Origin of the sequence: Shinella yambaruensis (genome assembly GCF_050859155.1) — a bacterium.
GTDB classification, from domain to species: Bacteria; Pseudomonadota; Alphaproteobacteria; order Rhizobiales; family Rhizobiaceae; genus Shinella; species Shinella yambaruensis.
Genome location: NZ_CP150638.1, coordinates 1,308,069 through 1,532,532 on the forward strand (window position 1 = coordinate 1,308,069; position 224,464 = coordinate 1,532,532).

At 65.2% G+C, this 224,464-nt stretch carries 212 protein-coding genes, 8 tRNA genes and 1 pseudogene (2 of these 221 only partly in view); 127 read left to right on the top strand and 94 right to left on the bottom strand.

Going from position 1 to position 224,464, the window contains the following annotated elements; genetic code table 11:
• Positions 1-263: the start of a CGNR zinc finger domain-containing protein gene (locus tag WMC41_RS06420; protein ID WP_272804999.1), read on the bottom strand. Its footprint begins 292 nt before the window's first position; the window shows 263 of its 555 coding nt (coding positions 1-263); it begins with the start codon at positions 261-263; its stop codon lies off the left edge, out of view.
• A 119-nt stretch (positions 264-382) separates the two neighbouring features.
• Between WMC41_RS06420 and WMC41_RS06425 the strand changes: the two genes are divergently transcribed.
• The gene (locus WMC41_RS06425; protein WP_432347355.1) at positions 383-1,279 is read left to right on the top strand and encodes a branched-chain amino acid ABC transporter permease; all 897 of its coding nucleotides are present in this window, start codon (positions 383-385) and stop codon (positions 1,277-1,279) included.
• Positions 1,280-1,308: 29 nt separating this feature from the next.
• Here WMC41_RS06425 and WMC41_RS06430 read toward each other — a convergent pair whose 3' ends face one another.
• The 7 genes from WMC41_RS06430 to WMC41_RS06460 form a co-directional block, all read right to left on the bottom strand.
• Positions 1,309-2,235 (bottom strand): IS110 family transposase, encoded by a 927-nt coding sequence (locus WMC41_RS06430; protein ID WP_432343942.1) that lies wholly within the window; start codon positions 2,233-2,235, stop codon positions 1,309-1,311.
• 338 nt (positions 2,236-2,573) lie between these two features.
• A complete protein-coding gene (locus WMC41_RS06435) occupies positions 2,574-3,041 on the bottom strand; it encodes a molybdenum cofactor biosynthesis protein MoaE (protein WP_432347357.1) in 468 nt (155 codons plus the stop codon).
• Positions 3,042-3,044: 3 nt separating this feature from the next.
• On the bottom strand, positions 3,045-3,299 hold the full coding sequence (gene moaD, locus WMC41_RS06440) for a molybdopterin converting factor subunit 1 (RefSeq protein WP_432347358.1): 255 nt from the start codon (positions 3,297-3,299) through the stop codon (positions 3,045-3,047).
• Between the two features lies 1 nt (position 3,300).
• On the bottom strand, positions 3,301-3,885 hold the full coding sequence (gene pgsA / locus WMC41_RS06445; protein WP_244765947.1) for a CDP-diacylglycerol--glycerol-3-phosphate 3-phosphatidyltransferase: 585 nt from the start codon (positions 3,883-3,885) through the stop codon (positions 3,301-3,303).
• 155 nt (positions 3,886-4,040) lie between these two features.
• Complete coding sequence (locus WMC41_RS06450) at positions 4,041-4,508, bottom strand: hypothetical protein (protein WP_432347360.1); 468 nt, start codon at positions 4,506-4,508, stop codon at positions 4,041-4,043.
• 67 nt (positions 4,509-4,575) lie between these two features.
• A complete protein-coding gene (gene uvrC / locus WMC41_RS06455) occupies positions 4,576-6,627 on the bottom strand; it encodes an excinuclease ABC subunit UvrC (RefSeq protein ID WP_432347362.1) in 2,052 nt (683 codons plus the stop codon).
• Positions 6,624-7,388, bottom strand: a complete 765-nt coding sequence (locus tag WMC41_RS06460) for an SDR family oxidoreductase (protein WP_133033267.1) — start codon at positions 7,386-7,388, stop codon at positions 6,624-6,626. The genes uvrC and WMC41_RS06460 overlap by 4 nt, the downstream gene beginning before the upstream one ends.
• Before the next feature lie 358 nt (positions 7,389-7,746).
• Between WMC41_RS06460 and WMC41_RS06465 the strand changes: the two genes are divergently transcribed.
• A complete protein-coding gene (locus tag WMC41_RS06465; RefSeq protein ID WP_244765943.1) occupies positions 7,747-8,388 on the top strand; it encodes an outer membrane protein in 642 nt (213 codons plus the stop codon).
• 176 nt (positions 8,389-8,564) lie between these two features.
• Complete coding sequence (locus WMC41_RS06470; RefSeq protein WP_432347364.1) at positions 8,565-9,572, top strand: IS5 family transposase; 1,008 nt, start codon at positions 8,565-8,567, stop codon at positions 9,570-9,572.
• A gap of 407 nt (positions 9,573-9,979) precedes the next feature.
• Here WMC41_RS06470 and WMC41_RS06475 read toward each other — a convergent pair whose 3' ends face one another.
• The 3 genes from WMC41_RS06475 to WMC41_RS06485 form a co-directional block, all read right to left on the bottom strand.
• Complete coding sequence (locus tag WMC41_RS06475; RefSeq protein WP_432348287.1) at positions 9,980-10,573, bottom strand: glutathione S-transferase; 594 nt, start codon at positions 10,571-10,573, stop codon at positions 9,980-9,982.
• Positions 10,574-10,682: 109 nt separating this feature from the next.
• Complete coding sequence (locus WMC41_RS06480; RefSeq protein ID WP_432347365.1) at positions 10,683-11,411, bottom strand: ribonuclease T2 family protein; 729 nt, start codon at positions 11,409-11,411, stop codon at positions 10,683-10,685.
• Between the two features lie 77 nt (positions 11,412-11,488).
• Positions 11,489-12,349: a 23S rRNA (adenine(2030)-N(6))-methyltransferase RlmJ gene (locus WMC41_RS06485; RefSeq protein ID WP_432347366.1), complete on the bottom strand. Its 861-nt coding sequence runs from the start codon at positions 12,347-12,349 to the stop codon at positions 11,489-11,491.
• A 45-nt stretch (positions 12,350-12,394) separates the two neighbouring features.
• Here WMC41_RS06485 and WMC41_RS06490 point away from each other — a divergent pair, with 45 nt between their 5' ends.
• The 5 genes from WMC41_RS06490 to creD all read left to right on the top strand — a co-directional run bounded on the left by WMC41_RS06490 (position 12,395) and on the right by creD (position 19,397).
• Entirely contained in the window at positions 12,395-14,575 is a 2,181-nt protein-coding gene (locus tag WMC41_RS06490) for a molybdopterin-containing oxidoreductase family protein (protein ID WP_432347367.1), read from the top strand.
• 21 nt (positions 14,576-14,596) lie between these two features.
• Positions 14,597-15,193 (top strand): NUDIX domain-containing protein, encoded by a 597-nt coding sequence (locus tag WMC41_RS06495; protein ID WP_432347369.1) that lies wholly within the window; start codon positions 14,597-14,599, stop codon positions 15,191-15,193.
• 377 nt (positions 15,194-15,570) lie between these two features.
• Positions 15,571-17,358 (top strand): aspartate--tRNA ligase, encoded by a 1,788-nt coding sequence (aspS, locus tag WMC41_RS06500; protein ID WP_432347371.1) that lies wholly within the window; start codon positions 15,571-15,573, stop codon positions 17,356-17,358.
• Between the two features lie 95 nt (positions 17,359-17,453).
• Complete coding sequence (locus WMC41_RS06505) at positions 17,454-17,783, top strand: DUF1236 domain-containing protein (RefSeq protein ID WP_133033273.1); 330 nt, start codon at positions 17,454-17,456, stop codon at positions 17,781-17,783.
• A gap of 177 nt (positions 17,784-17,960) precedes the next feature.
• The gene (gene creD / locus WMC41_RS06510; protein WP_432347373.1) at positions 17,961-19,397 is read left to right on the top strand and encodes a cell envelope integrity protein CreD; all 1,437 of its coding nucleotides are present in this window, start codon (positions 17,961-17,963) and stop codon (positions 19,395-19,397) included.
• Between the two features lie 240 nt (positions 19,398-19,637).
• Here creD and WMC41_RS06515 read toward each other — a convergent pair whose 3' ends face one another.
• Positions 19,638-20,834 (bottom strand): hypothetical protein, encoded by a 1,197-nt coding sequence (locus tag WMC41_RS06515; protein WP_244765935.1) that lies wholly within the window; start codon positions 20,832-20,834, stop codon positions 19,638-19,640.
• 209 nt (positions 20,835-21,043) lie between these two features.
• On the opposite strand from WMC41_RS06515, the gene parC reads away from it, so the two are divergent.
• The gene (parC, locus tag WMC41_RS06520) at positions 21,044-23,296 is read left to right on the top strand and encodes a DNA topoisomerase IV subunit A (RefSeq protein ID WP_288081765.1); all 2,253 of its coding nucleotides are present in this window, start codon (positions 21,044-21,046) and stop codon (positions 23,294-23,296) included.
• On the opposite strand, the gene WMC41_RS06525 is transcribed toward parC, so the two are convergent.
• From WMC41_RS06525 to hemB, 6 genes are all read right to left on the bottom strand, one after another.
• A complete protein-coding gene (locus WMC41_RS06525; RefSeq protein WP_272805012.1) occupies positions 23,297-23,686 on the bottom strand; it encodes a type II toxin-antitoxin system death-on-curing family toxin in 390 nt (129 codons plus the stop codon).
• Positions 23,683-23,904 carry an AbrB/MazE/SpoVT family DNA-binding domain-containing protein gene (locus WMC41_RS06530; RefSeq protein ID WP_272805013.1) on the bottom strand — a complete coding sequence of 74 codons (222 nt, stop codon included), beginning with the start codon at positions 23,902-23,904 and terminating at the stop codon, positions 23,683-23,685. Before WMC41_RS06530 ends, WMC41_RS06525 begins: the two co-directional genes overlap by 4 nt.
• A gap of 63 nt (positions 23,905-23,967) precedes the next feature.
• Positions 23,968-24,885 (bottom strand): DMT family transporter, encoded by a 918-nt coding sequence (locus WMC41_RS06535; protein ID WP_288081766.1) that lies wholly within the window; start codon positions 24,883-24,885, stop codon positions 23,968-23,970.
• Between the two features lie 78 nt (positions 24,886-24,963).
• Complete coding sequence (locus tag WMC41_RS06540; RefSeq protein WP_288081767.1) at positions 24,964-25,728, bottom strand: arginyltransferase; 765 nt, start codon at positions 25,726-25,728, stop codon at positions 24,964-24,966.
• Positions 25,729-25,879: 151 nt separating this feature from the next.
• Positions 25,880-26,344: an RDD family protein gene (locus WMC41_RS06545; RefSeq protein ID WP_064329698.1), complete on the bottom strand. Its 465-nt coding sequence runs from the start codon at positions 26,342-26,344 to the stop codon at positions 25,880-25,882.
• A 241-nt stretch (positions 26,345-26,585) separates the two neighbouring features.
• Positions 26,586-27,602: a porphobilinogen synthase gene (gene hemB / locus WMC41_RS06550; RefSeq protein WP_288081768.1), complete on the bottom strand. Its 1,017-nt coding sequence runs from the start codon at positions 27,600-27,602 to the stop codon at positions 26,586-26,588.
• 155 nt (positions 27,603-27,757) lie between these two features.
• Here hemB and WMC41_RS06555 point away from each other — a divergent pair, with 155 nt between their 5' ends.
• The 8 genes from WMC41_RS06555 to WMC41_RS06590 all read left to right on the top strand — a co-directional run bounded on the left by WMC41_RS06555 (position 27,758) and on the right by WMC41_RS06590 (position 35,743).
• Complete coding sequence (locus WMC41_RS06555; protein ID WP_244766010.1) at positions 27,758-28,195, top strand: DUF6163 family protein; 438 nt, start codon at positions 27,758-27,760, stop codon at positions 28,193-28,195.
• A 131-nt stretch (positions 28,196-28,326) separates the two neighbouring features.
• A complete protein-coding gene (ldtR, locus tag WMC41_RS06560; RefSeq protein WP_024270688.1) occupies positions 28,327-28,839 on the top strand; it encodes a transcriptional regulator LdtR in 513 nt (170 codons plus the stop codon).
• Positions 28,840-29,126: 287 nt separating this feature from the next.
• Complete coding sequence (locus tag WMC41_RS06565; protein ID WP_288081769.1) at positions 29,127-30,449, top strand: L,D-transpeptidase family protein; 1,323 nt, start codon at positions 29,127-29,129, stop codon at positions 30,447-30,449.
• Positions 30,450-30,780: 331 nt separating this feature from the next.
• Positions 30,781-32,079 carry a serine hydroxymethyltransferase gene (gene glyA, locus WMC41_RS06570; protein WP_432347378.1) on the top strand — a complete coding sequence of 433 codons (1,299 nt, stop codon included), beginning with the start codon at positions 30,781-30,783 and terminating at the stop codon, positions 32,077-32,079.
• 9 nt (positions 32,080-32,088) lie between these two features.
• Entirely contained in the window at positions 32,089-32,568 is a 480-nt protein-coding gene (nrdR, locus tag WMC41_RS06575) for a transcriptional regulator NrdR (RefSeq protein WP_244765926.1), read from the top strand.
• Entirely contained in the window at positions 32,569-33,858 is a 1,290-nt protein-coding gene (ribD, locus tag WMC41_RS06580) for a bifunctional diaminohydroxyphosphoribosylaminopyrimidine deaminase/5-amino-6-(5-phosphoribosylamino)uracil reductase RibD (RefSeq protein WP_432347380.1), read from the top strand. It abuts the gene before it with no gap.
• A complete protein-coding gene (locus WMC41_RS06585) occupies positions 33,858-34,475 on the top strand; it encodes a riboflavin synthase (protein WP_244765924.1) in 618 nt (205 codons plus the stop codon). Before ribD ends, WMC41_RS06585 begins: the two co-directional genes overlap by 1 nt.
• Positions 34,476-34,606: 131 nt before the next feature.
• Positions 34,607-35,743 carry a diguanylate cyclase gene (locus WMC41_RS06590; RefSeq protein ID WP_432347382.1) on the top strand — a complete coding sequence of 379 codons (1,137 nt, stop codon included), beginning with the start codon at positions 34,607-34,609 and terminating at the stop codon, positions 35,741-35,743.
• A gap of 5 nt (positions 35,744-35,748) precedes the next feature.
• Here WMC41_RS06590 and WMC41_RS06595 read toward each other — a convergent pair.
• Positions 35,749-36,253: pseudogene (locus WMC41_RS06595) on the bottom strand (cupin domain-containing protein).
• A 200-nt stretch (positions 36,254-36,453) separates the two neighbouring features.
• Between WMC41_RS06595 and ribH the strand changes: the two are divergent.
• From ribH to WMC41_RS06615, 4 genes are all read left to right on the top strand, one after another.
• Positions 36,454-36,915, top strand: a complete 462-nt coding sequence (gene ribH, locus WMC41_RS06600) for a 6,7-dimethyl-8-ribityllumazine synthase (protein ID WP_288081775.1) — start codon at positions 36,454-36,456, stop codon at positions 36,913-36,915.
• The gene (gene nusB / locus WMC41_RS06605; RefSeq protein ID WP_244765920.1) at positions 36,912-37,394 is read left to right on the top strand and encodes a transcription antitermination factor NusB; all 483 of its coding nucleotides are present in this window, start codon (positions 36,912-36,914) and stop codon (positions 37,392-37,394) included. Before ribH ends, nusB begins: the two co-directional genes overlap by 4 nt.
• Positions 37,395-37,408: 14 nt before the next feature.
• Positions 37,409-38,635 carry an MFS transporter gene (locus WMC41_RS06610; RefSeq protein WP_432347384.1) on the top strand — a complete coding sequence of 409 codons (1,227 nt, stop codon included), beginning with the start codon at positions 37,409-37,411 and terminating at the stop codon, positions 38,633-38,635.
• A gap of 192 nt (positions 38,636-38,827) precedes the next feature.
• The gene (locus WMC41_RS06615; protein ID WP_272805024.1) at positions 38,828-40,963 is read left to right on the top strand and encodes a sodium-translocating pyrophosphatase; all 2,136 of its coding nucleotides are present in this window, start codon (positions 38,828-38,830) and stop codon (positions 40,961-40,963) included.
• Positions 40,964-41,045: 82 nt separating this feature from the next.
• On the opposite strand, the gene WMC41_RS06620 is transcribed toward WMC41_RS06615, so the two are convergent.
• Positions 41,046-41,525 (bottom strand): outer membrane protein assembly factor BamE, encoded by a 480-nt coding sequence (locus WMC41_RS06620; RefSeq protein WP_432347386.1) that lies wholly within the window; start codon positions 41,523-41,525, stop codon positions 41,046-41,048.
• Positions 41,526-41,678: 153 nt separating this feature from the next.
• Here WMC41_RS06620 and WMC41_RS06625 point away from each other — a divergent pair, with 153 nt between their 5' ends.
• The 6 genes from WMC41_RS06625 to WMC41_RS06650 all read left to right on the top strand — a co-directional run bounded on the left by WMC41_RS06625 (position 41,679) and on the right by WMC41_RS06650 (position 46,173).
• On the top strand, positions 41,679-42,239 hold the full coding sequence (locus WMC41_RS06625) for a ubiquinol-cytochrome C chaperone family protein (RefSeq protein ID WP_244766009.1): 561 nt from the start codon (positions 41,679-41,681) through the stop codon (positions 42,237-42,239).
• A gap of 11 nt (positions 42,240-42,250) precedes the next feature.
• Positions 42,251-42,805, top strand: a complete 555-nt coding sequence (locus tag WMC41_RS06630) for a YceD family protein (protein ID WP_432347387.1) — start codon at positions 42,251-42,253, stop codon at positions 42,803-42,805.
• 117 nt (positions 42,806-42,922) lie between these two features.
• The gene (gene plsX, locus WMC41_RS06635; RefSeq protein ID WP_244765915.1) at positions 42,923-43,981 is read left to right on the top strand and encodes a phosphate acyltransferase PlsX; all 1,059 of its coding nucleotides are present in this window, start codon (positions 42,923-42,925) and stop codon (positions 43,979-43,981) included.
• Between the two features lies 1 nt (position 43,982).
• Positions 43,983-44,954: a beta-ketoacyl-ACP synthase III gene (locus tag WMC41_RS06640; RefSeq protein ID WP_432347389.1), complete on the top strand. Its 972-nt coding sequence runs from the start codon at positions 43,983-43,985 to the stop codon at positions 44,952-44,954.
• A gap of 222 nt (positions 44,955-45,176) precedes the next feature.
• Positions 45,177-45,515 carry an integration host factor subunit alpha gene (locus WMC41_RS06645; protein ID WP_064329714.1) on the top strand — a complete coding sequence of 113 codons (339 nt, stop codon included), beginning with the start codon at positions 45,177-45,179 and terminating at the stop codon, positions 45,513-45,515.
• Positions 45,516-45,642: 127 nt separating this feature from the next.
• Positions 45,643-46,173, top strand: a complete 531-nt coding sequence (locus WMC41_RS06650) for a MerR family transcriptional regulator (protein ID WP_244765913.1) — start codon at positions 45,643-45,645, stop codon at positions 46,171-46,173.
• Between the two features lie 159 nt (positions 46,174-46,332).
• Here the strand turns inward: WMC41_RS06650 and WMC41_RS06655 are convergent, their stop codons facing one another.
• Positions 46,333-46,551, bottom strand: a complete 219-nt coding sequence (locus WMC41_RS06655; RefSeq protein ID WP_288081779.1) for a hypothetical protein — start codon at positions 46,549-46,551, stop codon at positions 46,333-46,335.
• A 484-nt stretch (positions 46,552-47,035) separates the two neighbouring features.
• Here WMC41_RS06655 and WMC41_RS06660 point away from each other — a divergent pair.
• Together WMC41_RS06660 and WMC41_RS06665 are read left to right on the top strand one after the other, a co-directional pair.
• Positions 47,036-47,112 (top strand) — tRNA-Pro (locus tag WMC41_RS06660).
• A gap of 116 nt (positions 47,113-47,228) precedes the next feature.
• Complete coding sequence (locus tag WMC41_RS06665) at positions 47,229-47,480, top strand: GlsB/YeaQ/YmgE family stress response membrane protein (RefSeq protein ID WP_244765882.1); 252 nt, start codon at positions 47,229-47,231, stop codon at positions 47,478-47,480.
• Positions 47,481-47,550: 70 nt separating this feature from the next.
• On the opposite strand, the gene WMC41_RS06670 is transcribed toward WMC41_RS06665, so the two are convergent.
• From WMC41_RS06670 to WMC41_RS06690, 5 genes are all read right to left on the bottom strand, one after another.
• A complete protein-coding gene (locus tag WMC41_RS06670) occupies positions 47,551-48,711 on the bottom strand; it encodes a glycosyltransferase (protein ID WP_432347392.1) in 1,161 nt (386 codons plus the stop codon).
• Positions 48,712-48,718: 7 nt separating this feature from the next.
• Positions 48,719-49,954, bottom strand: a complete 1,236-nt coding sequence (locus WMC41_RS06675) for an O-antigen ligase family protein (protein ID WP_432347394.1) — start codon at positions 49,952-49,954, stop codon at positions 48,719-48,721.
• A complete protein-coding gene (locus WMC41_RS06680) occupies positions 49,951-51,510 on the bottom strand; it encodes an undecaprenyl-phosphate glucose phosphotransferase (protein WP_432347395.1) in 1,560 nt (519 codons plus the stop codon). Before WMC41_RS06680 ends, WMC41_RS06675 begins: the two co-directional genes overlap by 4 nt.
• A gap of 78 nt (positions 51,511-51,588) precedes the next feature.
• The gene (locus tag WMC41_RS06685) at positions 51,589-52,755 is read right to left on the bottom strand and encodes a glycosyltransferase family 4 protein (RefSeq protein WP_288083382.1); all 1,167 of its coding nucleotides are present in this window, start codon (positions 52,753-52,755) and stop codon (positions 51,589-51,591) included.
• 5 nt (positions 52,756-52,760) lie between these two features.
• The gene (locus WMC41_RS06690) at positions 52,761-53,336 is read right to left on the bottom strand and encodes a polysaccharide biosynthesis/export family protein (protein WP_244765877.1); all 576 of its coding nucleotides are present in this window, start codon (positions 53,334-53,336) and stop codon (positions 52,761-52,763) included.
• 214 nt (positions 53,337-53,550) lie between these two features.
• Between WMC41_RS06690 and WMC41_RS06695 the strand changes: the two genes are divergently transcribed.
• Positions 53,551-55,824 (top strand): exopolysaccharide transport family protein, encoded by a 2,274-nt coding sequence (locus tag WMC41_RS06695; protein WP_432347397.1) that lies wholly within the window; start codon positions 53,551-53,553, stop codon positions 55,822-55,824.
• Positions 55,825-55,830: 6 nt separating this feature from the next.
• Here WMC41_RS06695 and WMC41_RS06700 read toward each other — a convergent pair whose 3' ends face one another.
• Positions 55,831-57,102 (bottom strand): GNAT family N-acetyltransferase, encoded by a 1,272-nt coding sequence (locus WMC41_RS06700; protein WP_432347399.1) that lies wholly within the window; start codon positions 57,100-57,102, stop codon positions 55,831-55,833.
• Between the two features lie 170 nt (positions 57,103-57,272).
• On the opposite strand from WMC41_RS06700, the gene WMC41_RS06705 reads away from it, so the two are divergent.
• Positions 57,273-57,716 (top strand): NUDIX hydrolase, encoded by a 444-nt coding sequence (locus tag WMC41_RS06705; protein WP_432347401.1) that lies wholly within the window; start codon positions 57,273-57,275, stop codon positions 57,714-57,716.
• A 1-nt stretch (position 57,717) separates the two neighbouring features.
• On the opposite strand, the gene WMC41_RS06710 is transcribed toward WMC41_RS06705, so the two are convergent.
• The gene (locus tag WMC41_RS06710; RefSeq protein ID WP_272805062.1) at positions 57,718-57,936 is read right to left on the bottom strand and encodes a DUF2842 domain-containing protein; all 219 of its coding nucleotides are present in this window, start codon (positions 57,934-57,936) and stop codon (positions 57,718-57,720) included.
• Positions 57,937-58,136: 200 nt separating this feature from the next.
• Here WMC41_RS06710 and WMC41_RS06715 point away from each other — a divergent pair, with 200 nt between their 5' ends.
• From WMC41_RS06715 to WMC41_RS06725, 3 genes are read left to right on the top strand one after another with little or no spacing between them, the layout of a single operon-like run.
• Positions 58,137-59,216, top strand: a complete 1,080-nt coding sequence (locus WMC41_RS06715; RefSeq protein WP_432347403.1) for a COX15/CtaA family protein — start codon at positions 58,137-58,139, stop codon at positions 59,214-59,216.
• Positions 59,217-59,269: 53 nt separating this feature from the next.
• Entirely contained in the window at positions 59,270-59,524 is a 255-nt protein-coding gene (locus tag WMC41_RS06720; RefSeq protein WP_244765871.1) for a type II toxin-antitoxin system VapB family antitoxin, read from the top strand.
• Complete coding sequence (locus WMC41_RS06725) at positions 59,524-59,916, top strand: type II toxin-antitoxin system VapC family toxin (RefSeq protein WP_272807435.1); 393 nt, start codon at positions 59,524-59,526, stop codon at positions 59,914-59,916. Before WMC41_RS06720 ends, WMC41_RS06725 begins: the two co-directional genes overlap by 1 nt.
• Positions 59,917-59,923: 7 nt before the next feature.
• On the opposite strand, the gene argC is transcribed toward WMC41_RS06725, so the two are convergent.
• The 5 genes from argC to WMC41_RS06750 all read right to left on the bottom strand — a co-directional run bounded on the left by argC (position 59,924) and on the right by WMC41_RS06750 (position 63,678).
• Positions 59,924-60,856, bottom strand: a complete 933-nt coding sequence (gene argC, locus WMC41_RS06730) for an N-acetyl-gamma-glutamyl-phosphate reductase (protein WP_432347405.1) — start codon at positions 60,854-60,856, stop codon at positions 59,924-59,926.
• Between the two features lie 133 nt (positions 60,857-60,989).
• Entirely contained in the window at positions 60,990-61,943 is a 954-nt protein-coding gene (speB, locus tag WMC41_RS06735) for an agmatinase (protein WP_432347406.1), read from the bottom strand.
• 130 nt (positions 61,944-62,073) lie between these two features.
• A complete protein-coding gene (gene rpsI, locus WMC41_RS06740; protein ID WP_064329731.1) occupies positions 62,074-62,550 on the bottom strand; it encodes a 30S ribosomal protein S9 in 477 nt (158 codons plus the stop codon).
• A 2-nt stretch (positions 62,551-62,552) separates the two neighbouring features.
• Positions 62,553-63,017: a 50S ribosomal protein L13 gene (gene rplM, locus WMC41_RS06745; RefSeq protein ID WP_064329732.1), complete on the bottom strand. Its 465-nt coding sequence runs from the start codon at positions 63,015-63,017 to the stop codon at positions 62,553-62,555.
• A 229-nt stretch (positions 63,018-63,246) separates the two neighbouring features.
• The gene (locus WMC41_RS06750) at positions 63,247-63,678 is read right to left on the bottom strand and encodes a PaaI family thioesterase (RefSeq protein ID WP_432347409.1); all 432 of its coding nucleotides are present in this window, start codon (positions 63,676-63,678) and stop codon (positions 63,247-63,249) included.
• 139 nt (positions 63,679-63,817) lie between these two features.
• On the opposite strand from WMC41_RS06750, the gene WMC41_RS06755 reads away from it, so the two are divergent.
• Genes WMC41_RS06755 through WMC41_RS06765 form a run of 3 tightly spaced genes read left to right on the top strand, consistent with a single transcriptional unit; the run spans position 63,818 to position 65,257 of the window.
• A complete protein-coding gene (locus WMC41_RS06755; protein WP_432347411.1) occupies positions 63,818-64,633 on the top strand; it encodes an enoyl-CoA hydratase in 816 nt (271 codons plus the stop codon).
• A 45-nt stretch (positions 64,634-64,678) separates the two neighbouring features.
• A complete protein-coding gene (locus WMC41_RS06760) occupies positions 64,679-64,957 on the top strand; it encodes a type II toxin-antitoxin system RelE/ParE family toxin (protein WP_432347413.1) in 279 nt (92 codons plus the stop codon).
• Between the two features lie 12 nt (positions 64,958-64,969).
• Positions 64,970-65,257: a HigA family addiction module antitoxin gene (locus WMC41_RS06765; RefSeq protein WP_064329736.1), complete on the top strand. Its 288-nt coding sequence runs from the start codon at positions 64,970-64,972 to the stop codon at positions 65,255-65,257.
• Positions 65,258-65,260: 3 nt separating this feature from the next.
• Here WMC41_RS06765 and WMC41_RS06770 read toward each other — a convergent pair whose 3' ends face one another.
• Positions 65,261-66,097 (bottom strand): EamA family transporter, encoded by an 837-nt coding sequence (locus WMC41_RS06770; protein ID WP_432347415.1) that lies wholly within the window; start codon positions 66,095-66,097, stop codon positions 65,261-65,263.
• Between the two features lie 262 nt (positions 66,098-66,359).
• Between WMC41_RS06770 and WMC41_RS06775 the strand changes: the two genes are divergently transcribed.
• The 4 genes from WMC41_RS06775 to WMC41_RS06790 all read left to right on the top strand — a co-directional run bounded on the left by WMC41_RS06775 (position 66,360) and on the right by WMC41_RS06790 (position 69,253).
• Positions 66,360-66,797 carry a CoA-binding protein gene (locus tag WMC41_RS06775; RefSeq protein ID WP_244765862.1) on the top strand — a complete coding sequence of 146 codons (438 nt, stop codon included), beginning with the start codon at positions 66,360-66,362 and terminating at the stop codon, positions 66,795-66,797.
• 65 nt (positions 66,798-66,862) lie between these two features.
• Positions 66,863-67,291 (top strand): CoA-binding protein, encoded by a 429-nt coding sequence (locus tag WMC41_RS06780; RefSeq protein ID WP_432347417.1) that lies wholly within the window; start codon positions 66,863-66,865, stop codon positions 67,289-67,291.
• 119 nt (positions 67,292-67,410) lie between these two features.
• Positions 67,411-68,694: an O-acetylhomoserine aminocarboxypropyltransferase gene (locus WMC41_RS06785; RefSeq protein WP_432347418.1), complete on the top strand. Its 1,284-nt coding sequence runs from the start codon at positions 67,411-67,413 to the stop codon at positions 68,692-68,694.
• 214 nt (positions 68,695-68,908) lie between these two features.
• Entirely contained in the window at positions 68,909-69,253 is a 345-nt protein-coding gene (locus tag WMC41_RS06790; RefSeq protein WP_432347420.1) for a cupin domain-containing protein, read from the top strand.
• Between the two features lie 62 nt (positions 69,254-69,315).
• On the opposite strand, the gene WMC41_RS06795 is transcribed toward WMC41_RS06790, so the two are convergent.
• Positions 69,316-69,885, bottom strand: coding sequence for a hypothetical protein (locus WMC41_RS06795; protein ID WP_432347422.1), 570 nt, complete (start codon positions 69,883-69,885; stop codon positions 69,316-69,318).
• 8 nt (positions 69,886-69,893) lie between these two features.
• Positions 69,894-71,162: a cytochrome P450 gene (locus tag WMC41_RS06800; RefSeq protein WP_432347424.1), complete on the bottom strand. Its 1,269-nt coding sequence runs from the start codon at positions 71,160-71,162 to the stop codon at positions 69,894-69,896.
• Positions 71,163-71,242: 80 nt separating this feature from the next.
• Between WMC41_RS06800 and WMC41_RS06805 the strand changes: the two genes are divergently transcribed.
• Together WMC41_RS06805 and WMC41_RS06810 are read left to right on the top strand one after the other, a co-directional pair.
• Positions 71,243-71,488: a type II toxin-antitoxin system Phd/YefM family antitoxin gene (locus tag WMC41_RS06805; protein ID WP_244766006.1), complete on the top strand. Its 246-nt coding sequence runs from the start codon at positions 71,243-71,245 to the stop codon at positions 71,486-71,488.
• Positions 71,485-71,871 carry a type II toxin-antitoxin system VapC family toxin gene (locus WMC41_RS06810; protein ID WP_432347426.1) on the top strand — a complete coding sequence of 129 codons (387 nt, stop codon included), beginning with the start codon at positions 71,485-71,487 and terminating at the stop codon, positions 71,869-71,871. The genes WMC41_RS06805 and WMC41_RS06810 overlap by 4 nt, the downstream gene beginning before the upstream one ends.
• A gap of 2 nt (positions 71,872-71,873) precedes the next feature.
• On the opposite strand, the gene ggt is transcribed toward WMC41_RS06810, so the two are convergent.
• The gene (gene ggt, locus WMC41_RS06815) at positions 71,874-73,625 is read right to left on the bottom strand and encodes a gamma-glutamyltransferase (protein WP_432348289.1); all 1,752 of its coding nucleotides are present in this window, start codon (positions 73,623-73,625) and stop codon (positions 71,874-71,876) included.
• 275 nt (positions 73,626-73,900) lie between these two features.
• Here ggt and clpP point away from each other — a divergent pair, with 275 nt between their 5' ends.
• The 5 genes from clpP (at position 73,901) to WMC41_RS06840 (ending at position 81,942) form a co-directional block, all read left to right on the top strand.
• Entirely contained in the window at positions 73,901-74,533 is a 633-nt protein-coding gene (clpP, locus tag WMC41_RS06820) for an ATP-dependent Clp endopeptidase proteolytic subunit ClpP (protein WP_244765856.1), read from the top strand.
• Between the two features lie 286 nt (positions 74,534-74,819).
• Positions 74,820-76,097, top strand: a complete 1,278-nt coding sequence (gene clpX / locus WMC41_RS06825; protein ID WP_064329747.1) for an ATP-dependent Clp protease ATP-binding subunit ClpX — start codon at positions 74,820-74,822, stop codon at positions 76,095-76,097.
• Between the two features lie 556 nt (positions 76,098-76,653).
• A complete protein-coding gene (gene lon / locus WMC41_RS06830) occupies positions 76,654-79,077 on the top strand; it encodes an endopeptidase La (protein WP_244765855.1) in 2,424 nt (807 codons plus the stop codon).
• A 205-nt stretch (positions 79,078-79,282) separates the two neighbouring features.
• Positions 79,283-79,558 (top strand): DNA-binding protein HupB, encoded by a 276-nt coding sequence (gene hupB, locus WMC41_RS06835; RefSeq protein WP_023516583.1) that lies wholly within the window; start codon positions 79,283-79,285, stop codon positions 79,556-79,558.
• A 188-nt stretch (positions 79,559-79,746) separates the two neighbouring features.
• Complete coding sequence (locus WMC41_RS06840; RefSeq protein ID WP_432347429.1) at positions 79,747-81,942, top strand: esterase-like activity of phytase family protein; 2,196 nt, start codon at positions 79,747-79,749, stop codon at positions 81,940-81,942.
• A gap of 121 nt (positions 81,943-82,063) precedes the next feature.
• On the opposite strand, the gene WMC41_RS06845 is transcribed toward WMC41_RS06840, so the two are convergent.
• The gene (locus tag WMC41_RS06845; protein ID WP_244765853.1) at positions 82,064-82,528 is read right to left on the bottom strand and encodes a MarR family winged helix-turn-helix transcriptional regulator; all 465 of its coding nucleotides are present in this window, start codon (positions 82,526-82,528) and stop codon (positions 82,064-82,066) included.
• Between the two features lie 258 nt (positions 82,529-82,786).
• Here WMC41_RS06845 and WMC41_RS06850 point away from each other — a divergent pair, with 258 nt between their 5' ends.
• The 4 genes from WMC41_RS06850 (at position 82,787) to secD (ending at position 90,735) form a co-directional block, all read left to right on the top strand.
• A complete protein-coding gene (locus WMC41_RS06850) occupies positions 82,787-84,055 on the top strand; it encodes a metallophosphoesterase family protein (RefSeq protein ID WP_432347431.1) in 1,269 nt (422 codons plus the stop codon).
• A 3-nt stretch (positions 84,056-84,058) separates the two neighbouring features.
• On the top strand, positions 84,059-87,529 hold the full coding sequence (locus WMC41_RS06855) for an AAA family ATPase (RefSeq protein WP_432347433.1): 3,471 nt from the start codon (positions 84,059-84,061) through the stop codon (positions 87,527-87,529).
• Positions 87,530-87,673: 144 nt separating this feature from the next.
• Complete coding sequence (locus WMC41_RS06860; RefSeq protein WP_272805077.1) at positions 87,674-88,090, top strand: hypothetical protein; 417 nt, start codon at positions 87,674-87,676, stop codon at positions 88,088-88,090.
• 107 nt (positions 88,091-88,197) lie between these two features.
• On the top strand, positions 88,198-90,735 hold the full coding sequence (gene secD, locus WMC41_RS06865; protein WP_288083349.1) for a protein translocase subunit SecD: 2,538 nt from the start codon (positions 88,198-88,200) through the stop codon (positions 90,733-90,735).
• Positions 90,736-90,770: 35 nt separating this feature from the next.
• Here the strand turns inward: secD and WMC41_RS06870 are convergent, their stop codons facing one another.
• Both WMC41_RS06870 and WMC41_RS06875 read right to left on the bottom strand, forming a co-directional pair.
• Positions 90,771-91,895, bottom strand: a complete 1,125-nt coding sequence (locus tag WMC41_RS06870) for an NAD(P)/FAD-dependent oxidoreductase (RefSeq protein ID WP_432347435.1) — start codon at positions 91,893-91,895, stop codon at positions 90,771-90,773.
• Between the two features lie 84 nt (positions 91,896-91,979).
• Positions 91,980-92,936 carry a LysR substrate-binding domain-containing protein gene (locus WMC41_RS06875; RefSeq protein ID WP_432347437.1) on the bottom strand — a complete coding sequence of 319 codons (957 nt, stop codon included), beginning with the start codon at positions 92,934-92,936 and terminating at the stop codon, positions 91,980-91,982.
• A gap of 143 nt (positions 92,937-93,079) precedes the next feature.
• On the opposite strand from WMC41_RS06875, the gene WMC41_RS06880 reads away from it, so the two are divergent.
• A complete protein-coding gene (locus WMC41_RS06880) occupies positions 93,080-93,295 on the top strand; it encodes a hypothetical protein (protein ID WP_244765846.1) in 216 nt (71 codons plus the stop codon).
• 145 nt (positions 93,296-93,440) lie between these two features.
• Here WMC41_RS06880 and WMC41_RS06885 read toward each other — a convergent pair whose 3' ends face one another.
• The 7 genes from WMC41_RS06885 to hutI all read right to left on the bottom strand — a co-directional run bounded on the left by WMC41_RS06885 (position 93,441) and on the right by hutI (position 101,676).
• Positions 93,441-94,217, bottom strand: a complete 777-nt coding sequence (locus WMC41_RS06885) for an ABC transporter substrate-binding protein (RefSeq protein WP_244765845.1) — start codon at positions 94,215-94,217, stop codon at positions 93,441-93,443.
• A gap of 124 nt (positions 94,218-94,341) precedes the next feature.
• Positions 94,342-95,328 carry an aldo/keto reductase gene (locus tag WMC41_RS06890; RefSeq protein ID WP_432347440.1) on the bottom strand — a complete coding sequence of 329 codons (987 nt, stop codon included), beginning with the start codon at positions 95,326-95,328 and terminating at the stop codon, positions 94,342-94,344.
• A 94-nt stretch (positions 95,329-95,422) separates the two neighbouring features.
• Entirely contained in the window at positions 95,423-96,010 is a 588-nt protein-coding gene (locus tag WMC41_RS06895; RefSeq protein ID WP_244765843.1) for a HutD/Ves family protein, read from the bottom strand.
• Between the two features lie 42 nt (positions 96,011-96,052).
• A complete protein-coding gene (gene hutU, locus WMC41_RS06900; protein ID WP_432347442.1) occupies positions 96,053-97,729 on the bottom strand; it encodes a urocanate hydratase in 1,677 nt (558 codons plus the stop codon).
• 16 nt (positions 97,730-97,745) lie between these two features.
• Positions 97,746-98,549, bottom strand: coding sequence for an N-formylglutamate deformylase (gene hutG, locus WMC41_RS06905; protein ID WP_432347444.1), 804 nt, complete (start codon positions 98,547-98,549; stop codon positions 97,746-97,748).
• A 325-nt stretch (positions 98,550-98,874) separates the two neighbouring features.
• Positions 98,875-100,410, bottom strand: coding sequence for a histidine ammonia-lyase (hutH, locus tag WMC41_RS06910; RefSeq protein ID WP_432347446.1), 1,536 nt, complete (start codon positions 100,408-100,410; stop codon positions 98,875-98,877).
• A 42-nt stretch (positions 100,411-100,452) separates the two neighbouring features.
• A complete protein-coding gene (gene hutI / locus WMC41_RS06915; RefSeq protein ID WP_432347448.1) occupies positions 100,453-101,676 on the bottom strand; it encodes an imidazolonepropionase in 1,224 nt (407 codons plus the stop codon).
• Between the two features lie 113 nt (positions 101,677-101,789).
• Between hutI and WMC41_RS06920 the strand changes: the two genes are divergently transcribed.
• Both WMC41_RS06920 and hutC read left to right on the top strand, forming a co-directional pair.
• Positions 101,790-103,136, top strand: coding sequence for a formimidoylglutamate deiminase (locus WMC41_RS06920; protein ID WP_432347450.1), 1,347 nt, complete (start codon positions 101,790-101,792; stop codon positions 103,134-103,136).
• A gap of 31 nt (positions 103,137-103,167) precedes the next feature.
• Positions 103,168-103,977, top strand: a complete 810-nt coding sequence (gene hutC / locus WMC41_RS06925) for a histidine utilization repressor (protein ID WP_432347452.1) — start codon at positions 103,168-103,170, stop codon at positions 103,975-103,977.
• A gap of 3 nt (positions 103,978-103,980) precedes the next feature.
• Here hutC and WMC41_RS06930 read toward each other — a convergent pair whose 3' ends face one another.
• The gene (locus tag WMC41_RS06930) at positions 103,981-105,939 is read right to left on the bottom strand and encodes a CHASE2 domain-containing protein (RefSeq protein ID WP_432347454.1); all 1,959 of its coding nucleotides are present in this window, start codon (positions 105,937-105,939) and stop codon (positions 103,981-103,983) included.
• Between the two features lie 183 nt (positions 105,940-106,122).
• Between WMC41_RS06930 and WMC41_RS06935 the strand changes: the two genes are divergently transcribed.
• The gene (locus WMC41_RS06935) at positions 106,123-106,665 is read left to right on the top strand and encodes a Pycsar system effector family protein (RefSeq protein ID WP_272805090.1); all 543 of its coding nucleotides are present in this window, start codon (positions 106,123-106,125) and stop codon (positions 106,663-106,665) included.
• Between the two features lie 146 nt (positions 106,666-106,811).
• Positions 106,812-108,044, top strand: coding sequence for a M10 family metallopeptidase C-terminal domain-containing protein (locus WMC41_RS06940; RefSeq protein WP_288083330.1), 1,233 nt, complete (start codon positions 106,812-106,814; stop codon positions 108,042-108,044).
• A 159-nt stretch (positions 108,045-108,203) separates the two neighbouring features.
• Here WMC41_RS06940 and WMC41_RS06945 read toward each other — a convergent pair whose 3' ends face one another.
• From WMC41_RS06945 to WMC41_RS06960, 4 genes are all read right to left on the bottom strand, one after another.
• Complete coding sequence (locus WMC41_RS06945) at positions 108,204-108,392, bottom strand: hypothetical protein (protein WP_244765834.1); 189 nt, start codon at positions 108,390-108,392, stop codon at positions 108,204-108,206.
• Positions 108,389-108,556, bottom strand: a complete 168-nt coding sequence (locus WMC41_RS06950) for a hypothetical protein (protein WP_244765833.1) — start codon at positions 108,554-108,556, stop codon at positions 108,389-108,391. The genes WMC41_RS06945 and WMC41_RS06950 overlap by 4 nt, the downstream gene beginning before the upstream one ends.
• Before the next feature lie 137 nt (positions 108,557-108,693).
• Positions 108,694-110,460 (bottom strand): adenylate/guanylate cyclase domain-containing protein, encoded by a 1,767-nt coding sequence (locus tag WMC41_RS06955; protein ID WP_432347457.1) that lies wholly within the window; start codon positions 110,458-110,460, stop codon positions 108,694-108,696.
• Positions 110,461-110,751: 291 nt separating this feature from the next.
• A tRNA-Val gene (locus WMC41_RS06960) sits at positions 110,752-110,827 on the bottom strand.
• A 243-nt stretch (positions 110,828-111,070) separates the two neighbouring features.
• Between WMC41_RS06960 and WMC41_RS06965 the strand changes: the two genes are divergently transcribed.
• From WMC41_RS06965 to WMC41_RS07090, 26 genes are all read left to right on the top strand, one after another.
• Positions 111,071-111,147 (top strand) — tRNA-Asp (locus WMC41_RS06965).
• 48 nt (positions 111,148-111,195) lie between these two features.
• A tRNA-Asp gene (locus WMC41_RS06970) sits at positions 111,196-111,272 on the top strand.
• A gap of 434 nt (positions 111,273-111,706) precedes the next feature.
• Positions 111,707-112,072, top strand: coding sequence for an NADH-quinone oxidoreductase subunit A (locus tag WMC41_RS06975; RefSeq protein ID WP_064329771.1), 366 nt, complete (start codon positions 111,707-111,709; stop codon positions 112,070-112,072).
• Positions 112,063-112,644 (top strand): NuoB/complex I 20 kDa subunit family protein, encoded by a 582-nt coding sequence (locus tag WMC41_RS06980; protein WP_244765831.1) that lies wholly within the window; start codon positions 112,063-112,065, stop codon positions 112,642-112,644. Before WMC41_RS06975 ends, WMC41_RS06980 begins: the two co-directional genes overlap by 10 nt.
• Positions 112,645-112,663: 19 nt before the next feature.
• Entirely contained in the window at positions 112,664-113,266 is a 603-nt protein-coding gene (locus tag WMC41_RS06985; protein WP_064329773.1) for an NADH-quinone oxidoreductase subunit C, read from the top strand.
• A 91-nt stretch (positions 113,267-113,357) separates the two neighbouring features.
• Positions 113,358-113,693: a four helix bundle protein gene (locus WMC41_RS06990; RefSeq protein WP_244765830.1), complete on the top strand. Its 336-nt coding sequence runs from the start codon at positions 113,358-113,360 to the stop codon at positions 113,691-113,693.
• Positions 113,694-113,750: 57 nt separating this feature from the next.
• A complete protein-coding gene (locus WMC41_RS06995) occupies positions 113,751-114,941 on the top strand; it encodes an NADH-quinone oxidoreductase subunit D (RefSeq protein ID WP_064329775.1) in 1,191 nt (396 codons plus the stop codon).
• Positions 114,941-115,183, top strand: coding sequence for a hypothetical protein (locus WMC41_RS07000; protein ID WP_064329776.1), 243 nt, complete (start codon positions 114,941-114,943; stop codon positions 115,181-115,183). Before WMC41_RS06995 ends, WMC41_RS07000 begins: the two co-directional genes overlap by 1 nt.
• Before the next feature lie 16 nt (positions 115,184-115,199).
• Complete coding sequence (locus WMC41_RS07005) at positions 115,200-116,336, top strand: NADH-quinone oxidoreductase subunit E (protein ID WP_432347461.1); 1,137 nt, start codon at positions 115,200-115,202, stop codon at positions 116,334-116,336.
• Between the two features lie 11 nt (positions 116,337-116,347).
• Positions 116,348-117,652: an NADH-quinone oxidoreductase subunit NuoF gene (gene nuoF / locus WMC41_RS07010; RefSeq protein WP_064329778.1), complete on the top strand. Its 1,305-nt coding sequence runs from the start codon at positions 116,348-116,350 to the stop codon at positions 117,650-117,652.
• 4 nt (positions 117,653-117,656) lie between these two features.
• Positions 117,657-118,295, top strand: coding sequence for an NADH:ubiquinone oxidoreductase (locus WMC41_RS07015; protein ID WP_432347463.1), 639 nt, complete (start codon positions 117,657-117,659; stop codon positions 118,293-118,295).
• Positions 118,296-118,413: 118 nt separating this feature from the next.
• The gene (gene nuoG, locus WMC41_RS07020; protein WP_432347465.1) at positions 118,414-120,492 is read left to right on the top strand and encodes an NADH-quinone oxidoreductase subunit NuoG; all 2,079 of its coding nucleotides are present in this window, start codon (positions 118,414-118,416) and stop codon (positions 120,490-120,492) included.
• A 20-nt stretch (positions 120,493-120,512) separates the two neighbouring features.
• The gene (nuoH, locus tag WMC41_RS07025) at positions 120,513-121,559 is read left to right on the top strand and encodes an NADH-quinone oxidoreductase subunit NuoH (protein WP_432347467.1); all 1,047 of its coding nucleotides are present in this window, start codon (positions 120,513-120,515) and stop codon (positions 121,557-121,559) included.
• Between the two features lie 36 nt (positions 121,560-121,595).
• Complete coding sequence (nuoI, locus tag WMC41_RS07030; protein ID WP_023513863.1) at positions 121,596-122,087, top strand: NADH-quinone oxidoreductase subunit NuoI; 492 nt, start codon at positions 121,596-121,598, stop codon at positions 122,085-122,087.
• Positions 122,088-122,193: 106 nt separating this feature from the next.
• A complete protein-coding gene (locus tag WMC41_RS07035; RefSeq protein ID WP_244765823.1) occupies positions 122,194-122,808 on the top strand; it encodes an NADH-quinone oxidoreductase subunit J in 615 nt (204 codons plus the stop codon).
• Between the two features lie 27 nt (positions 122,809-122,835).
• Entirely contained in the window at positions 122,836-123,144 is a 309-nt protein-coding gene (gene nuoK, locus WMC41_RS07040) for an NADH-quinone oxidoreductase subunit NuoK (protein ID WP_160860343.1), read from the top strand.
• 7 nt (positions 123,145-123,151) lie between these two features.
• On the top strand, positions 123,152-125,149 hold the full coding sequence (gene nuoL / locus WMC41_RS07045) for an NADH-quinone oxidoreductase subunit L (RefSeq protein ID WP_432347470.1): 1,998 nt from the start codon (positions 123,152-123,154) through the stop codon (positions 125,147-125,149).
• A complete protein-coding gene (locus WMC41_RS07050; protein ID WP_244765821.1) occupies positions 125,149-126,660 on the top strand; it encodes an NADH-quinone oxidoreductase subunit M in 1,512 nt (503 codons plus the stop codon). The genes nuoL and WMC41_RS07050 overlap by 1 nt, the downstream gene beginning before the upstream one ends.
• A 17-nt stretch (positions 126,661-126,677) precedes the next feature.
• Entirely contained in the window at positions 126,678-128,120 is a 1,443-nt protein-coding gene (nuoN, locus tag WMC41_RS07055) for an NADH-quinone oxidoreductase subunit NuoN (protein WP_244765820.1), read from the top strand.
• Positions 128,117-128,884: a biotin--[acetyl-CoA-carboxylase] ligase gene (locus tag WMC41_RS07060; RefSeq protein ID WP_244765819.1), complete on the top strand. Its 768-nt coding sequence runs from the start codon at positions 128,117-128,119 to the stop codon at positions 128,882-128,884. Before nuoN ends, WMC41_RS07060 begins: the two co-directional genes overlap by 4 nt.
• Before the next feature lie 15 nt (positions 128,885-128,899).
• On the top strand, positions 128,900-130,567 hold the full coding sequence (locus WMC41_RS07065) for a ribonuclease J (RefSeq protein ID WP_244765818.1): 1,668 nt from the start codon (positions 128,900-128,902) through the stop codon (positions 130,565-130,567).
• 137 nt (positions 130,568-130,704) lie between these two features.
• Positions 130,705-130,974, top strand: a complete 270-nt coding sequence (locus WMC41_RS07070; protein ID WP_288083317.1) for a DUF1467 family protein — start codon at positions 130,705-130,707, stop codon at positions 130,972-130,974.
• An 83-nt stretch (positions 130,975-131,057) separates the two neighbouring features.
• A complete protein-coding gene (locus WMC41_RS07075) occupies positions 131,058-131,354 on the top strand; it encodes a hypothetical protein (RefSeq protein WP_432347473.1) in 297 nt (98 codons plus the stop codon).
• A gap of 333 nt (positions 131,355-131,687) precedes the next feature.
• Entirely contained in the window at positions 131,688-133,016 is a 1,329-nt protein-coding gene (gene proS / locus WMC41_RS07080) for a proline--tRNA ligase (protein WP_432347475.1), read from the top strand.
• A 36-nt stretch (positions 133,017-133,052) separates the two neighbouring features.
• A complete protein-coding gene (locus WMC41_RS07085) occupies positions 133,053-134,360 on the top strand; it encodes a lipoprotein-releasing ABC transporter permease subunit (protein WP_432347477.1) in 1,308 nt (435 codons plus the stop codon).
• Positions 134,361-134,371: 11 nt separating this feature from the next.
• Positions 134,372-135,058 carry an ABC transporter ATP-binding protein gene (locus tag WMC41_RS07090; RefSeq protein ID WP_432347478.1) on the top strand — a complete coding sequence of 229 codons (687 nt, stop codon included), beginning with the start codon at positions 134,372-134,374 and terminating at the stop codon, positions 135,056-135,058.
• Between the two features lie 118 nt (positions 135,059-135,176).
• Here the strand turns inward: WMC41_RS07090 and WMC41_RS07095 are convergent, their stop codons facing one another.
• Entirely contained in the window at positions 135,177-135,758 is a 582-nt protein-coding gene (locus tag WMC41_RS07095; protein ID WP_432347480.1) for a hypothetical protein, read from the bottom strand.
• Between the two features lie 345 nt (positions 135,759-136,103).
• Between WMC41_RS07095 and dnaE the strand changes: the two genes are divergently transcribed.
• The gene (dnaE, locus tag WMC41_RS07100) at positions 136,104-139,601 is read left to right on the top strand and encodes a DNA polymerase III subunit alpha (protein ID WP_244765812.1); all 3,498 of its coding nucleotides are present in this window, start codon (positions 136,104-136,106) and stop codon (positions 139,599-139,601) included.
• A gap of 3 nt (positions 139,602-139,604) precedes the next feature.
• Here the strand turns inward: dnaE and WMC41_RS07105 are convergent, their stop codons facing one another.
• Positions 139,605-140,003: a RidA family protein gene (locus WMC41_RS07105; RefSeq protein ID WP_272805105.1), complete on the bottom strand. Its 399-nt coding sequence runs from the start codon at positions 140,001-140,003 to the stop codon at positions 139,605-139,607.
• 178 nt (positions 140,004-140,181) lie between these two features.
• Here WMC41_RS07105 and WMC41_RS07110 point away from each other — a divergent pair, with 178 nt between their 5' ends.
• A complete protein-coding gene (locus tag WMC41_RS07110) occupies positions 140,182-140,751 on the top strand; it encodes a TetR/AcrR family transcriptional regulator (protein ID WP_432348290.1) in 570 nt (189 codons plus the stop codon).
• 104 nt (positions 140,752-140,855) lie between these two features.
• Here the strand turns inward: WMC41_RS07110 and WMC41_RS07115 are convergent, their stop codons facing one another.
• The 3 genes from WMC41_RS07115 to WMC41_RS07125 all read right to left on the bottom strand — a co-directional run bounded on the left by WMC41_RS07115 (position 140,856) and on the right by WMC41_RS07125 (position 144,072).
• Complete coding sequence (locus tag WMC41_RS07115) at positions 140,856-142,172, bottom strand: L,D-transpeptidase family protein (protein WP_432347482.1); 1,317 nt, start codon at positions 142,170-142,172, stop codon at positions 140,856-140,858.
• A gap of 130 nt (positions 142,173-142,302) precedes the next feature.
• A complete protein-coding gene (locus WMC41_RS07120) occupies positions 142,303-143,649 on the bottom strand; it encodes a DNA polymerase IV (RefSeq protein WP_432347483.1) in 1,347 nt (448 codons plus the stop codon).
• 123 nt (positions 143,650-143,772) lie between these two features.
• On the bottom strand, positions 143,773-144,072 hold the full coding sequence (locus WMC41_RS07125) for a DUF3572 domain-containing protein (protein ID WP_288083096.1): 300 nt from the start codon (positions 144,070-144,072) through the stop codon (positions 143,773-143,775).
• Between the two features lie 141 nt (positions 144,073-144,213).
• Here WMC41_RS07125 and WMC41_RS07130 point away from each other — a divergent pair, with 141 nt between their 5' ends.
• The gene (locus tag WMC41_RS07130) at positions 144,214-144,585 is read left to right on the top strand and encodes a response regulator (RefSeq protein ID WP_010065708.1); all 372 of its coding nucleotides are present in this window, start codon (positions 144,214-144,216) and stop codon (positions 144,583-144,585) included.
• 16 nt (positions 144,586-144,601) lie between these two features.
• A complete protein-coding gene (locus WMC41_RS07135; RefSeq protein ID WP_432347486.1) occupies positions 144,602-145,969 on the top strand; it encodes a PleD family two-component system response regulator in 1,368 nt (455 codons plus the stop codon).
• A gap of 683 nt (positions 145,970-146,652) precedes the next feature.
• On the opposite strand, the gene rpmG is transcribed toward WMC41_RS07135, so the two are convergent.
• The 6 genes from rpmG to topA all read right to left on the bottom strand — a co-directional run bounded on the left by rpmG (position 146,653) and on the right by topA (position 154,307).
• Positions 146,653-146,820, bottom strand: a complete 168-nt coding sequence (gene rpmG, locus WMC41_RS07140; RefSeq protein ID WP_034795357.1) for a 50S ribosomal protein L33 — start codon at positions 146,818-146,820, stop codon at positions 146,653-146,655.
• 93 nt (positions 146,821-146,913) lie between these two features.
• A complete protein-coding gene (locus WMC41_RS07145) occupies positions 146,914-148,098 on the bottom strand; it encodes an MFS transporter (protein ID WP_244765806.1) in 1,185 nt (394 codons plus the stop codon).
• Positions 148,099-148,111: 13 nt separating this feature from the next.
• A complete protein-coding gene (locus WMC41_RS07150) occupies positions 148,112-148,774 on the bottom strand; it encodes an NUDIX hydrolase (RefSeq protein ID WP_432347488.1) in 663 nt (220 codons plus the stop codon).
• The gene (locus WMC41_RS07155) at positions 148,771-149,220 is read right to left on the bottom strand and encodes a DUF983 domain-containing protein (RefSeq protein ID WP_244766002.1); all 450 of its coding nucleotides are present in this window, start codon (positions 149,218-149,220) and stop codon (positions 148,771-148,773) included. The genes WMC41_RS07150 and WMC41_RS07155 overlap by 4 nt, the downstream gene beginning before the upstream one ends.
• Positions 149,221-149,302: 82 nt before the next feature.
• Complete coding sequence (gene rnr / locus WMC41_RS07160) at positions 149,303-151,654, bottom strand: ribonuclease R (protein ID WP_432347490.1); 2,352 nt, start codon at positions 151,652-151,654, stop codon at positions 149,303-149,305.
• A 4-nt stretch (positions 151,655-151,658) separates the two neighbouring features.
• A complete protein-coding gene (gene topA, locus WMC41_RS07165) occupies positions 151,659-154,307 on the bottom strand; it encodes a type I DNA topoisomerase (RefSeq protein ID WP_432347491.1) in 2,649 nt (882 codons plus the stop codon).
• 319 nt (positions 154,308-154,626) lie between these two features.
• On the opposite strand from topA, the gene WMC41_RS07170 reads away from it, so the two are divergent.
• Positions 154,627-154,881: a hypothetical protein gene (locus tag WMC41_RS07170; protein WP_432347492.1), complete on the top strand. Its 255-nt coding sequence runs from the start codon at positions 154,627-154,629 to the stop codon at positions 154,879-154,881.
• On the opposite strand, the gene dprA is transcribed toward WMC41_RS07170, so the two are convergent.
• The 4 genes from dprA to WMC41_RS07190 form a co-directional block, all read right to left on the bottom strand.
• Positions 154,813-155,964 carry a DNA-processing protein DprA gene (dprA, locus tag WMC41_RS07175; protein WP_432347494.1) on the bottom strand — a complete coding sequence of 384 codons (1,152 nt, stop codon included), beginning with the start codon at positions 155,962-155,964 and terminating at the stop codon, positions 154,813-154,815. The genes WMC41_RS07170 and dprA overlap by 69 nt on opposite strands.
• A gap of 2 nt (positions 155,965-155,966) precedes the next feature.
• Positions 155,967-156,572: a glycerol-3-phosphate 1-O-acyltransferase PlsY gene (plsY, locus tag WMC41_RS07180; protein ID WP_244766001.1), complete on the bottom strand. Its 606-nt coding sequence runs from the start codon at positions 156,570-156,572 to the stop codon at positions 155,967-155,969.
• A 211-nt stretch (positions 156,573-156,783) separates the two neighbouring features.
• On the bottom strand, positions 156,784-158,076 hold the full coding sequence (locus WMC41_RS07185) for a dihydroorotase (RefSeq protein WP_432347496.1): 1,293 nt from the start codon (positions 158,074-158,076) through the stop codon (positions 156,784-156,786).
• Positions 158,073-159,014: an aspartate carbamoyltransferase catalytic subunit gene (locus WMC41_RS07190; RefSeq protein ID WP_244765799.1), complete on the bottom strand. Its 942-nt coding sequence runs from the start codon at positions 159,012-159,014 to the stop codon at positions 158,073-158,075. The genes WMC41_RS07185 and WMC41_RS07190 overlap by 4 nt, the downstream gene beginning before the upstream one ends.
• Before the next feature lie 171 nt (positions 159,015-159,185).
• Between WMC41_RS07190 and WMC41_RS07195 the strand changes: the two genes are divergently transcribed.
• Positions 159,186-160,838, top strand: coding sequence for an acyl-CoA dehydrogenase family protein (locus WMC41_RS07195; protein ID WP_244765798.1), 1,653 nt, complete (start codon positions 159,186-159,188; stop codon positions 160,836-160,838).
• Here WMC41_RS07195 and WMC41_RS07200 read toward each other — a convergent pair.
• Complete coding sequence (locus WMC41_RS07200) at positions 160,820-161,755, bottom strand: AEC family transporter (RefSeq protein ID WP_272805113.1); 936 nt, start codon at positions 161,753-161,755, stop codon at positions 160,820-160,822. The two genes, WMC41_RS07195 and WMC41_RS07200, sit on opposite strands and share 19 nt — an antisense overlap.
• A 208-nt stretch (positions 161,756-161,963) precedes the next feature.
• Between WMC41_RS07200 and WMC41_RS07205 the strand changes: the two genes are divergently transcribed.
• Together WMC41_RS07205 and WMC41_RS07210 are read left to right on the top strand one after the other, a co-directional pair.
• Positions 161,964-162,095, top strand: a complete 132-nt coding sequence (locus WMC41_RS07205) for a hypothetical protein (protein ID WP_263193826.1) — start codon at positions 161,964-161,966, stop codon at positions 162,093-162,095.
• The gene (locus tag WMC41_RS07210) at positions 162,092-162,418 is read left to right on the top strand and encodes a DUF6105 family protein (protein ID WP_272805115.1); all 327 of its coding nucleotides are present in this window, start codon (positions 162,092-162,094) and stop codon (positions 162,416-162,418) included. The genes WMC41_RS07205 and WMC41_RS07210 overlap by 4 nt, the downstream gene beginning before the upstream one ends.
• Here the strand turns inward: WMC41_RS07210 and ruvX are convergent.
• The gene (ruvX, locus tag WMC41_RS07215) at positions 162,364-162,849 is read right to left on the bottom strand and encodes a Holliday junction resolvase RuvX (protein WP_432347499.1); all 486 of its coding nucleotides are present in this window, start codon (positions 162,847-162,849) and stop codon (positions 162,364-162,366) included. The genes WMC41_RS07210 and ruvX overlap by 55 nt on opposite strands.
• Before the next feature lie 11 nt (positions 162,850-162,860).
• Positions 162,861-163,157 (bottom strand): alkylphosphonate utilization protein, encoded by a 297-nt coding sequence (locus tag WMC41_RS07220; protein WP_272805117.1) that lies wholly within the window; start codon positions 163,155-163,157, stop codon positions 162,861-162,863.
• A 117-nt stretch (positions 163,158-163,274) separates the two neighbouring features.
• Between WMC41_RS07220 and WMC41_RS07225 the strand changes: the two genes are divergently transcribed.
• The 7 genes from WMC41_RS07225 (at position 163,275) to WMC41_RS07255 (ending at position 168,955) form a co-directional block, all read left to right on the top strand.
• Complete coding sequence (locus tag WMC41_RS07225) at positions 163,275-163,979, top strand: metal-dependent hydrolase (RefSeq protein WP_288083090.1); 705 nt, start codon at positions 163,275-163,277, stop codon at positions 163,977-163,979.
• Between the two features lie 103 nt (positions 163,980-164,082).
• Positions 164,083-164,370 (top strand): Asp-tRNA(Asn)/Glu-tRNA(Gln) amidotransferase subunit GatC, encoded by a 288-nt coding sequence (gatC, locus tag WMC41_RS07230; protein ID WP_244765792.1) that lies wholly within the window; start codon positions 164,083-164,085, stop codon positions 164,368-164,370.
• A 3-nt stretch (positions 164,371-164,373) separates the two neighbouring features.
• A complete protein-coding gene (locus WMC41_RS07235) occupies positions 164,374-164,838 on the top strand; it encodes a GNAT family N-acetyltransferase (RefSeq protein WP_432347502.1) in 465 nt (154 codons plus the stop codon).
• Between the two features lie 18 nt (positions 164,839-164,856).
• A complete protein-coding gene (gene gatA, locus WMC41_RS07240) occupies positions 164,857-166,338 on the top strand; it encodes an Asp-tRNA(Asn)/Glu-tRNA(Gln) amidotransferase subunit GatA (RefSeq protein WP_244765790.1) in 1,482 nt (493 codons plus the stop codon).
• Between the two features lie 257 nt (positions 166,339-166,595).
• Positions 166,596-166,669: transfer RNA gene (locus WMC41_RS07245), tRNA-OTHER, on the top strand.
• A 484-nt stretch (positions 166,670-167,153) separates the two neighbouring features.
• Positions 167,154-168,299 (top strand): slipin family protein, encoded by a 1,146-nt coding sequence (locus WMC41_RS07250; RefSeq protein WP_432347504.1) that lies wholly within the window; start codon positions 167,154-167,156, stop codon positions 168,297-168,299.
• Positions 168,300-168,442: 143 nt separating this feature from the next.
• A complete protein-coding gene (locus tag WMC41_RS07255) occupies positions 168,443-168,955 on the top strand; it encodes a GNAT family N-acetyltransferase (protein ID WP_432348291.1) in 513 nt (170 codons plus the stop codon).
• A 35-nt stretch (positions 168,956-168,990) separates the two neighbouring features.
• Here WMC41_RS07255 and WMC41_RS07260 read toward each other — a convergent pair whose 3' ends face one another.
• The 3 genes from WMC41_RS07260 to WMC41_RS07270 form a co-directional block, all read right to left on the bottom strand.
• The gene (locus WMC41_RS07260; RefSeq protein ID WP_288083088.1) at positions 168,991-169,248 is read right to left on the bottom strand and encodes a YjhX family toxin; all 258 of its coding nucleotides are present in this window, start codon (positions 169,246-169,248) and stop codon (positions 168,991-168,993) included.
• Positions 169,249-169,438: 190 nt separating this feature from the next.
• Positions 169,439-170,341, bottom strand: coding sequence for an NAD(P)/FAD-dependent oxidoreductase (locus WMC41_RS07265; RefSeq protein WP_432347507.1), 903 nt, complete (start codon positions 170,339-170,341; stop codon positions 169,439-169,441).
• A gap of 86 nt (positions 170,342-170,427) precedes the next feature.
• On the bottom strand, positions 170,428-170,871 hold the full coding sequence (locus tag WMC41_RS07270) for an Rrf2 family transcriptional regulator (protein WP_244765785.1): 444 nt from the start codon (positions 170,869-170,871) through the stop codon (positions 170,428-170,430).
• 142 nt (positions 170,872-171,013) lie between these two features.
• Here WMC41_RS07270 and gatB point away from each other — a divergent pair, with 142 nt between their 5' ends.
• The 4 genes from gatB (at position 171,014) to WMC41_RS07290 (ending at position 174,256) form a co-directional block, all read left to right on the top strand.
• The gene (gene gatB / locus WMC41_RS07275) at positions 171,014-172,516 is read left to right on the top strand and encodes an Asp-tRNA(Asn)/Glu-tRNA(Gln) amidotransferase subunit GatB (protein ID WP_272805126.1); all 1,503 of its coding nucleotides are present in this window, start codon (positions 171,014-171,016) and stop codon (positions 172,514-172,516) included.
• Positions 172,517-172,580: 64 nt separating this feature from the next.
• Positions 172,581-173,081: a GNAT family N-acetyltransferase gene (locus tag WMC41_RS07280; protein WP_432347510.1), complete on the top strand. Its 501-nt coding sequence runs from the start codon at positions 172,581-172,583 to the stop codon at positions 173,079-173,081.
• A gap of 153 nt (positions 173,082-173,234) precedes the next feature.
• A complete protein-coding gene (locus WMC41_RS07285) occupies positions 173,235-173,630 on the top strand; it encodes an NADH:ubiquinone oxidoreductase subunit NDUFA12 (protein ID WP_064329820.1) in 396 nt (131 codons plus the stop codon).
• A gap of 179 nt (positions 173,631-173,809) precedes the next feature.
• Positions 173,810-174,256 (top strand): DUF2155 domain-containing protein, encoded by a 447-nt coding sequence (locus tag WMC41_RS07290; protein WP_272805128.1) that lies wholly within the window; start codon positions 173,810-173,812, stop codon positions 174,254-174,256.
• Positions 174,257-174,487: 231 nt separating this feature from the next.
• On the opposite strand, the gene aat is transcribed toward WMC41_RS07290, so the two are convergent.
• The 5 genes from aat to WMC41_RS07315 all read right to left on the bottom strand — a co-directional run bounded on the left by aat (position 174,488) and on the right by WMC41_RS07315 (position 178,305).
• Positions 174,488-175,102 (bottom strand): leucyl/phenylalanyl-tRNA--protein transferase, encoded by a 615-nt coding sequence (gene aat, locus WMC41_RS07295; RefSeq protein ID WP_244765781.1) that lies wholly within the window; start codon positions 175,100-175,102, stop codon positions 174,488-174,490.
• A 12-nt stretch (positions 175,103-175,114) separates the two neighbouring features.
• Positions 175,115-176,461, bottom strand: coding sequence for an acetyl-CoA carboxylase biotin carboxylase subunit (gene accC, locus WMC41_RS07300; protein ID WP_288083086.1), 1,347 nt, complete (start codon positions 176,459-176,461; stop codon positions 175,115-175,117).
• 10 nt (positions 176,462-176,471) lie between these two features.
• Entirely contained in the window at positions 176,472-176,939 is a 468-nt protein-coding gene (gene accB / locus WMC41_RS07305; RefSeq protein ID WP_244765779.1) for an acetyl-CoA carboxylase biotin carboxyl carrier protein, read from the bottom strand.
• A gap of 20 nt (positions 176,940-176,959) precedes the next feature.
• Positions 176,960-177,397 (bottom strand): type II 3-dehydroquinate dehydratase, encoded by a 438-nt coding sequence (gene aroQ, locus WMC41_RS07310; RefSeq protein ID WP_244765778.1) that lies wholly within the window; start codon positions 177,395-177,397, stop codon positions 176,960-176,962.
• A 149-nt stretch (positions 177,398-177,546) separates the two neighbouring features.
• A complete protein-coding gene (locus WMC41_RS07315; RefSeq protein ID WP_244765777.1) occupies positions 177,547-178,305 on the bottom strand; it encodes a DsbA family protein in 759 nt (252 codons plus the stop codon).
• Positions 178,306-178,511: 206 nt separating this feature from the next.
• Here WMC41_RS07315 and WMC41_RS07320 point away from each other — a divergent pair, with 206 nt between their 5' ends.
• Positions 178,512-179,663 carry a pyridoxal phosphate-dependent aminotransferase gene (locus WMC41_RS07320; protein ID WP_432347513.1) on the top strand — a complete coding sequence of 384 codons (1,152 nt, stop codon included), beginning with the start codon at positions 178,512-178,514 and terminating at the stop codon, positions 179,661-179,663.
• A gap of 82 nt (positions 179,664-179,745) precedes the next feature.
• On the opposite strand, the gene WMC41_RS07325 is transcribed toward WMC41_RS07320, so the two are convergent.
• On the bottom strand, positions 179,746-180,510 hold the full coding sequence (locus tag WMC41_RS07325; RefSeq protein WP_432347515.1) for an SDR family oxidoreductase: 765 nt from the start codon (positions 180,508-180,510) through the stop codon (positions 179,746-179,748).
• A 191-nt stretch (positions 180,511-180,701) separates the two neighbouring features.
• On the bottom strand, positions 180,702-183,572 hold the full coding sequence (locus WMC41_RS07330) for a ribonuclease E/G (protein WP_432347516.1): 2,871 nt from the start codon (positions 183,570-183,572) through the stop codon (positions 180,702-180,704).
• 635 nt (positions 183,573-184,207) lie between these two features.
• Between WMC41_RS07330 and WMC41_RS07335 the strand changes: the two genes are divergently transcribed.
• The 3 genes from WMC41_RS07335 to prfB all read left to right on the top strand — a co-directional run bounded on the left by WMC41_RS07335 (position 184,208) and on the right by prfB (position 189,394).
• Positions 184,208-185,449 carry an N-acetylmuramoyl-L-alanine amidase gene (locus WMC41_RS07335; protein ID WP_398431770.1) on the top strand — a complete coding sequence of 414 codons (1,242 nt, stop codon included), beginning with the start codon at positions 184,208-184,210 and terminating at the stop codon, positions 185,447-185,449.
• A 264-nt stretch (positions 185,450-185,713) separates the two neighbouring features.
• A complete protein-coding gene (locus WMC41_RS07340; protein WP_244765773.1) occupies positions 185,714-188,161 on the top strand; it encodes a penicillin-binding protein 1A in 2,448 nt (815 codons plus the stop codon).
• Between the two features lie 101 nt (positions 188,162-188,262).
• Positions 188,263-189,394 (top strand): peptide chain release factor 2 gene (gene prfB / locus WMC41_RS07345; RefSeq protein ID WP_288083082.1). Its coding sequence is split into 2 segments (ribosomal slippage): positions 188,263-188,331 and positions 188,333-189,394, totalling 1,131 coding nucleotides; the frame shifts between segments, so codons are not numbered across the junction.
• A 121-nt stretch (positions 189,395-189,515) separates the two neighbouring features.
• Here the strand turns inward: prfB and WMC41_RS07350 are convergent.
• The 5 genes from WMC41_RS07350 to WMC41_RS07370 all read right to left on the bottom strand — a co-directional run bounded on the left by WMC41_RS07350 (position 189,516) and on the right by WMC41_RS07370 (position 192,491).
• Positions 189,516-190,022, bottom strand: coding sequence for a hypothetical protein (locus WMC41_RS07350; protein WP_432347518.1), 507 nt, complete (start codon positions 190,020-190,022; stop codon positions 189,516-189,518).
• Positions 190,023-190,057: 35 nt separating this feature from the next.
• Positions 190,058-190,831, bottom strand: coding sequence for an NAD kinase (locus WMC41_RS07355; RefSeq protein ID WP_244765770.1), 774 nt, complete (start codon positions 190,829-190,831; stop codon positions 190,058-190,060).
• Positions 190,832-190,956: 125 nt separating this feature from the next.
• Entirely contained in the window at positions 190,957-191,151 is a 195-nt protein-coding gene (locus WMC41_RS07360) for a hypothetical protein (protein ID WP_244765769.1), read from the bottom strand.
• Positions 191,152-191,413: 262 nt separating this feature from the next.
• Positions 191,414-191,489, bottom strand: a tRNA-Thr gene (locus WMC41_RS07365).
• A gap of 54 nt (positions 191,490-191,543) precedes the next feature.
• The gene (locus WMC41_RS07370; RefSeq protein ID WP_244765768.1) at positions 191,544-192,491 is read right to left on the bottom strand and encodes a LysR family transcriptional regulator; all 948 of its coding nucleotides are present in this window, start codon (positions 192,489-192,491) and stop codon (positions 191,544-191,546) included.
• Positions 192,492-192,620: 129 nt separating this feature from the next.
• Between WMC41_RS07370 and WMC41_RS07375 the strand changes: the two genes are divergently transcribed.
• Positions 192,621-193,244 (top strand): FMN-dependent NADH-azoreductase, encoded by a 624-nt coding sequence (locus tag WMC41_RS07375; RefSeq protein ID WP_244765767.1) that lies wholly within the window; start codon positions 192,621-192,623, stop codon positions 193,242-193,244.
• 69 nt (positions 193,245-193,313) lie between these two features.
• Here WMC41_RS07375 and rlmB read toward each other — a convergent pair whose 3' ends face one another.
• The gene (gene rlmB, locus WMC41_RS07380; protein ID WP_432347520.1) at positions 193,314-194,189 is read right to left on the bottom strand and encodes a 23S rRNA (guanosine(2251)-2'-O)-methyltransferase RlmB; all 876 of its coding nucleotides are present in this window, start codon (positions 194,187-194,189) and stop codon (positions 193,314-193,316) included.
• 269 nt (positions 194,190-194,458) lie between these two features.
• On the opposite strand from rlmB, the gene WMC41_RS07385 reads away from it, so the two are divergent.
• A tRNA-Tyr gene (locus WMC41_RS07385) sits at positions 194,459-194,543 on the top strand.
• A gap of 24 nt (positions 194,544-194,567) precedes the next feature.
• Positions 194,568-194,641, top strand: a tRNA-Gly gene (locus tag WMC41_RS07390).
• 219 nt (positions 194,642-194,860) lie between these two features.
• On the opposite strand, the gene WMC41_RS07395 is transcribed toward WMC41_RS07390, so the two are convergent.
• The gene (locus WMC41_RS07395) at positions 194,861-195,580 is read right to left on the bottom strand and encodes a GntR family transcriptional regulator (protein ID WP_432347521.1); all 720 of its coding nucleotides are present in this window, start codon (positions 195,578-195,580) and stop codon (positions 194,861-194,863) included.
• A 184-nt stretch (positions 195,581-195,764) separates the two neighbouring features.
• Between WMC41_RS07395 and WMC41_RS07400 the strand changes: the two genes are divergently transcribed.
• The 13 genes from WMC41_RS07400 to WMC41_RS07460 all read left to right on the top strand — a co-directional run bounded on the left by WMC41_RS07400 (position 195,765) and on the right by WMC41_RS07460 (position 211,089).
• Positions 195,765-196,802: an amino acid ABC transporter substrate-binding protein gene (locus tag WMC41_RS07400; RefSeq protein WP_244765764.1), complete on the top strand. Its 1,038-nt coding sequence runs from the start codon at positions 195,765-195,767 to the stop codon at positions 196,800-196,802.
• Positions 196,803-196,875: 73 nt separating this feature from the next.
• The gene (locus WMC41_RS07405; protein ID WP_432347523.1) at positions 196,876-198,030 is read left to right on the top strand and encodes an ABC transporter permease subunit; all 1,155 of its coding nucleotides are present in this window, start codon (positions 196,876-196,878) and stop codon (positions 198,028-198,030) included.
• Between the two features lie 16 nt (positions 198,031-198,046).
• Positions 198,047-199,141: an amino acid ABC transporter permease gene (locus WMC41_RS07410; protein ID WP_432347524.1), complete on the top strand. Its 1,095-nt coding sequence runs from the start codon at positions 198,047-198,049 to the stop codon at positions 199,139-199,141.
• 25 nt (positions 199,142-199,166) lie between these two features.
• The gene (locus tag WMC41_RS07415; RefSeq protein ID WP_432347525.1) at positions 199,167-199,913 is read left to right on the top strand and encodes an amino acid ABC transporter ATP-binding protein; all 747 of its coding nucleotides are present in this window, start codon (positions 199,167-199,169) and stop codon (positions 199,911-199,913) included.
• An 11-nt stretch (positions 199,914-199,924) separates the two neighbouring features.
• Entirely contained in the window at positions 199,925-201,481 is a 1,557-nt protein-coding gene (gene betC, locus WMC41_RS07420) for a choline-sulfatase (protein ID WP_432347527.1), read from the top strand.
• A 467-nt stretch (positions 201,482-201,948) separates the two neighbouring features.
• The gene (locus tag WMC41_RS07425; RefSeq protein ID WP_432347528.1) at positions 201,949-203,202 is read left to right on the top strand and encodes a flavin-dependent oxidoreductase; all 1,254 of its coding nucleotides are present in this window, start codon (positions 201,949-201,951) and stop codon (positions 203,200-203,202) included.
• Positions 203,203-203,241: 39 nt separating this feature from the next.
• Complete coding sequence (locus tag WMC41_RS07430; protein WP_244765758.1) at positions 203,242-204,987, top strand: ABC transporter permease; 1,746 nt, start codon at positions 203,242-203,244, stop codon at positions 204,985-204,987.
• 41 nt (positions 204,988-205,028) lie between these two features.
• Positions 205,029-206,081 carry an ABC transporter substrate-binding protein gene (locus tag WMC41_RS07435; protein ID WP_432347529.1) on the top strand — a complete coding sequence of 351 codons (1,053 nt, stop codon included), beginning with the start codon at positions 205,029-205,031 and terminating at the stop codon, positions 206,079-206,081.
• 111 nt (positions 206,082-206,192) lie between these two features.
• Positions 206,193-207,161 (top strand): ABC transporter substrate-binding protein, encoded by a 969-nt coding sequence (locus tag WMC41_RS07440; RefSeq protein WP_432347530.1) that lies wholly within the window; start codon positions 206,193-206,195, stop codon positions 207,159-207,161.
• Between the two features lie 95 nt (positions 207,162-207,256).
• Positions 207,257-208,363, top strand: a complete 1,107-nt coding sequence (locus WMC41_RS07445; protein ID WP_272805195.1) for an ABC transporter ATP-binding protein — start codon at positions 207,257-207,259, stop codon at positions 208,361-208,363.
• A 15-nt stretch (positions 208,364-208,378) separates the two neighbouring features.
• Positions 208,379-209,368: an ABC transporter substrate-binding protein gene (locus tag WMC41_RS07450; RefSeq protein ID WP_272805196.1), complete on the top strand. Its 990-nt coding sequence runs from the start codon at positions 208,379-208,381 to the stop codon at positions 209,366-209,368.
• Between the two features lie 2 nt (positions 209,369-209,370).
• Positions 209,371-210,075: a class II aldolase/adducin family protein gene (locus WMC41_RS07455; protein ID WP_244765753.1), complete on the top strand. Its 705-nt coding sequence runs from the start codon at positions 209,371-209,373 to the stop codon at positions 210,073-210,075.
• Between the two features lie 93 nt (positions 210,076-210,168).
• A complete protein-coding gene (locus WMC41_RS07460) occupies positions 210,169-211,089 on the top strand; it encodes a LysR family transcriptional regulator (RefSeq protein ID WP_432347531.1) in 921 nt (306 codons plus the stop codon).
• Positions 211,090-211,218: 129 nt separating this feature from the next.
• Here WMC41_RS07460 and WMC41_RS07465 read toward each other — a convergent pair whose 3' ends face one another.
• Positions 211,219-213,000 (bottom strand): PHA/PHB synthase family protein, encoded by a 1,782-nt coding sequence (locus tag WMC41_RS07465; protein ID WP_432348292.1) that lies wholly within the window; start codon positions 212,998-213,000, stop codon positions 211,219-211,221.
• Positions 213,001-213,233: 233 nt separating this feature from the next.
• Here WMC41_RS07465 and WMC41_RS07470 point away from each other — a divergent pair, with 233 nt between their 5' ends.
• Together WMC41_RS07470 and ftsH are read left to right on the top strand one after the other, a co-directional pair.
• Positions 213,234-213,449 (top strand): hypothetical protein, encoded by a 216-nt coding sequence (locus WMC41_RS07470; protein ID WP_432347533.1) that lies wholly within the window; start codon positions 213,234-213,236, stop codon positions 213,447-213,449.
• A gap of 39 nt (positions 213,450-213,488) precedes the next feature.
• On the top strand, positions 213,489-215,345 hold the full coding sequence (gene ftsH / locus WMC41_RS07475) for an ATP-dependent zinc metalloprotease FtsH (protein ID WP_432347534.1): 1,857 nt from the start codon (positions 213,489-213,491) through the stop codon (positions 215,343-215,345).
• A 302-nt stretch (positions 215,346-215,647) separates the two neighbouring features.
• On the opposite strand, the gene WMC41_RS07480 is transcribed toward ftsH, so the two are convergent.
• The 3 genes from WMC41_RS07480 to betI all read right to left on the bottom strand — a co-directional run bounded on the left by WMC41_RS07480 (position 215,648) and on the right by betI (position 217,744).
• Positions 215,648-216,709, bottom strand: coding sequence for a TlpA family protein disulfide reductase (locus WMC41_RS07480; protein WP_432347536.1), 1,062 nt, complete (start codon positions 216,707-216,709; stop codon positions 215,648-215,650).
• Positions 216,710-216,839: 130 nt separating this feature from the next.
• Positions 216,840-217,079: a BrnA antitoxin family protein gene (locus WMC41_RS07485; protein WP_432347538.1), complete on the bottom strand. Its 240-nt coding sequence runs from the start codon at positions 217,077-217,079 to the stop codon at positions 216,840-216,842.
• A 2-nt stretch (positions 217,080-217,081) separates the two neighbouring features.
• A complete protein-coding gene (betI, locus tag WMC41_RS07490) occupies positions 217,082-217,744 on the bottom strand; it encodes a transcriptional regulator BetI (protein WP_244765747.1) in 663 nt (220 codons plus the stop codon).
• 104 nt (positions 217,745-217,848) lie between these two features.
• On the opposite strand from betI, the gene choX reads away from it, so the two are divergent.
• The 3 genes from choX to WMC41_RS07505 all read left to right on the top strand — a co-directional run bounded on the left by choX (position 217,849) and on the right by WMC41_RS07505 (position 221,034).
• Positions 217,849-218,799 (top strand): choline ABC transporter substrate-binding protein, encoded by a 951-nt coding sequence (gene choX / locus WMC41_RS07495; RefSeq protein ID WP_288077125.1) that lies wholly within the window; start codon positions 217,849-217,851, stop codon positions 218,797-218,799.
• Positions 218,800-218,807: 8 nt separating this feature from the next.
• Complete coding sequence (locus tag WMC41_RS07500) at positions 218,808-219,818, top strand: alcohol dehydrogenase catalytic domain-containing protein (protein ID WP_432347540.1); 1,011 nt, start codon at positions 218,808-218,810, stop codon at positions 219,816-219,818.
• Positions 219,819-220,011: 193 nt separating this feature from the next.
• Positions 220,012-221,034, top strand: coding sequence for a winged helix-turn-helix transcriptional regulator (locus WMC41_RS07505; protein ID WP_272805205.1), 1,023 nt, complete (start codon positions 220,012-220,014; stop codon positions 221,032-221,034).
• Here the strand turns inward: WMC41_RS07505 and WMC41_RS07510 are convergent.
• The 3 genes in view from WMC41_RS07510 to WMC41_RS07520 are tightly spaced (each overlapping or abutting the next) and all read right to left on the bottom strand, a layout consistent with a single transcriptional unit that may run on beyond the window.
• The gene (locus WMC41_RS07510; protein WP_432347542.1) at positions 221,024-223,417 is read right to left on the bottom strand and encodes a xanthine dehydrogenase family protein molybdopterin-binding subunit; all 2,394 of its coding nucleotides are present in this window, start codon (positions 223,415-223,417) and stop codon (positions 221,024-221,026) included. The two genes, WMC41_RS07505 and WMC41_RS07510, sit on opposite strands and share 11 nt — an antisense overlap.
• On the bottom strand, positions 223,414-224,172 hold the full coding sequence (locus WMC41_RS07515; RefSeq protein ID WP_432347544.1) for an N-acyl homoserine lactonase family protein: 759 nt from the start codon (positions 224,170-224,172) through the stop codon (positions 223,414-223,416). Before WMC41_RS07515 ends, WMC41_RS07510 begins: the two co-directional genes overlap by 4 nt.
• On the bottom strand, positions 224,169-224,464 hold the 3' portion of the coding sequence (locus WMC41_RS07520; RefSeq protein ID WP_432347546.1) for a (2Fe-2S)-binding protein. 190 nt of this gene lie beyond the right edge of the window; only the last 296 of its 486 coding nucleotides appear in the window; its start codon lies beyond the right edge, outside the window; its stop codon occupies positions 224,169-224,171. Before WMC41_RS07520 ends, WMC41_RS07515 begins: the two co-directional genes overlap by 4 nt.

Genomic DNA, 224,464 nt, shown 5'->3' on the forward strand with positions numbered 1-224,464 from the left:
ACTTCGGCGCGAAAATGCCGGTCGATCGCCTCGCGCAGCGCGATCAGCCCCGCGCGTCCATCCTCGCTCACCGCCTCGAGCGGGCCGAAACGCGCATGCTCCGCCCCGTGCCTGTCCGCCCCGGCGGGGAAGGCGTCCATGATGGCGGGATCGGCGAAACGGTCGATCCGCCGATCGGGATCGCCGCGCAGCACCACGGAATTGGCGACATCGAGGGCGAGCGCGCCGCCGGAGAAACGATGCGGGGTCCAGGAAAAGGTCATGCGATATTCTAACTGGTAAAAGTCTTTTTGCCAGTTATAATTTCCAGCACGGTTCCAGAAGGGCAGGCAGTGGCTTCCCGGGAGGCGTGCGTGACAATGCGGGAAAGCCCGGAACCGCCATGGCCTATTTCCTCCAGCAGATCGCCAATGCCGCGCCCGTTGCCGCGCTCTATGCGGCACTCGCCTTCGGCTATTCGATCGCCTTTGCCGTGACGCGCCGGGCGGATGTCGCCTATGGCGCACTCTTCGCCTTCGCCGCGCAGATGTTCATCCTGTTTTCCGGTTACGGCTGGGACCGGTTGTGGCTGGTGCTGCCCGCCGCGCTCGGCTTCGGCGCGGTCGTGGCGCTGCTCTACGGCGTCGGCGCCGGCCTCGTCGTCGGGCGCCATGTCATGCGCCCGCTCGCCTTCTCCTCGGACAATACGGTGGTGGTCGCCGCCCTCGGCGTCGTGCTGGTGTTGATGGAGACGGCGCAGCTCGCCGCGGACACCCGCAGCCTCTGGCTGCCGCCCTTCCTCAACACGCCGGTCATGCTGTGGGGCGATCCGGCCTTTCCCGTCGCGCTGACGGTGCTGCAACTGGCGAACACCGCGGCCATGGCCATCATCGTCCTTGCCGGCCATGTTTTCCTCGCCCGTTCCGCCTGGGGCCGGCGCTGGCGGGCGGTCTCCGAGGACCGGCAGGCGGCGGAACTCTGCGGCGTCGATGCCGCGGGCGTCTACCTCTCGGCCTATGCGCTGGCGGCATTGATCGCCAGCCTCACCGGCATCCTCGCCGTCTCCTACTACGGCAACATGGATTTCGGCGGCGGCCTCGTCTTCGGGGTGAAGGTGCTGTTCATCGCCGCCATCGGCGGGGCGGGCACGCCGCTGCTCTCCGCCCTCGGCGGCGCGGCCATGGGTCTCGCCGAGACGTTGTGGAGCGCGTATGGCGAATTCTTATGGCGCGACCTGGTGATCTTTTCCGCGCTCGTCCTGCTGCTGGTGATTTTCCGGCGGGAGCGGCCGGTGCCGTAGAGGGTGTGCCGTGCGGGTGGCAACTGTGTTCAAGCGAAGTTAGTTTTGTCGCGCTGCATTGCGTTGAGGATCGTGATGAGCTTTCGCGCGACGGCGATGATGCCGGCCTTTGCGGAACCTGTTCTGGCTGAGACGGCCTGATGGAAGGCGCGCAGGCGCGCTGAGGCCTTGATGGCGCCGAGGGCCGCCATGTAGAGGGCCTTTCGCACGCGTGGCCTGCCGCCCTTGATGCGGCGGCGGCCGGATCTCCTGCCGGAATCGTCATTGAAGGGAGCAAGGCCGGCAAGGCTTGCGGCTGTTTTGGGCGAAAGGCTGCCGAGTTCGGGCATATGGGCCAGCAGGGTCAAGGCTGTCACCTTGCCCACGCCGGGCGCGGAGGTAAGGCGGTGCGCCTGCTGAGCGAGATGTCCATTCTTCATCTGCTCGTCGATCGCAGCCTGGATCGAGGCGATCCTCTCGCCGAGGATGGCGATCATGGCCTCGATGTCGGCGCGGACGGCGGGATCGAAGGCATCGCAAAGATGCCGGCGCTCGGTTGCACGGGCATCGACGAGCTGATCCCGGCGGCGGGCAAGGGCCGCCAGCCGTTCGCGCACCGGGCAAGGCGGCGCCTCGGCCGTCAGGCCGAACATGGTTCCCATCTCGCAAAGCGAGCGGGCATCGATGCGGTCGGTCTTGGCCAGCCGTCCCCGCGCTTCGGCAAAGCGCCGGGCCGTCTTCGGGTTGACGCGGGCAAAGGCGATGCCGGCCTGCGAAAGACACAGGCGCAGCAGCCGGTCGCAATGACCTGTCGCCTCGAAGACGACCAGGTCGGTGGCCGGGTCGAGACCACGGGCAAAAGCGGACAGCGCGGTCTGCTCGTTGGGAATGCGGCAGAACCTGGCCGTTCTCGGATCGAAGATGTCGATCATGTCCTTGCCGATGTCGCAGCCGATGAAGGTATGGTGTATCGTCATGGCGCCTGCTCCTGTGTGCGGGGTCTGTGGCGACAGCCCCGTGCAACTGTTCAGGTTGATGGGCGAAGCGGGAAGGGACCAAGCCACGCCGCGGCCTGCCGTCACAAACGGCGGCCTGGATCCTCTCGGCCTCCTTCCCGCAACCATCTTACATCAGACCAAACACACAGGATCCTCGGGTCGAGCCCGAGGATGACGGAGAGGAGGAGAGGTTGCCTGACCGTCAAACGGTGCGGCAAAAGGCAACATGGCTGGTCTGTATACCCTGCCTTCTGGCGTCATCCTCGGGCTCGACCCGAGTATCCACGCGACATGGCACACCATGGCGCGGATTTCCGCTACGACCACGCCTCCCGTGCCCGATCGTCGCTTTCGTTGGCATCCACCCAGCCGCCCTCGCTACCATCGGCAAAGTGCTCTTTCTTCCAGAAAGGAGCGGAGGTCTTCAAGAAATCCATGACGAAGGAGGCACCGTCGAAGGCGGCGTGGCGGTGCGGGGCGAGCGCGATGACGAGCACGATGTTCTCGCCCGGCGCGATCTTGCCGACACGATGGATGGCGGTAATGCCGAGAAGCGAGAAGCGCTCCACGGCCTTCCGGCAGATGCGGCCGATCTCGGCCTCGGCCATGCCGGGATAATGTTCGAGCTCCAGCGCGGAAAGCCTGCCGCCCTCGTCGCGGCAGAGGCCGGTGAAGGTGACGACGGCGCCGGCATCGCGCCGCCCGGCGGCAAGGCGGGCGGCTTCCGCGGCGGCGTCGAAATCCTCCGTCTGGACACGCACGACGACCGGGACGTCGCCGGTCATCGCTCAGCCTCCCGTCATCGGCGGGAAGAGGGCGATCTCGCGGGCACCGAGAATGGACTCGTCGTGCTCGACATGCTCCTGGTTGATCGCGATGCGGATGACCTTCTCATGCTCCAGCGCGTGGGCATAGTCCTCGCCGAGCGTCTTCAGATAGGCGAGCAGGTCGCCGCCGGTCCTGACGGAGGCGGGCAGGTCGATCTCCTCCTCGCCCTTGCCGATCCGTTCGCGCACCCAGGCGAAATAGACGAGCTTCGTCATCTCACTCGTCCACGATGTGCTTCAGGCCGACGCGGAAATAGTCGTAGCCGGTATACATGGTGATGAGCGCGGCGGCCCAGAGCAGGGTGATGCCGATCTCGGTCGTGTAGGGCAGGATCTTGTCGCCGGCGGGGCCGGCCAGCAGGAAGGCGATGGCGAACATCTGGATCGCCGTCTTCCACTTGGCGATGCGCGTGACGGGCACGCTGACCTTGAGGTCGGCGAGATATTCGCGCAGGCCCGAGACGAGGATCTCGCGGCACAGGATGATGATCGCGGCCCAGATCGTCCAGCCGGCGATGGTGCCGTCCGCGGCCATCAGGAGCAGAACCGAGGCGACCAGCAGCTTGTCGGCGATCGGGTCGAGCATGCGGCCGATATTCGATGTCTGGTTCCAGATGCGGGCGAGGTAACCATCGAGGTAGTCGGTAATCGAGGCGACGACGAACAGCCAGAAGGCCGCCCAGCGCGCAAAGTCCGACGATTCCAGCCGCCCTTCGACGAAGAAGCAGAGAACGATCAGCGGAACGGCCACGATACGGCCGTAGGTGAGGAGGTTGGGTATGCTGTATGCGCGGGAAGCCATGGATTCTTCAGTCTCGACAGGTTTGCGGCTAGATGAGGTCTTTGTGACAGCGCCGTCAACCTTTGTTTCCGGCAATTCTTGGCGAATTTACGGAGCGTGGGCGAATGTCGCGGCCATTCGCGGAAAACGCCGCGAATTCTGCGGGGCCGGCGGGCTCATGTCGGCGGCTTGCCGTCCGTCGCGAAGGCGGCGGAAAAGCGCTTGCCGTCCGACAGCGTGCCCTCGCAGGCAATCGTGGCCGGCCCCTTCGTCGGATTGCCGAAACCGCAGGTGCCCGTTGCCGGAAAGACATCCGGCTGGTCCGGCGTGTCCTTGCGGCTGACGATCACCTTGTCGAGGTTGATGACGTCCGTATCCGGCGTCGGATTGTCGCCGTCCATGCCGGTGAAGGTGACGATCCGGCCGTCGTCGAGCACGAAGTAGAAGCCGACGCGGCCGTTCGGATAGGTGACGTTGAGCAGCTTTTGCGAGCACGCCTCGCTGAACCGGAGGTCGCCGACAACGAGCTCGGCGCAGGTTCCGCTGACGCCCAGCATCTGCGCATCGCCGACCTGCGTCTGCGCGATGGCGGCCGTTGCGAGAAGGCAGAGGCCGAAGGGCACGATCTTGCGGAAGACGGTCATGGCGCCTCGCTCTCGAATGAAGGAATGCCGTATGGGCACCCTAGCACCCGCCGGCAGGGCGGGCCAGCTATCCCGCCGCGTCGTCGTGGAAATGGTTGTAGACGATGCGTGCGACGCTTTCCGAAATGCCGGCGACCGCCATCAGGTCGGCCATCGCCGCGCGGGAAACGGCCTTGGCGGTGCCGAAATGCTGCAGCAGGGCGCGCTTGCGCGTCGGGCCGACGCCGGCGATCTCGTCGAGCGGGTTCTTCACCATTTCCTTCTTGCGCCGCGCCCGGTGCGAGCCGATGGCGAAGCGGTGCGCCTCGTCGCGCAGGCGCTGCACGAAATAGAGCACGGGATCGCGCGGCGGCAGGGAGAAATCCGCAAGGCCCTTCATGAAGAAGCGCTCGCGCCCGGCCTCGCGGTCGGCGCCCTTGGCGACGCCGATGGCGATGACCTGGTCCGTGATGCCGAGCTCTTCGAGGATGGCGCGCACAGCCGTCATCTGGCCCTGGCCGCCGTCGATGAGGATGACGTCGGGCCAGGCGGGGAAGGGGAGGTCCGCCGCGTCCGCGCCCTGGTCCGCACCGCGGTCCGGCAGGCCCTCTTCCTTGATGAGGCGCGAGAAGCGCCGGGTCATCACTTCCTTCATCATGCCGAAGTCGTCGCCGGGCGTGATGTCGGTCGATTTGATGTTGAACTTGCGGTACTGCCCCTTCACGAAGCCTTCCGGCCCCGCCACCACCATGCCGCCGACGGCATTGGTGCCCATGATGTGGGAGTTGTCGTAGATCTCGATGCGGCGTGGCACGTAAGGCAGCTTGAAGGTGGCGGCGAAACCGTCCAGCAGGCGCGATTGCGAGGCCGTCTCCGCCAGCTTGCGGCCATGCGCCTCGCGGGCATTGGCGACGACATGGTCGACGAGGTCCTTCTTCTCGCCGCGCTGCGGCACGGAGATGGCGACCTTGTAGTTCGAGCGCTCGGAAAGCGCCTGGCTGAGCAGGTCCATTTCCTCGACGGTCTGCGAAAGCAGGATCTGCCGGGGACAGGGCTTGTCGTCGTAGAACTGGGCAAGGAAGGCGTTCAGCACCTCGCTGCCGGTAAGCTGCGGATCGGCCTTCGGGAAATAGGCGCGGTTGCCCCAGTTCTGCCCGGTGCGGAAGAAGAAGACCTGGATGCAGGAGATGCCGCCCTCGTGATGGATGGCGAAGACGTCGGCCTCCTCCACGCCGGCCGGGTTGATGCCCTGGTGGCTCTGGACATGGCTGAGCGCCGCCAGCCGGTCGCGATAGACGGCGGCGCGCTCGAAATCGAGCTCCTCGGCGGCGTCATTCATGGCCGCGGCCATGTGCGCCTTCACCTTCTGGCTTTTTCCCGAGAGGAAGTCCTTCGCCTCCTGCACCAGCTCCGCATAGTCCGCATCGCGGATCTCGTGGGTGCAGGGACCGGAACAGCGCTTGATCTGGTAGAGCAGGCAGGGCCGCGTGCGCGTCTCGAAGACGCTGTCGGTGCAGGTGCGCAGGAGGAAGGCGCGCTGCAGCGAATTGATCGTGCGGCCCACCGCGCCGGCCGAGGCGAAGGGGCCGAAATAGTCGCCCTTGCGGCTGCGCGCGCCACGATGCTTGAAGATCGCCGGCGCGCGCGTGTCGCCCGTCACGAGGATGTAGGGGAAGGACTTGTCGTCGCGCAGGAGCACGTTGAAGCGCGGGCGCAGGCGCTTGATGAGGTTCGCCTCCAGCAGCAGCGCCTCGGTCTCGGTGCGCGTGGTGACGAACTCCATGTTCGCCGTCTGGCGGATCATCTGCGTGATGCGGTTGGAGTGGCCGCGGCCCTGCGCATAGTTCGTCACGCGCTTCTTCAGGCTGCGCGCCTTGCCGACATAGAGCACGTCGCCCGCCGCGTTGAACATGCGGTAGACGCCGGGGCTGTTCGGCAGGCGCTTGACGAAGAGCTGGATCAGCTCGGCGCCGATGACGCCCTCCGGCACGTCGCCGCCCTCGTTCCAGTCGATCCCCGGAGTGGCGATGCCGGGCGCGACGGCGACGGTCGCCGCGGGAGATTCCTGCAGCTCGTCCTCGTCGTCCGTCTCGTTCTCGTCATAGAGGATGCCGCCATCCTCCACCTTCCGGCCATTCATTCGGCTATTCCCCCGACATCGGGTGTCTCCCAGGCGAGATGCTGCCCGCCGTCGAGCGCTATCATTTGCCCGGTAATGGATGGCGTGTCGAACAAAAAGCGAACTGTGCGGCCGAATTCGTCGAGGCCAGGTCCGCGGCGCAGGATCAGGCCCTCCACCTGCGCCTGGAAGGCGGCATCGTCCTGCCGCTCGTTCGGCAGCGACGGGCCGGGGCCGATGGCATTGACGCGCACGCGCGGAGCAAAGCTCTGCGCCATGGTGCGGGTCGCCATCCACAGCGCCGATTTGGAGAGCGTGTAGGAATAGTAGCGCGGCGTCGGGTTCCAGACGCGCTGGTCGATGATGTTGACGATCGAACCCGGTGCGCCCTCGGGAAGCTGGCGCACGAAATCGCGCGCGAGGATCGACGGCGCCTTCACATGCACGGCGAAATGCCGGTCCCACAGCGCATCGTCGAAGGCCTCCACGGTGTCGGGCTTGAAGAGCGAGGCGTTGTTGACGAGGAGGCCGATGGGGCCGAGGGCGTCCGCCGCCGTGCCGATCAGCCGGCTTGTGGCCGCCCCGTCCGCAAGGTCGCATTGCACGGCGACGGCCCTTCCGCCGCCGGCATTGAAGGCGCGGGCCATCGCCTCGGCGTCTTCCAGGGACGTGTTGGCATGGATGGCGACGGCGAAACCGTGTGCCACGAGGTCTTCCACGATGGCCTTGCCGATGCGTTTCGCGCCGCCCGTCACGAGGGCCGTCCTGGGGGGCTTGTTCACGAAATTCCGTCCTGCCGATTCATTTGATTAACCGGCCCAAGATATAGACATCCCGGCGCACGCTTAAACTCCCCCATGACAATTGGTTGCAGAAAAATTAACTGCAGAAGCGAATTCAAAGTAATTTGAAGTATATTTTATCGATTTTTGTACTTATTGAATTTATGGTTAATAAATCGCCTGGTGCGCAAAAGTCACATCCAATTTGTGCCGCCTCGTTGCCACAATCATTTCACATTTTGGCTCTTTCAATTCCTCAATCTTTATTCAATTTCCGCTCAACCGGGCGGGACTGAATTGGAAATGACGATGCCCGATCGCCTCCCACAGAGGGCGTCGTTCAGTAAAGGAGAATATCATGCGTACACTCATCGCCACCCTCATCGCTTCGACCGTCTCCATGGTCGCTTTCCAGGCTGCTCACGCTGCCGACGCCATCGACGATATCCCGCAGGCTCCGGCCGCTGAATATTCCGAGCCGGTTGCCGGCGGCAACTGGGCCGGCGCCTATGCCGGTGGTACGGCAAGCTGGCAGCGCGGCGACTTCAGCCGCCAGGGCGACGCCAAGGCAAACGGCCTCGGCGGCGGCGTCTACGGCGGCTACAACATGCAGAACGGCCAGCTCGTCTATGGCGGCGAAGCCGACCTGAACTATTCGGGCGTCGATGCCGAGCGCAACGGCCTGAAGGGCAAACAGGGCGTCAACGGCTCGATCCGCGGCCGCGTCGGTGTCGACCTGAACCCGGTCCTCGTCTACGGCACGGCCGGTATTGCCGGCACGAATGTCGAGATGAAGAACGCCGCCGGCAAGGACGACCGCAACATGGTCGGCTGGACCGCCGGTGCCGGTGCCGAAGCCTTCGTGACCAACAACGTCACGGCGCGTATCGAATACCGCTACAGCGACTACCAGAAGAAGGGCTTCAACCTCGGCGGCACCAAGGTGAAGTCGGGCTTCGAAGACCACAGCGTCCGCGTCGGTCTCGGCGTGAAGTTCTAAGCCAAACGGCTTTGGAAGCGGGAAAGGCCGGGCGAAAGCCCGGCCTTTTCTGTGTTTGGATGTGGTTGCCCCTCACCCTAACCCTCTCCCCGCAAGCGGCAGGCGAATTGCATATGGATGAGGCGGCGCGTCCTGCCCCTTCTCCCCCGTGGGAACTGTTGCAAAACGCGTGGAATATGATTCCCTCTATTTTGAGCGGAGGGATTGAGATGGTCGACAGGAAGGCAGGTCAGTTCAGTTTTGCCGATGCGCTCGTGACGGTGCGTGCGGGTTCGGACCGTCTTGGCAAATTGTCCTCGGTGGTGAAGTGGTATCGCTTCGAGAAGGTCCTCAAGCCGCTGGCCTGCGAGAGCGAGACGGGTCGTCCCGCCTATGCGCCGGTGATGCTGTTCAAGGCGCTGCTCCTGCAACGGCTCTACGGCCTTTCCGACCTGGAGCTGGAGGAGGCGCTTTATGACCGGCTGTCGTTCCGCCGGTTCTGCGGGCTTGGCCTTGAGGCGGCGGTGCCCGACCATACGACGCTGTGCCGCTTTCGCAACCGGCTGGTGGACAGGGGCGTGCTGGAGAAGCTGTTTTGCGAACTCGACCGGCAGCTCGATGCGGCGGGGCTGATCCTTCGGCGCGGCACGATGCTCGATGCGACGGTCATCGAGACCGGGGCGGCCTCGCGTCCGCCGCGCGAGGGCGATGGTGCGGGCGAAGCCGGGCGCGACAAGGATGCGGCCTTCACGCGCCGCAAGGGCAAGGCCGGTTCGTCCTATGGCTACAAGGCGCATGTCGGGGTCGGCGAGGGCTCGGGCCTCATCCGGCGGGTGATCACCACGCCGGCCAATGTCAACGACACGGTGCCGGCTGACGGGCTGATCTGCGGCGACGAGGGATATGTCCTGGCCGACAGCGCCTATCACACGCATGAGCGGGAACGACGGCTGAAGGCGGCCGGCATCGGCTGCGGCTTGATGCGGCGCGCCAACAAACATCATCCAAGGCTCACGCCCGCCGCCCGGCGCTTCAACCGGGCGGTCGCGCGCCGGCGCGCGGCGGTGGAGACCACCTTTGCCACGCTCAAGCGCCGCATGGGGCTCGACACGATCCGCTATGTCGGGCTGGCCAGGGCGGCCGGCCAGGTGCTGCTGGCGGCGATCGCCTTCAACATGCGCCGCTGGGTGACGCTGGCCACCTGAGCCGATGGGCCAACTGCGCCCGCCATCCGCCGAACACCACCGAAAACAACCCCGAACCGCCTTCCGGACAAAAAGGCGGAGCAAGAACACCTCACAAACTGGCCGCCACGCAGAAACACCCCGTTTTGCAACGGGCCCCCGTGGGGAGAAGGTCGCGGCAGCGGGATGAGGGGGCGGCGCAGACGTCAGACGGTGTGCAAGCCCCCTCATCCGGCCCTTCGGACCACCTTCTCCCCGCGGGGGAGAAGGGGAAGGCAGCAGCGTGCAGTCATATGCAATTCGCCTGCTCAAGGGGAGAGGGGACCTGCCCCACCAACGGCTATTGGTTGAGGAAACCGGCGCGGCATATCCCCTTCGCCCCGCTTGCGGGGCGAAGGTGGCCGGCAGGCCGGATGAGGGGCGAACCGTCAATCCTTGAACCGCGCGTAATCCGGGAAAACCGCCTCGAAGCGGGAGAGGAAGCGCTTCAGCTTGGGCCGGCCGCGCTGCCATTTGCCGGCAAAACGCAATTCGATGTAGCGCAGCATCGCGGCCAGCGCGAAGTGGCCGGCATGCGGCTTCCTGCCGAGGCGGGGCATGTTGGCTTCGAGATGGTCGAGCGCGCGCTCGACCTTCTGCCACTGCCGGTCGATCCAGGGCTGGTGGACCTTCTCCTCCGGCCGCGAGCGGCGTTCGTAGACGATGGCGAGCAGGCTGTCGCAGATGCCGTCGGCGGTCGCCTCCAGCACGTCCACCTCCGTGCGCTTTGCCGCATTGCGCGGATAGAGCGTGCCCTTCGTCTGGCGGTCGATATAGTTCATGATCGCGCGGCTGTCGTAGACGGCAAGGCCCTCGTCGGTCACCAGCGTCGGGATCTTGCCGAGCGGGTTGGCGGCCAGCAGCTCCGCCGGGTCGGCATTGGTGTCGGTCGCCACCGATCGCGCGTTAAGGCCGGCGAAATGCGCGGCCATGCGCACCTTGGTGGAATAGGGCGAGGCATTGGAATAGTAGATCTTCATCAGCGGCATCCTGTTCTGGGGCAATTCCGGCAAAAGGGCGAAGCGGTTTTGCCGGAATTGCGTTGAATGAGAGTTAGAGCGCTTTCGCGTTTCGAAGAAAAGCGGAAACGCGCTAGCGAATGGGCGGTTGTTCGATGGATCCGGCACGGCAGCCGGCGCGGTCGACGGCAGGGCAGGTGCGGAAGGAAAGCGCCGTCGTCATGCAGATGCGGACCTCCTCCAGCCGGCCGTCCCCGCAGGTGACCGCGATGCCCTTGCGGTCGAGGCCGGGATTGGCGGCGATGAAGGCCGCCTCCACCGCATCGGGGGAAAGCCGGGCACCGCCGCGCTGCGGCGTGAGGTCGGCGGGAATGCCGATGCGTTCGAAGGCCGCGCGCGTCACGGCAAAATAGTCCTTCTGGCTGAGGCCCGAGCAGGAGCCGTGCTTGCGCCATTGGTGGCCGACCAGCCCCATGGAGGGAATGATGTCGAGCACGGTGCGGCCGAGGTTCTCCGGCACGCGGTCCGGCTGGCGCGTCGGGCAGAATTCCGGATAGCCGCGCTCGTTCTGCGGCCAGAGGCCGTGCACGATGAAGCCGTTGTTCTCGCCGCGCCGGCACTGCTGCGTCCGGCCGCCGGCATCGTTGTCCGCGCACCAGGTCGGCGACCAGGAGAGCGACAGCACGTAGAAATCGAACCCCTTGCCGAGCGGCACCGCCCCGCGCGTTTCCGGCGCCTTGCGGCTCATCTCCGTCTTCGGCTTTTCGGCCGGCTTGTCCTCGCTGCAGCCGGCAGGCAGCACGAGCCCGGCGAGCAGCAGACAGAGGGGGCGGGCGAGGGGGAAGGAAAGCAGCCGGCTCATCGTTCGGCGGCTGCGAGGAATGGCGTCATGAAGGTCTCCGGGTTCGGCGCGCGATTGTTGCCGCCGGACGGCAAAGGTCAAGAGGCCTTTGTTTCCCCCGCGAGCCAGAAGGCGCGGGCCGAGGCGAAGCGGTCCTGCGCCAGCCGCTCCTTGAGGAAGGGCAGCAGCACGTCGAGTTCCTGCTTCAGCGTATAGGGCGGATTGACGACGATGAGGCCGGAGCCCGTCAGTCCCGTCGTCTCGCGGTCGCTCTTCACCGAAAGCTCCGCGCAGAGCATCTTGGGAATGCCCGTCGCCTTCAGCGCCTTGTGGAAGGTGGCGATGGGGGCGTTCTTCTTCAGCGGATACCACAGGCAATAGACCCCGCCGGCAAAGCGGCGCACGGCCTTTTCCAGTCCCTCCACCAGCCGCTCGTATTCGCCCTCGATCTCGAAGGGCGGATCGACCAGTACGATGCCGCGCTTCTCCTTCGGCGGCAGGTGCGCGCCGAGCGACAGCCAGCCGTCGAGCCTGGTGATGCGGCTCTGGAAGTCGCCGTCGAACAGCCGGTGCAGCGTCTCGTAGTCGTCCGGGTGCAGTTCCATGGCGGAGAGCCGGTCCTGCGGGCGGAAGAGCTGGCGCGCCAGTTTCGGCGAGCCGGGATACCAGGTCAGCCCGCCTTGCGGATTGAGGTCCTGGACGGCCTTCAGGTAGGGGGCGAGGATATCGGCCACCGGAGAAGGCAGGTCGCCGTCGAGGAGCCGGCCGATGCCGTCGCGCCATTCGCCGGTCTTCTGCGCTTCCTCGCTCGAAAGGTCGTAGAGGCCGATGCCGGCATGGGTGTCGAGCACGCGAAAGGCCTTGTCCTTGCCCTGCATGTAGAGGACGAGGCGGGCGAGCACGGCATGTTTCAGCACGTCCGCGAAATTGCCGGCATGGTAGATGTGGCGGTAGTTCATTTCAGGCCCCGTGCGACGCCCACGATCATCCGCGCTGATGCGACGATGAATTGTTGCAATGGTAGAATGATTTGCCTTTTGGCACTTCGTGCTCTGCAATATAGAAAAGCCATGAACGTTGCGACCCCCCATCTCGGAAAACCGCGCATCGGCCATTCGGCCTGTCCGCACGACTGTCCCTCCACCTGCGCCCTCGATGTCGAGATAGGTGCGGATGGACGCATCGGCCGCGTCAAGGGCAGCGCCGACAACAGCTACACGGCCGGCGTCATCTGCGCCAAGGTCGCCCGCTATGCCGACCGCCTCTACCATCCCGACCGGCTGATGAAGCCGCTGGTGCGCAGGGGCGGGAAGGGCGGCGGCGAATGGGCCGACATTTCCTGGGAAGCCGCGCTCGACGCCATTGCCGAAAGCTTCGTCAAGGCCGAGCAGGCCCACGGCAGCGAGGCGGTCTGGCCCTATTTCTACGCCGGCACGATGGGCCTCGTTCAGCGCGATTCCATCGATCGCCTGCGCCACGCCAAGCGCTATTCCGGTTTCTTCGGCTCGATCTGCACCAATCCGGCCTGGACCGGCTTCACGATGGGCGCGGGAACGCTGCGCGGCCCCGATCCGCGCGAGATGGCGAAATCCGATTGCGTGGTGATCTGGGGCACCAATCCGGTCTCCACCCAGGTCAACGTGATGACCCATGCGGTGAAGGCGCGCAAGGAGCGCGGCGCGAAGATCGTCGTCATCGACATCTACGACAACCCGACGATGAAGCAGGCGGACATCGCGCTGAAGCTGCGCCCCGGCACGGATGCCGCGCTCGCCTGCGCCGTCATGCACGTCGCGTTCCGCGACGGCTATGCCGACCGCGCGTACATGGAAAGATATGCCGACGATCCGGCGGGCCTCGAGGCGCATCTTGCAACGCGCAACCCGGAATGGGCGGCCGGCATCACCGGCCTCGGCGTCGCGGAGATCGAGGCCTTCGCCGCCCTGGTCGGACGCACGAGGAAAAGCTTCTTCCGCCTCGGCTACGGCTTCACCCGCAGCCGCAACGGCGCGGTCTCCATGCATGCGGCGCTTTCGGTCGCCACCGTGCTCGGCTCCTGGCAATACGAGGGCGGCGGCGCCTTCCACAGCAATTCCGACATCTTCCACCTGCGCAAGGCAGAGCTGACGGGCGCAAGGATGGCGGACAGCGACATCCGCATGCTCGACCAGTCGCAGATCGGCCGCGTCCTCACCGGCGATGCCGTCGCGCTGCGCGGACGCGGCCCCGTCACCGCGATGCTCATCCAGAACACCAACCCGGCGAACGTGGCGCCGGAGCAGCGCCTGGTGAAGCAGGGCTTCCTGCGCGACGACCTCTTCGTCGCGGTGCACGAGCATTTCATGACCGATACGGCAAGGCTCGCCGATATCGTGCTGCCCGCCACCATGTTCGTCGAGCACGACGATATCTACCGCGGCGGCGGCCACCAGCACATCCTGCTTGGCCCCAAGCTCGTGGAGCCGCCAGCCACCGTGCGCACCAATCTCTTCGTTATCGAGGAACTGGCCAAGCGCCTCGGCGTCGGCGACAGGTCGGGCTTCGGCCTGTCCGAGCGCGAGCACATCACCCGCATGCTGCCCTATTACGAGATGGATTTCGACAGGCTGGGCGAGGAGAAGTGGATCGACTGCCAGCCGGATTTCGACACCGCGCATTTCGTGAAGGGGTTCGGCTTTCCGGATGGCAAATTCCGCTTCCGGCCGAACTGGACGAACACGCCGGCGCCCAACAGGCCGCCCAGGGCGCTCGGCGCCCTCGGCCCGCACGAGGCGCTGCCGGCCTTTCCGGATCATGTGGCGATCATCGAGACGCCGGATGCGGATCATCCCTTCCGCCTCGCCACGTCGCCCGCCCGCACCTTCCTCAACTCCACCTTCACGGAGACGAAGGGTTCGCGTGAGCGCGAGGGCCGGCCGGAGGTGATGATCCATCCCGAGGACGCGGCGGCGAACGGCATCGCGGACGGCGATATCGTGCAGCTCGGCAATCCCCGCGGCGATATCCGCCTGCATGCCAGGGTCACCGACGGCGCGAAACCCGGCGTCCTGATCGCCGAGGGCATCTGGCCGAATTCCGCCCATCTCGACGGGGAGGGCATCAATGTCCTGACCGGCGCCGATCCGGTCGCGCCCTATGGCGGCGCCGCCTTCCACGACAACCGCGTCTGGCTGCGCAAGGCCTGAATTTTCACGCAAGGATTTTTCATGACGCTCGACACGTCCTCAGCCGTCCGCATCGTCGACCAGCAGACGGTCTGGAAGCGGTTCATCCATCTTCGCACCGTCGTGGTCGAGCAGACGCGGGCGGACGGCCGGGTCGAGCGGCTCGACCGTGAGGTGCACGACCATGGCCCGGCGGCCTGCGTGCTGCTCCTCGATCCCGCCCGCCAGTCGGTCATCCTGGTGCGCCAGTTCCGCCCCGGCGCCTTCTTCGGCGGCCATCCGGACGGTTTCCTCTCGGAAGTTCCGGCGGGGCTGCTCGACGACGACGCGCCCGAGGCGGCCGTCGCCCGGGAGGCGATGGAGGAGACCGGCTATGCGGTGCAGGGCGTGCGCCATCTCTTCGACATCTATTCCAGCCCCGGCACGCTGACCGAGCGCGTCGGCTGCTTCGTCGCCCGCATCGACGCCACGGCCCGCGACGGCAAGGGCGGCGGCGTCGACGGGGAGGGCGAGCACATCGAGATCGTCGAACTGCCGATCGACGAAGCCTACGGCCTCATCGCCACCGGCGGCATTCAGGATGCGAAGACGATCGTCATGCTGCAATGGCTGATGCTGCACCGGGCGGAGTTCGGCTGATCGGGCGGGAGTGATTCTCGGTCCCGGGGCTCGCTTCAAGGCGGGAACGCCGAACGTATGCGGCCCCTTCACCCTGACCCTCTCCCCGCAAGCGGGGAGAGGGGACTTGTCCCGCGGACGGGGTATTGGTTGAGGAGAACGGCGCGGCATATCTCCTTCGCCCCGCAGCCAAGGAGAAGGTGGCCGGCAGGCCGGATGAGGGGCCGTATATTCCTGGCAATCGCCTTTGCGTCTTTCATGATCAAGCAGCACGGCCCCCGGCAAAAGACCCGCAAGCCTTGACAAACAGCCCCGGCCATGCGCTTTTCCGCGCGATTTTTCTTGGTCGCTGCGCCGGGTTCTTCCCGCGCGGCCTATCAGCATTTCAGGATACCACGATGCACCGTTACCGCAGCCACACCTGCGCCGCCCTCCGCAAATCCGATGTCGGCCAGACCGTTCGTCTTTCCGGCTGGGTCCACCGCGTCCGAGATCATGGTGGCGTGCTCTTCATCGACCTGCGCGACCACTACGGCATCACCCAGGTCGTCGCCGACCCCGATTCGCCGGCCTTCAAGAAGGCCGAGACCGTGCGCGGCGAATGGGTGATCCGCATCGACGGCCTCGTCAAGGCGCGCACCGAGGACACGGTCAACAAGGGCATGCCCACCGGCGAGATCGAGCTTTACGCGCAGGAGATCGAGGTTCTTTCCGCCGCCAGGGAATTGCCGCTGCCGGTCTTCGGCGAGCCGGACTATCCGGAAGACGTGCGCCTGAAGTACCGCTTCATCGACCTGCGCCGCGAGACGCTGCACAAGAACATCATCAAGCGTACGCAGATCATCTCCGCCATGCGCAAGGGCATGGGCGAGGCGGGTTTTGCCGAATACACGACGCCGATCCTCACCGCCTCCTCGCCGGAAGGCGCGCGCGACTTCCTCGTGCCGTCGCGCATCCATGAAGGAAAATTCTTCGCCCTGCCGCAGGCCCCGCAGCAATACAAGCAGCTGCTGATGGTCGCCGGCTTCGACCGCTATTTCCAGATCGCGCCGTGCTTCCGCGACGAAGACCCGCGCGCCGACCGCCTGCCGGGCGAATTCTACCAGCTCGACGTCGAGATGAGCTTCGTCACCCAGGAAGATGTCTGGGAGACCATGGAGCCGATGATGACGGCGGTCTTCGAGGAATTCGCCGAAGGCAAGCCGGTAACGAAGAACTGGCCGCGCATTCCCTATGACGAGGCCATCCGCAAGTACGGTTCCGACAAGCCGGACCTGCGCAACCCGATCGTCATGGAAGCCGTCACCGATCATTTCGCCGGCTCGGGCTTCAAGGTCTTCGCCAACATGATCGCTTCCAACCCGAAGGTCGAGGTCTGGGCGATCCCGGCCAAGACCGGCGGCTCGCGCGCCTTCTGCGACCGCATGAACGCCTGGGCGCAGAGCCAGGGCCAGCCCGGCCTCGGCTATATCTTCTGGCGCAAGGAGGGCGAGAAGCTCGAAGGCGCCGGCCCGCTCGCCAAGAACATCGGCGAGGAGCGCACGGACGCCATCCGCACGCAGCTCGGCCTCGACGACGGCGACGCCTGCTTCTTCGTCGCCGGCGATCCGGCGAAGTTCCACAAGTTCGCCGGCGAAGCCCGCACCCGCGCCGGCGAGGAGCTGAACCTCGTCGACCGCGATCGCTTCGAAATGTGCTGGATCGTCGACTTCCCCTTCTACGAGTGGAACGAGGACGAGAAGAAGGTCGACTTCGCGCACAACCCCTTCTCCATGCCGCAGGGCGGCCTGGAGGCCTTCGACAGCAAGGATCCGCTGGAGCTGAAGGCCTACCAGTACGACGCGGTCTGCAACGGCTTCGAGATCGCCTCGGGCTCGATCCGTAACCAGTCGCCGGAGCTGATGGTCAAGGCCTTCGAGAAGGTCGGCCTCAGCCAGGCGGACGTGGAAGAGCGCTTCGGCGGCCTCTACCGCGCCTTCCAGTACGGCGCCCCGCCGCATGGCGGCTGCGCCTTCGGCATCGACCGCGTGGTCATGCTGCTCGTCGGCGCGAAGAATCTCCGCGAGATCTCGCTGTTCCCGATGAACCAGCAGGCGCAGGATCTCTTGATGAACGCCCCGTCGCCGGCAACCCCGGCGCAGCTTCGCGAACTCGCGCTGCGCGTCGTTCCGTCGAAGAAGGATTGATCCAGGCGCGGCGGGAAGGGCGCCGGTCCTTTCCGCCGTGCGGAACAGTTGCGCGTGATCGCCGTTCTTTCTGCGTCAAGCACAGGAGAACGAACATGCGCAACAAGCTACTCCTTGCCACGGCGGCGACGCTCCTGACGCTCTCCGCCTCGGCTTACGCCCAGAGCACGGTGATCATCGAGGAGACCGATCCGGTCACCACCGAATCGACCGTCGTCGTGCCGGGCGAAGTCCGCACCTACGTCCTGGAACAGGACGTCCCCTCGGTCGCCTATGAGGGCGACGTGGTCGTGGGCCGGGTGATCCCGGATGCGGTGGAAATCCATACGATCGACGGCAATGCCGACTATGCCTATACGGTCGTCAACGAGCGCCGCGTCATCGTGAACCCCCAGACGCGCACCGTCATACAGGTTCTCGAATAAGCCGCTCGAAACAGAACCCGGCGCTTCGCGCCGGGTTTTGCATGTCCTGCCGCGGCGGACGTCACAATGCCGCGAATTCGCCGCCAGTCGATCCCAATTCCGCGCGCAATCAGTCGAAATGCACCCCTAGCGTGAAGCCGCGCCCGAAAGAGGCGATTCACGACTGGAGGGACTTTCATGACAGCGACGGAAGCGGACGATCCCGTCCCGACATTGACCCGGCAGATGCCGCCTATCGAGCCGCGCGGCAATCTTGCCACGTTCCTGCGCTCGCCCGGCGTCAAGTTCATCATGATCGGCATCATTTCCGTGGCGCTCCTGGTGCCGCTGCTGCTCGTCTGGGGGTTGACGGAGGAGCGCGCACAGCGCGCCGCCGATGTCTCCCGGCGCATCGCCCATGGCTGGGGCGGTGACCAGGCGATCAACGGCCCCTATCTCGCGGTGCCCTTCGAGGTCGAGCGCAGCCGCGTGATGGATGCGCGCACGATCGTCGAGCGGGTGACCGAATGGGTGCTCGTCATGCCGGAGACGCTCGACGTGACGGCCGACCTGACGGCGGAGGAACGCAAGCTCTCCATCTACACGCTGCCGGTCTATAACGGCGCGCTGACGCTGAAGGGCCGCTTTGCCGGCAACATCCTGCAGGACCTCGCGCAGCTCGACGGCACGCCGCAGCTCGACCGGGCGTTTCTGGTGCTCAACATCAACGACATCACCGGCATCCGCTCCGATGCCGGCGTGAAGATCGACAACGGCGTCGTGCGCCCCTTCGATCCCGGCATGCGGCAGATTTCCGCGATGGCGAGCACCGGCACGGACGGCTACGCCTCGCCGCAAACGAGCGCCGGCGTGCACCGGGTCATCGAGCGCCCGCTCATCGAAAACGGCTTCTCCTTCGAGATCGCCCTGTCGCTGAACGGCTCGCGCAGCTTCGCCGTCGCGCCCGCCGGCCAGACGACGAGCTTTTCCGCCAGGGCGAACTGGCCGCATCCGGGTTTCGAAGGCCTCTTCCTGCCGGAGGAGAAGACCGTCACCGCGTCGGATTTCTCGGCCAGGTGGACGATTCCCTATCTCGCCCGCGGCATCGACCGCGTCGCCACCGGCCCGACCCTGCCGCTGTCGGGCAGCATGATGAGCATCAACCTCGTGGAGCCCGTGCAGTTCTACCAGGTGGTCTCGCGCACGCTGAAATATTCGATCGGCTTCATCTCGCTCGTCTTCCTCGCCGTCTTCGTCGTGGAATTGAAGGGCGGGCGTATGGTGCACTGGATCCAGTACGTGCTGACGGGCCTTGCGCTCATCGTGTTCTACGTGCTGCTCCTGGCGCTCGCCGAACATACCGGCTTCACCATCGCCTATGCCGTAGCCTCGCTCGCCACGACCCTGTTGATCGCCGCCTATCTCGGCAGTGCGACGGGCAGCCGCAGGAACGGCCTGTCGCTCGGCGCGGTGCTGCTCTCGGCCTATGGCATCATGTACCTGGTGCTGCGCGAGGACGAGTATGCGCTGCTCGCCGGCGCGCTGATCTCCTTCGTCACCATCGCCGCGACCATGTATGCGACCCGCCGCGTCGAATGGTCGGCGCCGGTGCCGCAGGCCGTGCCGGCCCGTTGAAATGAAGGGCCCGGGGCGAATGCCTCGGGCGCAGCCTCCGACAAGACCTCCCGCACCTCTCTTCCGTCATGGTCGGGCTCGACCCGACCATCCACGTCCCGGGCGCGGCTTGGATCCTCGGCTCGGGGGCCGAGGATGACGACAGTGGGTGGCGAGAGGTTTGTCAGCAACAAGCCTTATAAGCAAAAAAGCCCGGAGCGATGCTCCGGGCTTCCCTGAATTCGGCAAAAGCCGAAGGTCTTACATCTCGTCGTTCGCCGTGACGGTGACGCCGAGGACCTGCGGGATGGTGTTCGGCGCGCCCATGGCGGCGCCCATGATCATCGGGAACGGCACCGGCTCCTTCGGCTCGGCGCTGATCGTGATGCTCTTGGGGTCGTCGAGATAGGTATTGACGGCTGCGGCGATCTGGTTTTGCAGCTCCGGCATGTTGAGCTGGGCGAGCATGATCGGAACCAGCCCCTTCAGCGACTGGGCCATCTGGTCGCCGGAAACGCCCTGTTCGCCGCCGGCATAGTCGAGCAGCTTCCTGGTGATCGAGGCGTCTTCGAAGGAGATGGAGGCGCTGTTGAAGGTCAGCTGCTGCACGAGGCCCATCATGGACATGCCCATGGCGGCGTTGGCCTCTTCCTTGTTCGGGTTGGCCTCGGCGGCCTTGATGGCCTCCTGCATGCCCTTCAGGAAGTCGAGCGTGTAGCCGGAGAATTCCAGCGCCAGGTTGAGGCGGCCGACATCCTTGAAGTCGAAGGCATATTCGTCGACGGCAAGCTTGCCGCTGGCGAGCTCCCAGCTGCCGGACATCGTGACCTTGCCTTCCAGCGTCTGCATGTTGAGTTTGGCGAGCGTGTCCTTGGCCTTCGGGTCCTCGACCGAGGTGAGGTCGGCCTTGAGGTCGGAGAGCGTGGCGTCGAATTCGAGGCCGGCATCGCCGTCCATGCGCGTGATGTTCGCCTCCATGCCGGACATGGAGAAGACTTCCTTGCCCTTGGAGGTGACGGAGACCGGGCCGGCGGTGGCCGATTCGTACATCAGCAGCGATTCCAGCGTGCCGGGAACGACCGTGCCGGGAATGATGACGCCGTTGATCGCGATGTCCTTGGCCGAGACCGTGGCGTCCGCTTCGGTGACGTTGATGTCCTGGAACGAGACCGTCTCGACGGTGTAGCCGCCTTCGCCGTCTTCCTCGACGCCGTCCATGGTGATGGTGCCGAGCTTGACCGGGGCCTCGGCGCCGGTGGCCTTCAGTTCGGCATTTTCCAGCGTAACGGTGGAGCCGTCGGTGGCGACGTTCGACGAGCTGATCGTCACGCCGCTCGTGGCATAGGTGGCGTTCAGCTTGGCGAGCAGATCCGCGCCGTCGAGCGCGAAAGCGGGGCTTGCCAGGGAGGCGAGCGCGGCGCCGGCGAGAAGGGTGCGGAAATGGGAGGTGCGCATCATTGTAGGCTCTCTTTCTGGATTTTTGGACGGCTGCCTTGCCGTTACCGCTCATATACGTGCGGCGCGGCGACTATATTCGGGCCGCCGGAACTTTCCATGGAAATCTCGGGCGCCGGCCGGATTCCGGAAACAGCCTTTACAAAGCGCTATCCACAGGCCGGTCGCCCGGTTTCCTTGCCGCGAATCGGCAGGAACGCTAGTCAAGTCCCATGGGACAGAACACTTTGCCGCCGGATGGCGGAGACGACAACATTCAGCCGGTCGACCTGAAGGCGGCGCTGGAAGAGCGCTACCTTGCCTATGCGCTGTCGACCATCACGCAGCGCGCGCTGCCGGATGTACGCGACGGCCTGAAGCCGGTGCACCGCCGCATCATCCATGCAATGAGCGAAATGGGCCTCCGGTCCAACTCCTCCTTCAAGAAATGCGCACGCATCGTCGGCGACGTCATCGGTAAGTTCCACCCGCATGGCGACCAGTCGGTCTACGACGCGCTGGTGCGCCTCGCGCAGGATTTCTCGCAGCGTTATCCGATCGTCGACGGGCAGGGGAACTTCGGCAATATCGACGGCGACAACGCCGCCGCCTACCGGTACACCGAAGCGCGCATGACCGAGGTCGCGACGCTCCTGCTCGAAGGCATCGACCAGGATGCCGTCGACTTCCGCCCGACCTACAACGAGGAGGACGAGGAGCCGGTCGTCCTGCCGGGCGCCTTCCCGAACCTGCTCGCCAACGGGTCCTCCGGCATCGCCGTCGGCATGGCGACGTCCATCCCCTCGCACAACGTGCATGAGCTTTGCGACGCCGCGCTGCACCTGATCCGCCATCCGGACGCCGATGTCGAAAAGCTCACGGAATTCGTGCTGGGGCCTGATCTTCCGACCGGCGGTATCATCATCGACGGCCGCGAGAGCATCATCGAGGCCTACAAGACGGGCCGCGGCGGTTTTCGCGTGCGTTCCAAGTGGCAGACGGAAGACCTCGGCCGCGGCGGCTACCAGATCGTCGTCACGGAGATTCCCTACCAGGTGCAGAAGTCGCGGCTGATCGAGAAGATCGCCGAGCTGCTCATCGCCCGCAAGCTGCCGCTGCTGGAGGACATCCGCGACGAATCGGCGGAAGACGTGCGCATCGTGCTGGTGCCGAAGAGCCGCACCGTCGATCCGACGATCCTGATGGAGTCCCTCTTCAAGCTCTCCGAGCTGGAAAGCCGGATTCCGCTCAACATGAACGTGCTCTCGATGGGGCGCGTGCCGAAGGTCATGGGCCTGAAGGACGTGCTCGTCGAGTGGCTCGCGCATCGGCGCGAAGTGCTGCAGCGCCGCTCGCGGCACCGGCTCGCGGCCATCGACCGCCGCCTGGAAATCCTCGGCGGCTACCTCGTCGCCTATCTCAACCTCGACGAGGTGATCCGCATCATCCGCGAGGAGGACGAGCCGAAGGTCTCCCTGATGGAGACCTTCTCGCTCACCGACGTGCAGGCCGAGGCGATCCTCAACATGCGCCTGCGCTCGCTGCGCAAGCTGGAAGAATTCGAGATCCGCACCGAATTCGACAACCTGTCGAAGGAAAAGGCGGAGATCGAGGCGCTGCTGGCGTCCGACGAGAAGCAGTGGCAGACCGTCGCCTGGGAAATCGGCGAGGTCCGCAAGAAGTTCGCGAAGGCCACCGAGATCGGCCGCCGCCGCACCCAGTTCGCCAGCGCGCCTGAGGCTGATGTCGAGGCCATCCAGCAGGCGATGATCGAGAAGGAGCCGGTCACGGTCGTCATCTCGGAAAAGGGCTGGATCCGCGCGCTGAAGGGCCATATCGCCGATACGTCCGGCCTCCAGTTCAAGGAGGGCGACGCGCTGAAGGTGGCGTTCCCGGCGCAGACGACGGACAAGGTGCTGGTCATGACGACGGGCGGCAAGGTCTTCACGCTCGGCGCCGACAAGCTGCCGGGCGGCCGCGGCCATGGCGAGCCGCTGCGCATCATGGTCGACATGGAGAACGATCAGGACGTGCTGACCGCCTTCGTGCACGATGCCGCGCGCAAGGTCATCGTCGCCTCGCAGGCCGGCAACGGATTCGTGGTCGCGGAAACCGAGATGGTCGCCAACACCCGCAAGGGCAAGCAGGTGATGAATGTCGGCATGCCCGACGAGGCCAAGCTGGTGGTGCCGGTGCGCGGCGACCACGTCGCCGTCGTCGGCGAGAACCGCAAGATGCTGGTCTTCCCGCTGGCGCAGCTGCCGGAAATGTCGCGCGGCAAGGGCGTGCGCCTGCAGCGCTACAAGGACGGCGGGGTCTCGGACCTGCGCTGCTTTGCCATCGCCGACGGCCTCACCTGGGATGACAGCGCCGGCCGCAACTTCGTGCGCAGCAAGGAAGAGCTCCTGGAATGGATGGGCGACCGCGCCAGCGCCGGCCGCACCGTTCCGAAGGGTTTTCCGCGCAGCGGCAAGTTCAGCGGGTGATCAGCCGGAGTAGGGGACGCTGACGTCGCGAAGGAAGCGCGTCGCGCCCTCCTCGTCGATCTCGCCGGCGGCCACGGCGAGGACGAAGGTGTAGAGCGTCGCGTCGTCCGTCACAATTTCAAAGCCGTTGTCCATCAGGAAGACCGCGGTGGCGACAATGGCGATGCGCTTGTTGCCATCGACAAACGCGTGGTTTTTCGCCAGCCCATAGAGATAGGCGGCTGCGAGTTCGAATATATCCTCGCAGCCGTAATATGCCTTGTTGAGAGGGCGGGCCAACGCCGATTCAAAGGCGTTTTCATCTCGCAGTCCCGCTGCGCCGCCAAATCGCTGGATCTGAACCGCATGCAGCCGCTCGACGAGCGGACGGTCGAGAAAGACGATCGTCATTCCGCAAGCTTCTTGAGGGCTACCTTGTAGCGATCCATGAATTTCTCGGCATGACCGAGTTGCCGTTCAAAATCGCCATCCGCCACGCTGAGAATGAGCTTGCTGCCCTCGCTCGTCATGGTGATTTCGTCACCCGCCTTGACACCCATACGGTCGAGGACGTCCTTCGGGATGATGATGCCTTCTGAATTACCGATCTTGCGGATGGTGACATTCATGGTCGTGATCCTTTGTTATAACTAAGTTATAACATTCGACATGCTCCACGACAAGATATTTGGTCATCCCACAAACGGGAACTCCGTTGCAGTCTCGCTTTCCCGGGCCGCGCGGGCTTTCGAGCGCATCTGCCACAGCGAGTGCGCAAGCAGCGCGAGGATGAGGATCGAGCCGCCGATCAGGGTCTGGGTGGTGGGCGTTTCGGCAAAGGCGATCCAGACCCAGATGGGGGCGAGCACCGTTTCCACGAGGTAGAACATGCCGACTTCCGGGGCGGAAAGATATCGGGGACCGGTCGCCAGGCACCAGAAGGCGAGGGGCAGGAGCACGAGGCCGTTGAAGAGGATGTAGACGGGTTCGGCGATCGAGAGGCCGCCGGGCGGCAGGAAGAACAGTGCCAAGACGCCCGACAGCACGGCGGCGACGAGCGGCACGAAACCCATGTCTGCGCCGCTCCTGCGGCTCAGCGTCAGCGAGATCGCCAGGAGCAACGCCGAGCAGGCGGCCATGGCATCGCCGAAGAGGTTGCCGCTCGACAGTCCGTCATGCACGATCAGGAGCACGCCCGCGACCATCGCGGCCATGGTGAGGAGCGTGGCATTGCTAGGGCGCTCGCCGAGGAAAATCCAGGAGAGGATGGCGGCGAACATCGATGTGAAGGCGAGGATGAAGACGACATTGGCCGTCGTCGTGTTGAACACCGCCAGCATGAATGTCAGCCCGTTGATGCCGTAGCACAGGCCGATCAGCAGGCCGATGCGTCCGGGAACGAGCACCGTCCTGCGGTGCAGGACGAAATTCAGGCAGGCCCAGAGGACGACCGCCATCACGAACACCGAGATGTTCCGCACGACGACCATCGACCAGACGTCGCCATTGGCGGAACGGATCAGCGGAATGTCGAAGGAGAGGGCGAGGCCGCCGACGGCGGTGATGAGAAGGCCCTTGCGGTGAAGGGCGGGATCGTTTGTCGGGGGCACGGCAGGACCGGATCTGGGAATGCGATGAATACAATATCCTGAAGCAGTTCAGGCGAACAGGATGTCGTCGGACTTGCGCTAGGTGGTGTTGGTCTCGTCGTTATAGCGCTCCCAGCCGCGCGGCATCAGGTGCTCCTGCGGCAGGAACTTTGTCTTGTAGTCCATCTTGCGCGACCCCTTGACCCAGTAGCCGAGATAGACGTGCGGCAGGCCGAGTGCCCTGGCGCGGCGGATGTGGTCGAGGATCATGAAGGTGCCGAGGGAGCGGTCCGCCACCTCCGGATTGTAGAAGGAATAGACCATGGACAGGCCGTCGCCCATGCGGTCGGTCAGCGCCACCGCGAGCAGCTCTCCCTGCGGACGCTCCTTGAGGCCCGAGCCTTCCTCGCGCAGGCGGTATTCGATGACCTTGGTGTGCACATGGGTGTCCTCCACCATCATCGCATAGTCGAGCACCGACATGTCCGACATGCCGCCCTTCTGGTGGCGGGCGTCGAGATAGTGCCGGAAAAGGGAATATTGCTCGCTGGAGGGCTCGGCGGGGTATTCGTGCGAGACGAGATCGGCATTGGCGGCCAGAACCCGGCGCATGGAGCGGCGCGGGGTGAACTCGTTGACCAGGATGCGGACGGAAATGCAGGCACGGCAGGTCTCGCAGGCGGGCCTGTAGGCGATGTTCTGCGAGCGGCGGAAGCCGCCCTGGGTCAGGAGGTCGTTCAGCTCCGGCGCGCGCTCGCCCACCAGATGGGTAAACACCTTCCTCTCCATCTCCTGCGGCAGATAGGGACAGGCCGCCGGCGCGGTGAGATAGAATTGCGGAGAGGATGTTGCCTGCGTATTCATCGGCCGTGGGGCGACTCCGTCGCTGTGTGACACTTCTATGCCGATACCATGGCCTAGTTCAAAAAAAGGTCAACTGGCGCATGACCCTTCAGGCCGGAATCGACAGGGAGAACGGATCATGCGCAAGGCGGGGAGACGTCCCCCGCGTTTCTCAATAGCGGTCGCGGCGAACCATCACCGTGCCGAGCAGCAGGTCGTGCAGCAGGCGGCCACGATCGGTGAAGAGGCCGACGAGCACGATGAACGGCGTCAGGAGCGCATTGCCGATCCAGAACAGCACGAGATGCACGATCGCCGTCAGGAAATCGACCGGCCGTCCGTCGACGCGGGCAAGCGCGAGACCCATGACGTTCATGCCGGCGCTCGCCTGGCTCGGGCCGCCCATCGTCAGGCCGAAATAGAGCATGGCGACGATGGCGAAGAGCGCCGGATAGAGGAAGAAGCCGAGGCCGAGCGTCAGGATGCCGAGGAAGAAGACCACGACGGCGGCCGGGATCCAGAGCAGCGCGACGATCGCATAGTCGATCAGAAACGCAAAGATCCGGCGCGACAGCACGCCGCGATAGGCCTGCCAGTCCGTCGTCGGAACCCGCGTTTCGTTGAAATCAGCACTCATCTGCCTGTCTCCTGGATGGAACATGCCCTTCATATGGGGATGTGTCGGGAGAAAACAACGGGTGCGAGCGAAGGCGGCGGTCTGCTCATTTGGCGTTTGCCCCTCATCCTAGCCCTCTCCCCGCGAGCTGGGACTTGCCCTGCGAACGGGCATTGATTGGGAAAACCGGCGCGGCATATCCCTTCGCACCGCTTGCGGGGAGACGGTGGCCGGCAGGCCGGATGAGGGGCGATGGCGGAACTCAGCCCTTCTTCGCCAGATGCCGCGCCACGTCCATCGCGAAATAGGTCAGGATGCCGTCGCACCCGGCGCGCTTGAACGCCAGCAGGGTTTCCAGCATCACGCGCTCGCCGTCGATCCAGCCGTTCATCGCGGCGGCCTTGATCTGGCTGTATTCGCCGGAGACCTGGTAGGCGAAGACCGGCAGGCCGAACGCTTCCTTCATGCGCCAACAGATGTCGAGATAGGGAAGGCCCGGCTTGACCATCAGCATGTCCGCGCCTTCCTCCACATCGAGCGCCGCATCGCGGATCGCCTCCGTGCCGTTGGCAGGGTCGATGTAGTAGGTCTTCTTGTCGCCCTTCAGCAGGCCGCCGGTACCGATCGCGTCGCGATAGGGACCGTAGAAGGCGGAGGCGAACTTCGTCGCATAGGACATGATGCCGACATTCTGATGGCCCGCGGCGTCGAGCGCCCGGCGGATGACGCCGACGCGGCCGTCCATCATTTCGGAGGGCGCGATGATGTCGGAGCCGGCATCGGCCTGGATGACGGCGGCCCGCGCGACCAGCTCGACCGTCTCGTCATTGACGACGACGCCCTCGCGCAGCACGCCGTCATGGCCGTGGCTGGTGAAGGGATCGAGCGCGACGTCGGTGATGACGCCGATGTTGGGAACCGCCTTCTTGATGGCGCGCGTCGCCTCGTTGATGAGGTTGTCGGCCGCCAGGCTGTTCGAGCCGGTCTCGTCGCGCAGGTGCATCTCGACGTTCGGGAAGGTCGCGATGGCCGGAATGCCGAGGTCGGCGGCCTCCTTCGCCGCCTCCACCAGCCGGTCGACGCTCATGCGGTTGACGCCGGGCATGGCCGTGATCGGATCGACGATATTGCTGCCCGGCACCACGAAGACCGGCCAGAGGAGATCGTCGACCGTCAGGCGGTTTTCCTGGACGAGCCGGCGCGTCCAGTCGGCCTTCCGGTTGCGCCGCATGCGGCGGTGGCCGGTGATCTCGTCGACGATGTTCCTGCTGCCGGTCATGGCGTCTTCATCCCTTGCGCGTGCGATTTCCGCCTCCATATCACGCCCGTCCCGGCAATCAAATCGCGCGCGGGCAAGGGGCCTGCGGCATATGGCCGTGCATGACCGCGGTTACGGGCTTTATGCCGGCCGGCCTTGCCCTTACTGTCCGCGCCATGGTTGCTGATTCTGCCAAGGGCCCGAGACCAAGCCTGACCGAAACGCTGTTCGCCCTCTTCCTGCGGCTGGCGGCGATCGTCTCGCTGTGGTTCGCGCTGCAATACTGGGCGATGCTGACGGGCTTCTCCTTCGGCGGGCAGGGGCGCTTCGACCTGCTGCCGCCGGCCTGGAAGGCGGCCTATACGGCGCTTGCCGTGCTGTTCCCCGTCGCGGCCGTCGGCCTCTGGCTTCTCGTCTCCTGGGGGCCGGTGATCTGGCTCATCGCGGCCGCCACCGAGATCGCCATGCACGAGGTCTATCCCTCGACCTTCGGCGTCAACCGGCTCCTGGTTCTCACCCACGGCGCCATAGCGCTTGTCTTCGTTCTTTTCCGCATCGCGCTCTTCGTCCAGCGCCGCCGGCAGGCCCGCACGGTAAGAACTGATTCACCGTGAGACAGGGTCGCCTTCCGGTAAGGCGCTGTTAAGGCTGCGGTTTAAGTAGAATTTTAGATGCATTCGATAGGGTCTCACTCAAGGCGGGAAAACAAACCACACCGCCAAACAAAACAGTGAGGCAGTAAACCATGAACACCAAGATGAAGCCGCAGCAGGCCCCCGTCGTCGATCCGCAGGAAGACGCGATCCGCAATCTCTACCTGGAATCCCTCCACCTCGTCGAGCGTCTGCACCGTCGCCTGCTCGACGTCATCAAGGACGAGTTCGACCGCGCCGGCCGTTCGGATGTCAACGCCGTCCAGGCGCTGCTCCTCTTCAACATCGGCAATTCGGAACTGACCGCAGGCGAGCTGCGCTCGCGCGGCTACTATCTCGGCTCGAACGTCTCCTACAACGTCAAGAAGCTGGTCGACCTCGGCTTCATCAACCACCAGCGCTCGCGCATCGACCGCCGCTCCGTCCGCATCAGCCTGACGGAAAGCGGCCAGGAGATCGCCGAGACGGTCGCGAAACTCTACGAGCGCCATATCGGCTCGATCCAGAAGGTCGGCGGCATCGGCGAGGGCGAGTTCAACCAGATGAACAAGCTGCTCCAGCGCCTCGATCGCTTCTGGAACGACTCGATCCTCTACCGCCTGTAATTTCCGGGCACCGTTTCCGACCTCCTCCACAAAAGCCGGCCGCGTCCCCTGCGCGTCCGGCTTTTCATGTTTTCATGCGGGGGCTTAGGGTAGCGCACGCCTGCCGAGACACGAATTGGCCATATTGCTGTGACACCCGGACGCTGGGCTAAGGTATGCGCGGGCGGCAGGGCCGGTTTGCGTTTGTTAACCCTGTTCGTGATAGCTGCATCGGGTATGGACCCTTGGGGTCGCCGTGCCGTGCGCACCTCGCCGTTCTTTGCGGCGCTCAGGAGATGGTAGGATCAATGTCTCGCAAAACCGGATTTGATGTGTTCTCGCGCCGCGCCTTCCTGCGCTCCGCCGCAACCTTCGGTGCCGCTGCCGTGGCCGGCCCGACGCTGGCCCAGACAGCGCTCGACGACATCCTCAACGCTCCGCGCCGCGGCAACTGGGACGACCAGTTCGACGCCGAGGCATCGCGCACCGCCACCGCCGTCGTCTCCAACAACCCGATCTTCGGCTCCGGCAGCTCCGGCTATCTCCAGCAGGCGATCAACGACTACCAGAACATCGTCTCCAATGGCGGCTGGCCGACGGTCAACACGCAGCAGAAGATGGAGATGGGCGTCGCCGATCCGGCCGTCCAGCAGTTGCGCCAGCGCCTGATCATCTCCGGCGACCTGCCGCGCTCCGCCGGCACGAACGGCGCCTTCGATTCCTACGTGGACGGCGCGGTGAAACGCTTCCAGGCCCGTCACGGCCTGCCGGCCGACGGGGCCGTCGGCGAATATACGCTGAAGGCGCTGAACGTTCCGGCCGTCACCCGCCTCGGCCAGCTCCAGACCAACCTCGTGCGCCTGCAGGCGATGTCCGGCGACCTTGGCCGCCGCTACGTCATGGTGAACATCCCCGCCGCCTATATCGAGGCCGTCGAGAACGGCCGCGTCGCCTCGCGCCACACCGCCATCGTCGGCAAGATCGACCGTCAGTCGCCGGTGCTGAACTCCAAGATCTACGAAGTGATCCTCAACCCCTACTGGACCGCGCCGCGCTCGATCATCCAGAAGGACATCATGCCGCTGATGCGCAAGGATCCGACCTATCTTGCGCGCAACTCGATCCGCCTCTTCGACGGCAACGGCAACGAAGTCTCGCCGGAAACCGTCGACTGGAACGCCGAGAAGGCCCCGAACCTGATGTTCCGCCAGGACCCGGGCAAGATCAACGCCATGTCCTCGACGAAGATCAACTTCCACAACGAGCACCAGGTCTACATGCACGATACCCCGCAGCAGGGCCTGTTCAACAAGCTGATGCGCTTCGAATCGTCCGGCTGCGTGCGCGTTCAGAACGTGCGCGACCTCTCGGTCTGGCTGCTGAAGGACACGCCCGGCTGGTCGCGCGGGCAGATGGAGGCGACCATCAAGAGCGGCGTCAACACGCCGATCAAGCTGGCCGAGGAAGTGCCGGTCTTCTTCACCTACATCACCGCCTGGTCGGCCAAGGACCGCGTCGTGCAGTTCCGCGACGACATCTACCAGAAGGACGGCGCCACAGAACTCGCCCTCCAGACCGGCTACAACCAGGAAGGCGGCCGCTCCGTCGAGAGCGATCTGCTGCCGCAATAAAGGGTGATCCGTCCGAGGTTTTCGCGGGCCTCGCTTCCTGACGGAAGCGGGGCTTTTCCTTGCCGACAAACATTAGCCAGTCCACCACCGTCATCCTCGGCCTCCGAGCCGTGGATCCACGTCCCCACCCGCGGCGGTGGATGGTCGGGTCAAGCCCGACCATGACGGAGGAGAGGTTTTCGGACCTGGCCGGGCGGCTGGCATGCCAAGTGATCCTTGTCGTTTTTATCGCATAACACGCGCGGAAATGGCGCAAACCGTGGAGCGGATATTGCCCTTGCCATGCGAGGACGCTAAACACCGTGCCACTTGACCCTAAGGAGCCTCGAGGATGAGCAATTCTTCCGCTACCGACGTTTTCTTCACGCGTTCCCTTGCCGATACCGATCCGGAGATTTTCGGCTCGATCCAGAAGGAACTCGGTCGCCAGCGCCATGAGATCGAACTGATCGCCTCGGAGAACATCGTTTCGCGCGCCGTGCTCGAAGCCCAGGGCTCGATCATGACGAACAAGTATGCCGAAGGCTATCCGGGCAAGCGCTACTACGGCGGCTGCCAGTTCGTCGATATCGCGGAAGAGCTCGCCATCGAGCGCGCCAAGAAGCTGTTCGGCGTCAACTTCGCCAACGTGCAGCCGAATTCCGGCTCGCAGATGAACCAGGCTGTCTTCCTCGCGCTGCTCCAGCCCGGCGACACCTTCATGGGCCTCGACCTCAATTCGGGCGGCCATCTGACGCATGGCTCGCCGGTCAACATGTCCGGCAAGTGGTTCAACGTCGTCTCCTATGGCGTGCGCGAGGAGGATCACCTGCTCGACATGGACGATGTCGCCGAGAAGGCCCGCACCCACAAGCCGAAGCTGATCATCGCCGGCGGCACCGCCTATTCCCGCATCTGGGACTGGAAGCGCTTCCGCGAGATCGCCGATGAAGTCGGCGCCTACCTCATGGTCGACATGGCGCACATCGCCGGCCTCGTCGCCGGTGGCCAACACCCGTCGCCGTTCCCGCACTGCCACGTCGCCACGACCACCACGCACAAGTCGCTGCGCGGCCCGCGCGGCGGCATCGTGCTGACGAACGAGGAAGACATCGCCAAGAAGATCAACTCGGCCGTCTTCCCGGGCCTGCAGGGCGGCCCGCTGATGCACATCATCGCCGCCAAGGCCGTCGCCTTCGGCGAGGCGCTGCAGCCGGAATTCAAGGACTACGCCGCGCAGATCGTCAGGAACGCCAAGGCGCTCGCCGAGACGCTGAAGGCCGGCGGCCTCGACATCGTCTCGGGCGGCACGGACAACCACCTGATGCTGGTCGACTTGCGCAAGAAGAACGCCACCGGCAAGCGCGCCGAAGCCGCCCTCGGCCGCGCCTATGTCACCTGCAACAAGAACGGCATCCCGTTCGACCCCGAAAAGCCCTTCGTCACCTCGGGCGTGCGCCTCGGCACCCCGGCCGGCACGACGCGCGGCTTCAAGGAGGCCGAGTTCAAGGAAATCGGCAACCTGATCGTCGAGGTGCTCGACGGCCTGAAGGTCGCCAATTCGGACGAGGGCAATGCGGCCGTCGAGGCATCGGTGCGCGAGAAGGTGCTGGCGCTCACCGGCCGCTTCCCCATGTATTCCTACATGTAAGGAGCCGGCATGCGCTGCCCCTATTGCGGTTCGGAAGATACGCAGGTGAAGGATTCCCGTCCCGCAGAGGACGGGGCCGCCATTCGCCGCCGGCGCATCTGCCCGGATTGCGGCGGTCGCTTCACGACCTTCGAACGGGTGCAGCTGCGCGAGCTGATGGTCGTCAAGAAGACGGGCCGCAAGGCCCCCTTCGACCGAGACAAGCTCTTGAAATCCTTCGAGATCGCGCTTCGCAAGCGACCCGTCGACCGGGACCGCATCGAACGCGCGGTCTCCGGGATCGTCCGCCGCCTCGAAAGCTCCGGCGAGACGGAAATCTCTTCGGAGGAGATCGGCCTCCAGGTGCTGGAGGCGCTGAAGGCGCTCGATGACGTCGGCTTCGTGCGCTACGCCTCGGTCTATCGCGACTTCTCCCATGTCGACGATTTCGAGAAGATCCTCTCCGAAGTCGCCGCCAAGATCGCCCGGGATCCGGGCGCCGACGGCTAGATGTCCGGCCCCGTCGAAGACGACGAACGCTTCATGGCAGCGGCCATCCGCCTCTGCCGCCGCAATCTCGGCCGCACCGCCACCAATCCCTCCGTCGCCTGCCTGATCGTCAAGGACGGCGTCGTCGTCGGCTCCGCCGTCACCGCCCCGGGCGGGCGGCCCCATGCGGAAACGCAGGCGCTGGCCGTGGCCGGTGACGCCGCGCGTGGCGCAACGGCCTATGTCACGCTCGAACCCTGCTCGCACCACGGCAAGACGCCGCCCTGCGCCGATGCGCTGATCGCCGCCGGCGTTTCGCGCGTCGTCGTGTCGGTGACGGACCCGGACGAGCGCGTGGCGGGCAGGGGGCTCGGGATGCTGCGCGATGCCGGTATCGCCGTCGAGACGGGCGTGCTGGAGGCGCAGGGCCGTGCAGCGCTTGCCGCCTATCTCACCCGTCAGACGAAGAAGCGGCCCTATGTGACTCTCAAGCTTGCCGTTTCCGCCGATGGCATGCTCGGCCGGCTCGGCGCGGGCCAGGTGACGATCACCGGGCCGGTCTCGCGCGGGCAGGTGCATGTGCTGCGCGCCGAGACGGATGCGATCCTCGTCGGCATCGGCACGGCGCTCGCCGACGATCCGGAACTGACCTGCCGCCTGCCGGGGCTAGAAACCCGCTCGCCGGTGCGCATCGTGCTCGACCCGCGGCTCGAACTGTCGCCGGGCTCGAAGCTGGCGCGCACGGTGAAGGATGTGCCGGTCATCGTGGTGACGGCGAAGGGGGTGGGGCTACCCCCCTCTGGCCTGCCGGCCATCTCCCCCTCAAGGGGGGAGATTGGATGGGAGCCAAATCCCCATACATCATCCTCTGCAATACCTGCCGCACCGACATTTGATGACGGCGGAGACATTGCCTCCTCGATCTCCCCCCTTGAGGGGGAGATGGCCGGCAGGCCAGAGGGGGGTAACCCGGACGCCACGGCCGATACCCAAATTGCCCGCGCCGCAGCCCTCGAAGCGGCCGGTGTCGAAATCCTTACCTGCGACCCGCGCCGGCTCGACGACCTGCTGATGGCGCTCGCCACGCGCGGCATCTCCTCGCTGCTCGTCGAAGGCGGCGCGCGCACCGCAAAATCCTTCCTCGATGCCGGCCTAGTCGACCGCATCCTGCTGTTTACCGGCGCGGCGGCCATTGGCGGGGAGGGGGTCGCATCCCCATTTGTGTCCGGGCGCATGCCGGATGGCTATTTTCTCCGCCAGACGGCGCATTACGGCGCGGATATTTTGCAAGTATACGAAAGAGACGATTGATGTTTACCGGCATTGTCACGGATATCGGAACGGTCGAGAAGGTCGAGCCCATGAACGAGGGGGTTCGCCTGCGCGTGCGCACCAGCTACGACCCCGCCACCATCGACATGGGCGCTTCCATTGCCCATTCGGGCACCTGCCTCACCGTCACGGCGCTGCCGGAGGCAGGCTCGAATGCCCGCTGGTTCGAGGTCGAGGCGTGGGAGGAGGCGTTGCGCCTGACGACCATTTCCGGCTGGATGCCCGGCACCCGCATCAACCTCGAACGCTCGCTGAAGATCGGCGACGAACTCGGCGGACACATCGTCTCGGGCCATGTCGACGGCAAGGCGGAAATCCTCTCCGTCGAGGCCGAGGGCGACGCGACGCGTTTCCGTATCCGCGCGCCGGAAGGGCTGGAGCGCTTCGTCGCGCCGAAGGGGTCCGTCGCGCTCGACGGCACCTCGCTCACCGTCAACGCCGTCGATGGCGCGGTCTTCGACGTGCTCCTCATCCGCCACACGCTGGACGTCACCACCTGGGGCGAGCGCAAGGCGGGCGATTTCGTCAACTTCGAGGTCGACACCATGGCGCGCTATGCGGCGCGGCTTGCGGAGTTTCCGGCGCCGAAGGCGTGACGATGGCGTGACTCGCCCAGGCGTCGTCATCGATCGGCACCGCCGCGCGTTGCGGCCCGCCCGTGAGGTAACGATATCGATACCTCTTGCTCCGTAGTGTGCGGCATCGGACCGTTGGAGACCGCTGCCGCATGGCGCCTGACTACCAAACCCTTCTGCTGGCGATCGGGCTGGCGGGCTTCTGCCTGTCGGCCACGCTGTTCGCCTCGTGGATGTCCGCCCGCGTCGAACGCTTTCTCCTGAGCTGGTCCATCGGCATCGGCTGCATCGTGCCGGCCGTCGCGGTCTACAGTCTCTATATCGACCAGGCGAGCGTCGCGATCGGGTGCCTTGCCTTCGCGCTGCAGTTCCTCGGCTTTGCCTTCATCTACGGCGCGGCCTACCGGTTCCGCTCCGGCAAGCGGGCGCGCCGGCGCATCGCCGCCGTGCTCGCGGGCTGCCTTGCCGTTGCGCTTCCTCCGCTGGCGGCCGGCTATGACGGCATCGGCTTCATCGTGCTCAACCTGCTGATCGCCGGTTCCCTCGTCGCGACGGCGCGGGAATATTGGCGGGGCCGCGCGGAGGCGCCGCTGCCGCTGATCGGCATCGTCATCCTCTATCTGCTGACGGCCGCCTCCTTCCTGCTCTGTGCCGCCGTGTTGCTGCATGACGGCAAGTGGGTCATGGGTCATGCGCCGGACAACTGGGCGGAAACCCTCAACCTGATCGCCGCCATCATGGGCATTACCGGCATCGGCGCCATGTCGCTCGCGCTCAACCAGTGGCGCATCGCCGGCCGCCACCGCCGTGCGGCCATGACCGACGCGCTGACCGGCCTGCTCAACCGTCGCGCGCTTTTCGATCGCTACGGCGTCCTTCCGGTCGGGGAGCACCAAGCGGCGATCGCCTTCGACCTCGACAATTTCAAGGCGGTCAACGACCGGTACGGCCATGCGGCCGGCGATGCGGTGCTCATGGTCTTCGCCGATGTCCTGCGCGAGTCCTGCGGCGCGGCCGCCTGCCTCGCCCGCCTGGGCGGCGAAGAGTTCGTCGTCGTCTTGGAGCGGACCGTGCCGGACCGCGCGCAGCGCATCGCCGAGCGTATCCGCCAGGACTTTGCCGGCAAGCTCATTCCGATCGGCGGGCGGTCCATCACCTGCACCGTCAGCGCCGGCATCGCCTTTGCCGGCAAGGATTGCGCGAGCTTCGATTCCCTGCTCAGCAGCGCCGACAGGGCGCTCTACATGTCCAAGCGCAACGGCCGCAACCGCGTGTCGCTCGCTGCCTGAACGCGTCAGGCTCCGGGCTCGCCCTTCCAGTAGTCGATGGCCTCCCTCATGCGGCCGATGGTGCGGAACTCGGTGCGGCCGCCGGTAGCGGCGCGCGTCTTGGCGAGGAATTTGCCGGAATCGGGATATTCGCAGATCTCCGTCGCCGCCATGGACGAGATGGAGAGGTATTTCAGCGGCACGGTGCCGGTGTTGAGGATCTGGTGCGCCGTCTCCGGTCCGCCGGCCGGCGCGCCCAGCACGTCACCGGGGGCCGATCAGCCGCCGTTCGTCGCCGTAGCGATAGGTGCCGTGGCCTTCGAGGATGACGAACAGCTCGTCCTCGACATGGTGGCAATGGAAGGGACAGCCGGACTTGCCGGGTGGCACCTCGCCATAGCCGATGCCGAGGGCCTTCAGGCCGAGGAGGGCGCCGAAGGCCGTGTCGCGGGATTCATAGAGCGTGCCTTGCGTCCAGTGCTCGAGCGTCAGCTTGGCAAGGTTGACGATCGGCGGGTTGTGCGCGTTCATCGGGCTTTCTCCTCGTGCCGGGCACGTATCGTTCGCATTTTGTTCCGATGTGTCAAGCCCGCGGCGCGCGGTGGGCCGGCGTGCCGGGGCGCTGAAATCGCCGCAGGCGGCGGAAAATGCTTGCCAAGCTCCGTCCGTCGTGGTTTGACCGCCGCCTCTGCCCGCTGATGCGTGGCCTGCCTCCAATTTTCAGGTGATTCATGGCCGACACCGATAATCCCCATCTCCTCATCGTCGAGGCGCGCTTCTACGACGACATGGCCGATGCGATGCTCGACGGCGCCAAGCATGCGCTCGATGCCGCCGGCGCCACCTACGATATCGTGACCGTCATGGGCGCGCTCGAAATCCCCGCCGCCATCTCCATGGCCCTCGACGGCATGGAAAACGGCGGCACCTGGTATGACGGCTTCGTTGCGCTCGGCATGGTCATCCGCGGCGAGACCTACCATTTCGACATCGTCGCCAACGAATCGAGCCGCGCCCTGATGGACCTGTCCGTCAGCGAGGCCCTGCCGATCGGCAACGGCATCCTGACGGTCGAGAACGACGAGCAGGGCTGGGCGCGCGCCCGCCGCTCGGAAGGCGACAAGGGCGGCTTTGCGGCCCGCGCGGCGCTCACCATGATCGATCTGAAGAAGAAACTGGGCGGCGAACAGTGACGACGGACAGGGACCAGCAGCCGGTGAAGCCGGCCAACCAGCGCGGCGCGGCGCGGCTTGCCGCCGTGCAGGCGCTCTACCAGATGGATATCGGCGGCACCGGCGTCCTGGAGATCGTCGCCGAATACGAGATGCATCGCCTCGGCCAGGAGCTGGACGGCGACACCTACCTGAAGGCGGATGCCTCCTGGTTCCGCTCCATCGTCTCGGGCGTCGTGCGCGACCAGCGCCTGCTCGACCCGATGATCGGCGCGGCGCTGCAGGACGACTGGGCGCTCTCCCGGCTCGATTCCACCGTGCGCGCCATCCTGCGCGCCGGCACCTTCGAACTGAAGGAGCGCAAGGACGTGCCGGTCGCCGTGATCGTCACGGAATATGTCGAGATCGCCAAGGCGTTCTTCGAGGATGACGAGCCGAAGCTGGTGAATGCGGTGCTCGACCGTATCGCCAGGCAGCTTCGGCCGGACACACGCAAGTAGGTTGGCAGGGTGACATGAGCACGGGCACGGTCGAAGGTCTTGAACACGAACTTTCGGCTGCGCGCCGCAACGTCTTCCTCCTGACGATTGCGCAGGCCTTGCTGGCTTCGGCCGGGCCGATCGTCTTCTCCATCGGCGGCCTTGCCGGCTACAACCTGCTCGGCGCGGACAAGTCGCTCGCCACCGCGCCGCTGACCGGCTTCAATGTCGGCGTGGCGCTTGGCGCCGTGCTCGTCGCCATCGCGGCCCGCATGCTCGGGCGCACCTATGGCTTCATCGTCGGCGCGCTCGTCGGCGCGGGGGGCGGCCTCTTGGCCGCCATCGCGCTGTTCCGCGGCGATTTCTGGCTCTTCGCCGTCGGCTTCGTGCTCGTCGGCATTTCCAGCGGCTTTGCCCAGAAGATCCGCTTCGCGGCGGCCGATGCCTCGCCGTCCTTCTACAAGCCGCGCGCCATTTCCTGGATTCTGGCCGGCGGCGTCATCTCCGCCGTGCTCGGCCCCCAGGTGGTCATCCTCACCAAGGACCTGTTCGAGCCGGTGCTGTTTGCCGGCGCCTTCGTGGCGCTGGCCCCGCTCTGCCTTGCCGCGATCGGCCTCTTCCTGTTCCTGCGCCTGCCGGACCACAAGGCGGCGGCCGTTGCGACGGGGGAGGTGACGCGGCCGCTCGGCGAGATCGTGCTGACCCAGCGGTTCATGACGGGCATGATCTGCGGCATCTCCTCCTACGCCCTGATGACCTTCATGATGACCGGCGCGCCGCTGGCCATGGTCATCGGCTGCGGCTTCTCGCCCGAGCTGGCGACGCTCGGCATCCAGTGGCATGTGCTCGCCATGTTCGCGCCGAGCTTCTTCACGGGCATGCTGATCCAGCGCTTCGGCACGGAAAAGGTCGTCGCCGCCGGCCTCCTCATCCTCATGGCCTGCGCGGCGGTCGCCCATGCCGGCCTCGAACTCTGGAATTTCTGGGGCGCGCTGATCCTGCTCGGCGTCGGCTGGAACTTCGGCTTCATCGGCGCCACCGCCATCGTCGCCTCCAGCTACAAGCCGCACGAGGCCGACAAGGTGCAGGGGTTCCACGACATCATCCTCTTCGGCACGGTGGCGCTCGCCTCCTTCTCCTCCGGCAAGGTGTTCAACGCCTATGGCTGGCAGACGATCAACCTGATGTTCTGGCCGATCACCGGGGTGAGCCTCGTGCTCGTTCTTCTCCTGCTTTTGCGCAGCCGCCGCGCGGCTGCCTGAGCCCGTCCGCCGGCCGACGTCGAAAAATCCAGCGCAGCGCGCCGCTTGCCGCAGTGCAGCGGCTTGACGCAACCGATTCGCAAACGCACTCTGGCCCCGCGCCGGCTCCCGTCTTGTGAGGAGGCAAGCGGGAGCGGACGCATATCGGCTGCGGGGAGAGGACCCCGCGGCCTCCAAGGAGGACAGAGCGAAATGACCATATTGTTGGGCGTTATCGCATGCGGGTTGCTCTCGGTGGTCTATGCCATCTGGGCGACACGGTCGGTGCTTGCCGCCGATCAGGGGAATGCCCGCATGCAGGAAATTGCAGGTTATATCCGGGAAGGGGCGCAGGCCTATCTCACCCGGCAGTACAAGACCATTGCCATCGTCGGGGTCGTCGTCTTCGTCGGCACCTGGCTGCTGCTTTCCGCTACGGCTGCCATCGGGTTCCTGATCGGCGCCGTGCTCTCGGGTGCCGCCGGTTTCATCGGCATGCATGTGTCCGTCCGCGCCAATGTGCGCACGGCGCAGGCCGCATCCGTCAGCCTGTCCTCCGGCCTCGACATCGCCTTCAAGTCGGGTGCGATCACCGGCATGCTTGTCGCCGGTCTCGCGCTGCTCGGCGTGTCGATCTACTATTGGGTCCTCACCGGCCTGCTCGGTCAGGAGCCGGCCTCGCGTGAGGTCATCGACGCGCTCGTCGCGCTCGGCTTCGGCGCCTCGCTGATCTCCATCTTCGCCCGTCTCGGCGGCGGCATCTTCACCAAGGGTGCGGATGTCGGCGGCGACCTCGTCGGCAAGGTGGAAGCCGGCATTCCCGAAGACGACCCGCGCAACCCGGCCACCATCGCCGACAATGTCGGCGACAATGTCGGCGATTGCGCCGGCATGGCCGCCGACCTCTTCGAGACCTATGCGGTGACCGTCGTCGCCACCATGGTCCTCGCGGCGATCTTCTTTGCCGGCACGCCGGTCCTTTCCAGCGTGATGATCTATCCGCTGGCGATCTGCGGCGCCTGCATCATCACCTCGATCGTCGGCGCTTTCTTCGTCAAGCTGGGCACCAACGGCTCCATCATGGGCGCGCTCTACAAGGGCCTCATCGTGACGGGCCTCCTGTCGATCGTCGGCCTTGCCGCCGCCACCTCGCTCACCATCGGCTGGGGGGCCATCGGCACGGTCGCGGGCACGGAGATCACGGGAACGAACCTGTTCATCTGCGGCCTTCTCGGCCTCGTGGTGACGGCGCTCATCGTGGTGATCACCGAATACTATACGGGCACCAACAAGCGCCCGGTGAACTCCATCGCGCAGGCCTCCGTCACCGGCCACGGCACCAACGTCATCCAGGGCCTCGCGGTCTCGCTGGAATCGACCGCGCTGCCGGCCATCGTCATCGTCGGCGGCATCATCGCGACCTACCAGCTGGCCGGTCTCTTCGGCACCGGCATCGCCGTCACCGCCATGCTCGGCATTGCCGGCATGATCGTGGCGCTCGACGCCTTCGGCCCGGTCACCGACAATGCCGGCGGCATCGCCGAGATGTCGCACCTGCCGCCGGAAGTGCGCAAGTCGACCGACGCGCTCGACGCGGTCGGCAACACGACGAAGGCCGTCACCAAGGGCTATGCGATCGGTTCCGCCGGTCTCGGCGCGCTGGTGCTCTTCGCCGCCTATTCGAACGACCTTGCCTACTTCGCCGCGAACGGGGACAAGTATCCCTACTTCGCCGGCATCGGCACGATCTCCTTCGACCTTTCCAACCCCTATGTCGTCGCCGGCCTGATCTTCGGCGGCCTCATCCCCTATCTCTTCGGCGGCATCGCCATGACGGCCGTCGGCCGTGCGGCGGGCTCCATCGTCGAGGAGGTGCGCCGGCAGTTCCGCGAGAAGCCGGGCATCATGGCAAGCACCGAACGGCCGGACTACGGGCGCGCGGTGGACATCCTCACCAAGGCGGCGATCCGCGAGATGGTCGTGCCCTCGCTGCTTCCGGTGCTGGCGCCGCTCGTCGTCTATTTCGGCGTGCTGCTCATCTCCGGCTCCAAGGCCTCGGCCTTTGCCGCGCTCGGTGCCTCGCTGCTCGGCGTCATCGTCAACGGCCTCTTCGTGGCGATCTCCATGACCTCCGGTGGCGGGGCGTGGGACAATGCCAAGAAGAGCTTCGAGGACGGCTTCGTCGACAAGGACGGCACCCGCCACCTGAAAGGCTCGGAAGCCCACAAGGCCTCCGTCACCGGCGACACCGTGGGCGATCCCTACAAGGACACGGCAGGCCCGGCGGTCAACCCGGCGATCAAGATCACCAATATCGTGGCGCTGCTGCTGCTGGCCATTCTCGCCTGACCGGCACCGCCGCTCGGCAGGCAAAAAGAAACCGCGGGGAGCGATCCCCGCGGTTTCTTGTTTCCGGGAATGGCCGGAGGCCTTACTTCGGGCCGCCGCCGCCGAAGATGTTCTGGATCGCCGCGCCCGGCGCACCGCCCGAGCCGCGCAGCAGCTGGCCGAGGAAGGTGAGCTCCACGCCGCCGGTCGGCGTGACGCGGGAGATCAGGTCGAAGACGCGGCCGTCCTTCAGCGTGTAGTGCGCAAGGCGCTCGACCACGCCGTCCTTGTCGAAATAGACGGCGAGAACGCTCTGCTCGACGACCTTCGGCTTCATGAAGGCGACGGGGCGGGTGCGCTTCTGCGAGATGTAGTAGAAGACCTCGTTGTCGAAGGTCGCGGTCGCGGACGGCGAGCCGAGCGAGAGCAGGACCTGCTCGCGCGAGGAGCCGACCGGTGCCAGCGCCAGCGTTTCCTGGTCGACGACATACCCCTGGTGCAGCACTTCGCCGGGACCCTGGCAGCCTGCGAGAACGGAGGAGGAAAGCGTGATGGCAATGGCGGCGTTACGCAACAGCTTCATGTTCAGAGCATCTCTCTTCAACAACATCCCCGGGACTGTGATGGCCGCGCAGCCATTGCAATTCATGCCTGCTTCGGTAAACCAGCTTCGACCGTCATGCAACATGACTTGCGACGGCTCCATGGTTTGAATCGGGCAAAACTAGGCTTTATGATGATTTTCGGCCTGTTCGGCAAAAAAAACGGCAACCGGCGTATTGTCGAAAGGCAGTACGCGACGCTGACACAGGCGGCGCGCCATCCCTATCTCTATGAAGCGCTTGATGTTCCTGACACGGTGATGGGGCGCTTCGAGATGCTCTCGGCAATGCTGATCCTCTACTTCCGGCGCACCCGCGCAAGCGGCACGTCCGGCCAGGAGATCGCCCAGGAGATCGTCGATGCCTTCTTCGAGGATGTTGACCATTCGATTCGCGAGCTCGGGGTCGGCGATGTCGGCGTGCCGAAACGCATGAAGAAGTTCGCCGGCATGTTCTACGGCCGGCTGGAATCCTACGCGGCGGCGCTCGATTCCGGCGACCGGGACGGGCTTGCGAATGCGCTCCGGCGCAATATCTATCCCGAAGCGGGTGAAGGCGCGCCCTCCATGGCGGGGCTCGCCTCCTATCTCTTTGCCGCCGAACAGGCGATGATGGCTGTCGGCGAGGATGCGATCGCGGTCGGCGCGCTGGCCGTTGCGGAACCCGGTCATGAAGGACACACCCTAGGGCGGTGAAAAGGACGAGAATGACGAAAGACGACGACACGCCGTTTTCCTATCCGGTCAAGGTGGGGCATATCTCCGGCAACCCGGTCGAGGTGACGCTGAGTGCCGATGCCGAGGAGCGCGCGGGGCTGGCGAAACTCTGGTCCGTGCTGGAGGTGAAGGCGCTGTCCGCCACCTTCCAGGTCATGCGCTGGAAGCGCGACGGCGTGCGGCTCAAGGGCCACGTCGAGGCGGACATCGTGCAGGCCTGCGTGGTGACGCTCGATCCGGTGGAGGCGCATATCGACGAGCCGGTCGAGGTCGTCTTCGTGCCGGAAGGCTCCAAGCTGGCGCGGCTTCCGGCCGCGACCGAGACCGGCGAGATGCTGCTCGATCCGGACGGCCCGGATGCCCCGGAGGTCTTTACGGGCGACACGATCGATGCCGGCGTGGTCGCCGCCGAACATGTGGCGCTCGCCATCGATCCCTATCCGCGCAAGTCCGGCGCGGGCTTTTCCGGCCATATCGAAAGCACCGACGCGGACGACAAAAAACCGTCGCCTTTTGCCGTTCTGAAGGACTGGAAAAAAGACTGAACGGCTCCTGAGACGCCCGATAATTCAGTTGTGCCCCCGGCGAAAAGCGGTATTTTGACCGAATTCCGCCGCGGCAGCCTTCTGCCCCTGGAAAACAAGAATTAAGGCAAGACACGCGTGGTCAGAATTTCCGTCGACGTCATGGGTGGCGATTTCGGCCCCAAGGTCGCTATCCCGGGCGCAGCCAAGGCTCTCGAGCGTCATCCCGACATCCGCTTCGTGCTTTTTGGCAATGCCGCCGAATGCGAGCCGTTCCTGGCGCAGCATCCGAAACTGAAGGCCGCCAGCACCTTCCACCATTGCGATGTCGCCGTCGCCATGGACGAGAAGCCGAGCCAGGCGCTGCGCCGCGGCCGCGGCAAGTCCTCCATGTGGCAGGCGATCGACGCCGTTGCCAAGAACGAGGCCGATGTCGCCGTTTCCGCCGGCAATACCGGCGCGCTGATGGCCATGTCGAAATTCTGCCTGCGCATGATGGCCAATATCGAGCGCCCGGCGATCGCCGGCATCTGGCCGACCTTGAGGGGCGAGAGCATCGTGCTCGACATCGGCGCGACGATCGGCGCGGATGCGAACCAGCTCTTCGATTTCGCGCTGATGGGCGGCGCCATGGCGCGCGCCCTGTTCGAGATCGACAAGCCGACGCTGGGCCTGCTCAATGTCGGCGTCGAGGAGATCAAGGGCCAGGAAGAGGTGAAGGCCGCCGGCCAGCTCATACGCGAGGCCAATTTCGACACGATTGACTATTACGGCTTCGTCGAGGGCGACGATATCGGTCGCGGCACGGTGGACGTGGTGGTCACGGAAGGTTTTGCCGGCAACATCGCACTGAAGGCGGCGGAAGGCACGGCGCGGCAGATCGCCGAATACCTGCGCGCCGCCATGTCGCGCACCTGGATGGCCAAGCTCGGCTACATCCTTGCCAAGAGCGCCTTCGACCGGGTGCGCGAGAAGATGGATCCGCGCAAGGTGAACGGCGGCGTGTTCCTCGGCCTCAACGGCATCGTCATCAAGAGCCATGGCGGCACGGATGCCGAGGGCTTCGCGGCCGCCGTCGATGTCGGCTACGACATGGCCCGCAACGGCCTCAAGGACAAGATCGAAAGAGATTTGCAGAAGTATCATGCCGGCCGCCCCGTCGAAGGGGCCGCCCAAGGCATGACCGACGAGGTATAGAATGATTCGTTCAGTGGTCCGCGGTTTCGGAGCGGCGCTTCCGAAGCGGGTTCTCACCAATGCCGAACTGGAAAGCATGGTCGACACATCCGACGAGTGGATCGTGCAGCGCACCGGCATCCACCAGCGCTACATCGCCGGCGAGGGCGAGACGACCGCCTCGCTCGGCGAGGCCGCCGCGCGCGCCGCGCTCGACAAGGCGGGCCTGACGGCCGCCGATATCGACGTCATCATCGTCGCCACCTCGACGCCGGACAACACCTTCCCGGCGACCGCCGTCAACATCCAGAACCGCCTCGGCATGCACCATGGCTTCGCCTTCGACGTGCAGGCCGTCTGTTCCGGCTTCGTCTATGCGGTGACGACCGCCGACGCCTATATCCGCGGCGGCCTTGCCAATCGCGTGCTCGTCATCGGCGCGGAAACCTTCTCGCGCATCCTCGACTGGACCGACCGCACGACCTGCGTGCTCTTCGGCGACGGCGCCGGCGCCATCGTGCTGGAAGCGGCGGACGGGGCGGGGACCAACCAGGACCGTGGCGTCCTGACGGCGCAGCTGCGTTCCGACGGCGCGCACCGCGAAAAGCTCTATGTCGACGGCGGTCCGTCCACCACGGGCACGGTCGGCCATCTGCGCATGGAGGGCCGCGAGGTCTTCAAGCATGCGGTCGGCATGATCACCGACGTGATCGTCTCGGCCTTCGACGCCACCGGCTTTGCCGCCGAGGACATCGACTGGCTGGTGCCGCATCAGGCGAACAAGCGCATCATCGACGGCTCGGCCAGGAAGCTCGGCATTCCGCTCGAAAAGGTCGTCGTCACCGTCGACCTGCACGGCAACACCTCTGCCGCCTCTATCCCGCTGGCGCTGGCCGCGGCGGCGGGCGACGGGCGAATCAAGGAGGGCGACCTCGTGCTGCTGGAGGCCATGGGCGGCGGCTTCACCTGGGGCGCGGTGCTGCTGCGCTGGTAGCCATTTCCACGCGCCCGCCCATTGGGGGAGGGCGGCTTTCGGCAAAGGGAACGCGGGAACGGGCCGGCTCCGGCCCCCCTTTGCCATGCGGGAACGCCGGCCGGCGGCGGGTGAAACGGTCTCTCCCGCATCAGGGCGCAGGGCCGCTTGACCCGCAGGGGCAAGGACAATACTCTTCCGCCACTTAACCATAGGCTTTCAATGGGAAATCGGTGAGGAACGATGAGCGGCAAGACGGTGACACGCGCAGATTTGGCCGAATCGGTTTTCCGGAAGGTCGGCCTTTCGAGGACCGAATCCGCAGAGCTTGTCGAAACCGTGATCGACGAGATCTGCAATGCCATCGTGCGGGGTGAGAGCGTGAAACTCTCCTCCTTCGCCACCTTCCAGGTGCGCGACAAGAACGAGCGCATCGGCCGCAACCCGAAGACCGGCGAGGAAGTGCCGATCTCGCCGCGACGGGTGATGACCTTCAAGGCGTCCAACGTGCTCAAGCAGCGGGTGCTGAAGGCCCATCTCGCGCGCAAGGCGAAACAGAAGCCGGCTTCGCCCGCTTCCTGAGCGATTTTCTGCCTATAGCCGGCGATTCGGCAATTTGAAACTTGAATATCGTTCGGCAACCCGCTGAAATGAATACGATTCGGCAGCGCCTTTCGCTGGCCGTGCGCGCGCTTTCATCGAGGGTAGAATGGACAAGAGTCCGGATGCTTTCCGCACCATCAGCGAGGTTGCCGACGATCTCGACCTGCCGCAGCATGTGCTGCGTTTCTGGGAGACGCGTTTCACGCAGATCAAGCCGATGAAGCGCGGCGGCGGGCGCCGCTACTATCGGCCCGAGGACGTGGACCTCTTGAAGGGCATCCGCCATCTTCTCTACGACCACGGCTACACGATCAAGGGCGTGCAGAAGCTCCTGAAGGTCAACGGCAACCGCTTCGTCGCCGCCATCGCCAGCGGGGACCTTGCCACCGTCGAGGCGCTGGCTGCCGCCAGCCACGAGGAGCCGACCCCGCCGAAGGCCGGCAGCGACGAGGACCAGATCGTCGGCCGCGCCAAGGCGCCGGCCAGCCGCCGCTTCTTCTCCTTCGTCGGCGGCGGCGACGAAACGCCGGAAATCTCGATCGGCAAGACCAGCGTCGGCAAGGAAGACCGCGCGCTCCTGCAGGAAGCGCTCTACGATCTCCTGGAATGCAAGCGCCTGCTCGACCAGGTGCGCTGAGCCTTTTCCGGGCGTCCAGCGCGTCCTGGTCGCCGGCCCGCCCATTGCCGGGCAACTCGGCCCAAGCGATCCAGCATCCGCCGGCGCCGTCATGCCGCAGGTTCGGTCCGCTCCATCCGCATCCGGGCAGCATGCTTCACCGCCATGAAGGGGCCGCCGTCAATCCCGCTGCTGCATCGGCTCCCAGCCGCGCACGAAGCCGCGCCCCATCGCCGAGCGGGTCAGCGCGAGCTGGCGCCGCAGATGCGCGCAATCGGCCAGCAGCGTCGCGATCGTCGCGCGCGCATCGCCGTCATGCCAGGCAAGGGCGGCGCATACGGCATCGTCCCCGTCCTCCTTCGGTTCAGTCTGTGCTTCGTACTCGGGAAGCGGTCGCACGTCGGCATTCTCCTGTGGTGACACAGAAAATCGGGGATTTCCGGGATCGAGATAAGCAGGTCTTCGCCTTTGTTCTTATTATGTTCTCATGCGCCGCAGAGTCAAGCGCGCGAAACGGAGTGGCAGAAGGAAAAGGCCCCGCACGGTGGCGGGGCAAACAAGCGTCACGCTTGGCTCTCAGTGACGCGGGGGAGTGCTCGCAAATGACAAGCGAGCAGAGGCATCCTACGACTTTCGTCTAATGCAGGGGAAGGTCTGATTCGGTGTTTCCGGTACGGTTGTGAAAAAAATTGCACTTTTCGGTGGCTGCAGGCTACGGCGGGCTGGAGCTCCGCTCGCCTGCTTGATCCGGGGCGTACCACCAAGTCCCGGGCGTTTGAACGCCCGCAACGTCATGCCCGCAAGACAATTCCCCACTTTCGTTCCCGCCTTTGATTTTTGGGCTTGCATCCAAATGCCCGAGACTATAGGGGTTTGCGCGGTCCGGAATGTAGCGCAGCCCGGTAGCGCACTTGACTGGGGGTCAAGGGGTCGTGGGTTCGAATCCCGCCATTCCGACCATTTTTCCTTTTATTTTCGACACTATGCCTGGTTCCGACGGGAACCTTGTGGCTTCGCCTGCGTTTTCCACGGCCGGCCTCGTTTGCCGGTGATATCGGCAGCGTGAGGAGACGGAAATGGAAGATGCAGGTGTCGGCTGGATTGCGGCCATCATCATCGGCGGTATTGCGGGCTGGCTCGCCGAAATGTTCATGAAGAGCAATATGGGCGTGCTGATGAACATCGTGCTCGGCATCGTCGGGGCGGCGGTGGCGAACCTCTTGCTCGGCCTGATCGGCGTCTCGCTCGGCGGCTGGATCGGCTATCTGATCGCGGGCTTCATCGGTGCCTGCATTCTCATCGCGCTGGCGCGGGCGATCAGGCGTTAACACGCCGCGCTGGAGAGAAGACGGTTCATCATCGAAGACCGCCGTTCCGAAAGAGCGGCGGTCTTTTACTTCAGGCGATCAGGCCGCGGTAGATCGCTTCCGTTTCACAGACCATGCGGTCGAGGCTGTAGTCGGGGCTGCGGGCGCGGGTGAGGGCGGCGGCGGTGTTGCGGGCGAGGTGACCGGGATCGCTGAGGCGCAGCATGGCCTCGGCGAGGCGCGTCGGATCGTCATCGTTTTCCACCAGAATCCCGTTCTCGCCGTCCTTCAGCACCATGGAAACACCGCCGACATCGGTAAGGATCAGCGGCCTGCCGGCGGCGGCGCCCTCCAGCATCACATAGGACATGGCCTCGTAGCGGCTCGGCATGGTGAGCACGTCGATGGCCGCCATCGCCTCCACGCCGGTAAAGCCCGTGGTGAGGTGGATGCGCGCGCCCTGGCCGCTCGCTTCGACCTGCCGGCGCACCTCCGCCTCCATGTCGCCGCTGCCGATCATCAGGAGATGGGCGTGCGGCACGCGTTCGGCGACCTGCGCGAAGGCCGCCACCAGGCGCTCCGGCGCCTTCTGGCGGCAGAGCCGGCCGACGAAGCCGAAGAGCAGCGCCTCCATGGGGATGCCGAGAGCCTGCCGCACGGAGGCCCGGGAATCGGCGGGCGGCGTTTTAACGCCGTTGACGACGATCGACAGTTTTTCGCGCGGCATGCCGAGCGCGCGGGCATGGGCATATTCGTCGGCCGAGACGCAGATGACGCGATCGGTGAGGGCGCGGGCGAGCAGCTTCTCGATCGCGCCGTAGACCGTGCGGCCGAGCGCGCCGAGGCCGGGATCCATGGTGTAGAAGGCGTGCGGCGTGTAGACCCGCGGGATGTGGCGGCCGGGCAGGCGCAGGCGCGCCAGCGCACCGGCCTTCGAGCTGTGGGCATGGATGATGTCGAAGGGGCCGGCGCCGCGCATGACGGCGCGGATCGCGCGCCAGGCGCCGACATCGGACGGGCCGGGCGCACGTGTCATGGCGACGGCGTGCAGGCCGGCAAGGCCGAGTGCCTGCAGTTCCTCGACGAAGCGCGCTTCCGCCCGCAGCGGCGAATAGATGGCGTGCACGGCATGGCCGCGGGCCGTGAGGCCGCGGCACAGGTCGATGAAGTGCCGGCCGGATCCGCCGCCGCCGGTCTCCAGCACCTCCAGGAGGCGCATCTGGCGCAGGGCCCTGTCCTGTTTTCTGCTCATGGTAGGGTCAGTCCGGGGCGATCTGCCGGTTGTGGCGCTTCTCGAGGGCAAGACATCCCCAGACGATCCCGAGCAGCAGGTAGAAATGCCGCCAGTGATCCGTGTCGATGACGAAGCCGATCGCGGTGTGGCCGACGATGGTGATGTAGGAGATCATCAGGAAGGGTTGCCACGGCCGGTTGCGCAGAAGCGCCTTGAAGCCGGCGGAAAGCGTCCAGAGGATCAGGGCGAGGTAGGAGAGGAAACCGAGCCAGCCGTAGGTGGTCAGCGATTTCAGCCAGATATTGTGCTCGTCCTCTGGAAACATCTTGCTGAATTCCATCGGGCCGATGCCGAGCGGCTTCTCCATCGCCATGAGGAAGCCGATGCGGTGGCGCTCGAAACGGCCGAGATGGCCGCCGTCATAGTCCTGCACGAGCTGGGTGCGGCTGGAGAAGAGGTTCGCCACCTTGTCGAATTGCAGCGCGACGACGAGCGCCACGACCATCAGGCCGGCAGCCGAGAGGCTGAGGATGAGGATCTTCAGGCGGAACGCCCCGGTGCGCTCCTTCAGCAGCATGACGAAGACGAGCGCCACGACGCAGACGAGATAGAGCCCCCAGGCGGCGCGCGAGAAGGAGAGGAAGATGCCGAGCGCCAGGACCAGCACGCCAGCGACCTTCAGCGGCGCGCCGAGGATGCGGCCGGAGAGCAGGCCGTACAGCAGATAGAGCGAGGGGCCGACGAGGAAGGGGCCGAAGACGTTCGGGTCCTGGAAGGCGCCCTTGGCGCGGTCGTAGAGCGTGAAGACCTCGGCGCCGGGAAAGGCATGGAAATAACCGAGGATGCCGAGCGAGGCGGTGATGAGCGCCCCGGCCACCCAGGCGCGGAAGATCAGCTCCAGCCGCGCCGGCCTCGCCTCGACGATGGCGGCGAAGAAGACGCTGGAGAGCGCCAGGAACAGCGAGACGGCAATGTACATCGGCCCGGCCGAGAGGTCATCCAGCACCGTCAGCGAGAGCATGCCGCCGATATTGAACAGGACGAGCAGCACGAGCAGCGGGGCGATGCCCCGCGAGATGCGCAGGCCCACGATCGCCCACAGGCCGATGAGGCCGGCCATGAAGAGTTCATAGGGCGCCGGTTCGCTGATGACGAAGCCGGACAGGAACACCCCGACCGCCACCAGCAGCGAGCCGACGATGCCGAGGGCCGCCAGCTGCGGCCGGAACGGCGCGGCACGGGGGAGGGCCGCGTCGCTCAATAGGCGTTTTCCGTGTTGAGCAGGCGGAAGGGCGTCAGGACGAGGATCTTCAGGTCCAGCCAGAGCGACCAGTTCTCGATGTAGTAGAGGTCGAATTCCGTGCGGAAGCGGATCTTGTCGTCATGGTCGATCTCGCCGCGCCAGCCGTTGATCTGCGCCCAGCCGGTCACGCCGGGCTTTACCCGGTGGCGGGCGAAGTAGCTTTCGATGACATCGACATATTTGCGGTCGTTCGACTGCGCCTGGATGGCGTGCGGGCGCGGGCCGACGAGGGAGAGGTCGCCCCTCAGGACGTTGAAGAACTGCGGCAGCTCGTCGATCGAGGATTTGCGCAGGAACCGGCCGACGCGGGTGACGCGCGGGTCGCCCTTCGTCACGGCGGCCTTCGCCGTCGGGTCGGCGAGATGCGTGTACATCGAGCGGAACTTGTAGACCTCGATGATCTCGTTGTTGAAGCCGTGGCGCTTCTGCTTGAAGATGACGGGACCCGGCGAGGAGAGCTTGACCGCGATGGCGGCGCCGAGCATCACCGGCCAGAGCAGGAGGATCGCGACGATGCTGAAGAAGACGTCGAAGAGGCGCTTGGCGACATTGTCCCAGTCGGCGATCGGCTTGTCGAAGATGTCGAGCATCGGCAGGCTGCCGACCTGCGAATAGCTGCGCGGACGGAAGCGCAGGCCTTTGGAATGGGCGGCAAGGCGGATGTCGACCGGCAGCACCCAGAGCTTCTTGAGCAGCGCGAGGATGCGCGCCTCGGCCGAGAGCGGCAGCGAGATGATCAGCATGTCGATGCGGGCGAGGCGCGCGAACTCGACGAGCTCGGCGACATTGCCGAGCTTCGGGTAGCCGGCGATGATCGCGGGTGAGCGGCGCTCGTCGCGGTCGTCGAAGATGCCGCAGATGCGGATGTCGTTCTCCGGCTGGTGCTCGAGCGCGCGGATGAGCTCCTTGGCCGGCTCGCCGCCGCCGACGATGACGGCGCGGCGTTCCATGGTGCCGTTGCGCGCCCAGCGGCGGATCGAATAGGCGATCACCTGCCGCTCGATGACGAGGTAGAGCGCGCCCGCCGCGAACCAGGAGGCGAACCAGACGCGGGAATAGTGCTCGCCGGACTTGAAGAAGAAGACGATGAGCGCCATCGCGCCGAAGGCGAGCGCCCAGGCGGCGAGGATGCGCGGCGTCATGCGCCAGGGCGAGCGCAAGGCCGGAACCTGATAGGCATCGGCGAGCTGAAGGATCAGGACGCCGATCGCCGCCCCGCCGACGATGACGAGGAGGTAGAGGAAGGGCAGGCCCATGCTGCTGACATAGAGCGCGTGGATGCTGTAGCCGAGCGCCAGCAGCGCGCCGAATTCGAGAAGGCGCAGGAGGCCGATGATCATGCTCGGGGAATAGGTGTCGACGCTGAATTGCGTGGCGATCCTGCGGGCGAGCGGATTGAGGTCGACGGTCTTGCCGGCATCCTGGGTTTCGCCGGGTGCGGCGACCGATATTTCGGACACCTTGCGCCTCAGCGCATCGGGATCGAAGGAGACGGGTTTGTCGACATGGTTCATGGCACGCACCTGTGGGGGCTTCGTCCTGGAAATAGCACGAAGCCCCTAAGAAACGTTTACGTTGTCGCTGCCGTAGCGTCAGGTGCTGTGCCGATTTCCTCCAGCCTGCCGGGCAAGGATGTCGCGATAGAGGTCGAGCAGGGCGTTGGACATGACGGAGGCGGAGAAGGCCGCCTTGAAGCCGGCCGGCTCCGGCATCACCTTGCGCGGCCAGTCTGCGTCGGTGATCGCCTGGGCCATCAGGGCGGCGAGCCCGTCGGGATCGCCCGGTTCCGTCAGGGCGATGCTCTTTCGGCCGAGCACTTCCGGAATGCCGCCGACGCGGGTCGCGATGACCGGCTTTCGTGCGGCGAGCGCCTCGAGCACGATATAGGGCATGGCCTCGGCGCGCGAGGGCACGATGACGTTGCGCGTCAGCGCGAAGGCGTCGTGCGCCTTCATGGCGGGCAGCATGCCGATGCGCCGGCCAAGGCCCATGCGCAGCATCATGTCCTCGTATTTCGCCTTGTCCGGCCCGTCGCCGATCATCAGGGCGGAAAGCGGACGGCCGATCCGGCGTTCCGTGCGGGCGAAGGCCTCGACGAAGACATCCGGCCCCTTCAGGTCGCGCAGCATGCCGATATAGAGGAAATCGACGGCATCCTCGCGGGAATAGACGGGTGCGAAGTCGCGGTCGTGGATGCCGTTGTAGATGCGTTCGGCCCTGACGCGCGGCCGGCCGACGCGGGCGGCGTAGGCTTCGCGCTCGTAGTCGCAGACGAAGACGAGCGCATCGCCGCGCCTTTCCAGCAGGCGCTCGGCGGTGAGGATCGCCATGCCCGTCGCGGTGCGGCGATCGTAGTGCAGGCTGCCGCCATGCGGCGAATAGAGGCGGGCTACGCGATACCTGTTGACCCGCAGGGCTGAGCCGATGAGCCGGGCAATGGCGCCACCCTTGGCGCCGTGCCCGTGCAGGACATCCGGCTGCAAACTTCTTATTTCGTGATAGCTGCTCCAGAACGCGCCGACGTCGCGCGGGCTGACCGACCGGCTGATCGGCAGGCGCACGAGGCCGAGCGAGAGATAGGGGCGGATTTCATCGAAGAGGCCATCCTCATAGGAACTGCCGGTGAGACTGTCGCAGACGATGCCGACGTCGTGGCCCGCCTTCGCGTGGAACTCGGCAAGATCGCGCACATGGCGGAAGATCCCCCCGATGGGTGAGCGGAAGCAGTGAATGATGCGCAGAGGCCCATCGTCCGCCATCTTGCTTAGAACAGCCGTTCGCGGACATAGATGGTGTCGCCGGCCAGCACCGGATCGGAAATGGAGACACGGCCCGTGAGGATCTTGCCGTTGATCTTGCGGGTGACGTCGACATCGCCCTGGTTGGCGCGCGGCGAGAAGCCGCCGGCCAACGCAATGGCGTTCTGGATCGTCATGCCGGCGACATAGCTGTACTGCCCGGCCTGGCCCACTTCGCCCATCACGTAGATCGCGCGGTAGCGGTCGACCTCGATGGAGACGTCCGGATCGCGCAGATATCCCTGCCTCAGCTTCGTCGCGATGATGCTTTCCAGTTCCTGGATCGTCTGGCCGCGCGCCGGCACCGCGCCGATGAGCGGAAAGGCGACGTAGCCGGCCTGGTCGATCGAATAGGTATTGCTGAGGCCGGCCTGTTCGAAGACGGTGATGCGCAGCCGGTCGCCGCTGTCGAGGCGGTAGGGCTGGATGGTCGCCTCATGAAACGCCTTTGGGGCGGGGCGGTAGCCACTGCAGCCCGCAACGGCCGGCACGACGAGTGCCAGCGCAAGCAGCATGCCCTTGTTGATTGTTGCGAATGCCATTCGCTTTACCCAATCCCGGAATCAGAAGTCTGGCCCCCGTTATCGATCCGTTAGGGTTAATAGCCGGTAAAGGCATGGGCGGGATCGGTCGGGCAAGGCGGTTTTTTCGCGGGGCGCGGCCCGAGGGAAGGGACGGGGCAGCCGCCGGCGATTAACCCTTGCGTTACCATGTTTGTTTACCCTGCGCGAAATTCGTGGTGTTTGGAGTTGGGATATGTCGGGCGCGCACAGCCAGCAGGATGTCGATATCGATCTTGGCGGCCTTTTCGGCGCGATCTGGCGCAACCGCATGCGCGTGCTGCTTGCCACCGTCGCCTGCGCGGGCATTGCCTTTGCCGGCGCCAGCCTCGTCACGCCGCGCTACAAGAGCGAGGCCCGCCTGCTCATCGAAACGCGCGAGCCGGCCTTCACGACGGGCACCGACCGCGCGCAGGGCCGCGAGCAGCAGCCGGCCCTGGACGAGCTCGGCATCGCCAGCCAGGTTCAGCTCCTGCGGTCCGCCGACCTCATCAAGCAGGTCGCGCGCAACATGAAGCTCTATGAGCTGGAGGAGTTCGATCCGGCGGCGAAGCCCTCGGCGATTTCCGACCTGCTCGTCCTCTTCGGCCTGAAGAAGAGCCCGCTCGACCTCGAGCCGGAGGAGCGCGTGCTGAAGGAGTTCAACAGCAAGCTCGTCGTCTACCAGGTGGAGCGCTCGCGCGTCATCGGCATCGAGTTCTCCTCCAAGGACCCGCGCCTTGCCGCCGAAATTCCCAACGAGATGGCGAAGGTCTATCTCTCGCTGCAGAGCGGGGCGAAGCTCGACACCAATTCCGAGGCGACGCGCTGGCTGGAGCCCGAGATCGCCAACCTGCGCGAGAAGGTGCGCGAGGCCGAGCAGAAGGTCGCCGAATACCGCTCGCAGTCCGATCTCCTGCCGACCGGCGAGAACTCCACCTTCGCCGTGCGCCAGCTCACGGACATCTCGACGGAACTTGCCCGCGTGCGCGGCGAGCGCGCCAATGCGGAAGCGCGGGCCGAAAGCGTGCGCACCGTGCTCAAGACCGGCGGCGCGCCGGACACGCTGAGCGACGTCGTGGGCTCGCAGATGATCCAGCGGCTGAAGGAAAGCGAGGCGCAGATCCAGGGCCAGATCTCCGATCTCTCCACCTCGCTGCTCGACGGCCACCCGCGCCTCAAGGGCCTGCGCTCGCAGCTTGCCGGCATCCGCGGGCAGATCAAGGCGGAGACGCAGAAGATCCTGTCGAGCCTCGAAAACGAGGCCCGCACCGCCCAGCTGCGCGAAACCCAGCTTCTGCAGCAGCTCAACACGGTGAAGGCGAACAGCGCGCGCGCCGGCGAGGACGAAGTCGGCCTCAAGGCGCTGGAGCGCGAGGCGACCGCCCAGCGCCAGCTGCTCGAAACCTATCTCGCCCGCTACCGCGAGGCCACCTCGCGCACCGACAGCAGCTCCACGCCGGCCGATGCCCGCATCATTTCGGCCGCCGTCGAGCCGACGGAGGTGGCCTTCCCGAAGGTCGTGCCGATCACCATCGTCGGGGGTCTTGCCGGCTTCATGCTGAGCGCGATCGCCATCCTGCTGGCCGAACTCTTCAGCGGCCGTGCGCTGAAGCCGGTGGGCGCTGCCGCCGCGGTCCCGGCGCGGCGCGAGGAGGAGGCCGTCGAGGACGAGGTCGAGGCGGACCTTCCTGCGGAGGAACCGGTCATCCACAAGGCCCCCGCCTTGCACCGCGATCCGGTCGCGCGCCTCGACCATGGCCCGGTCCGCGACGTCCGCGCGCCGGCAAAATCCCTGCTGGCCGACATCGCGCCCGACGAGGACGATGAGGAGCAGGCGACAGAGGCGGGCAAGCCCGCTTCGCTGCTCGATACGGCCGACCCCGGGGAGGAGGAGGCGGAATTCTCCATTGCCGCCGTTGCCCGGTACATGGTCGAGAACAACGTCTCGGTCGCGATCTCCGTCTCGCCCTCCGGCGACCGTGGTTCCACCGCCACCGTCATGCTGGCCCGCCGCATCGCGGAGGAACATCGCAAGACGCTGATCATCGACCTGACCGGCTCGGCCTGCCCGACGCGCCTGATGGCGCAGTCCGCCCATATGCCCGGCATCACCGATCTCCTCGTCGGCGACGCCGTCTTCGGCGACATCATCCATGGCGACCGGTTGTCCGGGGCGCACGTCATTCCGCGCGGCAATGCGAACATCAAGCGCGCCATGCGCGGCATCGACCGGCTGGCGATGGTCATCTCCTCGCTTGCCGATGCCTATGACACGGTGATCGTGGAATGCGGCCCGGCCGACGTGGAGGGCGTGCGGCGCCTGACGCGCGACCAGGAGACCGATATCATCCTCTCCCTTCCGGGCGCCGACGAGGACGAGATCGTCGAGATGATCGACGCCTTCGGCGCGGCCGGCTACAGCGAGGTCATGCTGATGACGGGCGAGGGGGGCGAGCCGCCGCGCTATCCGGGCCGTCGGGCGGCATAGGGCGGATCAGTCCGCGTCGTCCGCGCCATCCGCGCGCGGGCGTGCCGTCTTGCCGGAGCGCAGGCGCTGCAGGAAGGCGTAGACCTGCGGGTTCTGCTTTATGAGGCGTTTCGTGCCGGTCTTGGCCCGGTGCAGTGCGGCGACCGTCGCCCCGGCAACCGTCGTCGGCCAGAGCAGGTCGTGCTGCCGCGTCTCGATCGTGCACCAGGAGCGCTTGTAGGGCTGGTCGCCGATGCCGAAGTCGAACAGGCGCACGCCCTCGCCGCACAGTTTCCGGATGGCAAGGTAGAACAGGAATTCGCCGGGGCTGGCATCCGCGGCGATCGTGTCGTCGATCGAGCCGAACTGGCAGATCACATGGTCGCCCTTGCGCGACAGGCCGGCAATGGCGGCAATCCGGCCGTCGTTCCCGCCCTTGAGGCGCACGGCATGGAGTTGCAGCGGATAGCTGCCGTCCGCCTCGGGCACCGACACCAGCCGGCGGAAGAAATCCCGCGTGTCCTCGTCGCGAAAGACGTCCGGCAGGCCCATGGCATCGAAACGCGCGGCCTTCTGCTGGAAGAAGGTTTCCAAAAGCGCCCGGCTCTCCCTGCCGGCCTCGGCGATGACGTATTCGTAGCCGCCAAGCGCCATCAGGCGGCGCTCGGAGGAGCGGAACTTCTTGCGGCGGCGGCGGGCGTTGACCTGCGCCAGCGTGCGCTCGAAATCGGGGAAGAGCTCGATCTGGAAGGCGGAATTCTGGTTCAGCACCGCGGGAAGATCGGAAAAGGGGCTCGCCTCGGCGCGCCAGTCCAGAGGCATGTTCTCAAGCAGGAAGATGTCGCAGTGGCGGGCAAGCTGCCCTCGCACCGTGTCCAGCGCCTGACGGAGGCGCGGCGGGGCGGCGAGGGCGCGGAAATCCCGCGAGTAGAGACCCGTATTGATGTTGCTGAACGGGGCGGCGAGGAAGCGGGCGATGCGGATCGGCCCGCGGCGCACGATTTCGAACGGCAGCAGGAGATGCGTGCGCCCGCCGGAAAGGCCCTCGACGATCAGCAGCCGGCAGGCATGACTTTCCGCCCAGGCGCGGCACCAGTCGTAGCTCTGGTGGAGCGAAAGCGGGTTGTCCGTTTCGAGCGCCCGCCAGCAGGCCTCCAGCGGTTCCATCCGCTCGTGCAGGCGGATCGACAGCGGCAGCGTCAAGCGGGTATGGTCGTCGCCGGCCGCCGGCGCCAGACCGCCGCGTGCGCGGTCGCGTTCGGACGGCATGATCTGGAAATGGAGTTGCATCGCTCCCATGGCCTGGCCTTCGTGCATTCGGTTGCCGCAGCGACACAATAGGCGTCAGGCCTGCGCAATTGGTTTAAATCCGCTGGCGCCGGCCCGTATGCCCCGGGAAATCGGCCAGCGCGGTTAGCAAGTCGATAACGAGAGCGGCGGGCGATGCACCCCGCCGGCAGGAGGGACCCATGCAGACCTGGCGGCCGCCGCAGAAAATCCATGTGAAGGTGCTGGGCCTTGCCTGGCACGGCGGCCGGCTGCTGGCGGCGGAAGTGACGCGCGACGACGGCACGGTCAAGGGTGTGCGCCCGCCCGGCGGCTCCATCGAGTTCGGCGAAACGCGAGAGGAGGCGCTCGCCCGCGAGTTCCGCGAGGAGTTCGGCTGCGAGATCGCCATAGACGGCCCGTGGACGACCTTCGAGAACCTCTACTGGCATGAGGGCGCGCAGGGCCACGAGTTCATTTTCGCCGCGAACATCTACCTGCTCGACGAAAGCCTCTATCGCCGGCCCGAGATCACGCTCGTCGAGCATGACCGCTCGCTCTGGACGGCACGCTGGTTCTACCCGCTCGCGCTGCCGGCCGGCGTGGAGCTTTATCCCGCCGGCCTTGCCGCCCATCTTCAGGCATAGCCTATTCGTCGCGCGGCTTGCCCGGCTTTTCCATCCACTTGATGATCAGCATTGCCGGCAGGATCCACAAAAGGCCGGTCACGGTGAAGTAGAGAAGGTGGATGTACCATGGCGATTGCCCGAGCGTGGCGGCGGCGACGGTGGTCGCGACCAGCGCATAGACGAGCACGAGGATGATGATCAGGATCGTGCCGACCAGTTTTCTGAGGCGAGGGGGCATGGGCAGTCTTTCACTTCGGTAGCGGCAAAATGGCGCGACGGCATGCCGCAAAGGTTCGGGCCTTGTTTTGCACGGGCCGGTCAGGCAAATCAACGCCACAGTCGTTCCGGCTGAAGCCGCGCGCGCGGTTTTGCCGGAAGGACGCGAGAAAGGAACCGGAATGGCGGGCCGCCCGCCGCTCTGGAAAAGGAGCCGAGACGATGAGCGCCACGACCGCGACCGCATACCGCAGCCACAGTGACACGGACAGGACCGACCGCAACCGCCGCCAGGTGCGCCGGTGGCTCGGCTTCGTGCTGTTCACGCTGTTCGTGCTGGTGCTGGTGGGCGGCGCGACGCGGCTCACCGAATCCGGCCTTTCCATCACCGAATGGAAACCGATCCACGGCATCGTCCCGCCGATCGGCGACAAGGAGTGGCAGGAGGAGTTCGACCTCTACAAGCGCATTCCGCAATATCAGCAGATCAACAAGGACATGACCGTCGAGGAGTTCAAGACGATCTTCTGGTGGGAATGGGCCCACCGGCTGATCGCCCGCTCCATCGGCTTCGTCTTCGCCGTGCCGCTTGCCTTCTTCTGGCTGACCGGCCGGATCGAGAAGAAGCTGCGCTGGCCGCTCGTCGGCCTTCTGGCGCTCGGCGGTTTCCAGGGGTTCATCGGCTGGTGGATGGTCACATCCGGCCTTGCCGAGCGGGTTTCCGTCAGCCAGTACCGGCTCGCCACGCACCTCACCATCGCCTGTCTGATCTTCGCCTGGACGACATGGCTGATGCGGGCGCTTTCGCCGCACGGCGACGACGCCGCGCCGACGGACGGTTCCCGCCGGATGGCCGGCATCATCGCCTGCATGGCGATCTTCCAGATCTATCTCGGCGCCCTCGTCGCCGGCCTCGACGCCGGCCTCACCTACAACACCTGGCCGCTGATGGACGGCGCTCTCGTGCCGGGCGGCCTCTTCGTGCAGCAGCCCTGGTGGATCAACCTCTTCGAGAACCCGAAGACGGTGCAGTTCGTCCACCGCATCGGCGCCTACGTGCTCTTCGCGCTCGTCGCCATGCACATGATCGCCTCGCTGCGCGCCGCCCCCGAAACGACGCATGCCCGCCGCGCCCTCGTGCTGTTCGGCCTCGTCTGTCTCCAGGCGATGATCGGCATCCTCACGCTCCTCTGGCAGGTCCCGCTCGGCTGGGCGCTGGCCCACCAGGGCGGAGCGCTGGTCGTGCTCGGCTTCGCGGTCGCCCATTGGCGCGGGTTCCACGGGGAAATGGAACGGTCGTGACTTGAAGCGTCACCTCTTATATAATCCCGAAGGTTTTATAGAAGAGGTGTGCCATGGCACTCAGCCTGAAGGATGCGGAAACGGATCGGCTCGCCCGCGAAGTGGCCGCCTTGACCGGTGAGAGCCTGACGACGGCGATCCGCAAGGCGCTTGCCGAGCGCCTCGAACGGGAACGCCGCCGCCGCGGCCAGCCGTCCGACCTGAAACGCCGCCTGCATGCGATCGGTGCCGCCTGCGCGGCGCTGCCCGACAGGGACGGCCGGTCCGCGGACGACATCGTGGGCTATGATGACGACGGGCTCTGGTGATGGTCATCGACACCTCGGCGCTCGCGGCCGTGCTGTTCCAGGAAGATGACGCGGCGATCTTCGAGGAGGTGCTGGCAACTGGCGGGCGATGCCTGATTTCCGCCGTCACACGCGTCGAAGTCACCTGTGTGGTCGAAGGACGAAAGGGCGAAGAGGGGCGTGCCGCGTTGGAGGCGCTGCTGGATGCGGTGAGCGCCGAGACCGTCTCGGTCGATGGCGCCCAGGTCAATCTCGCCATTGCCGGCTTTCGTGCCTATGGCAAGGGGAGGCATCCGGCCGGCCTGAATATCGGCGACTGCTTTTCCTACGCGCTCGCAAAGGCTCTCGACGAGCCCTTGCTGTTCAAGGGCAACGATTTCGGCCTGACGGATATACGCTCCGCGCTTGCCTGAGGCGAACTCATCCCTTCAGCATCAGGTTCATGTTCTGCACGGCGGCGCCCGATGCGCCCTTGCCGAGATTGTCGAGCAGGGCGACGAGGTTGACATGCGGCGCGCCGGCGGTGCCGAAGACGTAGAGCTTCATGCGGTCCGTATCGGCCAGCTCAACGGCGTTGACGCGGGCGAGGTTGGCGCTTTCCTTGAGGTCCACCACCTCGACGATGTCCTGGCCGGCATAATGCGCGGCCAGCGCCTCGTGGATCGAGCCGAGCGAGGCGTGGTCGTTGAGGTCCGCAAGATAGAGCGGCACCTGCACGATCATGCCCTGCGGGAACTTTCCGACGGAGGGCGAGAAGAGGGGCGCGCGGGAAAGCAGGCCGTGCACCTGCATTTCCGGCACATGCTTGTGCTTGAGCGTGAGGCCGTAGAGGAAGTGCGGCGCATCGATGGGATCCGGATGGCCTGCATCCTCCATCTGCGCGATCATCTGCTTGCCGCCGCCGGTGTAGCCCGAAACGGCGTTGACCGTGACCGGATAGTCCTCCGGCAGCAGGCCGGCAAGGCGGAGCGGGCGCAGCAGCCCGATCGCGCCCGTCGGGTAGCAGCCGGGATTGGCGACATAGCGGGCAGCGGCGATCTTCTTCGGCTGTTCCCGATCCATCTCGGCAAAGCCATAGGCCCAGTCCGGGTTGACGCGGTGCGCCGTCGAGGTGTCGATGATGCGGACGGAATTGTTGCCGGCGACCATGGCGACGGCTTCCTTCGCCGCATCGTCGGGCAGGCAGAGGATGGCGACGTCGGCGCTGTTCAGGAGGTCCTCGCGCAGCCTGGCATTGCGGCGCTCGGCCTCGGGGATCGAGAGGAGCTCGACATCGTCGCGGCCGGCCATGCGTGTGCGGATCTGCAGGCCCGTCGTGCCGTGTTCGCCATCGATGAAGATCTTCGGTTTCATCTGCAATCCAATCCTGTGAGAAGCCTGCCGCAATTCCAGCAAACCCCGTTTGCGGGTTTGCGTCCGAACGTGCGGAAAAGAGAATTTCCGGCCCGATATAACTCCTCGGCCCGTCGCATTCAATGCGGCGCCGTCAGCGCCGCTCGGCCAGCTTTGCGGCGTGAAGCCCCAGCATGTACATGGCGATGTTGGAGCCGGCGATGGCCGTGATGTCCGCATGGTCATAGGCCGGCGCGACCTCGACCACATCCGATCCGACGATGTTCAGCGCACCGAGCTTGCGCAGGACCGACAGGATTTTCGCGCTCGACGGACCGCCGGAGACGGGCGTGCCGGTGCCGGGCGCGAAGGCCGGGTCGAGGCAGTCGATATCGAAGGTGAGGTAGGTCGCCCCGTCCCCGACATGGTGGACGATCGCATCGGCGATCTCGCCGGCGGTCATCTCCTCCACGTCATAGCCGTAGAGGATGCGGATGCCGCAATCCTCCGGCGCATGGGTGCGGATGCCGATCTGGATCGAGGTCTCGGGATCGATCAGCCCCTCGCGCACCGCCGTGCCGACGAAGGAGCCGTGGTCGATGCGGCCCTTCTCGTCCGCCCAGGTATCCTGGTGGGCGTCGAACTGTACGAGGGAGAGGGGGCCGTATTTTTCCGCATGGGCGCGCAGGAGCGGCAGCGTGATGAAATGGTCGCCGCCGAGCGTCAGCATGTAGGCGCCGGATTTGAGGATCTTCCTCGCCTCGCTTTCGATGGTGCCGGGCGTCTTCTGGTGGTTGCCGTAGTCGAGCAGGCAGTCGCCGTAGTCGATGACGGCCATGTCCGCGAAGAGGTCGCGCTCGAAGGGATATTGCGGGTCGTTGTCCATGATCGCCGAGGCGCGGCGGATCGCCTGCGGCCCGAAGCGCGTGCCGGGCCGGTTGGAGGTCGCGGCATCGAAGGGAATGCCCCAGACGACCGCGTCGACATCCTTCAGGATTTTCGTATAGCGCCGGCGCATGAAGGAGAGGATGCCCGCATGGGTCGGGTCCGAGGCGGCGCTCTTCAGCGTCCTCGCCGTGATGGCATGGTCGATCGTCTTGTTGGCCATGAATGATCCCTCCGAATGTGGCGGGACGTTCGCCAATCATGAGCCGCAAGGCAAGGGATTTTTGAGGCCCAGAAAACGAAAAGGCCGGGGCGAACCCCGGCCTTTCCTGAAGAGCATGTCGTCCGAGCGATCAACGCTTGGAGAACTGGAACGAACGGCGGGCCTTGGCCTTGCCGTACTTCTTGCGTTCGACGACGCGCGAGTCGCGGGTCAGGAAGCCGCCCTTCTTGAGGATCGAGCGCAGGCCCGGCTCGAAGTAGGTCAGCGCCTTGGAGATGCCGTGACGAACGGCACCGGCCTGGCCGGAAAGGCCGCCGCCGGCGACGGTGGCGTCGATGTCGAACTGGCCGTCACGGGCCGCCGCGACGATCGGCTGCTGCAGGATCATCTGCAGGACCGGGCGGGCGAAATAGGCTTCGAACGACTTGCCGTTGACGGTGATCTTGCCGGAGCCCGGCTTGACCCACACGCGGGCGACAGCGTCCTTGCGCTTGCCGGTGGCGTAGGAACGACCCTGGGCGTCAACCTTCTTGACGTGAACCGGGGCGGAAGCGGCCGGAGCTGCAGCAGCGACGCCGAGGTCCTTGAGCGAGGAGAGGTCGGCCATTATCAGGCGCTCCTTGTGTTCTTGCTGTTCAGCTTGGCGACGTCGAGGGCGACGGGCTGCTGGGCTTCATGCGGGTGGTTGGCGCCGGCGTAGACGCGCAGGTTCTTCATCTGGCGACGGCCGAGCGGGCCACGCGGAACCATGCGTTCGACGGCCTTCTCGAGGACGCGCTCCGGGAAGCGGCCTTCGATGATCTGGCGAGCCGTACGCTCCTTGATGCCGCCCGGGTAACCGGTGTGCCAGTAGTACTTCTTGTCGGAGTACTTCTTGCCGGTGAAGACGACCTTCTCGGCGTTGATGACGATGACGTTGTCGCCGTCATCGACGTGGGGCGTGAAGGTTGCCTTGTGCTTGCCGCGCAGGCGGTTGGCGATGAGGGTAGCGAGGCGACCGACAACGAGGCCTTCGGCGTCGATGAGGATCCACTTCTTTTCTACCTCGGCGGGCTTCTGTACGAAGGTTGCCATGGGAGATGTCTTTCTTTTGCGATCCCGAGGTTTTGAGGCGACGGGCGTTTCTTGTTGCTTGGTTTGGCCCCTTGCGGGTGCCAAAAATCGAACGCGGCCCGTGGGGACCGCGATCTGGAGCGGCTTATAAGCGAGAGCCGACGGGACGTCAAGGGACGCCACTCGGGTGTCGCTAAAGATAAATAAGTAAAAACAACATGTTACGGAAGAGGTATTCCGATACCACAAATTACTGCGGCGGAATCGAATAGGTCGCGGTGGCATGCGCCACCAGATCCGCGGCATCCTCGCCGAAAATCGACGCCTCGATCACCGCCAGCCGCTTGCCGAGCTTGAGCAGCCGGCAGGTGCAGGTGAGGGGGCCGGGTTCCGGTTTGCGCAGGAAGTTGATGTTGAGATTGGTGGTGACGGCGAGCGCCACGGGGCCGATATGCGCCAGCACCACGCAATAGGCCGCGACATCGGCCAGCGCGAACAGGGTGGGGCCGGAGACCGTGCCGCCGGGGCGCAGATGCCGCTCGTTCGGCGCGAGCCGCATGACGACCGTGCCTGGCCCCACCTCGGTCACGTCGAAAACCTTTCCATCCGTATGGATCTGCGGAAAATCGGTTTCGAGGAACCGGTTCAGGGCGTCCCGGTCCATGATGGGGGTCAGGGTCATGGTTTTCTCCTCCGCCTGCCAGGCGTTTACAGACCGATTTGCGCCGAGGGGCAAGCCCTCTCAAAGTCTATGTCGCCCAACTTGAAACGGGGTGCGGTGAAGCGTAGGACGCTGTGGAAAGCTCACAAGGGAGGCGATCATGGCGGATGTGGTGTCGTTCAGGAAAGAGGAGCCGGCCGGGCTGGTGCGCATCGAACGGCATGAGCCGATCCTCAGGATCACGCTCAACAACCCGCCGGCCAATGTTCTCTCCATCGCCGTCATGGAGGCGCTCGGCGAGGCGCTCGATGCGGCCGCGGGCGACGAGGCCATCCGCGTCGTCGTGCTCGCCTCGACCGGAAAGGTGTTTTCCGCCGGCCACGACCTCAAGGAGATGACCGCCCGCCGCGGCGATGCGGACGGCGGGCGTGCCTTCTTCGAGAAGACCATGCGCATGGCGGCGGATATCATGCTGAAGATCGCCGCGCTGCCGCAGCCGGTCGTCGCCGAGATCGACGGGCTCGCCACGGCCGCCGGCTGCCAGCTCGTCGCCAGCTGCGACCTTGCCATCTGCACCGACACCTCCGCCTTCTGCACGCCGGGCGTCAATATCGGCCTGTTCTGCTCGACGCCGATGGTCGCCGTCACCCGCGCCGCCCATCCCAAGCAGGCGATGGAGATGCTGCTCACGGGCGAGACCATCGACGCCTCCACCGCCAAGGATTTCGGCCTCGTCAACCGCATCGTGCCGCAGCAGTACCTGCGCCAGGTCGTCGACAAATATGCCGCCGTCATCGCCTCCAAGTCGCCGCAGGCGTTGCGCATCGGCAAGGCCGCCTTCCGCGCCCAGGCCGGCCTGCCGCTGGCCGAAGCCTATGACATCGCCGTCGCGACGATGGTCGACAACATGCTGGTCGATGACGCGAAGGAGGGGATCGGCGCATTCCTCGCAAAGCGCATGCCGGAGTGGAGATGAGGTTTTCCGTTGGACGTATTCCGGCAAGCGGAGTATGTTTGGCGAATGATAAAGTCCATTGCGGACACGGCGACACGGCAGTTTGTTGAGACGGGAAAGTCGCGGTTTTCCGGACTTGACGTCGCAAGGGCGATGGCACGTTTGAATGTCCTCAACGCCGCGCGAAGCTTGGACGACATATCGCCCTTGCGCTCGATCGGGCTTCACAAATTGACCGGCGACCGCAAGGGGCAATGGGCAATGACGATCAACGGGCCTTGGCGCCTTTGTTTTCGTTTTGAGAATGGCAATGCCTACGATGTCCAGATCGTCAACTTTCATTGAAGGAGAAAGCGGATGTTCGAGGTTCATCCCGGTTCGATCCTGAAGGAAGAACTCGAAGCGCGACAGATGAGCGGCAACGCGCTTGCACTCGCGCTGCGGATCAATTCCGGCCGTGTATCGGAAATATTGAACGGCAAGCGCGGGATCTCCGCGGATACGGCGCTTCGTCTCGGCCGCTATTTCGGTAACGATCCGCAGTTCTGGCTGGGCCTGCAGGCCGCGCATGATCTCGCGGTTGCCCAGCGTGAAAGCGGTGACAGGATATTGCGCGAAGTCCTTCCGGCCCAGACGGCCGCATAGCGTTCAAGCCAGCTTCAGCACCAACACGCCCGCCGCGATCACGGCACTGGCGATGTAGCGCCAGATGCTGGCCTTCTCCTTGAGGATGAAGACCGAGATGAGGAGGGCGAAGAGGATGGCGGTTTCGCGCAGCGCGGCGACGGTGGCGACCGGCGCCTTGGTCATGGCCCAGAGGGCGAGGCCGTAGGAGGCGATGGAACCGGCGCCGCCAAGGAGGCCGCGCACCCAGTTGCGGCGCACATGCGTCCAGACCGGCCTGCTGCCGCGCCGCGCGACCGCCCAGCCGAAGAGCAGCACCGGCGGCAGCAACGACATCCACAGCGTGTAGGAAACCGCATTGCCGGAAACGCGCGCGCCGGCGCCGTCGACGAAGGTATAGGTGGCGATGACGGCGGCGTTCGCCAGTGCATAGGCGATGGCCCGGCGGCTGCCATGACGCGATTCGAAGGCGAGCGTCAGCACGCCGACGGAAATGACCAGCACGCCGGCCATTGCGCCCGGTGTCAGGTGCTCCCCCAGGACGAGGCCGCTCGTCATGGCGACAAGAAGGGGCGCGGCGCCGCGCATCAGCGGATAGACGAGGCCGATATCGCCGGCCCGGTACGCGGCGGCGACGAGCTGGAAATAGGCGAATTGCAGGACGGCCGAGGTGAGCACGAAGGGCCAGGCCGCCGGATCGGGCATGGGTACGAACGGCAGGAAGGCAAGGCCGACCATGCCGCCGCCGAGCGAGACCATGGCCGCGTCGAGCGACTTGTCCGTGCCGGATTTGACGAGGGCATTCCAGACGGCATGAAGAGCCGCGCCGAACAGCACGAGAAAAAGAATGTCTAGCGGCAATCCGGGACCTCGAAGGGGCAGGCCATTGGGGGAGGAGCGTGGTCCTTCATCGGCGCAATTTCGCTGATTTGCAATCGGGATACTGGCAGGATTTTCGGCAAAATGCGCCCTGGCGGTGGCAAAATGACCGAAGCTGATCCGCAATGGCACAATCGGCGCGCGAATGCCGGCCCCGGTGCGGTCGTCTTCTTTAAGGTTCTGCGCTAGCCTGGAAGGCAGGAAGACATGTGAGAGACGGTCGCGAACGCCGGAGGAGGCAGCGATGAACCACGATCACTATCCCGACAGCTACATCCGCCACATTCTCAAATCCGTGCACACGATCGCCGTGCTCGGCGCCTCGCCGAACGATGCGCGGCCGAGCCATGGCGTCATGGGTTTCCTGCTCGGCAAGGGCTATCGCGTCATCCCCGTCAATCCCGGCCATGCCGGAAAGACCATCCTCGGCCAGAAGGTCTACGCGCATCTTGCCGATATCGCCGAGCCGATCGACATGGTCGACGTCTTTCGCGCGGCAAGCCAGTTCGGTGCCGTCGTCGACGAGGTGCTGGCGCTCGATCCGCTTCCCGCCGTGCTCTGGGGCCAGTTCACGGTGCGCGACGATGCCGCCGCCGCGCGGGCGGAGGCCGCCGGCATCCAGGTGGTCATGGATCGCTGCCCGGTGACGGAATATCCGGTGCTGATGCTCAAGGCCTCCTGAGCGCCGCGCATATTGACTTCACGCAACGTTACCCCAATTCTCCGGCAGCAAAACGGGGTAGCCGCATGAACCACGATTCCTATCCGGACTATTACATCGCCGACATCCTGCGCTCGGCCAAGCTCATCGCGCTCGTCGGCGCCTCGCCCAATCCGGAGCGCCCCAGCCACCGGGTGATGGCCTTCCTGCTGCGCAAGGGCTATCGGGTCATCCCGGTCAATCCCGGCCAGGCCGGCAAGGAGATCCTCGGCCAGCCGGTCATCGCCCGTCTTGCCGATATCGTCGAACCCATCGACATGGTCGACGTCTTCCGCGCGGCGGATGCGCTCCCGTCGGTCGTCGAGGAGGTGCTGGCGCTGAACCCGCTGCCCAGGGTCATCTGGGGCCAACTCTCGGTGCGCCATGACGCGGCGGCGGCAAAGGCGGAGGCGGCCGGCATCAAGGTGGTCATGGATCGCTGCCCGGCGATCGAATATCCCCGCCTCGTCGCCTGAGGTTTTCAGGCGGCGAAACGTCTGTTGCCGCGCCTGTGCCTTTTTCCGGAAAATCTTTCTTTGACCGGCTCTTACCACTCTGAAATAGTGCGCCCGACTTTAGCCAGGGAGGCCATTTCATGACGCAGAACAAGCCCGGATTTGCAACGCTCGCCATCCATGCCGGCGCCCAGCCGGACCCGACGACGGGCGCGCGCGCGACGCCGATCTACCAGACCACGAGCTTCGTGTTCAACGACACCGACCACGCCGCCTCGCTCTTCGGCCTCCAGGCCTTCGGCAACATCTACACCCGCATCATGAACCCGACCCAGGCGGTGCTGGAAGAGCGCGTCGCGGCGCTGGAAGGCGGCACGGCGGCGCTCGCCGTCGCCTCGGGCCATGCCGCCCAGCTCCTCGTCTTCCACACGATCATGCGCCCGGGCGACAATTTCATCGCCGCGCGCCGGCTCTATGGCGGCTCGATCAACCAGTTCGGCCATGCCTTCAAGAGCTTCGACTGGCATGTGCGCTGGGCCGATACGGCCGACCTCTCCTCCTTCGAAAGCCAGATCGACGACAAGACCAAGGCGATCTTCATCGAGAGCCTGGCAAACCCCGGCGGCACCTTCGTCGATATCGCGGGTATCGCCGAGATCGCCCATCGCCACGGCCTGCCGCTCATCGTCGACAACACCATGGCGACGCCCTATCTCGTGCGCCCGCTGGAGCACGGCGCCGACATCGTCGTGCATTCGCTGACCAAGTTCATGGGCGGCCATGGCAATTCCATGGGCGGCGTCATCGTCGACGGCGGCACCTTCGACTGGACGGCTTCCGGCAAATATCCGATGCTGTCCGAGCCGCGGCCGGAATATGCCGGCATCGTGCTGCATGCCACCTTCGGCAACTTCGCCTTCGCCATCGCCTGCCGCGTTCTCGGCCTGCGCGATTTCGGCCCCGCCATCTCGCCCTTCAACGCCTTCCAGATCCTGACCGGCATCGAAACCCTGCCGCTGAGGATGCAGCGCCATTGCGACAATGCGCTCGCCGTCGCCAAGTGGCTGAAGGGCCACGACAAGATCTCCTGGGTCACCTATGCGGGCCTCGATGACGACCCGAACCACGCCACCCAGCAGCGCTATTCGCCCAAGGGCGCCGGCGCCGTCTTCACCTTCGGCCTCAAGGGCGGCTACGAATCGGGCAAGCGCTTCGTCGAGGGCCTGGAAATGCTCTCGCATCTCGCCAATATCGGCGACACGCGCTCCCTCGTCATCCACCCGGCCTCCACCACCCATCGCCAGCTCAGCGAGGAGCAGCAGGTCGCCGCCGGCGCCGGCCCCGACGTCGTGCGCCTGTCGATCGGCATCGAGGACGTCGCCGACATCATCGCGGATATCGAGCAGGCGCTGGCCAAGGCATAGACGGGCCAGGGCATAGACGGGATTGGCCCTCATCCGGCCTGCCGGCCACCTTCTCCCCGCAGGCGGGGAGAAGGAAACACGCGGAGCGCTTTCCCGTTCGTTGTCTGCATTGCTCGAGGAAACCGGTGCATCATCCCCTTCGCCCCGCTTGCGGGGAGAAAGGGGCGGCAGCCGGATGAGGGGGCATCTGGCTCAGGAAGGAACGGACAGCCTTATGACCAAGATACGCGATTTCGACATTGCGGGCATCGCGCCCGAGACGGGCCGCCCGGCCGCCGACCGGCTGATCGCTGGCGACCCGGTCTTCACCACCTGGAACATCGAGGAGGCCGATGGCGGTATCTATGCCGGCATCTGGCAGTCGACGCCGGGAAAATGGCGCATCCAGTACGACGAGTGGGAGTATTTCCATATCCTCGAGGGGCGCTCGATCGTGGTTTCGGAAAATGGCGAGACGACGCACCTGAAGGCCGGCGACCGCCTGATCCTGAGACCCGGCTTCAAGGGAACCTGGGAAGTCGTTGAAACGACTCGCAAGGACTACGTCATCCGCGTCTAGGATTTCGCCCGCAAGGCTTTTGTCAAATCGGGCGGCGGGTGAGCCCCAATCATATGCAGGGGCTAGGATGCCGCCTGTAGAGGGAAAAAATTGGCCAAGATAGTCGCGAGGCCCAGCGTCCCTGCGAGCGAGAAGCATATGAAGCCGTACGTGTCGAACGGCTGCTTCAATCGTAGTCTGCTGCGTCCTGAACACGCTTGATAGAGCAGGAAGCCAGTCAAACAGACCAGAACAATGGTGACGGCTGTATGTGGCGGTTGGGCAAAAAAGCCCACTTGGCCGAGCCCGGTGAGAGGTAACGGAACGCCAATAGCGAAGCCCAGCAGCATGCTGCCAATCCAGGATGGCTCGCTACCAGAGGGAGATAGAAAGAAGCGTAGCGCGCCGCCGCCGACCGACGTCAGAACAACCAGGCCGAGGTACGGTAAAGAAAGACCCGATGCTAAATTGTCCTGACCCATGGATGTCGTGAACAATACCCAAAGTGCGACACTGGCGGCCACGAGCGCCGGGAACGTCCACTCATCGCCGCGCGACCTCAAAAAGCCGGAGGCGAGCGTGGCGAGGGGAACGAGCAGATAGACCGCGACGAAGATTGCGCCGATGAGGACGAGATTGTTATCGTGTGCCACTCAGCGCCTCACCATTCCAGCTCCAGCGCCTCCAGCCCGTGGAAGTGGTAGACATCCTTCACCACGGGCTTCTGCGCGATTCTTAGTCCCGGCAGGCGCTGGAAGAGGATCGGCAGGGCGATGTTGAGCTCCAGCCTTGCGAGCGGGGCGCCGATGCAGAAATGGATGCCGGCGCCGAAGGAGAGGTTGGCGCCCTCGTTGCGGTCCGGCTTGAAGACGAGGGGATCGGTGAATTTCCTCGGGTCGAGATTGGCGGCCGCGAGGATCATCGCCACCTTGTCGCCGCGGCGGAAATGGATGCCGTCGAGTTCGACATCCTCCAGCGCGAAACGGTCGAAGATGTGCACCGGCGCGGAGATGCGCAGGCATTCCTCGACCGTGCGCTCCGTCGCCTTCCCGTCGGCGAAGAGCACGGAAGGATCGGCGCCGTTTTCCAGGATGGCGCGCACGGCGTTGCCGATCTGGTGCACCGTCGCCTCGTGGCCGGCATTGAGCAACACGATGGTCGTGGAGATCAGCTCGTCCTCGGTCAGGACCTGGCCGCGGTGCTCCGTATGCACCATGTGCGAGAGCAGGTCGTCGCGCGGGTCCGCCCGGCGCTCGGTGATGACGCCGCGGACATAGGCGGAGAATTCCTCGGCCGCCCTGTCGGCCGCGATCTCGTCCGCGTGGGTGCGGCCGAACATGTACATGCGTACATAGGCATGCGACCATTTCAGGAGCTGCGGCCCCATCTCGTCGGGAATGCCGATCATGCGGGCGATCATCGTCACCGGCAGGATGTCGGCGAAGGCGGTGAGCAGTTCGACCTTCCCGTCCTTCTCGAACCGGTCGATCGCCTCGTGGCAGAGCGCGGAAATCTCCGGCGTCAGCTTCTCGATCATGCGCGAGACGAAGGCGCGGTTGACGAGGGTGCGCAGCCGCGTGTGTTCCGGCGGCTCCAGCTCCAGCAGCGACCAGGCTTCGGCGGCGTCGAAATGCGTCAGGTGCGGCTGCGGCTCCGGCAGGCCCAGTTCCTCGCGCGTCGCCACATGCAGGATCTGCCGGCCGAAGCGGCGGTCGCGCAGGAGGCCGTTCACATGGTCGTAGCCGGTGAAGTACCACATCTTCTGCTCTTCCCACCAGAAGGTGGGACAGTGCGCATGCAGCGCCGCGTAAACCGGGTTCGGATCGCGGTAGAAATCGGGATTGCGGCCGTCGAGCGAGACGCGGCGGCTGGCGGGATCGATGGAGAGGAAGGGGAAGTGTGTCGTCGTCATGATCGATGGGTAGCGCATACCGGCGTCGGGTGAAACCGGAATTTGATTTATCCAAAGCAATGGACTAAGTTTATCGGACTAAGTCCATAGGGAAGGCGATGCGTACGGTCAACATCCATGATGCGAAGACCAACCTTTCACGCTTGGTCGAGCAGGCGGCGAAGGGGGAAAGTTTCGTTATCGCCAAGGCGGGAAAGCCGATGGTCAAAGTCGTGCCGCTCGAACCGGTGGGGGAGGGCAAGACGAGCCGTTTCGGCTTTCTGCGCGGGGAGTTGACGGTTCCCGACGATTTCGACCGGATGGGCGAGGATGAGATCGCCCGGCAGTTTTCCGGTGAAGAATGAAGCTCCTCATCGATACGCACCTGCTGCTCTGGGCGGCGTCGAGCCCGGAGCGCCTCAGCGAGGCCGCGACGGCGCTTATGGCGGATCCGGAAAACGTCCTCTATTTCAGCGTCGCGAGCCTCTGGGAAGTGGTCATCAAATCGAGCCTCGGCCGTGAGGATTTCCAGGCGGACGCCGCGCGGCTGCGGCGCGGCCTGGTCGATAACGGTTACATCGAGTTGCCGATCATCGCCGGCCATGCCATCGCCGTGGCGGACCTGCCGCACCTGCACCGCGATCCTTTCGACCGCATCCTCATCGCGCAGGCGAAACATGAGGGCCTGCTGTTGCTGACGGCGGATGCACGCGTTGCCGACTATGGCGGACCTGTCCGCCTCGTCTGACCCTATTTCCCGACCGCAATCCCCTCCCGCCGCGGATCGGCAGCGCCGGTGAGGCCGTCGGGGGAGATGGCGATGGCGTGCAGGCCGGAGTTCATTTCACTCAGCTTCACCTCGTAGCCGAGGGCCTTCAGCGGTTCGGCGAGCTTTTCCGCGTCCGTTCCGGCTTCGAGGTCGTAGGGGCCGAAGCGGTTGACGAGATGGGGCATCGAGACGACCGCGCCGACATCCATGCCCCAGTCGATATGGGCGATCAGCGCCTGGGCGACATAGCCGATGATCTGGCTGCCGCCGGGCGAGCCGATGGCCAGAACGGGCTTGCCGTCCTTCATGACGATGGTCGGCGACATGGAGGAGCGGGGGCGCTTGCCGGGCTCCACGCGGTTGGCGACGGGCAGGCCCTCGTCATGGGTCTTGAAGGAGAAGTCGGTGAGCTCGTTGTTGAGCAGGAAGCCGCCGGTCATCAGCCGCGAACCGAAGCCGTTCTCGATGGTGGTCGTCATGGAGACGACATTGCCCGCCTTGTCGACGATGACGAAATGGCTGGTGGAGGGCAGTTCGAGCGCGGCATCCCGGCCAAAACTGAAGGCGTGGTCCCATTCCGGCCTGCCCGCTGCCACGGCATCGCCGGCGAGTGCCTTGTCGCCGTCGAGCAGTTTCGCCCGCTCGCCGAGATAGGTTTTGTCGAGGAGCCCCTTGATGGGCGCAGGCACGAAATCCGTGTCCGCAAGGTAGCGTTCGCGGTCGGCGAAGGCGAGGCGTTGGGCGTCGCCGATCAGCCGCCAGCTTTCCGGATTGTCCCTGCCGAGCGCCTTGAGGTCGAAATTCTCCAGCATGCCGAGCATCTGGCCGACGGCGACCGCGCCGGAGGAGGGCGGTCCCATGCCGCAGACGTCGAGCGCCCGATAGGCGATGCAGACCGGCCGGCGCTCCTTCACCTGGTAGTTCCGAAGGTCGGCGAGCGAGAGCACGCCGGCATTGCTGCCCGAGCTGCGCACCGTATCGACGATCCCCTGGGCGATGGCGCCGGTATAGAAGGCCGGCGCGCCGCCGCCGGCGATGGCCGAAAGCGTCTCGGCATAGGCCGGGTTCCTGAGGATGGAGCCGGCCTTCAGCGGCGCGCCGTCCGCGCCGAAGAAATAGGCGGTGGTCGCCTCGAAGGTCTTCAGCCGGTCCCCTTCGGCGGCGATCAGGCCGGCAAGGCGCGGGGAGACGGCAAAGCCGTCGCGGGCGAGTTTTTCGGCGGGGGCGAAGAGGTCCTTCCAGGGCTTGCGGCCCCAGCGGTTGTGCGCCTCCTGCATCAGCATGACGGTGCCGGGCGTGCCGACGGATCGCCCGCCGACGACGGCGTCGAAGAACTGCATCGGCGCCCCCTTGTCGTCGAGGAAGAGCTTGGGCGTCGCCTCCATCGGCGCCGTCTCGCGCCCGTCGAGCGTGGTGAGGCGCCCGGTCCCGGCGTCGTAGTAGACGAGGAAGGCGCCGCCGCCGAGGCCGGAGGATTGCGGCTCGACGAGGCCGAGCACGGTCTGGACGGCGATCATGGCGTCGATCGCGCTGCCGCCATCCGCGAGGATCCTTTCGCCGGCCTCGGCCGCAAGCGGGTGCGCGGCCGCCACCATATGGGTCTTCGCGGTGGCGACCTTGGCCGCCGCAAGGCCGGTCGCCCGTTCGGGCGCGACGGCGTCGGAGGCCTGCTGGGCGGGCGCCCCGGCCGATGTCAGGAAAAGAAGCCCGAGGGCGACGAGGGATCGTTTCATCATGGCTGCCTCCGCTGGAGCACGATATAGTGCAGACAATCGCCGGGGGGAGGCAAGGCCGGGGCGGAATTCACCCTTCCTTCACCTTGCCGGCGCTCCGGTTGTGGAAATCGCCGCCGCCCGTTGCGTCAGTTAACTGCATTCTCGCATAGAGCGCCGCAAAACGCGCACCTGTCTTGAAGTCCGCCACCCTCACACTCTATGTAGGGAAGACGAAACTTGCTGATTCCCAACGCTTGCGAAGGGTTTCAGGGCCACACCGATGAAGGATTGACATGAGAAATCCCGTAGATACCGCCATGGCTCTGGTGCCGATGGTCGTCGAGCAGACCAACCGCGGCGAGCGTTCCTACGATATCTATTCGCGCCTCCTGAAGGAGCGCATCATCTTCCTGACGGGTCCCGTCGAGGATCACATCGCAACGCTCGTCTGCGCGCAGCTTCTCTTCCTCGAGGCCGAGAACCCGAAGAAGGAGATCGCGCTCTACATCAATTCGCCGGGCGGCGTCGTCACCTCGGGCATGGCGATCTACGACACGATGCAGTTCATCAAGCCGGCCGTCTCGACGCTCTGCATCGGCCAGGCCGCCTCGATGGGCTCGCTGCTGCTGGCCGCCGGCCACAAGGACATGCGTTTCGCGACGCCGAACGCCCGCATCATGGTGCACCAGCCCTCGGGCGGCTTCTCGGGCCAGGCGTCCGATATCGAGCGCCATGCCAAGGACATCCTCAAGATGAAGCGCAAGCTGAACGAGGTCTATGTCAAGCATTGCGGCCGCACCTATGAGGAGGTGGAACAGACGCTCGACCGTGACCATTTCATGAGCGCCGACGAGGCGAAGGATTGGGGTCTGGTCGACCGCGTCATCACCAGCCGCGAGGCGATCGAGGGCGTCGAGGGCGCGTGACGCCATGCTTTTGCCGCGGATGAAGTTATTGTGACGCATTTGTAATGGTCGCGGGGCTTTATCCGCACGGCAAAGCCGTTAATATTGGCCGTTAATGCTATGTTGATTTGTAACGGCCTAGCATTCGGTGTTCGGTGGGGGATTCGTTGCCACCGGTTTGGGGAAACCCTTTTCCGGTCAGTACCCCTGGAGCCTTTGAAGGACGGCGAGAACGCTTCCGGCAAAGGCGGTTTGAGTGGTCCGGCCATCTTGTCTAAGATGAACGGCGTGCTGGAAGGATAGTGACATGAGCAAGGTCAGCGGCAGCAACGGCGGCGACTCCAAGAATACCCTTTACTGCTCCTTCTGCGGCAAGAGCCAGCACGAGGTCCGCAAGCTGATTGCCGGACCGACCGTGTTCATCTGCGATGAATGCGTCGAATTGTGCATGGACATCATCCGCGAGGAGAACAAGACCTCGATGGTGAAATCCCGCGACGGCGTTCCCACGCCCCAGGATATCATCAAGGTCCTCGACGAATATGTCATCGGCCAGCAGCAGGCCAAGCGCATCCTGTCGGTCGCGGTGCACAACCACTACAAGCGCCTGGCGCATGCCGCCAAGGGCTCGGACGTGGAACTGGCGAAGTCGAACATCATGCTGGTCGGCCCGACGGGCTGCGGCAAGACCTATCTCGCCCAGACGCTCGCCCGCATTATCGACGTGCCCTTCACCATGGCCGACGCCACGACGCTGACCGAAGCCGGTTACGTCGGCGAGGACGTGGAGAACATCATCCTGAAGCTGCTTCAGGCCGCCGACTACAATGTCGAGCGCGCCCAGCGCGGCATCGTCTATATCGACGAGGTCGACAAGATCTCGCGCAAGTCCGACAACCCGTCGATCACGCGCGACGTCTCGGGCGAGGGCGTGCAGCAGGCGCTTCTGAAGATCATGGAAGGCACGGTCGCTTCCGTACCGCCGCAGGGTGGCCGCAAGCATCCGCAGCAGGAATTCCTGCAGGTCGACACGACGAATATCCTGTTCATCTGCGGCGGCGCCTTTGCCGGCCTCGACAAGATCATCTCCGCCCGCGGCGAGAAGACCTCTATCGGCTTCGGCGCGACGGTGCGTGCGCCGGAAGACCGCCGCGTCGGCGAGGTTCTGCGCGAGCTGGAGCCGGAAGACCTGGTGAAGTTCGGCCTCATCCCGGAATTCATCGGCCGCCTGCCGGTCCTGGCGACGCTGGAGGACCTCGACGAGGATGCGCTGATCCAGATCCTGTCGGAGCCGAAGAACGCGCTCGTCAAGCAGTACCAGCGCCTGTTCGAGATGGAAGACGTGGAACTGACCTTCCACGAGGACGCGCTGCGCGAGATCGCCCGCAAGGCGATCGTCCGCAAGACCGGCGCGCGCGGCCTGCGCTCGATCATGGAGAAGATCCTGCTCGACACGATGTTCGAGCTGCCGACGCTGGAAGGCGTGCGCGAGGTCGTCATCTCCGACGAGGTCGTCAAGGGCTCTGCCCGTCCGCTCTACATCTATTCGGAGCGTTCCGACGAGAAGGCCAACGTTTCGGCCTGATCGGCTGTTGGAATGAGGCGCACGCCAGCACGTCGATCAAGTGCCGCAACCTCTCTTCCGTCATGGTCGGGCTTGACCCGACCATCCACGCTCCGAGCACGCCGATGGATCCTCGGCTCAAGGCCGAGGATGACGGTGAGGGTGGGCTGAGGTTGCCATCAATAAGGACCCGCCGCGGCGGGTCTTTTCGTTTGCGTCGCCTGGTGACATTTCGTGACTGGTCGCGTGCCGCGGGAAGGGGCATGATGGGCAAGCTTCCACTGCTTCGTCGAGCCGTTGCGAAACGGTCTGCACCGGGCCAGAATGGAAGGCGTCGATTCTGTGCTGTGTATGCTCCGGCGGTCCCGCCGGGGGAAGGCCGCAAGTTCCGCGACAGCGCGGAAGACTACACTTCCTGTCGCTGGTTCGCTTGTCCGTCGTGGAGTGGGGCACTCTGCAACCGGGCTTGAAAATGTGTTAACCGCACGCCACTTGTGGATGGAAAAGATCGCCGGCCCGGCACCCCAAGCGCCGAATGGACCGGTTCCCGGAAACGGGACGTTTGAAAGGAAATGACATGACGAAAAAGACGTCTGCGTCGCACGACTCCACGGCCTTCCCGGTCCTGCCCCTGCGCGACATCGTGGTGTTCCCGCACATGATCGTCCCGCTGTTCGTCGGCCGTGAGAAGTCGATCCGCGCGCTCGAGGAGGTGATGGGCACCGACAAGCAGATCATGCTTGCCACCCAGATCAACGCCTCCGACGACGACCCGGAAGTCGACGCCATCTACCGCATCGGCACCGTCGCCAACGTGCTCCAGCTCCTGAAGCTGCCCGACGGCACCGTCAAGGTGCTGGTCGAAGGCCGTGCGCGCGCCGAGATCGACGGTTACACCGAACGCGACGAGTTCTACGAGGCGATGGCCCATGTCCTGGCCGAGCCGGACGAGGACCCGGTGGAGATCGAGGCGCTGTCGCGCTCGGTCGTCTCCGAGTTCGAGAACTATGTGAAGCTCAACAAGAAGATCTCGCCCGAAGTCGTTGGCGCCGCGAGCCAGATCGAGGATTACTCGAAGCTCGCCGACACCGTCGCCTCGCACCTGTCCATCAAGATCGTCGAGAAGCAGGAAATGCTGGAGACGACGAGCGTCAAGCTGCGCCTTGAAAAGGCGCTCGGCTTCATGGAAGGCGAAATCTCCGTCCTGCAGGTCGAAAAGCGCATCCGCTCGCGTGTCAAGCGCCAGATGGAGAAGACCCAGCGCGAGTACTACCTCAACGAACAGATGAAGGCGATCCAGAAGGAACTCGGCGACGGCGAGGACGGCCGTGACGAGATGGCCGAACTGGAAGAGAAGATCGCCAAGGCCAAGCTCTCCAAGGAAGCCCGCGAGAAGGCGGACGCCGAATTGAAGAAGCTGCGCCAGATGAGCCCGATGTCGGCGGAAGCCACCGTCGTGCGCAACTATCTCGACTGGCTGACGGGCATTCCGTGGGGCAAGAAGTCGAAGATCAAGACCGACCTCAATGCGGCGGAAAAGATCCTCGACGAGGATCATTTCGGCCTCGACAAGGTCAAGGAGCGCATCGTCGAATATCTTGCCGTGCAGGCCCGCTCGACCAAGATCAAGGGGCCGATCCTGTGCCTCGTCGGCCCTCCGGGCGTCGGCAAGACCTCGCTTGCGAAATCGATCGCCAAGGCGACCGGCCGCGAATACATCCGCATGGCGCTCGGCGGCGTGCGCGACGAGGCCGAGATTCGTGGCCATCGACGCACCTATATCGGCTCGATGCCCGGCAAGGTCATCCAGTCGATGAAGAAGGCGAAGAAGTCCAACCCGCTCTTCCTGCTCGACGAGATCGACAAGATGGGCATGGATTTCCGCGGCGACCCGTCCTCGGCCCTGCTGGAGGTGCTCGATCCGGAACAGAACTCGACCTTCATGGATCACTACCTGGAAGTCGAATACGACCTGTCCAACGTCATGTTCGTGACGACGGCGAACACGCTGAACATTCCCGCGCCCCTGATGGACCGCATGGAAGTGATCCGCATCGCCGGCTATACGGAAGAGGAAAAGCTGGAAATCGCCAAGCGGCACCTCTTGCCCAAGGCGATCCGCGACCACGCGCTGCAGCCGAAGGAATTCTCGGTCACCGACGGCGCGCTGATGGCGGTCATCCAGCAGTATACCCGCGAGGCGGGCGTCAGAAACTTCGAACGGGAACTGATGAAGCTCGCCCGCAAGGCGGTCACCGAGATCATCAAGGGCAAGTCGAAGACAGTCGAGGTCACGGCGGACAACATCCACGACTTCCTCGGCGTTCCGCGCTTCCGCCATGGCGAAGCCGAGCGCGAGGATCAGGTCGGCGTCGTCACGGGCCTTGCCTGGACGGAAGTCGGCGGCGAGCTGCTCACCATCGAAGGCGTCAGCCTGCCGGGTGGCAAGGGCCGCATGACCGTCACCGGCAACCTGAAGGACGTGATGAAGGAATCGATCTCGGCGGCGGCCTCCTATGTCCGCTCGCGCGCCGTCGATTTCGGCATCGAGCCGCCGCGTTTCGACAAGACCGACATCCACGTGCACGTGCCGGAAGGCGCGACGCCGAAGGACGGCCCGTCCGCCGGCATCGCCATGGCGACCGCCATCGTCTCCATCATGACCGGCATCCCGGTCTCGAAGGACATCGCAATGACGGGCGAGGTGACGCTGCGCGGCCGGGTGCTGCCGATCGGCGGCCTGAAGGAAAAGCTGCTCGCCGCGCTTCGCGGCGGCATCAAGAAGGTGCTGATCCCGGAAGAAAACGCCAAGGACCTGGCGGACATTCCGGACAATGTGAAGAACAATATGGAGATCGTCCCGGTGACCCGCATGGGCGAGGTGATCAAGCATGCGCTGGTCCGCCGGCCCGAGCCGATCGAGTGGGACGGCACGGTCGAGGATGCCAAGGTTCCGGCGGTCGAATCGACCGACGAGGGCACCGGCGCGATCGCGCATTGAGCCTTTATGCCGGGTAAAGCATCCGGCATTTTGGAGCGAAACGGGAAAAGACCGGCCGTTCGGCCGGTCTTTTTCGTTGAAAAGCGTGTGTAAAGCCCGGATTCTCAGGGTTTTGCGACGAAATTTTCTTGCGAGGCGAGGGGCGATGCGTATTCTGCCCCCGACTTGTATGAGTCGTTTCAAACCGTATGAAAGGGGTGGAAACATGAACAAGAATGAACTCGTATCCGCAGTGGCTGAGAAGTCTGGCCTCTCCAAGACGGACGCAGCATCTGCTGTCGACGCCGTTTTCGAGACGATCCAGGGCGAACTCAAGAACGGCGGCGACGTTCGTCTCGTCGGTTTCGGCAATTTCTCCGTATCGCGCCGCGAAGCTTCGAAGGGCCGCAACCTTTCGACCGGCGCCGAGATCGAGATCCCGGCACGCAACGTGCCGAAGTTCTCGGCCGGCAAGGGCCTGAAGGACGCCGTCAACGGCTGATCCTTGGTTCGGGCAGAGCGGTTATCCACTCCGCCGCCAAACCTGAAGTTCAGGGTCGGGGTCCGGTTCTTCCGGGCCCCTTTTTATTTGCGGGAGAAGGAGCGGAACTGTCGCCGAAATGTCATCGGCCTGTAACAGGAAAGCCTCAGAACCGCCGGGTTCCTTTTGACCGGATCCCGGAGGATTTCATGAAAACCCGTTCGATCACCGCCGCCCTCGCGGCGGTCCTCGCCGCATCGGTGGCCCCTGCCGCCAGCGCCGAGCCCGTATTCAATCGCATTGCGTCCTTCGCCGTCGCCGACAACCTGCCGGAGGGCGTGGACAGGGCGACGCCGACCTCGTCCGAAATCATTGCCGCCTCCGAGGACGGCAACACGCTCGTCTATTCCGACAGCCCGAACAAGGCGATCGGCTTCATCGACATCACCGACGCCAGGGCCCCGAAGGCCGGTGGCTCCCTTTCCTTCGAGGGCGAGCCGACCTCGGTCGCGATCGCGGCCGGCAAGGCGCTCGTCGCCATCAACACGCGCGAGAGCTTCGTGAAGCCGTCGGGCGTCCTTGCCCAGGTCGATCTCGCTTCCAAGGCCATCGAGGCGACCTGCGATCTCGGCGGCCAGCCGGATTCGATCGCCCTCAACAAGGACAGGACGATCGCCGCCATCGCCATCGAGAACGAGCGCGACGAGGAGGTCAATGACGGCGCCATCCCGCAGATGCCGGCCGGCGATCTCGTGCTGCTGTCCCTCAAGGACGGCATCGTCGATTGCGGCTCGGTCAAGCATGTCGCGCTGACCGGCCTTGCCGATGTCGCGGGTGAGGATCCGGAGCCCGAATTCGTCGCCTTCAACAGCCTCGACGAGGTCGCCGTCACCCTGCAGGAAAACAACCACATCGTCGTCGTCGACGGCAGGACCGGCACGGTGAAGAGCCATTTCTCCGCCGGCACGGTCAACCTTGAAGGCATCGACACCAGGAAGGACGGCGCCCTGAAGTTCACCGGCGAGATGAAGGATGTCGCCCGCGAGCCCGACGCCGTGAAGTGGCTCGACGACGACCGCCTGGTCGTTGCCAATGAAGGCGACTGGAAGGGCGGTGCGCGCGGCTTCACCATCTTCGACAAGCAGGGCAAGGTTCTCTACGAGAACGGTGCCGGCTTCGAGCGCGAGATCGCCAGGATCGGCCACTACCCGGACAAGCGCAACAAGAAGGGCGTCGAGCCGGAAGGCATGGAAGCGGCCAGGTTCGGCGACGACAACCTGTTCTTCGTGCTCGCCGAGCGTGCCTCGATCGTCGGCGTCTACAAGGATACCGGCGGCGAGCCCGAGCTTCTGCAGCTGCTGCCCTCGGGCGTCGGCCCGGAAGGCGCCGTCGCCATTGCGAGCCGCAACCTCTTCGTGACCGCCAACGAGACCGACCTCGTCGAGGACGGCGGCGCCCGCTCGCATGTCATGATCTATGAGCATGCGGAAGGGGAGGCTGCCTATCCGCAGATCGTCTCCACCGACAAGGACGGCGAGCTGATCGGCTTCGGCGCCCTCTCGGGCCTTGCCCCGGTCAAGGACAAGCCGGGCATGCTCTATGCCGTCAACGATTCCTTCTACGCCGCGCAGCCGACGATCTTCACGATCGACGCCACCGCGAAGCCGGCGAGGATCGTCGATGCATTGCGCATCACGCGCAATGGCGCGGCCGCCCAGAAGCTCGACAGCGAAGGCGTGACGCCGGACGGCGAGGGCGGCTTCTGGCTCGCCAACGAAGGTGATGCCGACAAGCTCTACAGCCACGCCATCATCCACGTGAACGAAAAGGGCGAGATCCAGAAGGAAATCGCCATTCCCGCCGCGCTGCGCGCCGGCGAGAAGCGCTTCGGCTTCGAAGGCATCACCAGCGTCGGCGAAGGCGATGACAAGGTGCTGTGGATGGCCATGCAGCGCGAATGGGGCGATGACGAGAAGGGTTTCGTGAAGCTCGTCTCCTACAAGCCCTCCTCGGAGGAATGGGGTGCCGTGCGCTACCCGCTCGAAAAGACGGAAAGCGGCTGGGTCGGCCTTTCCGAAATCACCGTGAACGGCGAGCATGCCTATATCATCGAGCGCGACAACCTGATCGGCCAGGCGGCCAGGCTGAAGAAGCTCTACCGCGTGGCGCTTGCCGATCTGAAGCCGGCCGCGCTCGGCGGCGACCTGCCCGTCGTCAGGAAGGAAGAGGTCCGCGACCTCATCCCGGACCTCAAGGGCGCCACCAACGGCTTCGTCGTCGACAAGGTCGAGGGCTTTGCCATCGATGCCGCCGGCAACGGCTTTCTCGTGACCGACAATGACGGCGTGGACGATTCCTCCGGCGAGACGCTGTTCTTCGGCATCGGCCCGATGAACGCCATGTAGGCTGCGTGCATCACCGCCCCTTTTCCCGCAGGCGGGGAGAGGGGCGGGTTGCCGAAAGCAGGAACGAAAAAAGCCGGGATCCTGCGATCCCGGCTTTTTCGTCTTTTCGTCCTCGCCGGGCTCAGCCGACGGCGCGCAACGGCCGCGCGGGGGCTGCCCCGGCGCTTCCTTCGGCCTTGTCCCGTTCGCGCTGCAATTCCTCGGTCTTCTCGCTGAGGCAGCCGATGATCTCCTTGAGATGCTGCTTCTGGTCCTCGGTCAGCACCGCGAAGATCGCTTCGATCGTCTTGTGCTGCGGCTGCTGGGCGGCGGAGATCACCGTGCGGCCCATATCCGTGATCGAGACGATCTTGGCACGACGGTCCTTCGGGTCCGGCTCGCGCTTGACGAGCTTGTCGCGCTCCAGCCCGTCGATCGCTTCCGTCACCGTGCGGGGCGCGAAGCCGAGCGCGCAGGCGATGTCCGTCGAGCGCTGCGGCCCCTGGCATTCCAGAAGAAGCAGGAACTTGCTGCGGGCAAGCGACACGCCTTCGTCCATCATGCACTCGTTCACCAGGCGACTCACCTGATGGTAGAGTTTGAACATGCCCTGGGAGATTTCTATCGTGCTACTCATGAGGGGAAATATAGGTATTATGAGGGACCATGTCAAATGATCACGAAGGTTTTCGGATAATTTGATCATAGATATTGAACGATCTCTGTAAATGCGAACGGTCAGGCGAAGGACGTTATTCCCGCCCTTTTCCGGATTTTTCCGGGTGGGACGATTTCTCTCCTGCATAACCCTGTCGGCGAAGCGCCAAGCATTGACCCGGCGGGAGGGGAAAGCGATTGTCCGGGGATGCCGTTCCGCTTCATCCATACCGCCGACCTCCATCTCGATTCGCCCCTGACATCGCTCGCCCTGCGCAATGCCGAGCTTGGCGACCTGGTGCGCGGGGCGACGCGCAAGGCGCTGGAGCGCATCGTCGATCTTGCCGTCACGGAGGCTGTCGACGCCCTCGTCATCGCCGGCGATCTCTACGACGGCTCGCAGACCTCCATGGCGACGGCGCTCTTCCTGATGGAGCAGATGCGCCGGCTGGAGGCGGCAGGCATCCGCGTCTTCCTCATCCGCGGCAATCATGACGCCCAGTCGCAGATCACCCGCGAACTGACCTTTCCGCCGAACGTGCACGTCTTCGACGGCCGCGGGAAGCCGGTGAGGGCCGGCGTGTTGGCGAGCGGCCGCGAGGTCCACGTCCACGGCATCAGCTTTGCCCATCCCCATGCCCCGGCCTCGCTCCTGCCGGGCTTTCGCGCCCCGCTGCCGGATGCCGTCAATATTGGCCTGATGCACACCAGCCTTGCCGGCGCCAGCCGCCACGATCCCTATGCGCCCGTCGGCGTGGCCGACCTTGCCGCGCACGGCTTCGACTACTGGGCGCTCGGCCATGTCCACCAGCGCCGGGTGCATCTCGAAAAGCCGTGGATCGTCATGCCCGGCAATCCGCAGGGCCGTGACATCAACGAGGGCGGCCCGAAGGGCGTGACCCTCGCGACCATCGAGGACGACGGCACGATCACCTGCGTGGCGCAGCCGGTCGCCGTCGCCCTGTTCGAGCGGCTTTCCGTCGATCTTTCCGGCATCGACGACTGGCGCGGCATGCTCGACCGCATCGAAACCGTGCTGGCGGAGGCGCGGGCGGCCGCGGGCGGCGCCCATCTCGTCGCACGCCTCACCCTTGCCGGCGCCACGCCGCTCGCCTGGCGCCTGCGCCGCGACGAAGACCTGCTCGCCGCCGAATTGCAGAACCTTGCCGCCTCGCTCGGCGAATGCTGGATCGAGGCGGTGGAGCTTTCCGTCGCCGCGCCGCTTGTCGCGGCCGGTGCCGATGCCGGCCCTCTTACCGAGCTGTCGCGCCTGATGCGCGAGGACGTCGTCGAAAGCCATGCCTATCGGGAAGAACTGCGCGAGGCGCTGGCCGACCTCCTGCGCCAGTTGCCGAAGGAGGCGCGCAGCCTCCTGGCCGCGGACGAGGCGGCGGAGGAGACCCTGCTCCATGAGCTTGCCCTTGAGGGCGCCGATGCCGTTCTCGCCCGCCTCGGCGGGGAAGGCGTAGGGGCATAGCCGATGCGCCTCGATCGCCTGGACCTCGTCCGCTACGGGAAATTCACCGACCGCAGCCTCGATTTCGGCGCGGCCCAGCCCGGAAAGCCGGATTTCCACCTCGTCTACGGCCCGAACGAGGCGGGCAAGTCCACGCTCTTCTCCGCCTATCTCGACCTGCTCTTCGGCATCGAGAAATCCAGCGCCTACGGCTTCCTGCACCCCTATGCCCTGATGCGCGTCGGCGGGCAGTTCTCCGTCGGTGCCGAGCGCCACGAGGCCTATCGCCTGAAGCGCAACCAGGCCTCGCTCGTCTCCGCCGACGACCGGCCCCTGCCGGACACGCTCTTTGCCACCGTGCTCGGCGGCATGGACCGCAATGCCTACCGCACCATGTTCTCGCTCGACGACGAGAGCATCGAAAAGGGCGGCGAGGACATCCTGAAGAGCGAGGGCGAGCTCGGCGCGATGCTCTTTTCCGCCAGCTCCGGCCTGTCCGACATGGCCACGGGCCTTGCGGCGCTGAAGGCGGAGGCCGACGAGTTCTATCGCCCCTCCGGCCGCAAGCACGCGCTCTCGGCCCTCAAGGCGGATATCGAGTCCCTTGCCGCCGAGCGCAAGGCGCTCGACGTCGCGGCCCGCGACTATGGCCTGCTGGTGCGCGAGCGCGATGCCGCCGCCGGGCGGCACGGCGAGATGACCGCCGCCCGGGCCGAGGTGCGCGCCGCGCTGGCGCAGGTGGAGCGCAGCCTCTCCGCGCTGCCATACCTCCGGCGCCTGCGCGCCTTGCGTGCCGAACTCGGCGCGTTCGACCTCGGTGATTCGCCGCCCGCTGCCTGGCGGTCGCTTTCCGGTGAACTGGCGCGCGAGGAGGCGGAAATCGCCGCCCGCGCCGCCCGCATGGAGGCGGAGCGCCTGCATCTTGCCGAGGAACTGGCGGCGCTGCCCGAGGACGCGGCCGTGCTGGCCGTGGAAGGCGACATCGCGGCCCTCGCCGGTTCCGCGCTCGAAGCCCGGTTCCGCACGGCGGCGATGGATCTTGCCGCCCGCGAGGCGGAGCGGGACCAGGTGACCGTCTCCATCGGGGCGAGCCTTGCCGTGTTCGGCCTGCCCGCGGATGCCGATCCGGCCGGCATCCTGCTTCCTCCCGGCCTTGGCGAAAAACTCGCAGCCCTCCTGTCGCGGCGGGCGACGCTTGCGGAACGTGCGGAGGCGGCGCTTCGCGAGCGTGCCGAGGCGGAACGGGCACTTGCTGTCGCCGGCGGCGAGGCCGGTGCCGTTTCGGATGAGCAGGGGCAGGCGGATGCGGCGCTGCAATCGACGCTCGCTGCCGTCCTGCGCGCCGCCCGGTCCGCCGATCTTCCGGCGCGCCTTCGCGAGGCCCGGCGTCTCGTCGCGCTTGCCCGGCAGGAGGCCGACGGCGCGATGGCCCGTCTTGCGCCCTGGTCCGGCACGGCGGCGTCCCTGGAAGGCATGGCGGTTCCGCCGCCCGCCGAAATCGAGGTCCTGCGCAGACGATACGACATGGCGGCCGAGGCCCTGCACCGTCAGCGGGAGCAGGTTGCCGCGCTGGAACTGGAGGTCGCCTCCGCCCGCGCGACGCTTGCGGCGCTGCAAAAGGCGACCGGCGCCGCCGGCGAAGAGCAGGCGAGCCATCTGCGGGCCGTGCGCGATGCAGCCTGGCGTGCGCATGTCGGCACCCTCGACAGCGCTTCCGCCGCCGCCTTCGAGCAGGCGATGCGCGACGACGACCGTGCTTCGGAGGCGCGCCTGCGCAATGCCGACCGCCTTTCGGAGCTTCGCCTTCTCGAACGGACGGCTGCGGAAGGCGCGGCGCGGCTGGAGACCCTCGCGGATGACGTGACGCGCCTGATGGAGGCGCGGGCGGAGGTCGAGGTGCAGATGGCGGCGCTTGCCGGGCGCCTCGGCCTGCCCGAGGGGACGGCGCTGGCGGACATGGCCGGCTGGCTGGAACGGCGGACGGCGGCGCTGGGCGCGCTTGGCGCGCTCGCGCAGCGCACGGTCGAGGCCGATCTCGTCGAGCAGGACAGGCGGGACGTGCTGGCGCGGCTGGCGGCGCTGCTTGGCGAAGCGCTGGCCGAGGATAGCCCCTTCGAAGAAGCATTGTTCCTTGCCGAGGATAGGCTGGAGGCGCTGAAGGCGGGCGAGGCCCGGCGGCTTGCCGCGGCCGCGCAGCTTGTCCGGTTGAAGGCCGATGCCGATATGCGCGGCAAGGCTGCGGAAGACGCCGGCGCGGCGCTTGCGACATGGCAGGAGGCGTGGGCGCAGGCGATCGCCGGCACCTGGCTTGCACGGCAGGATGTGCCCGTCGCGCTGGACCGCGTTGCCGCCTTCCTCCCGGCGCTGCAGACGCTCGCCCAGAATGTCGAGCGGCGCAGGGACTTCGACCATCGGATCGCCGGCATGCGCCGCGACCAGAAGGACTACGCCGACAATGCCCGCCGTCTCGCCGCGCGTCTGTCCGAGCCGTTTAACGCCGAGGACCCGCTCGCGACCGTCGCGGCTTTCGGCCGGCGGCTCGCCGCGGCGACGGCGGTACGCCAGCGGCGCGAGGCGATCGACAAGGCGGTTCTGCGCCTTGACGAGGAGGAGAGGGCGCTGGACGAGCGCCGGACGGTGCTCGCCGCGCGGCTTTCGGAGGTCTACGCCGTCCTCGGCTGCGACACGCTCGCGGAGGCGGACGTGCTGCTCGAAGCTTACCGCAAGCGCGACGAGATCCTGGCGCGCGTCCATGACGTCGGCCGCGACCTCGCCCAGCAGCTCCGCACCGAGACGGTCGAGGAAGCCGAGGCGCTGCTCTCGGCGGTCGATGACGACCAGCTCGCCGTGGAGAAGGACGCGCTCTCCGCACGGCTGGAAGAGCTCGACCGCGCGGTGCAGGAACAGCACCTGCTGCGCGCGCGGGCGGAGGAGGCGCTGGCGAAGGTCGCCGGCAGCGATGCGGCGGCGGTGCTGGAGGAGCGGCGCCGCACGGTGCTGGTCGACCTGGCGGAGAAATCGCGGCGCTACCTTGCGACGCGCGCCGGCATCCTGGCCGCGGAACAGGCCCTGCGGCTCTACCGCGAGCGCCATCGCAGCGCGATGATGGAGCGTGCGTCCCGGACCTTCCGCGACATCACGGCCGGCGAATATACCGGCCTTTCGACGATCCTCGAAAAGGACAGCGAATATCTCGTCGTCAATGCCGCCTCCGGCGGCGCGAAGCTGGCGAAGGACCTTTCCAAGGGCACGCGCTTCCAGCTCTATCTCGCGCTGCGCGTGGCGGGCTACCATGAGATCGCCGCCAGCCGCGAGATCGTGCCCTTCATCGCCGACGACATCATGGAGACCTTCGACGACCGGCGCGCGCTCAATGCCCTGACGGTGATGGGCGCGATGGCGACAGGCGGGCAGGTGATCTACCTCACCCATCACGAACATCTCTGCGATCTCGCGAAAAAAGCCTGCCCCGATGTCACGATCCATGAATTGTGAGGCCTGAAACGTCGAAGCGTAAAGGAAGCGTTAGCGTCAAAACTTGACTTGGCCGGTGGTAAGTGGTTCTTGGCGCACCACCGGCATTGCTGCGAAGCCTGCTTCGCGCGGCGCTCCGCCCTGAAGAAACGGACGGATATGACGTTGAGGACCGACAGAGAAGCGACGATCTGGGAGCGGGGTTTTGCGCCCGTCGGCTTCCTCGTGCTGCTCGTCACCCTGTTCCTGTCGCAATTTTCCCTGCCCGGCAATGCAGACGGCGCCGGCCATCCGCCGCGGGCGGCCGCCGAAGGCGGCGTTGCGCCGTCGCCGCTGTCGGCCACCGGCGAGGAGCTTTGGTTCCCCGCCAGCGGCCATGCCGAGCGGCGGGTCGCCAAGGCCAAGAGCGGCCTGCCGGAGGGCGATGCCGCCGGCAAGGCGCTCGTCCCGGGCGCCGGTGCCGTGCTTTATCCCTTCGAGACCGCCGCCTCGGTGGTCCCTGTCGCTGTCGACGATGCGGCGCCCGCCCGCCTGGGCCCGGCATCCTTCCGCAGCCGCGCGCCGCCGGCTCTTTCCGCCTGAGGCCCTGTGGCGTCCCGTACGCCGCGCCATTCGTTCGAAATTCCGATTCCCGCGGACGGTGCCGACTTCACGTCGCGCCCGTCCGGCAGTCTAGATGGAACAACCCCATGAAAACCTCCAAATGGGCATTGTTGGTCTATATCGCGATCATCCTCTTCGGGGTGCTCGCGGCCGTGCCCAACGTGCTGACGCCTGAACAGCAGGCGAAATTCGGGCGCTTCCTGCCCGCCAATCCCGTCACCCTCGGCCTCGACCTGAAGGGCGGTTCGCATCTCGTGCTGGAGGTCGATTCGGCGGCGCTGCGCAAGGCGCGCATGGACGTGCTGCTGAACGATACGCGCGCGATCCTGCGCACAGCCGGCGAGCGCGCTTCGGCCGCACGCCTCAGCGGCACGACGCTGACGATCACGCTGCCCGACCCGGCGGCGCGCGACAAGATCCTGCCGGAGGTGCGCAAGCTCGCGACGCCGACGACGACGCTCGGCTTTACCGCCGGCAGTGCCGATATCGATGTCGCCACCAGCGGCAACCTGATCAATGTCACGTTGACGGAAGCCGGCATCAACGAGCGCATGTCGGCCGCCGTCGAGCAGAGCCTCGAGATCATCCGCCGCCGCGTCGACCAGGTCGGCGTCGCCGAACCACTCATCCAGCGCGTCGGCGGCGATCGCATCCTCGTCCAGCTGCCGGGCCTGCAGGATCCGACGCGCCTGCGCCAGCTTCTCGGCTCCACCGCGCAGATGAGCTTCCACATGGTCGATCAGACCGTGGATCCGAACGGCGTCGCCCCGCGCGGCGTCATGATCCTGCCCGGCGCCAACGACCCCGGCAAATACGCCGTGGAAGAGCGCGTCGCCATTTCGGGCGATCGCCTCGCGGATGCCAAGGCCGGCTTCGACCAGCGCACGAACGAGCCGATCGTCTCGTTCAGCTTCGATTCCACCGGCGCGCGCCAGTTCGCGGAGATCACCCAGGCGAATGTGGGAAAACCCTTCGCCATCGTGCTCGACGGCAAGGTGCTGACGGCCCCCGTCATCCGCGAACCGATCATCGGCGGCCAGGGCCAGATTTCGGGTAACTTCAACCCGCAGGAAGCGACCGTTCTGTCGGCGCTGCTGCGCTCCGGCGCGCTGCCGGCGCCGCTCACCATCATCGAGGAGCGCACCGTCGGCCCGAACCTCGGCTCCGACTCGATCCGCATGGGCCTTTATACCGGCCTTGCCGGCCTTGCCGCCGTCGTCGTGCTGATGCAGGTGCTCTACGGTTCGTGGGGCCTCATCGCCAATCTCGGCCTCGTGCTGCATACGGTGCTGACCATCGGCACGCTCGGCCTGCTCGGCTCGACGCTCACCTTGCCCGGCATCGCCGGCATCATCCTCGGCATCGGCATGGCCGTCGACGCCAACATCCTGATCAATGCGCGTATCCGAGAGGAGACGGCGGCGGGGGCGGGGGCCATGAAGGCGCTCGACGTCGGCTTCAACAAGGCCTATGCCACCATCGTCGACGGCAACATGACGACCATGGTCGGCATGATCCTGCTCTTCATGTTCGGCTCGGGCCCGGTGCGCGGCTTCGCCATCACCATGATCATCGGTCTTGCGATCTCGATGTTCACCTCGATCACCTTCGTGCGCCTCCTGATGCGCGAGGTGGTGATCCGCCGCAAGATGAAGCGGATCGACATCCATTCGATCTTCGGCAAGGTCTGGAGCATCCCGAGCTTCTCCTTCATGCGCGGGCGCTACATCGCCATCGCCATGTCGGCCTTCATCTCGATCAGCTCGATCATCCTGTTCTTCACGCCGGGCCTCAACTACGGCATCGACTTCGTCGGCGGCATCCAGGTCGAGGCGACGTCCAAGACGCCGATCGACCTTGCCCCGCTGCGCGAGAAGATGGAGGGGCTGAACCTCGGTGAAGTGGCCCTGCAGGAATTCGGCCAGGGCACCTCGGTCCTCGTGCGCGTCCAGCGCCAGCCGGGCGGCGAAGAGGTGCAGACGGCGGCCTTGCAGAAGATCCGCGACGGCGTTGCCGAAGTGATCCCGGATGCCAATTTCGAGCGGACGGAAGTGGTCGGCCCGACGGTCAGCACCGAGCTTGCCCGTTCCGGCTTCCTCGCCGTCGGTCTCGGCATGGTGGCGATCCTGCTCTACATCTGGTGGCGGTTCGAGTGGCACTTCGCCGTGGGCGCCATCGCGACGCTGATCCTGGATATCACCAAGATGATCGGCTTCTTCTCGCTGATGCAGATCGACTTCAACCTGACGGCCATCGCCGCCGTGCTGACGCTGATCGGCTACTCGGTCAACGACAAGGTGGTGGTCTACGACCGCATGCGCGAGAACCTGCGCAAGTACAAGTCGATGCCGTTCTCCGACCTCATCGACCTGTCGATCAACCAGGTGGTCATGCGATGCATCTTCACCTCGGTCGCCGTCGCCGCCTCGCTGCTGCCGATGGCGATCTGGGGCGGCGACACGGTCAAGCCCTTCGCCTGGCCGATGCTGTTCGGCGTGGTCGTTGCGACCACCTCGTCGATCTATATCGGCGGCCCGATCCTGCTCTTCCTCAGCCGCTGGTGGAAGGACCGCGATACCGCGCGGGCGGCCGCCTCGGCAACGACGCCGGCAACGGAAGCATAAAACAGAACGGGCGCCCCTGGGGCGCCCGTTTCGTTTCAGGAGAAGCGGCGGGGGCTGAAGGTCTCCGCCGTTATGCCCTCGCGGGCGAGCGGCTCGGGCACCGGGCTTGCGGTGAGGAGGGCGGCGGAAAGGCTGCCGAGGGCGGGCGAGGTCAGGATGCCGTAGCCGCCCTGGCCGGCGAGCCAGAAGAAGGACGGCTCGTCCCCGGCCGGGCCGATGACGGGCAGGCGGTCCGAGGAGAAACTGCGCATGCCGGCCCAGCTCCGGAAGACGCGGCGCACCGTGAGCGTCGTCGCCTCCTCGACATAGTGGGCGGCATAGGCAACGTCGAGCTCCTCCGGCTGCACGTCCGCCGGCTCGCAGGGCGTCGCATCGGCGGGCGAGGCCAGCAGGCGGCCACCCTCCGGTTTGAAGTAGAACAGGTCCTCGATCTCGTTGATCTCCGGCAGGCGGCTCGCGTCGATGCCATCGGGCAGGTCGATGGTGATGGCCGTGCGGCGGTGCGGCACGATGCCGGCGGGCGCGACGCCGGAAAGCGCGGCGACCGCATCGGCCCAGCCGCCGGCCGCGTTCACCAGCATGCCGGCGGCGATCGTCTCCTCGCCGGCTTCGATCAGCCATCGGCCGCCGGCGCGGCGGGCGCCGGCAAAGCGGCGGCCCTCGATGATCTCGGCACCATGGCGCCGGGCGTGGCGGGCATAGGACTGCAGCAGCGCGTCCACCTCGATGTCCCAGTAGTCGGGATCGAAATAGGCGGCGGCCGCATAGGCGGGGTCCAGCATCGGCGCGCGGGCGAGCATCGCGGCCTCGTCCAGCCATTCCGCCGCCACGCCGAGGCTTCTGGCCGTTTCGAATCGTTCGTGCACCAGCGCCGCCTTCTCCGCCGCGCCGAGGATGATGCTGCCCCGCTCGATGAGCAGCGGCACGGCGGCGAACCCCTCGGGCGGCCGCATCAGGAAAGCATGGCTGGCGCGGGCAAGCGCATTCACCAGCGGCGCATTGTCCCGCAGCGTGAATTCCGCCGCCGAGCGGCCTGTGCTGTGATAGCCGAGCGCGCCCTCCTGCTCCAGCACGGCGACGGAGCGGTGCGGGCTCAGGAAATAGGCGAGCGAAAGGCCGGCAATGCCGCCGCCGATGATCACGATGTCGAATGTCCGCATGACCCGCCTCCGCTGTGGACCCTTGTCCCTCCTGCCTAAGCAAGCCGGCCGCATTCTTCAAATTTATAGGGATGAAGGTGGTTATCAGCCGGATTGATGCGGCTCGCCCCAGCGCCAGGCCGGCACATCGGCCATATGGGTGAGGAAGGCGCGTTCGGCCGGGTTGAGCGCGGAACCGGGATTGGTGATGCGGAAGGTCTCGGTCACCGGCAGGTCGTCATAGGGCGGCAGCTGCCAGAGCTCGCCGGCCGCCAGCGCCGCGCCGGTCAGGTGCACCGGCAGCATGCCGATGCCGGCATTGGCCACCACCAGCCGCAGCACCTCTTCCACGTTGAAGGCCAGCGCCCGCACCTGCTGGCCGAAGGAGCCGATGGCGCGCACGGCCGTCACCGGGCCCATATGCGGCCCGCCGAGTACGTCGGCGAGGAAGCTGACATAGGGCTCGCCCCTCAGGTCCTCCAGCCGGGCATCGCGCACGCCGAACAGCCGGTGCCCGCGGCCGCAATAGAGCGCGTAGCGCTCATAGCAGAAGGGCGTCTTCTCCAATCCCTCCGGAATGATGCCGTCGGAAAGGCCGAGCGTCGCGACGCCCCGCTCCACCGAACGGATGACATCCGTCGTCGTCTCGACCGTCACGCCCATGGTGACGCGCGGATGCTGCCGGAAGAAATCGGCGATCGCCCGGTCCCAGGCCGGATTCATGGCATGGCTGACGGCATGGAGGGTGATGTGGCCGGAAATATCCTCGCCGGAAAGCTGCATGGCCTCCGGCAGGCGCACGATGGCGGTGAAGATGTCGTGGCAGAGCGCATGCAGCCGCTCGCCGGCCTCCGTCAGCTCGAAGCGGCCCGGGCTGCGGTCGATCAGCCGGTGGCCGACCGACTGCTCCAGCCGCTTCAGCGCCATGCTGACGGCCGGCTGCTGCAGCAGCAGCCGGTTCGCCGCCCGCGTGATCGAGCCTTCCTCCACCACGACCACGAAGGTGCGCAGCAGGTTCCAGTCGAGATTGTGGGCGAAGCGTTCGAGGCGGTTGATCGGCATGCGCGTAGCTACGGCCAGGGGGTCGGGAAAGGCAAGAGGCGGCGGGCTGGCGTGCCATGAAATGTGATCGGCAGGCGCCGTTTTTCGCGGAACCAAAAAGGAGCCCGGCGCATTCCGGTCGCCGGAAGAGGGGGAAATGCATTATGTGGCAAAGGTTTAGCACCAGCGGACTCGCGGGAGCCTATCTCGACGAGCTCCTGGCGGGCGGCGTGGAGGCGCGCATGGAGTTTCGCCCGCGGCGGGCGCTGGACCCACATCCGTTTCTGGTCAGCCTTGACGGCGAGGGCAGCGACGAAGCCTTCTTCACGCGACCCATGGACGGCGTTCGCGGTGAAAACCGCACCCGCTTCGATCCCTGAGCCCGGACAGGTGAAAGGCGGCCGAAGCCGCCTCGACCTGATCGCAACATCGCCCCGACCAATCGCGTCATCCGCGAATTCAACCCGGGGACCCACGCGACTTGTGCATGATCGGGTCGAGCCCGCCCCCGAGCGAGGAGGGGGATTACTTCATCGTATAGATGTCGATGGAGAAGTACTTGTCGTTGATCTTCTGGTAAGTGCCGTCCTCGCGGATCGCCTTCAGCGCGGCGTTCAGCTTCTCGCGCAGGTCGTTGTCTTCCTGGCGCACCGCGATGCCGACGCCTTCGCCGACGAATTTCGGGTCGGTGATCGGCTCGCCGATCAGTTCGCAGCAGGCCTTGCCGTCGTCGTTCTTGGTGACCCAGTCGAGCAGTGGGATCATGTCGCCGACCTGCAGGTCGAGGCGGCCGTTCGCCATGTCGAGGTTCACCTCGTCCTGCGTCGGGTAGAGCTTGATGTCCGCATCCGGATAGACGGCGGCGGCAAAATCGGCCTGCGTGGTGCCGGACTGGGCGCCGATCGTCTTGCCCTTCATGCCTTCATTGGTGAAATCGGTGATGCCGGCGCCCTTCGGCGCGGCATGGGTCATGGCGGCGAGATAGTAGGGGTCGGTGAAGTTGACCTGCTTCTTGCGCTCCTCGGTGATGAACATCGAGGCGATGATCATGTCGTATTTCTTGGCGACGAGGCCGGGAATGATGCCGTCCCAGTCCTGCGCGACCACGTCGCACTCGACCTTCATCTTCTCGCAGAGCGCAAGGCCGATCTCCACGTCGAAGCCGCCGAGTTTTCCCGCGGAATCCTGGAAGTTGAAGGGCGGGTAGGCGCCTTCCGTGCCGATCTTCAGCGTCTCGGCGAAAGCCGGGCCGGAAAGCAGCGTGGAGCCTGCGAGAGCCAGCGCGAGCAGCATTGTCTTCATGGTCGTTCCCCTGTTGTGATTGTGACCGATGGGGAACGGTAGCGCGGCCTCGTGCATAAACGAAATAGATAGCCATGATGTCGGCTATCATTTCAGTTGATGCGCGAAGCCGCAGGGCCGCGCCCTACCAGCGATCGTGCACATGCGGCGCGACGAGCCGGTAATAGATCTCGCGCGTCGCCTCCATCACGTCGTCCGAAAGCGCCGGCAGGCTTGCGGCCCGGGCATTCGCCTCGGCCTGCGCGGCGTTGCGCGCGCCCGGAATGACGACGCTGACCGCATCGGCCATCAGGATCCAGCGCAGCGCGAAGGCGGCCATGGCGGTGTCGGCCGGCACCAGCGCACGGATTTCCTCGACGGCCTGAAGGCCGGTCTCGAAGGGCACGCCGGCAAAGGTCTCGCCGACATCGAAGGCGTCGCCCTGGCGGTTGAAGTTGCGGTGGTCGTCGGCGGCAAAGGCGGTGTCGCGCGTGATCTTGCCCGAGAGCAGGCCGCTTGCCAGCGGCACGCGGGCGATGACGGCGACCTGACGGCGGGCGGCTTCCTTGAAGAAGAGTTGCGCCGGGCGCTGGCGGAACATGTTGTAGATGATCTGCACGCTGACGACGCCGGGATATTCGATCGCCTTCAGCGCCTCCTCGACCTTCTCGACGCTGACGCCGTAATTGGCGATCTTGCCGGCGGCCTTGATCTCTTCCAGCGCATGGAAGACCTCCGGACGGTAGTAGACCTCCGTCGGCGGGCAGTGCAGCTGCACGAGATCGAGCCGCTCGACGTCGAGGTTCTTCAGGCTGCGGTCGATGAAGCCTTCGAGGTTTTCCTTGGTGTAGCCATCGGCGACATGCGGGGAAAGCCGGCGCCCGGCCTTGGTGGCCACCATCGGGCGCTGGCCGCCATGGTCCTTCAGGACGTCGGCGATGATCTTTTCCGAGCGGCCGTCGCCATAGACGTCGGCGGTGTCGATGAAGGACATGCCGGCGTCGAGCGCGGCGTTGAGGGCGGCGCGGCCGTCCGCCTCGCTGACATCACCCCAGGCGCCGCCGATCTGCCAGGCGCCGAAGCCGATATCCGTGGTGGTGAAACCCGTGCGGCCGAATTTGCGATGTCTCATGAAAATCTCTCCCGACAAATGCCCAATGAATGAATGTGTCGGGAGGTAGCACTCCGCTCCGGGACGGACAAGGAAATCGCTTCCCCGCAAACGGTCAGTCCTGGGTGATTTCCACCAGATAGAAGGCCGCCTGTTTGCCGGCCGGCACGATTTCCGCCGCCGATCCGCCGTCGAGCACGAGCGCATCGAGCGGCTGGAGCCCGACGAGGCCTTCCGGCGTAGAGACGCCGAGCGGTTCCAGCGCCAGCAGCAGACGTTCTCCCATTGCTTCCGGCAGCGCCAGTGCGTCACGCGCGACGTGATGCGTCAGCCTGTGCCGGAAGGCACCGCGTCGGGTCATCACGTTGAGGTCGGTGATCGGCCCTCCCGTGAGGCGCGCCGTGGTCGGCGCATCGGCCGGGAAGGCCAGCGGCGCGGAGGCGGGCGTCAGCAGTCTCTCGCCAAGTCCCTCGATCGAGAGCGCCATGCCGTCTCCGGCAAGGACCGCCAGCGTGCGGTCGATGCCGGGGAAGACCGAGAAGGGCCCGTCGCCCGCCACGCGCGCCATGCTGACGCGCCAGCCGAAATCCGAAAGGCTCGCGCCTTCCGGATGGACGATCACCTCGACCGTCTCGCCGCCGCCGTTCTTCCACGGCATGCGGCGATGGTCGCTGTTGCGCAAAAGTCTCGGTTTGTTGTGCATATCGTTCTCCCAAAACCGCTGCGCACTTTCAGGTTATATGCATCAGTTGCCGAGGATGCCCGGCAGGCGCAGGCCCTTTTCGCGGGCGCAGTCGAGCGCGATGTCGTAGCCGGCGTCGGCGTGGCGCATGACGCCGGTCGCCGGGTCGTTCCACAGCACGCGGCCGACGCGCTCGGCGGCTTCGTCCGTGCCGTCGCAGCAGATGACGACGCCCGAATGCTGCGAGAAGCCCATGCCGACGCCGCCGCCGTGATGGAGCGAGACCCAGGTCGCGCCCGAGGCGGTGTTGAGCAGGGCATTGAGCAGCGGCCAGTCGGACACCGCATCCGAACCGTCCTTCATCGCTTCCGTCTCGCGGTTCGGCGAGGCGACGGAGCCGGAATCCAGATGGTCGCGGCCGATGACGATCGGCGCCTTCAGCTCGCCGTTCTTGACCATCTCGTTGAAGGCGAGGCCGAGGCGGTGGCGGTCGCCGAGGCCGACCCAGCAGATGCGCGCCGGCAGGCCCTGGAAGGAGATGCGCTCCTTCGCCATGTCCAGCCAGTTGTGCAGGTGCTTGTTGTCGGGCAGCAGTTCCTTCACCTTGGCGTCGGTCTTGTAGATGTCCTCCGGATCGCCGGAAAGGGCGGCCCAGCGGAACGGACCGATGCCCTTGCAGAACAGCGGGCGGATATAGGCCGGCACGAAGCCCGGGAAGGCGAAGGCGTTTTCGAGGCCTTCGTCCTTGGCGACCTGGCGGATGTTGTTGCCGTAGTCGAAGGTCGGGATGCCCATGTCCTGGAAGGCGATCATCGCTTCGACATGCTCGCGCATGGAGGCGCGGGCGGCCTTTTCGACGGCCTTCGGGTCGCTTTCGCGCTTGGCCTTCCACTCGGCCATGGTCCAGCCCTTCGGCAGGTAGCCGTTGATCGGGTCATGGGCGGAGGTCTGGTCGGTGACCATGCCGGGGCGGATGCCGCGGCGGATCATCTCCGGCAGGACCTCGGCGGCATTGCCGAGCAGGCCGACGGACTTGGCCTCGCCCGCCTTCGTCCAGCGGTCGATCATCGCCATGGCCTCGTCGAGCGTCTCGGCCTTCTCGTCGATATAGCGGGTGCGCAGGCGGAAATCGATCGAATCGGGATTGCACTCGACGGCAAGGCACGAGGCGCCGGCCATGACGGCGGCGAGCGGCTGGGCACCGCCCATGCCGCCGAGACCGCCGGTCAGCACCCACTTGCCCTTGAGGTTGCCGCCATAGTGCTGGCGGCCGGCCTCGACGAAGGTCTCGTAGGTGCCCTGCACGATGCCTTGGCTACCGATATAGATCCACGAGCCGGCCGTCATCTGGCCGTACATGGCAAGGCCCTTCTTATCCAGCTCGTTGAAATGGTCCCAGGTGGCCCAGTGCGGCACGAGGTTGGAATTGGCGATGAGGACGCGTGGCGCATCCTTATGCGTGCGGAAGATGCCGACCGGCTTGCCGGACTGCACGATCAGCGTCTCGTTGTCTTCCAGATCGCGCAGCGAGGCGACGATCCTGTCGAAATCGGCCCAGGTGCGGGCGGCACGGCCGATGCCGCCGTAAACGACGAGCTCGTGCGGGTTTTCCGCGACGTCCGGGTCGAGGTTGTTCATCAGCATGCGCAGCGGCGCTTCGGTCAGCCAGCTCTTGGCGGTGCGCTCGGTGCCGGTGGCGGCGCGGATTTCGCGGATGTTGTGGCGGGGATTGTCGGTCATGGCTGGTTCTCCCGGATCAGCGTGTGAGGGTGGAGGCGAGGGCCTCGATACGGTTCAGGATATCTTTGAGGGGAATGCGCAGTCTTTCGGCCTTCGCCTCGTCGAGGGCGAAGGGCGGGGCTTCCGTGGCAAGGTGGCTGACCTGCGCCAGCTCCATCTGGATGGCGTGCACGCCGGTCTCCGGCCTGCCGTAGTGGCGCGTCGTCCAGCCGCCCTTGAAGCGGCCGTTGAGGATGCTGGTATAGCCCTCGGCCCGGGCGCAGATCTCGAACGTCGCCGTTTCGATCTCCTTGGCGCAGGTGCGGCCCATGTCGGTGCCGACGTTGAAATCCGGCAGCCGGCCTTCGAAGAGGAAGGGGATCAGCGAGCGGATCGAGTGGCAATCGTAGAGGATCGCTACGCCGTGGATCGCCTTGACGCGCTCGATCTCGGCGGCAAGGGCCGCGTGATAGGGCGCGTGGAAATGGGCGAGCCGGTAGGCGATGTCCGCCTCGGTCGGCGCCGCGCCGTCCTTCCAGATATGCTTGCCGTCGAAATCCGTTTCGGGAACGAGGCCGGTCGTGTTCTGGCCGGGATAGAGGCTGACGCCGGCCGGATCGCGGTTGGCGTCGATGACATAGCGGTGGAACGTGGCACGCACCGTCGTCGCCTCCGGCAGCAGACCGGCATAGAGACGCTCGATGTGCCAGTCCGTATCCGCGAGGATGCGGCCGTTGTCATTCAGGCGCTCCCAAATATCGGCCGGCACATCCGTGCCGGTATGCGGGAAGGCGAGAATGACGGGCGAGGTGCCCTGGTGCGTTTCGAAGAGGGCGCTCATTGGACGGCCTCCGGGTGGCGCTCACCCCCCTTTGCCCGGCCGGGTATCTCGCCCACGAGGAGCATGGTTATCGCATATGGCGGGAAACCGTTGCCCCATCCCCTTCTCCCCCGCGGGGAGAAGGTGCCGGCAGGCGGATGAGGGGGGTGGCGAAGGCGCAGACGACCCGTCAGAGCCACCCCCTCATCCGACCCTTCGGGCCCCCTTCTCCCCGCGGGGGAGAAGGGGAGAACGGCAACGTCGAACTCCATGGGCGATTGCCCTGTCCTTGAGGGGGAGATACCCGGCAGGGCAGAGGGGGGTATGTTCGCGAAAATACTCATCCTCAAGCCTCCAGAACCGGCAGGATGCCCTTGGTGACGGAGGCGGCGAGCGCGCCGGAGGAGACGAAGGTGCTGGCGGCGGCAAGGTCATGCGCCATGTAGCGATCCTCTTCCAGCGTCGCGACGACCGTGCGCAGCGCGGCGACGACCTTCTGCAGCTCCGGGCTGGTGACGAGCGGGGCGCGGAACTCGATGCCTTGAGCGGCCGTCAGCGCCTCGATGCCGATGATGGCGGAGAGGTTCTCCGTCATGCGCAGGAGGCGGCGGGCGCCGTGGCAGGCCATGGAGACGTGGTCTTCCTGGTTGGCGGAGGTCGGCGTCGAATCGACCGAGGCCGGATGCGCCATCTGCTTGTTCTCGCTCATCAGCGCGGCCGAGGTGACCTCCGCGATCATCAGGCCGGAATTGAGGCCCGGCTTCCTGGCGAGGAAGGCCGGCAGGCCGAAGGAGAGGGCGGGATCGACCAGGAGCGCGATGCGGCGCTGGGCGATGGCGCCGATCTCGCAGGCCGCGATGGCGATCTGGTCGGCGGCGAAGGCGACGGGCTCGGCATGGAAGTTGCCGCCCGAGACGACGCTGTCGTCGGACAGGACCAGCGGGTTGTCGGTGACGGCATTGGCTTCGATTTCGAGCGTCCGGGCGGCGGCACGCAGCAGATCGAGGCAGGCGCCGTCGACCTGCGGCTGGCAGCGGATGCAATAGGGATCCTGCACGCGCTCGTCGCCGGTGATGTGGCTTTCGCGGATGACGGAGCCGGCAAGCAGCGCGCGCAGCGCGGAAGCGGCGTCGATCTGGCCCTTGTGGCCGCGCAGCGTGTGGATATCCGGATGGAACGGCGCGGAGGAACCCATGGCGGCGTCGGTGGAAAGCGCCCCTGTGACGAGGGCGGCCTGGGCGGCGCGATGGGCGCGGAAGAGGCCGGCGAGCGCCAGGGCGGTCGAGACCTGCGTGCCGTTGATGAGGGCAAGGCCCTCCTTGGCGGCGAGGACGACGGGCTTCAGGCCCGCCTTTTCCAGCGCCTTGCCGCCGGAAAGGCGCTCGCCGGCGTGAAAGGCCTCGCCTTCGCCGATCATCACCGCCGTCATGTGGGCGAGGGGGGCGAGGTCGCCGGAGGCGCCGACGGAGCCCTGTTCCGGGATGACCGGGATGACGCCCCTGGCCTGCATCGCCTCGATGAGGCGCACGACCTCGATGCGCACGCCGGACGCGCCGCGCCCGAGCGAGATCAGCTTCAGCGCCATGATGAGGCGCACGATGTTTTCGGCAAGCGGTTTGCCGACGCCGCAGCAATGCGACAGGATCAGGTTGCGCTGGAGCGTCGCGACGTCCGCTGGCGCGATCTTGATGGAGGCGAGTTTGCCGAAGCCGGTATTGATGCCGTAGACCGGCTCGTCGCCGCCGGCGATTTGCGCGATGCGCGCGGCGGCCTTCTCGATTCCGGCGTCGAAGGAGGCGTCGAGCTTGGCGGCCTCGCCGGTCCAGTAGATGGTTTCAAGGGTCTTGAGGGGCACGGAGCCCGGATGGAGCATGATCGTCATGGTGCATTCCCCGATGCAGCGCTGTGCTGCTTACTGGATGGATCAGTGTCCGCTGCGGATACGGGCATGCATGGGGTTGAAGCCCATGCGGTAGACCAGTTCCGCCGGCCGGCCGATGTCCCAGAGGACGAAATCGGCCCATTTTCCGGCTTCGAGCGTTCCCACCTCGTCGACGAGGCCGAGGGCACGGGCGGCCTCGCGCGTCGTGCCGGCAATGCATTCTGTAACGGTCATGCCGAAGAGGGTCGCGGCCATGTTCATGGTGAGGAGCAGCGAGGTGAGCGGCGAGGTGCCGGGATTGGCATCCGTCGCGACGGCCATCCTGACGCCGTGCTTGCGGAAGAGATCGACCGGCGGCTTCTTTGTCTCGCGGATGAAGTAGAAGGCGCCCGGCAGGATGACGGCGACGGTGCCGGCCCTGGCCATGGCCGCCGCGCCCGCATCGTCGGTATATTCGAGGTGGTCGGCCGACAGCGCGCCGGAGCGGGCAGCCATTTCCGCGCCGTGCAGGTTGGAAAGCTGGTCGGCATGCAGCTTCACCGGCAGGCCGTGCGCCTTGGCGGCATCGAAAACCTTCGCCATCTCCTCCGGCGAGAAGGCGATGCCCTCGCAGAAACCGTCGACGGCATCGGCAAGCCCCTCGGCCGCGACGGCCGGCAGCATCTCACGGATGACCTTGTCGATATAGGCCGCCTTGTCGCCGTTCATTTCCGGCGGCAGCGCATGGGCGCCGAGGAAGGTGGTGCGCACGGTGACGTCGCGCATCTCCGCGATGCGCCGCGCGGCGCGCAGGGATTTCACCTCGTTCTCGGTGTCGAGGCCGTAGCCAGATTTCAGTTCGACCGTCGTCACGCCCTCGGCGATCAGCGCGTCGAGGCGGGGCAGGGTCTGGCGCACCAGCTCGTCCTCGCTCGCGGCGCGCAGCGCCTTGACGGAGGAGACGATGCCGCCGCCGGCCCGCGCGATCTCCTCATAGGAGGCGCCGTCAAGGCGCAGCTCGAATTCATGGGCGCGGTCACCGGCATGGACGAGATGGGTATGGCAGTCGATGAGGCCCGGCGTGATCCAGCGGCCTTCGCAGTCGATGGTCTCAGCGGCGGATAATTCGGCGGGAAGATCGGCTTCGGGCCCGGCAAAGGCGATGCGGCCGTCGCGGACGGCGATCGCGCCGTTCTCGACAATGCCGAGGTCCGGCAGGCTCTCCTTGAGCGTCGCAAGCCGGGCATTGCGCCAGACTCGGGGACTGTCCTTTTCCGGTGTCGTCATGGTGATTGCCTCTTCCCTGTGATGGGGATAATGTATATACATAATTGCGAGAGGCGCAAGAGCCAATTTGCCGGCGCGGCGCCAGGATGCACCATCGGGAGAAGGAACGGGCAATGGCCGTCATTCATGCAAGGCAGGCGCTGCTTACGGGCGGCTGGGCGAAGGATGTGCGTATAGACATCGCGGACAGCCGCATCGCGACGCTCGAAACCGGCGCCGCGCCGGTGCCTGGCGACGAGCGCCACGACACCGTCGTCGCCGGCATGCCCAACCTGCACAGCCACGCCTTCCAGCGCGGCATGGCGGGGCTGGCGGAAACCCGCGGGCCGGGGAGCGACTCGTTCTGGAGCTGGCGCAATGTCATGTACCGCTTCGCGCTGTCCATGACGCCCAACGATGTGGAGGCCGTTGCCGGCCAGCTCTATGTCGAGATGCTGGAGGCGGGCTTCACCCGCGTCGGCGAGTTCCACTACCTGCACCACGACAAGGACGGCGGGCACTATGCCGATATCGCCGAGATGGCCGCGCGCATCGCCGCCGCGGCGTCCAAGACCGGCATCGCGCTGACGCTGCTGCCCGTCTTCTACGCCCATGCTGGCTTCGGCGGCACCGCGCCGGGCGAGGGCCAGCGCCGCTTCATCAACGACCGGCAGTCCTATGCCGCATTGCTGGAGCGCTGCCGCGCGCTGACCGATGCGCTGCCCGCCGGCATCACCGGCGTCGCCCCGCACAGCCTGCGCGCCGTCACCCCGGAGGAGCTTTCCGACGTCGTGGCGATGGCGGGCGACGCGCCGGTCCACATCCATATCTCCGAGCAGGTCAAGGAAGTGGAGGACAGCATCGCCTGGTCCGGCCGCCGTCCGGTGGAATGGCTGCTCGACAACCAGGCGGTCGATGGCCGCTGGTGCTTCATCCACGCGACGCACATGACGGAGGCGGAGACGCGCGGCATGGCGAGGGCCGGCGCGATCGCCGGCCTCTGCCCGGTGACGGAGGCCAATCTCGGCGACGGAACCTTCCCGGCGCCGGATTTCCTTGCCCATGGCGGCCGTTTCGGCGTCGGCTCGGATTCCAACGTGCTGATCGGCCTGCCGGACGAGCTGCGCCAGCTCGAATATTCGCAGCGTCTCGCCCACCGCGCCCGCAACGTGCTCGCCGCCCCCGGGGGCTCGACGGGCCGGGCGCTCTTCGACGGCGCGCTTCTTGGCGGCGCGGCGGCGCTCGGCGTCGAATCGGGCCTTTCGGCCGGCAGCCCCGCCGATTTCGTCAGCCTGAAGGCCCGCCATGGCCTCGACCTTGCCGGCGATGCGTTGCTCGACGGCTGGATCTTCGCCAATGGCGCTAAGGTCGATTGCGTCTGGGTGAATGGCCGCCGGCAGGTCGAGGGCGGCCGCCATGTGGCGCGCGAGGCGATCGGCCGGCGCTTCACGGCCACCATGCGGGCATTGGCCGAGGCCTGAGGACGTATTGAAAGGCGGCCCCGCCTTTCTTATGACTTTTCCGGACCGGGCGAATCTGCGCCCGGCAAGCGCGGAGGCGACCATTTCCACTCTCGGGGACAACAGGCAGGCCGAGGCCAAGGAGCCGTCGCTGCACCGCCGCATCCTGGAGGATGTGGAGGGCAGGATCCTTTCGGGCGAATGGCCGCCGGGCCACCGCATTCCCTTCGAGCACGAACTGACCGAGCAGTACCAGTGCTCGCGCATGACGGTGAACAAGGCGATCACCGAGCTGGTCAAGCGCGGCCTGATCGAGCGCCGGCGCAAGTCCGGCAGCTATGTCACCCACCCGCACGCCCAGTCGGCGGTGCTCGAAATCCACGACATCCGCCTGGAGGTCGAATCGCTCGGCCTGCCGTATCGCTACGAGCGGCGCACGCGGGTAAACCGCGTTGCGAAGGCTGGCGACCGGCGGCTGATGGCGCTTTCCGAATCGGCCCGGCTGACCGAGATTTCCGCCCTGCATTTTGCCGGTGCCCAGCCGTTCTGCCTGGAGGACCGCCTGATCAACCTGGAAGCCGTGCCGGAAGCCGTCGACGAGAGCTTCGACGAAACCGCGCCCGGCGCCTGGCTGATCAGCCGCGTGCCCTGGAGTGCCGCCGAACACCGCATCCGTGCCGTCGGTGCCGATGCCCGGGCCGCCGGGCTCCTGGCGATCGCGCCCGGAACGCCCTGCCTCGTCGTCGAGCGCCGCACCTGGAGCGGCGGCCTCTACGTCACCCATGTACGGCTGACCTATCCCGGTGAAAAACACGAGCTCGTCGCCGAGTTCGCCCCCTCGCATCCCAAGCAGGGCGCGTAGGGCCTACATGCCGCCGGCCGCATGTCCGGACCGGACGGTCGCGTAATAGGGGGCCAGCGCCGGAGCGATCTCGACCAGCGCATCGAAGGCCCTGTCATCGGCGGCGAGGCGTCCGGCATACTTGGCCTCGACGAACCGGGCGTGCAGCGCCTTCGCCTCTTCCGGCAGGCTGCGGACGGCGGTGAAGACCGGGGCCGCGCCGGTGCGGCCCTTGACCGTGATGCGGTCAAGTTCGAGCACGGCGAAATCCGTCGCCGTCAGCTGCGCCGTGCTTTCGCCGATGAGCAGCGGCACGCCATAGGCCTTGGAGGCGCCTTCAAGGCGCGAGGCAAGGTTCACCGCATCGCCGAGCACCGAATAGTCGAAGCGCCGCGAGGATCCCATGTTGCCGACCACGCATTCGCCGGTGTTGATGCCGATGCCGATGCGCAGCGCATGATGGGTGCCGCCGCTGGCCGCCGCCTCCGCCTGGAGCTTTGCATTCAGCGTCGCCATCACGTCGAGCATGTCGAGCGCGGCGGCCACCGCATGGCGGGCATGGTCCTCGTCGTCGAGCGGTGCGTTCCAGAAGGCCATCACGCAGTCGCCGATATATTTGTCGATCGTGCCGCCGTGCTTGAGCACGATATCGGAGAGCGGCGTCAACAGCCGGTTGATCAGCGTCGTCAGCTGCTCCGGGTCGTCCTTCATCGTCTCGGCGATGGTGGTGAAGCCGCGCACGTCGCAAAACAGGATGGAGAGCGTGCGCCGCTCGCCGCCGAGCTTCAGTTGCGAAGGATCGCGCGCGAGGCGCTCGACGAGGGCGGGCGAGAGGTATTGCGAGAAGGCGCGCACGATCTCGCGGCGCCGGCGCCGCTCCTCCGCATAGTCGAGCGCCGTCTGGCCGGCGGCGACCAGGAGAAGCGCGATGGTGGGGCCGATGGGTGAGACGAAGAGCCTGGCCTCGCGGATCAGCGCGAAGCTGAGAAGGGCGAGCATGGCGCTTGCAAGGATGCCGAGCACGGCCGTCTGCCAGCGCGTCGCGCGGCGCACGATCGCCGCCGAAACCAGGGCGGCGAGGGCGACGGCGGCGATGGCGAGCGGCGTGCCGGCCCGGGTGATCGCGGCGCCGGCGGTGAGATTGTCGAGGATCGTCGCCTGGATTTCCGCTCCCGCCACCAGCCGGCCGGTATGGACCGTATAGGGCGTGGCGAAGGCGTCCGCGCCGCCGGAATTGATGACGGGCGCATTCTGCAGGCTGAGGCCGACGATCACCACGCGGCCCTTGAACGTATCCTTCGGCAGCATGTTCTCCGGATCGAGCGCCTGGTAATAGGAGACCGTCGGATAGCTGCGCGCGGGGCCGAAGGATTGCAGCAGCTTGCCCTCGGGCGAGACCGCGGGCTTGCCCGCGATGCGGGCGAGGGCGCGCGCAAAGCCGTCCTCATAGCGCGGCAGGTCGCGAAAGACGCCGTCGCCGCCGAGCGTGATCGAGGCGATGCCCGTCACCGCGCCCGCCGCGGTGAACGCCGGCAGCGGCGTCGTGCGCAGAAGCTGCTCGGCCTGCGGCGTGACGATGACGCTCTCGTCGCCGGCCAGAACGACATCCGGCCCGAGCGTCGCGGCAAAGGCGGCATCGGAGGCCGGGTTGGAGGGTTCGGCGAAGATGATGTCGAGGCCGATCGCCGTGGCGCCGGCCTTGCGCAGGCTTTCGACCAGCCGGCCATGCAGTTCGCGCGGCCAGGGCCATTGCGCATTGATTTCCGCGAGCGACGGCTCGTCGATCGCGACGACCACCGGGCCATCGACCGGCGGGCGCGGATCGTCGACGGTGGAAAGATAGTCGAAGGCGCGCAGGTCCGCGAGCGACCAGGCCGGAAGCTGCATGAGGGCCGAGACGAGCACGACGACGGCAAGGGCGAGCACGGCAAGCCGGTGGGTGCGGCGCGACCAGCGGTGGGGAAGGCGCGGCGCTGTGCTCATGCACCGCTCCGGGCGGCGCGCCGCAGGGCAGGAAAGGTCGGCGGGCCGGGCGGCGGGATGAGGTTCTGCATGCAACCAGAACTCGACATCCCCCCGAAAAAGTCAAGCGGTGCCGAGGGCAGGCCGTTGCTTTCCGAAGGCACTCGGCTATCACGAGGCGGGCGCAGGAGGGACGGAAGCGACATGACGGCTTTGGAAACGCGGCAGACCATTCTCGGGCGGGCCCTCGATGGCACGCAGGGCATCGCGCTGGAGCATTTCGACCATATCCGCCGCATCAACGACGTCTTCTACGACCAGGTGAAGATCTCCGACCAGAAGGCCGCCTATATCTTCACCTTCATGCTCGCGCTGCTGGTCACCTCTACCGAGAGCCGCGCCGTCTTCACCTGGGCGCGCTATGCGGAGGGCAATCCGATGGCGATCGCCTTTTCCGGCCTGCTCGCCTTCGCGCTGATCTTCTCCATCGTCTCGGCCATCCTCGTCGTGCTGCCGCGCCGGGTCGACAAGGCGACCTCGCTGTTCTGGGGCGCCTGGCCGCATCACCGCGAGGGGTTCCGCACGGCGGCGCACGAGCGTGACGTCGGCTACCTCTTCGAACAGTACATGCAGAATGCCGACGCCATGGCCTCGATCGCCCGCGACAAGTACCGCTTCGTCGGCTTCGCCTTCCGCGGCCTGCTGCTGACGGTCGTCGCCTATGTCGCACTGCTCGCGACGCGCTAGGCTTGCCGCCGGCGGCGCGGGGCCGCTCATCCCGGAAAATTCCACGGCGGCGGCGGACTTCGCCGCAAATACGGCGCGGGGCCGCCTTTTAGCGCGCGGCATATTAGCCTACGCTTGCCGGGGCCGGGAACCTGGGGGAGAGGGCGATGCTGAAGAAGCCACCGTCGGACTATGCACGAGGCTTTCATACCAAGGCGTTCGAGTGGAAGGGGATCTATATCCTCGCCAACGACGCCATTCCCGACGAGGCGGTCTACCGGGCTGCGGAGATCATCTTCAATTCCATCGCCGGGGCTGGAAAATACGTGTCCGCGATCGTCGATGCCGGCGGCCGCTTCGCCATCATCCCGGAAGGCACCAAGATCACCGAACTGCCGGATTATTCCGACCTCGGTGCGTCCTGGGATATCTATCGGGGGCTGGGGGCCGTGCCGGGGCGGCCGACCTCGTCGTCCGGCGAGGAGAACCTGCTCAACTACCCGACCGACCCCTATGGCGGCAGCGAGAGCATCGCGCTGCACGAATGGGCGCACGCCATCGACAATCTCGGCGTATCGACGGTCGACAAGGGGCTGATGGAGTCTTTCTCCGCCGCCTATGAAAATGCCAAGCGCACCGGTCTTTGGAAGAACACCTATGCGGACGACACGCTCGACGAATATTTCGCAGAGCTGAGCCAGGCCTATTTCAACGACAATCCCGAGCGGGAGGGCGCGGACGGCATCCACAACGAGATCAACACCCGCACCGAGCTCGCGAAATACGACCCGAAGGCCTATGCCATCCTGAAGAAGATCTACGGCGAGGGAAAATGGAGCCCCGGCGACTTCTTCGGCGAGGCCGGCGCCGACATGTTGAAGGGCACGTCCGGCGACAACCTGATCTTCGGCAATGGCGGCAATGACCGGATCTATGCCGGCGCCGGCGCCGACTATGTGCTGGGCGGCACCGGCAACGACACGATCAGCGGCAGCGCCGGCAAGGACAAGCTGATGGGGGAGGCGGGCAACGACCGGATCAGCGGCGGCACCGGTGCCGACAGTCTCCATGGCGGCTCCGGCGCCGATGTCTTCGTCTTCGCCTCGGTCCGGGATTCGACCGCTTCGACGTCCGGCCGCGACACGATCGCGGATTTCAGCCGCGCCCAGAAGGACAAGATCGATCTCAAGGCGATGGACGCGAACACGAAGTCCGCCGGCGACCAGGCTTTCACGTTCATCGGCACCGATTCCTTCCACAAAAAGGCGGGTGAACTGCGCTACGAGAAGAAGAACGGCGACACGATCATCCATGCGGATGTCAATGGCGACGGAAAGGCCGACTTCTCCATCCTGCTCGACACCAGCCTCAGCCTGAAGGCGACGGATTTCATCCTGTAGGCCGGCTCCTGCACGGCGATCCCGCGTGAGTGCCGGGTCGTGCCGCTTTGCTGGCCGGGGCCTCGCCAGAGCATCTCCGCTTTTCTCCGAACAGAGAAAACACTCCAACCTTTTGTTTTGCCGCAAAACCGCTTCGCACTTTTGCTGGAATTGCTCTGATCACGGCCGCCCTTCGGCCTCGTATTGCCGGCGCATGACGAGCGTTGCGACGGCAAGCTGCTCCTCTACGGCATCCCGTTCGGCAATCAGCGTGCGCAGCGCTTCCAGGGCATCGCCATTGTGAAGGGCGAGGATTTCGGCGGCTTCCTCGCGCACGATGCCGCCCTGTCGTCTTGAAACGCGCATCATTGCAGCCGCAGCTCCAGCTGAGTCTTGGACTTCAGCACATAGAGGGGCTTGGCGACCGCCTCCAGCTTGCGCTGGAATTCCGCCCGGTGAGCCTGCTGCTTTTCGCGCAGGGCCCGGCAGGCAGCAACCTCGGCCAAGGCCCGTTCGATGGCATCGCTTTGCATCGGCACCTCCATTTGTTCCCTTTATGTTCTTATTTTTGGCGGCAACTGTCAAGCGGTCTGGCAATCCGCACGGAACGCGGCCGGAGGAAGGACGGCGGGGATATGGCGGTGATAACCGGGGCAGACCCGGCGAGGCGTCACCCGGAAACGGCGGCGCCGACGAGCTGGCGAAGCGCCCCGCTGTCGCGAAAGCACAGGACCTCTATCGGTTCCTGCTTCCCGGCCAGCATCACGGGGGCGAAGGTGAAGGCGTGCGATTCGCCCGCCGCCATCAGGACCGCCTCCTTCGAGGCGATCAGCGTCGCGCCCAGCTGCTTGGTCTGGGCCTCCAGCCGCGCGGCGACATTGCCGGTATCGCCGAGGAAGGGCATGCCTTCGAGGCCGCCCGTCCACTCCGTGCCGACGACCGCAACCCCGACATGCAGGCCGATCCCGATGCGCAGCGGCTCGTTCAGTTCCTGCCGCAGCTCCTCGTTCAGGGCGTCGATCCCCTCCCACAGCCGCAGCGCCGCGCGAAAGGCATCGCGCGCGGCGTCATGTGTCGGCCCGTCGGTGCCGAAGACGCTCATGACGCCGTCGCCGGCAATGTTCGTGACATGGCCGCCGCTCGCCCGCACCGCGGAGGAGACGGCCTTGATGTAGCGTTCGACGATGAAGAAGGTGTCGTAGGGCAGGCGATCGTCGGCAAGGCGCGTGGATTGGCGCAGGTCGACGAAGAGCGCCGCCACCTCCGCCTCCCGGCGGGCGGCCGTCACCGGCACGAACCGGCCCTTCGGCAGCTGGGCCGCGGTAGCGGAATGCACGAGCGGCACGACGGCGATGTCGCGTTCCGGCCGGATCTGGCAGGCGAGCCGCACCGATGGCGGTGCCCCGATGCGCCGCAGGAGGCGCTGCTCGTCGCCCGCCGGGGCCGGCAGCGTTTCGCCGCCGGCGGTAATCTCGACGCGACAGGTCGAGCACCGGCCTCGGCCGCCGCAGACGGAGGCATGCGGAATGGCCGACCAGCGGCTCGCCTCCAGCACGCTGAAACCGACGGGAACGGAAACGACGCGGCCGCCGGGATAGGTGATCCGGACCGAATCGAACCGCGCGGCGTGCCAGTCGCGCGCCATGCGCAGGATGAAGATGCCGGCAAGCAGGGCGAGATAGCCCATGGTGAAGCGGTTTGCGACGGCATTGGCCTCGGCGGCTGCGGCCGCGGCGGGCGAACCCGGCAGGTCATGCAGGCCGGGTCGCATGGCTTCCGCGCCCTGGGCGGCAATGTCGCGCATGTCGAGGCCCGCATTGATGAAGCCGAGCACCGCCAGCACTGGCAGCAGGGTGGCGAGCGACATCAGGATGGGCACGGACCGCGGATACCAGGATCTGCCGCGCAGCCAGGCGCGCACGCCTATGCAGCCGTGGATCCACACGACGATGATCAGCAGGAACTGGCGGGGCAGGCCGACCTCGGGGCTGGCGACCCAGAGCGCGTAGACGGTCTTGTCGAAATCGATTCGCGCGCCGTAGACGCCCTTCAGATAGGCGATCGCCCCGGCATGGGCGAAGAGCACGGCCGGGATGGCGAGGCCGAAGGCCAGTTGCACGGCATCGACCGCGGGCAGCCGCAGGTGCCGCCGCCGATAGAGCGCGCGCAGCCCGAGCGCCGCGTGAACGGCGAGCCCGCCGTAAAGCAGCACCCGTCCCGGCAGGCTCTGCCACGGCTGGAAAAGCACCCGGCTCGCCATTTCCATCGCCTCGATGGAGCGGATGCCGAAGGCCTGGTTGAGGAGGTGCATCGTCGCGTAGAGAAAAAGGGTCAGGCCCGTCCACAGCCGAAGCCGGCGCAAAAACGCCCGGGATGCCGCCGGGCGCTCGTCGGTTTCGTTGCCAAAACGCTGCCCCGCCGCAACCTTGCCGCTCAAGCAAAACACCTCATATGCCTAAAATCCCGAATCCATCCGCGGGATGGCGCGGTGTCCTGCCCGATTTGCCGGCAGATCGGCGCAAATCCGCTCTTTCTCAAGTCAACTAGTGGCTCGGGCTCTGATTGCAAACCGAATCTGACGTGCCGCAGGACAATTCTCCGCGATCTCTTGACGGGAAGGCGCGGCTTGCAAGAATGAGCGCACAGGCCGTGCGCGAAAGCCCGGGAAAGACGGCTCCCCGCACGAAAAGCGCTGAAATCGCTGGAAAACTTGAACTTTTGGGGAAAATGGTGGGCGATGAGAGACTCGAACTCCCGACATCCTCGGTGTAAACGAGGCGCTCTACCAACTGAGCTAATCGCCCGCCGCGTTGGTGGCCGTGATCTATGCGGAACCGGATCAAACCGCAAGAGGCAATCGCAAAGTTTTTGCATTTTTTTGAATGCGGCCATGACGATGCGTGAGGCTGTGGAAACATTTTCGGACGCGTCATTCTTTTGTCGTGAAACCTGCTTGACACCCAGGGGCGAACCCCTTAGTTAGCCGCTCATCGAACGGCTGAGGCCGCTCGGGACGGATGTTTTGCCATCCGGTCGCTTTCGAGGATGCGGGTGTAGCTCAGTCGGTTAGAGTGCCGGCCTGTCACGCCGGAGGTCGCGGGTTCGAGCCCCGTCACTCGCGCCACTCGAAAGGCCGGACGAAATGTGCCGGGGCCGAAAGGCCACAAGATGCGCGGGTGTAGCTCAGTCGGTTAGAGTGCCGGCCTGTCACGCCGGAGGTCGCGGGTTCGAGCCCCGTCACTCGCGCCATTCTTCTTTCTCTCCAGCCTATTGCGGTTGTTTCCTGATGCGGCACGTTATGATTGCTCGTGGCTATCGGTCGCGGTCGGTTTCGTGTCGGGCCGCAGAATGCGGGGCAGCGGCGGATCGGTGCCGCCGGGCGGCGCGATCGTGCGCCCGACCCGTGGGCCGGAGACGGTGGCGAGGTCGTTTTCTTCGCAACTGCGGCGAAACGTCCCGCATTGCATCAGTCATGAAATCGTAACGATTTAAATGGCTTTGCGCCCGGGGTTTCGCGGCTGTTCGGAAAACAACACAATGAATGGGGCGAAAGCCGGACAAAGCCTTGCGCGGGGGCGCTCACTGCGCTAACGACGGGGCGTTGCAACATACTTTCTCGGCTTGCAGGTTCTCACGACCAACAGGCGTCTCTCCGGCGCCACGAGCAGGCAGGATGGACGCCAATGACTGAACTTCTCGGTTCCTATATCCCGATCGCCATCTTCATCGGTATCGCGCTCGTGATCGGCCTTGCGCTGCTGGTCGCGCCGTTTGCCGTCGCATACAAGGCCCCCGATTCGGAAAAGCTCTCCGCTTACGAGTGCGGCTTCAATGCGTTTGACGATGCGCGCATGAAATTCGATATCCGCTTCTACCTGGTGTCGATCCTCTTCATCATCTTCGACCTCGAAGTCGCCTTCCTCTTCCCCTGGGCCGTCTCCTTCGGCGACATGGGCTGGTTCGGCTTCTGGTCGATGATGGTCTTCCTCGGCGTGCTGACCATCGGCTTTATCTACGAATGGAAGAAGGGAGCGCTCGAATGGGAGTAGCCCACACCAACACGACGCTCGTCGCGCCGCAGGCCAGGGGGATCATCGATCCCAACACCGGCAAGCCCGTCGGCAGCAACGACGCCTTCTTCGGCGAGATCAACAACGAACTCGCCGACAAGGGCTTTCTCGTTACCTCGACGGATGAGCTCATCACCTGGGCGCGCACCGGCTCGCTGATGTGGATGACCTTCGGTCTCGCCTGCTGCGCGGTGGAGATGATGCAGCTCTCCATGCCGCGTTACGACGTCGAGCGCTTCGGCTTCGCGCCGCGCGCCTCGCCGCGCCAGTCCGACGTCATGATCGTCGCCGGCACGCTGACCAACAAGATGGCGCCTGCGCTCCGCAAGGTCTACGACCAGATGCCCGAGCCGCGCTACGTCATCTCGATGGGCTCCTGCGCAAACGGCGGCGGCTACTATCACTATTCCTATTCGGTGGTGCGCGGCTGTGACCGCGTGGTGCCGGTCGACATCTATGTACCAGGCTGTCCTCCCACGGCGGAAGCGCTCCTCTACGGTGTGCTCCTGCTGCAGAAGAAGATCCGCCGGACCGGTACGATCGAGCGTTAAGGGCAGGGGACTTTAAGATATGAGCGAAGCCCTCCAGGAGCTTTCCTCCCATATCGGCGAAGCGGCCGGCAATCTCGTCGCCTCCGCCGATATCGCCTATGGCGAACTCACCCTGAAGACGGACGGCGCCCGCGTCGTCGAGCTTCTGACCTTCCTGCGCGACGACGTGCAGTGCGGCTTCGTCAACCTCGTCGATATCTGCGGCGTGGACTGGCCCGCCCGCGCCGAGCGTTTCGACGTGGTCTACCACCTGCTGTCGCCGCGCCAGAACGTGCGCATCCGCGTCAAGGTCGCGACCGGCGAGGACCAGCCCGTTCCCTCCGCCTGTGCGGTCTATCCGGGCGCCGACTGGTTCGAGCGCGAAGCCTACGACATGTACGGCATCCTCTTCACCGGCCATCCGGACCTGCGCCGCATCCTCACCGACTACGGCTTCGAGGGGCACCCGCTGCGCAAGGATTTCCCGACGACCGGCTTCGTGGAGGTGCGTTATGACGACGAGGTGAAGCGCGTCGTGTACGAACCCGTCGAACTGAAGCAGGAATTCCGCAACTTCGACTTCCTCTCTCCCTGGGAAGGCACGGATTACGTGCTGCCGGGGGATGAGAAGGCGAAGCAGTAATCAGGAACTAGGCAGTAGCCAATAGGCAGTAGGAAGGAGCGAGCGGACGGCGATTAATTCCTATCAGGATCTGAAGGTCTGGCAGCGCGCCATGGATTTGGCTGTCGAATGCTACGACCTGACGCGGCGGTTCCCGCGCGACGAAGTCTATGGCCTTGTCTCGCAGATACGCCGTTCGGCAGCGTCGGTGGCAGCCAACATAGCTGAAGGCCACGGTCGGGATGCGACAGGACACTACGTCCAGCACCTCAAGATCGGGCAAGGGTCCCTGAAGGAATTGGAGACGCATTTGATACTTTCGTCACGGGTCGGCATCGTCTCACCGGATCAGGTGGATGGGTTGTTAAAATCGAGTGACGAAATCGGAAGAATGCTGAGATCGCTAATCCGCAGTTTGCAGGATGGACGAAATGAACGCGCAGAGTGAAGTAACCCCTACTGCCTACTGCCTATTGGCTAACCCCTCCCAGCGCGGAGCGCGCCCATGAACGAGCATAACGTTCGCAATTTCAATATCAACTTCGGCCCGCAGCACCCTGCGGCGCACGGGGTTCTCCGTCTCGTGCTCGAACTCGATGGCGAGATCGTCGAGCGTGTGGATCCGCATATCGGCCTCCTACACCGCGGCACCGAAAAGCTGATCGAGACGAAGACCTATCTCCAGGCCGTGCCCTATTTCGACCGCCTCGACTACGTGGCGCCGATGAACCAGGAGCACGCCTTCGCGCTTGCCGTCGAAAAGCTGACGGGCACGGAAGTGCCGATCCGCGGCCAGCTGATCCGCGTGCTCTATTCGGAAATCGGCCGCATCCTCTCGCACCTCCTCAACGTCACGACCCAGGCCATGGACGTCGGCGCGCTGACGCCGCCGCTCTGGGGCTTCGAGGAGCGCGAGAAGCTGATGGTGTTCTATGAGCGGGCCTGCGGCGCGCGCATGCACTCGGCCTATATCCGCCCGGGCGGCGTGCACCAGGACCTGCCGCACGAGCTGGTGGAAGACATCGGCAAGTGGATCGACCCGTTCCTGAAGACCGTCGACGACATCGACGAACTTCTGACCGGCAACCGCATCTTCAAGCAGCGCAACGTCGATATCGGCGTCGTGAAGCTGGAGGACTGCTGGGCCTGGGGCTTTTCGGGCGTGATGGTGCGCGGCTCGGGCGCGGCCTGGGACCTGCGCCGCTCGCAGCCCTACGAGTGCTATTCCGACCTCGACTTCGACATCCCGATCGGCAAGAACGGCGACTGCTACGACCGTTACGTGATCCGCATGATCGAGATGCGCGAAGCGGCGAAGATCATGCGCCAGTGCGTCGACCGCCTGCTCGGCGATGCCAAGGTCGGCCCGGTCTCCTCGATCGACGGCAAGATGGTGCCGCCGAAGCGCGGCCAGATGAAGCGCTCGATGGAAGCGCTCATCCACCATTTCAAGCTCTACACCGAAGGCTACCATGTGCCGGCCGGCGAGGTGTACGCGGCCGTCGAGGCGCCGAAGGGGGAGTTCGGCGTCTATGTCGTCGCCGACGGCACCAACAAGCCGTACCGCTGCAAGATCCGCGCCCCGGGTTACGCCCACCTGCAGGCGATGGACTTCATCTGTCGCGGCCACCAGCTCGCCGATGTCTCGGCGATCCTCGGCTCGCTCGACATCGTGTTCGGCGAGGTCGATCGCTGATGCCGAACGTTGCCCTTGCCACGCTGATCCTCTTGGGGACCGCCGCTGCCGCCAACGCGCAGCAGGAGGTGCAGATCGGTGCGTCCGGCACGACCATGGGTGCACTGGCGAGCCAGGGCTACGAGATCAAGGCGGCGGCGCCGAATGGCAGCCGCTACGTCGTATTCATGCAGAAAGACACGTCGGCCTACGCCTGCGAATTCGTCAACACGACGCAAACGCAGTGCCGGCAGATCAATTGAGACAAGGCGTTACAGAATGTCCGTTCGTCGACTAGCCGATGACAATGTCCAGCCCGCCAGCTTCGCCTTCACCAAGGAGAACGCGGCCTGGGCCAAGGCAACGATCAACAAGTATCCGAAGGGCCGCCAGCAGTCGGCGGTCATCCCGCTTCTGATGCGGGCGCAGGAGCAGGACGGCTGGGTCACCAAGGCGGCGATCGAATCCGTCGCCGACATGCTCGGCATGGCCTATATCCGCGTGCTCGAGGTCGCGACCTTCTACACCCAGTTCCAGCTGCTGCCGGTCGGTACGCGCGCCCATGTCCAGGTCTGCGGCACGACGCCCTGCATGCTGCGCGGCGCGGAAGACCTGATCAATGTCTGCAAGAAGCGCATCCATCCCGAGCCCTTCCATCTCAACGATACGGGCACGCTCTCCTGGGAAGAGGTCGAGTGTCAGGGCGCCTGCGTCAACGCGCCGATGATCATGATCTTCAAGGACAGCTATGAGGACCTGACGGCGACGCAGCTCGAGCACATCATCGACCGTTTCGATGCCGGCAAGGGCGCCGACATCACGCCCGGCCCGCAGGTCGACCGCATCTTCTCCGCCCCGGTCGGCGGCCTCACCAGCCTCAACGAGCCGGAAGCGGCCGCGAAGAAGGCGCCGGCCCGTGCCCGGAAGACCGAGGAGGAGAGCGTCAGCGTTCCCCCGTCGAATGCCGCAAAGCCGAAGACGGATGCCGTCGAGACTGATCCCAAGCTGAAGACGCCGGCGACCGCCAAGGCCGAAGCGGCCGCCAACACCAAGGTGACCGGTGACACGCGCGCCGAAGGCGGCGATGACGCCGCCAAGCAGCCGATCGCGGCAGCCACCGGCAAGCCGTCGCTGGAAGACAAGAACCGTCCGGCCGGCATCGCCCGCCCGCAAACGCCCGACGACCTGAAGCTCATCTCCGGCGTCGGCCCGAAGATCGAGGGCATCTTGCACGAGCTCGGCATCTTCACCTTCGCGCAGGTCGCGGCCTGGAAGAAGGCGGAGCGCGAATGGGTCGATTCCTATCTGAATTTCAAGGGCCGCATCGAGCGCGACGACTGGGTCAAGCAGGCCAAGGCGCTCGCCAAGGGCGGCGAAGCGGAATACATCCGCGTCTTCGGCAAGAAGCCGCGGTAAAGGGGTGAATCATGCTTAAGGACCAGGATCGCATCTTCACCAACATCTACGGCACCAAGGACAAGTCGCTGAAGGGCGCCATGGCCCGCGGCCATTGGGACGGCACCAAGCAGCTGCTCGAAAAGGGCCGTGACTGGATCGTCAACGAGGTCAAGGCCTCGGGCCTGCGCGGCCGCGGCGGCGCCGGCTTCCCGACAGGCCTCAAATGGTCCTTCATGCCGAAGGAATCCGACGGCCGTCCGCACTATCTCGTCGTCAACGCCGACGAATCCGAACCCGGCACCTGCAAGGACCGCGATATCCTGCGCCACGATCCGCACACGCTGATCGAAGGCTGCGTCGTCGCCTCCTTCGCCATGGGCGCGAACGCCGCCTATATCTATGTGCGCGGCGAGTTCATCCGCGAGCGCGAGGCGCTGCAGGCGGCGATCGACGAGTGCTACGACGCCGGCCTTCTCGGCAAGAACAACAAGCTCGGCTACGATATCGACATCTATGTCCACCACGGCGCCGGCGCCTATATCTGCGGCGAAGAGACCGCGCTGCTCGAAAGCCTGGAAGGCAAGAAGGGCCAGCCGCGCCTGAAGCCGCCGTTCCCGGCGAATATGGGCCTCTATGGCTGCCCGACGACGGTCAACAACGTCGAATCGATCGCCGTGACACCGACCATCCTGCGCCGCGGCGCGAGCTGGTTCTCCTCGTTCGGCCGCCCGAACAATGTCGGCACCAAGCTGTTCATGATGTCCGGCCACGTCAACCGTCCCTGCACGGTCGAGGAGGCCATGGGCATCTCCTTCAAGGAAATGGTCGAAAAGCACGGCGGCGGCATCCGCGGCGGCTGGGACAACCTGCTTGCCGTCATCCCCGGCGGCGCATCCTGCCCGGTCGTCAAGGCCGAGGACATGATGAACGTCACGCTCGACTTCGACGGCCTGCGCGAGGTGAAATCCTCCTTCGGCACCGGCGGCATGATCATCATGGATCGCTCGACCGACATCATCAAGGCGATCTGGCGCATCTCGGCCTTCTTCAAGCACGAGAGCTGCGGCCAGTGCACGCCGTGCCGCGAAGGCACGGGCTGGATGATGCGCGTCATGGAGCGCATGGTGCGGGGCAATGCGCAGAAGCGCGAAATCGACATGCTGTTCGACGTGACGAAGCAGATCGAAGGCCACACGATCTGCGCCCTCGGCGATGCGGCGGCCTGGCCGATCCAGGGCCTCATCCGCAATTTCCGCCCGGAAATCGAGGCACGCATCGACCAGTACACGGCCAACGCCATGGCGCATGGCGCCGTGCTCGAAGCAGCGGAGTAAGGCGATGAAGACGCCGGCAGGACAGGATGCGAATGCAACCAGGGTTCAGCCGGCGGAAGCCGGCGGGAACGATCCTTTCGGGCTCGCGCCCTGGCTGAGGGAGATGCCGGACATGCCGCTGATGGCCCATCCGGTGGCGGCGATGGCCGCGACGACCGCGATCGGCTTCGGCATTGCGGGCCAGATGGCCGGTGCGATGCTGGGCCTGATGCAGAGTGCGGCGGAGCGGGCCAAGGTGGTGCTCGACGAGGCCGCGGCGCTGGCGGCGGAGCCGCAGCCGGTGGAGCCGGTCAAGGCGAAGCCGGCGCTGACCGTGGTGCCGAAGGCGGAAAAGCCCGCCGTGGCGAAGACGGTGACGGTGGCGCGCGAGAAAAGCGCGACGCCGAAGGCGGCCGGCGCCAGGCCGGCGCGCAAGGTGCCGGCGGCAAAGACCGCCAAGGCCGATGACCTGAAAGCGATTTCGGGCATCGGGCCGAAGCTGGAGCAGGTGCTGAACGGCATGGGCTTCCGGCGCTATGCCGACATCGTGGGCCTGACGCCCGCCGATGTCGCAAGGATCGAAGCCGAACTCGGTTTCGCAGGGCGCATCGCCCGCGATGGCTGGGTGGAGCAGGCAAAGGCGCTGGCAAAGGGCAGGGGCTGAGACCCCGCCGGAACCGGCAGATGGAACAAGGCCGAAGGGACGGGACCCGGACCTGAGGCTGGACAGAATGGCGCTGGCAAGACGCGGGGCTTTCCCGCGTCAAAAGCGGGATTGAGATATGGCAAAGCTGAAAGTCGACGGAAAAGAAATCGAAGTCCCGGATCACTTCACGCTGCTTCAGGCGTGCGAGGAGGCCGGCGCCGAGGTTCCGCGCTTCTGTTTCCACGAGCGGCTGTCGGTTGCCGGCAACTGCCGCATGTGCCTCGTCGAGGTGAAGGGCGGCCCGCCGAAGCCGGCGGCCTCCTGCGCCATGGGCGTCAGGGACCTGCGCCCCGGCCCGAACGGCGAGCCGCCCGAAGTCTTCACGACCACGCCGATGGTCAAGAAGGCGCGCGAGGGCGTGATGGAGTTCCTGCTCATCAACCACCCGCTCGACTGCCCGATCTGCGACCAGGGCGGCGAATGCGACCTGCAGGACCAGGCGATGGCCTTCGGCATCGACAGTTCGCGCTACGCGGAGAACAAGCGCGCGGTCGAGGACAAGTATATCGGCCCGCTCGTCAAGACGATCATGAACCGCTGCATCCACTGCACGCGCTGCGTCCGCTTCACGACGGAAGTGGCCGGCATCACCGAGCTCGGCCTGATCGGCCGCGGCGAGGATGCCGAGATCACCACCTATCTCGAACAGGCGATGACCTCCGAGCTGCAGGGCAACGTGGTCGACCTCTGCCCGGTCGGCGCGCTGACCTCCAAGCCCTTCGCTTTCACCGCCCGCCCGTGGGAATTGAACAAAACCGAATCGATCGACGTCATGGACGCCGTCGGCTCCGCGATCCGCGTCGATACCCGCGGCCGCGAGGTGATGCGCATCCTGCCGCGCGTCAACGAGGAGATCAACGAGGAGTGGATTTCCGACAAGACCCGCTTCATCTGGGACGGCCTGAAGACCCAGCGTCTCGACCGCCCCTATGTCCGCAAGGACGGCCGTCTGCAGCCCGCCAGCTGGGCCGAGGCCTTCGGCGCCATCAAGGCCGCTGTCGCCGGCAAGCCGGGCGACCGCATCGGCGCGATCGCCGGCGACCTCGCCTCGGTCGAGGAGATCTACGCGCTGCGCGAACTGATGACCGCGCTCGGCTCGACGAATGTCGACTGCCGCCAGGACGGTTCGGTGCTCGATCCGTCGCTCGGCCGTGCCAGCTACCTGTTCAACCCGACCATCGAGGGCATAGAGCAGGCCGACGCGCTGCTCATCGTCGGCGCCAATCCGCGCCTCGAAGCCGCCGTGCTCAACGCCCGCATCCGCAAGCGCTGGCGCATGGACAACTTCCCGATCGGCGTGATCGGCGTCGAGGGCGAGCTGCGCTACGACTACGACTATCTCGGCGCCGGCACGGACACGCTTTCGGCCCTCATCGACGGCTCGCTCTCCTTTGCCGAAAAGCTGAAGAAGGCCGAACGCCCGATGATCATCGTCGGCCAGGGCGCGCTGTCGCGCGCCGATGGTCTCGCCGTTCTCTCGGCCGTCGCGAAGCTGGCGGAAAGCGTCGGCGCGGTGACGGCGGACTGGAACGGCCTTGCGGTCCTCCACACCGCGGCCGCGCGCGTCGGCGGCCTCGACCTCGGCTTCGTGCCGGGCGAGGGCGGCAAGACCGCGGCCGAGATGCTGACCGGCACGGACGTGCTCTTCCTGCTCGGCGCGGACGAAATGGACTTTTCCAACAAGACCGCCTTCACGGTCTATATCGGCTCGCACGGCGACAATGCGGCGCATGTTGCCGACGTCATCCTGCCGGGCGCGACCTATACCGAGAAGTCGGGGACCTGGGTCAACACCGAGGGCCGCGTCCAGATGGGCAACCGCGCCGGCTTCGCGCCGGGCGACGCCCGTGAGGACTGGGCGATCCTGCGTGCGCTGTCCGACGTGCTCGGCAAGAAGCTGCCCTTCGATTCGCTGGTGCAGCTGAGAGCGAAACTCCACGCCGCACACCCGCATTTCGCCGCGATCGACGAGATTGCGGCGGGCGATATCGCCGATCTTTCCGCACTTGCGAAAAAAGGCGGGACGATGGCGAATTCCGGGTTTGCGTCTCCGATCAAAGACTTCTATTTGACGAACCCGATAGCGCGCGCCTCCGCGGTCATGGCCGAATGCTCGGCGCTGGCCCGCAACAATTTCAAAGCCGCGGCGGAATGAGCGCGAAGGGATAAAGCATTATGGACGCTTTCGTTTCGACCTATGTTTGGCCCGGCCTGATCATGGTGGCCCAGTCGCTGCTGCTCCTGGTCGCGCTCCTGGTCTTCATCGCCTATATCCTGCTCGCCGACCGCAAGATCTGGGCGGCCGTGCAGCTGCGCCGTGGTCCGAACGTCGTCGGCCCCTGGGGTCTCTTCCAGTCCTTCGCCGACCTTCTGAAATTCGTCTTCAAGGAGCCGGTGATCCCGGCGACGGCCAACAAGGCGATCTTCCTGCTCGCCCCGCTCGTCTCCGTGACGCTGGCGCTCGCCACCTGGGCGGTCGTGCCGCTCAACGACGGCTGGGTGATCGCCAACATCAATGTCGGCATCCTCTACATCTTCGCGATCTCCTCGCTCGAAGTCTACGGCATCATCATGGGCGGCTGGGCTTCGAACTCGAAGTATCCGTTCCTCGGCGCGCTGCGCTCCGCCGCGCAGATGGTTTCCTATGAAGTCTCCATCGGCTTCGTCATCGTCACGGTGCTGCTCTGCGTCGGCTCGCTGAATCTCACGGATATCGTCAATTCGCAGCGCGACGGCCTCGGCACGATGATCGGCCTGCCGGGTTCTTTCCTGGATTGGCACTGGCTGGCGCTGTTCCCGATGTTCGTCGTGTTCTTCATCTCGGCGCTGGCCGAGACGAACCGCCCGCCCTTCGACCTGCCGGAAGCCGAATCCGAACTCGTCGCCGGCTTCATGGTCGAGTACGGCTCCACCCCATACATGATGTTCATGCTCGGCGAATATGCCGCCATCTGCCTGATGTGCGCGCTGACCACGATCCTCTTCCTCGGCGGCTGGCTGCCCCCGGTCGACGTCTGGTTCCTCAACTGGGTCCCGGGCATCATCTGGTTCGTCCTGAAGGCGTCCTTCGTCTTCTTCATGTTCGCGATGGTGAAGGCCTTCGTGCCGCGCTACCGCTACGACCAGCTCATGCGCCTCGGCTGGAAGGTCTTCCTGCCGATCTCGCTCGCCATGGTCGTCATCGTTGCATTCGTGCTGAAGCTCACGGGCTGGTCCGCATGAGGACCGCCCTGACCCTCAGCAGCATTGGAGCTTGAAATGGCTAGTCTTTCGCAAGCCGTAAATTCGCTGTTTCTCAAGGAATTCGTCGGGGCGTTCTTCCTGTCGATGCGCTACTTCTTCCGCCCCAAGGCGACGGTGAACTATCCCTTCGAAAAGGGCCCGGTCTCCCCGCGCTTCCGCGGCGAGCATGCGCTGCGCCGCTACCCGAACGGCGAGGAACGCTGCATCGCCTGCAAGCTGTGCGAAGCCATCTGTCCGGCTCAGGCCATCACCATCGAGGCCGGCCCCCGCCGCAACGACGGCACGCGCCGCACGGTGCGTTACGACATCGACATGGTGAAGTGCATCTATTGCGGCTTCTGCCAGGAGGCCTGCCCGGTCGACGCCATCGTCGAGGGCCCCAACTTCGAGTTCTCGACGGAAACGCGCGAAGAACTTTATTACGACAAGCAGAAGCTGCTCGAGAACGGCGATCGCTGGGAGCGGGAAATCGCCCGCAACATCGCGATGGACTCGCCCTACCGCTGATATCCGGCGCGAGGGTAAAACGAAATGCATGTGCCTGACGGCATAAGGTCGTCAGGCTTCGACGGGGGAGGGGGACCTCCTCCGGGGAAGACGAAAAGGCACCAAAATGGGTCTGCAGGCTCTATTCTTCTATCTGTTCGCCTTCGTGGCGGTGGCGTCCGCCTTCATGGTGATCGCGTCGAGGAACCCGGTCTATTCCGTGCTGTTCCTGATCCTCACCTTCTTCAATTCGGCGGGCCTCTTCCTCCTGACGGGCGCCGAGTTCCTGGCGATGATCCTGCTGGTCGTCTATGTCGGCGCCGTTGCGGTTCTCTTCCTCTTCGTCGTGATGATGCTCGACATCGATTTCGCCGAACTCAGGGCCGGTGCGCTGGAATATGCGCCGGTAGGCGCACTGATCGGCCTGATCCTCGCGATCGAGCTCGTGGTCGTCGTCGGCGGCTCGACGCTCTCGCCGGAGATCGCCGCCAATGCCTCGATGCCGATCCCGCCGGTCGCCGAGCGCACCAACACGGCCGCCCTCGGCGACGTGCTCTATACGCACTACGTCTATTTCTTCCAGATCGCCGGCCTCGTGCTGCTCGTCGCCATGATCGGCGCGATCGTGCTGACGCTGCGTCACAAGCCGCATATCAAGCGCCAGGATATCCCGACGCAGGTCGCCCGCACGCCGGAGACCGCCGTCGAGGTGGTCAAGGTGAAGCCCGGTCAGGGCATCTGAGGCAGCGCGGACCCAAGGAAAAGCATCATGGAAATCGGTATTTCCCACTATCTCACCGTCAGCGCCATCCTCTTCACCCTCGGCGTCTTCGGCATCTTCCTGAACCGGAAGAACGTCATCGTCATTCTGATGTCGATCGAATTGATCCTGCTTGCGGTCAACATCAACATGGTGGCCTTCTCGGCCTTCCTGAACGACATCGTCGGCCAGGTCTTCGCGCTGTTCATTCTGACCGTCGCGGCTGCGGAAGCGGCCATCGGTCTTGCAATTCTCGTCGTCTTCTACCGCAACCGCGGTTCGATCGCCGTCGAAGACGTCAATATGATGAAGGGCTGATCGGGTCATGGATACCATCATCAAGGCAATCGTCTTCCTTCCGCTGATCGGCTTCCTGATCGCCGGCATCGGCGGCAATGCCATCGGCGCCAAGGCGTCCGAATACGTCACGTCCGGCTTCATGATCATCGCGGCCGTGCTGTCGTGGATCGTCTTCTTCGACGTCGCCATGGGCGAGACGGAGATGATCAAGGTCAGCGTGCTGCGCTGGATCCAGTCCGGCGGCTTCGATGTCGAATGGGCGTTCCGCGTCGATACGCTGACGGCCGTCATGCTCGTCGTCGTGAACTCCGTCTCGACGCTGGTGCACGTCTACTCGATCGGCTACATGCACCACGATCCGCACCGGCCGCGTTTCTTCGCGTATCTGTCGCTCTTCACCTTCGCCATGCTCATGCTGGTGACGTCCGACAACCTCCTGCAGATGTTCTTCGGCTGGGAAGGCGTGGGCCTTGCGTCCTACCTGCTCATCGGCTTCTGGTACAAGAAGCCGTCGGCCTGCGCTGCCGCCATGAAGGCCTTCATCGTCAACCGCGTCGGCGACTTCGGCTTCATCCTCGGCATTTCCAGCGTGTTCGTGCTCTTCGGCTCGATCAATCTGGAGACGATCTTCGCGACGGCCGCGACCTACCTGCCGGCCGAAGGCGCCGCGGATGCCGCCGATCCCGTCATCACGCTGTTCGGCATGAGCCTCGACAAGTCGCATGCGCTGACCGCCACCTGCCTGCTGCTCTTCATGGGCGCGATGGGTAAGTCGGCGCAGTTCCTGCTGCACACCTGGCTGCCGGACGCCATGGAAGGCCCGACGCCGGTTTCGGCGCTCATCCATGCCGCGACCATGGTCACTGCAGGCGTCTTCCTCGTCGCCCGCATGTCGCCGCTCTTCGAACTGTCGCATGACGCCCTCGTGGTCGTGACGCTCGTCGGCGCCATCACCGCCTTCTTCGCGGCGACCGTCGGTCTCGTGCAGAACGACATCAAGCGCGTCATCGCCTATTCGACCTGCTCGCAGCTCGGCTACATGTTCGTCGCGCTCGGTATCGGCGCCTACGGCGCGGCAATCTTCCACCTCTTCACGCACGCCTTCTTCAAGGCGCTCTTGTTCCTCGGCGCGGGCTCCGTGATCCATGCCGTCGATGGCGAGCAGGACATGCGCTACATGGGCGGTCTTCGCAAGCACATCCCGGTCACCTTCTGGATGATGACGATCGGCACGCTGGCGCTGACCGGCGTCGGCATCCCGGGCACCGTCATCGGCTTTGCCGGCTTCTTTTCGAAGGACGCGATCATCGAATCGGCCTTCGCCTCGCACAGCCCGGTTGCCGGCTTCGCCTTCGTGCTGCTGGTCATCGCCGCGCTGTTCACCAGCTTCTACTCCTGGCGCCTGGCGTTCATGACCTTCTTCGGCAAGCCGCGTGCCTCCGCCGACGTCATGCACCATGTGCACGAATCGCCGGCCGTCATGCTGATCCCGCTCTATCTGCTGGCTGCCGGCGCGGTGGTCGCGGGCGTGATCTTCGTGGAGTACTTCTACGGCCATCACTATGACGAGTTCTGGCAGGGCGCGCTCTTCACGCTTCCCGACAACCATCTCGTGCACGAGTTCCACAATGTGCCGAAGTGGGTGAAGTGGAGCCCGTTCGCCGCCATGGCCATCGGCTTCGTTACCGCCTGGTACATGTACATCCGCTCGCCGGAAACGCCGAAATACCTCGCCGAGCAGCACCGCGGCCTCTACCTGTTCCTGCTCAACAAGTGGTATTTCGACGAACTGTACGACTTCATCTTCGTCCGCCCGGCCAAGTGGCTCGGCAAGTTCCTCTGGAAGAAGGGTGACGGCGCCGTCATCGACGGCCTCGGCCCGAACGGCATCGCCGCCCGCGTCGTGGACGTCACGGATCGCGTCGTCCGCCTCCAGACCGGTTACCTCTATCACTACGCATTCGCGATGCTGCTGGGTATTGCGGCACTCGTTACCTGGATGATGCTCGGGAGCTCCCTCTGATGACCGATTGGCCCATTCTTTCAGCGGTCACCTTCCTCCCGCTCGTCGGCGTGGCGCTTCTGCTGCTGACCCGCGAGGACAGCCCGTACGGCCGCCGCAACATCCTGAACGTCGCGCTGCTGACGACGGTCTTCACCTTCGTGCTCTCGCTCTTCATCTGGATCGGCTTCGACAATTCGAACCCCGGCTTCCAGATGGTCGAGAAGGCCGAATGGCTCGGCACCGGCATTTCCTACCATCTCGGCGTCGACGGCATCTCCATGCTGTTCGTCATCCTGTCGACCTTCCTGATGCCGTTCTGCGTGCTCGCAAGCTGGCATTCGGTCGAAAAGCGCCTGCGCGAATACATGATCGCCTTCCTGCTCCTGGAAGTGTTCATGGTCGGCGTCTTCGTCTCGCTCGACATCGTGCTCTTCTACGTCTTCTTCGAGGCGGGCCTCATCCCGATGTTCATCATCATCGGCGTGTGGGGCGGCAAGGATCGCGTCTACGCATCCTACAAGTTCTTCCTCTATACCCTGCTCGGCTCGGTGCTGATGCTGCTCGCCATCATGGCGATGTACTGGCAGGCCGGCACGACCGACATCACGGAACTGCTCGCCTACAACTTCCCGGCCCACATGCAGACCTGGCTGTGGCTCGCCTTCTTCGCCTCCTTCGCGGTGAAGATGCCGATGTGGCCGGTGCACACCTGGCTTCCCGATGCGCACGTCCAGGCGCCGACGGCAGGCTCCGTCATCCTGGCGGGCGTGCTGCTGAAGCTCGGCGGCTACGGTTTCATCCGCTTCTCGCTCGCCATGTTCCCGCTTGCCTCCGACTATTTCGCGCCCTTCGTCTTCGCGCTGTCGGTCATCGCCATCATCTACACCTCGCTGGTCGCGATGATGCAGGACGACATCAAGAAGCTGATCGCCTATTCGTCGGTCGCCCACATGGGCTACGTGACCATGGGCATCTTCGCGGCGAATGCTCAAGGGTTGCAGGGCGCCATCTTCCAGATGCTGTCGCACGGCATCGTCTCGGGCGCGCTCTTCCTGTGCGTCGGCGTCGTCTATGACCGGCTGCACACCCGCGAGATCGCGGCCTATGGCGGCCTCGTCAACAACATGCCGAAATACGCCGTCGCCTTCATGATCTTCACCATGGCGAATGTCGGCCTTCCGGGCACCTCGGGCTTCGTCGGCGAGTTCATGACGCTGATCGGCGTCTTCCGCGCCAACACCTGGGTCGCGCTCTTCGCCACGACCGGCGTCATCCTTTCGGCCTCCTATGCCCTCTGGCTCTACCGCCGGGTGATCTTCGGCGCGCTGGAGAAGGAAAGCCTGAAGTCGCTGCTCGATCTCGACATGCGCGAGAAGCTGCTGCTCTATCCGCTCCTGATCCTGACGATCTTCTACGGTGTCTATCCGGCGCCGGTATTCGATGCGACGGCGGCTTCGGTCGACGCGCTGCTCAATAACTACTCCGCGGCTCTGCAGGCGGCGCAATCCGTTGCGCTTTCGGCGAACTGACGACGGGACTCGAAGACATGACCGCTGATACGATCCTTGCCAGCCTTCAACTCTCGACCCCCGAGATCATTCTTGCCGTCGGCGCCCTGGCCCTTTTGATGGTCGGCGTGTTTTCCGGCGAACGCTCGGGCACGACCGTCACGGGGCTTGCCGTCGCGCTGCTCATCATCTCCGGCCTCTGGCTCGTGCTCGCCACGGGCGAGGGCCAGGCCTATGGCGGCGCCTTCGTCTCCGATCCCTTCGCCAAGTTCATGAAGGTGCTGGCGCTGATCGGCTCGATCACCGCCATGGTGATGACCGTCGGCCACGCCCGCTCGGAGCAGCTCGACCGCTTCGAGTTCCCGGTCCTCATCGTGCTGTCGACGCTCGGCATGCTGCTGATGATCTCCGCCAACAGCCTTCTGTCGCTCTACCTCGCGCTGGAGCTCCAGTCGCTGGCGCTCTATGTCGTCGCCGCGATCAACCGCGACAGCCTGCGCTCGACGGAAGCGGGCCTCAAATATTTCGTGCTCGGCGCGCTGTCCTCGGGCATGCTGCTCTACGGCATGTCGCTGGTCTACGGCTTCACCGGCCATATCGGCTTCCAGGAGATCGCCGCGGCGCTGACGGCCGAAGGCCGCTCGCTCGGCCTCGTCTTCGGCCTGGTTTTCATCCTTGCCGGCCTTGCCTTCAAGATCTCGGCCGTGCCGTTCCACATGTGGACCCCGGACGTCTATGAGGGCGCGCCGACCCCGGTGACGGCCTTCTTCGCGGCCGCCCCGAAGGTCGCCGCCATGGCCATGCTGGTGCGCATCGTCATCGATGCCTTCGAGCCCGTCGTCGCCGACTGGCAGCAGGTCATCGTCTTCATCGCGATCGCCTCCATGCTGCTCGGCGCCTTCGCCGCCATCGGCCAGCGCAACATCAAGCGCCTGATGGCCTATTCGTCCATCGGCCATATGGGCTATGCGCTGGTCGGCCTTGCCGCCGGCTCCATGGCGGGCGTGCGCGGCGTCGCGCTCTACATGCTGATCTACATGGTCATGACGCTCGGCACCTTCGCCATCATCCTCGCCATGCGCCGCAAGGAAGGCGGCAATGTCGAGGACATCAACGACCTTGCCGGCCTCTCCTCGACCAATCCGTTCATGGCGACCGTGCTGACGATCCTGATGTTCTCGCTCGCCGGCATCCCGCCGATGGCAGGCTTCTTCGCCAAGTACTTCGTCTTCATGGCGGCCATCGAGGCGCATCTCTATGCGCTCGCCATCATCGGCGTGCTCGCCTCGGTCGTCGGCGCCTACTACTACCTGCGCATCATCAAGGTGATGTGGTTCGACGAGCCGACGGGTGAGTTCGCCCGCACGGCCGGCGAACTGAAGCTGGTCTTCGGTCTCTCCGGCCTGTTCGTCGTCGGTTACGTGCTGATCGGCGGGCCGATCGGCGCGGCTGCCGAAGCCGCCGCCCGGACCTTCTTTTGAGCGGGTCCGGCACGCACCGCCGGTTGTCGCTCGACGACTTCCGGCACGAGGCGCTCGCCGACGTGGGCTCGACCAATACGGAATGCCTGGAGCGCGCCCGAAAGGGCGCGCTTTCGGGTCTCTGGATCACGGCGGAGCGGCAGACGGGCGGCCGCGGCCGGCGCGGGCGCGCCTGGTTTTCCGAACCCGGCAACCTCTACGCCTCGCTGCTCCTGATCGATCCGGCGCCGATGGACCGGCTCGGCTCCCTGCCGCTCGCCGTCGCGGTCGCGGTGCAGGATGCGGTGAGCCGCATCATGCCGCCCGATGCGCCCGACGTGCTGATCAAGTGGCCGAACGACATCCTCGTCGATCGCCGCAAGGTCTGCGGCATCCTGATCGAGGGCGAGACGCTTCCCGACGGGCGCCATGGGCTGGTCATCGGCATCGGCATCAATGTCGCCGTGGCGCCCGACGCCGGGCTCTATCCCGTCGCAACGCTGCGTGATTTCGGTGCGGCCGCTTCTCCCGAGGAATTGTTCGCCTATCTCTTCCAGTCGATGGCGGAAACGCTGTCGCTTTGGGACGGCGGACGCGGGATTTCGGCCATCATGGAGCGCTGGAAACGGGTGGCCGGCGGCATCGGGGAAAACATCACGGTCAATCTTCCCGACCGTTCTATTTCCGGGCGCTTTTCCGGAATAGATGATACAGGTCTCCTGAAACTGGAGACGGATGACGGCGGCACGCGGTTGATCGCGGCCGGCGACGTGTTTTTTGGATAGGAATTTTAAAAGCCGATGGCAAAAGAAGACGAACTGGTATTCCTGCCGCTTGGCGGCGTCGGCGAAATCGGCATGAACCTGGCGCTCTACGGCTACGGCCCGAGGAAGAACCGCCAGTGGATCATGGTCGATTGCGGCGTCACCTTCCCGGGGCCGGACCTGCCGGGGGTCGATCTCGTGCTGCCCGATATCCGCTTCCTCGCCGAGGAGCGCAAGAACCTCAAGGGCATCATCATCACCCATGCGCACGAGGACCACTACGGTGCGCTGAACGAGCTGTGGCCCGGCCTCAACGTGCCGGTCTATGCCTCGCCCTTCACCGCCGGCATGCTGGAGGCCAAGCGCGACTACGAGAAGAGCCGCACCGAGATCCCGGTGACGATCTTCAAGCAGGGCGACCGCATCAATGTCGGCCCGTTCGAGATCGAGGCGATCGGCGTCAACCACTCCATTCCCGAGCCGATGTCGCTGGCGATCAAGACGCCGCTCGGCACGGTCATCCACACCGGCGACTGGAAGATCGACCTCGACCCGTCGCTCGGGCCGCTGACCGACGAGACCCGCTTCCGCAAGCTCGGCGACGAGGGCGTGCTGGCGCTGATCTGCGACAGCACCAATGCGGTACGCGACGGCGTCTCGCCCTCCGAGCGCGAGGTGTCGGAGAGCCTGACGAAGATCATCGAGGCCGCCGAGGGCCGGGTGGGCATCACCACCTTCTCCTCCAATGTCGGCCGTATCCGCTCCATCGCCCAGGCCGCCGAGGCCGCCGGCCGGGAGGTGCTGCTGCTCGGCAGCTCGATGAAGCGCGTCACCGAGGTGGCGCGCGACATCGGTCTGATGGAGGGCCTGAAACCCTTCATCGCGGAAGACGAGTTCGGCTATATCCCGCGCGACAAGGTCGTCGTCATCCTGACCGGCAGCCAGGGCGAGCCGCGCGCGGCCCTCGCCAAGATCGCCCGCGACGAGATGCGCAACGTCGCCTTCACCGACGGCGACACGATCATCTTCTCCTCGCGCGCCATCCCGGGCAACGAGAAGGCGATCAACGATATCAAGAATGGCCTGGTCGAGCAGGGCATCAACGTCATCACCGACAGCGAGGCGCTGGTGCACGTTTCCGGCCACCCGCGCCGCCACGAATTGCAGCAGATGTACGGCTGGACGCGCCCGAAGATGGTCGTGCCCGTCCATGGCGAGGCGGTGCATCTCACCGCCCATGCCGAGCTTGCCGAGCAATCCGGCATCGCCGCGGTGCCGCGCGTGCGCAACGGCGATATCCTGAAGCTCGCTCCCGGCGAGCCGGAGGTCGTCGACCACGCCCCCTTCGGCCGCATCTTCAAGGATGGCAACCTCATCGGCGACTATGACGAGATGGGCATCGGCGACCGCCGCAAGCTCGCCTTCGTCGGCCATGTCGCCGTCAGCGTCCTGCTCGACAGCCGCTATGATTTCATGGGCGATCCCGAGGTCGAGCCCTTCGGCCTGCCGCAGTTCGACGACGAGGGCGAGGACATGGGCGATACGCTCTATGACGCCGTGCTCGGCGCCGTCGAGAGCATCCCGCGCGCGCGCCGCAAGGACCTGGAGATGGTGCGCGAGGCCGTGCGCCGCGCCGTGCGCTCCACCGCCAACGAGATCTGGGGCAAGAAGCCCGTCGTCACCGTGTTCCTGACGAAGGTCTGACGGGATGCGCGAAAGCCCTTCGTCCTACCGGCGGGATGAGGGTCGGGCGGCAGGGGTGTGACAGCACGCCGCCTTCGCGCCGTTTGAACTTCATCCGCGACAGGCGTACAAGACCGGCTGTCGCACGAGGGCCGTCCATGCAGATCTTCTCTTATTTCGCCGTCTATTTCATCGTCTGGTGGATGACGCTGTTCGCCGTGCTTCCCTTCGGGCTGAAGACGCAGGCCGAGGCGGAGGAGGTGGTGCCCGGCACCGTGGAGAGCGCGCCTGCGCGCTTCCGCGGCGGACGTGTCGTGCTCATGACGACGCTCATCTCCGCCATCATCTACGGCATCTGGTACGTCCTGTCGGTGCGCCTCGGCTATGGCATCGATTCCATCCCGCAGTTCATGCCCGATTTCAAATGAGCGACTGCCCAAAAGGTTAACGGCCCCGTAAGGCCGGGAGCAAGCCATTCCAACCGTTCCGGGCCGCTCCGGAAAGTCTTTCCTTGATCATCGAGGCGAATGCACGTGAAAGAGGCGGGCCGAACGTTCCGTTGCCTCCGGCAAAGGCGCATTCCGCCGGATTGGCTTCACCCTACGTGAGGCGGAGTGTCGCGGGAGCGGCCGGTGTGCGCCTTTGCCGCATGGACTTTGCAGGCAAATCGGTTTCGCGGAGGCTGTTTCTGCAAAAGGCAAAAAAAAACAAGGCTGAAAGCCTTGTTTTGCAGGTATCGCGTGATCTTTATCCGTTGTGCGGTGGCAGCGTCTACGCGCGCCAAAGATCTGATCCTCCCAAGACTTGACCGCGAAATTGGCAGGAATTTGCACTTCTTGCCTGTTTTGTGGCCTGAAACTAGCCCAAACGTTAGGCGTTGTCATCCGGTTTTTTTGCATTTTTGTTACACTGGAATAAAATTTTTCCATTGACAAAGCCTGCGCAATTTCCGTTATTGGCGGCCCCATTTTTCTGCCACATTTGGCGAGGCCATCCGGGCGGTGGACAGTGCGCCGACTCGGCGCTCCGCCGCGGGCTGCCGGGTTCCCTTCCGGTGGCGAAGCGTTTATGAACGCATCAAAATCAACGTCATTTTGCCCGATTCCCGAAATAGGGCGGATCAGTCACTCCGGAACCCGATATGCGCCTTTCCCGCTTCTTCCTGCCCATCCTCAAGGAAAATCCCAAGGAGGCCGAGATCGTCTCCCACCGGCTCATGCTGCGTGCGGGCATGATCAAGCAGCAGTCCCAGGGCATCTATACCTGGCTGCCGCTGGGCAAGCGGGTTCTCGACAAGGTGAACGCCATCATCCGCGAGGAGCAGAACCGCTCCGGCGCCGTCGAGCTTCTGATGCCGACGCTGCAATCGGCCGAGCTCTGGCAGGAAAGCGGCCGCTATGATGCCTATGGCAAGGAGATGCTGCGCATCAAGGACCGCCAGGAGCGCCCGATGCTCTACGGCCCGACCAACGAGGAAATGATCACGGACGTCTTCCGCTCGTTCGTGAAGTCCTACAAGGACCTGCCGCTCAATCTCTACCATATCCAGCTGAAGTTCCGCGACGAGATCCGCCCGCGCTTCGGCACCATGCGCTCGCGCGAATTCCTGATGAAGGACGCCTATTCCTTCGACCTCGACCGCGAGGGCGCCGTGCACGCCTACAACCGCATGTTCGCGGCGTATCTGCGCACCTTCTCGCGCATGGGCCTGCGCGCCATTCCGATGCGCGCCGACACCGGCCCGATCGGCGGCGATCTCAGCCACGAATTCATCATCCTCGCCGATACGGGCGAATCGGAAGTCTTCTGCCACACGGATTTCCTGAATTTCGACATTCCGGCGGAAGACACCAACTTCGAGGACGTCGCCGGCCTGAAGGCGATCTTCGACAAGTGGACCTCGCGCTACGCGGCTACCTCCGAAATGCACGACGCGCCCGCCTTCGAGGCGATCCCGGAAGGCGAGCGCCTGTCGGCCCGCGGCATCGAGGTCGGCCACATCTTCTATTTCGGCACGAAATATTCCGAAGCCATGGGCGCCAAGGTCCAGGGCCCCGATGGCAAGGAGCATACCGTGCATATGGGCTCCTACGGCATCGGCCCGACGCGCCTCGTGCCGGCCATCATCGAAGCCTCGCATGACGAGAACGGCATCATCTGGCCGAAGGCGGTCGCGCCCTTCGAGGCGATCGTCATCAACATGAAGTCGGGCGATGCCGCCTGCGACGCGGCCTGCGAGCAGATCTATGGTGCGCTGCTGAAGTCCGGCGTCGACGTGCTCTACGACGACAAGGACGAGCGCGCCGGCGCGAAATTCGCGACCGCCGACCTCATCGGCGCGCCGGTGCAGGTCATTGCCGGTCCGCGCGGCATCGCGAACGGCGAGGTCGAGATCAAGGATCGCAAGACCGGCGAACGCGAGACGCTGACCATCGAGGCGGCGATCAACCGCCTGACGTCCGGCATTTGATGCGGCGCAGCGGCGCCGGCGGCAACGGGGGAAATCATGGCTGACGCAGCGAGCGGTGCATCTGCAACCGAGGCGCAGGCCTTCAACAAGAACCGCCCGTTCTCCGCCTTCGAGCGGATGGTCGCCTGGCGCTACCTGCGCTCCCGGCGCAAGGAAGCCTTCATCTCGGTGATTGCCGGCTTCTCCTTCATTGGCATCATGCTGGGCGTTGCGACGCTCATCATCGTCATGGCCGTCATGAACGGGTTCCGCACCGAGCTGATCTCGCGCATCCTCGGCATCAACGGCCACATGATCGTCCAGCCGATCGACACGCCGCTGAACAACTATGCCCAGCTCGCCGAGCGCCTGTCCGCGGTCCCCGGCGTCACCATGGCCATTCCGCTCGTCGAGGGCCAGACGCTCGCCTCGGGCACGGCAGGCGCCGGCACCGGCGCGCTGGTGCGCGGCGTGCGCGCCGACGATCTCGCCAAGATGAAGGCCGTCTCCGACAACATCAAGGAAGGCGATCTCGTCGGGTTCGCCTCCGGCAGCGGCGTCGCCATCGGCTCGCGCATGGCCGAGCATCTCGGCCTCAGCGCCGGCGGCCAGATCACGCTCGTCGCGCCGGAAGGCGACGTGACGCCGCTCGGCGTCAATCCGCGCGTGAAGACCTACACGGTCTCCGCCATCTTCGAGATCGGCATGTCGGAATACGACGCGTCGATCATCTACATGCCGCTTGAGGAGGCGCAGCTCTATTTCAACGCAGAGGGCGTCGTTCAGTCGATCGAGCTCTTCGTCGCCAATCCCGACGATGTCGACCAGCTGCGCCAGCCGATCGAGGCGGCGGCCGAACGGCAGATCTTCATCACCGACTGGCGCCAGCGCAACCGCACCTTCTTCTCGGCCCTGCAGGTCGAGCGCAACGTCATGTTCATGATCCTGACGCTGATCGTGCTCGTCGCCGCGCTCAACATCATCTCCGGCCTCATCATGCTGGTGAAGGACAAGGGCAGCGACATCGCGATCCTGCGCACCATGGGCGCCACATCAGGCGCCATCATGCGCATCTTCTTCATGACGGGCGCGGCGATCGGCACGGTAGGCACCTTCGCGGGCGTGCTGCTCGGCGTCATCGTCTGCCTCAACGTCGAATCGATCCGCCAGTTCTTCTCCTGGATCTCGGGCACGACGCTGTTCAACCCGGAACTCTATTTCCTCAGCCAGCTACCGGCCGACATGAATGCCGGCGAGACGATTTCGGTCATCCTCATGGCGCTGGTGCTCTCCTTCCTCGCGACGATCTTCCCTGCCTGGCGCGCCTCCAAGCTCGATCCGGTTCAGGCCCTGCGGTACGAATAGGAACAGAACGCATGAACGCGCGCGTCGCTCTGGAACTCAAGGGCATCGAACGGCACTACGGCCAGGGCGAAACCCTGTTGACGATCCTCAAAGGGGCCGATTTCACGCTGAAGAGCGGCGAAACCGTCGCGCTCGTCGCGCCCTCGGGCACCGGCAAGTCGACGCTCCTGCACATCGCCGGCCTGCTGGAAAAACCCGACGCCGGCGAGGTCTTCGTCAACGGCCATTCCTGCGCGACGCTTCCCGACGACCAGCGCACGGCGATCCGGCGCGGCGAGATCGGCTTCGTCTACCAGTTCCATCATCTCCTGCCGGAATTCAGCGCGCTGGAAAACATCATGATGCCGCAGCTCATCTCGGGCCTTTCCAAGGCGGAAGCGCGCGAACGCGCCGCCCAGCTGCTCGATTACATGCGCATCGGCCACCGCGCCGACCACCGCCCATCGGAACTCTCCGGCGGCGAGCAGCAGCGCGTCGCCATCGCCCGGGCCGTCGCCAATGCGCCGCTCCTGCTGCTTGCCGACGAGCCGACCGGCAACCTCGATCCGGAAACCGCCGGCTACGTCTTCGAGGCACTGGAAGCGCTCGCCCGCCAGTCGGGCCTTGCCGCACTGATCGCCACCCATAACCACGAGCTCGCCGGCCTGATGGATCGCCGGGTGACGATCGAGGACGGCCGCGTGCACGAGCTCGTCTGAGGCCGGGCGCGCCGGCCGGCTGGAGACCGGCCGCCATACTGCCCGAACCGGACCGCCAACGGCATTTTTCCGCTTTCCTGGGAAGAGTGCGCGGCGGTGTTGCGTCCGAACGGGCGCTCTAGTTGTCCAGCCCGCAGACCGAGCGGGCAATCCCGTCCTTCCAGTCCTTCAGCAGCACGAACTGCGCCTGTCCGCTGATCGGTTGCCCGAGGGCCTTGCCCTTGCCGGTCAGCACGTTGAGGTCGCATTCGCTTCCCCCGTCCGGGTTGAGCGTATCGTAGGACGAGAAGGTGTAGCCCGCGACGATGAAGTCGAAGTTGCGGTAGGCGATGGTCAGCGTCTGGCGCCACCGGTCCCGGCCGATCGATTCGTTCTTCGTCACCAGCGTGAAGGAACCGTTGGCAAGCGCCGCCAGCTCCGGCTCCTGGCCGGCCATGATGGGCGGGCTGCCCCAGACGGTGTTCGGCAGGGAGAGCGCCAGCGTCAGCCGGCCTTCCTCCGGTTTGGCGAGATAGACATAGAGCCCGCTGTCGTTGCCGCTGTCCTCGTCCGCCGTCGCGACGATGGCGAGGTCCAGCACGCCGTCCTTGTTCCAGTCGCCGCTCGCCATCGCCAGGATGCGCTCGGCCGGAAAGTCCGCAGCCCCCGCCGCGGCGGGCAGGGCGGCTGAAAGCACAAGGACGGCAATCAACGACTTCATCTTTTTTCCTCCGTTTGACCGAGGCGACCTTATTGCGCCCGGACGCGCCGGTCCAGAGGGCCTGTGGAAAGCGGTTGACATGAGAACAAGAATAGAACAAAATGAAAACATAAAAGGAAAGGGAGCCACAATGACCGATTTTCTTCGTGATCTTGCTGCATTCACCTCCATGGCCATGTTCGTCGCCAGCTTCTCCGTCATCCTCTTCGGAATCTGATCGTCCGCCTTGCCTCACCGGCCGGTCGTCTGCCGATGCGTGGAAAGCGGGTGCAACGCCAAGAACCGGCTGGACGAGGAGGGGGCGAATCCGCTTAAGCTTTCCGTCCTGATCGGAAGGAAGGTGACATGGCGGACGAAGCGCAGAAGACCGATGGCGGAACGATAGTACAGACGCCGGAATTCGTGCACCTGCGCGTGCATTCGGCCTTCTCGCTGCTCGAAGGCGCCCTGCCGATCAAGAAGATCATCGGCAAGGCGACTTCCGACCAGCAGCCGGCGATCGCGATCACCGACACGAACAACCTGTTCGCGGCGCTCGAATTCTCGCAGAAGGCGATTAGCGAGGGAATCCAGCCGCTGATCGGCTGCCAGCTGTCGATCGACATGGAAGACGAAGGGGAAGGCGAGCGGCGCGGCGGACAGGCCCAGCTTGCAAAGCTGCCCTCGATCGTGCTTCTGGCGGCGACGGATGCGGGTTACGCCCGGCTCGTCGCGCTCGTCAGCCGCGCCTATCTCGGCGGCGAGGGCAGCCAGGCGATCCGGATCGCCTATAGCTGGCTGGTCGAGGAGGGCGCGGAAGGGCTGATCGCGCTTTCCGGCGCGAGCGGCGGTCCGGTCGACATGGCCTTCCTGGCCGGCCAGCCGGCAATGGCGCGGGCACGGCTTCAGGCACTGAAGAAGGTCTTCGGCGACCGGCTCTATATCGAGCTGCAGCGGCATGGCCGCTACGACAGGCAGCACGAGCGGCGGATGGTGGAGCTTGCCTATGCGGAGGACGTGCCGCTGGTGGCGACCAACGAGCCGTTCTTCCCGGCCCCGGACGATTACGATGCACACGACGCGCTGATGGCGGTGGCGCACAATGCGATGGTCTCGGACGACAACCGCTTCCGCCTGTCGCCGGACCACTACCTCAAGAGCCGAAAGGACATGGCGAAGCTTTTCGCCGACCTGCCGGAGGCCTTGGAGAACACGGTGGAGATCGCGCGGCGCTGCTCCTTCGTGCTGAAGACGCGCGGCCCGATCCTGCCGCGCTTCACCGGCGCTTCGGCGGATCCGGAGGAGGCCGAGAGGGCGGAGGCGGCGGAGTTGCGCCGGCAATCCGTGGAGGGCCTCGAAAGCCGCATGAAGCTGCTCGGCCTGACGCCGGGCTATACGGAGCAGGATTATCGCGAGCGGCTGGATTTCGAGCTCAGCGTCATCGAGCGGATGAAGTTCCCCGGCTACTTCCTGATCGTTGCCGACTTCATCAAATGGGCCAAGCAGCACAACATCCCGGTCGGTCCGGGCCGCGGCTCAGGCGCGGGCTCGCTGGTCGCGTACGCGCTGACGATTACCGACGTTGATCCGCTGCGATTCTCGCTGCTCTTCGAGCGCTTCCTCAACCCGGAACGCGTCTCGATGCCGGACTTCGACATCGACTTCTGCCAGGACCGCCGCGAAGAGGTGATCCGCTACGTGCAGCAGAAATACGGCCGCGAGCAGGTGGCGCAGATCATCACCTTCGGTTCGCTGCAGGCGCGCGCGGCGCTGCGCGACGTCGGGCGCGTGCTCGAAATGCCCTATGGCCAGGTCGACAAGATCTGCAAGCTGGTGCCGAACAACCCGGCCAACCCGACGCCGCTCTACAAGGCGATCGAGGAGGAGCCGAAACTGCAGGAGGAGGCGGAGAAGGAGCCGGTCGTCGCGCGCCTGCTCGATATCGCCCAGAAGATCGAGGGCCTCTACCGCCACGCTTCGACGCACGCCGCCGGCATCGTGATCGGCGACCGGCCGCTCTCGCAGCTCGTGCCGATGTACCGAGATCCGCGCTCCGACATGCCGGTCACCCAGTTCAACATGAAATGGGTGGAGCAGGCCGGCCTCGTCAAGTTCGACTTCCTCGGCCTGAAGACGCTCACGGTGCTGAAGACCGCGGTCGACTTCATCCGCAAGCGCGGTATCGAGGTGCATCTCGAAAGCCTGCCGCTCGACGACCAGCTCACTTACGAGATGCTGTCGCGCGGCGAGACGGTCGGCGTGTTCCAAGTGGAAAGCGCGGGCATGCGCAAGGCGCTGATCGGCATGCGGCCGGACTGCATCGAGGACATCATCGCGCTGGTGGCGCTCTACCGCCCCGGCCCGATGGAGAACATCCCGGTCTACAACGCCCGCAAGCACGGCGAGGAGGAGATCGAATCGATCCATCCGATGATCGACCACCTCCTGAAGGAGACGCAGGGCGTCATCGTCTACCAGGAACAGGTGATGCAGATCGCCCAGGTCCTGTCCGGCTATTCGCTCGGCGAGGCCGACCTTCTGCGCCGCGCCATGGGCAAGAAGATCAAGGAGGAGATGGACAAGCAGCGCGCCCGCTTCGTCGATGGCGCCGTCAGGAACGGCGTGTCGAAGCCGCAGTCCGACCTGATCTTCGACCTGCTCGCCAAGTTCGCGAACTACGGCTTCAACAAGTCGCACGCCGCCGCCTATGCCATCGTCTCCTACCAGACGGCCTATCTGAAGGCGCATTACCCGGTCGAGTTCCTCGCCGCGTCGATGACCTACGATATGTCCAACACGGACAAGCTGAACGATTTCCGGCAGGATGCCGCCCGCCTCGGCATCGAGGTCATCCCGCCGTCGGTGCAGACCTCGTTCGCCCATTTCGAGACCGGCGAGAACCGCATTTATTATGCGCTTGCCGCCATCAAGGGGGTCGGCGGGGCCGCCGTGCAGCATATCGTCGATGTGCGCGGGTCTGCGCCCTTCAAGAGCCTTGAGGATTTCTGCGCGCGCATCGATCCCAAATTCGTCAACCGCCGCGTCTTCGAAAGCCTGATCGTCGCCGGCGCCTTCGATTGCTTCGGCCATGACCGCGCAGCGATGATCGCAGGCCTCGACCGGCTTCTCGGCGCTGCCCAGCGTGCGCAGGAGAACAAGACGAGCGGGCAGGGCGATATCTTCGGCATGGGCGCGGCGACGGGGCCGGAGGTCATCACGCTCCCCTCCTACACGCCCTGGCTCGCCTCGGAAAAACTGCACCGCGAGTTCCAGGTGCTCGGCTTCTACCTGTCGGCCCATCCGCTCGACACCTATGCGCCGATCCTCTCCAAGATGCGCGTGCAGACCTTCGGCGATTTTTCCGGCGCGGTGAAGCGCGGCGCCACCGCCGGCCGCCTTGCCGGCACGGTCACCTCGAAGCAGGAGCGCAAGACGCGCACCGGCAACAAGATGGGCATCGTCGCCTTTTCCGATTCGTCCGGCCAGTTCGAGGCGGTGCTGTTCTCCGAAATGCTGAACCAGTACCGCGATCTTCTGGAGCCCGGCAAATCGCTGGTCATGACCGTGCAGGCGGAGGAGCGGCCGGAGGGCATCGGCCTGCGCATCCAGACGTTGCGTTCGCTCGAGGAGGAATCGCTGCAGACCCAGAAGGCGCTGCGCGTCTATGTGCGCGACAGCGGCCCTCTGCGCTCCATCGCCGCCCATCTCAACACGAAGGGCGACGGCCTCGTCTCCTTTATCGTGATCAAGGACGACGGCCAGCGGGAAATCGAGGTGGAGCTGAGTGAACGCTTCCGCATCTCCTCGGAAATCGCCGCCGCCATGCGCTCCACGCCGGGCGTGCTGGAGGTGGAACTGGTCTGAGGCCTATGCGGCCGCCGGCACGCGGGCGACAACCTTGATCTCGAAGTCGAAACCGGCGAGCCAGTTCACGCCGATCGCGGTCCAGTTCGGATAGGGGCGCGTCTCGAAGATCTCCTGCTTGACGGCCAGGATCGTGCCGAACTGGTTTTCCGGATCTGTGTGGAAGGATGTCACGTCGATGATGTCGTCGAAGGTGCAGCCCGCTGCCGCGAGCGTCGCTTTGAGGTTCCGGAAGGCGAGGCGCACCTGCTGCTCGAAATCGGGCTCCGGCGTGCCGTCGGAACGGCTGCCGACCTGGCCGGAGACGAACAGGAGGTCGCCGGATTTGATCGCGGCCGAATAGCCGTGCTCGTCGTAGAGGGCGTGTCTGTCCGCCGGAAAAATCGCTTCGCGCTGGGTCATGGTTGATCTCTCTTTCAAGGGTGGAAGTGGCCGGGGAGGCCAGGATGCTTCACAGCGATCGTAATTTCATATACGCCACGTATATGAAATTGGGTGTTCGGGGCCGCGATGTCAAGTTCATATACGCGCCGTATATGAAAAGAACGAGGATGAAAGCGTGAATCGACGCATCGCGATGATGGAGGAAAACCGGATCAAGCTGATCGGCGCGGCGCGCAAGGCCTTCGGCAGGAAGGGATACGCGGCCGCCTCCATGGACGACTTGACCGCCGATGTGGGGCTGACGCGCGGCGCGCTCTACAATATTTTTGGCGACAAGCGGGGTCTTCTCGCGGCGGTCGTGCATCAGATCGACACGGAGATAGCCGCGCGCGCCAAGCAGATCGGCGCTTGCGCAGGAGACGATTGGAGCGGCCTCCTGGCGGAAGGAGCGGCCTATATCGAAATGTCCCTCGACCCCGAGGTGCAGCGCATCGTCCTGCTCGATGGGCCTGCCGTGCTGGGAGACCCCTCGCGATGGCCGAGCCAGAGCAACTGCCTGCAGGTCACGCAGGCGAAGGTGGAACAACTCATCGCCGAAGGAATGCTCAAGCCGGTGGATGCCGAGGCCGCCGCCCGGCTCCTCAGCAGCATGGCGTTCAACGCCGCGCTCTGGATCGCGGCGAGCGACGATCCGAAGGGTGTCCTGCCGAAGGCGATCGAGGTGTTCCAGGCGCTTGCGACGGGTCTTCTCGCCAAACCGTCCTGACGCGGTGCGCAATTTCTGCCGCGATGTTTCGGCGAGGGACGGAACGAAAAGGGCCGCCGCGCCGGAAGAGCGAGCGGCCCTGATGTCATGTCAGGCGTCTCCGGTCAGTTGACGACGGAGATCGATGACGTCTTCTTCTTTTTCTTCGTCTTCTTGCCGCCTTGCACGATCCCGGCATCCGCCTTCTGCACCTTGCGCGTCACGGTGATGAAGTCCGTGCCGTCGCCGGTCTCCGGGCCGAGGCCGGTGTCGGAGATGGAGAGGGAGGCGCCTTCGCCCATCAGGCCGGAAATGCGCAGGCGCATCTCCTCGGGAATGTCGAGGCGGTCGAGGGTCCTGGCCAGCGCGTCGGGGGCGGCGGCGTCCGCTTCGGTGGTGATGCCGAGGCGCTTCATCGTCGCCTGCGAGAGCTGGTTGTCCATGCTCACGCCGTACCATTCCGCCTTGCCCTTGTCGGCATCGACCCCGCGGGCGAGCAGGAAATGCGTGCCGAGGGCGATGTCCGGATCGCGGATGGCGATCGGCATTTCGAGCACGGGCTTGAACTTCTGCCGCACGAGGATCTGCCCGTTCGGCGGCGCCCCCTTGCCGGCCTTGGCATAGACGGCGGCGATGAGCTCCGGCGCGATCACGCCGTCCTCCGTCAGCCCCTCGGCGCGCTGGAAGGCGCGGATGGCGGCCACGGTCTGCTTGCCGTGCAGGCCGTCCGGCACGCCGGCGTCATGGCCGAGCGAATTGAGGAGGGCCTGCAGGTCCATCAGCATCTCGCGCTCGCCGCGGCGGGTGATGAGGATGCGGATCGGGTCCTGCTCGGTCTTCTGCACGATGGGCGTGATGATATCCGGCTTCGGATCGGTCATCGCCACCTCGACGCTCCTGTCGCCGGCTTCGATGAGGGCGGGGCGCAGGCCCGCATCCGAGAGCAGCGGCGTATCCGGCACGACGACGACGGGCTTGAACAGCGCGGCATGCACGATGCGCTGCGGCGCAACCTCGTGGTCGGTGATGAGGACGTGGCCGCCGCGGCGCGTCGTGCTGAACAGCGTCTTCGCAAACTCGTTCGGCAGGCGCACGCAGCCGTGCGAGGCGGGATAGGACGGCACGCTGTTGGAGGCGTGCAGCGCGATGCCCGACCAGGTCAGCCGCTGCATGAAGGGCATCGGCGCGCTGTCGTAGAGGTTGGAGAAGTGCGTGCGTTTCTTCTCGAGGATCGAGAAGATGCCGGTTGGCGTCGAATGTCCCGCCTTGCCGGTGGAGACGCGCGAGGTGGCGACCACCACGCCGCCATCGTAGACCTTCAATTGCTGCAGGTCCTTCGACACCATGATCTGGAGCGGACCTTCGAGCGTGCCGCCGAGCGCGGTGGCGCAGCTCAGCATCAGGCCCAACATGCTCATGCCGGTAACGAGGCGAAACTTCATGTGACCCATCCGTACGCAATACAAACCGGCGGGAAGCGTAGTGCATCCGGTTTAAGGAAGGCTTGATGCTTGCCGGCGCTTCCCCGATCTGTGCCATCCCGATGCAGTCAGAACGCCGGCTTGCCGGGATTTATTCGGTCGGGTCGTCGATTTTTCCGGCGGTCTTGAATGTCAACTTTTCGTGAAAACGAGCCGGGCCGGATTTGCCGAACGTATAGCCGGTCTCCACGCTCGCCTTGCCGAACTTGTCGCGCAGCGTGTTCATCGCGGCTTCGGCGGCGGCGCGGCGACCGGCGGCGGGATCGACGAGATCCGGCGGATCGGCGCGGCCGGGATCGGCAAGGTCGCTGACGCCGATGCCGATCAGCCGGTACTTCGTGCCGTCGATCTCCTTGCGCAGGAGCTCGACGCCGGTGCGGAAGATGCGGTCGGCAAGCATGGTCGGGTCTTCCAGCTTGCGGTTGCGCGTGCGGCCCTTGAAATCGGCGGTCTTCAGCTTGAGCACGACCGTATGGCCGGCAATGCCGGATTTGCGCAGGCGCGTGGCCACCTTCTCGCTGAGGCGGCGCAGATGCGTCACCAGCTCGTCATAGCCCGCGATATCGTCGAAGAAGGTGGTTTCGGCCGACACGCTCTTGGCCGGGTCGTTCGGGTGCACCTCCCGGTCGTCCTGCCCGCGGGAGAGGTTGAAGAGCCGCTTGCCCATCACGCCGTAGCGACGCATCAGGTCGGTTTCCTCCATGGTCTGCAACTGGCCGACGGTGCGGATGCCGTCGCGCTCCAGCGTCTCGGCGAAGGCCTTGCCGACGCCCCAGATGAGGCGCACCGGCTTTTCGCGCAGGAAGTCGAGCGCCTCGGCCACGCCGATGACGGAAAAGCCGCGCGGCTTGTTGAGGTCCGAGGCGACCTTGGCGAGGAACTTGCAATAGGAAAGGCCGATCGAGATCGTGATGCCGACCTCCTTCTCCACGCGCTGGGCGAAGCGGGCGAGCACCCGGGCGGGCGGGTCGTGGTGCAGGCGTTCGGTGCCCTTGAGCTCCAGAAAGGCCTCGTCGATGGAAAGCGGCTGCACCAGCGGCGTCAGGTCCTGCATCATCGCGCGCACCTGCCGGCCCACGGCGACGTATTTCTCCATGTTCGGTCTGATGACGACGGCGTTCGGGCAGGCCTCCAGCGCCTTGAACATCGGCATGGCCGAGCGCACGCCATGGATCCGCGCGACATAGCAGGCGGTGGAGACGACGCCGCGCTTGCCGCCGCCGACGATGACGGGCTTGTCGGCAAGCTCCGGATTGTCCCGCTTTTCGATCGCGGCGTAGAAGGCGTCGCAGTCGATATGGGCGAGCGTCAGGCCGTAGAGCTCGTCATGATAGACGAGGCGGGGGCTGCCGCAGGCACGGCAGCGGCGCAGATTGGCCGGCTGCCCGGCAAGGCAGTCGCGGCAGAAGCCCGGAAAACGCGAGTCGGCGATGCTCATCGTATGGAACAAATATTGAACATCGCGACATTACTGCTTAAATTCACGAGTCTCAATAGTCGCCGGAGGTGAATGCATGACGACGCACAGGCAAGCGCGTGGCGACCCCGGCGAAGCGCCCGCTCAGAAATCCTCGCCGCCATATGGGCCGGAGAGGATGGCGTGGGCATGCACGACCGCCTCCGGCGTGACGCCCGTCGCCGCGCTGAAGGCGAGAAGCGTCGGCTCGTGGTCCATCAGGAAGCCGACGAGACCGGCGAGGAAGCCGGGATCGTTGATGGCATTGCGCACTTCGGAAGGGGCAACGCCGGTGAGCGCGAGGAAGCGCGACAGCAGCTCCGGTTCGCCGGCAAGCCAGCCGAGGATGGCGACGGCGGTTGCCTCCGCCTCGGCCACCGCGGGTGTATCTTTTTGGCTTTTCATCGTTTTCCCTCGGGAAATTTACCTTTTAATCAACCAAGTCACGCTAACGTTGATGCGGACAGGCTGGGTGATTTCGGCTCTGCCGCAACGTATCGATCTCCCAAAAGGTTGCAAGGCCGGTGAGAGGAACAGGGACGCACGATGCCCAAGCAGGTGATGATTGTCGAGGACAACGAGCTCAACATGAAGCTCTTCCGGGACCTCATCGAGGCGTCCGGCTATACGACCATCCAGACCCGTAATGGCATGGAAGCCCTTGATCTTGCCCGGAAATATCGCCCGGACCTGATCCTGATGGACATCCAGCTTCCGGAGGTCTCGGGCCTTGAGGTCACCAAGTGGCTGAAGGAGGACGACGAGCTCCATGTCATCCCGGTGATCGCTGTCACGGCCTTTGCGATGAAGGGCGACGAGGAGCGCATCCGCCAGGGCGGCTGCGAGGCCTATGTCTCCAAGCCGATCTCCGTTCCGAAATTCATCGAAACGATCAAAACCTATCTCGGCGACGCTTGAGGCGGAGGTCAGGGGCATGACAGCACGCATTCTCGTCGTCGACGACATTCCGGCCAATGTGAAGCTGCTCGAGGCACGGCTGCTGGCGGAATATTTCGACGTGCTGACGGCCGGGAATGGCTACGACGCGCTGGCCATGTGCGAGCGCACCCAGGTCGACCTCATCCTGCTCGACATCATGATGCCCGGCATCGACGGTTTCGAGGTCTGCGAGCGGCTGAAGGCCAATCCGCGCACCGCCCATATCCCGGTGGTCATGGTGACGGCGCTCGACCAGCCGTCCGACCGGGTGCGGGGCCTCAAGGCCGGTGCCGACGACTTCCTGACCAAGCCGGTCAACGACCTGCAGCTCATGTCGCGGGTGAAAAGCCTCGTGCGGTTGAAGACGCTGACGGACGAGCTGCGCATGCGCGCGGCCACCGCCCGCGCCATCTCCATGGAGGAGGAGCTCGACGATTCCTTGGGCGACGAGCCGGGCGACGTGCTGCTCGTCGACGGCCGGGCAAGCTCGCAGGAGCGCATCGCGCGCGCGCTGAAGCCGATCGCCGATGTCACCAGCATGTCGGACCCGCAGGCCGCGCTCTTCCAGGCGGCCGAGAGCAATTTCGAACTGGTGATCGTCAACGCCAATTTCGACGACTACGATCCGCTGCGCCTGTGCTCGCAGCTTCGCTCGCTGGAGCGCACGCGCTTCCTGCCGATCCTGCTGATTGCCGAGCAGGGCGACGACGACATGGTCGTGCGCGCGCTCGATCTCGGCGTGACGGACTACCTGATGCGGCCGGTCGATCCGAACGAGCTGATCGCCCGCAGCCTCACCCAGATCCGCCGCAAGCGCTGCAACGACCGCCTGCGCGCCAGCGTGCGCCAGACCATCGAGCTGGCCGTCACGGACGGCCTGACGGGCCTGCACAACCGCCGCTACCTCGACAATCACATGAAGCTCCTGATCGACCGCGCCGCCGCGCGCGGCCGGCCGCTGTCGGTCTGCATCACCGATATCGACCGGTTCAAGCTGGTCAACGATACCTACGGCCACGATGCGGGCGACGCCGTGCTGCGCGAATTCGCCAACCGCGTGCGCTCGGCCGTGCGCGGCGCCGACCTTGCCTGCCGCTACGGCGGGGAGGAATTCGTTCTGGTCATGCCGGACACGTCGGCCGAGATGGCGGCGGGCGTGGCGGAGCGCCTTCGCGCGATCGTCGAGCGGGAACCGTTCCGCGTGCCCGGCACGGATGTCTTCCTGCCCGTCACCGCCTCGCTCGGCCTTGCCAGCGCGCTGCCGGCGGGGGACAGTCCCGATGCCCTGCTGAAGCGTGCCGATGCGGCGCTCTACGAGGCGAAGCGCTCCGGCCGCAACCGGGTGGTGGCGGCAGCCGCCTGAGTCGGCCGATTCGCCTCACGTTTGTCCACAGGCAATTTAGTTGCTGGGCATTTGCCTTGAAAATCGGGCAGTTGCCCCAAAAGGCCGTTTGCCGGCGGAGATGAATAGCACGACGCCGCGGGAGTGCGGCCTGTCGTGAAATCTTGTTATAAATCATACCATTCAAGTTTGGCGAATTTTATCAATGGGTTGTATTGCGCGCAATCTTTCCGTGCGCCAACGGGGCGGTTTGTCAGGGTTGCAGGCCCTTCGTGCCTTGGTTGAAGGATGCGGGTCTGTCCTTGTCGTGATCCATGACGAAACCGGTGCTCCTTGGCACACTTGTCCCCACCGCGATTAACTATGAGACAACGAGGCGTCGGGGGAGCGTTAAGAATTCGTTGATTTTTTTTCTTTTTCGCGCGATGCTCAACTCATGGGTGGCAAACAAGCCCACACAACCGGTTACCCCATGATGCTAGGTCCGCCGCATCTCCTGGGTCGTGGGGTCGGTCGACCGGTTATGACAAATACGGAATCCTCGTGCCGTTGTCATAATTGGTCGACCCCCGTTCAACGCCGCTCCCTTCACGGGAGCGGCGTTTTTGATTCGGAGACCAGAACGGGGCGCCGGCCCGCAGCCAAAAGAAAAGGCGCCGGACGTTTCCGTCCAGCGCCTTTGCGAACCGCAATGGTTCCCAAGATTACTTGATCTTGGTTTCCTTGAATTCGACGTGCTTCTTGACGACCGGGTCGTACTTCGTCTTGGTCATCTTTTCCGTCATCGTACGGCTGTTCTTCGTGGTTACGTAGAAGAAACCGGTGTCGGCCGTCGACAGCAGCTTGATCTTGATGGTGGTAGCCTTGGCCATGGTCGTCCTGCCTTTATGAAAAACGAAGCCGCGGACAGCCAGTCTGCTCCACGGCTTAAATCTGGGCGGAAACTACAAATCGCGCCCGAAAAGTCAAGCCTGTTTCGGCCGGAAAACCATCCGGGCGAGCGAAAGTACGAGGTAAAACCCGAAGAAGGCGACGATCGCCCAGGCAAAACCGTCATTGCCGGAAACGTCCATCGCCGCGCCGATCGCCTGCGGACCGACCACGGTGCCCACCGCATAGCAGAAGATGAAGGCGGCATTGGCGGCTGCAAGGTCCGCCCCGTGCAGGCGCGAGCCGAGGTGGCTGAGGCCCACCGTGTAGAGGCCGGCGACGCAGCCGCCCCACAGCAGCAGCACGGCGGCCATCAGCACCCAGCTGTGCGCGATGAGCGGCAGGCAGAGGGCGCCGACAAGGCCGATGACCGCCATGATGGTCAGCAGGCGCCTGCGGTCCTTCATGCGGTCGGAGAGCATGCCGAGCGGAATCTGGAACGCCATGTTGCCGATGCCCATGACGGTGAGCAGAAGGGCCGCCTGGGGCTCGCTGAAGCCGGCGCGCGTCGCATAGATGGGCAGGAGCGAGAGCCCGCCCACTTCCACCGCGCCGAAGATGAAGACCGCCGCCGTCGCCGTCGGCACGAGAAGGATGTAGCGCATGAAATGCAGCTCCGGCTTCTCGTCGATGATCGGGCTTTCGCCGCGCGCGATGAAGATGGGGGCGGCGGCAAGCAGGATGATGCCCGCGCCCACAGCGAAGGGCAGCACGCCGTCGCTGCCGAGGAGCGAGAAGAGCAGGGGGCCTGTGGCGAAGCCGAGCGAGAGGACCGTGGCGTAGATGCCGAGCACCAGGCCGCGCCGCCGGGGCGGGGCGGCGGCGTTGATCCAGAACTCGGAGAGGATGAAGAGCGTGGTGATCGCGCCGTGGAAGACGAGACGGAGCGGAAACCACAGCCAGAAATTCTGGATGTAGTAGAAGCCGAGGCCGCTGACGGCCGCAAGCAGGATGGCGCCCAGCATGGTGGTCGAGGTGCCGCAGGCATGCGCAAGGCGCGTGGTGAAGGGCGCGGCGACCATGGCGGCGATGCCGGCCATGGCGGAATTGATGCCGATGAGCGTGGAGGAGATGCCACGCTTTTCCATGATGATCGAGAGCAGCGGAAGGCCGAGGCCGATCGCGATGCCGACGGCGGAAATGGCGGCGACGGCTGCAATGAGAGACCGCCAGTGGATGCTGTCCACCGGGCCGGAGGTGCCGGATTGCGGCTGCGTCATATGCGGTCGATCCTCAAAGAAGGTCCCGAAGGAGGCGCCCGCGCTGGGTGTGGTACAGCGGCACGGCTCTTCCGAAGGGCAGAGACTTGTCTTCCTGAAGGCTTTTTCGAAGCTCTTCAAGGATCAATACGGTTATGTCGGGCATCTCGATGCCCTTGTGGTCAAAAATATCGACCCAGCGCAGGTCTTCCAGTTCGTGGCTCGCCGTCGCGCCGGCCGGATCGACGCCCGCCTCGTCGGTAAAGAGCGTGAAGAAGCGCGTGTCGAACCGCCGCACCATACCGGCCGGCGTGATGGCGCGGGCAAGGAACCTGAGGCCGGAGAGGTCGGGGCGGAAGGGCAGGGTGCTCGGCGCCGGTTCGGCAAGCGGCGTGCCGACGGAAATGCCGGCTTCCTCGTAGAGTTCGCGCAGCGCCGCCACGCCGAGGGCGCGCAGGCGCGAATCGGAACAGCGCGTGCCGCTGCGCAGCGCCAGCCGCTCGCAGGCCTGCGGGTTCAGCGGATTGGCGACGGGAACGAGGCGGTCGCCCGCATCGCGCCGTCCGCCGGGAAAGACATAGACGTCCGGCATGAAGACGTGCTTGCTGCTGCGCCGGCCGACGAGCACGCGCATGCCCTCGCCAGACCGGTCGAGGAGCAGGATCGAGGCTGCATCGACGGGCCGGACGGGCGTCATGCCGTCCGGTCGCCGTAGGCGGACGTCGTGTCCGCTTCGGTCTCTTCCGGCTTGGCGCCGAAGCCGTGCATCTTCAGCGCCCATTGCAGGCCGATGGCGCCGCCCTTGATAGGCTGGAGCAAAAGAAGCGAGAGGATGACGGTGATCGGCGCCCAGATGGCCAGATGCTGCCAGGTGGTGAGCGGCCAGACGAGGTCCGTCGCCATGTAGCCGCCGAGCACGACATGGCCGACGATGGTGATGACGAGATAGGGCGGCAGGTCGTCGGCGCGCTGGTGTGTATAATCCTCGCCGCAGGCCGCGCAGTGATCGACGGGCTTGACGAAGGACTTGAACAGGCGGCCGGAACCGCAGGCCGGGCAGCGGTTCAGCATGCCGCGCTTGATGGCGCGGCCGAGCGGGCGTTCCGCAGGCGTGTCGGCCGGGTTGTCGCCGAAATGCTGCATGCCGCCGTTGTTGTCGTTCGCCTGCATGTCCATGTCCTTCCCGCCGGCGCCTTCTCCGGCTGTTTTCTTCCTGCTGCGGCGCTCAGCGTCTTCCGCGCGGTGGGCGCGTGCCCGGCTGGCGGCGCGAGGCGCCATCCTTGCGCCGGCCCGACTTGTGGAAGGAGCGCACCGCCGTCGGCATCTTGCGTCCCTCGCTGATCATATCGAACCGGAGAGAGCCGGCCAGCGGCACCGCTTCCGCGAGCTTGACGCGCACCGTGTCGCCGAGGCGATAGCCGAGCCCGGTCTTCTCGCCGGAAAGCGCCTGATGCGCCTCGTCATAGATGTAATAGTCGCGTCCGAGCATAGATATAGGCACGAAACCGTCGGCACCATACTCCGGCAGGGTGACAAAAAGTCCCGCCTTGGTGACGCCCGAGACGCGCCCGTCGAACTCCTCGCCGATGCGCCCGGCAAGGTGATGGGCGATCAGCCGGTCGACCGTATCGCGCTCGGCCGCCATGGCGCGGCGCTCGAAGGTCGAGATTTCCGCGGAAATGTCGTCCAGCGCGGCCTCCTCGTCCGGCGTGATGCCGCCTTCGCCGAGCCCGAGCGAGCCCACCAGCGCCCGGTGCACGATGAGGTCCGCGTAGCGGCGGATCGGCGAGGTGAAATGGGCGTACCGCATCAGGTTGAGCCCGAAATGGCCGATGTTTTCCGGGCTGTAGATCGCCTGGCTCTGCGAGCGCAGCACCATCTCGTTCACCATCTGCTCGAAGGGCTTGTCCTTGGCTTTCGAAAGCACGCCATTGAAATGGTTGGAGCGCATGCTGCCGCCCTTCACCAGCGTGATGTCGAGCGTCTGCAGGAACTCGCGCAGCACCTCCTGCTTGGCGAGCGAGGGCGCGTCGTGCACACGGTAGACGAGGACCTGCCTCTTCTTCTCCAGCGTCTCGGCGGCCGAGACGTTCGCCTGGATCATCATCTCCTCGATGAGCTTGTGCGCATCGAGCCGCGGCGGCACGAAGACCCGGTCGACGGTGCCGTCCTCCTTCAGGAGGATCTTACGCTCGGGCATGTCGAGCTCGAGCGGCTGGCGGCGGTTCCGGCCGACCGTCATGATCCGGTAGGCGTCCCACAGCGGCTTCAGGATCGTCTCGAGGATCGGGCCGGTCTTGTCGTCGGGCGCGCCGTCGATGGCAGCCTGCGCCTGCTGGTAGGAGAGCTTTGCCGCGCTCTTCATCATGATGCGATGGAAGGTGTGGCTTGCCTTGCGGCCTTCATGCGAGAAGACCATGCGCACGGCGAGCGCCGGGCGGTCGACGCCCTCCTTCAGCGAGCAGAGGTCGTTGGAAATGCGCTCCGGCAGCATGGGCACCACGCGATCCGGGAAATAGACCGAGTTGCCGCGCTTCAGCGCCTCGCGGTCGAGCGCCGATTTCGGCCGCACATAGTAGCTGACATCGGCGATGGCGACGGTGACGATCACGCCGCCCGGATTGTCCGGGGAGGGGTCCGGCTCGGCGAAGACGGCGTCGTCGTGGTCCTTGGCGTCGGCCGGGTCGATGGTGATGAGCGGCAGGCTGCGCCAGTCCTCGCGATGCGCCATGGTCGCGGGCCCTGCGGCCTCCGCCTCGCGGATCACCGCGTCGGGGAAGATATAGGGGATGCCGTGGGAATGGATGGCGATCATCGAGATCGCCTTTTCCGAGGCGACGGAGCCGATCACGCCCTTGATCTGCGCGCGCGGCAGGCCGTAGCGGCCCATGCGCACGACATCGATCTCCACGAGGTCGCCGTCCCTGGCGCCCGCCGTGAACTCCGCGTCGACGTCCATCTCCTCGCCGCGCCGGTCGATCGGCATGATGCGCCCGCCGCCGCCCGCCATGGCGCGGAAGACGCCCATGCCGGAATTCTTCTTCTTGTCGAGAACCTTGATGACCCGCGCCGTATAGGCCGGGCCGCCGCGCTCCTTCGCCGGGAAGATCTTCGCCAGAACGCGGTCGCCGAGACCGGCGACGGGCGCCTTGTCCCTGCGCACGCCGCCTGACTGGCGGATCAGCACGGCCGGCGCGACGCCCGCATCGTCAAGCCATTCCGCCGGGCGGCCGATCAGCTCGCCGTCGATATCGCGCGTCGTGATGTCGAGAACGGTGACGGGCGGCAGGGCGCCGGGGCGGACGAGCGACTTGCGCCGCTTTTCCAGGAGCCCGTCCTCCTCGAAGGATTTCAGGAGCGCCTTCAGTTCCACGCGCGCCTCGCCCTTCAGGCCGAAGGCCTTGGCGATCTCGCGTTTCGATGCCTGCTCCGGATGCTCGGCGATGAAGCGCAGCAGCACGTCGCGCGGCGGGATGACGCCATGGATGATCGGGATGTTGTCTGCCGGCGGCACGTCACGGCCCGCGCGGCCGGGCCGCTTGGATTGTCCTGCCCGGCTGCGTGGTTCTCTCGTCATGCCGTCAGGCCTTCTTTGCCTTGGATGCGGTCTTGGCCTTGGGCGCCGCCTTCGGCTTTGCGGCCTTGGCATCGTCGGATTTTGCCGCCTTGGTGGTCTTCGCCGCCTTGGCCTTGCCCTTGGTGGGCGTCTTGCCGGCCTTGTCGGCGATCAGCACCAGCGCCTCCTCCAGCGTGACGCTCTCGGCGGCCTTGCCCTTCGGCAGCGTCGCGTTGACCTTGCCCCAGTTCACATAGGGGCCGTACTTGCCGTCCCGCACGGTGACGGGGCCGCCATCGGGATGGTCGCCGAGCGCCTTGAGCGCGGCGGGTGTGCCGCGCGAGCGGCCGCCGGGACCCTTGGACTGCTTGTCGGCGATCACCGAGACGGCGCGGTTGAGGCCGATCGAGAAGACGTCCTCGACGCTTTCGAGATTGGCATAGCCGCCGTCGTGCAGCAGGAACGGACCGTAGCGGCCGATGCCGGCGGAGATCATCTTGCCGGTTTCCGGATGCTGGCCGATATCGCGCGGCAGCGAGAGCAGGGCAAGCGCCTTTTCGTGGTCGATGCTCGCCGGCGTCCAGCCCTTGGGCAGGCTGGCGCGCTTGGCCTCCTTGCCGTCGCCGCGCTGCACATAGGGGCCGAAGCGGCCGGTGCGCAGCGTGATGTCCTCGCCGGTATGCGGGTCCTTGCCGAGGTTCTGCGGCTCGTTGGAGGCGGCGGCCTCCGCATCCGAGCCGTTGTCGGCGGAAAGCTGGCGGGTGTAGTTGCATTCCGGATAGTTCGAGCAGCCGACGAAGGCGCCGAACTTGCCGAGCTTCAGCGAGAGCTTGCCGGTGCCGCACACCTGGCAGATGCGCGGATCGCTGCCGTCCTCGCGCTTGGGGAAGACGAGCGGCGCCAGCTCTTCGTTGAGCGCGTCGAGCACATTGGTGACGCGCAGCTCCTTGGTATCCTCGATCTGCGCGAAGAAATCCTTCCAGAAATCGCGCAGAACCTGCTTCCAGTCGAGCTCGCCGGCCGAGATCTTGTCGAGCTTTTCCTCGAGGTCCGCCGTGAAGTCATATTCGACATAGCGCGTGAAGAAGCTTTCCAGGAAGGCGGTGACGAGACGGCCCTTGGCTTCGGGGATCAGCTTGCGCTTGTCGATGATGATATATTCGCGGTCGCGCAGCGTGGCGAGCGTCGCGGCATAGGTCGACGGGCGGCCGATGCCGAGCTCCTCCATCTTCTTGATGAGCGAGGCTTCCGAATAGCGCGGCGGCGGCTCGGTGAAATGCTGGGTGGCGTTCACCTTCTGCTTGGTGACCGTTTCCTTCGCATTGATCTCCGGCAGGCGGCCGCCATCCTCGCCGTCGTCCGATTGCTCGCCGTCTTCCTTCTGGTCGGTATAGGCGGCGATGAAGCCGTCGAAGCGGATGACCGAGCCGGTGGCGCGCAGGCCCGCCTTGCGCCCGCCATTGTCCGCCTCGATCTCGACCGTCGTGCGCTCGATCTCGGCGGAGGCCATCTGGCTGGCGATGCCGCGCTTCCAGACGAGGTCGTAGAGCCGCAGCTGGTCGGGATCGAGATAGCGTTTCACCTGGTCGGGCGTGCGGTCGAAGGAGGTCGGGCGGATCGCCTCGTGCGCTTCCTGGGCGTTCTTCGCCTTGGTGGAATAGAAGCGGGGCTTTTCCGGCACGTAGCGCTCGCCGAACTGGCTGGCGACGGCACGCCGGGCGGCGTCGATCGCCTCAGGCGCCATCTGCACGCCATCGGTACGCATATAGGTGATGAGACCGACCGTCTCGCCGCCGATGTCGATGCCTTCATACAGCTTCTGCGCGACCTGCATGGTGCGCGATGCCGAGAAGCCGAGCTTGGAGGAGGCGGCCTGCTGCAGCGTCGAGGTGGTGAAGGGCGGTGCGGGATTGCGCTTGGTGGGCTTGGCCTCGACGCTTTCGACGCGGTAGGCCGCGCCGTCGAGCAGCGCCTTGAGGCGGTTCGCCTCCTCGCCATTGCCGATCGACCGCGCCTGGAGGCGTTTGCCCTCCGCCGAAACGAGGCGGGCCTCGAACTCGTCGCCGCGCGGGGTCTTCAAGAGGGCGGAGAGGTTCCAGTATTCCTCCGAGACGAAACGCTCGATTTCGGCTTCCCGATCGCAGACGAGGCGCAGCGCCACCGACTGCACGCGGCCGGCCGAGCGGGCGCCCGGCAGCTTGCGCCACAGCACGGGCGAAAGGTTGAAGCCGACGAGATAGTCGAGCGCGCGGCGGGCGAGATAGGCGTCGACCAGCGAGATGTCGATGTCGCGCGGGTTGCGCATGGCGTCGAGCACGGCCGACTTGGTGATGGCGTTGAAGACGACGCGCTTGACCGGCTTGTCGCCGATCACGCGCTTCTTCTTCAGGACGTCGAGCACGTGCCAGGAGATGGCCTCGCCTTCGCGATCCGGGTCGGTCGCGAGAATGAGGCCATCGGAGGACTTCATCGCGTCGGCGATGTCCTTGATGCGCTTGGCCGAGGCGCTGTCCACTTCCCAGGACATCTCGAAATCCTCGTCCGGGCGCACCGAGCCGTCCTTGGCGGGCAGATCGCGCACATGGCCGAAGGAGGCAAGCACCTTGTAGCCGGGGCCGAGATACTTGTTGATCGTCTTGGCCTTGGCGGGCGATTCCACAACTACAACATTCATCGTCATTTCTCTGATACCGGGAGCGCGCGCAGGAATGCGCGGCGAAAGGGCGCTCTTGCGCCGGAAAGTCGTGTCTCGACATGAACAGACAAAGCGTCCGGGTCAAGAGGTAGGGGTGAAATTAGTGGGATACAACGAGTTGCAACCAAAACGAGATAATTTAGATGTCGCACTTATAGATACAAGTCATATGTGCTGAAATGCAACTTATGCGATACAATTCAAGTGTTGCAATTATTGATAATCATTGTATCGTCTTCTGGGCGTAGGAATTGCAACCTGACGGTGATTCTGAAATCCCCGGGACAACGGAAAAGCTATGAACTCGAAACCTTCCAAGCCCGCGCTTCCGCCGCATACCGCAGAGGAGAACATCGCCTACACACGTCAGATGTTGGGCGAGTTGCGCACGGTCGCGCACAACGAGGGCGCCGACATGCTGCGCTATTTCATCGAGATGGCCTATGTGGAGGCGGGGGATATCCTGGCCGGCCTGCGGCCGCTTTCAGTCCGGGCTCATCGAGACCCGGCCATCGGCATGCCGCTGAAGCCGGCCGGCAAGATCAAGTTCTAGGAGGACGAGGTAGACGCTCGCCGCCGCGATGCCGGTATGGCGGATGATCTCGTCGATCTCGGCCGGCACCTGGCTCAGCGCCTCGGCGATGCGCTCCCGCTCGCCGTCGCTCGGCGGCAGCCTGAGGGTCGGCGGCACGTCCTCCGCGGGTTCGCCGGCCCCCGGGCGCGGGGTGAAGAGATCGGGTTCGCAGAGCGGCCGCAGCCCCTCCAGCACATCCTCCGGCGCCGTCACGATCGTCGCGCCGTCCTTGAGCAGGCCGTTCGTGCCCTCGCAGCGCGGATCGAGCGGCGAGCCGGGCACGGCGAAGACCAGCCGGCCGAAATCCGCCGCATTGCGCGCGGTGATCAGCGAGCCGGAGCGCACCGCCGCCTCCACCACCACCAGGCCCAGCGACATGCCGGCGATCAGCCGGTTGCGGCGGGGAAAGTCCCGGGCGCGGGGCTCCCAGCCGAACGGCATCTCGCTGACGGCAAGGCCCTGTCCCTCGGTGAGTTCCGCAAGCAGGCCGATGTTTTCCGGCGGATAGGGCTTGTCGAGGCCGCCGGCCATGGCCGCGATCGTGCCGGTATCGAGGCTGGCGCGGTGGGCGGCCGTGTCGATGCCGCGGGCAAGGCCGGAAACGATGGAATAGCCCGAGCGGCCGATCTCGCGCGCCAGCAGGCCGGCGAATTTCACGCCGGAAATCGAGGCGTTGCGCGCGCCGACGATGCCGACGCCCGGTGCCGCGGCAGCGGCACGGTTTCCCTTGACGGCGAGAAGCGGCGGCGCGCCGTCGATCTGGCGCAGCAGCGGCGGATAGTCCGGCTCGCCGATGCCGACGAAGGCCGCGCCGTGCCGTTCGGCGATTTCCAGCTCGCGTTCGGCCTCGGCCCGGCTGGCGACGCGGATGCTGCGCGATGCGCCGCCACGGCGGGAGAGTTCCGGCACCATGTCCAGCGCCGCTTCGGCGCTGCCGAAATGGTTGATGAGCTCGCGAAAGGTGACCGGCCCGACATTGTCGCTGCGGATGAGCCGCAGCCAGGCGATCCTCTGTCGGTCCGTCAGCGCAATTCCCCTCGTCCTTGCGCTGCGCTCGTCCATCTCTATCCCTTGCTGCCGATCTTGCTTTCCGTGCCGCCGAGCAGGCGGCTGATATTGGCGCTGTGCTTCCACCAGGTGATCACCGTGAGGAGGGCGAACAGCAGCGCCACCTTCTCGTGGCCGAGAAACCACAATACAACCGGAGATACGATGGTTGCAACCAGGGCGGAGAGGGACGAATAGCGCGTCAGATAGGCGACGCCGACCCACACGGCGGCGAAGACGGCGAGCATGACAGGCACGAGGCCGAGCAGCAGGCCGACATAGGTCGCGACCCCCTTGCCGCCCTTGAAGCCGAGCCAGACGGGAAAGAGATGGCCGAGGAAGGCGGCAAGGCCCGCCGCAAGGCCGGCATCAAGGCCCCAGCGCGAGGCGATGGCGGTGGCGGCCGTGCCCTTGAGGGCGTCGAGCAGCAGGGTCGCCGCGGCAAGCTTCCTGTTGCCGGTGCGCAGCACGTTCGTCGCGCCGATATTGCCGGAGCCGATCTGGCGCACGTCGCCGAGCCCGGCCATGCGGGTGAGGATCAGGCCGAAGGGGATGGAGCCGAGGAGATAGCCGAAGGCGAGGGCGGCGAGCGTCGGCAGGGCGCCGAGCTGCCAGGTGAAGATGTCGGACACGTCAGTTCCCCCGTTCCAATGTCTGCATGCGGGGCATGGATCCTCGGGTCGAGCCCGAGGATGACGGAGAGGGGGAGGTGCTACCGACCCCATCAAACGGTCCGGCAGGGGCAACGTTTCTCAACGTCTTCCGATCTTCCTTCTTCCGTCATCCTCGGGCTCGACCCGAGGATCCACGCTCTCCGCCGGGCCGATGTCCCGTTCAGTCCAGCGAATACACCCGTTCGCCGGCAACATAGGTGCTAATCGCGCGTCCCGTAAAGCGGGCATCTTCGAAGGGCGTGTTCTTCGAGCGCGAGACGAAGCGGTCCTTGGTGGCGAGCCAGGGCTCGTCGGGATCGATCAGCACGATGTCGGCGCGCGCGCCGGGCGAAAGCGTGCCGGCGTCAAGGCCGAAGATCTGCGCCGGCCGCGTCGAGAGCGCATCGAGGAGCCGCATCAGCGGAACCTCGCCGCTGTGATGCAGCCTGAGCGCCGCCGCCAGCATGGTCTCGAGGCCGATCGCGCCATCGGCCGCGTCCGCGAAGGGCAGGCGCTTGGTGTCGACGTCCTGCGGGTCGTGCGAGGAAACGATGATGTCGATCTCGCCGCGGGCGAGCGCGTCGACCATGGCCTTGCGGTCGTCCTCGCCGCGCAGCGGCGGGGAGAGCTTGAAGAAGGTGCGGTATTCGCCGATGTCGTTCTCGTTCAGCGTCAGGTGGTTGATCGAGATGCCGCAGGTGACGTCCGCGCCGTACTCCTTCGCGCGCTTCACCGCTTCGGCCGATTCCGGCACGGAGATCTGCGCCGCGTGGTATTTGCCGCGCGTCAGGCCGGCGATGCGCAGGTCCCGTTCGAGCGGGATCAGTTCGGCCTCGCGCGGGCTGCCGGAAAGGCCGAGCCAGCTTGCGAGCAGCCCCTCGTTCATCACGCCGCCGGCGCCGAGATACTTGTCGCGGGTTTCGAGCGCGATGACGCTGCCGAATTCGCGGGCATAGGTCATGGCGCGGCGCAGCACCTGCGCATTGTGCACCGGGTTGCGGCCATTGGTGAAGGCGACGGCGCCGGCATCCTTCAGCAGGCCGAATTCGGTCATCTCCTCGCCGGCCAGCCCCTTGGTGAGGGCCGCGGCGGGGTGGATGTTGACGATGGCCTTGTCGCGGGCGTTCTTCAGCACGAATTCGACAAGCGCGATGTCGTCGATGACGGGATCGGTGTCCGGCATGGTGATGAAAGTGGTGACGCCGCCGGCCGCCGCGGCGCGGGAGGCCGATTCGATCGTCTCGCGGTGCTCGGCGCCGGGCTCGCCGACGAAGACGCGGGCATCGACGAGGCCGGGGGCGGCGATGAGGCCGCGTCCGTCGACGATCTCGGCGCCTTCCGGTGCGCCCTGGTTCTGCGCGCCGCTGCCGATGGCGGCGATCCTGCCGTTCTCGATGACGATGGAGCCCTTTTCGTCCAGGTTGCGCGAGGGGTCCAGGATGCGGAGGTTTTTCAGGACGGTGGTGCGGGTCATGCGCGGACACCCTGGTTCTGCGAAACGAGAAGCGTTTCCATCACGGCCATGCGGACGGCGACGCCCATCTCGACCTGCTGCTCGATGACGCTCTGCGGCCCGTCGGCGATCTCGGAGGCGATCTCCACGCCGCGGTTCATCGGCCCGGGATGCATGACGAGCGCATCCTCCTTCGCCGCCTTCAGCTTTTCCGCGTCGAGCCCGTAATAGTGGAAATATTCGCGCACCGAGGGCACGAAGGCGCCGGACATGCGCTCGCGCTGCAGGCGCAGCATCATCACGACGTCGGCATCCTTCAGCCCTTCCTCCATGGAGTGGTAGACCTCCGCGCCCATGTCGGCGATGCCGGAGGGAAGAAGCGTTGCAGGCGCGACGACGCGCACGCGCGCGCCCATGGCGTTGAGCAGCAGGATATTCGAGCGGGCGACGCGCGAATGCAGCACATCGCCGCAGATCGCGACGATGATGCGCGAGAGCTTGCCCTTGGCGCGGCGGATGGTCAGCGCGTCGAGCAGGGCCTGGGTCGGATGCTCGTGCTGGCCGTCGCCGGCATTGACCACCGAGCAGGAGACCTTCTGCGCCAGGAGCGCGGCGGCACCGGCGGAGGAGTGGCGCACGACCAGCACGTCCGGGTGCATGGCGTTCAGCGTCATCGCCGTGTCGATCAGCGTCTCGCCCTTCTTCACCGAGGAATTGCCGACCGACATGTTCATCACGTCGGCGCCGAGGCGTTTTCCGGCAAGCTCGAAGGAGGATTGCGTGCGGGTGGAGGCTTCGAAGAACAGGTTGATCTGTGTCAGGCCCCGGAGGGTCGACGTTTTCTTCTCCCGCTGCCGGGAGATTTTCACCGCCTCGTCGGCGCGGTCGAGCAGGTGCGTGATCTCCTGCTCGGTCAGGCCCTTGATGCCGAGAAGGTGGCGATGCGGAAAGAAGTCCATGAAACTCCGCCTCAACTGTCGTGGATACGCGGGGTCTATAGAGGGTCGGTTCCCCCGCGGCAAGGCGAAGCGGCGGCAAGGCCGCGCATTCCCACGCTTTTGTGAAGCCCGGGGCGCCGGCAGCCGCAAGGCCCCGTTTCGCCCCGCCGCGACTTGGGCTAGAACCCGCTCATGACTCGCGACAAGACGACCGAACAGAAACTCGCCGATCTCAACCAGCCGCCGCTCTGGTCGGGCATCAACGCCTATCGCTCCGACCCGCTGCTGGTCGATGCCACCGACGCCATGCCCAAGGGGCTGCGCGACGAGTTCGACGCGATCGGCCGTTCCGTGACCTCGCCGGAAGCGCAGGAACTCGCCCGCATGGCGAACGAGGGCGTGCCGCAGCTGCGCACCCACGGCCCGCGCGGCGAGCGCCTCGACGTCGTCGACTACCACCCCGCCTGGCACGCGCTGATGCGTCGCTCCATGGCGAGCGGCCTGCATTCCTCGCTGTGGGAGAACGTGCCGGACGAGAAGGGCAGGGCGCACAAGGCGCGCGCGGTGCGCTTCTACCTCACCGCCCAGCTCGAATGCGGCCATCTCTGCCCGCTGACCATGACGAGCGCCTCGGTCGCGGCCCTCTCCGTCTCGCCGCAGGTGCAGCGCGAATGGGGGCGAAAAATCCTGTCGCGCAAGTATGACAGCACCAACAAGCCCGCCATGCAGAAGAGCGCCGTCACCATCGGCATGGGCATGACGGAAAAGCAGGGCGGCACGGATGTGCGCGCCAACACCTCCACCGCCGAGCGCGTCGGGGAGGGCATCTACCGGCTCTCCGGCCACAAGTGGTTCATGTCGGCGCCGATGAGCGACGGTTTCGTCATGCTCGCCCAGACGCGCGAGGGCGTCGGCTGCTTCCTCGTGCCGCGCCTCCTGGAGGACGGCTCCAGCAACGGCCTGCGCTTCCAGCGCCTGAAGGACAAGGTCGGCAACCGCTCCAACGCCTCGTCCGAGGTCGAGTTCTCCGAAACCTTCGGCTTCCTGCTCGGCACGCCCGATGCCGGCATCCGCACCATCCTCGACATGGTGACGCTGACGCGGCTCGACTGCGCGCTGGCCTCCTCCGGCATCATGCGCGCCTCGCTCGCAGAAGCCGTGCACCATACGCGCGGCCGCACCGTCTTCGGCAAGCCGCTGGTCGCCCAGCCGATCATGACGCGCGTGCTTGCCGACATGGCGCTCGACGTCGCGGCCGCGACCGCGCTTTCCCTGCGCCTGGCGGAGGCGTTCGACAAGGCGCGCGACAGCGCCGAGGACGCCGCCTATGCCCGCATCATGACGCCGGTGACGAAATACTGGTGCTGCAAGATCGCGCCCGCCCTCATCTACGAGGCGATGGAGTGCATCGGCGGCAGCGGCTATGTCGAGGAGCGGCCGATCGCCCGGCATTACCGGGAGGCGCCGGTCAACGCGATCTGGGAAGGCTCGGGCAATGTCATGGCGCTCGACCTGATGCGCGTCATCGGCCGGGGCAGGGACCTGTTCGAGATGCTGTTCGCCGGGCTCGCCCGCGATCTCGGCCCGGCCGGCAAGAAGACGGCCGACGTGCTGCGCGCGGCGCTGTCGCTCTGCGAGCGCGACGAGGGGGCGGCCCGCATGCTGGTCGAGCAGCTGGCGCTTGCCGCCGCCGCGGCCGAGCTCTACCGCGCCGGTGCCGGCCGTATCGCCGATGCCTTCCTCGAGACGCGCCTCGCCTCGGGCTGGCGCTCGACCTACGGCATGCTCGATTCGCGCTTCGATTCGGCCTATATCGTCGACCTGCTCTATCCGCCGGCAAGGTAGGCGGTTGCAGCCAGCACGACCGGGATCGTGAAGAACGAGGCGATCGTCTGCAGCGTGGCGACGGCGGCATAGAGCGGCGCGTCGCCGCCCATCTGCTTGGCCAGCACATAGCCGTTCATCGCCGTCGGCACGCTCGCTCCCATGGCGATCGTCAGCAGCGGTTCGCCGCGCATGCCGAGGACATAGGCGGCCGCCGTCATGACCAGCGGCATGAACACGAGCTTCAAGGCGACCGGCAGCAGCGCCAGCGGCCGGGGTTTCAGCGCATCGGCAAGCTTCAGCCCGGCGCCGACCATGATCAGGCCGAGGCTGAGCGAGGTGCCGGCGACGAGTTCCGCCGCTTGCATCAGCGGCGCGTAGACCGGGATTTCCAGAAGGTTGATGGTGACGCCGAGCACCGAGCCGATGATCATCGGATTGGTGACGATTTTCTGCGCGAATGTCCTGAGGCTGCGCGTGCCGCCGCCGAACCAGACGAGAATGCCGATATTGTAGAGGTTGATCGGGATGATGATCAGCGTGGCGACCAGCGCCACCAGCGCAAGGCTTTCCGGCCCGTAGAGCTTTTCGGCGATGGCAAGCGCGATGAAGGCGTTCCAGCGCGTCGAGGTCTGGTAGACCGAGGTATAGGCGGCGCCCGAGACGCCGGCGGCGCGAAAGAGCGGCCAGGCGAGCGCCAGCAGCAGCGCGATGAAGCTCAGCGAGCCGATGGAGCCGAGCGCCACGCTGCCGGCGGCGATGCCGGAAAACTCGGCCTTGGCGAGCGTCGTGAAGAGCAGGCAGGGAAAGAGCACGAAGAAGCCGAGCTGCTCGAGCCCGTTCCACATGTCGCGATCGATCAGCCGCCAGCGCTTGAGAAAAACCCCCAGCACGACGAGCAGGAAGACGGGAAGGATGCTTTCGAAGATGGCGAGCATGGCAACCGGGCGGGCGAGGGATGGTCGCTGCTCATTCCACGCCTTGCGCGGGCTTGCAAGGCTCACCTCCGGCGGGACCCGTGTGGAAATTAACCTTAATGACGGGTTTACATTGCGCGAACAGGGTTAACGGGTGAAGGTGTCGTTTACCTGGTGTTAACCATGTGAGCGAGTGCAGCCTATGGCCAGAACGGCCCGGATTTCGGTCATGACGACCCTGTTTTGTTTTGCGGCGGTGGATATCGTCGTTCCGCTTCTCGTCATCGCCGCGGGCGTGGCGGCCAGCGAGATCGTCTTTGCGGCCGGCGACCTTCTCGCACCGAAGAGGAGGGCGGCATGAAGTGGTTCCTGATTCTCTGGGCCGGCCCCATCGCGCTGCTCGGCAGCTGGTACGGGCTTTCCTATTACGACATGAGCTTCGGCTTCTTCATGCTGACGCGCGATGCGCATGACTTGGTGTTCCAGATCTACGGCCATATCCTCGGCATTCCGCCGGAGGACCTGCCGCCGCTGGTGCTGCGCGCCATCATCGTCGACAGCTTCCTCGTGCTCGGCATCATCGCCTTCCGGCGCCGCGGGAAGATTGCCGCCTGGTGGCAGGCCCGCCGTCAGTCCGCGCCCGCCGCCCTTGCCAGCGACGAGAGCCTGTCCAGCGCGCCCTGAAGGATGAAGGAGGCGGCGGCCGAATCGATGCGTTCGGCCCGCTTCCTGCGCGACACGTCCATCTCGATCAGCGTGCGTTCCGCCGCCACCGTCGACAGCCGCTCGTCCCAGAAGACGAAGGGAATGTCGGTCTTCTCGGCCATGGAGCGCACGAAGGCGCGTGTCGCCTGGACGCGCGGCCCGGCGCTGCCGTCCATGTTCATCGGCAGGCCGATGACGAAGGCGGCGACCTTCTCCTTGGCCGCGAAGGCCAGCAGCACCTCGGCATCCCGGGTGAACTTCACGCGTTTCAGCACCGGCCGCGGCGTCGCCAGCCGCCGGCCGAGATCGGAGACCGAAAGCCCGATGGTCTTCGTGCCGAGGTCGAGGCCGGCGATCGGCTGGCCGGGCGCGAGCGTTTCGGCCAGTTCTTCCAGTGTCAGCGTTGCCATGAAGGACCCTCTCAGCGCTTGCGCACGAATTCCGTGCGCAGGACCAGGCCCTTGATGGCTTCATGCCGGCAGTCGATCTCCTCCGGATTGTCGGTGAGGCGGATCGACTTGATCACCGTGCCCTGCTTCAGCGTCTGGCCGGCGCCCTTCACCTTCAGGTCCTTGATGAGCACGACCGAATCGCCGTCGGCAAGCACGGTGCCGCTGGCATCGCGCACCTGGTTCTGTGCCGCCTTCTCCGCGGCGATTTCGGATGCCGGCCGCCATTCGCCGGTCGCTTCGTCATAGATATAGTCGTCGTCGCTCATGGCGGCTCCTTGCATGTTGCTCCATCTTCAAGGCCACGCTTATAACGATCCGGCGATGGATGGAAACGGCCTTCGCCGGTTCTGTATTGCGCCAAGGACCCCAACGGGAGAACAAGCATGAAAATCACCTGGCTCGGCCACTCCGCCTTCCGGATCGAAACGGCGAAAGCCAGGATCCTGATCGATCCGTTCTTCACCGGCAATCCGGCCTTCGACGAGGCGACCCGCAAGGACGCCGTGGCGGGCCTTACCCATATCCTGCTGACCCACGGTCATGGCGACCATGTCGGCGATACGATCGGGATCGCGAAGGAGACCGGCGCGACCGTGCTCGCCAATGCGGACCTTGCCGCCTGGCTCGGCGCCAAGGGCGTGGAAAAGGTCGACATGGGCAATACCGGCGGCACCGTGCAGTTCGACGGTTTCTCGACCACCTTCGTCAATGCGCTGCATTCCTCCGCGCAGATCACCGAGGACGGCGTCTCCCATTCGCTCGGCAATGCCAACGGCCTCGTTCTGCATTTCGAGGACGAGCCGACGCTCTATCACATGGGCGACACCGACATCTTCTCCGACATGGCGCTGATCAACGAGCTGCACCAGCCGGAAATCGGCCTCGTGCCGATCGGCGACCGCTTCACCATGGGCGGTGCTGTCGCGGCGCTCGCCTGCCAGCGCTTCTTCACGTTCGACACGGTCATCCCCTGCCACTACGGCTCCTTCGGCCTGCTGGCGCCGACGGCGGATCTTTTCGTCAAGGCTATGGACGGTGCTTCGGCGAAGATCGAGGTGCCGGGCGTCGGCAGCGTGGTCTCGCGCTGAGCGGCCGAAAACGGGCGAGGGGGCGTGGAAGGGGCCATTCCCCCGTTGCGCCCCTTGGGCTTGGTCAGTATAGCGGGTAGAAATTTCTGAGCGGAGACCACCCATGTCCGTAGATCTAGCCACCGTGAAGCGCGTCGCGCGCCTTGCCCGCATCGCCGTCAGCGAGGAAGAGGCAAACCGCATGACCGGCGAGCTGAACGGCATCCTCGGCTTTGTCGAGCAGCTGTCCGAAGTCGATGTCGACGGCGTCGAGCCGATGACCTCCGTCACGCCGATGGAAATGAAGAAGCGCCAGGACGTCGTCAACGACGGCAACAAGGCGGATGCCATCGTCGCCAATGCGCCGGCCTCCGAGCGCAACTTCTTCCAGGTTCCGAAGGTGGTGGAGTAGTCCTTGGCCGTCACCCTCGCCATCGAGAGCCCGCTTGACGATGAGGTTCGCGCGCTGGTCGCGGAGCTGAACGCCTTCCTGCTCGCGCTTTCGCCGCCGGAGGCCTGCTACCACCTGACCGTCGAGCAGATGGCCGAACCGACCGTGACGGTCTGGATCGCCCGCGACGAGGGCACCGTCGTCGGCTGCGGCGCGCTGAAGCGCCATTCCGCGGCGGTGGGCGAGGTGAAGCGCATGTTCACCCGGCCGGACTGGCAGGGGCAGGGCATCGGCCGGCGCATCCTTGGTGAGATCCAGGCCGCCGCCGAACGGGAAGGGCTGGAAACGCTCGTGCTCGAAACCGGCGACCGCCATCCGGCCGCCTGGGCGATCTACGAGAAGGCGGGCTTTACCCGCTGCGGCCCCGTGCTCGACTACCCGGATTCACCCTATTCCATATTCTATCAAAAGCAGCTTCGCGCTGCCTGACCCGAAGTGACCGCACCCATGACCGATCTGACCCGCCTGACCATTGCCGAAGCCCGCGAAAAGCTCGGCGCCAAGGAGATCACCGCCGTCGAGCTGACGGATGCCTATCTCGGCGCGATCGAGGCGGCGAACCCGACGATCAACGCCTATGTCGCCGTGACGCCGGAAAAGGCGCGCGACATGGCGAAGGCCTCCGACACCCGCATCGCAGCCGGCAAGGCCGGCGCGCTGGAGGGCATCCCGCTCGGCATCAAGGACCTGTTCGCCACCGAGGGCGTGCACACCCAGGCCTGCAGCCACATCCTCGACGGCTTCAAGCCCAGATACGAATCGACCGTCACCCAGAACCTCTGGAACGACGGCGCCGTCATGCTCGGCAAATTGAACATGGACGAGTTCGCCATGGGCTCCTCCAACGAGAGCTCCTATTACGGCGCGGTCAAGAACCCGTGGCGGGCGAAGGGCTCCAATGCCGACCTGGTGCCGGGCGGCTCGTCCGGCGGCTCGGCGGCGGCCGTCGCCGCGTTCCTGTGCGCCGGCGCGACGGCGACGGATACCGGCGGCTCCATCCGCCAGCCCGCCGCCTTCACCGGCACCGTCGGCATCAAGCCGACCTATGGCCGCTGCTCGCGCTGGGGCATCGTCGCCTTCGCCTCCTCGCTCGACCAGGCGGGCCCCATCGCCCGCGACGTGCGCGATGCGGCGATCCTGCTGAAGTCCATGGCGAGCGTCGATGCCAAGGACACCACCTCCGTCGACCTGCCGGTGCCGGATTACGAAGCCGCGCTCGGCCAGTCGCTGAAGGGCATGCGCATCGGCATTCCGCGCGAATACCGCGTCGAAGGCATGCCGGAGGAGATCGAGGCGCTCTGGCAGCAGGGCATCGCCTGGCTGAAGGAGGCCGGCGCCGAGGTCGTCGACATTTCCCTGCCGCACACGAAATACGCGCTGCCGGCCTACTACATCGTGGCGCCCGCCGAGGCCTCGTCGAACCTTGCCCGCTATGACGGCGTGCGCTACGGCCTGCGCGTCGACGGCAAGGACATCGTCGATATGTACGAGAAGACCCGCGCGGCCGGCTTCGGCCAGGAGGTCAAGCGCCGTATCATGATCGGCACCTATGTGCTGTCGGCCGGCTACTACGACGCCTACTACCTCCAGGCGCAGAAGGTCCGCACGCTGATCAAGCGCGACTTCGAGCTCGCCTTCAATGCCGGCGTCGACGCGATCCTGACGCCCGCGACGCCGTCCTCCGCCTTCGGCATCGCCGACGAGGAGCTCGCATCCGATCCCGTCAAGATGTACCTGCAGGACATCTTCACCGTCACGGTGAACATGGCGGGCCTGCCGGGCCTTTCCGTGCCCGCCGGTCTCGACCACAAGGGCCTGCCCCTCAGCCTCCAGCTCATCGGCAAGCCCTTCGAGGAGGACGTCCTCTTCAAGACCGCGCATGTCATCGAGAAGGCAGCCGGCCGCTTCACGCCGGCCAAGTGGTGGTAAGGGGGCTTTCAGCTCCCTCATCCGCAGCCGCGGGCTCGCGGTTTCGATCGCCCGATCGTGTCGTAACGGCAACACCTGCCGTTACGACAGGCGCGCCCGCGCCTTTTTCGCTTGATCCTTCCCGAAGTCGAGAATAAACGCGCCCTCCCGGTCGTTCAGCCGGTGCGGATGTCAACGGATGGAGTTTTTCCGCTCCTCCCGCGCGCGGCGGCCCTGCCGTCGTCGTGTACGGATGCCGCGCCGAGAAGACTGGTATTGCGGACCTAGCTCAGTGGCAGAGCACCGGACATTCCTCCGGAGGTCGCGGGTTCGATTCCCGTTGTCTGCTCCATTGGATAGCTCAGTGGTAGAGCATCAGACTGTTACTCTGACTGTGGAAGGTTCGAATCCTTCTCCAAACAGCCTTCCAAGCTGTCTTACATCCGGTCCGGGGACCGGACTGCGGACGGCGGACCGCAAGCGGGCCGAAAGGCGCACATGCGGAAAGCCCGACGCCGGACGTCTGCGGTCCGGTTCGCGGTGATGGTCAAGCCGCCTTCCGGCCGGCAAGGGCGCTGTGGCGCCCGCGCCCGCCGAAGGGCCGCGCGATCCTCTCCCGAAAACCCGCCGCCGGTGGCCGTCAGCCGGTTCCCGGATCATGCCTGTTGAAAGATACCCCGCCCGCAGGTTCCCCGGGCGATCCGGGTTTCCTCGGGAACTGGCAAGGGAAGCGAAGCCTGCTTTGGTTCGCCACATCCCGCCGCCGATGCCAATCGAAACCAACGACGAAAGGACGATCGGTTCATGACGTAGCGTATGACCGAAGGAGCAGAACGATGACGATATTTCTCGATAGGATCCTGGGGCGCAAGCGCGTCCTCGTGAAGGCAAACGAACGGGTGCTCGCCCTCTACAGGGGAGAGATCCTCGGCATTTTCGGCGCGGGCGAACACACCCTGCCGAACCGCCGCGGCATGCTGGAGCTGGAGCGTCACGACGTGAACCGGCCGGCCTTCGTCTCGGCCTACGAGAAGCCGTTGTTCGACAGGCTCCCGGAGGTCGCGCAGCGCGAGCTGACGGTCTTTCGCACGAACGCCCGCGAGGTGGCCGTCGTCGAGCGCGACAGCGAGCTCCACGCGGTTCTTGCGCCGAACCAGAAGCTTACGGTCTGGAACGCGGCAGGCCCGTGGACCGAAACGCGCGTCGATCTTGCCGGCGGGCTCGATGTCGATCCGGAGCTGATGCGCCGGCTGACGCGGGCGCGCCGCCTGGAACTCGTCACGGCCTTCATGGTCAATGACGGGCAGGTCGGCCTGCTGACCGTCGACGGGACGCACCAGCGCATGCTGGAGCCGGGCCTCCACGCCTTCTGGAACGTCGGCCGGACGATCCAGGTGCGCGTGGTCGACCTCAAGCGCCAGTCGCTCGACGTCACCGGTCAGGAGCTGCTCACCCGCGACAAGGTCACGATCCGGGTGAACATCGCTGCCGAATACCGCGTCGTCGAGCCGCTGAAGGCCGTGTCGGAGGTCAAGGACTTCGCGGATGCCCTCTACCGGGCGCTGCAGTTCGCCTTCCGCCAGACGCTCGGCACGCTGACGCTCGACCAGATCCTCGAACGCAAGGTGACGGTCCATGCGGAGGCGGCCGAGAAGGTCCGCGCCGACATGGCGGCGATCGGGGTCGAGGTCTCGGCCATCGAGCTCAAGGACGTGATCCTGCCGGGCGAGATGCGCGACATCCTCAACCAGGTCGTCGCCGCGGAAAAGCAGGCCGAGGCCAATGTCATCCGCCGCCGCGAGGAAACGAATGCCACCCGTTCACTCCTCAACACGGCGAAGGTGATGGCGGAGAACCCGGTCATGCTGCGGCTGAAGGAGCTGGAGGCGCTGGAGGCCATCGCCGGCAAGGTCGAGCGCCTGACCATCCACAACGGGACGGTGGGCCTGATGAACGACCTCGTGCAGCTCCGCGACAAGTAGGGGATCGCCCGGCCGGAAGGCCGGGCGGTTCCGTTTGTGCCGGCATTCGCCCCTTTCTCCCCATCATCTCCGTGGATAGCCGTGCGCCTCCCTCGCCAAGCCTTTCCGGCGGTGCTTTCATGGCACCGGAAAGGACCGCCCGCATGATCGCCGTTCGCAATGCCCGTGAGGACGATGTTCCGGCTCTCGTCGAAATCGGCGTCCGGGCCTGGGAACAGGCCGTCGTCGGGGTCGCCGACCTCCAGGTGCGGCGCGACTATGCCCGCAATGCCTTCCAGCAGTTCCTCGCCCGCCACTGGCTGCGGGTGAGCGTCGCCGAAATCGAGGGCTGGCCGGCGGGATGGGCGTCGCGCGAGGCGCTGGACGACGAGATCAGCGACCTCTGGATCGATCCGCCGCAGCAGAAGAAGGGGCTCGGCGCCGCCTTGCTCGCCGCCATGGAGGCGGAGATCGTCGCGGCGGGCTTCGAGGCGGCGCGCCTGCAGACGCATGCCCGCAACTCGGTGGCCGTCGGCTTCTTCCAGAAGCACGGCTATAGCGTGAACTGGCTGTCCATCGACTATTCGGAACGGCTCGACCGCGACGTCGAATCGGTCGGCCTGCGCCGGCAGCTCGTCGCGGACGCGCCGGCCGGCTACGGGCCGGGCGGGTTCTGAGGGGGAGGCGGGCTTTCGCCGCGCCTCCCGCCGGTTCACTGGTTGTCCTGCTGGGAACGCACCAGCTCCAGGCCGCGCTGCGTGATGCGGTAGGGCCTGCCGCCGGAGGAGGCGATGCACCGCCGGCGTTTCAGCTTGCGGAAGAGGTCGATGTCGAGGCCGCTTGCCCGCCAGCCGTCCCGCGTGATGCAGACGACCGTCATGATCTTCCGGTTGTCGTCTTTTTCGATGTCGATCCTGCCGCCCTGGGCGAGCAGGTGGAGAATGCGCTGTTCGGCGCGCGAAATGTCCATTGTCTTGAGAATCCGTCCGGCGTTCGAATGAACGCGAAAAAACGTTCCGCCACCCGGAAGTGGCAGTGCTCATCGTTTTTCCAGACCCTGCGCGCAAGCTTAGCGGGCAGGGTCCTCAGCAGGTCTCAGACGAGTTGGACATCAAAACTCCATTTGCGGATGCCCGGAATAGCCGGGGCATCCGCAAAGGTCAATGTGCCGGCCAGATCAGGGAGTGATGCAGGAAGACGGCGGTCTTCACCCCGTTGGCTGCGGCGAGCGAGATGTTCGCCGGCCCGAGCGCGATGTCGCCGGCCGCATAGAGGCCGGGCAGGGAGGTCTGGCCGGTGTCGTCGGTGTGGAGGATGTTGCCGATCGGCGTCTCCTTCAGCGTCAGGCCGCGCTCGGCCGGAATGGCGCTCCGCACCCGTGCCTCCGGCATCACGAAGAGCGCCTTGACGAGGGTCGGGATGCCCGGCCCCGTCTCGACGGACAACATGCCGTCCGGCCCGTCGGCGATGGCGGTGACGCGGCCCGGCCGGAGCTTCACATTGCGCTCGGCGAGCACGGCAAGGGCCGCATCGTCCGGTTCCGGCGCCATGTTGGTGAAGAGCGTGACATTGCCCCAGTCGGCGACCACCGCCGCAAAGCGCGCCGCCTCGGCCGTGCGCGCCAGGACGCCGACCGGGCCGCCGCCGACCTCGTAGCCATGGCAATAGGGGCAATGCAGCACGGTCTTGCCCCACCGTTCGGCAAGGCCGGGGATCGCCGGCAACTGGTCCTCGAAGCCGGTGGCAAGCAGCACGCGGCGCGCCTCGATCCGCCCGCCGTCGCCGGCGACGACGGAGAAGGCGTCCTTCTCGCCCTCCAGCCGCTCGGCCGGCACGTCGCGGAAGGTGACGGTCCCGTAGGCGGCAAGCTGCCAGCGGGCATCGGCGAGGATGTCGCGGCCCGGCCGGCCGTCCTGGGCGAGGAAGCCGTGCGAATGGGCGGCGAAGCGGTTGCGCGGCTCGCCGGTGTCGAGAATGGTGATGCGGCGGCGGGCGCGGGCGAGCTGCAGGGCGGCGGAAAGGCCGGCAAAGCCCCCGCCGATGATGATGGCATCTTCGGTCATGGTTCATCCTTTCTTTGGAACGTGCGGCATCGCGCGCCCGAGGGGTCTCGGTCGTTCGATGCAGGGTATCGGGAGGGCGTTCCCGCTTAGCCGGTATCGGCCCGGCAGTGTTTCGCCGCCACCCGGAAATCGGCGGCGAGGTCTGCCAGCGTCGTGCCGGCGAAGCGCGCCATCAGGATCGCCTCGGCATCCTTCAGCGCCTCGCCGATCACCCGGTTGACGGATTGCTCCACAACGCAGCCCGGCATCTCCGTCGCCGGACCAATCTGGAAGACGATGGGCTCGCCGAGCGCGTTGTAGATGTCGAGCAGCGAGATGTCGGCGAGCGGCCGGGCAAAATGCCAGCCGCCGCCATGGCCGCGGCCGGACTGCACGATGCCGGCCTCGCGAAGGCCTGCCATGGTGCGCCGGACGACGACGGCGTTGGTGTCGAGGCAGAGCGCAAGGTCGTCCGAGGTCATCGGCGCCTCGCGCTCGGCCATGTGCATGAGGGCGTGAAGCACGGCGGAAAGGCGGCTGTTTCTTTTCATGTAACAATAATAGTTACGAATCGTCCTGCCTGTCAACCGGCGGCCGGGGGAAGAGGGGCCGGATATGCGGCAAAGCCTTGCACCGGCCGGCCATATGTTCTACCGAGGCAGGCAAATCCGAGGCTTTCGCAAAGAGCATCCCATGACCATCGTCGACGTCCGCACCCCCGATCCGAAACGCTTGATCCCCGGCGCCACCGGCGACTGGGAGGTCATCATCGGCATGGAGGTGCACGCCCAGGTCCTGTCGAATTCCAAGCTCTTCTCCGGCGCCTCCACCGAATTCGGCAAGGCGCCGAACGCCAACGTCTCGCTCGTCGATGCCGCCATGCCGGGCATGCTGCCGGTCATCAACGAGGAATGCGTCAAGCAGGCCGTGCGCACCGGCCTCGGCCTGAAGGCCGAGATCAACCACCGCTCGATCTTCGACCGCAAGAACTACTTCTATCCGGACCTGCCGCAGGGCTACCAGATCTCCCAGTTCAAGGACCCGATCGTCGGCGAGGGCAAGATCACGATCTCGCTCGGGCCCGACCGCCAGGGCAATTTCGAGGATATCGAGATCGGCATCGAGCGCCTGCACCTGGAGCAGGATGCCGGCAAGTCGATGCACGACCAGCATCCGACCATGTCCTATGTCGACCTCAACCGTTCGGGCGTCGCGCTGATGGAGATCGTCTCCAAGCCGGACATGCGCTCGTCGGACGAGGCGAAGGCCTATATGACGAAGCTGCGCTCCATCGTGCGCTATCTCGGCACCTGCGACGGCAACATGGACGAAGGCTCCATGCGCGCCGACGTCAACGTCTCCGTGCGCCGTCCGGGCGAGCCTTTCGGCACGCGCTGCGAGATCAAGAACGTCAACTCCATCCGCTTCATCGGCCAGGCGATCGAATACGAAGCCCGCCGCCAGATCGGCATCCTGGAGGACGGCGGCACCATCGACCAGGAAACCCGTCTCTTCGACCCGGGCAAGGGCGAGACGCGCTCCATGCGCTCGAAGGAAGACGCGCACGACTACCGCTATTTCCCCGATCCGGACCTCCTGCCGCTGGAATTCGACAACGAATTCGTCGGCAAGCTGCTCGCCGGCCTGCCGGAACTGCCCGACGACAAGAAGATCCGCTTTGTCAAGGATCTCGGCCTGTCCGTCTACGACGCCTCGGTGCTCGTCTCGGAAAAGGCGATCGCCGATTATTACGAGGCCGTGGCCGCCGGCCGCGACGGCAAGATCGCCGCCAACTGGGTCATCAACGACCTGCTGGGCGCCTTGAACAAAGCCGGCAAAGCCATTGAAGAGACTCCGGTTTCACCCGCACAGCTTGGACAGATCATCGATCTCATCAAGGACGGCACGATTTCCGGCAAGATCGCCAAGGACCTCTTCGAGATCGTCTGGAACGAGGGCGGCAACCCGGCCGAGATCGTCGAGACGCGCGGCCTGAAGCAGGTGACGGATACCGGCGCCATCGAGAAGGCCGTCGACGAGATCATCGCCGCCAACCCGGACCAGGTCGAGAAGGTGAAGGCCAAGCCCACGCTTGCCGGCTGGTTCGTCGGCCAGGTGATGAAGGCGACGGGCGGCAAGGCCAACCCGCAGGCGGTGCAGGCCCTCGTCAAGGCCAAGCTCGGCATCGAGGACTGAAGCAGTTCCAGAAAAGGTGTGAAGCGGTTTCCGTCGGAATCGCTTCAAAGCAAAGGAATTTTCCATGTTCTTCGTCCGCACGGCCTCCGAGCGCGATCTGGCGAAGGTCAGCGCGCTCCTGGCCGAGACGTGGCATGCCACCTATGACGTGCTCTACGGCGCCGACAAGGTGAACGAGATCACCGCGCGCTGGCATTCCGTGCCGGCGCTGAAAGCCCGGCTGGAGCGCAAGGACAGCGAGTTCGTCGTCGCCGACAACGGCAAGGAGCTTGCCGGCATGGGGTATGCGGCCATGACGAAGGATCGGCCGAAGGCGGCGTTCCTGCACCAGCTCTACGTGCTGCCGCGCTACCAGCGCCAGGGCATCGGCCGCGACATGTTCGCCGAGCTCGAGACCTGCTTCCCGGATGCCAGCACCATGCTCCTGGAGGTCGATCCGCGCAACGAGGCTGCGGTCGCCTTCTACCAGGAGCACGGCTTTGCCAAGGTGGGCGAGGCGCGGCATACGGCGGACGCGATCTCCGGCGTGCCACTGGATGTCTACGAGAAGCCGCTCGGCGGCTGACCCGCGGCGAAAAGCCGTGGGCGAAGGGACGGGAATCGCTGGACATTCCGGTGCTCTCGCGCCATAAGCGGAGGAAAGATCGCCCGCTTTCCGCGGGCGGCCCAACAGTCTCGGGCCGCGCTTCCGGCACGGCCCTGCCAAGGACGCCAGCCCATGAACCTTCTCAAGCAGATCTTCACCTGGTGGAACGGTCAGACGATCGGCACCCGCTTCCACACCTGGCGCTTCGGCACCCGGGTCGGCCAGGACGAATTCGGCAATGTCTATTACCAGGGCGGCAAGGATTCCGAAGGTCGCACGCGCCGCTGGGTGATCTACAACGGTTATGCGGAAGCCTCGGCCATTCCCGCGGGCTGGCATGGCTGGATGCACCACCGCACCGACGTTTCCCCGGCCGACGAGACGTACCAGGCCCGCGAGTGGGAAAAGCCGCACCGCCAGAACCCGACCGGCACCGCCCAGGCCTACCGTCCGCCGGGCTCGCTCGCCGCCGCCGGCGAACGTCCGCGCGTGACGGGCGATTACGATGCCTGGACGCCGGGCAACTGATACCGATTTGGCCACATTTCGCCGCTAGAGCAATTCCAGCAGAAGTCGCGAAGCGGTTTTGCGCCCGGAATTGCGTTAAAACAAAGAGTTAGAGTGCTTTGGTTTTTCGAGGAGAAGCCAAAGCACTCTAACTCCAAGCGACCGGCGCGGGCCGGAGCGGTTCGCAGGAGACGGCATTCATGACATCAGGGTTTTTCTCGGCAAACGCCGGACGGCGGTTCCTTGTCGCCGCGCTTGCTGTGGCCGCTGGGCTGATGCCCGTGGCCGCCGAGGCTGCCCGCATCGAGAACCCGGTCGCCGTCTTCTCGGGCATCGACAAGATCACCGGCCGCATCACCAATTTCGACGTCTATCTCGGCGAGACCGTGCAGTTCGGCGCGCTCCAGGTGACCCCGAAGGTCTGCTACAGCCGCGACGACACCGAGGCGCAGAAGGTGACCTCCTTCGTCGAGGTCGACGAGATCACGCTCGACCGCAAGATCCGCCGCATCTTCACCGGCTGGATGTTCGCCGACAGCCCCGGCCTCAACGCCGTCGAGCACCCCGTCTATGACGTGTGGCTGACCGAGTGCAAGGCAAAGTCCGACGTGCCGCCGCCGGAAGATTCCGAAGCGAAGGCGCAGTAAGGCGCTTTCCACGAACGTTGCGTCTGCCGCTGTGGATCCTCGAGTCAAGCCCGAGGATGACGGAGGGGAGGAAACGGCTTCCTCCCATCGAACGGTTCGGCATGCAGCACCGCAACGATGCGGCATCGAGCGGTGCGGCATACCGGGTGGCTGCTTTGTCGCTGACTTCCCTTCTTCCGTCATCCTCGGGCTTGACTCGAGGATCCACGACCCGCAGCGCCACCTCTCCGTTCAAAACGGCAGATGCGGCGAGGCCAAGGCGTTCGCCAGCATGTCCTCGTACTCGATCTTCGGCACGTCGATCGCGCCGAACGTCTTCAGGTGCTCTGTGGTGAACTGCGTGTCGAGCAGCCGGAAGCCGCGCGCCTTCAGCCGTTCGACGAGGTAGACGAGACAGATCTTCGACGCATCCGTCCGCCGCGAGAACATGCTCTCGCCGAAGAAGGCGGCACCGAGCGAGACGCCGTAGAGGCCGCCGACGAGGTTTTCCCCCTCCCACGCTTCGACCGAATGGGCGTGGCCCATGCGGTGCAGGGTGCCGTAGAGCGACTTGATCTTGGCGTTGATCCAAGTGGAAGGCCGATCGGGCGCGGCCGCCGCGCATGACGCGAGCACGGCGTCGAAGGCGGTGTCGAAGCGGATGTCGAAGGGCTTCTTGCGGATCGTCTTGGCAAGGCTGCGCGAGACGTGGAACTCATCGAGCGGGATGACCCCCCGCATGTCCGGCTCGACCCAGAACAGTTCCGGGTCGTCGGCCGAATCGGCCATCGGGAAGAGCCCGATGGAATAGGCGCGCAGAAGCAGGTCCGGGGTGATTTCCGGGTGCCGGCTGCGTCGCCCTGCCATGACCGACGCCCCTCAGGCGTCGGTTTTGCTGGCCAGATAATTCTCCAGCCAGTGGATGTCGTAGTCGCCGTTGGCGATGTCCTGGTTACCGATCAGGTCCTGGAAGAGCGGCAGCGTCGTCTTGATGCCGTCGATGACGAACTCGTCTAGCACGCGGCGCAGGCGCATCATGCATTCGACGCGGGTGCGGCCGTGCACGATGAGCTTGCCGATCAGGCTGTCGTAGTAGGGCGGGATTTTATAGCCCTGATAGGCGCCCGAATCGACGCGCACGCCAAGGCCGCCCGGCGCGTGGAAATGCGTGATCGTGCCCGGCGAGGGAACGAAGGTGCGCGGGTCCTCCGCATTGATGCGGCACTCGATGGCATGGCCGGAAAAGACGATGTCTTCCTGGGTCACCGACAGGCCGGCGCCGGAGGCGACGCGGATCTGCTCGTGCACGAGGTCGATGCCGGTGATGGCCTCGGTGATCGGATGCTCCACCTGCAGGCGGGTGTTCATCTCGATGAAATAGAACTCGCCGTTCTCGTAGAGGAACTCGATCGTGCCGGCGCCGCGGTATTTCAGCTTCTTCATGGCGTCGGCGCAGACCTGGCCGATCTTCATGCGCTGCTCGACATTGAGGGCGGGGGAATTGGCCTCTTCCCAGACCTTCTGGTGGCGGCGCTGCAGCGAGCAGTCGCGTTCGCCGAGATGCACGGCATTGCCCATGCCGTCGCCAACGACCTGGATTTCGATATGGCGCGGCTTGCCGAGATACTTTTCCATGTAGACGGCGTCGTTGCCGAAGGCGGCGAGCGCCTCGGAGCGGGCCGTGGAGACGGCTTCGTCAAGATCCGCCTCGGATCTGGCGACCTTCATGCCGCGGCCGCCGCCGCCGGCGGTGGCCTTGATGAGCACGGGAAAGCCGATCTTGCGGGCGACTTCCAGCGCGTTCTCCGGCTTGACCTCGCCGTCGGAGCCGGGAACGACCGGGATGCCGAGTTCCTGCGCCGTCTGCTTGGCGGTGATCTTGTCGCCCATGATGCGGATGTGCTCCGCCGTCGGGCCGATGAATGTGATGCCGTGCGCGTCGAGGATTTCCGCGAACTTGGCGTTTTCCGACAGGAAGCCGTAGCCCGGATGCACGGCGTCGGCGCCGGTGATCTCGCAGGCCGCGACGATCTGGTGGATGTTCAGGTAGCTCTCGCGCGACGGGGGCGGGCCGATGCACACGCTCTCGTCGGCGAGGCGCACATGCATGGCGTCGGCATCCGCCGTCGAATGCACGGCGACCGTGGCGATGCCGAGCTCCTTGCAGGCCCGAAGGACCCGAAGGGCGATTTCGCCGCGGTTGGCAATGAGGACTTTGGAGATCATGGGGGCCGCCTTATTCGATGACGATCAGCGGTTCGCCGTATTCGACCGGGCTTGCATCCGAGACGAGGATTTCGGTGACCTTGCCGGAGCGCGGCGCCGGGATCTGGTTCATCGTCTTCATGGCTTCGATGATGAGGATGGTCTGGCCTTCCTTGACGCTCGCGCCGACCTCGATGAAGGGACGGGCGCCCGGGGCGGGCGAGAGATAGGCCGTGCCGACCATCGGGGCGGTGACGGCGTTCTTGTTGCTGCGCGCATCGGCGATCGGAGCGGCGGCGACCGCGGCCACGGCAGGCGCGGCGAAGGCGGGGGCCGGGGCGGCGATGGGCGCCTGGACGAATTGCGGCGTGCCGGCGCGCGAGACGCGGATGCGCAGATCGTCCTGCTCCACTTCGATTTCGGTGAGATCCGTCTCGTTGAGGATGTTGGCGAGATCGCGGATCAGCGCCTGATCGATGCCGTTTTTCTTGTCAGACATGGAAGAGCCTCTTGTTTTTCTTATTTCGTGATGGACGAAAGCGCGTGAAGCGCGAGGATGTAGCTGTGCGCGCCGAAACCGCAGATGACGCCCTTGACGGCGGGCGCGATCATCGACGTGTGGCGGAATTCTTCGCGGGCATGCACATTGGAAAGGTGCAGTTCGACCACCGGGATGCTGACGGCGCGGATGGCGTCGTGCAGGGCGATCGAGGTGTGGGTGTAGGCACCGGCATTGATGGCGACGCCGGCGGCGGTATCGCCGGCCTCGTGGATCCAGTCGACCAGGTCGCCTTCATGGTTGGACTGGCGGAAGTCGACGGCAAAGCCCAGCTTCTCGCCCTCGGCCTGGCAGAGCGCCGCGATATCCGCAAGCGTATGCCCGCCATAGATGCCGGGTTCACGTTTGCCGAGGGCGTTCAGGTTGGGGCCGTTGAGCACGAAAAGAGTGGATGCCATTCGCAATTCCGCATGCTGGATAGACAATTACCTATAGACCGGCGGTTTCCACAGGGAAAGCCCCAAGGGCAGGGGCTTTGCCGGTCGAACGGGGCGATGTCCACAAGCAGCGCCGGCTGAACACGACCGGCATGGCAGGAAGATGGCGTTCAGCAGGTCGCCTTGCCGCAGGCCCGGACATTGGCGATCTTTTCACGCAGGTCGCCCGCACCGACCGCACCGAACACCATCTCCTGCCCGAGCACGTAGGAAGGCGTGCCGGTGATGCCGAGCTCGTTGGCCAGCGAATAGGCTTCGCGCACGGCGTCGTCATGCGGCTTGTCGGCCATGGTCTTGCGGACATCCGCCTCGGCAAGGCCCATCGTCGCGGCAAGAGCGATCGCGCTTTCTTCCGTTGCACGGCCCTCGTTGCCCAGCAGCGCGCGGTGGAATTCGCCGTATTTTTCCGGCGCGAGGTCGCGCACGGCGGCACTGACCTTATGGGCGGCAAGCGAATCGGGGCCGAGGATCGGCAGTTCCTTCAGCACGAAGCGGACATTCTTGTCCTCCTCCAGGATCTCGTCCATGTCGGAGAGCGCGCGCTTGCAGTAGCCGCAATTGTAGTCGAAGAACTCGACGATGGTGACGTCGCCCTTCGGGTTGCCGAGCGCGATGTCGTAGGGCGAGGAGAAGATCGCCTTTTCGTTGTCGGTGATGGCGCCCTGGGCCTTCGCCTGCTGCTGCGCCTCCTGCTTCTTCTGCAGGGCTTCCTGCACGTCGAGCAGGATCTCCGGGTTCTCGACAAGGTATTCCTTGATGAAGTCGCCGATTTCCTTCTTCTGTGCATCGTCGAGGGCAAGGGCGGGCAGGGGGGCTGCGACCGAAAGGGCAAGGGCTACGGTGGCCGCGAGCTTCGTCTTGAATGTCATGTCTTTCCTGTCCTCGTCGTGATGCGTCGGAGAAGTGCCATTGGCGGCCCTGCACGTCAATGCGGGCCGCGGCGCTTTCAACGACCTTATGGTCGGGCAGGGGCAAACGATAGGGTAAAAGCGGCGGATTTTCGGCCCTCGCGGGATTGTGAAGACGGGCAACTTGCGGCAGGAAGACGCGACCCGAAGAACCGGAAGGCAGTCCCATGAAACTCTCCCGCCGCGGCGCCGTCGAACCCTTTCACGCCATGGATGTGCTGGCCGAGGCGACGAAGCGCCGTGCCGCCGGCCGGCCGGTGATTTCCATGGCCGTCGGCCAGCCCGTGCATCCTGCCCCGGAGGCGGCGCGAGACGCGGCCCGCCGCGCGCTCGATGTCGGCCGCATCGGCTATACGGATGCGCTCGGCCTGCTTTCGCTGCGCCGCGCCATCTCCGGTTTTTACCGGCGCCATCACGGCGTTTCCGTCGATCCGGGCCGAATCGCCGTCACGACGGGCTCGTCGGCCGGCTTCAACCTCGCCTTCCTGGCGCTGTTCGATGCCGGCGACCGCGTCGCCATCGCGCGGCCCGGCTACCCCGCCTATCGCAACATCCTCGCCGCGCTCGGCATCGAGACGGTGGAGATCGAGGTGAACGCGGAGAACGGCTTCACGCTGACGCCGGCAGCGCTGGAAGCGGCCGCCGCCGCCCATGGCCGCATCGACGGCGTGCTGCTTGCCAGCCCCGCCAATCCGACCGGCACGGTGACCGGCCGCGCCAACCTTGTCGCGCTTTCCGCCTATTGCCGGGACAACGGCATCGCCTTCATCTCGGACGAGATCTATCACGGTCTCACCTTCGTCGGCGAGGAGGCGACGGCGCTGGAATTCGGCGAGGAGGCGGTCATCATCAACTCCTTCTCGAAATACTATTGCATGACCGGCTGGCGCATCGGCTGGATGGTGCTGCCGGAGGCGCTGGTGCGCCCGGTCGAGCGCATCGCGCAGAGCCTCTACATCTCCGCGCCGGAGCTTTCGCAGATCGCGGCGGAGGCCGCGCTCGGGGCGGAGGCGGAGCTCAACGTCTACCGCGACGCCTACAGGGCGAACCGCGATTTCCTGGTGAAACGCCTGCCGGAGATCGGCTTTGCCGTCGCCTCGCCGATGGACGGCGCCTTCTACGCCTATGTGGATGTCAGCCGCTTCACCAATGACAGCATGGCCTTCGCCCGGCGCATGCTCGCCGAAACCGACGTCGCGGCGACGCCCGGCGCCGATTTCGACCCGCGGGACGGGCACCACACGATGCGCTTCTCCTATGCCGGCTCCTTCGAGGAGATGCGCGAGGCGGTCGACCGCCTCGCGCGCTGGCTCGCCTGAAACGGGGAAAATGATACCGTTTCAGGCGCTTGTGACGGGAAGCGGAATCACTCCCGCAAGGCCCTGATTCTCCTTGTGAGCCTCAGACCCGGTTGATCGACACGCCGCCGTCGACGAGCATCGCCGTGCCGGTCGTGAAGCTGGAGGCATCCGAGCACAGGAAGAGCGCGGCCGCGGCGATCTCCTCCGGCGCGGCGATGCGCTTGAAGGCATTGAGGCCGGCGATGAAGTCGCGGGCTTCCGGCGTGTTCGCAACCGTCCGCCCCATCGGCGTGTCCGTCGCGCCCGGCAGCAGCGCATTCACGCGAATGCCCTTCGGCCCGTATTCCGAGGCGAGCACCTGCACGAGGCCGACAAGGCCGGATTTCGAGGCGGCATAGGCGGCAAGCCCCGGAAAACCGGCCGTGTAGCCGACGAAGGTCGAGGTGAAGACGAGGCTGCCGCCGCCCCGCGCCTCCAGCGCCGGCAGCTGGTACCTGGCGGCAAGGAAGCCGCTGGTCAGGTTGACGGCGACGACATCCTGCCATTCGGCAAGCGAAAGGGCGGTGAGGGGACCGACCGGGCCTGTCGTGCCGGCATTGTTGAAGGCGATGTCGAGGCCGCCGAATTCGGCCTGCGCCGCTTCGACCAGCGCCTGGTGATGGGCCTCCTCGCTCACATCGCCCGGCACCGCGATGGCGGCACCACCCGCGGCACGGATCTCGCCGGCGATTTCCTCAAGCTGTTCGCGTCTGCGGGCGGAGAGCACGAGCCTGGCGCCCTGCCGGGCAAAGAGAAGCGCGGCGGCGCGGCCGATGCCGGAACTTGCGCCGGTGACGATGGCGGTCTTGTTGTCGAGACGGGGCATGGATTTCTTCCTTGCTGGTTTCATGCGGAGCTGCATGTCGCAGAAGGCAGCGGCGGGAACCACCCGATTCCCGCGCGCAAGAATAAGGCCCGGACGGATGCCGGGCCTTTCCAGTCTTGAAAGAGGGTGGTTTCCCAAGCAATTCCGGCAAAGCGGGAAGCCGCCTTGCGTCGGGAATTGCAGTGACGCGACTAGAAGAAGCCGCGGCGCTGCCACCAGCCGCCCTTCTTGGGCTTTTCCGGTTCTTCTTCCGGTGCCGCTTCCTTCTTCGTCGAAGATTTCACCACCGGCTCGGAGGCGATCTTGGAAAGGTCGCGATTGGCGCGGGCGGGTTTCGCCGGCTCTTCGAGGTCGGCAGAGGCGGTCTCGACCTCCGGTTCCACCGGTGCGGCGTCCTCGGCAACCGTCGTGGCGGCCGGCTGGGCCTCCACCTCGCTGCGGGCGGCCTCGTCGGTGGCCGCCTCTTCCACGGCCTTGGCGCGGCTGCGGCGGACGCGCTTCGGCTTGGCCGGCGCCTCTTCGGCAACGGCTTCGACCGGCGCTTCCTCGGCGGGGGCAGCCGTCTCGGCGACCTCCACCGCAGCGACCTCGACCTCGGTGGTCGTCACCTCTTCGGCGTCGTCCGCATCGCCATCGGCGTCTTCCGCGTCTTCGGCGCCGGCTTCGAGCGAGCCGTCCTCGGGACGGTTGCGGCGGCCACCGCGCTTGCCGCGGCGGCGGCGCTTGCGGCGCTGGTCGGAGGCATCGTCGGCCTGCGCCTGGGGCGCGTCGGCAGCCTCTTCGCCCTCGGCATCGTCGTCGTCGAGCACATCTTCATCGCCGGCCTGCTCGCCGCCGAAGGAGGCGGTGTCCGTGCCGTCGCCATTCTCGCGGCCCCGGCCCCGCCGGCGGCGGCGGCGCTTGCGCTTGTTGCGGCCGTTCTCGTCGGAGGCGGACGAAGCCTGCGCGGCCCCGGCGGGACGCGCTTCTTCCTCTTCCTCGTCGATCTCCTCATCGATCACGACGTCGTCGTCGTCTTCCGGCTCGGGTTCGAAATGCAGGATCTGGTCGATCTTGACCGGGTTCTCGACCGGCTCGCCACGATCGATCGCAAAGTGCTGCGCGCCGACATGGGCATCGGCCTCGATGATGATGACGACGCCGAAGCGGCTTTCATAGTCGATGATCGTGCCGCGCTTGTGGTTGAGCAGGTAGAGCGCGATGTCGGGCGTGGTGCGCACGGTGATGTTGTGCGTCGTGTTCTTGAGCAGATATTCCTCGATGCCGCGCAGGACGTGCAGCGCGACCGACGACTGCGAGCGCACATGGCCCGTGCCGTTGCAGTGCGGGCAGGTCTGCATGGTGGATTCGAGAACCGAGGCGCGGATGCGCTGGCGCGACATTTCCAGAAGGCCGAAATGCGAGATGCGGCCGACCTGGATGCGCGCGCGGTCGTTCTTGAGATGATCCTTCAGGCGCTTCTCGACGGCGCGGTTGTTGCGCTTCTCCTCCATGTCGATGAAGTCGATGACGACGAGGCCGGCAAGGTCGCGCAGGCGCAGCTGGCGCGCCACTTCCTCGGCGGCTTCCAGGTTCGTCTGGAGCGCGGTCTCCTCGATGGAATGCTCGCGCGTCGAACGGCCGGAGTTGACGTCGATCGAGACGAGCGCCTCGGTCTGGTTGATGATGATGTAGCCGCCGGACTTCAGCGTCACCTGCGGCTGCAGCATGCGGTCGAGCTGGGCCTCGATGCCCGAGCGCGAGAAGATCGGATGCACGTCGCGATAGGGCTGCACGACCTTCGCATGGCTCGGCATCAGCATCTTCATGAAGGCCTTCGCCTCGCGATAGCCTTCCTCGCCGGCGACGATGATCTCGCTGATGTCCTTGTTGTAAAGGTCGCGGATCGAGCGCTTGATGAGCGAGCCTTCCTCGTAGACGAGGCAGGGCGCCGTCGAGGCGAGCGTCAGCGTGCGCACGTTCTCCCACAGGCGCATCAGGTATTCGAAGTCGCGCTTGACCTCGACGCGGGTGCGGTTCGCGCCGGCGGTGCGCAGGATGACGCCCATGCCCTGCGGAACCTCGAGGTCGCGGGCGATCTCCTTCAGGCGCTTGCGGTCCTGCAGGTTGGTGATCTTGCGGGAAATGCCGCCGCCGCGCGCCGTGTTCGGCATCAGGACGGAGTAGCGGCCGGCGAGCGAGAGATAGGTGGTCAGCGCCGCGCCCTTGTTGCCGCGCTCTTCCTTGGCGACCTGAACGAGCAGGATCTGGCGGCGCTTGATGACTTCCTGGATGCGGTACTGCTTGCGCGGCTTGCGCACGACGCGGTCCGGAACCTCTTCCATCGCGTCTTCCGCGCCGACGGATTCGATGACTTCCTTCTCCTCGCCGTGATGATCGTCGTCATCGTCGTCGTCATCGCGGCGACGGCGGCCGCGCGAACGCTCGGCGGGCTCGGAAATCTCGTCGGTATCGACGGCCATGGCCATCGCGCCGCCGGGTGTCTCGTCGTCGCTGCTTTCGGCCGGGGCGGCGTCCTCTTCGGCAGCCGGCGCGTCCTCGGCCTTCGCCTTGGCCTTGCGCGGGCGGCGCGGCTTCTTCGGCTTTTCGGCCGGCGCCTCTTCCGCAAGGGCGGCAGCGGCTTCGGCAACTTCCGGCTCGGCCTCCGTGGCGGCGACGACGGGCATCTCTTCGTCGGCAGCCGGGGTTTCGACGGGCTCGATTTCGGTAGCTTCCGTGTTGTCGGAAAGGTCGGATGCGGTCTCGACCGGCTCGATATCGTCGTCGCGGCGGTGCTCTTCGGCCTCGGCCCTCAGCAGCGCCTGGCGGTCGGCCAGCGGGATCTGGTAATAATCCGGGTGGATTTCGGCGAAGGCCAGGAAGCCGTGGCGGTTGCCGCCATAATCGACGAAGGCCGCCTGGAGCGACGGTTCGACGCGTGTGACCTTGGCGAGGTAGATATTGCCGCGGATCTGTTTCTTGTATTGGGACTCGAAGTCGAATTCTTCTATGCGGTTTCCGCGGACGACAACGACGCGCGTCTCTTCAGCGTGAGACGCATCGATAAGCATTTTCTCTGCCATGTAGATTGAGCTCCTCGGCGCAGCCGCAATCCTGACGGCGACCTGATCCCTTCAGGGGAAGTGCCGTAGGAGGAGAGGGATGCGCCGGATATGTAAGTTCTCGTCGGGCCCCGGTGCGGGGTTGGCGGACGGAGGGCGGTCGGTACGCGAGCGTCCCGGTGCCAGTTACCCTCTGATAAAATCCGCTGTGACAACATCAACGTCCAACGAGAATGCCTGTGCCATAGACCTGATCGGTCCGATGAAATTGCCCTTGGGTAAGGGCGGTTGGTGGAAAATCCACCTTGACTGTTCCGGCCACCGCCGGTTTACGCGATCTTATCGGCCGGGAAAAAGCGGTGCGACGGCGGATGAAGGCCCGGTTCGGCGCCAAGCCCCGAAGGAGTGGCTGCCTGCTCTAAGCGATTCTATCCCGTCTATTCTTTTTCCCTGATTTTGCTTTTATGGCGGATATGTCACAATGGCAAGGGAAAAGCCAAAAGCGTCATAATCTTGATGGATTTGCCCCTATGGCTGGCCGAGTGCTGCGACATCGCCTCCCGGCAAGCTTTGGTTAACCATATGGGGGCATCTATGGGCCTTGTCCCGTGCCGCATCGCGCGGTTTCCACGCGTTTGAACGGACTGCCAGTGGTGATGCTACGCCTTCTGACCGAAACCCTTTTCCGCGTCGCGGCCGGTGCGATCGTCGTGATGCTCAGCCTGTCGCCCGTCACGCCGGCCCTTGCCGTTTCCGCCTCGGCCGCCCCGTTGCTCGCCTTTTCCGCGCGCATTGCCGGCGACGATGCCCGCACCCGCCTCATCATCGATTTCGACCGCAAGCCGGATTTCGAGGTCCATTACGTCGCCAATCCCTACCGCGTGCTGATCGATCTGCCGGAGACCGACTTCGGCGTGAAGGCGGAGGAGCTGGAGGCGCGCGGCATCTTCTCCGACATCCGCTACGGCACCATGGCGGCCGGCCGCTCGCGCATCGTCCTGACCGCCTCGCGCCCCGTCGGCGTCGTGCTGGCCGAGGTGCAGGAAGAAGAGGGGGCGGCGAGCTACCGGCTGGTCGTCGATACGGCGATCGTCACCGACCAGGCCTTCCAGGCCCTCATGGAAAAGCAGAGCTGGCAGGAGGCCGCCGTCCCGGCAAGCGCCGAGCAGGCGCCGGTCATGCTGCCCGGCAGCCGGGCGGGCGGCCCCTTCGTCATCGCGGTCGATGCCGGCCACGGCGGCATCGACAACGGCGCGCGCGGCGGCGTCACCAAGACGGAGGAAAAGCATGTCACGCTCGCCTTCGCCCGCCAGCTGACCGAGGCGCTGAACGCGCTGCCCGGCACGCGCGCCATCCTCACCCGCGACAAGGACGAGTTCCTCTCCCTGTCGCAGCGCGTGCAGCTTGCCCGCAACGAGGGGGCGAACCTCCTCATCTCGATCCATGCCGACACGCTGAAGCAGAAGGACATCCGCGGCGCGACCGTCTACACGATCTCCGACAAGGCCTCCGACAGCCTCGCGGCAAGCCTTGCCGAGCGCGAGAACCTGTCCGACCAGATCGCCGGCATCTCCTTCGTCGACGAGCCGGCCGAGGTTGCCGACATCCTGCTCGACCTGACGCGCCGCGAGACCCAGGCCTTCTCGATCAATCTCGCCCAGAGCGTCGTCAGCAATTTCAAGGACCAGGTGCTGCTGATCAACAACCCGCATCGTCATGCCGGCTTCCGCGTGCTGACCGCGCCGGACGTACCCTCGATCCTGCTCGAACTCGGCTTCATGTCGAACAAGGACGACGAGCAGCTGTTGATCGATCCCGCCTGGCAGAAGAAGGTGGCGGGCCTTGTCGCCAAGGCGGTGGAACAGTACCGCGCGACGGTCGTCGCCAACGGCGGCTGAGCTTTTTCGGCGCGCGGGCGCCGAACGTGCTAGGCTCGCCTGTGCCGGAAAAGTGACAGCGGCCGCCATTGTGCGGTGGCGAAGCCGGGATGCATGCTGTAAGCCCTATTTTCCTCACATTCCGATCGCTAGACGGGAGCGAGAAAATGGGACGACTCGTCCTCGCCGGAAGAGGCGCAACGGCCGGACGTGCCGGGGCGGCGCAAGGCCGGGCGGCAGGTCCGCCCGATGATATTATAAGCATAAGGCATCGGTAACTGGCTCATGATCAGACTGATTGGATATTTCTTCGGGATTGGCGCCGTCTTCTTCCTTGCCGTGGCAGGGGCGGTCGCGCTCTATCTCGGAAGTGTCACCAAGGATCTTCCCGATTATGAGGTCTTGAACAGCTATGCGCCGCCGGTGACGACGCGCGTGCACGCCGGCAACGGCGCGCTGATGGCCGAATATGCCCGCGAACGCCGCCTCTACCTGCCGATCCAGGCGATCCCGGACCGCGTGAAGGCCGCCTTCCTCTCCGCCGAGGACAAGAACTTCTACCAGCATCCCGGCGTCGACGTGACCGGCCTCTTCCGCGCCATCGTCGTCAACATCCAGAACATGGGCTCCGGCCGCCGTCCGGTGGGCGCCTCGACGATCACCCAGCAGGTCGCCAAGAACTTCCTGCTCTCCTCCGACCAGACGATCGACCGCAAGGTCAAGGAAGCGATCCTCTCCTTCCGCATCGAGCAAGCCTATTCCAAGGACCGCATCCTCGAGCTCTATCTCAACGAGATATTCTTCGGTCTGAATTCCTACGGCATCGCCGGTGCGGCGCTGACCTATTTCGACAAGTCCGTCACCGAGCTGACGATCGCCGAGACCGCCTATCTCGCCGCCCTGCCGAAGGGGCCGTCGAACTACCATCCCTTCCGCCGCACCGAGGCCGCCATCGAGCGCCGCAACTGGGTCATCGACCGCATGGTCGAGAACGGCTACGTCACCCAGAGCGACGGCGCGGAAGCCAAGGCCCAGCCGCTCGGCGTGACGCCGCGCCACCGCGGCTCCTACCTCTTCGCCTCGGAGTTCTTCTCCGAGGAGGTCCGCCGCCAGATCATCGAGCGCTATGGCGACAACGCGCTCTACGAGGGCGGCCTTTCGGTGCGCACCTCGCTCGACCCGCGCATCCAGGTCGCCGCCCGCAGGGCCCTGCAGAAGGGCCTGCTCAATTATGACGAGCGCCGCGGCTTCCATGGCCCGATCAAGACCATCGAGATCGGCGGCGACTGGGGCGTGGAGCTTGCCAAGGTCGATTCGCTCTCCGACGTGCCGGAATGGAAGCTCGCCGTCGTACTCGCCGTCGACGACGGCGGCGCCGATATCGGCCTTCAGCCGAGCAAGGAAGCCTCCGGCAAGGTGGTCGAGGAGCGCGTGACCGGCCGTATCGAGGCCAAGGCCATGACCTGGGCCTATCGTTCGGCCAAGGGCGACCGCAAGACGGCGAAATCGCCGGCCGGTGTCTTCACCGTGGGCGACGTCGTCTATGTCGAACCGCTGGAGGACGGCACCTATCGCCTGCGCCAGCCGCCGAAGGTGCAGGGTGGCCTGGTCGCCATGGACCCGCATACCGGCCGCGTGCTCGCGATGGTCGGCGGCTTCTCCTATGCGCAATCGGAATTCAACCGCGCCTCGCAGGCGATGCGCCAGCCGGGCTCCTCCTTCAAGCCCTTCGTCTACGCCGCCGCGCTCGACAATGGCTATACGCCGGCCTCCGTGATCATGGACGCGCCGATCGAGATCGTCGCCGGCGGCCAGGTCTGGCGCCCGCAGAACTACGGCGGGGGCGCTGCCGGCCCCTCGACGCTGCGCCTCGGCATCGAGCGCTCGCGCAACCTGATGACCGTGCGCCTTGCCAACGACATGGGCATGAACCTCGTTGCCGAATATGCCGAGCGTTTCGGCATCTACGACAAGATGTATCCGGTGCTCGCCATGTCGCTCGGCTCGGGCGAGACGACCGTTCTGCGCATGGTCTCGGCCTATTCGGTGCTCGCCAACGGCGGCAAGCAGATCAAGCCGTCGCTGATCGACCGCATCCAGGACCGCTACGGCAAGACGATCTTCCGCCATGAGGAGCGCACCTGCGAGAACTGCAACGCCAACGACTGGGAAAACCAGGAAGAGCCTGTCCTGACCGACAACCGCGAGCAGGTGCTCGACCCGATGACCGCCTACCAGATCACCTCGATGATGGAAGGCGTCGTCACGCGCGGCACGGCCGCCGGCAAGATCAAGCTCGACCGCCCGACGGCCGGCAAGACCGGCACGACGAACGACGAGAAGGACGCCTGGTTCGTCGGCTACACGCCGGACCTCGTCGCCGGCCTCTATATCGGCTTCGACAACCCGGCCCCGCTCGGCCGCGGCGCGACCGGCGGCTCGCTCTCCGCGCCGATCTTCAACGAGTTCATGCAGGCCGCGCTCGAAGGCACGCGCCCGACGAAATTCATCGTGCCGGAGGGCATGCAGTTCATCGCCGTCAACCGCAAGACCGGCATGCAGGCCTCCGAAGGCCAGCCCGACACGATCATGGAAGCCTTCAAGCCCGGCACCGGCCCGGCCTCCGTCTTCTCGGTCATCGGCGGCGAGGACTATGCCAGCCCGGAGGAGATCCTGAGGAGCTCGCCGCAAGCCAACCAGGCGGTGACGGGCGGCAGCGGCGGCCTGTTCTGATCAAGGGATGATCGGGTTCTAGGGCGGGCGCGGGGCTTTACATCCGCGCCCGCCCTCTCTATTTCACGGCCACCGGAATAGCATCGAAGAAGAAGGCGGACATGCGCGCGGAAATCGAGAACGTCGTCGACGAAATCAAGCAGGCCATAAGCCTGCTGAGGAGGCATCTTTGACTGGGATCAGGCGCTGAGACGACTGGACTGGTTGAACAACAAGGCAGAGGATCCGACCCTCTGGAACGATGCCCAGGAAGCCCAGAAGCTGATGCGCGAGCGCCAGCAGCTGGACGAGGGCATCAATGGCGTCAAGGCCATCGAGCAGCAGCTCAAGGACAATGTCGAACTCATCGAGCTCGGTGAGGAAGAGGGCGACGCGGCGATCGTCAAGGAGGCCGAGGACGCCCTGAAGGCCGTCAAGGTCGAGGCCGCGCGCAAGCAGGTCGAGGCCATGCTGTCCGGCGAGGCGGACGCCAACGACACCTATCTCGAAGTGCATTCCGGCGCCGGCGGCACGGAAAGCCAGGACTGGGCGAACATGCTACTGCGCATGTACACCCGCTGGGCGGAGCGCTCGGGCTACAAGGTGGAGCTTCTGGAAGTCCATGACGGCGAGGAGGCCGGCATCAAGTCCGCGACGATGCTCGTCAAGGGCCACAACGCCTATGGCTGGCTGAAGACCGAATCGGGCGTGCACCGCCTGGTGCGCATCTCGCCCTATGACAGCAATGCGCGCCGCCACACCTCGTTCTCGTCGATCTGGGTCTATCCGGTCGTCGACGAGTCGATCAACATCGAGGTCAACGAAAGCGACTGCCGAATCGACACCTACCGCTCTTCGGGCGCTGGCGGCCAGCACGTCAACACGACCGACTCGGCCGTGCGCATCACGCATATCCCGACCGGCATCGTGGTCGCCTGCCAGCAGGAGCGCTCGCAGCACAAGAACCGCGCCAAGGCCTGGGACATGCTGCGCGCGCGCCTCTACGAGGCCGAGCTGAAGAAGCGCGAGGAAGCCGCCAACGCCGAAGCCGCCTCCAAGACGGATATCGGCTGGGGCCACCAGATCCGCTCCTACGTCCTCCAGCCCTACCAGCTGGTCAAGGACCTGCGGACCGGCGTCGAAAGCACGGCCCCCTCGGACGTGCTCGACGGCGAGCTCGACGAATTCATGGAAGCCGCACTCGCCCACCGCGTCAACGGCGGTGCCGATGCGGTCGTGGACGACCTGAACTGACGTCGGACGGCATTGAAACGGGAAACGGGCGCTTCGGCGCCCGTTGTCGTTCGATAGCCCCACAACCTCTCCTCGGGTCAAGCCCGAGGATGACGGAGGAGAGTGTGACGGGCGGTCGTTCTCAGTTCGTCGCCCGCTCGATCTTGATCTCGCCGAGATCGTCGATCAGCACCGTCCAGCCCTCCGGCTCGGCGGCCTTGGGATCGGTCTTCAGGTAGACCGTCGCGAACAGTCCCGGCTGCGTGGTGATGCCGGAGGAGTTTTCCGGCCTTATGTCCGTGACATAGGGCTTCATCGCCGAGAATTCGTCCAGCACCGTCGAGGAGGCGATCTTCGGGCCGTCGGCGGTCGCCTCGATCTGCTGGAGATGGACCTGTGCCGTGCCATCCGCCTGGCGCACGGCGACCAGTTTGTAGTAGCCGCGGCGCAGGGCGGCGGCCCCCTTCGTCTCGGCCGTATCCGGCTTGGCGGCGGCGTCTTCCTCCTCCGCCTCGACCGGTTCTTCCCAGAAGCCGGTGCTGACGACGAAGGTGATGGTTTCCGCAACCGGCGATTCGTCCGCGAGGGCGGGCTGCCCGGCGAGGAAAAGCAGGGTGAGGGCGGTGCCAAGGGCTGCATACCGCGTCATGGCGAAACTCCTGTCCCGAAGCCTGGGTAACAGTGTCAGTAATCGAATTGTTCGGCAAGAATCCGGTCGGACCAGGAATGGTCGGGATCGGAGAGGATGCGCGCCGAAAGCCCGGCCGATTCGGCGATGCGCACGGATGTCACCGATTTGACCTCGGTGTTGTCGGCCACCGCGTTGACCGGCCGCTTTTCCGCCTCCAGCACCTCGATCTCCACCGTCACCTTGTTCGGCAGCAGCGCGCCGCGCCAGCGCCGCGGCCGGAAGGCGCTGACGGGGGTGAGGGCGAGCAGCGGCGCCTCGAGCGGCAGGATCGGCCCGTGGGCGGAAAGATTGTAGGCCGTCGAGCCCGCCGGCGTCGCCAGCAGCAGGCCGTCGCAGATCAGCTCTTCCAGCCGAACCCGCCCGTCGACGCTGACGCGCAGCTTGGCCGCCTGGTAGGACTGGCGGAAGAGATAGACCTCGTTGATGGCGAGCGCCCGGCGCTCCTGGCCGCTGGCGTCGCCGGTGATCATCTCCAGCGGGCGGAAGGCGTTCTCCACCGCGCCTTCGATGCGGCCCGCGAGGTCCTTCGTGTCGTAGCGGTTCATCAGGAAGCCGATGGAGCCGCGGTTCATGCCATAGACGCGCTTGCCGGTGTTCATCGTCGTGTGCAGCGTCTGCAGCATGAAGCCGTCGCCGCCGAGCGCGACGATGACGTCGGCCTCTTCCGGATCGGCATTGCCATAGATCGAAACCAGCTCGTTGCGCGCTTCCTGCGCTTCGGGCGCCTGCGAGGCGACGAAGGAAAGGGAATTGAAGGTACGCGCCATGCCGTCGATCCGCATCCTCTAAGCAAGCCCCGGACATCCTGCATCCAGGGCCGGTCTTTGTCGCACGCCTTTACGGCATGCGCATCTGAAAAATATGACAAGGACGGTATGAGGGCAGACGCCGCTCAGGCTTTCGCCGGCCCGGCGCGTTCCTCCAGTATCTTCAGCACGGCCTGTCCGCTGGCGGCCGCCTCCATCGGATTGGCGAACGGACCCTTCACCGGATAGGTGACGCCGCGGAAGGTGAGTGCGTAGAAGTATTTTCCGTCGATCCGCTTTTCGACTGTTACCTTCGAAACCGGTCCCTTGTCTTCCGCCACGTTCGTTCCTCCGCAATGGTTTTCGCATGATGGCCGGTCTTGCCCGGCGCCGCGAAATGGGAATGGGGGTGCCGGAGGCACCCCGTCGATCAACGCCTATAGGCCAGTCGGCCGGGAACGGCAATGTACCTCGCCGGCCGGCACGCTTCGACGGTGGGAAGGAGACGGTGCGTCGGCGATCCGGGCCGCGCCACAGCCGCCACGATGCCATCGGGCTGTGAGGCCGCGGGGTGAAGACTCGATCAATGCGTTTGAAAGGAGATGGTGCCCCCACCAGGACTCGAACCCGGGACCCCCTGATTACAAATCAGGTGCTCTACCAACTGAGCTATAAGGGCACTCAGCGAGGGAGTTAGCACATTCTCCGCCGCTGTAAAGCGAAAAGGGCCTGTTCAGATCGACCAGTTGCTGTCGAGCGCGGTCCTGGGGACGATTTCCTGGCAGCGCAGCATGGAGCGGGGGAGGTTTTCGGCGAGGTGGTCAATGAGGGCGCGGACGGCGGGCAGCATGCCGTGGCGCGAGGTGAAGACCGCATGCACGGTCGATTCCGCGCTGGACCACTCCGGCAGGACCGGCGTCAGGTAGCCGCTGCGAAAGCCGCGCTCCACGATCATGTCCGGCAGCAGGGCGAGCCCGATGCCCTCGATCGTTGCGCGCTCCAGGACGCTGAAATCCGAGCAAAGCAGCACCGGGGAGTGGGAGACGTCGTGCACGGCGCCGTTCTGGTGGAAGAGCGTCCAGATCACGCGCGGATTGTTCTCCTGCATGGAGAGCGTGGGCAGGCGGCCGATCGTCTCGAGATCGACCGGGCCGTACCGTTCGAGAAAACGCGGGCTTGCCGCGAGATAGCGCCGCGTGCCGGCGAAGCGGCGCACGACCAGCGACTGGTCCGTGTCGTAGCCGTCGCGCACGCGCAGCGCGATGTCGATCCGCTCCTCGATGAGGTCGACCGGGCGGCCGGTGGTGAGGATGGAGAGGCGGACGTCGGGATAACGCTTCATGAAGCCCGGCAGCACGTCTGCGATCATCGGCGCAAAGCCCGGCGGCATCGACAGGCGCACGGTGCCTGCCGGCTCCGCCTTGGCGACCGCCACGACAGCCTCGGCCGCCTCGACGCCGGAGAGCACCGCCTCGCAGCGCTCGTAGAAGGACTGGCCGATGTCGGTGACGGCGAGCTTGCGGGTGGAACGCTCGATGAGGCGCACGCCGAGCTGCTCCTCCAGCGCGGCGACGCGCTTGCTAATCTTCGATTTCGGCACGGACAGCGCATTCGCCGCCGCGGTAAAACCCTTGTGCCGCACCACGGCGGCGTAGAGCGCGAGATCGTTCAGGTCCTGCATGGGATGTCTCCGGGTATTTTGCGAATTATTGTTTCTCTCCGGAAACAGTCAATTGGATTTTTGCCGTCTAATCGCGTGATTGTTTTCGCAGCATATGTGTTGCACCCAACCGAAACAAAGGTGCAGCCCATGAACATCCTCCATGTCGATTCCGGCATTCTCGGCGATCACTCCGTCTCCCGTCGCCTGACGGCCGCCGTCGCCGCCCAGATCAAGGCCGAGCAGCCGGCCGCCACCATCACCTATCGCGACCTCGTCGCCAACCCGCTGCCGCATCTGTCCGGCGCCCATCTGATGGCGGCCAATGCAAAGCCGGAAGAGGTGCATGCGCAGATCGCCGCGGAGGTCGCCGAAAGCAAGGTCGTGCTCGACGAGTTCCTGGCCGCCGATACGATCATTCTCGGCGTGCCGATGTACAATTTCTCCCTGCCGAGCCAGCTCAAGGCCTGGATCGACCGCGTCGCCGTCGCCGGCAAGACCTTCCGCTACACCGCTGAAGGCCCCGAGGGCCTCGCCAAGGGCAAGAAGGTTATCATCGTCTCCACCCGCGGCGGCCATTATTCCGCCGGTCCGGCGTCCGCCATGGACCATCAGGAAAGCTACCTGAAGGTCGTGCTCGGTTTCTTCGGCATCACGGATGTCGAGCTGGTGCGCGCCGAGGGCCTGAACCTCAGCCCCGATTCGAAGATCGAGGCGATTTCCGAGGCCGAGCGCACCATTTCCGATCGCGGTGCGCTGAAGCGCGCCAGCTGAGGCCATCCGCCGACATGCAAAGGCCCGCCGGTTCCGCATCGGCGGGCCTTTCGTTTGCGAGGTATAATTTCAGCGCGCGAGATGCCGCTGCGTGGCGTAGAGCGCGATCGCGGCGGCGTTCGAGACGTTGAGCGACTTGATCGCGCCGGGCATGTCGAGCCGGGCGAGCGCCTTGCAGGTGGCGCGTGTCTTCTGCCGCAGGCCCTTGCCCTCCGCCCCCATGACGAGCGCGATGCGTTCGCCGGACAGGGTGCCCTCCAGCGGCTCCGGGCCTTCCGAATCAAGGCCGATCGTCAGGAAGCCAAGCTTGTGCAGCTCGTCCAGCGCATCGGCGAGGTTGGTGACCTGGATATAGGGAATGAGCTCCAGCGCCCCGGAGGCGGTTTTGGCGAGCACGCCCGATTCGGTCGGCGAATGGCGCTGCGTGGTGATGACGGCGCCGGCATTGAAGGCGACGGCCGAGCGCATGATGGCGCCGACATTGTGCGGGTCCGTCACCTGGTCGAGCACGAGCAGCAGCGGGCTGTCCTTCAGCGCCTCCAGGCGGCGCACCGGCAGGGGGCGCGTTTCCAGCATCACGCCCTGGTGGATCGCCTCGGGGCCGAGCACCTTGTCGAGGTCGGAGGGCAGCACGGTCTCGACCGGATAGGGCAGGGTCGAAAGCTCGGGCAGCTGCAGCCGCTGTGCGGCGTTCTGGCTCACCGAAAGCTTGATGATCTGCCGCTCCGGATTGTCGAGGGCCGCGCGCACCGTGTGCAGGCCATAGAGATGGACCTGGTCGGGAGCGAGTGCCGGCGCCTTCCAGCCTTCCGCCTGCCTGCGGCGGCGGTCGTCCCTGGGTGTGGGAATCTCGCCGCGTTCGCGCCGCTGGTCGCGGTGCGCCCGGCGCAGCTTGGCGTAATGGGTGTCTTTTGCGGACTTGCCGCCGGTATCGTCTTTGCTCATGCCGGCCTTATAGACCATCTGGCGCCCCAGTGTGCAGCGGTTTATGCGCGCGGCGTGCGAAAAATAGCGAACAAGGGCAGGGGGATTCCGAACGCGCGGACGGCCTCTTCCGGATGCCGGATGGGGACGATGACGTTTTTCGCAATTTTTTCCATGGCCTTGTGTTGACAGGACGATTTGTGCCCGTCATATACGCCGCCAGATCGAAGGCGCCGCCGAAAAGGCACTGCCCGCCGGTCGACACTGGTCGCTTGATCCCGACGGAATATGGAGGGATGCCCGAGTGGTTAAAGGGGACGGACTGTAAATCCGTTGGCTCAGCCTACGTTGGTTCAAATCCAACTCCCTCCACCATTCCGTTGCACGGATCATGACCCCGCGGGTATAGCTCAATGGTAGAGCAGCAGCCTTCCAAGCTGAATACGCGGGTTCGATTCCCGCTACCCGCTCCAACATTTTTTACCCTGCTTTCGCACTCGGCGCCTGCTTGTCGAAGTACGTGTGCTGTTTCGACAAATTTGAGCGGGCCACGACATTCTCGAAGCAATGGCGGTGGCGACAATGAGCGCGGTGGCCCGAACGGCCCTGCGACCGTTCGGACGGTTTGTTGGATGCTTGCGCGGCTTGCAAGCACCAGCAGCTCAACCCGGTTATTTCGGCGGACTGGCAGGCTATTGTGCGGCGGCGAGCGAGCCAAAAGAGACGTCGGTCGTGTAGTTCTCGCGCAGGAACGCGATGAAATTGTCCTGGAATTGTCGCGTATGGGCATGGGCCAGCTCGTCGGCGAGATCGACGTCCTTGGTGCGGATTGCCTCCAGCATCAGGTCGTGTTCGTCGGTGAGGAGATAACCGTCGTTCGTACGCTCCAGATACTCGAAATGCAGGTGCAGCATGCGCTGGCCCTGGTTTAGCAGGCGCTCGTAGAAGGAGGCGAGGTAGGCGTTCTTGCCGGCATTGGCAATCGCCATGTGGAACTGCTTGTTGGCCTCCGACATCCTCAAATGCTGGCCGGTCTTCACCGCCGCCTCGAATTCCTTCTGGCGCTTGGCGATGATCTTCAGGTCCGCCTCGGTGCGCAGGGCCGCCGCAAGACGCGTGTTCATGCGCTGGGCGACATCGAGCGCCTCGACATACTTCGGAAAGCTCGCCACCTCGATCGGCGCGACGATGGTGCTGCGATTGGAGAGCGTCACCACCAGCTCCTCGCCCGCCAGGCGGATCAATGCCTCACGCACCGGGGAACGCGACATGTCGAAGCGTTCGGCCAGCGTCATCTCGTCGAGCAGCTGGCCGGGCTGCAGGGTCAGGGCCAGGATCTCGTTGCGCAACGTGTCGTAGACGTGCTTCCAGCCGGTGCCGCGCACGCGTTTCGATTCAGTTTCTTCAGACACTTAGGCACCTTCCTTCCGCTTCCGGCATTGGGCCAGAAAAACAGCGTGACGGCAACGTAAACTTTTCGCTTGACTTTGTCGACACGAAGCCGACTAATTCGTCTAGTCGACACGGAGCCGGCACAAGACCGGACGATGGCGACAGGGAACGGCGCGAGGGCGCAGGCAAACTCGGGAGATTTCAATGAACGTCAAGGCTCTTACCACCGCGGCGCTGCTGGCCGGAACGGCGGCGATTGTTCCGATGGCCGCATATGCGGCCGCCGGCGATACCCTGAAGACCGTGCAGGCGCGCGGTGAGCTCAACTGCACGTCGGGCGACGGCAACTTCCAGGGCTTCTTCGAGATCGACGACAAGGGAAAATGGCACGGCATCGACATCGACTATTGCCGCGCCGTGGGTATCGCCATTTTCGGCAGCGACGAGAAGGTGAAGCTTATCCCGATCAGCTGGGCGCAGCGCTTTCCCTCGCTTCAGTCCGGCGATCTCGACCTCGTCATCAAGGCGACCGGCTGGACGATGAGCCGGGACACCGAGCTCGGCGTGCAGTTCAGCACCCCTTACTTCCTCGGGGCCACCCAGTTCATGGTCCACAAGGAGCTCAATGCCGGTTCCGTGAAGGACCTCGACGGCGGGACGATCTGCACGGCCGGGGGCACCAGCACGGAACGGCTGATCGCCGACTACATCAAGGCGAACGACTACGACATCAAGCTCGTCTCCTTCGAGAAGAACACCGAGGCTTCGGCCGCCTATTTCGCCAACCGCTGCGATTCCTTCGCCGAATGGGGTCCGGTGCTCGCGGCGCGGCGCGCCTCCGCTCCCAACCCCGACGAACATGCCATTCTGCCGGATGTCCTTGCGATGGAGCCCGAGGCGGCCGCGATGCGGCAAGGGGACGACGCATGGGTCGATCTTGTCAACTGGGTGATCGCCGTGGGCCGGATCGCCGAGGAGAACGGCATCACAAGCAAGAACATCGACGAGCAGAAGGCAAATCCCAAGAGCGCCACGGTGGCGAAGCTGCTGGGTGTCACGCCCGGAATCGGCAATCGCCTCGGCCTTTCCGACGACTGGGCCTACAATGTCATCAAGGTCATCGGCAACGCCGAGGAGATCTACGATCGCAATGTCGGCAAGGACTCGCCCTACAAGCTGGAGCGCGGCATGAACGCACCCTGGCAAAAGGGCGGCGTGTTCGTCCCGCCGATCCTCGATTGAGCATCGAGTGGCGCCGGCGCGCGTCGCGCGCGGGCGCTCCTCGCTTTAGCAACAAGAGTTGGGGAGACGCCGGATGTTCGCCGTGCTGAGGAATCGCAAGCACCGGGACATAGGTCTTCAGGTGCTGTTCATCGGGGTGATCGTCGCAATTCTCGCGTCCGCGGTGATCATCACCCGCCGTAACCTCGATGCGCAGGGCATCGCCGTCGGATGGGATTTCCTGAACTATGCCACCGGCTGGACCATATCCTTCAGCCTGATACCGTACGATATCAATTCGAGCTATGCGCGTGCCCTTGCGGTGGGCTTTCTGAACACGCTCCTGCTCGCGGCGCTGACGCTTTTCCTGGCGACGATCCTGGGGGGCGCCATCGGAACCGCCCGGCTTTCCGCGCACAGGCTGCTGAGCAAGATCGCGCTCGTCTATGTCCAGTTCTTTCGGAACATCCCGCTCATCTTGCAGGCCTTTTTCTGGTATTCGGTCTTCACGCATCTGCCGAATGCGCGCAATGCCTACAACCTCGGTGAATTGGCCTACTTTTCGAACCGCGGTTTCTATCTGCCCGGCCTCAATATCGAACGTGGAGCGATCGGCCTTGCCGTCCTGACGGCAGTGGCGCTCTTGATCGTCGGATATGCCGCACGGCGATTTGCCGTCCTCCGGCGCAACGACGGCTTTGTGAAACTGGCCGGGTTCGTCATTCTCGTCGCGGCCGTCGCCGGCGTCCTGTCGTCGGGCCGGATCGCTGAGACGCCGCTGTTCGACCTGCCGGTCCAGCGTGGCCTGAGGATCGCCGGCGGACTTGAGCTTGCGCCGGAATTCTGCGCCGCCGTCATCGCGATATCCCTGTTCGGCGCGTCCTACATTGCGGAGATCGTCCGCGCCGGCCTGCTTGCGGTGTCCCGCGGCAAGGTCGAAGCGGGCCTCGCGCTCGGCCTCACCGGCTCGCAGATCTTCTGGAAGATCAGGCTGCCGCTCGCCATCCGCATCATGCTTCCGACCCTGACCAACCAGTATGTCTGGCTGGTCAAGGCGACCTCGATCGGCATTGCGATCGGATTCAGCGACTTCTTCATGGTCGTCGCCAATTCGATCAATCATTCCGGCCAGACGCTCTCGCTGATTTTCATCCTCATCGCCGGTTTCTGGGCGATCAATTTCTCCCTCGCCGCGGTCTTAAACGCCGTCAATCGTGCAATCGCCCTGCGGGGCCAGAATGTCCGCTAGGAGGGAAGGTGCCGACATGTCGAACGTTGCGATCGTTTCCGGCGAAATCCCGCCACCGCGCCATGACACGTTTCTCGCCGCCGTGAGGAAGGGATATTTTGCGACGCCCGGCGCGGCCGCCGTGACGAGCGTCTGCCTCGCGCTGATCGCGCTGGCCGTCTGGACCATGTTCCGATGGGCCGTCCTCGATGCCGTTTGGTCCTCCGGCGGACCGGACGTTTGCCAGCAAGCGACAGGCGCCTGCTGGGCGGTCATCGCCGCGCGCTGGCGGCTGATCTTCTTCGGGCTTTATCCCTATGACGAGCAATGGCGCTCGGCGCTCGCCTGTGCGGCCATCCTGGCGACCGTAGCGGTGTCCTGCTTTCCTTTCGCCTGGTCCGCGAAGCGGTTGCCGCTCGTCTGGATCGCCGGTTACGGGGTGTTTTACGGATTGATGCGCGGCGGCTTCCTCGGCCTTCCCACCGTGCTCGAGACCCAGTGGGGCGGCTTGTCGCTGACGCTCTTCGTGTTCTCCACGGTGGTCGTCACGGGAATGCCGATCGCGGTCTGCCTTGCGCTGCTGAGGCGTTCGCGCCTGCCCGTCATCGCCCGGACGGTCGCGGTCCTGATCGACGGCATCCGCTCTCTTCCCCTCGTTGCGATCCTGTTCACGGCGGCGATCATCATTCCCTACGCGCTGCCGCACTTCCTGGTCGGCGACAAGCTTTACCGCGTCATCGCCGGTTTCTCGCTGTTCTTCGCGGTCTACCAGGCGGAGATCATCCGTGGCGGGATGCAGGCGCTTCCCGCTGGGCAGGAAGAGGCCGCCCATGCGCTCGGCCTCAACTACTGGCAGACCATGTCCCGCATCGTCCTGCCGCAAGCCTTCCGCCATGCGCTGCCGCCGACCATCAACCAGATCGTCATAACGTTCATGGAGACATCGCTGATCGTCATCATCGGCTTCTTCGAGGTCATGGCCTCCGGCAATGCCGCGTTTTCGACGGCCGAGTGGTCCGCCACCTATGTCGAGGTCTACGTCTTCGTGGCGGCAATCTACTTCGCGTTCACCTTCACGCTTTCCCGATACGGCGCCTATCTGGAGAGACGGTTGAACGTGGCTTCTCACTGATCCGATGAAAGGCAAGGAGATGAACATGCAAAGCGGCGGGATTGCCGTCGACGTCAAAAGCCTCGCGAAGTTCTATGGAGCCCATCAGGTTCTGTTCGACGTCAGCCTGAGCGTGGCGGCGGGCGAGAAGATCGTGATCTGCGGTCCTTCCGGTTCCGGGAAATCCACCTTGATCCGGTGCCTCAACAAGCTCGAGGATCATCAGGCCGGCAGCATCAGGATGCTCGGCACGGAACTCAACGAGGACCTCGCCAACATCAACGAGATCCGCCGGGACGTCGGCATGGTGTTTCAGCACTTCAACCTTTTCCCGCACCTGACGGTACTGGAGAATTGCGTCCTCGCACCGATGCTGGTGCGCAAGCAGGATCGGAGAACCGCCGAGGAGCAGGCGATGCTTTATCTCGAGCGCGTGAAGATCCCGCAGAAGGCCGGAAGCTATCCGGGCGAGCTCTCGGGCGGCCAGCAGCAGCGCGTCGCCATTGCGCGGGCCTTGTGCATGCGGCCGGAGATCATGCTCTTCGACGAGCCGACCTCGGCGCTCGACCCGGAAATGATTTCGGAGGTGCTCGACGTCATGATCGAACTGGCGCAGGACGGCATGACGATGCTCTGCGTGACCCACGAAATGGGCTTTGCCCGCAAGGTCGCCGATCGGGTCGTGTTCATGGACAAGGGGCGGATCGTCGAGGAGGCGGCTCCGTCCGATTTCTTCGACAATCCCCGGCACGAACGATCCAAACTGTTCCTGAGCCAGATTCTCGGTCATTGAGGGGAAAAAGCATGCGTCGGAAACAACCGAACATCCTGCTTGTCATGTGCGATCAGCTGACGGCCATCGCGCTTTCCGTCTACGGCAACAGGGTCTGCAGGACACCGAACATCGACCGTCTGGCGGAGCAGGGCTCGGTCTTTGAAAATGCCTATTGCAACTACCCGCTTTGCGCGCCGTCGCGCTTCGCTCTGATGAGCGGGCGCCTGCCGTCGCGGATCGGCGCCTTCGATAACGCCGCGGAGTTTCCGGCCGCCGTTCCGACCATCGCGCACTATCTGCGCGATGCCGGCTACTACACCTGCATCTCCGGCAAGATGCATTTCGTCGGCCCCGATCAGCATCATGGCTATGAGGACAGGTTGACGACCGAGATCTACCCGGCCGACTTCAGCTGGGTGCCGCCGAAAACCTATGACGAGCTGGAGGACGAGGAGATCGTCGCCAAGGGCAAGGTGCCGTTCGGGGTCTCCAGCGTCGAGACGATCGCCGACGCGGGCCCGCTCGCCCGCTCCCAGCAGATCGACTATGACGACGAGGTCGCACGGCGGGCGGCGCAGCACATTTTCGACTGGCGGCGCTACGGCGATGGCCGGCCGATGTTCATGACGGTCTCCTTCACGCAACCGCATGATCCATACGTCATCACGCGGGAATACTGGGACCTCTATACGGACGAGGGCATCGACCCGCCGCGCACCGCAAAGATTCCGCTCGACGCGTTGGACCCGCATAGCCGGTCCCTCTATTTCCACTACAGCCTCGACAAGTTCGAGGTGACGGATGAGATCTACCGGCGCGCGCGCCGCGGATATTACGGCATGATCAGCTATGTCGACCGCAAGCTCGGCGAGTTGCGCAAGACGCTGGAGGATGCGGGCATCGCCGATGAGACGGTGATCATCTTCACATCCGACCATGGCGACATGATCGGGGAACGGGGCCTGTGGTTCAAGAAGAACCTCTTCGATCCCGCCATCCGCGTCCCGCTGGTCGTCTATCGTCCGGATGGGAAGGGGCTCTCGAGGATCGTCGCGCCCGTCTCGCTTCTCGACCTGCTGCCGACCCTCGTCGATCTCGGGGGTGGTGACGCGGGGGCTTTCGTCACGCCGCACGAGGGCAGGAGCCTTCTTCCCCTGCTCGCCAAGGACGATCCGCAGCGCGTGACCATGGCCGAACACATCGACGGAGGAACGAAGGCTCCCCGCGTCATGCTGCGCCGCGGCGCCAGAAAGGTCGTGGTGTCGGAAGCCTATCCCACGCAATTGTACGACCTTGCCGCCGATCCCGGCGAAACGCGCAACCTGGCGGACGATCCTGCCTTCCAGCCGGAACTCGAACGGCTGCTGGAGACAGTCGAGGCGATCTGGGATCTGCCGAGGCTCCGTGCGGAGGTCATGCAGAGCCAGCGCGTGCGCCAGTTCGTCAACAGGGCGATGCAAAAAGGCAAGCAGCGCAGCTGGGAACATTATCCCAACCCGATCGAGGAGCACACGCGGTTCGTGCGCACCGGCGAGCGTTTCCCCGATGTGGAGCGGCGTTCCTATCTTCCATACGCCGACTATTGATCCCGCCGTCCGATATCCCGGGTTGCCGCATCCGCCTGTGCGGCAGCCTTCGCCGCGAACACCTCAGTCAGCCGACATGAGGACGGCCGCGCCGGCGCCCGTCTGGTCTGTCACTTCAAGTAAATGATTCCATTGAAGATTTTCTGATCTTGAATTGCAGGCGGGTTGAACCGTCCAACGAACCGTTCGTGTGGTCATCCGTTTTTCAGTCATCTGTTTTTGAGATGACTTCAAACAATCTATCTATTTGTCAATTGGCAAGAATGGCTCTACCCCTTTCATCAACATCGCAGATCGGGCGGCTCGGGTCGCGGCAGTCGCGATGAGCGGGAGGATCGGAAAAGTTTGAGATTGGCGACGGTTTCGGGTGTCCGGGCCGCCGGCGGAGCTTTGCCCAGAGTCCCGACTGACCACACGTATCCCGCAACTTTGCGGGGAACGGGCTATTCTCAGATGGGAGCAGACGAATGGAAGTGACGATCGTTGGAGGAGGCATCGGCGGCTTGACGCTCGCGCTGATGCTCAAGGAGCAGGGGATTGCCTCGCGGGTTTACGAAGCCGCCCCGGAACTCAAGGCGCTTGGGGTCGGGATCAATCTTCTTCCGCATGCCGCGCGTGAAATGTGCAAGCTCGGCCTCGAAGAAGCTTTGGCCAAGGTGGCGATCACCACCAGGGAATCCGGTTTCTACAATCGTTACGGCCAGCACATCTTCAGCGAGCCGACCGGTCGTTATGCCGGCTATGACTGGCCACAGTTCTCGATCCACCGCGGCGACCTGCACATGGTTCTGGTGGAGGCCTTCAAGGCGCGCTGCGGCGCCGACCGCCTGATGACCGGCTGGCAGTGCACCGGTTTCGAACAGGACGACGACCTCGTCACCTTGCATTTCGTCGATCCGCGCGATGGCTCGGCGCGTCCTTCGGTGAAGGCCGAAATGGTTGTCAGCGCGGAGGGCATCCATTCGAAGATCCGCAAGCAGCTTTATCCGAACGAGGGTCCGCCGCGTTACTCGGGCATCAACATGTGGCGCGGCGTCACCAGGTGGAAACCGTTCCTTACCGGTGCGAGCATGGTGCGCATCGGCTGGCTGAATACCGCCAAGGTGCTGATCTACCCGATCCGCGACAATATCGACGGCGAGGGCACGCAGCTCATCAACTGGGTCGTGGACATCGCGACGGAGAGCTACAAGTCGCAGCGCGACTGGAACAAGCCGGGCCGCCTCGAGGACTTCTTCGATGTCGTCAAGGACTGGAAGTTCGATTGGCTGGATTGCCCGGCGCTGTTCAAGGCGGCCGACGCCATTCTCGAATATCCGATGGTGGACCAGGATCCGCTCAACCAGTGGACCTTCGGCCGCGTGACGTTGCTCGGCGACGCCGCCCATCCCATGTATCCGCGTGGCGCCAACGGTTCGGCTCAGGCGATCCTCGATTGCCGGGCGCTGACCGACGCGATCGTCAAGGAAGGCGATCCCGTCAAGGCGATGCATGCCTATGAGGCGATCCGCCGCCCGGCCACCGCGCAGGTCGTGCTCACCAACCGCAAGAACCCGCCGGATGCAATCCTGCGCGAAGTCTACGAGCGGACGGGCGACAAGCCGTTCGACGACATCAACAAGGTGATTAGCCACGAGGATCTCGAGAAGCTATCCACCAGCTACCAGAAGATCGCGGGCTACCATAAGGAAAATCTCGCGATGTCGCCGGCCGGGGTTTGATCCCCGGCTTGCCGGCAGCATTTCGTTCGGGAGGTCGGGATGTCGTTACACGAAAGCAGCTTCGCAAAATCGGTCGAAAAGCCGAGCTTCTTCGGCCGCATCAGGCCGGAATGGTTGATCATCGGCGCCGCGGTGCTGATCGTCGGCTGGCTGGCGCTGGTGCCGCTGGTCTTCCTTCTGTGGCAGAGTTTCATGACGCCTGCCGCAGGCGACATTCCGGCCATCTTCACACTGGGTAACTATGTGCGGGCACTCACCGACAGCAGCATTCTGCCGCTGTTTCGCAATTCGGTGGTCTTCGCAACGGGCACGTCCTGTCTGGCGCTGTTCATCGGCACCCTTTTCGCCTGGCTCAACGAGCGGACGAACACGCCCTTCAAGATGATGTTCTATGCGGCCTCCATCGTGCCTCTGGTCATCCCGTCGATCCTTTTCACCGTATCCTGGATCATGGTGGCGAGCCCGCAGATCGGGCTTTTCAACCTGATGCTCAAAAACATGTTCGGTCTCTCCGGTCCGGTCTTCGACATCTATTCGATGGGCGGCATGATCTGGGTCGAGGGGCTGCACTATTCGCCGATCGCCTTCCTGCTGATGTCGGCGGCATTCCGCTCCATGGACCCGTCGCTGGAAGAATCCGCCCTGATGTCCGGCGCGTCCATCGGTCAGATCATGTTCCGCATCACGCTGAAACTCGTCTGGCCGGCGTTGATCGCCTCGTTCTTCATCCTGTTCATCCGCTCGATCGAATCCTTCGAGGTTCCGGCGCTGCTCGGCATGCCGGTCGGCATCGAGGTCTTCACCTCGTCGATCTACGAGGCGATCCGGGAATATCCGAGCAATGTCGGGCTGGCTTCCGCCTATGCCGTCGTGCTGCTGCTGATCGCTTCCTTCGGCATCTATTTCCAGTCGAAGCTGTCGAGCCAGGGGAGCAAATACTCGACCGTCACCGGCAAGGGATTTCGTCCGCGGCCGTTCGACCTCGGCGTCTGGCGCATTCCCGCCGCGATCCTGATCGTCCTCTACATGATCCTGGTCATCGTGTTGCCGTTCCTCGTGCTCTTCTGGTCGTCGCTGAACAAATATTACAGCGTGCCCTCCTGGTCCGCTCTGAGCCGCCTTTCCTTCGATGCCTATGTCAAGGTCATCAACTACCCGATGGTCGGCCAGGCGGTATGGAACAGCGCGATGCTGTCGCTTGGTGCCGCAACGACGATCATGCTGTTGACCGCGGTCATCTGCTGGATCGTCATCCGCACCAAGCTGCCCGCGCGGTGGCTGCTCGACAATGTCGCCTCGTTGCCGATGGTCTTTCCGGGTCTCGTGCTCGGCCTGTCGGTGATGATCTGCTACCTCTATCTCGACATCGGCATCTACGGCACGACCTGGATCATCTTCATCGCCTATGTGACGCGCTTCATGCCCTACGGCATCCGCTACAACACCACGTCGATGCTGCAGATCCACAAGGACCTCGAAGAGTCGGCCGCGATGAGCGGCGCCTCCTGGAGCCAGAGCTTCGTGCGCATCGTGCTGCCGCTGTTGAAGCCCGGTCTGCTCGCCGGCTGGATCTACATCGTCGTCGTCTCGATCCGTGAACTGTCCAGTTCCGTGCTGCTTTACAGCCCCGGTTCGGAAGTGGTGTCGATTGTCATCTGGGAGCTCTGGCAGAACGGCCAGTATGTCGAACTCTCCGCCTTCGGGGTGATGATGATCATTGCGCTCTTCATCGTCGTCATGCTCGCCCAGCTCGTCGGCAAGAGGTTCGGAGTCAAGGAAGCGTAAGCCGGATTGGGAGGTCCGGCTTTGAGATAAGGGAGGAAGAGATGATCAATCCGAAGTTCCATGAAGGCATTACTCGCAGGGTGCTTGCGCTCGGTCTCGTCGTTGTCCTTGCCGCAGGTCCCGCGTTGGCGCAGTCGGTCGCCGAAGTTGCCGCCTATGACGGACCGGACCGGATGGAAAGACTGGTCGCCGGCGCGAAGAAGGAGGGAACGCTGACACTCTACACGGCAACGCCGGTGGACGACGTCAATCAGGTGATCGCCGCCTTCACCGCGAAGTATGGTATTCCGGTAACCTTGTGGCGCGGCAGTTCGGAGGACGTGCTGCGGCGCGCCGTTACCGAGATCAAGGGCGGCCGCCACGACGTCGACGTGATCGAAACGAACGGCCCGGAGCTCGAAGCCCTCCACCGCGAAAACATCCTGCAGGCCGTCGATTCCCCTGTTTTCTCCGAGATTTTTCCGGATGCGGTGCCGGAGCACCGGGAATGGGTCGGCAGCCGTCTCAATGTCATCACGGCCTCCTACAACACCGAGCTCGTTTCGGAGGCGGATGTACCGAAGCGCTGGGACGATCTCCTTGATCCGAGGTGGGGCGGGAAGATCGGCATCGAATCGGAGGCATACGACTGGTTGGCCACGGTGATCCAGAGCTTCCCCTCGCGGGAGGAGGGGCTTGCCTTCTTCAGGAAGCTTGCCGAGACCAATCGCCCGCCCTTGCACAAGGGCCATCCGCAGCTTGCCAACATGACCGCCTCGGGCGAACTGCCGATCACGCTTCAGGTCTATCTCTATCGTGTTCACCAGATGGAACAGGACGGCGCGCCGATCAAGGCCTTGTCGTTGGGGCCAGCCATCGCCCGCATCAACGGGCTCGGCGTCGCACGGACCACCGCGCACCCGAATGCCGCGATCCTCTATCAGCAGTTCACGTTGACGGAGGGGCAGAAGATCCTGGCGTCGCGCCATTTTACGCCGACCAACACGAAGGAAGTGCCATTCCCGGCAGGCATGGAGGTCAAGGTCATCGAGCCGACCGGGATGCTCGATGCGCTTACGGAATGGCGCGAGACGTTCGAGACCACCTTTCAGTGACAAGGCCCAGAAATTCTTTGGAGGAGGAACCACATGCCAGACACCCTGAATTTGCTGAAACATTTGACGCGCACGGCGGCTCTCGTCGGAGCCTTCCTGGCGACATCGGCGATGGCGCAGACGATCGACGAGGCCTCCAGCTATAGCGGTCCGGACCGCTTGGAAAAGTTGGTGGCTGCGGCGAAGGCGGAAGGGGCGTTGACGTTGTACACGGCTACGCCCGTCGAGGACGTTACCGCGATGACCGAGGCGTTCACTGCAAAATACGATATCCCGGTCACCGTCTGGCGCGGCAGTTCTGAAGATGTGCTCCGCCGTGCGGTTACCGAGATCAAGGCAGGCCGCCATGATGCCGACCTGATCGAGACGAACGGGCCGGAACTCGAGGCGCTGCACCGGGAAAACATTCTGCAGCCCGTCTCGTCGCCCATTATTCCGGATATTTTCGAAGGTGCGGTTCCCGCACATAAGGAATGGGTCGGTAGCCGCTTGAATATCATCACGGCGGCCTACAATACCGACCTCGTCTCGGAGGCGGACGTGCCGAACGCCTGGAGTGACCTGCTCGATCCGAAGTGGAAGGGCAAGGTCGGCCTCGAAGCGGAGGCCTACGACTGGCTTGCTACCGTCAATGCCAGCTTCCCGAGCGAGAAGGAAGGCATCGACTTCTTCACCAGGCTCGCGGATACCAACGGCATCTCGCTGCGCAAGGGGCATACGCTCCTGACCAACCTGGCGGCCTCCGGCGAAGTGCCTCTGGCGTTGACGACCTATCTCTACAAGGTCGATCAGATGAACAAGGACGGTGCACCGATCAAGTCCCTGCAACTCGGTCCATCGGTTGCGCGCGTCAACGGCCTTGGCATCGCCAAGACCGCCAAGCATCCGAATGCGGCGATCCTGTTCCAGGACTTCACGCTGACGGACGGCCAGAAGATTCTTGCCGAACGCGGCTTCACGCCGACCAACATCAAGATTGCCCCGTTGCCGACGAGCCTCGACGTCAAGGTCGTCGACGGCGCCGCCATGCTCGACAAGCTTGCCGAGTGGCGCGACACCTTCGAGAAGGCCGTCAAGTAGGTGACCGATCGAACGGGGACATCGCGGACGTCCGTGATGTCCCGCTGATGAAGACCGGCCGTGCGGGGAGCGCGGCGGACGTGAGGAGATGTTGAATGCTCAATGTTCAGGGACTAACGACCGAATATGCCGACGGCAAGGGCAAGGCCGTCCGCGCCGCCAAGGATATCTCCTTCGATGTGCCGCAAGGCAAGCTCTTCACCTTGCTTGGCCCGAGCGGCTGCGGGAAGACGACGACGCTTCGCTCGATCGCCGGCCTCGAGCGGCCGGTCAAGGGCAATATCTCCGTCGAGGACGTCACCGTCTATTCCGCCGGCAAGGGCGTCTTCGTGGCGCCGAACCGCCGCAATTTCGGCATGGTCTTCCAGAGCTACGCCATCTGGCCGCATATGAGCGTTTTCGAGAATGCCGCGTTTCCGCTGCGGGTCAGCAAAGCCGGCTTCTCCAAGAAGCAGATCGAGGAGAAGGTCGAGCGGGTGCTGAAGGCGGTGGCGCTGGAGAGTTACGCGGGCCGCGAGGCGACGCGTCTTTCCGGTGGTCAGCAGCAACGACTTGCGCTTGCCCGGGCGCTTGTCATGGAGCCACGGCTTCTGCTTCTCGACGAGCCGCTCTCCAACCTCGACGCCAAGCTGCGCGAGCAGATGCGCTTCGAACTGAAGCGCCTTCAGCGCGAGCTGAACCTCACGACGCTTTACGTGACGCATGACCAGCAGGAGGCGTTGGCGCTCTCCCATCAGATCGCTGTCATGAATGACGGCCAGATTGTCCAGCTCGGCTCGCCACGCGACATCTACGAGGCGCCGCAGACCCGTTTCGTCGCGGATTTCATCGGTTCTTCGAATTTCATGGAATGCAAGGTTGCCGCGCGTGGCAGCGAGGCCGGTCGCTGGGCGGTCGAAAGCCCGGCCGGCACCATCGAAGTCGTATCGGAAGAGGCGCTCGACGTGCGTGACAAGCTCACTGTGGCGATCCGTCCGGAGAACGTCCATCTGATCGAGCCCGGCAAGGAGAACGGTGCGTCCGGCAATCTTCTCGAGGGTCGCGTCGATACCAAGGTCTTCCTCGGCGAATGTGTCGACTACATGGTTTCGGTCGGCGAAACGCGGCTTCTGGCGCGCGTTCACCCGAGCCTTCGCACGCCGATCGGCAATCCCATCCTCGTCAATATCGACCCCGCCAAGGTCAACATCATCACCCGCTGAGTTCCGGATACTGTCATGAACCGTTTGAAGCTTTCGATTGCCACCACCGATTACGATCACTTTCGCGATTTCCGCCTGGGCACCGTCAACGCCGAAGGCATCGAGCACACCTGGTCGATGCTGAGCCATCACGAGATTTTCGCCCGTTTCACCTTCAACCGCGAATGGGACGTGGCGGAGCTGTCCTTTGCCAAGTTCATGGCGCAGGTCAGTCGGCCGGACAGCGACATCGTTGGCCTGCCGGTCGTCTGCTCGCGGCTTTTCCGGTTCTCCTCCTTCTACGTCAACAAGGCGGCCGGCATCAAAACCGTCGCGGACCTGAAAGGCAAGCGGATCGGTGTGCCGGAATGGGCGCATTCCGCAGCCGTCTACATGCGCGGCTGGATGCACAACGAGGTCGGCGTCAAGCTGCAGGACGTGCATTGGGTGCAGGCCGGCGCGAACGCGCCGGGCCGTATCGAAAAGGTGGACCTGAAACTGCCGGAAGGTGTCGCGATTGACCGCATCGCCGACAAGTCGCTGTCTGAAATGCTCGCGTGCGGCGAGATCGACTGCGCGATTATCGCCCGCCCGCCGACCTGCTTCCTCGAAGAGGATCCGCGTGTCGAGCGGCTGATCCCGGACTTCCTGGAACGCGAGGAGGAATATTACAGGACGACCGGCGTCTGGCCGATCATGCATATCGTCGCGATGCGGAAACATGTCGTGGAGGAAAACCCCTGGGTGGCGCGCAATCTCTACAATGCATTCGAGGAATCGAAGCGGCGCAGCCTGGAGCGCCTGTTCGATCCGGCGGTTTCGCGCTATCCGCTCGCCTGGATGCCGATCTATGCCCGCAGGATGCGCGATCTTTTCGGCGCCGATCCGTTCCCCTTCGGCATCGACAAGAACCGCAAGACCTTCGAGCAGATGCTGCTCTACACCCATCAGCAGGGCATTGCCGAGCGGCATATGACACCGGAAGAAATCTTCACGCCCGGTATCATGACCAAGGTCGTGGTGTGAGCATGGGCGATCAGGCGGCACTGGTGGAGCTGGTTCATGCGAACCGCATCCTGGCGCATGAGGCGGTGCTGGATGCCTTCGGCCATGTCAGCATTCGCGGCGCAAAGACCGGCTATCACATCTCCCGCTCCCGCAGCCCGGAACTCGTGGCGCTGGACGATATCCAGCACTATGACGCGGATTCGAAGATTATCGGCTCCGATACACGCGGCGGTTATCTTGAGCGGATCATCCATGGGGCGATCTACAGGGTCCGGCCGGATGTCCGCGCCATCTGTCATTTCCATTCTCCCGCGATCATGCCCTTCTGCGTGACCGGGCGGCCATGGGTCCCTGTCACCCATGTGGGAGCGACGGTCGGCATGAACGTGCCCCTCTGGGACGAGCAGGCTGCGTTTGGCGACACCGACATGCTGGTCTCTACGCGGGAGCAGGGGGCCTCGTTGGCCATCGCACTCGGCCAGCATTCGGCCGTGCTGTTGCGCAATCACGGGGCCGTGGTCGTGGGCGGCAGCATCCGCGAGCTTGTCATGCGCAGCATACAACTCTGCCGCAATGCGGATGTCCTGTTGCAGTCGTTGGCGATCGGCGAGCCGCGGGCGCTGACGCCGGGGGAGGTTGCTCTTTCAGGCGCCAAGAACCTCGATCCGCGCGTGCTTGAGCGGGTATGGGACTACCACCTTTCACGAGCGGGCTTGAATGCTTGAGCGCAAACCCGCATCAGGCTTCCAATCCTGACCAGCAACCTGTTCCATGCTAGTGTCGCTGGTTCACCATTGGGAAAAGGGAGGCGGGATTCGGTGCGCATTCGCCAGCTTGAGTCATTCGTCTGCATTTGTGAGCTGGGCAGTATCACGCGGGCGGCTGCGGCCTTAAATATCGTACAACCGGCACTCGGCGCGCAAATCAGCGCTCTTGAGGACGAATTGGGCGTAAGGCTCCTGAAGCGGGGCCGTCGCGGTACGGCGATGACGCCGGCGGGCGAATATTTCCTTGTGGAAGCTCGCAAGCTGCTTGCGCATGTCGCCGACGTGAAGAAGTCCATCAAGTCCTTTGCGGAGAATGAGAAGGAGCATCTTTCAATAGGGCTGACGGGCAGCCTGTCCGCCATGCTCGCTGGCACCTTGGCTCGGGAGCTTAGCCATCTCTCCGATTCGATTTCCGTGCAACTGGTCGAAGACATGAGCCACATTCTCCGAGACAGGGTAGCCCAGGGAGATCTCGATTTCGCTCTTGCCTATAACGTTGCGGATCACAAGGCGATCCGAAAGCAACCTGTGCTGCGGGAAGCGGTCTTCTTCATCACGAGCCCCAACTCCCCCTTCGGGGAAGACAAGCCGATCACCATGCCCGAGCTGACGAACGCCACCTTCGTCATTCCGACGGAAAAGGGCCAGATCATACAATTGCTCAAGGAGGCTATGGTAGAATTCGACCTTCCCCTGAACGTCGCTTTCCAGATCGAGTCCATGGACGCGATCAAGGGGCTCATTACCGACGGCACGGCGTGCGCGGTCCTGCCGTTCGGGACGGTGGCGCGCGAGGTCAAGGCAGGGACCCTCATAGCGCGTCGCATCGTGAACCCGCCGCTTACCCGAACGCTCTTCCTTCTGCGTCCGGTGACGCAATTCCAAACGCGTGCGATGCACTTGGCCCAGACCACGATTGAACGGTCCATCGCGTCGCTTGCCGAAAGCTTTGCCTTTGAACGGATCGATTGACCGCTGGCAATCGTTTCCTGAATTCGCTCCACCAGCACTGCTTGCAGAAATCTGCCCGCGCCGGCGAGCATGTTCAGCTTTGCTTGTCTTAAGCGAGATCGACCGGCGATTGTCCCTGCGATCGGCGGTTCACCTTTGCAAAACATACGCACCCGGGGCATCGGCGAGGGGTTTGTAGCCCTTGCGGCGGGCGCCCATCGCCGGGGCGTCGACCCGTTCGGGCGCCGAATGCGCGGCAAGCCAGCCCGTCCAGGCCTCCCACCACGAGCCCGGCCGCGCCTCGGCCGTCTCGGCCCATTCATCGGCGCCCACGCACAGCCCGTCGGCCGCGCGTACGGCGATGCGGTAGCGTCGGCGCGGGCGGCCGGGTTCGCTGACGATGCCGGCATTGTGGCCGCCGCTGGTCAGGACGAAGGTGAGGTCGGTGTTGCTGAGATAGTGGATCTTGTAGACCGACCGCCACGGCGCGACATGGTCGCGCTCGGTGCCGACCACGAATATCGGCACGCGGATGTTCTGGATCGCGGCGGGGCGCCCCTCGACCATGAAGCGGCCGGCGGCGAGCTCGTTGCCGAGATAGAGCCGCTTCAGGTATTCGGCGTGCATCCGGTAGGGCATGCGGGTGGAATCGGCGTTCCAGGCCATCAGGTCGATCATCGGCGTGCGTTCGCCCATCATGTGCTCGTGCACGATGCGCGACCAGACGAGGTCGTTCGAGCGCAGGAGCTGGAAGGCGCCCGCCATCTGGTCGGCCGAAAGATAGCCGCGGTTCCACATCATGCTTTCGAGCACATGCACCTGGCTGTGGTCGATGAAGAGGGCGAGCTGGCCGGGCTCGGTGAAGTCCGTCTGCGCGGCAAGCAAGGTCAGGCTTGCCAGCCGGTCGTCGCCGCGATGCGCCATGTCGGCCGCCGCGATCGCCAGCAGCGTGCCGCCCAGGCAATAGCCCGCGGCATGGACCTTTCGGCCGGGAACGACGGCATTGACCGCATCGAGCGCCGCCATCACGCCGAGCCGGCGGTAGTCGTCCATCGTCAGGTCGCGGTCGGCCGCCGTGGGGTTGCGCCAGGAGATGCAGAAGACGGTGTGGCCCTTTTCCACCAGATGGCGCACGAGCGAATTGTGCGGCGAGAGGTCGAGGATGTAATATTTCATGATCCAGGCCGGCACGAGCAGCACCGGTTCGGCCGCCACGCCCTCCGTCGCCGGCGCATACTGGATCAGCTCGATCAGATGGTTGCGGTAGATCACCGTGCCCGGCGTCGCCGCGACGTCCCGGCCGACGACGAAATCCTCCGTGCCAACAGGCGGCTGGCCGGCGGCGAGGCGGCCTGCGTCCTCCACCCAGTTGCGCCAGCCATCGAGGAAATTCATGCCGCCGGACCGCATCGTCCTCTCCAGCACTTCCGGATTGGTCAAGGGCATGTTGGAGGGCGAGAAGACGTCGAGAACCTGGCGGGCGGCGAAGGATAGGACATCCTCGTGATGCGGGGTGACGCCCGGCACCTCGTTGGTGACATTGTGCCACCATTGCTGCTGGAGCAGGAACGCCTGGGCCCAGATGCTGAACGGCGGCTTTTTCCAGCGCGCATCGGAAAAGCGGTAGTCTCCGGGCAGGGCCTCGATGCACGGGGGTGCGTCCGGATCGACCGCCGCCGCGGCAAGATGGCAAAGCAGGCGGACGGCCTTGCGGTTCGCCTTGTCGATCAGCTCAAAGCGCTTTCCGGGGGCTGAGGCGAGATGGATCGACCAGTCGATGAGGGCGAGCGCGAAGGCGGCCGGCGACAGCCCGGCGCTGAGCTGACCGGCGATCGCCTCCCGCATGCGGTCGATCGCGCGGAAGGCTTCGCTTCCCAGTTCCTCCGTTCTCGGGACGGGCGGCAGGTGCGCCGCTTGCCGGAAGGGCGGCATCTCGCTCGCCGGACTGTTCATGGTCGTCTCCTTCGGCAGGTTCGGGCGCAAGACATGCCCGCTTGAAAGGCAAATCGCATTTCGCATCCGACCCTGGCCCGCTCTGGGGGCATCCTGCGGACAGGACGCACCCTATAGAGGGCAGTCCCCACCTCCATTGACGCAGATCAAGTTTCATTGCGCGAAACCGCCTGGAATCAGGCCATGCCGAAACGGGAAAACGGGATCTCGTCATGTCCGGTGGCAATGCGACGGATGCGGAGCGGATCGTTGTGGCCTTCGCCTGGCCCATTGTTCCCAAGGGTGCAGACCCGCTTTTTTCGCGCATCGGCGCGACGTCGCGCCTGCTTCTGGATCAGTCCGCCCATGGGTCGCGGCGGGCAAGACAGGCAAGGTCACCGGACGTCATTCGTTTGACTGACATCAAGGATGCGGCCTTCGGAACGTGAAAGGAAACAAGCCGGCGATATCGCATGGGGGTAATCGACATGGACCGGAAGCATACGTTCAACATCGGTTATTTCCTCCTGGCGCTTTTCTTGCTCGGCGCATTCCAGGCATGGCTGGCCTGGCGCGAAGTCGTTCCACTCTCTCACACCGAGCTCATGCGGATGGTGGATCAGGGCAAGGTGGCGTCGGTCACGATTACCGAGACGACGATCCAGGGCCAGTTCAAGGAACCACAGGACGGCCGGAGCCTCTTTGTATCAACCCGCGTGGACCCGAACGCGGTCGCCGTGTTCGACAGGGCGGGGGTCGCGGTGACGGGTGGCACCGACAGCAACTGGCTTACCACCATCCTTTCCTGGATTCTGCCGGTGCTGCTCTTCTTCGGCATTTGGATGTTCCTGTTCCGAGGCTTTGCCGAGCGGCAGGGCATGGGCGGCCTCATCAACATCGGTAAGTCCAAGGCGAAGGTCTATGTCGAGCGGGAGACCGGCGTGAGCTTCGAAGACGTCGCCGGCGTCGACGAGGCCAAGCTTGAGCTCATGGAGATCGTGTCCTTCCTGAGGGACAAGGAGAAATACGGCCGCCTCGGCGCGCGCATTCCAAAGGGCATCCTGCTGGTCGGCCCGCCCGGAACCGGCAAGACGCTGATGGCGCGGGCGGTCGCGGGCGAGGCCGCCGTGCCGTTCTTCTCGATCTCCGGGTCCGAATTCGTCGAGATGTTCGTCGGCGTCGGAGCGGCCCGCGTGCGCGATCTGTTCGAGCAGGCGCGCAAGGCGGCTCCCTGCATCATCTTCATCGACGAACTCGATGCGCTCGGCCGGGCGCGCACGCCGTTTGGCGGCTATGGCGGCGGCGACGAGAAGGAGCAGACGCTCAACCAGTTGCTCTCCGAACTCGACGGTTTCGATCCGCGCGTCGGCATCGTCCTCCTAGCCGCGACCAACCGGCCGGAGATCCTCGATCCGGCGCTCACGCGCGCCGGGCGCTTCGACCGCCAGGTCGTGCTCGACCGGCCTGACCGCAAGGGCCGCGAAGCCATCCTCAGGGTTCACATGAAGGCGGTGAGGACCGCGCCGGGAGTGAACGTGGGCGATATTGCCGGGATCACACCCGGCTTCACCGGTGCCGACCTTGCCAATCTCGTCAACGAGGCGGCCATCTTCGCCACCCGTCGCGACGCGGACCAGGTGACCATGGCCGATTTCACCGAAGCGGTGGAGCGCATCGTCGCCGGCGCCGAGCGGCGGGGCCGATTGCTCGGCCCGCTGGAGCGGGAGCGCGTCGCCTACCACGAGATGGGCCATGCGCTCGCCGCCGCATCGCTGGCGAAGACCGATCCCGTGCACAAGGTCTCGATCATTCCGCGCTCGATCGGTGCTCTCGGTTATACGCTGCAGCGACCGACCGACGACCGTTTCCTGATCACCGCAAGCGAATTGAAGGAGCGGATGATCGTGCTGCTTGCCGGTCGCGCGGCGGAAGAGGTCATCTATGGTGAGGTCTCGACCGGCGCGGCGGACGATCTGGCCAAGGTGACTGACGTCGCGCGCCAGAGCGTCACCCGGTTCGGCATGAGCGCCGCCATCGGCCAGGTCGTGCTCAAGGCGGAGAAACAGCAGTGGCTGGGCGACGGCGCACGGCTGCAGCCGAGGGACTATGCCGAGGCGACCGCGCGGGAAGTCGATCTTGCGGTGCGCGAGATGCTTGACGAGGCCGCCACGGCGGCGAAGGAACTGTTGCGCTCCCGCATCGACGACCTCAAGGCCGGTGCCCGCCTGTTGCTCGAGCGCGAGACCATCACGCCGGACGATTTCCCGCCGATCCGGCGCGGGGAGGGGATTTCGGGACGGCGGGTCAATCCGTCGGCCACAGGCCGCGCAACGACTTCTTCATAGAGTTTCTGACCTGCACGATCTCGCCATGCGAAACAAGCCGGTCGACGTCAGGCGGCCTTGACCGCTTCTCCGCTTGCTTCGCGGTGAAGACCCGTTGGGCGTCAAGCCAGGATCTCGCTGGATTGCTTGATGCGCTCATCGGGATTTCTGTCTTGATGTTGCGCACCCCCTTGATACGACAAAGGCTCGGACAACGCTGGCGGTATCTGCGCGCGGTCTAATGCTCCACGCGAACGAACCGGTTGATGCCGTTGAACGGCAAAAGAGTTGGCAGACCGGATCCCATCAAGAGCGCCGGTAAATCAACGCTCCTCGTGTAGCCGGTGAATTTCGGCCGTGATCAGCTGCTTGAGGTCGAATGACGTGATTTCATTTGCGGCAAGCGCACGAAGGGCGTCCACGCACCGCTGATATCCGTCCTCGTCACCGAGGCGGCGGCAAAGCCTTGCCGAAGTGAAATGAAAGCGAAGACGGGGAATGAGCTGGTCCGCCATTCCGTCGATCTGGTGTTCCACGCGCTTCAACGCATCGTGCGCTGCCTGCGAGAACATCTCCACCGGCACCTTCCTGTGCAAAACGCAATCAGTGAAAGAGAGGGTTTGCAGCGGGTCGTCCGCGAACGTCCGGACGCAGGTGTCGTAGTAACTGCCTGCCGCGGTGGCGGTTTCGGGCACGGCGGCAAGCAGGATCAGCTTCTCCATCGCGAATTCATGGTCGTGAACCAGTTCGGGCCTGTTGCGTTCAGCCTCGTCGATCAAGCTTCGCGCGCGCTCCAGGTCGTTCGCCAGCATTGCATCGGCAATGTCCCGACGAATGCCCAAATGAATGACATCGTTATCGGAGACATCATTCTCCCAATGTCGGCGCGCAGCCTCTGTGTCCCATGCACCGTCGAAAACAGCGCGCAACGGTTCGAGAATGGCGTCATCGAGAGGGCCCATCCAGGCAATCTTGCCGTGCCTGTCGATCAGGAACGCGGCCGGGATTCCGCGTTGACCGCTCGCCTCCAGCCACGCGCGCGTCACCTGGCCTCGGGACAGGCCGCCCTGCGCTGGATCGACCTGCTCGTGCGCAAGCAAGGCATCCGTCGGTGTCTGGCGAGCGATCTCGATCGTCCTGTCGAGGTCGCGCACCATGATGGCTACGCCGTACATCGGCACGCCGAGGGCCTTTGCTGCCCTGGAATATGTCGCGATCGCCGGCAGGCAGCCGCTGCATCCAGCGTTCCAAAGGACCACGATGCTGGTCTCGTTGAACAAGACGCGAGGAGAATGCGCTCCGGTTGCAAGGTTTCTGGAAAGTATCAGTGCGGGCGCCGCGTCTCCCGGCAGCAGTCGCTTCACCGAACCAGGATTGCTGGTCATGGAGCTTTCCTCCGCGCTTTGAAAACCAGATGGTCGGCGACCGCTGCTTCACCTGCCGCCTTTGCCGTACGACATGGTGCGCCGAAGGCGTTCCGGAAAGAGGGGCGTCATCCTTGCGCGATATCGCCCATCACGGACCGGAAGACGTCTTCATCGCTGCGCGCAAGGCGTGGTTGATGCGCTCCTGCCAGCCGGGTCCTTCCGCTTGAAAATAAGCCAGGACATCGCTGTCGATCTTCAGCGTGACGGGTTCCCGGGTGTCGGGGATCACAGGCCTTTCAACGGCGGGCGCGGCGATCTTCTTTGCCGGCTTGAACAATGCCTCGGCTGCGTCTTTCGGGTTGGCCGGGCGTCGGGGTTTCGTTGCCATCGTCATGTCCTTGTTGTTTCGCTGTGTTGATGCGCGCTTGCGTTCGGCTCGACCAGCGGTCGTACGACCTCCGGCCCGAGTGCTTTCCCGACGTATTCGATGAGGATCGTCTTGGCCTCCTCCAGAGACAGGTCGATGTCGGCATGTCCGCGGCGAAGCCACAGGCCGTCGATCATCGCGGCGAAGCCACGCACGAAATGGTCGATCTCGCCTTGATCGAGATAGGGTTTCAGGATGCTGGAAACATTTGACCGGAGACGGCGATAGTAGGGGCGCAGCAGGCGTGCGTAACGTTCGTTGTGCGAGGCTTCGGCGTAGAGCGAGATCCAGGCGCTCGCCGTCTGCTTGTCGAAGCGCTGGGCGGGGAAGTTTCCGTCGATGAGGGCGACCAGCCGCTCCCAGCCCGAGCGGGCGCGGCGCAGGTTGCCGACCACCTCCTCGGCGAGGATGCGGTTGTTCATCCGCACCATCTCGAAAAGAACCTCTTCCTTGTCCTTGAAATAATAGGTGAGGATGCCCTGCGAGAGGCCCGCCTCGGCGCAGATCTTCGCGCTCGTCAGGCCCCGCAATCCCTCCTTCAGGAAGATGCGATGGGCGGCGTCGATCAGTTCGACGCGGCGGACGTCCTCGATGCGGGTTCGCTGCTTCTTCGGTTTCTGCTGCATGGTTTTCCGTAGCAGATCAAATTTTTGTACGCTTTAACAAATTTTTGCTTGCCTTAAAAATTGCCCGCCTTATCCTTCCGGGAAAACCAAGAAAGGGAACGCCTATGAACAGGACAGCACTCGCCATGATCGTCGCGGCCGGCGCCGCATGTCTCGCGCCGGCCCATGCCGCGCTCGCCGCCGACGCGCCGGAGTGCAAGGCGGTGCGCCTTGCCGATCTCGGCTGGACGGATATCGCGCTCACCAACACCACCGCCGAGATCATTCTGGGCGCGCTCGGCTACGAACCGAGCCAGACGATGCTTGCCCTCAACATCACCTTCGATTCCCTCAGGAACGGCGATATCGACGTTTTCCTGGGCAATTGGCGCCCGGTGCAGGATGAAGACTACAAGGCCTATTTCGATGACGGTTCCGTCATTCCCGTTGCCACCAACCTGACGGGGGCCAAGTACACGCTGGCCGTCCCGAAATACGTCTTCGACGGCGGGCTGACCTCCTTCGACGACCTCGAGACGTTCGCCGACAAGCTCGACCGCAAGATCTACGGCATCGAGCCGGGCACCAACAAGCCGCTGCTCGACATGGTGGAAAGCAAGGCGCATGGCCTCACCGGCGACTGGGAGGTCGTGGAATCGAGCGAGGCCGCGATGCTGGCGCAGGTCCAAAGGGCCGTGGAAAACCGGGAATGGATCGTCTTCCTCGGCTGGCAGCCGCATCCGATGAACGTCAACATGGACATGGCCTATCTGGCGGACGGAGACGCGGAATTCGGACCGGACTTCGGCGGCGCGACGGTCCGCACGCTCGTTCGCAAGGGCTATCCCGGGCAATGCCCGAACGTGACGGCGTTCTTCGGCAACCTTGTCTTCGACATCGACTACGAGAATGCCGGCATGAACATGATCATGACGGACGGGCTGGAGGCGCGCGACGCCGCCGAGAAGATGCTGAAGGCGCATCCGGAAAAGCTCGAGGCCTGGCTCAGGGACGTCCTGACCTTCGACGGCAGGCCGGGACTTGCGGCGGTCAAGGCGGAGCTCGGCATCCAGTGACATCTCCCATGATGCGGGCTGCCGTGCTGGCGGCATACGGGGAGCCGTTGCAGATCAGGCAGGTGCCTCGGCCCGTTGCAGGGCACGGCAAGCTGCTCGTCCGGCTGAAGGCCTGCGGCATCTGCCATTCCGACGTTCACATCTGGAAGGGCGACGTGCGGCCGCCGCAGGCGCCGAACCCCTTCATTCTCGGCCATGAAGGCGTGGGCGTGGTCGAGGCGATCGGTGAAGGCGTGCGCGGCTGGGCCGTGGGCGATACGGTCGGCGTGCCCTGGCTGCACGACACCTGCCTGCGCTGCGACGAATGCATCGACGGCTACGAGGCCTTCTGCCAGCACCAGCGGGCGCATGGCCTCAACGTTCCGGGCGGCTTTGCGGAATATGTCGCGCTCGACACCGCATTCGCCGTGCCGCTGCCGGCCGGCGTGGATCCGCTGGCGACGGCACCGGTCATGTGCGCGGGCGTCACCGCCTACGGCGCCATCCGCCGTGCGGGCGTGACGGCCGGCGAGCGGCTCGCGGTGTTCGGCTGCGGCGGCCTCGGCCTCTATGCGGTACAGATCGCCGCGCGCATGGGGGTGCACGTCCTGGCGGTGGATCGCGACCCGGCGAAACTCGAGCATGCCCGCCGATATGGCGCAGCCGCAGTCGAAACGGCGAGCGAGGGACTTGAACGGCTTCTGGCGGACAATCCCGGCTACCATGCGGCGATCAACTTTGCGCCGACGCCTGCCACCTGGGCGGGGATCGTCGCGTCGGTCCGGCCGCGCGGGCGCATCGTTGCCGCAGCGCTGGTATCCGAGCCCGTGCCGCTCATCCAGGAATGGCTGACCGCGACCGGCGTCACCATCACCGGGACCAGCGTCGGCACCCGGCAGGAAATGCGCGAGGTGGTCGCCCTTCACGCCCGCCAGCCTCTGCTCAATCCGATCGAGGAGATCGACCTCGCGCATGCCACTGACGCCCTTCACGCGCTTGAAAGTGGGAAAGCACGGGGACGTTTCGTGATACGCTTCTGAACAGGGCCGATGAGGATGGCTCGTATCCAGTCGAGCCCCAGACGGCCTTCCTTGCCGTGACACCGCGTCAATCCCGAACCTGGCAGATGCGCCAAGAAGCCGTGTGCCGGAGCGCCCGGTACCCGGCTCGCAGAATGCGGGTTGCTTTTAACTTTCACTGATAGACTTTTCCGCCTATCCTGGACAAAGGAGAATGGTTGAATCCTATTGTCGCGCCACTGAGATCAAGCTGAATATGTTGAATAAAGGCACTCTGCCCGCCAAGTCCGACAGTGCTTCGTTAAAGCCGGCGCCGCTGCAGAGGCAGTCGTCCGTCCGCCGTACGATGGAGATCGTCCTCGACACCTGGAACTTCCTCATTCTCCGCGAGGCGTATTTCGGGGTTCGCCGGTTCGACAAGTTCCAGCAAAGGCTGGGCATCCCCCGGCAGACGCTGTCGTCGCGCCTGTCCGCCCTTGTCGCGAACGAGATCATGAGCGTGGGACGGCGGCCCAACGAACCAGGGCAGCAATATTTCCTGACGGAAAGAGGAAAGGACCTCTTTCCGACCATGCTGTCCCTGATGGAATTCGGCGACAGATGGCTGACGGGCGGCAAGGAGCCGCCCCTGCAACTGATTCACAAGAGCTGCGGCTGCGCATGCCATCCGGTCACGGTCTGCTGCGAGTGCCTGGAGCCGTTCACGGCGCGGGAGGTCGCTCCCCGCGACGGGCCGGGTGCGGGATATGCGCCGGTCGACACGCGCCCGACGTCGCGCCGCAGTTCCGATCCCACGCTTCTGGAGCGGGTGCGGCCTTGCTCCGTCGCGCGAACGCTCGGGATCATCGGCGACAGGTGGAGCTTCCTGATCCTGAGGGAGGGCTGGTTCGGTGTGCGCCGCTTCGAGGAGATGCGGGAAAATCTCGGCATCGCCACGAACATCCTCGCCGACCGCCTTGCGCGCCTCGTGCAGGCCGGAGTATTTCGCAAGGTCCCCTATGGCTCGAGCGAACGTTTCGAATACCGCTTCACCGAAATGGGGCTTGATCTCTACAAGCCGATGCTGGTGATGATGGCCTGGGGAGACCGCTGGCTTGCGGAAGGCAAGCCGCCGATGCGCCTGCGGCACAAGACCTGCGGGCAGGACTTCTCGGCCATCGTCGTGTGCTCCGAATGCAAGAAGCAGATCGCGGCGAAGGACACGGACTACATCCTGCGTTATCCGTTCAACCTGTGACGGCATCGGCCGGGTCGGCGCGCGCTTGCAACATCCGGAATATCCGCTCCGGCGTGACGGGAAGCGTCTCGACCGAGACGCCGAGATGGGACAGCGCGTCGGACACGGCATTCGCGATCGCCGCCGGCGCGCCGATCGTCCCGCCTTCGCCCATGCCGCGGAACCCGCCCACAGTGTCGGGCAGGTCCGCCTCGATATGCACGATGCCGATATCCGGTATGTTGCTCGCGACGGGAACGAGGTAGTCCGCCAGGCTTGCCGCGACGGCCTGGCCCTGGTCGTCGTGCACGACCTCTTCAAGGAGGGCCGCGCCGATGCCCTGCGCCACCGCGCCCTGCACCTGGCCGTCGACGATCATCGGATTGATGATCTTTCCGCAATCCTCGGCGACCACGTAACGCAGGACCTTGACGCCGTAGGTCTCCGGATCGACCTCGACCATGGCAAGATGGGTGGATGAACAGGCGGTGCCGAGATAGGGGTCATAGGTCTCCGATGCGGCAAGGTCCTCGCGCCGGTCGCGCGGGATGCGGCCCATCTGCGAATAGACGGCGGATGCGACTTCCCCGAGCGTCATCGTCCGGTTCGAGCTCTTGCTGGTGACGATGCCGTCATGCATGTCGAGGTCGTCGACGTCCTGCTCCATCAGATAGGCGGCCGCGCGCAGGACCTTGGCCTTGACGACGCGCGCGGCGAGGGTCGCCGCGCCGCCGCCGAGGACGGCCGAACGGCTGGCATAGGTGCCGCTGGACATCGGCACCAGCGCGCTGTCGCCATGCTTGACCTCGATATCCTCCAGCCTGCAGCCGAGTTCGTCGACGATCACCTGCGCGAGCGTGGTCTCGAGGCCCTGTCCGTGCGAGGCGATGCCGAAGGCGGCGGTGATCGCGCCGGTCGCGTCGATCTCGATTTTCGAGGTTTCGGTGCCGGTGTTGATGGGCATGCCGGGGGCGACGGAGATGCGCGAGCCGATGCCGGTCAGTTCCGCATAGCTCGCAAGGCCGATGCCGATCCAGCGTCCCTGCCTTCGTGCCTCATCCCTTTCTATGAGGAGGTTCGGATAGTCGGCATGCGCGCAGGCGCCCGCCAGGCATTCCTGAAACGCCGACTTGTCCCAGATGATGCCGGAGGCGGTCCGGTAGGGGAACTCGTCGGCATTGACGAGGTTCTGGCGGCGGAACGCGACCGGGTCCATGCCGAGCTTGCGCGCCGCCATCTCGATCAGGCGTTCCATCGCGAAGGTCGAGGACGGCCTTCCGACGCCACGATAGGGGCCGGTCGGGGGCTTGGGCGTGAAGACCCCCCTGATGCGGCCCCGGTAGTGCTCCATCCTGTAGGGGCCGGGCAGGAAGCTCACCACCTGCACGGTTTCGAGGGCCGCGGTCCAGGGATAGATCGAATAGGCGCCGACATCGCCGATGACGTCGGCCCTCAGCCCGATCAGCAGGCCGTCCTGCGTGACGGCGAGCTCGGCCTCTATCAGTTCGTCGAATGCCTGGCTGGTCGCGGACAGGTCCTCGAGGCGGTCGCTGATGAACTTCACCGGGCGCCTCAGCTTGCGGGCAAGGGCGCAGACAAGCATCTCCTCCCCGTAGAGCGATCCCTTGCCGCCGAAGCTGCCGCCGACATCCGGCGCCACGACCCGCAGGCGCGTTCCGGGCAGGTCGAGGCATTCGGACAGGACGTCGCGGATGACGCCGGGGATGTTCGACGAGGTGTAGAGCGTCAGCGCCTGCTTTCGCGGGTCCCATTCGGCGAGGTAGGAGCGGTTTTCCATCGCGACGGCCGTCTTGCGCGTCATCCGGAACCGGCCCCTGACGGTCACCGCGGCGCTTTCGAAGGCGGCATCGACGTCGCCGCGCTTGAATTCCCGCCGGATGATCGTGTTCGTGCCGGCTTCCTCGTGCAGCAGCGGCGCGTCGTCCTTCACCGCATCGACCTGCCGGATCGCGAAGGGCAAGGGGTCGTAGTCGATGGTGATATGCTCCAGCGCGTCCTCGGCGGCATAGCGGCTTTCCGCGACGACGGCGACGACGGGTTCGCCGACATAGCGCACCTTGCCGCGCGCCAGCGGCCAGATGGGCGTCGCGTAGTAGTCCGGCATGCGGGAGGTGGGGATCGCCGGCCTGACCTCGCTTTCCAGGTCCGTCGCGTCGTAGATGGCGATGACCCCGGGGACGGAGAACGCCTCGCCGACATCGATGCCGAGGATGCGGGCATGCGGCTGGTCGGAGCGGCGCAGCGCGACATGCACCATCCCGGCCGGCGCCATGTCGTCGACATATTGCCCCACGCCCGCAAGGAGCCGCGGATCCTCGGTGCGCTTCACCCGCTTGCCGACGAGCTTGGGGCGCAGTTCGACGGAATGGTCGCGCAGGCTCATTCGTAAAACTCCCCGCCCTTCCGCAGGGCCAGCCACTGCGCCTCGTCGTGCCCGGAGACGATCGTCGCACCCTTGTCCCGCAGGGCCTTCAGGCGCGCGAGCGCCGCCACGGCGAGCTCCATGTTCCACGTGTTCCGCGGCGCCATGCCCTCGTCGATATTGGCCTGGAGGGGCGCGGCGTCGGAGGCGAGGACGAAGGTGCCGCTGTCCAGCGCCACATGCGCGACGGTCATGCCGGGCGTATGGCCGGGCATGGGGAGGAGGACGATGCGCCCGTCGCCGAAGACGTCGTGCTCCGCGCCGAAGGTCTGGAAGCCCTGCGGCTGGTCCCATTCCGGTTTCAGGTAACCCTGGTTTTCGGCGCCGTCCGCCCTTGCCGCCGCGACCTCGGCCTCGTGGCAGAGGAACGTCGCGCGGCCGAAATACCGGTTGCATCCGCAATGGTCGGGATGCAGGTGCGAGCAGATCACGACGTCGATGTCGCCAGCTTCGAGGCCGAGCGTTGCCAGCTGCCGGACAACCGTCTGCTCGGGATCGAATATCGGCGTCATCACCCTTGCCAGCCCGCCCCAGCAGGCTTGCGGGTCGATGGCGGCCTGCGGATTGCAGCCGCTGTCGAAAAGCACGTTGCCCTGCGGATGGCGGATCAAGGTGGCATGGACGGGCAGCTCGATCGTCTCTTCCTTCGCCGCACCGGAAACGAAGACGGAGCGGCGCATGCGCAGCCGGCCTCCGGCGAGAAAATGCATCCTCATGTCAGGGGCCCTCTTTCCTTCGCCAGTTCCCGGACGGCGTTGACGATGTGTTCGTAGCCCGTGCAGCGACAGATGTTGCCGGAGAGCGCCTCGCGGATCTGGTCGTCGGTTTCGAGCGGATGGTGGCGCAGCATGTCGGTGATCGCCATGATGAAGCCGGGCGTGCAGAAGCCGCATTGCAAGGCGTGATGCTGGCGGAACGCCTCCTGGATCCGCCCGAGCCGGTCCACGCTTCCCTGTCCCTCGACGGTCTCGATCTCCGCGCCCTCGGCCTGGACGGCGAGCGTCAGGC

Excerpts from the sequence above, each read along its gene's own strand:
- WMC41_RS06470 (WP_432347364.1), top strand. The coding sequence starts at position 8,565 with ATGATTCCCTCTATTTTGAGCGGAGGGATTGAGATGGTCGACAGGAAG.
- WMC41_RS06720 (WP_244765871.1), top strand. The coding sequence starts at position 59,270 with ATGGCACTCAGCCTGAAGGATGCGGAAACGGATCGGCTCGCCCGCGAA.
- WMC41_RS07115 (WP_432347482.1), bottom strand. The coding sequence starts at position 142,172 with ATGAAGTTTCGCCTCGTTACCGGCATGAGCATGTTGGGCCTGATGCTG.
- WMC41_RS06690 (WP_244765877.1), bottom strand. The coding sequence starts at position 53,336 with ATGGCATTCGCAACAATCAACAAGGGCATGCTGCTTGCGCTGGCACTC.
- gatC (WP_244765792.1), top strand. The coding sequence starts at position 164,083 with ATGTCCGTAGATCTAGCCACCGTGAAGCGCGTCGCGCGCCTTGCCCGC.
- WMC41_RS06610 (WP_432347384.1), top strand. The coding sequence starts at position 37,409 with ATGAGCACGGGCACGGTCGAAGGTCTTGAACACGAACTTTCGGCTGCG.
- WMC41_RS06620 (WP_432347386.1), bottom strand. The coding sequence starts at position 41,525 with ATGAAGCTGTTGCGTAACGCCGCCATTGCCATCACGCTTTCCTCCTCC.
- WMC41_RS06870 (WP_432347435.1), bottom strand. The coding sequence starts at position 91,895 with ATGCGGACATTCGACATCGTGATCATCGGCGGCGGCATTGCCGGCCTT.
- WMC41_RS06590 (WP_432347382.1), top strand. The coding sequence starts at position 34,607 with ATGGCGCCTGACTACCAAACCCTTCTGCTGGCGATCGGGCTGGCGGGC.
- pgsA (WP_244765947.1), bottom strand. The coding sequence starts at position 3,885 with ATGGCTTCCCGCGCATACAGCATACCCAACCTCCTCACCTACGGCCGT.
- WMC41_RS07455 (WP_244765753.1), top strand. The coding sequence starts at position 209,371 with ATGGGCGATCAGGCGGCACTGGTGGAGCTGGTTCATGCGAACCGCATC.
- WMC41_RS06920 (WP_432347450.1), top strand. The coding sequence starts at position 101,790 with ATGGCCGTCATTCATGCAAGGCAGGCGCTGCTTACGGGCGGCTGGGCG.
- hutU (WP_432347442.1), bottom strand. The coding sequence starts at position 97,729 with ATGACCGACAATCCCCGCCACAACATCCGCGAAATCCGCGCCGCCACC.
- ftsH (WP_432347534.1), top strand. The coding sequence starts at position 213,489 with ATGGACCGGAAGCATACGTTCAACATCGGTTATTTCCTCCTGGCGCTT.
- WMC41_RS07515 (WP_432347544.1), bottom strand. The coding sequence starts at position 224,172 with ATGAGGATGCATTTTCTCGCCGGAGGCCGGCTGCGCATGCGCCGCTCC.
- WMC41_RS06790 (WP_432347420.1), top strand. The coding sequence starts at position 68,909 with ATGACCAAGATACGCGATTTCGACATTGCGGGCATCGCGCCCGAGACG.
- ruvX (WP_432347499.1), bottom strand. The coding sequence starts at position 162,849 with ATGGCAACGCTGACACTGGAAGAACTGGCCGAAACGCTCGCGCCCGGC.
- speB (WP_432347406.1), bottom strand. The coding sequence starts at position 61,943 with ATGGCCAACAAGACGATCGACCATGCCATCACGGCGAGGACGCTGAAG.
- aspS (WP_432347371.1), top strand. The coding sequence starts at position 15,571 with ATGCACCGTTACCGCAGCCACACCTGCGCCGCCCTCCGCAAATCCGAT.
- WMC41_RS07195 (WP_244765798.1), top strand. The coding sequence starts at position 159,186 with ATGACTCGCGACAAGACGACCGAACAGAAACTCGCCGATCTCAACCAG.
- rlmB (WP_432347520.1), bottom strand. The coding sequence starts at position 194,189 with ATGAGCAAAGACGATACCGGCGGCAAGTCCGCAAAAGACACCCATTAC.
- WMC41_RS06940 (WP_288083330.1), top strand. The coding sequence starts at position 106,812 with ATGCTGAAGAAGCCACCGTCGGACTATGCACGAGGCTTTCATACCAAG.
- nuoK (WP_160860343.1), top strand. The coding sequence starts at position 122,836 with ATGGAAATCGGTATTTCCCACTATCTCACCGTCAGCGCCATCCTCTTC.
- WMC41_RS07440 (WP_432347530.1), top strand. The coding sequence starts at position 206,193 with ATGGCGCAGACGATCGACGAGGCCTCCAGCTATAGCGGTCCGGACCGC.
- WMC41_RS07120 (WP_432347483.1), bottom strand. The coding sequence starts at position 143,649 with ATGAGCATCGCCGACTCGCGTTTTCCGGGCTTCTGCCGCGACTGCCTT.
- WMC41_RS07110 (WP_432348290.1), top strand. The coding sequence starts at position 140,182 with ATGGAGGAAAACCGGATCAAGCTGATCGGCGCGGCGCGCAAGGCCTTC.
- WMC41_RS07250 (WP_432347504.1), top strand. The coding sequence starts at position 167,154 with ATGACGATATTTCTCGATAGGATCCTGGGGCGCAAGCGCGTCCTCGTG.
- WMC41_RS07315 (WP_244765777.1), bottom strand. The coding sequence starts at position 178,305 with ATGACATTCAAGACGAAGCTCGCGGCCACCGTAGCCCTTGCCCTTTCG.
- nuoG (WP_432347465.1), top strand. The coding sequence starts at position 118,414 with ATGGCAAAGCTGAAAGTCGACGGAAAAGAAATCGAAGTCCCGGATCAC.
- WMC41_RS07220 (WP_272805117.1), bottom strand. The coding sequence starts at position 163,157 with ATGAGCGACGACGACTATATCTATGACGAAGCGACCGGCGAATGGCGG.
- WMC41_RS06995 (WP_064329775.1), top strand. The coding sequence starts at position 113,751 with ATGAACGAGCATAACGTTCGCAATTTCAATATCAACTTCGGCCCGCAG.
- glyA (WP_432347378.1), top strand. The coding sequence starts at position 30,781 with ATGAGCAATTCTTCCGCTACCGACGTTTTCTTCACGCGTTCCCTTGCC.
- nuoL (WP_432347470.1), top strand. The coding sequence starts at position 123,152 with ATGGATACCATCATCAAGGCAATCGTCTTCCTTCCGCTGATCGGCTTC.
- WMC41_RS07290 (WP_272805128.1), top strand. The coding sequence starts at position 173,810 with ATGACATCAGGGTTTTTCTCGGCAAACGCCGGACGGCGGTTCCTTGTC.
- WMC41_RS06485 (WP_432347366.1), bottom strand. The coding sequence starts at position 12,349 with ATGAACTACCGCCACATCTACCATGCCGGCAATTTCGCGGACGTGCTG.
- uvrC (WP_432347362.1), bottom strand. The coding sequence starts at position 6,627 with ATGAATGGCCGGAAGGTGGAGGATGGCGGCATCCTCTATGACGAGAAC.
- WMC41_RS06530 (WP_272805013.1), bottom strand. The coding sequence starts at position 23,904 with ATGAATGTCACCATCCGCAAGATCGGTAATTCAGAAGGCATCATCATC.
- WMC41_RS06855 (WP_432347433.1), top strand. The coding sequence starts at position 84,059 with ATGCGCCTCGATCGCCTGGACCTCGTCCGCTACGGGAAATTCACCGAC.
- proS (WP_432347475.1), top strand. The coding sequence starts at position 131,688 with ATGCGCCTTTCCCGCTTCTTCCTGCCCATCCTCAAGGAAAATCCCAAG.
- WMC41_RS07090 (WP_432347478.1), top strand. The coding sequence starts at position 134,372 with ATGAACGCGCGCGTCGCTCTGGAACTCAAGGGCATCGAACGGCACTAC.
- WMC41_RS06875 (WP_432347437.1), bottom strand. The coding sequence starts at position 92,936 with ATGCCGATCAACCGCCTCGAACGCTTCGCCCACAATCTCGACTGGAAC.
- rpmG (WP_034795357.1), bottom strand. The coding sequence starts at position 146,820 with ATGGCCAAGGCTACCACCATCAAGATCAAGCTGCTGTCGACGGCCGAC.
- WMC41_RS07210 (WP_272805115.1), top strand. The coding sequence starts at position 162,092 with ATGAAGTGGTTCCTGATTCTCTGGGCCGGCCCCATCGCGCTGCTCGGC.
- WMC41_RS07370 (WP_244765768.1), bottom strand. The coding sequence starts at position 192,491 with ATGCAGGACCTGAACGATCTCGCGCTCTACGCCGCCGTGGTGCGGCAC.
- WMC41_RS07470 (WP_432347533.1), top strand. The coding sequence starts at position 213,234 with ATGTCCGGTGGCAATGCGACGGATGCGGAGCGGATCGTTGTGGCCTTC.
- WMC41_RS07255 (WP_432348291.1), top strand. The coding sequence starts at position 168,443 with ATGATCGCCGTTCGCAATGCCCGTGAGGACGATGTTCCGGCTCTCGTC.
- WMC41_RS06425 (WP_432347355.1), top strand. The coding sequence starts at position 383 with ATGGCCTATTTCCTCCAGCAGATCGCCAATGCCGCGCCCGTTGCCGCG.
- WMC41_RS06705 (WP_432347401.1), top strand. The coding sequence starts at position 57,273 with ATGCAGACCTGGCGGCCGCCGCAGAAAATCCATGTGAAGGTGCTGGGC.
- WMC41_RS07340 (WP_244765773.1), top strand. The coding sequence starts at position 185,714 with ATGATCAGACTGATTGGATATTTCTTCGGGATTGGCGCCGTCTTCTTC.
- argC (WP_432347405.1), bottom strand. The coding sequence starts at position 60,856 with ATGAAACCGAAGATCTTCATCGATGGCGAACACGGCACGACGGGCCTG.
- gatB (WP_272805126.1), top strand. The coding sequence starts at position 171,014 with ATGACCATCGTCGACGTCCGCACCCCCGATCCGAAACGCTTGATCCCC.
- topA (WP_432347491.1), bottom strand. The coding sequence starts at position 154,307 with ATGAATGTTGTAGTTGTGGAATCGCCCGCCAAGGCCAAGACGATCAAC.
- choX (WP_288077125.1), top strand. The coding sequence starts at position 217,849 with ATGAACAGGACAGCACTCGCCATGATCGTCGCGGCCGGCGCCGCATGT.
- WMC41_RS06760 (WP_432347413.1), top strand. The coding sequence starts at position 64,679 with ATGATAAAGTCCATTGCGGACACGGCGACACGGCAGTTTGTTGAGACG.
- ribH (WP_288081775.1), top strand. The coding sequence starts at position 36,454 with ATGGCCGACACCGATAATCCCCATCTCCTCATCGTCGAGGCGCGCTTC.
- WMC41_RS07410 (WP_432347524.1), top strand. The coding sequence starts at position 198,047 with ATGTCGAACGTTGCGATCGTTTCCGGCGAAATCCCGCCACCGCGCCAT.
- WMC41_RS07145 (WP_244765806.1), bottom strand. The coding sequence starts at position 148,098 with ATGACGCAGCCGCAATCCGGCACCTCCGGCCCGGTGGACAGCATCCAC.
- gatA (WP_244765790.1), top strand. The coding sequence starts at position 164,857 with ATGACCGATCTGACCCGCCTGACCATTGCCGAAGCCCGCGAAAAGCTC.
- WMC41_RS06990 (WP_244765830.1), top strand. The coding sequence starts at position 113,358 with ATGGATTTGGCTGTCGAATGCTACGACCTGACGCGGCGGTTCCCGCGC.
- WMC41_RS07330 (WP_432347516.1), bottom strand. The coding sequence starts at position 183,572 with ATGGCAGAGAAAATGCTTATCGATGCGTCTCACGCTGAAGAGACGCGC.
- WMC41_RS06975 (WP_064329771.1), top strand. The coding sequence starts at position 111,707 with ATGACTGAACTTCTCGGTTCCTATATCCCGATCGCCATCTTCATCGGT.
- WMC41_RS06630 (WP_432347387.1), top strand. The coding sequence starts at position 42,251 with ATGACGAAAGACGACGACACGCCGTTTTCCTATCCGGTCAAGGTGGGG.
- WMC41_RS06810 (WP_432347426.1), top strand. The coding sequence starts at position 71,485 with ATGAAGCTCCTCATCGATACGCACCTGCTGCTCTGGGCGGCGTCGAGC.
- WMC41_RS06670 (WP_432347392.1), bottom strand. The coding sequence starts at position 48,711 with ATGAGCAGAAAACAGGACAGGGCCCTGCGCCAGATGCGCCTCCTGGAG.
- betC (WP_432347527.1), top strand. The coding sequence starts at position 199,925 with ATGCGTCGGAAACAACCGAACATCCTGCTTGTCATGTGCGATCAGCTG.
- WMC41_RS06800 (WP_432347424.1), bottom strand. The coding sequence starts at position 71,162 with ATGCGCTACCCATCGATCATGACGACGACACACTTCCCCTTCCTCTCC.
- WMC41_RS07200 (WP_272805113.1), bottom strand. The coding sequence starts at position 161,755 with ATGCTCGCCATCTTCGAAAGCATCCTTCCCGTCTTCCTGCTCGTCGTG.
- WMC41_RS06585 (WP_244765924.1), top strand. The coding sequence starts at position 33,858 with ATGTTTACCGGCATTGTCACGGATATCGGAACGGTCGAGAAGGTCGAG.
- WMC41_RS06850 (WP_432347431.1), top strand. The coding sequence starts at position 82,787 with ATGCCGTTCCGCTTCATCCATACCGCCGACCTCCATCTCGATTCGCCC.
- nrdR (WP_244765926.1), top strand. The coding sequence starts at position 32,089 with ATGCGCTGCCCCTATTGCGGTTCGGAAGATACGCAGGTGAAGGATTCC.
- WMC41_RS07270 (WP_244765785.1), bottom strand. The coding sequence starts at position 170,871 with ATGAAAAGAAACAGCCGCCTTTCCGCCGTGCTTCACGCCCTCATGCAC.
- WMC41_RS07015 (WP_432347463.1), top strand. The coding sequence starts at position 117,657 with ATGAAGACGCCGGCAGGACAGGATGCGAATGCAACCAGGGTTCAGCCG.
- WMC41_RS07265 (WP_432347507.1), bottom strand. The coding sequence starts at position 170,341 with ATGACCGAAGATGCCATCATCATCGGCGGGGGCTTTGCCGGCCTTTCC.
- WMC41_RS06665 (WP_244765882.1), top strand. The coding sequence starts at position 47,229 with ATGGAAGATGCAGGTGTCGGCTGGATTGCGGCCATCATCATCGGCGGT.
- WMC41_RS07205 (WP_263193826.1), top strand. The coding sequence starts at position 161,964 with ATGACGACCCTGTTTTGTTTTGCGGCGGTGGATATCGTCGTTCCGCTT.
- WMC41_RS07480 (WP_432347536.1), bottom strand. The coding sequence starts at position 216,709 with ATGACCAGCAATCCTGGTTCGGTGAAGCGACTGCTGCCGGGAGACGCG.
- nuoI (WP_023513863.1), top strand. The coding sequence starts at position 121,596 with ATGGCTAGTCTTTCGCAAGCCGTAAATTCGCTGTTTCTCAAGGAATTC.
- nuoN (WP_244765820.1), top strand. The coding sequence starts at position 126,678 with ATGACCGCTGATACGATCCTTGCCAGCCTTCAACTCTCGACCCCCGAG.
- accB (WP_244765779.1), bottom strand. The coding sequence starts at position 176,939 with ATGTCTGACAAGAAAAACGGCATCGATCAGGCGCTGATCCGCGATCTC.
- WMC41_RS07065 (WP_244765818.1), top strand. The coding sequence starts at position 128,900 with ATGGCAAAAGAAGACGAACTGGTATTCCTGCCGCTTGGCGGCGTCGGC.
- WMC41_RS06765 (WP_064329736.1), top strand. The coding sequence starts at position 64,970 with ATGTTCGAGGTTCATCCCGGTTCGATCCTGAAGGAAGAACTCGAAGCG.
- secD (WP_288083349.1), top strand. The coding sequence starts at position 88,198 with ATGAAAACCTCCAAATGGGCATTGTTGGTCTATATCGCGATCATCCTC.
- WMC41_RS06755 (WP_432347411.1), top strand. The coding sequence starts at position 63,818 with ATGGCGGATGTGGTGTCGTTCAGGAAAGAGGAGCCGGCCGGGCTGGTG.
- WMC41_RS07035 (WP_244765823.1), top strand. The coding sequence starts at position 122,194 with ATGGGTCTGCAGGCTCTATTCTTCTATCTGTTCGCCTTCGTGGCGGTG.
- WMC41_RS07450 (WP_272805196.1), top strand. The coding sequence starts at position 208,379 with ATGAACCGTTTGAAGCTTTCGATTGCCACCACCGATTACGATCACTTT.
- WMC41_RS06895 (WP_244765843.1), bottom strand. The coding sequence starts at position 96,010 with ATGCACAACAAACCGAGACTTTTGCGCAACAGCGACCATCGCCGCATG.
- WMC41_RS07415 (WP_432347525.1), top strand. The coding sequence starts at position 199,167 with ATGCAAAGCGGCGGGATTGCCGTCGACGTCAAAAGCCTCGCGAAGTTC.
- hutH (WP_432347446.1), bottom strand. The coding sequence starts at position 100,410 with ATGACGATCATGCTCCATCCGGGCTCCGTGCCCCTCAAGACCCTTGAA.
- WMC41_RS06515 (WP_244765935.1), bottom strand. The coding sequence starts at position 20,834 with ATGATGCGCACCTCCCATTTCCGCACCCTTCTCGCCGGCGCCGCGCTC.
- rpsI (WP_064329731.1), bottom strand. The coding sequence starts at position 62,550 with ATGGCCGACCTCTCCTCGCTCAAGGACCTCGGCGTCGCTGCTGCAGCT.
- WMC41_RS06780 (WP_432347417.1), top strand. The coding sequence starts at position 66,863 with ATGAACCACGATTCCTATCCGGACTATTACATCGCCGACATCCTGCGC.
- clpP (WP_244765856.1), top strand. The coding sequence starts at position 73,901 with ATGAGAAATCCCGTAGATACCGCCATGGCTCTGGTGCCGATGGTCGTC.
- WMC41_RS06505 (WP_133033273.1), top strand. The coding sequence starts at position 17,454 with ATGCGCAACAAGCTACTCCTTGCCACGGCGGCGACGCTCCTGACGCTC.
- WMC41_RS06880 (WP_244765846.1), top strand. The coding sequence starts at position 93,080 with ATGTGGCAAAGGTTTAGCACCAGCGGACTCGCGGGAGCCTATCTCGAC.
- WMC41_RS07225 (WP_288083090.1), top strand. The coding sequence starts at position 163,275 with ATGAAAATCACCTGGCTCGGCCACTCCGCCTTCCGGATCGAAACGGCG.
- WMC41_RS06685 (WP_288083382.1), bottom strand. The coding sequence starts at position 52,755 with ATGGCGGACGATGGGCCTCTGCGCATCATTCACTGCTTCCGCTCACCC.
- rnr (WP_432347490.1), bottom strand. The coding sequence starts at position 151,654 with ATGACGAGAGAACCACGCAGCCGGGCAGGACAATCCAAGCGGCCCGGC.
- WMC41_RS07400 (WP_244765764.1), top strand. The coding sequence starts at position 195,765 with ATGAACGTCAAGGCTCTTACCACCGCGGCGCTGCTGGCCGGAACGGCG.
- WMC41_RS07500 (WP_432347540.1), top strand. The coding sequence starts at position 218,808 with ATGATGCGGGCTGCCGTGCTGGCGGCATACGGGGAGCCGTTGCAGATC.
- WMC41_RS07185 (WP_432347496.1), bottom strand. The coding sequence starts at position 158,076 with ATGACCCGCACCACCGTCCTGAAAAACCTCCGCATCCTGGACCCCTCG.
- WMC41_RS06525 (WP_272805012.1), bottom strand. The coding sequence starts at position 23,686 with ATGACGATCGTCTTTCTCGACCGTCCGCTCGTCGAGCGGCTGCATGCG.
- hutG (WP_432347444.1), bottom strand. The coding sequence starts at position 98,549 with ATGAGCGCCCTCTTCGAAACGCACCAGGGCACCTCGCCCGTCATTCTC.
- WMC41_RS07070 (WP_288083317.1), top strand. The coding sequence starts at position 130,705 with ATGCAGATCTTCTCTTATTTCGCCGTCTATTTCATCGTCTGGTGGATG.
- WMC41_RS06640 (WP_432347389.1), top strand. The coding sequence starts at position 43,983 with ATGATTCGTTCAGTGGTCCGCGGTTTCGGAGCGGCGCTTCCGAAGCGG.
- WMC41_RS07320 (WP_432347513.1), top strand. The coding sequence starts at position 178,512 with ATGAAACTCTCCCGCCGCGGCGCCGTCGAACCCTTTCACGCCATGGAT.
- parC (WP_288081765.1), top strand. The coding sequence starts at position 21,044 with ATGGGACAGAACACTTTGCCGCCGGATGGCGGAGACGACAACATTCAG.
- WMC41_RS06680 (WP_432347395.1), bottom strand. The coding sequence starts at position 51,510 with ATGAACCATGTCGACAAACCCGTCTCCTTCGATCCCGATGCGCTGAGG.
- WMC41_RS06565 (WP_288081769.1), top strand. The coding sequence starts at position 29,127 with ATGTCTCGCAAAACCGGATTTGATGTGTTCTCGCGCCGCGCCTTCCTG.
- WMC41_RS06490 (WP_432347367.1), top strand. The coding sequence starts at position 12,395 with ATGAATTGTTGCAATGGTAGAATGATTTGCCTTTTGGCACTTCGTGCT.
- WMC41_RS07445 (WP_272805195.1), top strand. The coding sequence starts at position 207,257 with ATGCTCAATGTTCAGGGACTAACGACCGAATATGCCGACGGCAAGGGC.
- WMC41_RS06885 (WP_244765845.1), bottom strand. The coding sequence starts at position 94,217 with ATGAAGACAATGCTGCTCGCGCTGGCTCTCGCAGGCTCCACGCTGCTT.
- lon (WP_244765855.1), top strand. The coding sequence starts at position 76,654 with ATGACGAAAAAGACGTCTGCGTCGCACGACTCCACGGCCTTCCCGGTC.
- WMC41_RS06435 (WP_432347357.1), bottom strand. The coding sequence starts at position 3,041 with ATGACCGGCGACGTCCCGGTCGTCGTGCGTGTCCAGACGGAGGATTTC.
- ggt (WP_432348289.1), bottom strand. The coding sequence starts at position 73,625 with ATGAAACGATCCCTCGTCGCCCTCGGGCTTCTTTTCCTGACATCGGCC.
- hutI (WP_432347448.1), bottom strand. The coding sequence starts at position 101,676 with ATGACGACACCGGAAAAGGACAGTCCCCGAGTCTGGCGCAATGCCCGG.
- WMC41_RS07325 (WP_432347515.1), bottom strand. The coding sequence starts at position 180,510 with ATGCCCCGTCTCGACAACAAGACCGCCATCGTCACCGGCGCAAGTTCC.
- WMC41_RS07150 (WP_432347488.1), bottom strand. The coding sequence starts at position 148,774 with ATGACGCCCGTCCGGCCCGTCGATGCAGCCTCGATCCTGCTCCTCGAC.
- WMC41_RS07280 (WP_432347510.1), top strand. The coding sequence starts at position 172,581 with ATGTTCTTCGTCCGCACGGCCTCCGAGCGCGATCTGGCGAAGGTCAGC.
- WMC41_RS07130 (WP_010065708.1), top strand. The coding sequence starts at position 144,214 with ATGCCCAAGCAGGTGATGATTGTCGAGGACAACGAGCTCAACATGAAG.
- aat (WP_244765781.1), bottom strand. The coding sequence starts at position 175,102 with ATGGCAGGGCGACGCAGCCGGCACCCGGAAATCACCCCGGACCTGCTT.
- WMC41_RS07260 (WP_288083088.1), bottom strand. The coding sequence starts at position 169,248 with ATGGACATTTCGCGCGCCGAACAGCGCATTCTCCACCTGCTCGCCCAG.
- WMC41_RS06750 (WP_432347409.1), bottom strand. The coding sequence starts at position 63,678 with ATGACCCTGACCCCCATCATGGACCGGGACGCCCTGAACCGGTTCCTC.
- WMC41_RS06980 (WP_244765831.1), top strand. The coding sequence starts at position 112,063 with ATGGGAGTAGCCCACACCAACACGACGCTCGTCGCGCCGCAGGCCAGG.
- WMC41_RS06465 (WP_244765943.1), top strand. The coding sequence starts at position 7,747 with ATGCGTACACTCATCGCCACCCTCATCGCTTCGACCGTCTCCATGGTC.
- WMC41_RS06950 (WP_244765833.1), bottom strand. The coding sequence starts at position 108,556 with ATGCAAAGCGATGCCATCGAACGGGCCTTGGCCGAGGTTGCTGCCTGC.
- WMC41_RS07510 (WP_432347542.1), bottom strand. The coding sequence starts at position 223,417 with ATGAGCCTGCGCGACCATTCCGTCGAACTGCGCCCCAAGCTCGTCGGC.
- WMC41_RS06775 (WP_244765862.1), top strand. The coding sequence starts at position 66,360 with ATGAACCACGATCACTATCCCGACAGCTACATCCGCCACATTCTCAAA.
- nuoF (WP_064329778.1), top strand. The coding sequence starts at position 116,348 with ATGCTTAAGGACCAGGATCGCATCTTCACCAACATCTACGGCACCAAG.
- WMC41_RS06985 (WP_064329773.1), top strand. The coding sequence starts at position 112,664 with ATGAGCGAAGCCCTCCAGGAGCTTTCCTCCCATATCGGCGAAGCGGCC.
- WMC41_RS06650 (WP_244765913.1), top strand. The coding sequence starts at position 45,643 with ATGGACAAGAGTCCGGATGCTTTCCGCACCATCAGCGAGGTTGCCGAC.
- hutC (WP_432347452.1), top strand. The coding sequence starts at position 103,168 with ATGACTTTTCCGGACCGGGCGAATCTGCGCCCGGCAAGCGCGGAGGCG.
- WMC41_RS06695 (WP_432347397.1), top strand. The coding sequence starts at position 53,551 with ATGTCGGGCGCGCACAGCCAGCAGGATGTCGATATCGATCTTGGCGGC.
- betI (WP_244765747.1), bottom strand. The coding sequence starts at position 217,744 with ATGCAGCAGAAACCGAAGAAGCAGCGAACCCGCATCGAGGACGTCCGC.
- WMC41_RS07505 (WP_272805205.1), top strand. The coding sequence starts at position 220,012 with ATGGTTGAATCCTATTGTCGCGCCACTGAGATCAAGCTGAATATGTTG.
- WMC41_RS06945 (WP_244765834.1), bottom strand. The coding sequence starts at position 108,392 with ATGATGCGCGTTTCAAGACGACAGGGCGGCATCGTGCGCGAGGAAGCC.
- WMC41_RS07000 (WP_064329776.1), top strand. The coding sequence starts at position 114,941 with ATGCCGAACGTTGCCCTTGCCACGCTGATCCTCTTGGGGACCGCCGCT.
- WMC41_RS07430 (WP_244765758.1), top strand. The coding sequence starts at position 203,242 with ATGTCGTTACACGAAAGCAGCTTCGCAAAATCGGTCGAAAAGCCGAGC.
- WMC41_RS07425 (WP_432347528.1), top strand. The coding sequence starts at position 201,949 with ATGGAAGTGACGATCGTTGGAGGAGGCATCGGCGGCTTGACGCTCGCG.
- WMC41_RS06545 (WP_064329698.1), bottom strand. The coding sequence starts at position 26,344 with ATGAGTGCTGATTTCAACGAAACGCGGGTTCCGACGACGGACTGGCAG.
- ldtR (WP_024270688.1), top strand. The coding sequence starts at position 28,327 with ATGAACACCAAGATGAAGCCGCAGCAGGCCCCCGTCGTCGATCCGCAG.
- WMC41_RS07170 (WP_432347492.1), top strand. The coding sequence starts at position 154,627 with ATGAACTCGAAACCTTCCAAGCCCGCGCTTCCGCCGCATACCGCAGAG.
- dprA (WP_432347494.1), bottom strand. The coding sequence starts at position 155,964 with ATGGACGAGCGCAGCGCAAGGACGAGGGGAATTGCGCTGACGGACCGA.
- WMC41_RS07435 (WP_432347529.1), top strand. The coding sequence starts at position 205,029 with ATGATCAATCCGAAGTTCCATGAAGGCATTACTCGCAGGGTGCTTGCG.
- WMC41_RS06430 (WP_432343942.1), bottom strand. The coding sequence starts at position 2,235 with ATGACGATACACCATACCTTCATCGGCTGCGACATCGGCAAGGACATG.
- WMC41_RS06930 (WP_432347454.1), bottom strand. The coding sequence starts at position 105,939 with ATGAGCACAGCGCCGCGCCTTCCCCACCGCTGGTCGCGCCGCACCCAC.
- WMC41_RS07335 (WP_398431770.1), top strand. The coding sequence starts at position 184,208 with ATGCTACGCCTTCTGACCGAAACCCTTTTCCGCGTCGCGGCCGGTGCG.
- WMC41_RS07085 (WP_432347477.1), top strand. The coding sequence starts at position 133,053 with ATGGCTGACGCAGCGAGCGGTGCATCTGCAACCGAGGCGCAGGCCTTC.
- WMC41_RS06480 (WP_432347365.1), bottom strand. The coding sequence starts at position 11,411 with ATGAGCCGGCTGCTTTCCTTCCCCCTCGCCCGCCCCCTCTGTCTGCTG.
- WMC41_RS06700 (WP_432347399.1), bottom strand. The coding sequence starts at position 57,102 with ATGGGAGCGATGCAACTCCATTTCCAGATCATGCCGTCCGAACGCGAC.
- WMC41_RS07105 (WP_272805105.1), bottom strand. The coding sequence starts at position 140,003 with ATGACCCAGCGCGAAGCGATTTTTCCGGCGGACAGACACGCCCTCTAC.
- WMC41_RS07005 (WP_432347461.1), top strand. The coding sequence starts at position 115,200 with ATGTCCGTTCGTCGACTAGCCGATGACAATGTCCAGCCCGCCAGCTTC.
- WMC41_RS06715 (WP_432347403.1), top strand. The coding sequence starts at position 58,137 with ATGAGCGCCACGACCGCGACCGCATACCGCAGCCACAGTGACACGGAC.
- WMC41_RS06785 (WP_432347418.1), top strand. The coding sequence starts at position 67,411 with ATGACGCAGAACAAGCCCGGATTTGCAACGCTCGCCATCCATGCCGGC.
- creD (WP_432347373.1), top strand. The coding sequence starts at position 17,961 with ATGACAGCGACGGAAGCGGACGATCCCGTCCCGACATTGACCCGGCAG.
- aroQ (WP_244765778.1), bottom strand. The coding sequence starts at position 177,397 with ATGGCATCCACTCTTTTCGTGCTCAACGGCCCCAACCTGAACGCCCTC.
- hemB (WP_288081768.1), bottom strand. The coding sequence starts at position 27,602 with ATGACCGGCAGCAGGAACATCGTCGACGAGATCACCGGCCACCGCCGC.
- nuoH (WP_432347467.1), top strand. The coding sequence starts at position 120,513 with ATGGACGCTTTCGTTTCGACCTATGTTTGGCCCGGCCTGATCATGGTG.
- WMC41_RS06935 (WP_272805090.1), top strand. The coding sequence starts at position 106,123 with ATGACGGCTTTGGAAACGCGGCAGACCATTCTCGGGCGGGCCCTCGAT.
- WMC41_RS06625 (WP_244766009.1), top strand. The coding sequence starts at position 41,679 with ATGATTTTCGGCCTGTTCGGCAAAAAAAACGGCAACCGGCGTATTGTC.
- WMC41_RS06845 (WP_244765853.1), bottom strand. The coding sequence starts at position 82,528 with ATGTTCAAACTCTACCATCAGGTGAGTCGCCTGGTGAACGAGTGCATG.
- moaD (WP_432347358.1), bottom strand. The coding sequence starts at position 3,299 with ATGACGAAGCTCGTCTATTTCGCCTGGGTGCGCGAACGGATCGGCAAG.
- WMC41_RS07350 (WP_432347518.1), bottom strand. The coding sequence starts at position 190,022 with ATGACGCGGTATGCAGCCCTTGGCACCGCCCTCACCCTGCTTTTCCTC.
- WMC41_RS07155 (WP_244766002.1), bottom strand. The coding sequence starts at position 149,220 with ATGCAGCATTTCGGCGACAACCCGGCCGACACGCCTGCGGAACGCCCG.
- WMC41_RS07465 (WP_432348292.1), bottom strand. The coding sequence starts at position 213,000 with ATGCCGCCCTTCCGGCAAGCGGCGCACCTGCCGCCCGTCCCGAGAACG.
- WMC41_RS06710 (WP_272805062.1), bottom strand. The coding sequence starts at position 57,936 with ATGCCCCCTCGCCTCAGAAAACTGGTCGGCACGATCCTGATCATCATC.
- WMC41_RS06495 (WP_432347369.1), top strand. The coding sequence starts at position 14,597 with ATGACGCTCGACACGTCCTCAGCCGTCCGCATCGTCGACCAGCAGACG.
- WMC41_RS06725 (WP_272807435.1), top strand. The coding sequence starts at position 59,524 with ATGGTCATCGACACCTCGGCGCTCGCGGCCGTGCTGTTCCAGGAAGAT.
- hupB (WP_023516583.1), top strand. The coding sequence starts at position 79,283 with ATGAACAAGAATGAACTCGTATCCGCAGTGGCTGAGAAGTCTGGCCTC.
- WMC41_RS07135 (WP_432347486.1), top strand. The coding sequence starts at position 144,602 with ATGACAGCACGCATTCTCGTCGTCGACGACATTCCGGCCAATGTGAAG.
- WMC41_RS06540 (WP_288081767.1), bottom strand. The coding sequence starts at position 25,728 with ATGAATACGCAGGCAACATCCTCTCCGCAATTCTATCTCACCGCGCCG.
- dnaE (WP_244765812.1), top strand. The coding sequence starts at position 136,104 with ATGGCGGACGAAGCGCAGAAGACCGATGGCGGAACGATAGTACAGACG.
- clpX (WP_064329747.1), top strand. The coding sequence starts at position 74,820 with ATGAGCAAGGTCAGCGGCAGCAACGGCGGCGACTCCAAGAATACCCTT.
- WMC41_RS06615 (WP_272805024.1), top strand. The coding sequence starts at position 38,828 with ATGACCATATTGTTGGGCGTTATCGCATGCGGGTTGCTCTCGGTGGTC.
- WMC41_RS07125 (WP_288083096.1), bottom strand. The coding sequence starts at position 144,072 with ATGAAAAGCCAAAAAGATACACCCGCGGTGGCCGAGGCGGAGGCAACC.
- accC (WP_288083086.1), bottom strand. The coding sequence starts at position 176,461 with ATGATCTCCAAAGTCCTCATTGCCAACCGCGGCGAAATCGCCCTTCGG.
- rplM (WP_064329732.1), bottom strand. The coding sequence starts at position 63,017 with ATGGCAACCTTCGTACAGAAGCCCGCCGAGGTAGAAAAGAAGTGGATC.
- WMC41_RS06645 (WP_064329714.1), top strand. The coding sequence starts at position 45,177 with ATGAGCGGCAAGACGGTGACACGCGCAGATTTGGCCGAATCGGTTTTC.
- WMC41_RS07095 (WP_432347480.1), bottom strand. The coding sequence starts at position 135,758 with ATGAAGTCGTTGATTGCCGTCCTTGTGCTTTCAGCCGCCCTGCCCGCC.
- WMC41_RS07355 (WP_244765770.1), bottom strand. The coding sequence starts at position 190,831 with ATGGCGCGTACCTTCAATTCCCTTTCCTTCGTCGCCTCGCAGGCGCCC.
- WMC41_RS06450 (WP_432347360.1), bottom strand. The coding sequence starts at position 4,508 with ATGACCGTCTTCCGCAAGATCGTGCCCTTCGGCCTCTGCCTTCTCGCA.
- ribD (WP_432347380.1), top strand. The coding sequence starts at position 32,569 with ATGTCCGGCCCCGTCGAAGACGACGAACGCTTCATGGCAGCGGCCATC.
- WMC41_RS07190 (WP_244765799.1), bottom strand. The coding sequence starts at position 159,014 with ATGGACTTCTTTCCGCATCGCCACCTTCTCGGCATCAAGGGCCTGACC.
- WMC41_RS07485 (WP_432347538.1), bottom strand. The coding sequence starts at position 217,079 with ATGGCAACGAAACCCCGACGCCCGGCCAACCCGAAAGACGCAGCCGAG.
- WMC41_RS06840 (WP_432347429.1), top strand. The coding sequence starts at position 79,747 with ATGAAAACCCGTTCGATCACCGCCGCCCTCGCGGCGGTCCTCGCCGCA.
- WMC41_RS06555 (WP_244766010.1), top strand. The coding sequence starts at position 27,758 with ATGGTTGCTGATTCTGCCAAGGGCCCGAGACCAAGCCTGACCGAAACG.
- WMC41_RS07050 (WP_244765821.1), top strand. The coding sequence starts at position 125,149 with ATGACCGATTGGCCCATTCTTTCAGCGGTCACCTTCCTCCCGCTCGTC.
- WMC41_RS07375 (WP_244765767.1), top strand. The coding sequence starts at position 192,621 with ATGAACATCCTCCATGTCGATTCCGGCATTCTCGGCGATCACTCCGTC.
- WMC41_RS07405 (WP_432347523.1), top strand. The coding sequence starts at position 196,876 with ATGTTCGCCGTGCTGAGGAATCGCAAGCACCGGGACATAGGTCTTCAG.
- WMC41_RS06890 (WP_432347440.1), bottom strand. The coding sequence starts at position 95,328 with ATGAGACATCGCAAATTCGGCCGCACGGGTTTCACCACCACGGATATC.
- WMC41_RS07285 (WP_064329820.1), top strand. The coding sequence starts at position 173,235 with ATGAACCTTCTCAAGCAGATCTTCACCTGGTGGAACGGTCAGACGATC.
- WMC41_RS06805 (WP_244766006.1), top strand. The coding sequence starts at position 71,243 with ATGCGTACGGTCAACATCCATGATGCGAAGACCAACCTTTCACGCTTG.